Consider the following 227,344-nt stretch of genomic DNA (forward strand, 5'->3'; position numbering starts at 1 on the left):
TACGCGGACGACCCTCCGCCTTGCGATGCACCGCACCAGACGCCGCGGACCCCGCCCTTCGGGCGGACGACGCTACTTTCGAAACACGCCCTAGCGGTACCGGTCCCACCGCGCGCTCAGGGCGATCTTCCGCAGCTGTGCCTGGGTGAGGACCGGTGCCGGGCGGCTGGGGGCGTCGTGCTGACTCGGCGCGTTGAGGGCGCTGACGGCGACCCGGAAGCCGTCGGTGCGCAGGGAGTCCACGGTCCACATCACGGCACCGGGCACGCCCTTGTCACCGCCGTTCTCGCGGAAGTTCACCAGCGTCCCGTCCGGCAGCGTCTGGGACCCCTCCCCGAAGAGGTCCCCGGCCACGTCGCCCATGTTCTGCTGGACGTCGACCTGCACATAGCCGCGGCCCCCGCCGTCGTCCAGGACGAGGAACGAGTAGTCCTCGCCCCGCTCCACGACCTTCGCCCCGCGGGGCAGCAGGGCCGCAAGCGTGTCCAGCACCGAGTCGACGGACGGCTCGGCGGGCGGCTCCGACTCCTCCAGCGGGTCCTCGGGGAGCGAGTCGACGTAGCCGCGCCACACCGGCGCCGTCACCAGCTTCTCCAACCGGGCGGTGGACAGCGGGGGCTCGGGCCGGGTCACCGGCGAGTCCTTCTCGGCCGCGGCGTTGAGCTCCTTGACGAAGACGTGCTGGCCGGCCGGGGTGACCAGGTCGGCCGACCACAGCTTGGTCTTCGCGCGCCCGTCGCCGTACACGTACCCCTGGAACAGCCTCAGCAGCGAGCCGTCGGACAGCGTGGTGGAGACGCACGCGTCGTGCCGCACCAGCGCCCGGTCGGGGCAGTCGACCGTCTGGCGGGCGTGCTGACCGCCGAACCCGATGCGGTCCAGGCCGACGACGACCGCCGCGGCCCCCTTGCCGTCGTCGAACACGAGACGCGCGTACGGCGCCGGTGAGCGGTCCGCGCCGCCCTGGGCCTCCTGCCCGCTCACCTTTCCCTCGGGCAGCATTTCCTTCAGCGACCCGATCAGCTCGTGTCCGGTGACGGGCGCCACCAGCGCCTGCGCGGAGGGCCGTCCGGACGTGCCGGGCCGGGGGGCGGAGCCGTCGTCCCAGGGGGTGGTGAGCAGCGTCCCGCCGACCCCGGCCAGCGCGACCCCGGCGACCCCGCCGAGGACCGCCGTGCGCCGGCGCAGCCGCTGCCGGCGACCTCGGGCGAGTCCCCCGTCGACGAGTGCCGTGCGGTCGGCCGTGAAGTGGTCACCGGCGTCGCGCAGGGCGTGCCCGAGCCGTGTCTCGAAGGGTTCCTGGTCGTGTTCCACGGGCATGGCGGATCCACCGTTCTCAGAAGGAGGGGTCGGGCATCGGGGTCAGGACGTGGCGTACTCGCCGAGTTCCTCGCCGAGCAGCTCGCGCAGCCGGCCCAGCGCCCGGGTGCACCGGGTGCGCACGGCGGCCGAGCTGGCGTTCATGACGTCGGCGGTCTCCTCGACGGAGCGGTCCTCCCAGTAGCGCAGCACGACGACCGCACGGTCCTTGGCGGGCAGCCGGGCCAGCGCCTGGAGCAGGGTCAGCCGCAGCGGCAGGTCGCCGTGGCCGCCGTCGGCGGCGGCCCGGTCGGGGATCGTGTCCGTGGCCCGCTCGGTGCTGCTGCGCCGCCGCTGGTGGGCGAGGAAGACGCGGGTGAGGACGGTCTGCGCGTAGCCGGCCGGGTTGTCCACCCGGGAGATCCGGCCCCAGCGGACGTAGATGCGGCCGAGCGCCTCCTGGACGAGGTCCTCGGCGAGATGGGTGTCCCCGGCCGTCAGCAGACAGGCGGAGCGGTACAGATGCCCGGCCCTGGCCGCCGCGAACTGCGCGTACTCGTCCGCGCGCGGCTGTCTCATACGTCCCCCTGCGGCTGTGCGGTCAGGCCCTCACCTCACTGATGCGGTGGGGCGGGGAGAATGTTTCACCGCAGCACCCGGAAGTCTGCCGGGTTTCCCGTGAGGACGAGGAGCAGGACCCCCCGATGAGCGAGCAGCCACCCGCACCCGGCCCGGGCTTCGGCCCGCCCCCGCCGCAGTACGCGCCGCACCAGGCGCCCGCGCCGCCCTCCTACGCCCCCGCGCAGCCGGGATACGGCCCGGTGCCGCCACAGCCGGCGGCGCCGGCCGGTCCGGAGTTCCTGGCCGTCGACAAGCGCAACGCGGTCGTGGTCGACGCCTCCGGTGTGGTCTTCGAGATGTACGGCCTGACGGTCGAGTTCCGCTGGCCGGAGATCCGCAGCGTCCACTACCAGGCGAGCCCGAACGGCAAGGCGCTGATGGTCGCCGTGATCCACCAGGACGGCCTGTTCTACGAGTGTGTGGTGGACGCCAAGCCCCGGGCCAGGCTGCAGGAGTGGTTCCCGCAGCTGGCCTGGGTGCTCGGCCACTACCGTCCGGCGGGGTGAGACGTCCCTACGGCAGGGCGTGGACGTGCGGTCCCACCGCGTTGGACCAGGCATTGCCCGCGGTCGCGTCCCAGTTGGTCGACCAGGTCATCGCGCCCCGCAGGTCCGGGTAGGTCCGCGACGGCTTGAACGCGCCGCAGCCGGTGCCCTTGGCGAGGCAGTCCAGCGCGTTGTTGATGACCGTCGGCGACACGTACCCGCTGCCCGCGCCCCGGGTGGAGGCCGGCAGGCCGAGGCCCACCTGGGAGGGGGCGAGGCCGCCCTCCAGCTGGATGCAGGCGAGGGCGGTCAGGAAGTCCACCGAGCCCTGGCTGTAGACCTTGCCGTCGCAGCCCAGCATCGAACCGCTGTTGTAGTACTGCATGTTGACGACGGTGAGGATGTCCTTGATGTTCAGCGCCGTCTGGAAGTAGGCGCTGGACGTCGACTGCATGTCGATGGTCTGCGGCGCCATCGTGATGATCAGCGACGAGCCCGCCTTCGCCGACAGGGACCGCAGGGCCTGCGTCATGTAGGTGGCGTTGAGGCCGTTCTCCAGGTCGATGTCGACGCCGTCGAAGCCGTACTCCTGCATCAGCGCGTACACCGAGTTCGCGAAGTTCGCCGCCGAGGCGGAGTCGTTCACGGCCACCGTGCCGCGCTCGCCGCCGACCGAGACGATGACCTTCTTCCCGGCGGCCTGCTTGGCCCGGATGTCGGCCTTGAACTGGTCGACGGTGTAGCCGCCCAGCCCGGCCGAGTCCAGGTTGAAGGCGACCGCGCCCGGCGTCCCCGTCGCGTCGGCGAAGGCGACGGCGATGATGTCGTACTGGGACTGCACGTCGGCCAGCTTCTGCACGGCCGCGCCGTTGTTGAAGTTCTGCCAGTAGCCGGTCACCGCGTGCCTGGGCAGGGCGGGGCCCGTCGGGGTCGCCGTGGTCGTCCCCGTCACGGTCGCCGACTTCGCCGACTCACCGGCCGAGTTGGTGGCGGTGACCTGGAAGGAGTACGACGTGGAGGCCGCGAGGCCGGTGACCGTCGCCGAGGTGCCGCCGACCGCCGTCACCTTGGTGCCGTTGCGGTAGACGTTGTAGCCGGTGGCGCCGGAGACCGTGTTCCAGGCCAGCGAGATGGAGGAGGAGCCGCGGCCCGAGACGCTGAGCCCGCCCGGGACGCCGGGGACCGTCGGAGCGGGGTCGGTGCCCCCGCCGCCGTCCGGCCCGTACACGGAGACGTCGTCGGCGAAGTACGCCGCCTGGCCGTACCAGCCGTGGGTGTACACCGTCACCGAGCTGGTGGAGCCGCCGGTGGTGAACGTCGTCGACAGCTGCTTCCAGGACGCCGAGTCCGGGGTCCAGGTCGACACGTCGGTGGTGCCGGTGCCCGTGACGCCCAGGTAGGTGTAGCCGCCTTGGACCCACGCGCTCAGCGTGTAGGTGGAGTTGGGCTTCACGGTCACGGTCTGCGAGCACCGGGCGTTGTCCTGCCCGGCCGGTGTCGCCTTCAGCGCGGTCGCGCCGCCGTGCACCGGAGAGGAGACCGTCGTGCCGCTGTTCGCGGTACAGGTCCAGTTGCTCAGGCCGGACTCGAAGCCGGCGTTCTTCGCGTTGTTGACGTCCGCCGCGGACGCCTGACCGGCGCCCAGGAAGGTCAGGGAGAGGGCGGAGGCGGCGGCCGCGGCCCAGAGGCGCGCCGGCCGTCCGGGGAGGCGCCGGGATCTGTTTATGAACATGCCAAAACACGTTGGTCCAGACCAATCCAACTGTCAAGAGGTTCCGGTCGTGGAGAGTTTGTGTGCGCGACCTGCCCCGTTTTGACGGGAGTTGGGGGTGGACAGTTATCTCCCGGCTGCGGAAACGCTGTTCTCCGGTCATCGAGCCGCGGATACAGTGCAGGGACAGTCACGCAACGAAGTCGTCCCGGTGCACCGGAGTGACACGGGAGCGCCGGGGCCAGGCGGGGAGACGGGGAGCGACGCGTGCCAACTGCCATTGCCGTGACCAGTGCCGACATGGCACTGCCGGTGCAGGACGAGCGGACCGTGCCCGCCGTGGTGCTCCCGGACCTCGAACGGGAGCCGCTGGAGCGGTCGCTGGCGCACCTGCAGACCCTGACCGACCAGCACGGCCATGTGATCGTGGTCTGCTCCCAGGCCGCCTCCCGGCGCGCCCGGCAGCGGCTGCACACCGTACGGTCCCTGCTGGAGAGCGACCGCATCGCCGTCTTCGAACCCGCGCTGCCCCCGCTCGCGCTCGCCGTCCTCGCCCGCCAGCTGCGGCAGCTCGCCTCCTGCGACCTCAGCCCCGGCATCCTCGCCTCGGCCGGCCGGCTGCTCACCCACTACCTGCACGCGGGCGCGCTCCTCGGCTCCGTCGCCAAGCTCGACCGCGTCCCCGTCGACCTCGGCTCGCACGCCCGGTCCTGGATGCCCGGCAGCCAGTTCGGCGTCCTCGCCCACCCGTCGCCCCGGCTGGTCCGCGCCGCCCCCGGAGTCACCCTGCCCGGACCGGAGTTCGGCACCTCGATGCTGGTCGCCCAGGGCCAGCTCCAGTCCGACTGGGTCGCCGGCACCCTGGCCCCGTCGTGGCGCGCCCAGGGCCTGCGCGAGGTGGTGCTGCCCGCCGAGTCGGCCCCGTGGTGGGGGACGGCCAAACTGATCGAGTTCTGCGCCTTCCTGCCCGACCTGCCGGTGCTCTACCAACTCGTCAGCTCCGTGCGGCAGAGCTCCTGCCACTGGTGCGGCATCGACGTCATCGGCGACCGCTGCGTCTTCTGCTCCGCCACCCCGCCCGCCCACGAGCAGCCCGCCCGCGCAGGCTGACCGGACCAGGACCCGGCCCCCGGCCGGACCCACCGACCGCCCCCGACCGATTCCCCCAATGAGGTTGCACGGTTCATGAACTCCCGTCAGCGCCGCGGCGTGATACTCCTGCTCCTGTCGGTCCTGTGCGCCCTCGGCGCCTTCGCCGGCGTGCTCTCCGTCATCAGCGACGTGAAGTCCGAGGTCGGCCCGGAGGTCACCGCCTACCGGCTCACCCGGGACGTCCCCCCCTACACCCCGCTCGGCGCGGCCCAGTTCGAGAAGATCGAGATGCCCGAGCGGTGGCTGAGCCCGAACGCCGTCACCGACCTGCGCGACATCCGCGGCAAGATCGCCGTCACCACGCTCAAGGAGGGCTCCCTCCTCCAGAGCGACATGATCGTCGACCAGCCCGCCCTGAAGTCGGACGAGCAGGAACTCGCCATCATGATCGACGCGGCGACCGGCGTCGCCGGGAAGATCACCCCCGGCTCCACGGTCAACGTCTACGCCACCTTCAAGGGCGAGCGCGACGGCGCCGCCGACCAGTCCAAGCTCATCGTGGCCAACGCCCGTGTCATCGACGTCGGCGACCTGACCTCGCTGGAGCCCGACCGCGACGCGCGGGACCGCCGCACCGTCGAGGCCGTCCCCATCACCTTCGCGCTCAGGACCGTCGACGCCCAGCGCATCACCTACGCCGAGTCGTTCGCCGACGAGGTGCGGCTCGCGCTGGTGGCGCCCGGTGCCGTCCCCGACGTCGCCCCGTCGGACCGCACCTACGAACTCGCCAAGGACAAGTGAGAGGCCCCCATGCCCACGAGGATCCTCCCGGCCGTCGGCGACGCGGACGCGGTCCGTTCCCTCACCACCCTGCTGAGCCAGCTCCCCGACGCCGAGCCGGTCGCCCCCGTCACCGACTCCACCCAGCTCGTCGACACCCTCGCCCGTCTCGCGGCCGAGTCCGTCGACGAACTGCCCGAGGTCGTCGTCGTCCACGAACGCGTCGGCCCCGTACCGGCCCTGGAGCTGATCCGCGAGGTCGCCCTGCGCTTCCCGGCCGTCGGCGTCATCCTCGTCACCTCCGACGCGAGCCCCGGCCTCTTCCAGGCCGCCATGGACCACGGCGCCCGCGGCCTGGTCGCGCTGCCCCTGCACTACGAGGAACTCGCCAGCCGCGTCAACGCCGTGGCCCAGTGGTCGGTGGGCGTACGACGGCACCTGGGCGCCGGACCCGACGTGTTCGGCGGAGCCGGCGGCACCGTCGTCACGGTCAGCGGCGCCAAGGGCGGCGTCGGCACGACCCTGACCGCCATCCAGCTCGCCCTCGCCGCGCAGGCGTCCGGCCGGAGCACCGCCCTGCTCGACATGGACCTCCAGACCGGCGACATCGCCTCCTACCTGGACATCCAGTTCCGCCGCTCGGTCGCCGACCTCGCCGCCATCACCGACATCTCGCCGCGCGTCCTCGCCGACGCGGTGTTCCGGCACGACACCGGGGTCGCCCTGCTCCTCGCCCCCGGCGACGGGGAGCGCGGCGAGGAGGTCACCGACGCGGCCGCCCGGCACATCGTCGGCGCGCTGCGCTCCCGCTACGAGGTGGTCGTCGTCGACTGCGGCGCCCAGCTCAGCGGCGCGGGCGCGGCCGCCGTGGAGATGGCCGACGCCGCGCTCCTCGTCACCACCCCCGACGTGGTCGCGGTGCGCGGCGCCAAGCGCACCGTCCGGATGTGGGACCGCCTGCAGATCCGCAAGGCGGAGGAGACCACGATCGTCGTCAACCGCCACACCCGGTCCGCTGAGATCCAGCCCGCCCTGATCCAGCGCATCACCGGTACCGCGGTCGCGGCCACCGCCGTCCCGGCCAACTACAAGGAGCTGCAGGGCGCCGTCGACGCCGGCCGGGTGCACGAACTGGACGCCAAGTCGACCGTGAAGCAGGCCCTGTGGGCCCTCGCGGGCGAACTGGGCCTGGTCGCGGGCACCGAGAGCGCCGCTCCGCGGCGCGGCGGACGGGCCCGGGGCGGTGAGCGGGCCCGGGGCGGGGAGCGGCCCGCGGTGACCTTCCGGCGGCGCAAGGAGATAGGGCGGTGAGGCGGCGGCGGGGGGACCGGGGGCAGGTCGCGATCGAGTTCCTCGGGATGACACCGCTGATCCTGCTGACACTGGTGCTGCTGTGGCAGTGCGTCCTGGTGGGATACACGTACACGCTCGCGGGGCACGCCGCCGACGAGGCGGTGCGGGCGGCGACGGCCGCGGACCGGGGGGCCCGGGACGCCGCGTGCCAGGAGGCCGGCTTCGCGGACCTGCCGGGCGCGTGGACCGGCGAGGTGCGGTGCGGCACCGGCGGAGGGATGGTGACGGCCGACGTGAAGCTCGAGGTGCCGGTCCTCTTCCCCGGGTCCATCGGGTTCCCGTTCACGGTCGACGGCCACGCCGGGGCCGTCGAGGAGGAGGGGAGGGACTGAGATGGCGTACGGCGGGAAGCACCGCGACCGCGGGCAGGTCGCCCTGGAGTACCTCGGGTTCCTCCCCCTGCTGATCCTCGTCGCCCTGGCCGGCATCCAGCTCGGCCTCATCGCCTACGCCGCCCAGCAGGCCGGCACCGCGGCACGGGCCGGGGCACGCGCCGCCTCCCTGGACGAGAGCGCGCAGGCGGCCTGCTCCGCCGCGGTCAGCGAATGGGTGCAGGTCAGCTGCCCGCCCCTCGTGGGCGGTGACGAGGTCTCCGTCACCGCGACGGTCGAGATCCCGTCGATCGTCCCCGGCTGGGAGTTCGACCCCGCCGAGAAGACCGCGATCATGCCGCTCGACCACTGAACGAGGAAGCCCATGAGCCTGAGGTCACGCATCACCACCCCCGAGGAGAAGGGCGGCCGGGGCGAGGACGCCCACCTCGTCGCCACCTACCGCGCCAAGCTCCTCCAGGAGATCGACCTCGCGGAGATGAGCTCCCTGGCCGCGGCCGAGCGCCGGGCCCGCCTGGAGCGGGTGCTCGGCCACATCATCAGCCGCGAGGGCCCGGTGCTGTCCACGTCCGAGCGCGCCCAGCTGATCCGCCGGGTCGTCGACGAGGCGCTCGGCCTCGGCATCCTCGAACCGCTCCTGGAGGACGCGTCGATCACCGAGATCATGGTGAACGGCCCCGACGCGATCTTCGTCGAACGCGCGGGCCGCGTCGAGCAGCTGCCGCTGCGCTTCGCCTCCCACGACCAGCTCATGCAGACCATCGAGCGGATCGTCTCCACCGTGAACCGCCGGGTCGACGAGTCCAATCCGATGGTGGACGCCCGGCTGCCGTCCGGCGAGCGCGTCAACGTCATCATCCCGCCGCTGTCCCTCAGCGGGGCCACCCTCACCATCCGCCGCTTCCCGCGCTCCTTCACCCTGCACGAGATGACCGGCCTCGGCTCCCTCGACGAACCCATGGTGTTCCTGCTGGCCGGCCTCGTGCAGGCCAAGTTCAACGTCATCGTCTCCGGCGCCACCGGCACCGGCAAGACGACCCTGCTGAACGCCCTGTCCGGCCTCATCCCCTCCTCCGAGCGCATCATCACCATCGAGGACTCCGCCGAACTCCAGCTCCAGCAGGCGCATGTGATCCGCCTGGAGTCCCGCCCGCCGAACGTCGAGGGCAAGGGACAGGTCACCATCCGCGACCTGGTCCGCAACTCCCTGCGGATGCGCCCCGACCGGATCGTCGTCGGCGAGGTGCGCGGCGGCGAGTCCCTCGACATGCTCCAGGCCATGTCGACCGGCCACGACGGCTCGCTGGCCACCGTGCACGCCAACAGCGCCGAGGACGCCCTGATGCGGCTGAAGACCCTCGCGTCCATGTCCGAGGTCGCCGTCCCCTTCGAGGCGCTGCACGACCAGATCAACAGCGCCGTCGACGTGATCATCCAGCTGACCCGGTTCCCGGACGGCGCCCGCCGCATCACCGAGATCGCGGTCCTGGACAGCCACGGGGCGGAGCCGTACCGGCTGGTGACGGTGGCCCGGTTCAACGCCCAGCCCATGACACCGGACGGCCGCGTCCACGGTGCCTTCGCCTGCTACCCGCTCCCGCGCCGCACCGCCGACCGCCTCTACATGGCGAACCAGCCGATCCCGCAGGCGTTCGGCGTCGCCGCGTCCCCGCTCGAGCTCGCCACCCGAGAGGCCAGGTAGGACCCCGCCCATGGACCTGCAGACCCGCATCACGCTCACCACCGGCATCGCGCTGCTGACCTGCGTCCTGGCCGTCCTGGGCGTCCAGGCGTACGCCGCCGGCCGGGCCCGCCGCCAGGCCCTGGTCGAGCGCCTGTCCGCGACCGGCCAGCTCACCGGCGCGGGAGGACGCCGCCGCCGCTTTTCCGGCCTGGACCGCCGGCTGCGCCGCACCCGCCCGGGCAGGCGCCTGGAGCTGCGGCTGGCCGCCACCGGCCTGGAGATCACCCCCGGCGAGTTCTTCGTGACCCTGCTGGCCGTGGTGGCCGGCCTCTGGCTCGTCGGGCAGGCGGCCCTCGCCCCCTTCTTCGGGCCGATCGCCGGGCTGCTCGGCGTGTGGGCCGCCGTGCAGTTCCTGAACTGGCAGCGGCAGAAACGCATCGAGCGCTTCATCAACCAGCTTCCCGAGCTCGCCCGCATCCTGGCCAACGCCGCCCACGCCGGTCTCGCCCTGCGCACCGCCATCGGCCTCGCCGCGGAGGAGCTGGAGGCCCCCGCCGGGGAGGAGCTCGCCAAGGTCTCGCACCAGCTGGCGCTCGGCGCCTCCATGGACGACGCGCTCGGCGAACTCGCCGACCGCCTCCCCTCCCGCGAACTCGTCGTCCTGGTCACCACGCTGGTCCTGTCCAACCGGGCGGGCGGCCAGGTGGTCAGCGCCCTGCGGAACCTCACCGAGACGCTGGAGGAGCGCAAGGAGACCCGGCGCGAGGTCCGCACCCAGCTCTCCCAGGTCAGCATGACGTCGTACGCGGTCCCCGTGCTGGGCGTCGGATCGCTGTTCCTGATGAACGGCGTGAAGGACGGCGCCCTGGACCGCATGACCGGCAGCCCGCTCGGACAGGCTGCCGTCCTCGTCGCGTTCGGGCTGTACGCGCTGGGCTTCCTGCTGATCCGCCGCCTCTCGCGGATCGACGTCTGAGGGGGCCGCGCCATGGGAATCGGACTTCTCCTCGCCACCGTCATGGCCCTCGCCGTCGCCGGTGCCTTCGCCGGCGTCCGCATGTACCGCGCGGAGACGAAACTGCCCGCCGACCTGGCGCTCGCGCTGGAGGTCGGCTCCACCCGCACCGGCGCCGTGGACTCCCTGATCGACCGCATGGGCATGCGCTACGCCCCGGCCGTACTGCGCCTCATGGGGCCCAAGCTGGTCGCCCGGTACCGGCGCAGGATCGACCTCGCGGGCAACCCCGGCGGTCTGACCATCGACCGCTACGCGGCCCGGCGCGCCGTGTACGGCTTCCTGGGCGCGGTCGGCTTCCTCGTCTTCCTGCTGCGCGGACAGGTGCTGGTCGCGCTGCTCCTGCTCGCGTTCGGCGCCTTCTGGACGGAGGTCGGCATCTGGTCGGCCATCCGGATCAGGAAGGACGAGATCGAACGGACCCTGCCGGACTTCCTGGACGTCCTCGCCGTCGTGGTCAGCGCCGGCCTCGGCTTCCGCCAGGCCCTCGACCGCGTCTCGGGCCGGTACCAGGGCCCCTGGGCCGACGAACTGCGCATCACCCTGCGCCAGATGGACCTCGGCATGAGCCGCCGCCAGGCGTTCGCGGAACTGCGCCGCAGGAACGACTCCGAGCAGGTGGCGATGTTCGTGACGGCGCTCCAGCAGGGCGAGGAGCTGGGCGCGCCGATCGTCGACACCCTGGTCGCCCTCGCCAAGGACATGCGCCGCACCGACGCGCAGAACGCCCGCCGCAAGGCGGCCCGCGCGGTGCCCAGGGCCACGCTGATGATCACCACCTTCATGGTGCCGGCGACGTTGCTCCTGCTGGGCGCGGGCCTGCTGCTCGGGTCGGGCACGGACTTCGGGACGCTGACGGGGGAGTAGGGGGGAGCACATGAGCGGCATTCCGGCGCACCAGGCGCTGCGGATCGTGGTGGCGGACGACGACCCCGTGGTGCGGGCGGGCCTGACCGCCCTGCTGTCCGGCCACGCCGACGTGCGGATCGTGGCGGAGGCGGCCGACGGCCACGAGGCCCAGCAGGCGGCCCGCCGGCACCGCCCCGACGTGATCCTGCTGGGCGTGCGGACGCCGGGTACGGACGGCCTCACGGCCCTCCCCCAACTGGCCCGGCTCGCACCGGTGCTGATGCTGGCCTACCGCCAGGAACCGGAGGCCGTACGGGAGCCGCTGCGCCGGGGCGCCTGCGGCTACCTGGTCCACGGCGAGTTCACGGCGGACGAACTGGTCGCGGCGGTACGGGAGGTGAAGCGGGGCAGGACCCCGCTGACGCCCTCCGTCGCGACTCTGCTCGCGCAAGCAAACGCCGAACGGGCCGCTCGTGCCGGTACTTTGCCGGAACCGCTTTCGCAGGTGCAACCATCTGTGGCACAGTCGTCGTACCGGTCACGGTTCCGATTGAGCAGGAGGGAGGCGGAGATCATGGACCTCATCGCGTCGGGCCTGAGCAACCAGCAGATCGCCGCCACCTGTTTCATCACCGAAAAGACGGTCAAGAACCACATCAACCGCATCTTCGCCAAACTTCACAGCACGAGCCGGGCGGAGGCCTCAGCCAAATGGCGTGGTACGGCGCCGGGTTCACCGTCAGGACGGAGCTGAGGGGCGATGACGCGACGACTGTTTTCGGCCATGGCGCGGAATCGGGCCCAGGGACCCTCTGGCGTTCCGGCCGTTCCCGCCTACGTTTCTCCCCAGAGCGCTCAACGATCGCCGGACACCGGAGGGGACCCCCATGAGCAATTGGATCAACGCGACCGTCGCGTACCTGCGCTCCCGCACCGCACGGGACGACAGGGGACAGACGGCGGTGGAGTACCTGGGCATCATCGCGGTGGTGGTGGCGATCGTGCTGGCGATCACGGGGACGGACATCGGCAACACCATTTACACGGCGATCACCGACAAAATCGCCGAGGTCGTCGGAGGCTGATGCGGCGGTCCCCCCGGCTCGGCGACGCTGGGCAGGCTTTCCCCATCTATCTCACGGTGGTGGCCGGCCTGCTCTTTCTTGCGTTCGCCTACCTGGCGGTCGGTCAGGCGGCAGCGAACCGGAACGGTGCGCAGACCGCGGCCGACGCGGCGGCCCTCGCTGCGGCTCTGGACACCCGGGACAAGCTCACGGACGACTGGCTGGAGAACGTCCTCGACCCCGAGCAGTGGCAGGACATCTTCGACGGTGAGGGTTTCCCCCTCGACGGGTGCGGACGAGCGCGGGAGCTGGCGGCGCAGAACAACGCCACCGCGTTCTGCACCTCGGAACCCGGACTGCCTCCGGGCTATCAGGTCGAGGTCGCGACCACCGAGCCCGTCGGCGACTCCATCGTGCCCGGGACAGAGGACATCCACTCCACGGCGACCGCTACTTCCGTGATCGAGCCGCGGTGCGAGTTCGACCTCCCGGCAGAGGACGCCGGGGACGAGGCCCTGCCGGAGCTCAGGTGCGACGACACCGACTGGCAACTCGACCCGGAGAACCTGGACGACCTCCCCGGCCCCGAGGACCTCTTCGACGTCCATCTGACCGACGGGCAAGGCAATGACGAGTGACGAAGGAAGCGGAGTGATGGGCATTCGGTTCTCGGCGAAGGGCCGCAGGGCGCTGGTCGCGCTGGCGCTCACGACCGGCCTGGCCCTTGGCGCGTCGGGCTGTGGAGGCGGAGGAGGAGACAGCGGCGACAAGAAGCCGCGGAAGTCCGCTTCGGCGTCGAAGGACGGAGTTCCCGGCCCCAGCACGCAGGAAGGTCAGTCCGACACCCCCTTGGCCGAGCTGAAGGGGTCGAACGGGCTCATCCTCCAGATCACCTCCGCGCAACGTGATTCCGGTGGCTTCGTCACCGTCAACGGCACGCTCAAGAACGATGGCGCGCAGCGTGTCACCGTTCCCCCGGCCGTGCGCGGAGACGAGACGGAGATACTGCGACACGGCATGTCGCTCGGTGGGGCGACCCTGGTGGACAGCAAGGACAAGAAGCGGTACTACGTGCTGCGCGACACCGACGGCCGGCCCCTCACCACCACGGGCTTCACCTCACTCAAGGCAGGGGAGTCCCTGGCGGTCTTCATCCAGTTCCCCGCGCCGCCGGCGGGCTCCTCGGAAGTGACGCTGCAGCTGCCGACGTTCGCCGGCGCCCCGATCACGATCTCCGGATGAGCCGCCCATGACCCGCCACCCCCTCACCCTGACCGCGGTCGGCGTCATGATCGCCGCCCAACTCCTGACCGCCACCACGGCCGACGCCGATGACGACCCCGTGGTGCCGCCCGGCACCGAGGCGTCCGCCGCCGCGCCCGTCGAGGTCGACGCCAACGACCCGGATCTCAAGCTGCCCGAGGGCGCCACCCTCGCCGCCGCCAAGGTGCTGGACATCAAGCAGGTCGTCGAGGACCAGGCCGGTGAGGAGCGCCGCGAGGACACCAACGCCGACGTGAAGTTCGCGCTCCAGGCGGAGGTGCTGTTCCCCAAGGACAGCGCGAAGCTCACCGGCGAGGCCAAGGCCCGTATCGCGTCGATCGCCGAGGAGATCGGCAAGCAGAACGCCACCCGCATCCGTGTCTTCGGTTTCACCGACAACCTGGGCTCCTCGGCCCACGGCGACGTCCTCTCCCGCAAGCGGGCCAACGCCGTGCAGGGGGTCCTGGAGTCGGAGTTGGACGACTCCACGATCACCTACGAGGTCCGCGGCTACGGCGAGCAGTACCCCATCTCCTCCAACGCCACCGAGGCCGGCCGCAAGAAGAACCGCAGGGTCGAGGTCTCCTTCCCGCGCTCGTGAGGCCGGCGACGGGAGACCTCAGCCCGCCTCGACGGCGACTCGGACCCCCGTCCGCAAACCCCACCCCGCCATCGCCCCGGCCTCCGCCTCCAGCACGTGCCGGGACCGCGGGCGGGGCAGGCCCAGCCGGCCCGGGGGCATGGTGCGGACGGCGATGACGCGCAGGCGCCGGTCGAGGTAGGCGACGTCGATCGGCATGCGCATGCGCACGGTGTGCACGCTGCCGGCCGGCGTGAGCAGCATCGCCCCGTCGACGGAGTCCCGCCCCAGCAGCCCCTTCGTACGGGCCCGGTAGGACGCGGCGATCTCCAGCGGCACCGTCACCTCGCCGTGCTCCCCGTGGACCGTCAGCGTGCCCCGTCCGTCCTGCCACCGCCGAGCCATCGCGGTCCCTCCCGCCTCTCGCGGATACTGCGTTGTCCTGCCCCCGGGTAGGAAAGATGCCATGACCGGACTCGGCGCGGTGTTCCGCCCCCAACTCGCCCCCGAACGACTGCGATCCGTCGCCCGGATCGCCGATGAGACGGGCCTCGAGGAACTCTGGCTCTGGGAGGACTGCTTCCGCGAGGGAGGTGTCTCCACCGCCGCGGCCGCCCTCGCGTGGACCGAGCGGGTGAAGGTCGGCATCGGCCTGCTGCCCGTGCCGCTGCGCAACGTCGCGCTCACCGCGATGGAGGCCGCCTCCCTGGACCGGATGTTCCCGGGGCGGCCCATCCTCGCCCTCGGACACGGTGTGCAGGACTGGATGGGGCAGGTCGGCGCCCGGGCCGAGTCGCCGGTGACCCTGCTGCGGGAGTACCTCGACGCGCTGCGCGCCCTGTTGCGCGGGGAACGCGTCACCACCGCGGGACGGTACGTCCGGCTCGACGGCGTGGCCCTGGACTGGCCGCCGAACGGGCCGGTGCCGGTCGTCGCCGGGGTGACCGGGCCGCGCTCGCTCCGGCTGTCCGGCGAGGCCGCCGACGGGACGCTGCTGACCGCCTGGACCCCGCCCGAGGGTGTGCGCCGGGCCCGCGGGCTCATCGACGAGGGGCGGCGCTCGGCGGGACGCTCCGAGGCCGAGCCGCACCGGATCGTCGTCTACCTGCTCGCCGCCACCGGCCCGGACGGCCCCGAGCGTGTCCGGGCCGAACTGGCCGCGGAGGGGGTCGCGTCCGTGCCCGGCCTCGGGGTCGCGGGAGACGCGGCCGCCGTCGCCGCGGCCGTGCGGCGGTTCGCGGAGGCCGGGGCGGACACCGTGGTCCTGCAGCCGACGGGCGACGAACCGGACCCGGAGGGGTTCGTGCGGTTCGTGGCCGAGGAGGTCCGGCCGCTGGTCCCGTGACCCGGCGGCCGTCCCCGCTCTCTCCCGGCCCCGCCCGTCACGCGGGCCGGCGGCTGCCCGTCGCCCCGTCGATCAGCTCGCGCACGATGTCCATGTGACCCGCGTGCCGTGCCGTCTCCTCGATCATGTGGACGAGCACCCAGCGCAGGGACACCTCGGTGTCCCGCCAGTCCGGTCTGCCCAGCGCGTCCAGCGGCCGGCCCGCGATCACGCGGTCGGCGGCGGCTCGCGCCCGGCCGTAGAAGTCGATGATCTGCTGGGTCGTCTCGCCCTGGTCGGCCCGCATGTCCTCGTCGTTGTAGGGGTCGAACCACAGCGGTTCGGCCTCACCGCCGAAGCTCTCGACGAACCAGCCGTACTCGACGGAGCCGAGGTGCTTGACCAGCCCCAGCAGGGACGTCCCCGTCGGTGTCATCGGGCGGCGCAGCGCCTCGTCGTCCAGGCCCTCCAGCTTCCACAGGACCGCGTCCCGGTGCCGGTCCAGGCTCTCGCGGAGCACCGCCTTCTCGTCCGCTGTGTACGTCGGGTGCGTCGGGTTCGTCATGCGGCGGAAATTATCAGCGGCCACTGACACCGTCCTGCGACCATGACCGCATGGAGCAGCGCAGCAGGTCGTTCGAGGAACTCGTCGCGGAGGGCGCCGCGGTGCCCACCGAGGGCTGGGACTTCTCCTGGTTCGAGGGGCGGGCCACCGAGGAGCGGCCCAGCTGGGGGTACGCCGTGTCGCTGGCCGGCCGTCTGGCCGCCGTCACCGCCGCGCTGGATCTGCAGACCGGGGGAGGGGAGGTCCTCGCCTTCGCCCTCGGACGGGCGCCCGAGACCCCGGTGCTCACCGTCGCCACGGAGGGCTGGCCGCCCAACGTCGCCCAGGCCACCGCGCTGCTCGCCCCGCGCGGGGTCGCGGTCGTCGCCGTACCGGAGGACGCGCCGCTGCCGTTCGCCGACGCGGCGTTCGACCTGGTGTCGAGCCGGCACCCGGTCCGGGCGCCGTGGGCGGAGATCTCCCGGGTGCTGCGGCCCGGCGGCACCTACTTCGCCCAGCACGTCGGCCCGCGCAGCGTCTTCGAACTGGTCGAGTACTTCCTGGGACCCCTGCCCGACGAGGTGCGCGACGCCCGGCACCCGGACCGGGAACGCGCCGAGGCGGAGGCCGCGGGTCTGGAGGTCGCCGAACTGCGCGCCGAGACCCTGCGGGTGGAGTTCCACGACATCGCCGCCGTCGTCCACTTCCTGCGCAAGGTGGTGTGGATGGTGCCGGGCTTCACCGTCGAGGCGTACCGCCCCCGGCTGCGCGCCCTGCACGAGCGGATCGAGGCCGAGGGCCCCTTCGTGGCGCACAGCACCCGCCATCTGGTCGTGGCCCGCAGGCCGGGGTCCTGAGCCGCCGTCTTGCCGTCAAACGGTGCAAATCGCACATTGAGGGGTCGAGGGCCGCTTCCGCCCTCCACATCCAAGGAACCCTCACCTTTCCCACATTGTTATGAGGGCCGGCTCGCTTTCCGTTCAGCCCTCGCGTAAGTTCAGACCAAGGCAATTCGCGTAAGCAAAGCTGCGCGGTGGCACCGCGCGGTGGAGGGGGCTGCGCGGTGCCCTGCCCTGCTGTGACCCGCCGATGGCCCGATCCCGGCGCGTCAAGCGGACGTTCGCGGCCGGGTTCACCCTTGGGAGGGATGACCCCCGGACGGCCGAGCGGTGCGCACAATCGGCCAAACCCACCACTACCGGCCATGGGGTCCGCGTTTCCCCTGGTCACCGGCCTGCTTCTCGCTGGAGCGCCATCCTGAGGGATCGTTTTCCCTCTCATCCGGCCGTCGCCGGACGACTCCGGAGCGTAGTTGTCTCGCGCCGATGCACCCAGCATCACTTACGAAGGGTTATGGTGGAAACCCCCCCTCGGGCCGGTCCGTCTCCCCCCCACGGACCGGCCCGTTTTCTGTTCCGGGACCGCACCCCCAGGACGCGCCCGCCCCGAACCCCGGTACGCTCCATGCGCGGGGACCGCATCCGTACGGAGGGGCTGACAATCACGTGAACCTGCGCGACAGGCTGCGCGGCCTGCTGGTCAGGCTGTACGCACGCCGGGTGGAAGGCCACCTGGACCACGCTCAGGTGCCCAAGCACATCGGCGTGATCATGGACGGCAACCGGCGCTGGGCCAAGGCGGCGGGCTCCTCCACCGTGCACGGGCACCGGGTCGGCGCGGAGAAGATCGAGGAGTTCCTCGGCTGGTGCACCGAGACGGACGTCGAGGTCGTCACCCTCTGGCTGCTGTCGACGGACAACTTCGACCGCCCCCGGGAAGAGCTCGTCCCCCTGCTCGGCATCATCGAGGACGTCGTCCGCACCCTCGCCGCCGACGGACGCTGGCGCGTGCATCACGTCGGCACGCCGGACCTGCTGCCCGGCCCGATGCAGACCACGCTGAAGGAGGCCGAGGAGGCCACCGCCCACGTCGACGGGATACTGGTCAACGTGGCCATCGGATACGGCGGTCGCCAGGAGATCGCCGACGCCGTGCGCTCGATGATCGCCGAGGCGCACGACAAGGGCACCTCCATGGAGGAGCTCGCCGAGTCCGTCAGCGTCGACCTCATCGGCCGCCACCTCTACACCGGCGACCAGCCCGACCCCGACCTCGTGATCCGCACCAGCGGTGAACAGAGGCTGTCCGGTTTCATGCTGTGGCAGACGGCCCATTCGGAGTACTACTTCTGTGAGGTCTTCTGGCCGGCCTTCCGCAAGGTCGACTTTCTGCGTGCCCTGCGTGACTACGCCGCACGGCACCGCCGTTACGGCGGCTGACACCGCACTCCCGTGCGAGCGGGCGGGAGCGGACGTCATGAGGAGTTCACCGGCGCGCCGTCATACCCGTGGGCATGGCGGCGGGTGTTCGAGGGCATAGTCCAAGCAGGTCGACGCCCGAACCACGGGTGTCGGATCTCAGTGGACGGCGCCGGAGCCGTCCGCCCGGGAGGCCCTTTGCACCAGCTCGACCGTGCGGTGGCGGCACGGAAGAAGCAGTGGAGGGCCGGTCCCCGGCCCGTGCGGTGCGTGCACCGAGGCCGACGACCGGTCCAGCTCCACTCCGTCGCTCCCCGACCTCATCCGAGGGGGTACGTCCTTCCGTGGTGACCAGCACAAAGCGCCGCAAGCCCGACCGGCGCACCTATGTTCTCGACACCAGCGTCCTGCTGGCCGACCCGAACGCCCTGAGCCGCTTCGACGAGCACGAGGTCGTGCTTCCCATCGTCGTGGTGACGGAACTGGAGGCCAAGCGGCACCATCCCGAACTCGGCTACTTCGCCCGGCAGGCCCTGCGCCTGCTCGACGACCTCCGGGTCCGGTACGGCCGTCTCGACGCCCCCCTCCCCACGGGGGACCTCGGCGGGACCGTCCGTGTCGAGCTCAACCACTCGGACCCCAGTGTGCTGCCCAGCGGCTACCGCCTGGGGGACAACGACTCCCGTATCCTCGCGGTCGCCCGCAATCTGCAGGCCGAGGGGTTCGACGTCACCGTCGTGTCCAAGGACCTGCCGCTGAGGATCAAGGCCTCGTCCGTCGGACTCCTCGCCGAGGAGTACCGCGCCGAACTGGCCATCACGGACTCCTCGGGCTGGACCGGTATGTCCGAACTGACCCTCCCGGGTGAGCAGGTGGACATCCTCTTCGAGGAGGGGCGCGTCCATGTGCCCGAAGCAGCCGCCCTCCCCGTGCACACGGGCCTGACCATCCACTCCGAGCGCGGCAAGGCGCTCGGCAGGGTCACCCCCGACGGCAACGTCCGTCTGGTGCGCGGCGATCGCGAGGCGTTCGGGATCAAGGGGCGCAGCGCCGAGCAGCGGATCGCGCTGGACCTGCTCCTCGACCCGGACGTCGGCATCGTCTCCATGGGCGGCCGGGCCGGCACCGGGAAGTCGGCGCTGGCGCTGTGCGCGGGGCTGGAGGCTGTGCTGGAGCGCCGGCAGCACCAGAAGGTGATGGTCTTCCGGCCGCTGTACGCGGTGGGCGGGCAGGAGCTCGGCTATCTGCCCGGCACCGAGGCCGAGAAGATGAGCCCCTGGGCACAGGCGGTCTTCGACACGCTGTCCGCGGTCACCAGCCGCGAGGTCATCGAGGAGGTCACCGCACGAGGGATGCTGGAGGTGCTTCCCCTCACCCATATCCGCGGACGCTCGCTGCACGACGCGTTCGTCATCGTGGACGAGGCGCAGTCCCTGGAGCGGAACGTTCTGCTGACCGTCCTGTCCCGGATCGGCGCCGACTCGCGGGTCGTTCTCACCCATGACGTGGCGCAGCGGGACAACCTGCGTGTCGGCCGGTACGACGGGGTGGTCGCCGTCGTGGAGAAGCTGAAGGGACACCCTCTGTTCGCCCACGTCACGCTGAACCGGTCCGAGAGGTCCCAGATCGCCGCCCTTGTGACCGAAATGCTCGAGGACGGACAGATCTGACGGGTCTGCGCGGACCTGTGGAGGGCTGCCCAACTTCATAGCGGTTACGCGTCAGTTGGCGCCGTCCGGAAAGGCGAAGAGCCTAGCCGGGCGGCGCCTTGGCGTGTGCCGCTTTCCGGAAAAGCCCAGGGGCAAACGGCGTGTGAGCTTTCACACGCAAGACAGAATTGCCTTGCGGCGTCCGGGTGCGGCAGAGTCTCACTCCTGTCAGGCCCCGCATACGACACAGCCGTGCCCCCAGCGGTACGGCGCCACAGCAGCACCACACCAACTGCATAGCGACGTCGTATGCCGCCCGAGCCAACACGCGCTGCTCCCCGCAAGGGAGTTGCCCGGCGGGTCCGCGCCTCCCGTGACCCCGCAGTTGGGAGGCCAGCGTCAGGGGCACGATTGCGTCCGCCAGGGTCACCGAAGCGGGCGATGCTGGAAGGAAACCGTGTGAGTCCGATTTCGGTCAGGGGATTCGCAGTGGCCTCGGCCACCGCGGTCACCGCTGTCGGAAGCGTCGTCGGCGTTGCCTCGGGCAGCACCGCGCAGACCAACGACGCCGAGGCGACGGCAGCCGAGACGACGCTCCTCGCGGACATACCCGCGGGCCAGCAGGCCCAGGTGCAGACGGAGTCCCTGTCGGCGCAGGCGGATGTCCAGGCCATCGCCGCGGACGCGAGCGCCAAGAAGGACGCCGAGGAGGCGGCCCGCAAGGCTGCCGCCCAGAGCGCGATCGAGAAGAAGGTAGCCGCCGAGAAGGCAGAGAAGGCGGCTAAGGAAGCCAAGGAGCGCGAGGCCGCCGAGGCCAAGGCGTCCCGGTCGTCCGCCGACTTCCCGGTCCAGGGCTCCTACACGGTCGCGCAGATCCAGGCGATGGCGCGTCAGATGGTGCCGGCCGACCAGTTCCAGTGCTTCAGCAACATCGTGGACCACGAGTCCAGCTGGAACTACCAGGCCGTGAACCCGTCCTCGGGTGCCTACGGTCTCTTCCAGGCGCTGCCCGGTTCGAAGATGTCGTCCGTCGGCGCGGACTGGCAGACGAACCCGGCCACCCAGATCAAGTGGGGCCTGAACTACATGAACTCGCGCTACGACAGCCCCTGTGGCGCGTGGAGCTTCTGGCAGGCCAACCACTGGTACTAGGCGCTGCCCCGCTCAACCCCGCAACGCCCCTCACCGTCTTCAGGTGAGGGGCTTTCGCGTTGCCGCGCGCCGCCCCTGTAGCGTCGAACCGACGGCTCCGGGGAGGAGTGGTGCACACGGACGGGGGAAGAGGACGGATCATGTCACAAGTGCCAGGGTGGCTCGGCCGGCTCGGTGCCGGACTGACCGAAATGAGCGAGCGGTTGAACGAACGCCGTGCCGCGGCGGAGCGGGAGAGCGACGACCTCCCGTCCGGACGGCCGTCCGCCCGGCCCGCGGTCGGTGACGCCCCGGCGTCCCCGGGCACGGCACCGCGGCGCTCCGAGCAGCCGCCCGGGGCCCTCCCCCCGCGGCCCGACCCCGCCCACGCCGTGCCGTGGGGCATGCGGGTCGCCGCGGAGGCGGGCTGGCGGCTGCTGGTCCTCGCCGGGACCGTCTGGGTGCTGATGCGTGTCATCAGCGCCGTCCAGCTCGTCGTGCTGGCCTTCGTCATCGCCCTGCTCCTGACGGCGCTGATGCAGCCCTCGGTGGCCTGGCTGACCCGGCGCGGGGTCCCGCGCGGACTGGCCACCGCCCTCACCGCGATCCTCGGGTTCGTCGTCATCGGGCTGATGGGCTGGTTCGTGACCTGGCAGGTCATGGAGAACATCGACGACCTGTCCGACCAGATCCAGGACGGCATCGACGAACTGCGCAACTGGCTGCTGAACAGCCCGTTCCACGTCACCGACAAGCAGATCAACGAGATCGCGGAGAACCTGCGGGACGCCGTCGGCGCCAACACCGACGAGATCACCTCGGCCGGCCTCGAAGGCGTGACGGTCATCGTCGAGGCCCTCACCGGCATCCTGCTGTCGGTCTTCTCGACGCTGTTCCTGCTCTACGACGGCAAGCGGATCTGGCAGTGGACCCTCAAGCTGGTCCCGGCCGCCGCCCGGCCCGGTGTCGCGGGCGCCGGACCGCGGGCCTGGGCGACGCTCACGGCGTATGTGCGCGGCACGGTCGTGGTCGCCCTCATCGACGCCGTGTTCATCGGCATCGGCATCTACTTCCTGGACGTGCCGATGGCCGTCCCGCTCGCCGTGTTCATCTTCCTGTTCTCCTTCATCCCGCTGGTCGGCGCGGTGGCGTCGGGCGCGCTCGCGGTGGTCGTGGCCCTGGTCACCCAGGGCGTGTTCACCGCCGTGATGACCCTCGTCGTGGTGCTCGCGGTCCAGCAGATCGAGGGCCACATCCTCCAGCCGTTCATCCTCGGCCGCGCGGTCCGCGTGCATCCGCTGGCGGTCGTGCTGGCGGTGGCGGCCGGCGGCATGGTGGCCGGGATCGGCGGCGCCGTGGTGGCCGTACCGCTGGTGGCGGTGACGAACACGATCGTGGGCTATCTGCGGCGGTACTCGGAGGAGATGGACCTGGCGGGCGGTCACGCCCCGCCGGCACCGGCCGTCCCCGGGCCCGCGGGCGAGCCCGTCGAGGCCGTGGACGATCCCGCCGGGGGTCCGGCAGCCGAAGGGGAGCCGGCGCCTCAGGGGTGAGCGGACGGCCGGCGTCTACTCGATGCCGGCCAGCACGTCCTCGGCGTCCAGCGTGACGCCGACGGCCTGGACCACCGACGCGATCCTGAAGGCGTCCTGGACCGTCTCCCGGTCCACGCCCGCCTTGCGCAGCACCCGCTCGTGCGCGTCGAGGCACAGACCGCAGGCGTTGATCGCGGACACGGCGAGCGACCACAGCTCGAAGTCGACCTTGGCCACCCCCGGGTCACCGAGGACGTTCATCCGCAGGCCCGTGCGCAGGGTGCCGTACCCGGGGTCGGACAGCAGGTGCCGGGTGCGGTGGAAGACGTTGTTCACCGCCATCACGGCGGCCGCGGACTTCGCCGCCGTATACGCCTCGGGCGACAGCTTCGCCTTCGCCTCCGGCGCCAGCTCGCGCAGTACGACGGGGGAGCGGGAGGCGATCGCGGTGGCCAGCACCGTGCCCCACAGCTGCTGCGTGGTGAGGCCGGAACGGCCGAGGACGGCGTCGAGGTTGCGCCTCAGGTCGTCGGCGTAGCCCGGCAGACGGGACTTCAGGGAGTCCAGGGACATGGCTCTCACTCCTGAGGGGACGGCGTACCCCACCGATCCTGGCACGGGTTGGCGACCGTACGGGTCACCGCGCGCGTACGGCCGCACCGCGCGAGGCGGTGCGGCCGCGGGCCGGGACGGGTGGGGCGTCATTCCGTGCGCAGGCCGTCCGGGCGCATCAACCGCATCAGCGGCGGCAGGCTGAGCAGGGTCACCACGATGATCACGGCCGCGCCGACGCCCGTCATCGACAGCATGCTCGCCCAGTCCACCGTGACCGGCGTGTCCGTCATCTTCAGCAGGACCGCGCCCAGCGTCACGCCCACCACCGCGGACAGCAGCAGCCCGAGGGCGATCGGGATGGCCGTCTGCCACAGCACCGACAGGCTCAGCGTCCGCCGCCGGGTGCCGAAGGCGACCAGCGACGACAGCAGCTTCCTGCGGTCCCGCAGCTGCTCCAGCTGGGAGACCAGCAGGCTGGCCCCGATCAGCGTCAGGACACAGACGGCGCCGACGAACAGACCGGTGCGGATGGTGGCGTAGCGCTTGGACGTCTCGGTGGCGTACCAGTTCATCGGGTACGACAGCGGGTCGGCGGCCACCGCCGCGTTCCGCACGAGGTCGTGCACGTTCGCCACGGTGTCGTCGAGCTGGAGGTACACCTGGCCGCGCAGTGCCGGCGCGGCCGACGGGTCCAGCGCCTTGGGCGTGAGGAGGAAGCCGCCGCGCTCGCCGCCCGTCAGGTCCTCGCGCGAGTGGGCCGGCCGCATCCCCTCCGGGATCTTCCAGGCGATCTCCTGGTGCCGCGGACTGCCCTCGTACGACGGGTCGAGGTACATCGTCCGGCCCGGCTGCCTCGCCAGCTTCGGGGTGGTCTGGTCCCACTCGGAGTCGGCGACGTAGAAGGCGTCACCGTCCCGGCAGGAGGGCAGGACGGCCACCTGGCGCAGCGAGGCGCAGTCGCCGACGCTGAGCTCGACACCGATGTCCGGTTCGCTGCGCTTGTCGCCCATGTAGCCCTGGGCGTAGGCGAAGACCCCCTTGACGCCCCGGGTGTCACGGAACCGCTCCACGGCCGGACCGAGTTCGCCCTGCCGGGACAGCGACACCTGCATCTGCGCCCGGGTGACGTCTTTGTCGCTGGCCTTCGTGTAGTCGCTCTCGACGCCGGCGAACAGCATCTGCAGCGCGATGGCACCGGCCACCGCCACCGCGACGCCGTTGACCATGCGGGCCGCCGTGCCGCTGCTCAGCTGGAGCCTGCGGACGGCGAGCTGCCAGGCCACCCCGCCCGAGCCGAGCCGGGAGACGACCGCCTCGACGACCCAGGGCAGCAGGGTGGTGACGCCGATGAGCAGCAGCAGCACACCGCCGATCACCAGGTACGCGTTGAAGGTGCCGTTCCTGCGGCCCTGGCCGATCATCGGCCACAGCATCGCCAGACCGCCGAGCGGCATCAGCAGCCGCCACCACAGCCGGCGCCGCGAGGGCTTCGCCGTGCGCACCACACCGAGCGGCTCGATCACCACGCCGCGCATCGCGAACAGGGTGACGACCACGGCCGCCGCGGGCACCGCGATGCCGACGAGCAGGGCCAGCGCGGGGGAGGGGTCCAGATAGCTCGGGAAGACGCTGATGCCGAACACCTCGACGGAGCCCGCGACCTGGCGGCCGACGAGGAAGAACACGGTGCCGAAGACCAGGCCCAGCACGGCGCCCGCGAGTGCCTCGCCGGCCGCGACCCGGCGGACCATGCGCCCGTCGGAGCCGACCAGACGCAGCGCGGCCAGCCGCCGGTCGCGCCGCTCGCCGCCGAAGCGGACGGCCGCGGCGATGAACACGGCCACCGGCATCAGCAGCACCACGAAGACGACGATGACCAGCAGCAGCAGGACGGGGTCGGTCTCCACCTTGGCGGGGCTGGTGTCCCCGAACCGGTCGATCCGGGCGACCCGGGCACCGTCGATCGCCTTCACGAGACCGTCGGCGCCCCGGAAGAAGGCGAGTTCCTGCGAGCCGATCAGCCCGCTCTCCCCGATGGTGCCGACGATCTTCTCGGGCAGCCGCTCACGCAGCTGCGCGGCGTCGTCCGATTTCAGGAGCCGTTCGAGGGCAGGGGAGACCACCATCTCACCCACCGCGGGGAAGCTGTCCACGCCCGGCGGCAGGGGGGCCTTCGCGTCCTCGCGCTCCAGGGCGCGGCCGCGGATGTCCTTGTCCCGCCAGTTCGTGTCCACGTCCGCGATCAGCAGACTGTGGTCGTTCGCCTTCGTGTCCTGTCGGCTGTAGTCGACGTCGGCGCGGGCGGTCTCCCGCTCGTGCCGGACCGACTGCATGCTGGGGACCGCGGTGGTGAGCAGCAGCAGCGCCACACCGAGGCCGACGCCGACGGCCGTCAGCAGGGCACGGACCCAGCCCTCGCGGCCGCCGACGAAGGCGAACCGGACCCCCATGCCGAGATCCCTGGCCCACTGACGCAGGTTCATACGACGCGCTCCATGTCCCGGGACTTGCCGTCGCGCACGACGATCTCGCGGTCGGAGTAGGCGGCGACCCGCGCCTCGTGCGTGACCAGCACGACGGCGGCGTTGGTGGACCGCGCGGCGTCCGTCAGCAGCTCCATCACACGCTCGCCGTTGAGGGAGTCGAGCGCTCCGGTCGGCTCGTCGGCGAAGAGCACCCGCGGGCTGGTGACCAGCGCGCGGGCGACGGCGACGCGCTGCCCCTGACCGCCGGAGACCTCGCCGGGCCGCTTCTTGCGCAGGTCGTCGACCTCCAGGCGCTCCATCCAGGTGAGCGCGGTCCGCTCGGCCTCCTTGCGGGGAGCGCCGTTGAGCCGCAGCGGCAGGGCGACGTTCTCGACGCAGGTCAGCTCGGGGACGAGCTGGCCGAACTGGAACACGAACCCGAACTCCGAGCGCCGCAGGGCGCTGCGCTGGGCGTCGTTCATGGTGGCCAGCTCGCGCCCGTTGTAGACGATGGACCCCGAGTCGGGCGGGACGATGCCGGCCAGGCAGTGCAGCAGCGTGGACTTGCCGGAGCCGGAGGGGCCCATGACGGCGACGACCTCGCCGGGGTGGATGGAGAAGTCCGCGCCGTCGAGGGCGAGGGTCGGGCCGTAGGCCTTGCGCAGCTCGGAGGCCGCGAGCAGGGAGCCGGGGGGCGGAGTCACTTGACCACCACCTCCGCCAGCTTGTCGAGACGGGCGGCGGTCAGCTCCAGCCAGCGCAGGTCGGCCTCCAGGTGGAAGAGCGCGTGGTCGCAGATCAGCTGGTCGGCCAGGTCGCCGTTGCGCTTGCGGTCGGTGAGGATGCGCATCATCCGCAGGTGCTCGGCGCGCTGGGTGTCGAGGATGTCGGCCGCGTCGCGCCGGGTCAGCAGGGCGAGGACGATCTTGGTGTAGAGGGTCGACTGGAGGTACGGCTCCGGCTTCTCCGGGGTCGCGAGCCACCGCTGGACGTCGGTGACCCCGGCGTCGGTGATCGCGTACCGCTTGCGCTCGGGCCCGCCTCCGGGCTCGATGCCGTCGACCTCGACGAGGCCGTTCTTCAGCAGACGGGACATCGTCGAATAGACCTGGCCGTAGTGCAGCGGCCGGTCGTGACCGAACTTCTCGTCGAAGGCCCGCTTCAGGTCGTAGCCGTGACGGGGGCCTGACTCCAGGAGCCCTAGAAGGGTGTGACCGATGGACATGCCGAGGACACTACACGGGGTGTATACCCGGCATGTATACGCACGGTGTGCAGTTGTTGGCGGGGGGTGTGAAAGCCCAGGTGAGGGCCCATTGTCACGGTTCTGCTACGGCGCCTCGGGCGGCCGAGCGGGGGGCCGGCCCCGGCGCGGGATCGGCCGGGTCTCACCGGGCAGCCGGCCCGCCTCGGCCAGCGCGCGCCGCAGCAGGAACTCGATCTGCGCGTTGGCGGAACGCAGTTCGTCGCCCGCCCAGCGGGCGAGCGCCTCGTACACGGCCGGGTCGAGCCGCAGCAGCACCTGCTTGCGCTGCGGCCGACCCTGCGGGGCGGAGCCCCCGGCGGAAGCCGTCACTGGTAGAGCGTCCCGGTGTTGAGGACCGGCTGCGGAGCCCGGTCGCCGCACAGCACCACCATCAGGTTCGACACCATCGCCGCCTTGCGCTCCTCGTCCAGCTCCACGATGTCCCGCTCGGAGATCCGCGCGAGTGCCGCCTCGACCATGCCCACCGCGCCGTCGACGATCTGCCGGCGGGCCGCGACGACCGCGCCGGCCTGCTGGCGCTGCAGCATCGCGGAGGCGATCTCGGGAGCGTACGCGAGATGCGTGAAGCGCGACTCGATGATCTGCACACCGGCGGCCTCCACGCGCGCGTGCAGCTCCGCGGCCAGCTTCTCGGTGATCTCCTCGGCGTTGCCGCGCAGCGAGAGGCCGGTCTCGTCGTGGGCGTCGTACGGGTACTCGATGGCGATGTGCCGCACGGCCGCCTCGGTCTGCGTCGAGACGAACTCCAGGAAGTCGTCCACCTCGAACGTGGCCTGCGCGGTGTCCTCGACCCGCCACACCACGACCGCGGCCAGCTCGATCGGGTTGCCGTAGGCGTCGTTGACCTTCAGGACGGCCGTCTCGTGGTTGCGCACCCGCGTCGAGATCTTCGTGCGCGAGGTGAACGGGTTCACCCAGCGCAGGCCGTCCTGCCGGATCGTCCCCCGGTAGCGGCCGAAGAGCTGGACCACCCGGGCCTCGCCCGGCGCGACCATGTTCAGCCCGGACATCGCGAGCAGTGCGGCGACCGCGACCAGGACGCCGGCGACGATCAGGGCCGCCCTGCCCCCGTCCCCGGTGACCGCCGTGGCGCCGGCGATCAGCCCCGCGCCCACCAGCAGCCCGACCAGGCCCAGCAGCAGGGCGAGCCCGCCGCCGATGCTGTGGGCGGCGACCTCGCGCACCCGCGGCGCGGGCATCTCCGGCACGTCGGCCGTGGCGGCCGTCGCCGTGTCGTTCCTGTCGTTCGGCATGGTGGTGCCCCCGTTCGTGTAAATGATGTCATACGACTAGCTAACTGATAGCAGATTACCCTCCGCGGGCAACCTTGAAGCCCCCTGAGCCGTCGGTTCCGTTGGGTGGGTGCTGATTGTCACGTCCGCAAAAGCCCGGATCAGCCGCCCTTTGTCACAACTTCCGGTGTTAGCTTTCGGAGCTGACCGGAAGCGGCGAACCCGGGTGTCAGGAGCACGCGCGCCCAAGCGACGCGGAGCGGAACGGAGCGGAACGGAGCCATGGGACGAGCGGAAGAGAGACGAGCGCGGCAGCGTGGTGGCCGTCGCGCGGCGCCCCGGCGCTCCCCCGGAGTGCCCCCGCACGCCGGGGACGACCCCTCGGTGACCGTCGTCGGCGCCCCGTCCGACGCCGGCGGGGGCCGCGCCGCCGCCCGCCGCGCCGCCAAGGGCGCGGGCGGCAGGAACACGGGTGGCAAGGGCCGCATACGCCGGCTGTTCACCTGGAAGAAGGTCCTCGGCACCTTCCTGGGCACCTGCCTGCTGGTCATCGGCGCCTTCTTCGCCCTCTACCTGTACGTCGACGTCCCCGGCGACAACGCCGCCGCCCAGGCCGCGCAGCGCCAGAGCAACGTCTACAAGTACAGCGACGGCAGCGTCCTCGCCCGCGCCGGCGACGTCAACCGCGAGATCGTGGACCTGTCCAAGGTCCCGAAGAGGGTCCAGTACACCTTCGTCGCCGCCGAGAACAAGAGCTTCTACAGCGACCACGGCATCGACCTGAAGGGCACCGCCCGCGGTCTGCTCAACACCGTGATGGGCAGGGGAGCGCAGGGCGGCTCGACCATCACCCAGCAGTACGTCAAGAACTACTACCTCAGCCAGGAGCAGACGGTCAGCCGCAAGCTCAGGGAGATGGTCATCTCCCTGAAGGTCGACCGCCAGATGTCCAAGGACGACATCCTCGCCGGGTACATCAACACCAGCTACTACGGCCGCGGCGCGTACGGCATCCAGGCCGCCGCCCAGGCGTACTACCGCGTCGACGCCGACAAGCTGACCGTCCAGCAGGGCGCCTATCTCGCCGCCCTGCTCCAGGCGCCGAGCCAGTACGACTGGGCGACCGCGTCCGGGACCGGCAAGAGGCTCGTCACCGACCGCTGGAACTACGTGCTGGACAACATGGTCGAGGAAGGCTGGCTGGACCGCTCCGAGCGCCAGAGCATGACCAAGCTGCCGGAGCCCAGGGAGCCCAAGCCCGCCGCCGGGCGCGAGGGCCAGAAGGGCTACCTGATCGAGCTCGCCAACCGCCAGCTGGAGGACCAGCTGATGCGGCAGCAGGGCCTCACCCGCTCCCAGGCCGAGGCAGCCGTCGTCGACCAGGGCTGGACCATCACCCTCAACGTCGACAAGAAGCGGCAGGCCGCCCTGGAGAGGGCCGTCAAGGCCGAACTCACCCGCAAGCTCGACCCGAAGAAGCGCAAGGTCGACGCCAACGTCCAGGCAGGCGCCGTCTCCGTCGACCCGAAGACGGGGAAGATCGTCGCCCTCTACGGCGGCGTGGACTACTTCAAGCACTACACGAGCAACGCCACCCGCACCGACTACCAGCCCGCCTCCACGTTCAAGCCGGTGATCCTGGCGGCCGCCCTGGAGAAGGCGGCCCAGACCCAGGACGGCGACCCCATCACCGCCGACACCGTCTACGACGGCACCAGCAAGCGCCCCGTCGTGGACGGCGGGACCAAGGTCGGGTTCGCCCCGCAGAACGAGGACGACCGGGACTACGGCGACATCACCGTGCAGACGGCGATGAACAAGTCCGTCAACTCCGTCTTCGCGCAGCTGGGTGTCGACGTCGGCATGAAGGACGTCATGGACGTGGCCGACGCGCTCGGCATGGACACCGCCGACGCCCAGGCCGTGCCCGCCCAGACCCTGGGCACCATGGGCGCCAGCCCGCTCCAGATGGCCGGCGTGTACGCCACCCTCGACAACCACGGCAAGAAGGTCACCCCCGGCATCCTCAAGAAGGCCGAGCACAACACCCGCCAGGTCGACATCGCCGACCCCATCGGCGAACGCGTCCTCTCCCGCCGCGCCGCGGACACCGTCACCTCCGTCCTGACCGGGGTGGTCGACGACGGCACGGCCCGCGACGCCGTGGCGAACAACCCCAAGCGCAGCGGGCAGAAGGTCGCCGGCAAGACCGGCACCTCCGACGACAACAAGTCCGCCTGGTTCACCGGCTACACGCCCGACCTGGTCACCTCGGTCGGCCTGTTCGGCGAGGACGCCAAGACCCACAGCCAGACCAAGATGTACGGCGCCGGCGGCCTCCCGCGTGTCAACGGCGGCGGCTTCCCCGCGCGGATCTGGGCCTCGTACATGTTCGGCGTGACGCAGCCTGACGCCCGGTTCAGCCTCGATACCGACCAGGGCGCCGGCGTCCGGCCGACCTGGACGCCGACCCCGTCGCAGACGCCGACCACCGAGGAGCCCTCCGACGAGCCCACCACGGAGGAACCGTCGGACGAGCCCACCACCCAGGAGCCGACCGACGAGCCCACCACCCAGGAGCCGACGGACGAGCCGACCACCCAGAAGCCCACGACCGACCCCACGGGCCGGCCCACGGGCGACGTCACCCTGGACCCCGTCAAGCCCGACGCCGCGGAGTAGATCCCGGCGGTGCCGCGTCCTTGCGGGGACGCGGCGCTCAGCCGCGGTTCAGCTCGAACCAGACCACCTTGCCGGTGCTCAGCCGGGTCGCGCCCCAGCGTCGCGCCAGCCGGTTCACCAGGTACAGCCCGCGCCCGTCCTCGTCCGTGGCCCGCGCCTGCCGCAGCCTCGGCAGTTGCGGCACGTCGTCGCCGACCTCGCAGCGCAGCACATCCGTGCGCAGCAGCCGCAGCGTCACCGGACGGGAGGCGTAACGGACCGCGTTGGTCACGATCTCGCTGACCAGCAGCTCCACGGAGTCGCTCAGCTCCTCCAGCCCCCAGCCCGCCAGCGCCCCCCGGACCAGCCGGCGGGCCTGTCCCGGCGCCGCGTCCTCCGGGTCCAGATGCCAGTACGCCACATCGCTCGGCGCGATCCCGTCGAACCGGGCGGCGAGCAGCGCGATGTCGTCGTCACGGTCACCGGGACCGAGCATGTCCAGCACGTCGTCGCACAGCGCCTCCAGCGGCGGCGGATGGTCCGCGCCGGTGAGCTGCGCCGTCGCGGCGAGCTTCTCCCGCAGCTGCTCTATCCCGGTCCACACGTCGCGCAGCCGCGACTCCACCAGACCGTCGGTGTACAGCAGCAGCGTCGCCCCCGCGGGCGCGTCCAGCTCCACCGCCTCGAAGTCGACACCGCCGACGCCGATCGGCGCGCCCGCCGGCACCCGCAGCACTTCCGCGTGTCCGCCCAGATGCAGCAGGACCGGCGGCGGATGGCCCGCGTTGGCGATCGTGATGCGGTGCGACACCGGGTCGTACACCGCGTACAGGCAGGTCGCCATACGGTCGGTGCCCAGCCGCTGCGCCTGCTCGTCCAGATGGTGCAGCACCTCCTGCGGCGGCAGATCGAGACCCGCGAGGGTCTGCGCCGTCGTCCGCAGCTGGCCCATGATCGCGGCCGACGTCATGGAGTGCCCCATGACGTCACCCACGACCAGCGCCACCCGGCTGCCCGGCAGCGGGATGGCGTCGTACCAGTCACCGCCCACCCGCGCGGTCTCCGCGGCCGGGAGATAGCGCGAGGCGAGCCGCACCCCCGTCGGCCGCGGCAGCGTCTCCGGCAGCATCGTGCGCTGCAACTCGTCCGCGATGTACGCCTCACGGCCGTACAGCACCGCCTTGTCGATGCCCAGCGCGCTGTGCGTGGCCAGCTGGGCCGCGACCAGCAGGTCGTCCGGTTCGAACGCGAGCCGCTCCGGCCGGCGCAGGAACACCGCCGCGCCGATCACCCGGCGCCGGCCCCGCAGCGGGGCCAGGATCGCGCGCTGCCCGTCGGGGATGATCGACTCGCTCTCCTCGCCGAGGAGTTCCGGCAGCGCGGCCCGCGCGGCGGGCGCGTCCGCGAACACCGGGCGCACCCCGCGCAGCACCTCGGCGAGCGCGCCCCCCGGGCGCACCTCGCACAGCTCCGCCGTCACCGACGACAGCCCGGCCAGCTCGGCCGGCTCCACCGGCGGCGCCGGCGGCAGGAAGCCCTCGGTGTCCCGCTCCTCCGGGATGCGGTCCGTGCGGCGCAGCCGCAGCACCACCGGCCCCGTCGGCCGCTCGTCACCGACCGGCAGCGGGTCCCGCAGATACACGAGGATCGCGTCGGAGAACGTCGGCACGGTCGCCCGGCACAGCCCCATCACGATCTCGTCCAGGTCCAGGCCGCGGGCGATCCGCCGCGTGGCGGCGCCCACGAAACGCAGCCGGTCCCCGTCCCGCCGCATCGGCGTGGGACGGCCCGGCTGCACCGGTTGGCCCGTGCGCCGCTCGGCGGACGCCGGGGGCTGCTCGGCGCCCGGCTGCGGAGGAATCGCTTCCGGTGCGGGCCGTGGCCGGTGCGCGTCGGGCTCGGCGACGGAGGGCTGCGCATGCTCGGGACCGTTGCCGACGATGACTGGGGGCTCCTTGCTCGGGCCGGACGGTGCGGTGGTGCCCGGCGTGGAAGGGGTCTCTCCGGTGCGCGCCTGCGCGGGTAACGCGGCACCGCCACCGGAGGGGCGCGCCGACGCGGCGCGGGGCCCCGAGGCACGCGTGAGCGCCCCGCGGGGCTCCGCGGGGTCGACGCCCGCCTCGGGGCGCTCGTAGGAGGTCGGCTGCTCCGTCACGCCTTTCGAATCCATCCGTCCGGGGCCGCGCGCCACGCGTGCAGTTCGTCCCGCCGAGACTCCGATACCCGGAATACATGTCCCAGGAACGGAAATCCCACGTGACCACAGGCAGTTCCTGTGCCACCGGTGCGGTGCCGGCGCCGGTCCGTGCCGGCGTCGCCCTGGTAACCCTCGCTCACATCCTGCCGCCCCTCGGTGACGATCGGTCAAGCCCGGCGCTTCGTCCGTCAGTTGTCTCCGCGCGCCCTTGCGGAGGACGATCCTACGTTTCTTGCAGGGGGGCGCATCAAGAGTCTCATGTAGACAGCCGCGCGGGCGTACGGTCCCAGTCCTCAGGCAAAGAAGGTACAGCCCAGGACGGATCGGGGCGCCAGTTCTGCCAGCCGTCGCAGAACGGCGGCCCCCACGCGCGGATCACCTCCACCGCCGCCTCCCCGGCCCGGCGCACCCGCCCGGCCAGCCGCTCGCCCACCAGTCCGTCCCGCCGGGCCTGCGCGAACTCGTCCTCGTCCCGCCAGTGCCAACTGCGGTCCGGGTGGACCGAGATGTCGAGGAAATGGTCCTCGGAGTCCACCCCGCCGGCCCAACGGGTCAGCGGCTCCTCCAGGTTCACGTACCAGTTCTTGAACCGCCAGCCCGGCTCCCAGAACAGCCACACCGACCACGGCTCACCGGGCCGGGCCAGCTTCAGCACCCCGGTCCCGAGCCAGCGGCCGTGCTGGACGGCGCGCGGCTTGGTGTACCGGGTCCGCAGCGGCTCCAGATGCACGGCCGTCCCGTCGGCCAGCACCGGCTTGACGCACTCCGTGCCCGGCGCGAGCCACACCGCCAGCAACCGCTCGTCGTCGCGTACGACGGTGACGGGACGCGCGATGTGGAAGCGCCGGCCCGCGTTCTCCCGGTACCGCCACAGGATGTGCGATCCGGGGGCCCAGGAGCCCGTCGACCCGCCCGCTTCCACTTCCGTCGTCACCGACCCGCCGTCTGCCATGCACAGATATTAGGTGCCCCAGGCATACGACGCTGCGAGACGGGTCACGGTTCACGCCTTCGTGACCGGCGTTACGGCCGTGTCATCCGCAACACGTCCAGGGCCTCGTCCAGCTGTTCCAGGGTCAGGTCGCCGCGCTCCACGTACCCGCCGTCCAGGACGACCTGGCGGATGGTGCGGCGCGTGGCGAGGGCCTTCTTGGCCACCTTGGCCGCCTCCTCGTACCCGATGTACTTGTTGAGCGGCGTGACGACCGACGGCGACGACTCCGCGTACTCCCGGGCCCGCTCGCGGTGCGCGACGATCCCGTCGACCGTGCGGTCGGCCAGCAGCCGGGAGACGTTCGCGAGGAGCCGCACCGACTCCAGGACGTTCTTCGCGATGACCGGCAGCATCACGTTCAGCTCGAAGTTGCCGGCCGCGCCCGCCGTCGCCACCGTCGCGTCGTTGCCGACGACCTGCGCGGCGACCATGAGCACGGCCTCCGGGATGACCGGGTTCACCTTGCCCGGCATGATCGACGACCCCGGCTGCAGATCGGGCAGGGAGATCTCGGCGAGCCCGGTGCGCGGCCCGGACGCCATCCAGCGCAGATCGTTGGCGATCTTCGTCAGCCCGACCGCGATGGTCCGCAGCTGCCCGCTGGTCTCCACGACGCCGTCCCGGGCGCCCTGCGCCTCGAAGTGGTCGCGCGCCTCGGTCAGCGGCAGCGAGGTCGCCCGGGCCACCTCCTCGATGACGGCGGCGGAGAAACCGGGCGGGGTGTTGATGCCGGTACCGACGGCCGTGCCGCCCAGCGGCAGCTCGGCGAGCCGGGGCAGCGAGGCCCGCAGCCGCTCGACGCCGTACCGCACCTGGGCCGCGTACCCGCCGAACTCCTGACCGAGCGTCACCGGCGTGGCGTCCATCAGATGGGTCCGCCCCGACTTCACGACGTCGCTGAACTCCCCGGCCTTGCGCTCCAGGGCCGCGGCGAGGTGCTCCAGCGCCGGGATCAGGTCCCGGGTGACGGCGGCGGTGGCCGCGATGTGGATGGAGGAGGGGAAGACGTCGTTGGACGACTGGGAGGCGTTGACGTGGTCGTTCGGGTGCACGTCCCGGCCGAGCCGCTCGGTCGCCAGGGTGGCGATGACCTCGTTGGTGTTCATGTTGGACGAGGTGCCTGACCCGGTCTGGAACACGTCGACGGGGAAGTGCTCGTCCCAACGGCCCTCGGCGACCTCCGCGGCCGCCTCCTGGATCGCCTCGGCGACGTCCTTGTCGAGCACCCCGAGCCGGGCGTTCACCTTCGCGGCGGCGCCCTTGATCCGGGCGAGCGCCTCGATGTGGGCGCGCTCGATGCGCTGCCCGGAGACGGGGAAGTTCTCCACGGCCCGCTGGGTCTGGGCCCGCCACTTGGCGTGCGCGGGCACCCGCACCTCGCCCATCGAGTCGTGCTCGGTGCGGTACTCGGTCCTGTCCTGCTCGTCGGTCATCGACGATCACCTCCACGTGTCACAGCGCCGGCACCCCGACCACTGTTCCCCGTGGAGGCGATTCGTCACGGACGGCTCAGGCGAGTCCGGGGCCGCGTACCGGAATGGAGGTGAAGGTGGGCGCGGGCGCGGGATCCTGGAAGAAGTCGTTGCCCTTGTCGTCGACGACGACGAACGCCGGGAAGTCCTCGACCTCGATCTTCCAGACCGCCTCCATGCCGAGCTCCTCGTACTCGACGACCTCGACCTTCTTGATGCAGTCCTGGGCGAGACGGGCGGCGGGGCCGCCGATGGAGCCGAGGTAGAAGCCGCCGTGGGAGGCGCACGCGTCGGTGACCTGCTTGCTGCGGTTGCCCTTGGCGAGCATCACCTTGGAGCCGCCCGCGGCCTGGAACTGCTCGACGTAGGAGTCCATGCGGCCGGCCGTCGTCGGGCCGAAGGAGCCGGACGCGTAGCCCTCGGGGGTCTTCGCGGGACCGGCGTAGTACACCGGGTGGTCCTTGAGGTACTGCGGCATCTCCTCGCCCGCGTCCAGCCGCTCCTTGATCTTGGCGTGCGCGATGTCGCGGGCCACGACCAGCGGGCCGGAGAGGGACAGGCGGGTCTTGACCGGGTACTTCGTCAGCTCGGCCAGGATGGTGTCCATCGGCTGGTTCAGGTCGATCCTGACGACGTCCCCGGACTCGTCCAGGTGGTCGTCGGTGGTGTCCGGCAGGAAGCGCGCCGGGTCGGTCTCCAGCTGCTCGAGGAAGACGCCCTCGGCGGTGATCTTCGCGACGGCCTGGCGGTCGGCGGAGCAGGACACGGCGATGGCGACCGGGCAGGAGGCGCCGTGCCGGGGGAGGCGCACCACGCGCACGTCGTGGCAGAAGTACTTGCCGCCGAACTGCGCGCCGATGCCGATCTTCTGCGTCAGCTCGAAGACCTTCTCCTCCAGCTCCTTGTCGCGGAAGCCGTGACCCAGCTCGGAGCCCTCGGCGGGGATCTCGTCCAGGTAGTGCGCGGAGGCGTACTTGGCGGTCTTCAGCGCGTACTCGGCGGAGGTGCCGCCGACGACGATGGCCAGGTGGTACGGCGGGCAGGCGGCCGTACCGAGGGAGCGGATCTTCTCCTCCAGGAACTTCATCATGGAGGCCTCGTTCAGGACGGCCTTGGTCTCCTGGTAGAGGAACGACTTGTTGGCCGAGCCGCCGCCCTTGGCCATGAAGAGGAACTTGTAGGCGCCGCCGTCGGTCGCGTACAGCTCGATCTGCGCCGGGAGGTTGGAGCCGGTGTTCTTCTCCTCCCACATGGTGAGCGGAGCCATCTGCGAGTAGCGCAGGTTGAGGTTCTTGTACGCGTCGTAGATGCCGTGCGAGAGGGCCGCCTCGTCGCCGCCCTCGGTCAGCACGTTCTGGCCGCGCTTGCCCATGACGATCGCGGTGCCGGTGTCCTGGCACATCGGGAGCACGCCCGCGGCCGCGATGTTCGCGTTCTTCAGCAGGTCCAGGGCGACGAACTTGTCGTTGCCCGACGCCTCGGGGTCGTCGACGATGCGGCGGAGCTGGGCGAGGTGGGCGGGGCGCAGGTAGTGCTGGATGTCGTGGATGGCCTCCTCGGCGAGCTTGCGCAGCGCCTCGGGCTCCACCTTGAGGAAGGTCCGCCCGTCGGCCTCGAAGGTGGAGACACCTTCGGAGGTCACCAGCCGGTACGGGGTGGTGTCCTCTCCCATGGGGAGCAGATCGGTGTACGCGAACCCGGGGCTGGGTGGGGGGGTACTACTCGGCATCTCGCCCATTCCTCACTCGACAGACGGCGGCTGGCCTCCGTTGGCAGCGTCCACCAGCCTAGAACCTGCCTCTGACGGCGAGCCTGTGAGGTAAGGCTCAGTTCGGTGACCGCCGGACGACCCGACCGAGGGGTATCGCGATCTATCGTGTTTCGGTACGCTGCTGCCGTGGACCTTCAGAAGCGCACCGCGCCCGCTCCCGCCGCCGAGCTCCGCGCCTCCGACGCCGACCGTGACCGCATCGCCGACATCCTGCGCGACGCCCTGGCCGAGGGGCGCCTGACCGCCGACGAGCACGCCGAGCGGGTCGAGGGCGTCCTCGCGGCCAGGACCGTCGGCGAGCTCGAGGTGTTCGTCCGGGACCTTCCGGCCGGGCATCCGCGCCGCGCCGACCCGGCCGCCGCGCGCCCGGTACCGGCCCCGGTCCCGGCCGAGGCCGACGACCACATGGTCGCCGTGTTCAGCAGCGCCGTGCGCAAGGGGCGCTGGCGCGCCGGCCGCCGTATCCACGCGTACGCCGTGTTCGGCAGCGTGGAGATCGACCTCAGCGAGGCCCTCTTCCCGTACCAGCACATCGTGATCCGGGCGTTCTCGGTCTTCGGCAGCGTCGAGGTCCGCGTCCCGGAGAACGTGTCGCTGCGCGGCACCGGCGGCGGGGTCCTCGGCTCCTTCGAGGTGGACCACCTCGACGCGGAGGACCCGGACGCGCCGGTCGTCCACGTCGACGGCTGGGCCGTGCTCGGCAGCATCGAGGGCCGGCCGCGGCGCGGGAAGCTGGTCGCGGACATCCTGGACCGTGTGCACCGCAAGGTCGACCGGAGTGTGCGCCGGCACCTGGAGCATGGACGGCCGTGAAGCGGACGGGCCGGTTCCCGCGGCCCGTCCGGCACGCCGGGGCGTCCGGGGCGGCCCGGGCTCCAGCGGTTCGGAACTCCTCGCATAGGCGCGCGTACAGCGGGTAGACCTTGTCGCATCGTCGCTCGCTCCCGAAGCCGTCGTCAGGAGTAGACCGTGCTGCAACCGCCGCATTCGTCCCTGCAGGTAGCTGCCGTTCCGGCCCAGCGGGTGCCAGCGCGAGACAGGGATCAGGACGCCCCGTGGCACACCGAAGCGGTGTGCCGGCGCGACGAGGCGGGCCTGTTCTTCGCCCCCTCCAAGGAGCCCACCGCGGCCCGCCTGTCCCGCGAGGAGGCGGCCAAGCGCGTCTGCGCCCGCTGTCCGGTCATGGTCGAGTGCCGCGAGCACGCGCTGCTCCAGCCCGAGCCGTACGGCGTGTGGGGCGGACTCACCGCGGCCGAGCGCCGTGTGGTCCTCGCCCGGCGCCGCCGCCGCGAGATGGAGCTGAAGAAGACGGTGGGCGCCGCGAACCGCATAGCCCAGGCCGGCTGAGACACGACGCGAAAGGGCGCCCCCTCCGCACCGGGGGCGCCCCTCGCCGCTCAGCGGGACCGCTGTGCCGTCACTTCGCCCTGTCGAAGTCGATGGCGCTGTAGGCCCGCAGCTTGCTGAGCCGGTGCTCGGACTCGATCCGGCGCACCGTCCCCGACTTCGACCGCATCACGATCGAGTCGGTCGTCGCCGTCTCCGACCGGTAGCGCACCCCGCGCAGGAGCTCTCCGTCGGTGATGCCGGTCGCGACGAAGAAGACGTTGTCCCCGGCGACCAGGTCGTCCGTCATCAGGACGCGGTCCAGGTCGTGCCCGGCGTCGATGGCCCGCTGCCGCTCCTCGTCGTCCTTGGGCCACAGCTTGCCCTGGATGGTGCCGCCGAGGCACTTCACGGCACAGGCCGAGATGATGCCCTCGGGGGTGCCGCCGATGCCGAGCAGCATGTCGACGCCGGTGCCCTCGCGCAGCGCGTAGATGGAGCCGGCGACGTCGCCGTCGGAGATCAGCTTGATGCGCGCGCCGGCGTCCCGGATCTCCTTGATGATCCCTTCGTGGCGGGGCCGGTCGAGGATGACGACGGTGACGTCCTCCGGGGTGGACCGCTTGGCCTTGGCGACCCGGCGGATGTTGACCTCGACGGGGGCGTTGATGTCGACGAAGTCGGCGGCCTCGGGGCCGGTGACGAGCTTGTCCATGTAGAAGACGGCCGACGGGTCGAACATCGAGCCCCGGTCGGCCGCGGCCAGCACCGAGATCGCGTTGGGCATGCCCTTGGCGGTGAGCGTGGTGCCGTCGATCGGGTCGACGGCGATGTCGCACTCCGGCCCGGTCCCGTCGCCGACCCGCTCCCCGTTGAAGAGCATGGGCGCCTCGTCCTTCTCGCCCTCACCGATGACGACGACGCCGTTCATCGAGACGGTGTGGACGAGGGTCCGCATGGCGCGCACCGCGGCGCCGTCGGCGCCGTTCTTCTCGCCGCGGCCGACCCAGCGACCCGCCGCCATCGCGGCCGCCTCGGTCACACGGACCAGTTCCAGGGCCAGGTTGCGGTCGGGGGCCTCGCTCGGTACTTCGAGTTCGGACGGCAGATGATGATGATTCTCGGTCATCGGAGCGCACCTTTCTGATACGACGACGGCCGGATGAGGGTGACGGACCTGACTCTATCCCCGGGCGGACAGAATGAGCAGGGGGCCCCACGGATGAGCAGAGCGGGCACCTGCGACGATAGGGGCGTGGCTGGTTCGAAGGTTAAGCAGAAGTCGGTCCGCAACATGGTCCTCTCCCTCGGGGTGACGGTGCTCGCGGCGGGAGTCGTCTATCTCTTCGTGCCGCATGACGACGGCACGCCCGACCTTCCGCGGGTCGACTACCGCGTCGAGCTGCTCACGGCCCGCCGGGCCGCGTCCTACCCGGTGGCGGCGCCGCAGGGGCTGCCCGACAGCTGGAAGCCGACCTCCGTGCGGTTCCAGGCCGACGAGTTCGACGCCTGGCACCTCGGCTATCACACCCCGAACGGCGGCTATGTGCAGCTCCAGCAGTCGACGGAGAAGCCGGCCGACTTCATCGAGCAGGCCAGTCAGGGCGCCCGCAGGACGGACGTCACCGAGCGGATCGGCGACCGCACCTGGACCCGCTACACCGGCGGCCGCTACGACGCCCTGGTGTCCCGGGAGGACGGCGCGACGACCGTGGTCGCGGGGACCGGCTCGTTCGGCCAGCTGACGGAGATGGCGAAGGCCCTGCGCGCCGAGTGACCCCCTGAGCGCGGCGAAGGCCCCCGGCGAGGTGATGCCGGGGGCCTTCGTCATGGGCGGGCGGCCCGCGGTGGCCGCGCGCGGGGTCAGATCGTGGTGACGACCTCGTCGTACGCCAGGCGCGGGGAGCGCGGGTGCCAGGCGTCCGGGCCGGGGCGGCCGATGTTGACGATCATCAGCGGGGTGTGGTCGTCGTCCAGGAACTCCTTGCGGACGCCCTCGAAGTCGATGCCGGTCATCGGGCCGGCGGCCAGACCGGCGGCGCGGACGCCGACGATGAAGTAGGCGGCCTGGAGGGTGGCGTTCAGCGCGGCGCTGTTCTCGCGGACCACGCGGTCGCCGAAGACGGCGTCCTTGGCCTGCGGGAAGTGGGGGAAGAGGGCCGGCAGCTCCTCGTGGAACTCGTTGTCGGCGGAGAGGATCGCGACCAGCGGGGCGGTGGCGGTCTTCTGCCGGTTGCCCTCGGCCATGTGCTCGACCAGGCGCTCGCGGGCCTTGGCGGAGCGGACCAGCGTGACGCGCAGCGGGGACTGGTTCATGGAGGTCGGGCCGTACTTGACCAGGTCGTAGATCGCCTGGACCTGTGCGTCGGTCACCGGCTCGTCGGTGAAGGAGTTCGCGGTGCGGGCCTCGCGGAACAGCAGGTCCTGAGCGGTGGGGTCGAGGACGAGAGACATGCGGAACCTTCTCGGTGGTGCGTCGTGGGGGTACCGCACGGGGGCCGCGCGGCACGCGTAAGCGGACCGGGGACCGTTTACGCGAGCGACAGTACGCGAGACAAGTTCAACGTTCAACAAAGGGGCGGGCCCCGGTGATCCGCTTCACAGGGCCCGCCCCTTCGTACCGGACGTCAGGGTGGCGTCACCCGCCGCCGCTCTTCTCCTGCCCGTCCTCGGCCTCCTCCTCGGCGAGCGCCGCGTCCAGGCGCGCCCGCGCCCCGTCCAGCCAGCGCCGGCACACCTTCGCCAGCTCCTCGCCCCGCTCCCAGAGCGCGAGCGACTCCTCCAGCGTCGTGCCGCCCGCCTCCAGCCGCCCTACGACCTCGATCAGCTCGTCCCGGGCCTGCTCGTACCCGAGGGCCTCTTCCACCTTGCCGGTCATGCGCCCACCCTATGCATCGCTTCCTGCGTCGACTCGTACGGAGAACTCGCCCTCGGCGACCCGGGCCCGCAGCACCTCGTCCGCGGCCACCTCGCCGGGGTCGCGCACCACATGCCCGTCGTCCCGCTGCAGCACGGCGTACCCGCGCTTCAGCGTCGCCGCCGGGGACAGGGCCACCACGCGCGCGTGCGTGTGCGTCAGCTCGGACGCCGCCCGGTCCAGCAGATGGCCCAGACACCGCCGGCCGCGGTCCAGGAGCGAGGCCACCTGGTCGGCCCGCTCGTCGATCATCCGGTGTGGATCCTCTATCGACGGACGCGCGAGGGCGTGCGCGAGCCCCCGCTCCTCCCGCTCGACGTACGCCTCCACGCACCGTCGCGCCCGGTCGCGCAGCATCCGCACCCGCTCGTACTCCTCGCCGACGTCCGGGACGACCTTCTTGGCGGCGTCGGTCGGCGTGGAGGCGCGCAGATCCGCGACCAGGTCCAGCAGCGGGTTGTCCGGCTCGTGCCCGATCGCGGACACGACGGGCGTCCGGCAGGCCGCCACGGCCCGCACCAGCTGCTCGTCGGAGAACGGCAGCAGGTCCTCCACGCTGCCGCCGCCCCGGGCCACGATGATCACGTCCACGGCGTCGAGCGTGTCGAGCTCCTTGACCGCCTGCACGACCTGCGGCACCGCGTGCACGCCCTGCACCGCGACATTGCGCACCTCGAAGCGGACGGCGGGCCAGCGGTGCCGCGCGTTCTCCAGGACGTCCCGCTCGGCGGCGGAGGCCCGCCCGCACACCAGGCCGACGAGCTGCGGCAGGAACGGCAGCGCCCGCTTGCGCTCCGGCGCGAACAGCCCCTCCGCGGCCAGGGACTTCTTCAGCATCTCCAGCCGGGCCAGCAGCTCCCCGACGCCGACCGGCTTGATCTCGGCGGCCCGCAGGGACAACTGCCCGCGCGGCGCGTACCACTCGGGCTTGGCGAGCACCACGACCCGCGCGCCCTCGCTCACCACGTCGGCCACCGCGTCGAACACCTGCCGGTAGCAGGTCACGCTCACCGAGATGTCGTACGAGGGGTCGCGCAGCGTCAGGAACACCACCCCCGCGCCGGGCCGCCGCGACAGCTGGGTGATCTGCCCCTCCACCCACACCGCGCCGAGCCGGTCGATCCACCCCCCGATGAGCCGGGACACCTCACCGACGGGCAGCGGGGACTCGGGCGACGTGTTCACAGCCATGCGGCGAGCGTAACGGCCGCCACCGACAACACCCCCCGTTCCGCTGAACGGCGCGGACACCGGCCCCGCGCGCCGCCTCCCGCCCCGCACACCCCACCAGGAGGCGGGCGATCTTCGGGGCGGCGCACGCACCCTTACGATGGGACGCATGACTGCTTCGCCTGGCCGCCGTGTCCTGCTCGCCGCCCCCCGTGGCTACTGCGCGGGTGTGGACCGCGCCGTGATCGCCGTCGAGAAAGCCCTGGAGCAGTACGGCGCTCCGGTCTACGTCCGGCACGAGATCGTCCACAACAAGTACGTCGTGCAGACCCTGGAGAAGAAGGGCGCGATCTTCGTCGAGCGCACGGAGGAGGTGCCGCCGGGCAACATCGTGATGTTCTCCGCCCACGGCGTCGCCCCCGTGGTCCACGAGGAGGCCGCCCGCGGCAGGCTCGCCACCATCGACGCGACCTGCCCGCTGGTCACCAAGGTCCACAAGGAAGCGGTCCGGTTCGCCGACGAGGACTACGACATCCTCCTCATCGGTCACGAGGGCCACGAGGAGGTCATCGGCACCTCCGGCGAGGCCCCCGAGCACATCCAGCTCGTGGACGGCCCCGGCGACGTCGCCAAGGTCGAGGTCCGCGACGAGTCCAAGGTCGTCTGGCTCTCCCAGACCACGCTCTCCGTCGACGAGACCATGGAGACCGTCGACGCCCTCAAGGAGAAGTTCCCGCAGCTGATCTCGCCGCCCAGCGACGACATCTGCTACGCCACGCAGAACCGTCAGCTCGCCGTGAAGCAGATGGGCGCCGAGGCCGACCTCGTCATCGTCGTCGGCTCCCGCAACTCCTCCAACTCCAAGCGGCTGGTGGAGGTCGCCAAGCTGGCGGGCGCCCGCGCGGCGTACCTGGTGGACTTCGCCGACGAGATCGACGAGGCCTGGCTGGAGGGCGTCGGCACGGTCGGCGTCACCTCGGGCGCCTCGGTGCCGGAGGTGCTGGTCGAGCAGGTCCTGGAGTGGCTGTCGCAGCGCGGCTTCGAGGACGTCGAGATCGTCAAGGCGGCCGAGGAGTCCATCACGTTCTCCCTGCCGAAGGAGCTGCGCCGCGACCTGCGCGAGGAGGCGGCCGCGCTCATCGCCGAGCGCACCGGTTCCCCGACCGGTGAGTGACCGTCAGACGTCCGTCGTAACGTAGGGCTATGCAGATCTTCGGTTTGGACATCGGCGGATCCGGGATCAAGGGCGCCCCGGTGGACCTCGACAAGGGCGACCTGGCCCAGGAGCGCCACAAGGTGCTCACCCCGCACCCCGCGACCCCCGACGGGGTCGCCGACGCTGCGCGCCAGGTCGTCGAGCACTTCGGCTGGACCGGCCCGGTCGGGCTCACCTTCCCCGGTGTGGTGACCGACGGGTCCACGATCCGCACCGCGGCGAACGTCGACAAGAGCTGGATCGACACCGACGCGCGCGCGTTGTTCAGCGAGCGCCTCGGCGGCCTGCCGGTGACGGTGGTCAACGACGCGGACGCCGCCGGAGTCGCCGAGATGCACTTCGGCGCGGGCCGCGGCCGCAAGGGCACGGTGTTGCTGCTCACCTTCGGCACGGGCATCGGCAGCGCCCTGTTCCTCGACGGCCGCCTGGTCCCCAACACCGAACTCGGTCACCTCGAACTGCACGGCCACGACGCGGAGAAGCGCGCCTCCAGCAAGGCCAAGGAGGACGAGGACCTGACCTGGGAGCACTGGGCCCACCGCGTGCAGAAGTACCTCGCGCACGTGGAGATGCTCTTCTCGCCCGAGCTGTTCATCATCGGCGGGGGCGTGAGCCGCAAGGCCCACAAGTTCCTGCCCCACATCGAGGGCATCCGCGCGGAGATCGTCCCGGCGCAGCTGCAGAACAACGCGGGGATCGTGGGGGCGGCGATGCACGCGGCGGAGACGGCGGTCGCCGAGTAGCGGCCGTCAGTCCGCCGGGCCCCGGGCCGCGGCGCGCCGCGCCACGAGGCGGACCCGGCGCACCAGGACGACCACTCCGGCGAGCAGCGTCCCGCCGTACAGCCACCCGGCCTCGGTCGCGAGGGCGGTCACCAGGCCCATCAGATGACCGCCGAAGCCGCCGCCGTGGTCGGCCGCCGGCAGCAGCCCCAGGGCGAACGCGTTCGGCACGACCACGGGGGCGGTCAGCAGGTCGCCCTCGCGCACCCACAGCGCGGTCAGCACGCACACCGGCAGGAACAGCACGCTGTACAGGCCGAGCGAGCCGGACAGCGCGGAGTCGAGGAAACCGAGCAGCAGCATCGCCGCCCCGCAGAACAGCCCGCTGCCCAGCCCGGTCAGTCGCGGACCGGGCAGCCGCCCGGCGGACGACGGCACCGGGGCAGGTCCCGGCCGCCGTACCGCCCCGGCGGGGCGTGAGGGGACGGGCCGGCGCTGGGCGACAGGCCGCGTGGCCGGGGCCGGCCGGGTGGCGCCCCGCCGCGGCGGCCGCGGATCCCGTGCCGCCGAGGCCGCCCGCGCCGACCGGGGCAGGCCCTGCGGCGACCGTGCGGACGGGGAGACCGCGCTTCCGGCCCCTCCGGAACGGGACCGCGCGGGCCAGGCGGACCGCCGTCCGGCCCCGCCGCTGCCACCCCCCGCGTCACGCTCGCCCACGCCGGGCACGATCCCGCCCTCGCCGCGCCTCGTCCGGCCCTCGCCCCGCTCCACCGTGTCCCCGTCCACCTCGACATCCGCATCCCGCTCGCGTGGCGCCTACCCGCCCTCACCCCCCGTGGAACCGCGTACCTCGTGGCGGTCCGTGCCCGGCGGGTCGCGCGCTGTGCCGCTCCACCGCACCAACCTAGGCCGCGGCACGGGGTGCGGCGGGCGACGGACACGCCCGGGGGCGCACCTTGGCCAGGTGTTCGACGGCACGCCCGGGGCGGGCCCGGCACGCCGTAGACTGGTGGATCGGCCACAAACCCCAGTCCTCTCCTCTCACGTACGGGAAGTCGCAACGTGTCGCTCACGATCGGAATCGTCGGTCTGCCGAATGTCGGCAAGTCGACCCTGTTCAACGCCCTGACCAAGAACGACGTGCTGGCGGCCAACTACCCGTTCGCCACCATCGAGCCCAACGTCGGTGTCGTGGGCGTCCCGGACGCGCGCCTGACGAAGTTGGCCGAGATCTTCGCTTCCCAGCGCGTCCTCCCGGCGACCGTCGACTTCGTCGACATCGCCGGCATCGTGCGCGGCGCCTCCGAGGGCGAGGGCCTGGGCAACAAGTTCCTGGCGAACATCCGTGAGTCCGACGCGATCTGCCAGGTCATCCGGGCCTTCAAGGACGAGAACGTCGTCCACGTCGACGGCAAGGTCTCGCCCAAGGACGACATCGAGACGATCAACACCGAGCTGATCCTCGCCGACCTCCAGACGATCGAGAAGGTCCTGCCGCGCCTCCAGAAGGAGTCGCGGATCAAGAAGGACGTCGCGCCCAAGGTGAAGGCCGTCGAGGAGGCCAAGGAGATCCTGGAGAAGGGCGACACCCTGTTCTCCGCGGGCATCGTCCAGGGCTCCGGCAACGAGGAGCTCCTGCACGACCTGCACCTGCTGACCACCAAGCCCTTCCTCTACGTCTTCAACGTCGACGAGGACGAACTGGTCGACGACGACTTCAAGGCCGAGCAGCGCGCCCTGGTCGCCCCCGCCGAGGCGATCTTCCTCAACGCCAAGCTGGAGGCCGACCTGGCCGAGCTCGACGAGGAGGACGCCATGGAGCTCCTGGAGTCGGTCGGCGCCGAGGAGCCCGGCCTCGCCACCCTGGCCCGCGTGGGCTTCAACACCCTCGGCCTGCAGACCTATCTGACGGCCGGCCCCAAGGAGTCCCGCGCCTGGACGATCAAGAAGGGCGCCACCGCCCCCGAGGCCGCCGGCGTCATCCACACCGACTTCCAGAAGGGCTTCATCAAGGCGGAGGTCATCTCCTTCGAGGACCTGGTGGAGACCGGCTCGGTCGCGGAGGCCCGCGCGAAGGGCAAGGCCCGCATGGAGGGCAAGGACTACGTCATGCAGGACGGGGACGTGGTGGAGTTCAGGTTCAACGTGTAGCGGGTGCTCCCGAACCCCGGCTCCGGGGCCAGGCGTTCGCGCCTGGCCCCTTTCTCCGTCCCGGCTGGGCTTCGCGGTACGGGTGATGTCACGAGGTGCGCGGGGTCACCAGGCCGGAGGCGTACCTCCGCGGCGACGTCGAGAGGGCAAGCCGTGACGCGGCGGGGCCGCGCCACGAGAGCGCGGTGGCCGCACCGGGTGGGAAGGCGCTCCGCTCCCAGTGGCAGGATGCGGGGACGCGTCGGGAGGGGCCAGGAGGGCGGGGCGGGATGGGGCGCAGTGAGCGGGAGTCGGTCGCCGGGGGCAGACGGCTGTACGAGGCCGCGCGGGCGGTGGCCGACGACCACGCGCGGGCCGTGGCCGCGGTGCACGCGGCGCTGAAGCCGATCCACGACGACCTCGTACGGCGTGAGCTGGACGGCATCCCGGTCGCCCGGCTGAAGGATCTCACCGAGGGCCGGCTGCGGCTGGGCGAGGTGGAGAAGGGCGGCTTCCGTACGGTCGGGCAGGTCCTCGACGCGGGCTCCTACCGGCTGCAGCAGTTGCCCGGTGTCGGCCGGCAGACCGCCGACCAGACGGTGGCCGCCGCACGCCGGATCGCCGACGCCGTACGGGACACCGTGGCCGTGCACATCGACGTGGACCGGCCGGAGCCACGGACCACCGCCCTGGTCGCGGCCCTGAACGTGCTGGTGGAGGCGGGTCCCGAGGCGCGACGGGCCGTGGAGACGGCGGCCGGGCTGGTGAAGCGGCTCGGCCCGCTGCTGACCGAGGCGGCCCCCGCGGCCGGGCGGGTGCGCATGCTGCTCGCCGGGCGGGCCGGCCGGGAGCGGGCGGTCGCGGCCGTGGCGGAGATCCGCGCGGCGACGGAGCGGGCGCGCGAGGACGGCGTGCCCGGGCTGCTGGCCCAGGCGTCGGTGGATCTGCTGCGCGGCCCGGAGTCCGACGTGGCCGCGCTCGTCGACTTCGAGCTGCGCTCCGCCGAGTACTACAGCCTGCTCGCCGAGGTCTCGGGCCGCGCGCCCGACCCGGCCGCCGCCGAGGGCTTCCTGCCGGACGAGGTGGCCGACCGGGTGCGGGCGCAGTCGCTGGACGACACCCACCGCCGGGTGTCCCTGCGCGGCTACCAGGCGTTCGGCACACGGTTCGCGCTCGCGCAGCGCCGGGTGATCCTCGGTGACGAGATGGGGCTCGGCAAGACGATCCAGGCCATCGCGGCGCTGGCACACCTGGCGGCGAGCGGTGAGACCCACTTCCTGGTGGTCTGCCCGGCCAGTGTGCTCATCAACTGGACCCGGGAGATCGAGAGGCGCAGCACGCTGCGGGTGACTCCGGTGCACGGCCCGGACCGCCAGGACGCGTTCGTCGACTGGAGGGAGCGGGGCGGCGTCGCCGTCACCACCTTCGACGCCCTGCGCGGCTTCCCGGCGCCCGGCACCGGCGAGCTCGGCATGCTCGTCGTCGACGAGGCGCACTACGTCAAGAACCCGAGCACGCGCCGCGCCGGCGCCGTCTCCACCTGGGCCGGGACCTGTGACCGCGTGCTGTTCCTGACCGGCACGCCCATGGAGAACCGGGTCGAGGAGTTCCGCAGCCTGGTGCGCATCCTGCAGCCGGACCTCGCCGAGCGCGTCGACGAGCACGACGGCGTCGCGGGCTCGAAGGCGTTCCGCAAGGCGGTCGCGCCCGTCTATCTGCGCCGCAACCAGCAGGACGTGCTCACCGAACTCCCCGCGCTCCAGCACACCGACGAGTGGGAGGAGCCCAGCGCGCAGGACGAGGAGGCGTACCGGGAAGCCGTGCGGGCGGGCAACTTCATGGCCATGCGCAGGGCGGCGTACGCGCGGCCCGAGGGGTCGGCGAAGCTGGGGCGGTTGCGGGAGATCGTCGGGGAGGCCGCCGAGAACGGGCACAAGGCCGTGGTGTTCTCGGCGTTCCGCGACGTCCTGGGCACGGTCCACGAGGCGCTCGGCAAGAGCGGCGAGGCTCACGTCTTCGGCCCTCTCACCGGCAGTGTGCCGCCCGCCCGCCGGCAGCGGCTCGTGGACGACTTCGCCGCCGCGCCCGGTCACGCGGTGCTGCTCGCGCAGATCGAGGCCGGGGGAGTGGGTCTGAACATGCAGGCCGCGTCCGTGGTGATCCTGTGCGAGCCGCAGCTGAAGCCGACCGTCGAGCATCAGGCGGTCGCCCGCGCCCACCGCATGGGCCAGGTCCGCTCGGTCACGGTGCACCGCCTGCTGTGCACGCAGGGCGTGGACGAGCGCCTGGTCCGGCTCCTGGAGAACAAGTCCCGCCTCTTCGACGCCTACGCCCGCCGCAGCGCGGTCGCCGAGTCGACCCCGGACGCGGTGGACGTCTCCGACCTCGGCCTGGCCCGGCGCATCGTCGAGGAGGAACAGGCCCGCCTGGGCACGACGACCCGGGAACCGGCCACCGAGGACGCGTGACGGCTGCGCGGGGCTCCCCCGGTCAGGTCCGCCGCGTCGGCCCACGCCGACGACGAGCGCGCGTCGTTGCGCCCATCCTCATCCCGCGCTCACCTCCGCCCCGTCGCCTCCCCGCAGGCCCGCGCATACGCCCGTGCCAGTGGGCGGGCCTCGTCCGGGCGGCGCCAGGCCAGTGCGTAGCGGGCCGGGGACAGGCCCCGTACCGGGCGGGTCACCACGCCGCCGAGGGTGATCAGAGGGGCGTTGCCCGAGGCCAGGAGGCAGACGCCGGGGCCGGCGACCAGCGCCTCGTAGGTCTCCTCGGTGCTCGCGATCTCGGCTCCGATGCGCGGGGGCCGTCCGCCGCGCTCGTCCAGCGCCAGCCAGTGGTCGCAGCGGAACGAAGTTCGCCCCGGAGGGCATGTCCGAGGTGGCGGACGAGGTCGCGGACTTCGGCATCCGGGTGCTGATCGTCGAGCCGGGCGCCTTCCGCACCTCGCTGTTCGAGACGGGCCGGGCCGGGGCCGGCGCGGACTGCGGGCTGTATCCGAAGGTGAGCGAGACGCGCGGCTTCGTCGAGGGCGGCGACGGCTCGCAGCCCGGTGACCCGGCGAAGGCGGCGGCCCTCATCGTGGCCGCCCTGGAGGCGGAGCGCACCCCGCTGCGGCTGCCGCTCGGGGACGACGGTGTGAGCGCCGTCCTCAACCACCTCGACCAGGTCCGCGAGGACATCGCGCCCTGGGAGAAGAGCGCGCGGGCGACGGCGTTCGACGCCTGACCGCGTCCTGCGAAAGCTCGTCCCTCCGCCCTGCGTGGGCGGGTCGCCCAACGACTCGCTCGCGCAGGGCTCTTGTGCAATTCCTGTGGAGGCCTCAATCTTTCGGCTGGCGCACGGACGTCGTTGAACTTGACATGATCATGCCTTTCTTCGTCGTTCCCGTGCCACCCCACGCCGGCGCACCACCGATTGAGGAGGAACCCTCAGATGGCAGTGATGCGTACCCCCCAGCGCACGACCCGCCGAAGACTGGCCCTGCTCAGCACGGCGGCCACCGCGGTCCTCGCCGCGGGCCTCGTCACCGCGCTCCCCGCCGCGGCCGCCCCCGAGGGCCGCGTCCAGTACGCGGGCGCGGCGAACGCCGTGGCCGACAGCTACATCGTCACCCTCAAGGCCGGCCAGGCCCGTTCGGGCTCGAAGACGGCCCGCGCCCTCGTCGAGCGCTACGGCGCCGGCATCGAGCGCACCTACCGTACGGCTCTCAACGGCTACGCGATCGAGGCGTCCGAGACCGAGGCCGAGCGGCTCGCCGCCGACCCGGCCGTCGCCTCCGTCGTCCAGAACCGCACGTTCCACGTCGAGGGGACCCAGCCCAACCCGCCCTCCTGGGGCCTGGACCGCATCGACCAGAAGAACCTGCCGCTCAACAGTTCCTACACCTACCCGGACTCGGCCGGGCAGGGCGTGACGGCGTACATCATCGACACCGGCGTCCGCATCACCCACCAGGACTTCGGCGGCCGCGCCTCCTACGGCTACGACGCCATCGACAACGACAACACCGCCCAGGACGGCAACGGCCACGGCACGCACGTCGCGGGCACGGTCGCCGGGTCCTCGTACGGCGTCGCCAAGAAGGCGAAGATCGTCGGCGTCCGCGTGCTGAACAACTCCGGCTCGGGCACGACCGCCCAGGTCGTCGCCGGCATCGACTGGGTCGCCCGGAACGCGGTCAAGCCGGCCGTCGCCAACATGTCCCTCGGCGGCGGCGCCGACACCGCCCTCGACACGGCCGTACGCAACGCCATCGCCTCCGGCGTCACCTTCGCCGTGGCCGCCGGCAACGAGTCGGCCAACGCCTCCACCCGGTCGCCCGCCCGCGTCGCCGAGGCGATCACGGTCGGCGCGACGACCTCCACCGACGCCAGGGCGAGCTACTCCAACTACGGCACCGCGTTGGACCTGTTCGCGCCCGGCTCGTCCATCACCTCGTCCTGGAACAGCGGCGACTCGGCGACCAACACCATCTCGGGCACGTCGATGGCCACCCCGCACGTCGCGGGCGCCGTCGCCCTCTACCTCGCCGACAATCCCGCGGCCACCCCGGCGCAGGTCGCCTCGGCCCTGACGGCGGCCGCCACGACCGGCGTCGTCACCAGCCCCGGCACGGGCTCGCCCGACCGGCTGCTGTACGTCGGCGGCGGCACGACCACCCCGCCCGGACCGCGCTTTGAGAACACCGCCGACCACGCCATCGCCGACAACGCCACCGTCGAGTCCCCGGTGACGGTCTCCGGCGTCTCCGGCAACGCGCCCTCGGCCCTCGCCGTCGAGGTGCACATCGTCCACACGTACATCGGTGACCTCCAGGTCCAGCTGGTCGCCCCCGACGGTACGGCCTACACGCTGAAGTCGTACGGCACCGGCGGCAGCGCCGACAACATCGACACCACGTACACCGTGGACGCCTCGTCCGAGACGGCCAACGGCACGTGGAAGCTGAGAGTCAGCGACAACGCCCGCCAGGACACCGGCCGCATCGACGCCTGGGCGCTGCAGTTCTAGCCCGGTCAGTCGTCCCACCCCGCACGTCCTCGTCCTCGCGGCGGAGCCAGGGTCCCGTGACCCGGCCGGCCGCGAGGACGAGGCGCTTCAAAGACCCCGATGACAGATTCACAAACGGATGTACGCCGGGCGGACCGCGTCGGACGACTGTCTCGTGGGGGTGGTGTTCGCTCACGACGGCATGCCGTTCGCCGCCGACTTGGGCATCGGCGACGGCTGGTGAACCCGGCCGCCCCCCATGCCGTCCCGGTTCGCGGCGCGCTTACGATGCGCGCAGTCGTACGCCCCGCCCCACCGCCCGAACCAGGAGCACGGTAGCCGTGTCGATACCCCCGCCGTCCGGACCACAGCAGCCGTACGGGCCACCGGCACCGCCCCACGGGCCGTACGCCGCCGGCCCCAGCTCGCCCTACGGGGCGTCGTACGGGGGCGCCTACGGCCCGTACGGCCCCTACGGCGGGCAGGCGCCGGTCAACGGTCTCGCGATCGGCTCCCTCGTGCTCGGCATCCTGTGTTTCGTGCCGGCCGTCGGCCTGGTGCTCGGACTGATCGCGCTGGCGCAGATCCGGAGGAAGGGCGAGCGCGGCAAGGGCATGGCGATCGCCGGATCGGTGCTGTCGACCGTGGGTCTGGCGCTGTGGGCGCTGACGCTGTCCACCGGTGCCGCCGCCGACTTCTGGGACGGCTTCAAGAGCGCCGCGAACGGTGACGGCAGCGCCTTCGCGCTCGACAAGGGCGACTGCTTCGACACCCCGTCGGGCACCCTGGAGGGGGAGACCTTCGATGCGGAGAAGGTGCCCTGCTCCGGTACGCACGACGGCGAGGTCTTCGCGGTGGTGACGCTGCCGGGCGGCGGTTACCCCGGCGAGGACGAGCTGTCCCGCACCGCCGACGACAAGTGCTACGCGCTGAGCGACGGTTACGCCATGGACACCTGGGGCGTGCCGGAGGACGTGGACGTCTTCTACTTCATCCCCACCCCGCAGAGCTGGCGGTTCGGCGACCGCGAGCTGACCTGCCTGTTCGGCAGCACCGAGAAGGACGGCCGGCTGACCGGCTCGCTGCGCGGCGACGCCACGACGCTCGACGCCGACCAGGTCGCCTTCCTGAACGCGGTCAACGCCGTCGACGCGGTGCTCTACGAGGAGCCGGAGGACCACCCCGACGACGACCTGGCCGCGAGCCGGGCCTGGGCCGGCGACGTGCAGCGGGTGCTTGGCGAGCAGATCACGGCGCTGCGCGGCCACCGCTGGCCGGACGGGGCGGGGAAGCCGGTCGCCGACCTGGTCGAGGAGATGGCGGACGCCCGCAAGGAGTGGGCGCGGGCCGCCGCGGCGAAGGACTCGGACACGTACTTCACGCACTACGAGAGGGGCTACGCGTACGTGGACGGCCCCACGACGGTCACCGCGCGCGAAGCTCTGGGTCTGGACACCACCGTCCCGTTCTACGAGGACGACTCCGGCAGCGGGGGCGGGAGCGAGGACGCGGGCGATCTTCAGGTGTGAGCGCGGCTATAACGGGGAGAAACTGCCTGCGTAAAGCCCTCCGACGCCACAAGTCATCACATCGAGTGATTCTCTGGCCTTTGCTTGCACAGGGCAACGCTTGGTTGCCAGGCTGTTGCTGTCTGTACAACCTGATGGGAGCGGCCAGTGACTTTCGGTGAGCAGCCGGCGTATCTGCGTGTCGCGGGTGATCTCCGTAAGAAGATCGTCGACGGTTCACTCCCTCCGCACACCCGCCTCCCGTCGCAGGCCAGAATCCGCGAGGAGTACGGCGTCTCGGACACCGTCGCCCTGGAGGCGCGCAAGGTCCTGATGGCCGAAGGGCTGGTCGAGGGCCGCTCCGGCTCCGGGACCTACGTGCGCGAGCGGCCCGTGCCCCGCCGGATCGCCCGCTCCGGCTTCCGCCCGCCGAGCGGGGCCACCCCGTTCCGGCAGGAGCAGGCCGACGGCGATGTGCGCGGCACCTGGGAGTCCAGCAGCGAGCAGTCGATGGCCGGCCGTGCTGTCGCCGAGCGGCTGGCCATCCGGCCGGGCGAGCGCGTGATGTGCACGCGGTACCTGTTCCGGGAGGCGGGCGAGCCCATGATGCTCTCCACGTCCTGGGAGCCCCTCGCCGTCACCGGCCGGACGCCCGTGATGCTCCCCGAGGAGGGTCCCCTCGGCGGCATGGGCGTCGTCGAGCGGATGGCGGCCATCGACGTCGTCGTGGACAACGTCACCGAGGAGGTCGGGGCCCGCCCCGGCCTCGCGGAGGAACTGCACGCGCTGGGCGGCGTCCCCGGCCATGTGGTCCTCGTCCTCCAGCGCACGTACTACGCCTCGGGCCGCCCGGTGGAGACGGCGGACGTGGTGATCCCTGCCGACCGCTACCGCGTCGCGTACCACCTGCCGGTCAAGTAGCGCGCGGGCGCGAGTGAAGTAGCGCACATACCCCGTCTGTTGCCCTGTACGGGCTGACAACACCCGCCCCGGTGCGCCCTGTTGCCTGCGTATCTTTTCCGCAGGTCGCGCCGGGTGTCTCCGGTATGCCTGCGCACGGACGCACGGCCTTGGGCGCACGGCGCGTTCCGCGTCGTGCGCCCCTCCCGGCTTGGCTGGTTGCGTACCTCTTTGTGAAAAGCCGTATTCGCTCCGTGAAGGTTAGGCGTAGGCTCGGGCATATGCGGATTGCGGTTTCCTCAGCGGGTGGGGCACGGCACAGGCCGCGAGCGTTACGCGGGCGGCCGTGGGCGGGAAGGAGCAGTGGGGCGCGATGACCGACAGCACGATCACTCTTCCCTGGCTCGTCGTCCGGCAGGACGACAACGGCAATCGCTATCGCGTCGGCCGGTACGCGACACGGGCCGAGGCCCAGAAGATCGCGGACAGCCTCGACGGCCGGGGACACAAGCAGCTGTACTGGGTCGAGCGCATCACGCAGAACGGCGGCGGCGCCGACCGCTGACCGTGCACGCTCCCGTAGGCTCCGGCGCATGACGGAACGGATCGTGGTCGGCGCCGCGCTGCTGGACGCGGGCCGCCTGCTCGCCGCACGCCGGAGCGCGCCGGCGGACCTGGCCGGGCGCTGGGAGCTGCCCGGCGGCAAGGTCGAACCGGGCGAGAAGCCCGATGCGGCGCTCGCCCGCGAACTGCGCGAGGAACTCGGCGTGGACGCCGAGGTGATGGAGCGCGTCCCGGGCGCCTGGCCCCTGCGGGCCCCCTTCGTCCTCCATGTGTGGACGGCCCGCCTGCGGCCCGGCAGCCCGGCGCCGCGGCCCCTGGAGGACCACGACGCGCTGCGCTGGCTCGACGCCGGCGAGCTGTGGGACGTCGACTGGCTGGAGCAGGACGTGCCCGCCGTCCGCGAGGTGGCCCGGCGGCTGACGCCCTGACGGCCCTCCGCCCTTGCCCCGCCCGGCGCGATACTGTCGCCCGAATATCGGGTATGTGCCCATTAACACCATGAAACCGGACATGGAGTGGCCCCCGCTGGCTGGGAAGTGATCGGCGTGCTCGACACCGACGGCGACTGCGCCGAATGGACCTTCCCCGCGGAGGCCGACGCCGTCCGGGCGGCCCGCGCCGCCGTGCGCGGCCGGCTGCTCGCCTGGGGGCTGGGCAGTCTCGCCGATGTCGCGGCCCTGCTGGTCAGCGAACTGGTGACCAACTCCCTTCGGCACGCCACCGGTCCCATCGGGGTGCGCCTGGTGCGTCCTTCCGGGGACGGCGGGGTCCTGCTCGTCGAGGTCTCCGACCCGCTGCCCGATCCGCCGCGCGCCCGCAGCGCCGACGCCGAGGACGAGAGCGGCCGCGGACTCCAGCTCGTGGCGCGCGCCTCCCGCCGCTGGGGGACCCGGCCGGGACGCGGCAGCGGCAAGACGGTCTGGTTCGAACTCGCGGTCCCCCGCTGACGCCCGCGTCCCACGGTCCGTCAGCGGCGTACCGGACGCCCTCCGTCCGCCCCCGGAACGCCGGCGGCCGGTTCCGGCCGGTGACGGGTGACGCCGGTCGTGATTCGACGGCGTGTCCGCTGGTTAGAAGACTGGAAGTGTTTCCGCGGCGGGGACCGAAAAGCATCGGGACCGTGCTGTGATCGTGAACACCGTGTTGTGCGGGGCCGTAGTGCTGGATACTGCGGGCAGCCGCCGCCGGTGACCGGTGCCGGACGCGGTGAGCTGGAGGGGACGGTTCGCGTGAGCGAGATACCAGCGAAGGCGACGGAGTCCGAGGACCCGTCGAAGAGTGGTGGGACGAGGGCCGCGGGAGATCTCCCCGACGCTCGCGCCTCCCACGGCACACCCGCCTCCCACGGCACATCCGTCTCAGCCGCGGCCGGCGCACCGGACGCCCGCGCACCCCACGGCCCCCAGGCCCCGGACACGACCGGCTTCGGCTCCGAGGAGCCGCGTCCGGGCGAGCCGCTGTGGCAGAGCAAGCCGCCCGGTTCGATCTACGACTACATCAAGGTCGCGTCCTTCTCCATCGGCCCCGACGGCCTGGTCGACCAGTGGAGCCTGCGCGCCGAGCAGGTCTTCGGCATCCCCGCCGAGCGCGCGGTCGGCATGGACCCCATCGAGGCGTTCATCGACCCCGACCTGCGCGCGCAGGGCCAGCGGAAGATGACCGAGATCCTGGACGGGCGGGAGTGGACCGGCGTGGTCCCCTTCCGGGTGCCGGACGACGCCGACGGCGGCGGCCGGGGCAAGGACGGCCTCGCCGAGGTGTACGTCATGCCGACGCGGACCGAGGAGGGGGAGAAGGCCGCCGTCTGTATCGTCGTCGACGTCCGGACCCTGCGCCGGATGGAGACCGACCTGGCCGCCTCGCAGGCCATTTTCGGTCAATCTCCCTTCGGGTTCCTGCTGATCGACACCGATCTTCGGGTGCGCCGCGCCAATCAGCGGTTCGCCTCCCTGTTCGGCGGCACCCCCGACGACCACCGCGGCCGGGGCGTCCACGACTACCTCGCCCGGCCCGAGTCCGAGCGGGTCGCGGCCACCCTGCGCCGTGTCCTGGAGAGCGGCGACTCCATCACCGACATGCACGTCACCGGCTTCCTGCCGGGCTCCGACGAGCGCCGCCACTGGTCCGTCAACCTCTACCGGGTGCACAGCGGCAGCGGCCGTCCCATCGGCATCGCCTGGCTGGGCATCGACATCACCGCCCGGCGCGCCGCCGCCCGCGAGGCGGCCGCCGCCCGGCGCAACCTCGCCCTGCTGAACGACGCCGGCGCCCGCATCGGCAACTCCCTCGACCTGGAGACCACGGCCCGCGAACTCCTCGACGTGGTGGTGCCCGGCTTCTGCGACCTCGCCACCGTCGACCTGTACCAGGGGCTGCTGGCCGGTGACGAGACGCCGCCCGGCCTCGCCGACGGCAGCGCGGAGCTGCGCCGGGTCGCCTTCTCCAGCGCCGTCTCCGACGCGCCGTTCGTCGGCGGCGGCGCCGAGGTCGCCGTCGGCGGCGTGCACCACTACCCGTTCAACTCGCCCTGCGCGGACGCCCTGCGCACCGCCCGGGTGCAGCACGTGCCCGGCGAGGAGGGCGGCCTCGTGCAGTCCACGCTCGCCGTGCCGATGGTCGCCCACGACACCGTCGTCGGGCTCGCCCAGTTCGCCCGGACGAAGGGCAGCGAGCCGTTCGGGGACCGCGACCGCGAACTCGCCGTGGAACTCGCGGCCCGCGCGGCGGTCTGCATCGACAACGCCCGCCTCTACCGGCGCGAGCACGAACGCGCCCTGATACTGCAGCGGTCGCTGCTGCCCCCGGGGGACCCGGTCGCCGCCGGACTCGACATCGCCTGCCGCTATCTGCCCGGCAACGCCTCCGCGGACCGGCACAGCGAGGTGGGCGGTGACTGGTTCGACGTCATCGAACTGCCCGGCCACCGCACCGCGTTGGTCGTCGGCGACGTGATGGGACGCGGACTGCGCGCCGCGGTCGCGATGGGCGAACTGCGGTCCGCCGTACGGACGCTGGCCTTGCTGGACCTCGAACCGGCCGAGGTGCTGTCCGCGCTCGACGAGATCGCGCGCGGGCTCGGTGCCCCCGGCGGCGTCCAGCAGGCCACCCGCGCGGCCCGCCGGCCCCGGGAGGCGGACCTGTCCGAGGTGTACCTCGCCACCTGCGTGTACGCCGTGTACGACTCCGTGACCCGGCGCTGCACCTTCGCGAACGCCGGCCATCTCCCGCCGGTCCTCGTCGAGCCCGGCGAGGACGCGATGATGCTGGACGTGCCGCCGGGGATGCCGCTCGGCGTGGGCGGCGAGCCGTTCGAGGAGGTGGAGGTCGAACTCCCCGAGGGCGCCCTGCTGGCGCTCTACACGGATGGACTGGTCGAATCGCGCGACCATCCCCTGGACGAGGGGCTCCAGGCGTTCGTGGGCGCGCTCACCGACCCGTCGAGGCCGCTGGAGGACGTGTGCGACCACGTCCTCAACACCCTCGACACCCATCACGGCGAGGACGACATCGCGCTGCTGATGGCCCGCGTGCAGGGGCTGCCCGCCGACTCGGTCGGCGACTGGACGCTGCCGCGCGAGCCGCGCAGCGTGGGCCGCGCCCGTGAGTACGCCCGCGCCCGGCTGCTGTCCTGGGACCTGGAGGCGCTGGTCGACACCACCGAACTCCTCGTCAGCGAACTGGTCACCAACGCCTTGCGCTACGGCGAGGGCGAGATCCGGCTCCGCCTGCTGCTGGACCGCACGCTGGTGTGCGAGGTCTGGGACGCCGGACTCGTCCAGCCACGCCGCCGCCGCGCCCGCGACACGGACGAGGGCGGCCGCGGCCTCCAGCTGGTCGGCCTGCTCAGCGCGGCCTGGGGCTCCCGCCGCACCCCCCGCGGCAAGACGGTGTGGTTCGAACTCCCGCTCCCCGACGGCGAAACCACCCTGACGGACCCGGCGGAGGCACTCCTGAGCCTCTTCTGAACCCGGCCGCGGTCACCTGGGCCCACCTCTCTCGCCGGTGTCCGGGTGGTCGCCCGGGTGGTCACGAGCGGGGTCCTCCCTGACGGCCGTGCGGTCACCTCGATCCGGCCGGTCGGTCGGTCGCACGGCGGAGGCGGGGCCGCCCGGGGCGCTCCGGCCGAGGTCACCGTGGCTCGTTCGGCTTGCCACGTCGGGCGCCGGTGCGTGGGCCGCCATAGCTTCCCGGTACGGGGTGGAGGGCGCCGGTGGCCGCGGCGGTCAGGTCGGAGGTGGGCTCGGGCGTGTGGCCGTGGAGGCGGATGTCCTGGTCGGCCAGGGCGCGGGCCTCTTCCGCCAGCGTGTCGGCCGTCACGAGGTCGGCCAGGTCCTCCGCGCTCTCGCAGCGAAACGCCTCCGCCAGGCGGGTGCGGGCCGCGCATCCCACCACCGCCCCGTGCGTCGTGACGACGTCGTCCGCCCCGGCGACGGCCGCCCGCGCGCAGACCGCGGCGGCGGCCGGGAGCACCCCGGCGTGCCCGGCGGCCAAGGGCGCCACGGCCCGTACGATCCGCCGCAGCAGGCCGAGCGGGTCGTACGGCCGCCCCGAGGCCAGCTCCTGCCGTACGCCGGCCAGGACGACGTCGGCGTGGCCCGTGCGGGCGCGCAGTTCGCCCGGCGTGACGTCCGGGTGGGCGGCGGTCTCCCCGGCGAGGGCCCGGCGGGCGCCGGCGATCTCCGCCTCCGCGCCGGTCAGCGCGGTCGGTACCAGTTCCGCGGCCGTCGCCAGCTCCCTGCGGAGCCGTTCGACGCCGTCGATGAGCGCCCCGGCCTGGGCGATGGCGCCCTCGGCGGCCCGCAGCCGGCTCGCCGCCCGCCCGACGTCCCCGTCGTCGGCGGCCTGCCGGGCCAGGTTCAGCCGGGTGGTCGCGAACACCAGCCGGTCCTTGGCCTGTTCGACGTTCCCCACCACCGCGGCGGACGCCGGGGCGGCGTAGCGCTCGCCGAGGTCGCGGAGGATCGCCTCGGCCTCCCCGGTCCGTGCGGTCAGGCCCCTGAACCGGCCCTCCGCGACGGCCAGCGCGGCCCCCAGCCCGCCGTCCGGCCCCTCCTCCAGCCCCCGCAGCGTGTCGAAGGCGGCGGCCCGCACGTCCAGCAGCCGCCCCGCCTCCTCGCAGCGCCCCACGACGCCCGCCAGCGCGTGCCGGCGGGCCGCACCCTCCCCGGGCACCCCGTGCTCGTACCGCCAGCGGATGCGGAAGGCCGCCGCCAGCTCGGTCCCGGCCTCCCGCAGCGCCCGCCGGACGTCCTCGATCTCCTCCGGCGCCCCGTTCTCGAACCGGGCCTCGGCGAACCCCAGTTCCTCACGGCTGACCCGCACCCACCCGTCCGCGCGGACCAGCGCGTCCCGGGCCCGCTCGTCCAGCTCCTCGTCGGGCGGCTCCCCAGCCGGAACCGGCGCACCGCCGGGTGCCGTACGCCTGGTGGTCCGCCGTCTGCGCCGCCAGAACCCGAAGCTCGCCAGCGCCCCCGCCGCGACCACGGCGATCACGGGGAGCACGAGGTCGGCTGTGTGCGTCCCCCGGTCGTCCCGCTGTCCGAGCGCGCCCGACACGGGCCGCTGCGGCCCGCTGTCCACCGCTATGCCGGGCAGCACCAGCCACGTCACCCCGACCAGCGCGCCGAGCAGGGTGTGCACCACGAGCGCGGATATGTGCGCGCGGGCGCGCCGCGGCCGGCCCCGGATCAAGGATGACGTCACATTCCGGAGCGTATGAGCAGGTATGCGCCCGCGCGACCGGGGTGCGTCAGGGGAGGTGCGAGCGCGCCCCCGCTACGAGGACCGTCTCCTGATCTTCGACCCCAGCCACACCAGCGGGTCGTACTTGCGGTCCACGGCCCGTTCCTTCAGCGGGATGAGCGCGTTGTCCGTGATCTTGATGCCCTCGGGGCACACCTCGGTGCAGCATTTGGTGATGTTGCAGTAGCCGAGGCCGTGCTCCTCCTGCGCGGACTTCTTGCGGTCGAGCCCGCGCTCGGCGGCGGCGTCCAGCGGGTGCATGTCCAGCTCGGCGATGCGCATCAGGAAGCGGGGCCCGGCGAAGGCCGTCTTGTTCTCCTCGTGGTCGCGCACCACGTGGCAGGTGTCCTGGCACAGGAAGCACTCGATGCACTTGCGGAACTCCTGCGAGCGGTCCACGTCCTCCTGCATCATCCGGTACTCGCCCGGCCCCAGGCCCTCCGGCGGCACGAACGAGGGCACCTGCCGGGCCTTCTCGTAGTTGAAGCCGACGTCCGTCACCAGGTCCCGTACGACGGGGAAGGCCCGCAGCGGGGTGACGGTGATCGTCTCCTCGCGGGTGAACACCGACATCCGCGTCATGCACATCAGCCGCGGCCGCCCGTTGATCTCGGCCGAGCACGAGCCGCACTTGCCCGCCTTGCAGTTCCAGCGGACGGCCAGGTCGGGCGCCTGGGTGGCCTGGAGGCGGTGGATGATGTCGAGGACGACCTCGCCGTCGTTCACCTCGACCGCGAAGTCCTCCAGGCCGCCGCCCCCCACGTCCCCCCGCCATACCTTGAAGCGGGCCTCGTAGCTGCTCACTCGTAGAGCTCCTCTTCGGCGAGGTACTTGACCAGCTCCTCCTTCTCGAAGAGGGCGAGCAGGTCCTGGCGGACGGGTTCGGTGGTCTCCCGGACGAGGTCGATCTGGCCGCGCTCGGGGTCGGTGGCCGCGAGGCCGCCCGTCGGGTCGGCCGGCCGGCACAGCAGGTTGATGTTGCGCCACCGGCGGTCCATCTCCGGATGGTCCTCACGGGTGTGGCCGCCGCGCGACTCGGTGCGCTCCAGCGCCGCCCGCGCCACGCACTCGCTGACCAGCAGCATGTTCCGCAGGTCCAGTGCGAGGTGCCAGCCCGGGTTGAACTGCCGGTGCCCCTCGACCCCGGCCCGCCGCGCCCGCACCCGCAGCTCGGCCAGCTTCTCCAGAGCCTGCTCCATCTCGGCCTCGCGGCGGATGATGCCGACCAGGTCGTTCATGGCCTGCTGGAGTTCCTGGTGCAGGGTGTACGGGTTCTCCGGCGGCCGCCCGGCGTCCGCGGACCCGGCCGGACCCTCCGCCGAGAAGGGCCGCAGCGCCTCCGCCGCCGCGCTGTCGATCTGGAGCTCGCTGACCTCGGGGCGCTCGAACGCGTGGGCGGCCGCGTGCTCGGCGGCGTGCCAGCCCGCCCGGCGCCCGAAGACCAGCAGGTCGGACAGCGAGTTGCCGCCGAGCCGGTTGGATCCGTGCATCCCGCCGGCCACCTCACCGGCCGCGAACAGCCCCGGCACCCCGCGGGCCGCCGCCGTGTCCGAGTCGACCGCGATGCCGCCCATGACGTAGTGGCAGGTCGGGCCCACCTCCATCGGCTCGGCGGTGATGTCGACGTCCGCCAGCTCCTTGAACTGGTGGTACATGGACGGCAGCCGGCGCCGGATCACCTCGGCCGGCATCCGGGTGGACACGTCCAGGAAGACCCCGCCGTGCGGGGAGCCCCGGCCCGCCTTCACCTCGGCGTTGATCGCGCGGGCGACCTCGTCGCGGGGGAGCAGTTCGGGAGGCCGCCGGTTGTTCTCCGGGTCCTCGTACCAGCGGTCCGCCTCCTCCTCCGACTCGGCGTACTTGTCCTTGAAGACGTCGGGGATGTAGTCGAACATGAAGCGCTTGCCCTCGGAGTTGCGCAGCACCCCGCCGTCGCCGCGCACCGACTCGGTGACCAGGATGCCCTTCACCGACGGCGGCCAGACCATGCCGGTCGGGTGGAACTGCACGAACTCCATGTTCAGCAGCGGCGCCCCGGCGAGCAGCGCGAGCGCGTGCCCGTCGCCCGTGTACTCCCACGAGTTCGACGTCACCTTGAAGGACTTGCCGATGCCGCCGGTCGCGATGACCACGGACGGCGCCTCGAGGACGAAGAAGCGCCCGGTCTCCCGCTCGTAGGCGAAGACACCGGAGACCCGGCTGCCCGCGGCGGAGCCGCTGTCGGACTCGGTCTTCAGGATCCGGGTGACCGTGCACTCCTGGTAGACCTTCAGCCGCGACTCGTAGTCCCCGGTCTCCTCCTTGTCCTCCTGCTGGAGCGAGACGATCTTCTGCTGGAGGGTGCGGATCAGCTCCAGGCCGGTGCGGTCGCCGACGTGCGCCAGGCGCGGGTACTCGTGCCCGCCGAAGTTGCGCTGCGAGATCCGGCCGTCCTTCGTACGGTCGAAGAGCGCGCCCCAGGTCTCCAGCTCCCACACCCGCTGCGGGGCCTCCTGGGCGTGCAGCTCGGCCATCCGCCACTGGTTGAGGAACTTGCCGCCGCGCATGGTGTCGCGGAAGTGCACCTGCCAGGTGTCGTGCTCGTTGGCGTTGGCCATGGCCGCCGCGATACCGCCCTCGGCCATCACGGTGTGCGCCTTGCCGAACAGCGACTTGCAGATCACGGCCGTGCGGGCGCCCCGCTCCCGCGCCTCGATCGCCGCGCGGAGGCCGGCGCCCCCGGCACCGACCACGACGACGTCCCACTCCTGCCGGTCGACCACGGACATGTGTTCAGTCCCCACCAAATCTAGAAGAAGCGCGGATCGTCGAAGACCCCGGACGTGACGAGATAGACGTAGAAGTCGGCGAGCGCGACGCTCACCAGCGACGCCCAGGCGAGCTGCATGTGGCGGGCGTTGAGCTTCCCGATCCACTGCCACATGCGGTAGCGCACGGGGTGCTTGGAGAAGTGCTTGAGCTTGCCGCCGACGATGTGCCGGCAGGAGTGGCAGGAGAGGGTGTACGCCCAGATCAGCACGATGTTGACGAGGAAGACGAGGGTGCCGAGGCCCATGTGGCCCCAGGCGTACGTCTCGTCGCGGAAGGCGAGCACCGTGTCGTACGTCAGGATGCCGGCGACCAGCAGCGCCGCGTAGAAGAAGTACCGGTGGACGTTCTGCAGGATCAGCGGGAAGCGGGTCTCACCGGAGTACTTCCGGTGCGGTTCGGCGACCGCGCAGGCGGGGGGCGACATCCAGAAGCCGCGGTAGTACGCCTTGCGGTAGTAGTAGCAGGTCAGGCGGAAGCCGAGCGGGAAGATCAGGATGATGATCGCCGGCGAGATCCCCCACCAGCTCCCGAAGAGGTCCCAGTTGGGCCCGCCGCGCATGGGCGCGCAGTTCTCCGCGAGGCAGGGGGAGTAGAACGGGGACACGTACGGCGCCGCGTAGTAGTCCGCGTTCGCGAAGGCCCGCCAGGTCGAGTACACGATGAACGCCAGCAGACCGGCCGCGGTGGCGGCGGGGGCCAGCCACCAGCGGTCGGTCCGCAGGTGCGGGGCGTCGATCGCGGCGCGGGTACCGGTGCGTACGCCTCCGCTGTTCGGATGGGGTTCCGTACCAGTGGCCAATGCATGACTCCGGTCGGGTCAGGGGGGTGGATCGGGGGGCGCGGCGGTCCCGGGGGCGGATCAGGGGGCGCGGCGGTCCCGGGCGCCGAGACCCTCGTCGTCCGTGTCGACCCACAGGGAGTCGTCGTACGGCGTGTCGGGGATGGTGACGAGCTCCGGCTTGCGCGGGGCCGCCGGGCTCGCCGCGGCCTCCCGCAGCAGCGCGACGCTCTCGCGCAGATGGTTGGCGTCGGTGCGCACGCGGCGCACCTCCAGCCCGGCCGTGCCGAGCTGCTTCTCCAGGCGGCCCACGGACCGCGCCAGATCGTCCAGGCAGCGCTGGACGGCGATCAAGTCGTCGTGCACGGACATGACGTGACCTCACTTCCGTAGGCCCTGTGGCCCTGGGTGGCAACGTTCATGCGCCTGCGAGTGTTGCGCGTCACACCTGCCTCTGTGAAGGCATGTGCAGCGATTGGCGGATAGCGCGCCATGGGCGCGCGCTCGCACGCGCTCTGTGCGCGCCGGGGGAGCGAAGGAGTATGCGGGGCGCTGTGCTCCGCATGGGTGGCCTTGTGCGCCCCCGGCGCCGTGTCGTCTGCGCCTGGCGAACCCTTTCCTCTTCAGTGGGGGCCGTAGATCTGATCAGCACCAAAATACCGCCAAACGTGATCAGAACGCACTAATTGTCACCGGCGGGAGCCGCTCCCCGGAGGTAGCAGATGTCCCACGACGGCGTCGGAACCAGGCCCGGCCGCGGCTCGGCCATGCGCGCGGCCGCCTTCCTCACCGCGGGGGTGCTGGCGATGCCGGTGCTCGCCGGCTGCAGCGATCCGGACCCGGCCGGCAAGCCGCTGGCCGGCCAGGACATCGCCCCGGCCGCCCGCGCCCGGATCGCCGACGGCGGCACCCTGCGCTGGGCCGTCGACACCGTGCCGGAGACGCTGAACACCTTCCAGTCGGACGCCGACGCCACCACCTCCCGGATCGCCCAGGCCACGCTGCCCTCGATGTACCGGCTCGACGAGAGCGGGCGCCCCGAGCGCAACGAGGCGTACCTGGAGTCCGCCGAGGTCGTGGAGACCGAGCCCAAGCAGGTCGTGCTGTACAAGCTGAACCAGCAGGCCGTCTGGAGCGACGGCCGGGAGATCGGCGCCGCCGACTTCGCCGCCCAGTGGCGGGCCCTGTCCGGCAAGGACAGCGCCTACTGGACCGCCCGCAACGCCGGTTACGACCGCATCCAGAAGATCGAGCGCGGCGACAACGACCTGCAGGTGCGGGTCACCTTCGCCCGCACCTACGCGGACTGGCGGTCGCTGTTCTCGCCGCTGTACCCGAAGGAGGTCATGGGCACGCCGGACTCCTTCAACGACGGGGCGCGGCAAAAGCTCAAGGTCAGCGCCGGCCCGTTCACCGTGCGGAAGATCGACCGCAAGGGCGACGAGGTCCGCCTCGCCCGCAACCCCCGCTGGTGGGGGAAGCCGGCCAAGCTCTCCGAGATCGTGCTGCGCGCCGTCCCCCGCGACGGGCGGGCCGCCGAACTCGCCGCCGGACGTCTCGACCTGGCCGACGTCGACCCCGCCGCCGCACGCCGCATCGCGATCGCCGCGCCCCGCCCGCAGGGCCCGTCGGCCAGTGCCTCCGGCACCCCGCTGATGGGCCCGGACCTGAGGAAGCTGACCCCCGGGCAGCGCAAGGACAAGGAGCGGTTCCACGGCTTCGAGGTCCGCAAGTCGTTCGAGCCCTCCTACACCCAGCTCGCCCTCAACGGCGGCGGCGACGGCCCGCTCGCCGACGAGCGGGTGCGCCGGGCCGTGGCCCGCGCCCTGGACCGGGAGAAGCTGGCCGAGACGGTCCTGCGGCCGCTCGGACTGCCCGCAGAGCCGGTCGGCAGCCACCTGGCGCTGGCCGGGCAGGCCGCCTACGCCGACAACAGCGGGGCGATCGGCGGTCAGGACACCGCGGAGGCGCAGGCGCTCCTCACGGACGCCGGCTGGGTGCCGGGCGGACCCGTGAAGGAGAAGAAGAAGGGCGAGAAGGCCGCCGGCGGCGAGGCCGACAAGAGCGGCAGGAAGGAGAAGGACTCGGAGGACAGGAAGGAGAAGGACTCGGGGGAGAAGAAGGACGGCGAGTCCAAGGCGGGCAAGAAGTCCGACGGCGATGACGACGGCACCTACATCGTCGGCGAGGACGACAAGGGCGCCGACGGCCAGGACGCCCGCCACCTCGCCCGGGACGGCATGCAGTACGGCGGCAAGCAGCTGTCCGGCGGCGCGCCCGGGGCCTACGCCCCGCAGGGCACGGCCGCTCCCGCGGGCGCCGCGAGCCGCCGGCTCGCCAAGGACGGCAAGGCGCTGACGCTGCGCTTCGTCGTGCCGGACGGCGAGGGGTCGCAGACCCTGCGCACCGTGGCGGACCGGATCGGCCTCATGCTGAAGCGGGTCGGCATCCGCACCGAGGTGACCAAGGTCTCGGACGAGAGCTACTTCAAGGACCACATCGCGTCCGGCCAGTACGACCTCGCCCTCTACTCCTGGCCCGGCTCCGCCTTCCCCGCGACCGACGCCCGGCCGATCTACGCCAAGCCGGTCCCGGCCGCCGACGGCTCGCTGAACGTCGAGCAGAACTACACGCGCGTCGGCACCGACCAGGTCGACCAGCTCTTCGAGCAGGCCGTCAGCACGCTCGACGAGTCCGAGTCACGGTCCCTGATCCGCAAGGCCGACTCCCGCATCTGGGCCGCGGCCGGCTCGATCCCCCTCTACCAGCGCCCCCAGCTGACGGCCGCGCGCACGGACCTCGCCAACGCGGGCGCCTTCGGGTTCGGCGCCCCGGTCTTCGAGGACATGGGCTTCCTGGAGAAGGGCGCGAAGGGCCAGCCGGCCCCCTCGGCGTCGTAGCCGGAGGCCGCTCACGGGCGCCGCGGAGGCCGATCAGGCCCGTGCGGCGCCCGCCGCGTGCTCGAAAAGGGGGCTGACCTGCGGCGTCACATCCCGCCAAGCCCCCGCCCCGCAAGCCCCGTACCATGGGGTGAGGCCGTGGCATGTTCCGCCCGGCAGGGCCCGCGTAACACAGACGTACGCAGCAGGGCCGTCCTCACACTCCGGGAGTACGCCGCAATATGGCCACGCGCCACGACATCCGCAACGTCGCCATCGTCGCCCACGTCGACCACGGTAAGACCACCATCGTCGACGGCATGCTGAAGCAGGCCGGTGCCTTCGCCGCCCACCAGCTCGACTCGGTCGACGACCGCATGATGGACTCGAACGACCTGGAGCGTGAGAAGGGCATCACGATCCTCGCCAAGAACACGGCGGTGAAGTACCACCCCAAGGACGGCGGGGACCCGATCACGATCAACATCATCGACACCCCCGGCCACGCCGACTTCGGTGGCGAGGTCGAGCGCGGTCTGTCGATGGTCGACGGCGTGGTGCTGCTCGTCGACGCCTCCGAGGGCCCGCTCCCGCAGACCCGCTTCGTGCTGCGCAAGGCCCTCCAGGCCCGCCTGCCGATCATCCTCTGCATCAACAAGACGGACCGTCCGGACGCCCGGATCGACGAGGTCGTCAACGAGACCTACGACCTCTTCCTCGACCTGGACGCGGACGAGGAGCAGATCGAGTTCCCGATCGTCTACGCCTGCGGCCGCGACGGCATCGCCTCGCTGACCAAGCCGGCCGACGGCACCGTCCCGGAGGACTCCACCAGCCTGGAGCCGTTCTTCTCGACGATCCTCCAGCACATCCCGGCGCCGACCTACGACGAGGACGCCACGCTCCAGGCGCACGTCACCAACCTGGACGCCGACAACTTCCTCGGCCGTATCGCGCTGCTGCGCGTCCACCAGGGCGAGCTGAAGAAGGGGCAGACCGTCGCGTGGATGAAGCGCGACGGCTCCGTCGCCAACGTGCGCATCTCCGAGCTGATGATGACCGAGGCGCTCACCCGCAAGCCGGCCGAGAAGGCGGGCCCCGGTGACATCTGCGCGGTCGCCGGCATCCCGGAGATCATGATCGGCGAGACGCTGGCCGACCCGGAGAACCCGGTGCCGCTGCCGCTCATCACGGTCGACGAGCCCGCGATCTCCATGGTCATCGGCACCAACACCTCGCCGCTGGTCGGCCGTGGCGGCACCGGCAAGGGCGCCGACGCGAAGGCGGCCGTCAAGGACCGCAAGGTCACCGCCCGCCAGGTCAAGGACCGCCTCGACCGCGAGCTGATCGGCAACGTCAGCCTCCGCGTCCTGGACACCGAGCGCCCCGACGCCTGGGAGGTGCAGGGCCGCGGCGAGCTGGCGCTGGCCATCCTGGTCGAGCAGATGCGCCGTGAGGGCTTCGAGCTGACCATCGGCAAGCCGCAGGTGGTCACCAAGGAGGTCGAGGGCAAGACCTACGAGCCGGTCGAGCGCATGACCATCGACGTGCCCGAGGAGCACATGGGTGCCGTCACCCAGCTCATGGGCGTCCGCAAGGGCCGTATGGACAACATGTCCAACCACGGCTCCGGCTGGGTGCGCCTGGAGTTCGTCGTGCCCTCCCGCGGTCTGATCGGCTTCCGCACCGAGTTCCTGACCCAGACCCGCGGCACCGGCATCGCCCACTCGATCCACGAGGGCCACGAGCCCTGGTTCGGGACGCTGACCACCCGCAACAACGGCTCCCTGGTCGCCGACCGCTCCGGTGCCGTCACCGCGTTCGCGATGACGAACCTCCAGGAGCGCGGCGTGCTGTTCATCGAGCCCGGCACCGAGGTGTACGAGGGCATGATCGTCGGCGAGAACTCCCGCGCCGACGACATGGACGTCAACATCACCAAGGAGAAGAAGCTCACCAACATGCGGTCGTCCACGGCCGACGTGGCCGAGTCGATCGTCCCGCCGCGCAAGCTGTCGCTGGAGCAGTCCCTGGAGTTCTGCCGCGACGACGAGTGCGTCGAGGTGACCCCTGAGGCCGTCCGCATCCGCAAGGTGAACCTGGACGCCCGCGAACGCGCCCGCGCCGCGAGCCGCGCCAAGCACGGCTGACAAACGCGCTGACGGCACCGGACAGTCCCACCCCGGGGGTGTCCGGTGCCGTCGTGCGTCCGGGCCCGGTGAGGGGCCGCATAGGGAAAACCCTTGAATCCGTGGTGAGAAGTCGGAGAACGGGACAGGTCGCACTATCCTCCCCGCAAGCAGAGGCGGTGCGACTGCCGGTAACCGCGGGTCCGGTGGCACGCGGTGCGGGCCGTCCCGGCCGGCGTGTGGCGGGTGACACAGCGCCCCGCGAGCACCCTCCCTTTTCGGCGGGTGAGCGGCAACCCATTTTCGAGACGGCCGTCCGCTATACGGACGGCTGACCCCGATAGATGTGTAACAAGTCCGTTTCGTAGTGATCTCTCGCCAAACCCTTTGTCCGGATTTTGGAAGGCCTGGCCCCTATCTGTGATCGAACCGAGACCTCGAGACTGTGGTTCGTCGCGTGGCCGATGGCAGATAGTTAGGCGCGTAGAGCTCGTCTGAACGGGTCACGCGCTGACTGCGCCGACTCGCGAGCGCGGGGGGCACCTGACGACTTTCGGCACCGGAATGGGACCGGAAGGTGTCATGTGCCTCTCTTTGCGGTGAACCAGCGGATTCATGAGGAGGAACCCATGCGAGGTGCCACAAGCGCCATATGGGTCGTGTCGTCCCCGATGGCAGGTGTAGGCCCCGCGGGTGCGCTCAGTGCCGTCACGGTGGTTGCGTTCGCGACGCGGCGTCGCGAGCTTCCTTGACGACTCGTTCCGTCGGCCGGCCCCCAGCCGGTCGCGAGCCAGGGTTCCCCCAGGGGCGGCCGACGCCCCTCCGTCGTTGTTCTCCCTCGCGCGCTGCGGATACGTACGCCGTGCGAAGGCCGCCGGGTCAGTGTTCCTCCCCGGTGACCTCCAACCTGTGAAATGGACGAATCATGACGAGTCCAATCGAGCTTGAGGGTGTCGAAGCCTCCTCCGCCTTGGACAAAGAGAGCGCGTCACCGGGCACGGCCGAGGAGCCGAAGAAGCTCGTGGGGCGCAGCCCCAGCCAGTTGATGTGGGCGCGGTTCAAGCGCGACCGGACCGGCGTGGTGTCCGCTTTCGTCGTCCTGTTCTTCTTCTTGATCGCCGCCGCAGCGCCGCTGATCGCGAAGGTCTACGGCAAGAACCCGTACACCCTGTACGGCCAGGAGAACCCCGACCTCCTGGACATGTTCACCATGCCCGCGAAGCCCGTCGGCGGCATCGACGGCGAGTTCTGGTTCGGCGTCGAGCCGGGCCTGGGCCGTGACGTCTTCACGCAGCTGATCTACGGCATCCGCACCTCACTGGCCACGGCCGTGGCCGCGACGCTCATCATGACGGTCCTGGGTGTGCTGATCGGACTCGCCGGCGGATACTTCGGCGGCCGTATCGACTACTGGCTCGGCCGGATGACCGACTTCTTCATGGCGCTGCCCAGCCAGCTGTTCTTCGTCGCGGCGATGCCGGTCATCACCACGGTGTTCGTCGCCCCCGACGAGGAGACGCCCACCTATGTGCGGTCGGCCGCGATCATCATCGTCCTGTCCTTCCTGGGCTGGATGAGCCTGGCGCGTATCGTCCGCGGTGCCACGCTGTCGCTGCGCGACCGGGAGTTCATCGAGGCCGCCCGGATCTCCGGTGCCTCGCCCTGGCGGATCATCCGCAAGGAGCTTCTGCCCAACATCGTGACCCCCACACTGGTGCAGGCGACCCTGACGCTGCCCAGCACCATCCTCAGCATCGCGTTCCTGTCCTTCGTGGGCGTCGGATACGTCGAACCCACCCCTGACTGGGGCCGGATGTTCGCCATCGGCGCCAACATCATCGAGCAGGACCCGTACTACATGCTCTTCCCCGGCATCGCCATGGTCATCTTCGTCGTGGCGTTCAACCTCCTGGGCGACTCGGTACGGGACGCCTTCGACCCCAAGACGGGACGCTGACCCTCCCCGGGCCATCTCCCACCCTCCCCCCACACTCCCGCTCGGCCGGCCCCGGTGCCGCACGGCACCGTCCGGCCCAGTACCAGCAGTGATCACTACTCACAGGCAGGTGGATCGTCTCCATGAGCATCTTCCGTAACCGCGCCGCTTCGGCCGCTATAGTCGCGGTCGCCGCGGGCGCCCTGACCCTCACCGCCTGCGGCGGGGGCAGCGGTAGCTCCAGCAAGGACAACAGCAAGACCAAGGACGATGCCAAGGCGCAGTCCAAGCCGGTGCAGATCGGTGACGCGAAGGCGTCGACCGGTCCGGCTCCCGCGGTCCCCGGTGCCAAGCCCGGCGGCGTCGCGACCGTGTACCAGGAGGCCGACTTCTCCCACCTGGACCCGGGCCAGATCTACGTCTCCGACGGCAAGCTGCTCAGCCGCCTGATCTTCCGCGGCCTGACCCAGTACGACGAGGACGACCAGGGCAACCTGACCGTCGTGGGCGACCTCGCCACCGACGCGGGCAAGGTCTCGGACGGCGGCAAGACCTGGACCTACACCCTCAAGGACAACCTGAAGGACGAGAACGGCAACCCGATCAACTCGGCGGACATCCGCCACACGGTCGAGCGCCTGTACGCGTCCTACATCACGGACGGTCCGACCTACCTGCAGCAGGCGCTCTCGGGTGCCGGCACCACCTACCGCAAGGCGTACGCGGGTCCGGACAAGGGCAAGCACCTGCCCAAGGCCGTCCTGGACACCCCGGACGACAAGACGATCGTCTTCCACTTCAAGGACGCTCAGGTCGACCTCCCGCAGATGCTGACCATGCCCGGTTACAGCGTCGTGCCCGAGGAGACGGACACCAAGGAGAAGTACGACAACGACCCGGTCGCCCTGGGTCCGTACAAGATCGCCGACTTCAAGCCCGGCAAGTCCATGAAGCTGGTCAAGAACGACAAGTGGGACGCCAAGTCCGACTCGGTGCGTCACCAGTACGTCGACGGCTTCGACATCGAGATGAACCACGATGACGAGGACCAGACCAAGACGCTCCTCGCCGACCAGGGCTCGGCCAAGAACGCCATGATGTTCACCGGCCAGGTCGCCACCACGCAGCTGCAGCAGGTCGTGGGCAACAAGGCCGCGATGAAGCGCACCATCCAGGGCTACGCGCCGTACGTGTGGCAGCTCAACTTCAACCTTGACCGCGTCAAGGACAAGAAGCTGCGCGACGCCATCACCCTCGCGATGCCCTCCGCCTCGGTCTTCAAGGCCGACGGTGGCGCCTACGGCGGTGAGGTCGCCAACTCGCTGATGTCGCCCACCACCCCGGGCTACAACGACGCGTTCGACCCGTTCAACCGCAAGGGCAAGCCGAACGGTGACATCGAGGCCGCGAAGAAGCTCATCAAGGAGGGCGGCTTCGAGGGCAAGAAGCTCGTCTACGCCTACGGCAACACCCCGGTCCGCCAGCAGCAGGCCGTGCTGATCGCCGACGCCCTGGGCAAGATCGGTCTCGACATCCAGAAGAAGGAGATCGACTCCGCCACCTGGTACGAGCAGGTCGGCAAGGTCAAGAACGGCTACGACCTGTACATGACCGGTTGGGGCCAGGACTGGCCGTCCGCGTCCACGGTCTTCCCGCCGCTGTACGACGGCAACCAGATCCAGGACGGTGCGTCGAACTACTCGCACATCAACGACCCGAAGGTCAACTCGGAGATCCAGCGCATCGCGAAGATCACCGACACGGCCGAGGCCACCAAGGCGTGGGCCGAGCTGAACGAGTACATCTCCAAGGAAGTCAACCCCGCGGCGCCGATCTACTACACCAAGGTCTTCCAGATCTTCGGTTCGAACATCGGCGGCATCCGCTACAGCTCGGACTCGAGCTACGTGGACGTCACCCGCGTCTTCCTGAAGAAGTAACCCGCACGGTCGGGGCGATGGTGGTGGGCGCGCGGCGGAGCGCCCACCACCCGTCCCCCACCCCCCCTGCCAGACCCCCCTCCGATTGCCGCCGTCCTGAGAGCAGCTGCCTGCCATGCTTCAATTCCTCATCCGCCGGACATTCGGCGCGGCGCTGATTCTGCTGTTGATCAGTGCGTTCACGTTCTTCATGTTCTTCGCCATCCCGCAGGACCCGGCCACTCTGGCCTGTGGAAAGAACTGCACTCCGGACGCGCTGGCGATCATTCACACGAACCTCGGCCTCGACAGGCCGGTCACCGTCCAGTACTGGACGTTCCTCGTCGGCATCTTCGCCGGCCGTGACTTCGCCGTCGGCCACTGTGCCGCCCCCTGCTTCGGCGTCTCCTTCGCCAACAACCAGAACGTCTGGGACACGATCGTCGACCGCTTCCCGCTGACGCTCTCGCTGACCGTCGGAAGCCTCCTGGTCTTCCTGGTCCTCGGCCTCGGCGCCGGTCTGCTGGCCGCGAAGAACCGCGGCACCTGGATCGACAAGCTGTTCAGCTCCGGCTCGCTGGTGGTCAGCTCGCTGCAGATCTACTTCCTCGGCCCGCTGGTCCTGCTCGCGCTCGTCTACACCACCGGCTGGCTCGACAAGCCGAAGTACGTGCCCTTCTCCGAGGATCTCGGCGGATGGTTCATGGGCCTGCTGATCCCCTGGGTCGTCATGGCGACCATCTTCACCGCCAACTACACGCGTATGAGCCGCTCCTCGATGATCGAGCAACTCCAGGAAGAACATGTGAGAGCCGCGCGTGCCAAGGGCATGTCGGGCAACTACACGTTCTTCCGCTACGCCTGGCGCGGCTCCCTCATCCCGATCGTCACCATCCTCGGCATCGACCTGTCCTCGCTGCTCTCGGGCGGCATGGTGACCGAGCTGACCTTCGGCCTCGCGGGACTCGGCCGGCTCGCGCTCGAGTCCGTGACCAACAAGGACCTGCCCATGCTGATGGGCGTCATGCTGGTCAGCGCCGCGCTCATCATCGTCTTCAACCTGATCGTGGACGCCCTGTACGCCGTCATCGACCCGCGCGTGCGCCTGTCCTAGGAGAACCACCGTGACCACTCAGACCAAGCCCGAAGAGGCCGCTGCTCCCGCCTCGGGGGACGCCTTCCTCTCGGTGCGCGACCTCAAGGTCCACTTCTCCACCGAGGACGGCATCGTCAAGGCGGTGGATGGGCTCTCCTTCGACCTGGAGCGCGGCAAGACCCTCGGGATCGTGGGCGAGTCCGGTTCCGGCAAGTCCGTGACCAACCTGGCCGTCCTCGGCCTGCACAACCGCAAGACGACGACCATCGACGGCTCCATCACGCTCGACGGCCAGGAACTGACCGACGCCAGCGAGAAGAAGCTGGAGTCGCTGCGCGGCAAGAAGATGGCGATGATCTTCCAGGACGCGCTGACCGCCCTGTCGCCCTACTACACGGTGGGCCGGCAGATCGGTGAGCCGTTCATGAAGCACACCGGCGCCTCCAAGCGGGACGCCCGGGTGCGCGCCATCGACCTGCTCGAGAAGGTCGGCATCCCGCACCCGCAGCAGCGCGTGGACGACTACCCGCACCAGTTCTCCGGCGGTATGCGGCAGCGCGCCATGATCGCCATGGCGCTGGCCTGCGACCCGGACCTGCTGATCGCCGACGAGCCGACCACCGCGCTCGACGTGACCGTGCAGGCGCAGATCCTCGACCTGCTCAAGGACCTGCAGCAGGAGTTCGGCTCCGCGATCATCATGATCACCCACGACCTCGGCGTGGTCGCCAACATGGCGGACGACATCCTCGTGATGTACGCCGGCCGGGCCGTGGAGCGCGGCACGGTGCGCGAGGTGCTGAAGACGCCTCAGCACCCGTACACCTGGGGCCTGCTCGGCTCGATGCCGCGGCTGTCCTCCAGCGTCGACGAGCCGCTGATGCCGATCCCCGGCTCGCCGCCGTCCCTGCTGAACCCGCCGCCGGGCTGCCCGTTCCACCCGCGGTGCGCGCACACCGACAAGGTGCAGGGCGGGCTGTGCTCCGGGGAGCGTCCGACGCTCGCCCCGGGGCGTGCCGCCGCCTGCCACCTGACGGGGGAGCAGCGGCAGCAGGTCTTCATCGACATGATTCAGCCCCGGCTGGGCTGAGCAGAAACCGGCGACTGGGGCATCACCATGAGCGACAACGAAAACACGACCACGGCGGTCGTCGACGCCGTCCCGCAGCAGCGGGGCCGCGACGAGGGACCGCTGATGAAGGTCAGCGGACTGACCAAGCACTTCCCGATCAAGGGCGGCTTCCCGATCCGGCGAACCGTCGGCCACGTCAAGGCCGTCGACGGCGTGGACTTCGAGGTCTACCCGGGCGAGAGCCTCGGCCTCGTCGGCGAGTCCGGCTGCGGCAAGTCGACCACCGGCCGGCTGCTGACCCGGCTCTACGAGCCGACCGCGGGCACCATCGAGTACAAGGGCCAGGACATCAGCCGGGCCGACCGCCGCAAGCTGGCGCCGGTCCGGTCCGAGATCCAGATGATCTTCCAGGACCCGTACGCGTCGCTGAACCCGCGGCAGACGGTGGGCACGATCATCTCCGGCCCGATGGAGATCAACGGGATCAACCCTCCCGGCGGCCGTGAGAAGCGCGTCCGTGAGCTCCTGGAGATCGTCGGTCTCAACCCGGAGCACTACAACCGCTTCCCGCACGAGTTCTCCGGCGGTCAGCGCCAGCGCATCGGCGTCGCGCGCGCCATCGCCCTGGAGCCGAAGCTGATCGTCGCCGACGAGCCGGTCTCGGCCCTCGACGTGTCGATCCAGGCCCAGGTGGTGAACCTGCTGCAGGAAGTGCAGCGGGAGATGGGCATCGCGTTCGTCTTCATCGCCCACGACCTGGCGATCGTCCGGCACTTCTCGGAGCGCGTCGCGGTCATGTACCTCGGCAAGATCGTCGAGATCGCCGACCGCGACTCGATCTACAACCGCCCGCGGCACCCGTACACGCACGCGCTGCTGTCGGCGGTCCCGGACGCGGACATCGACGCGGCGAAGCGGGAGCGCATCCGCCTCGCCGGTGACGTGCCCTCGCCGATCATGCCGCCGTCCGGCTGCCGGTTCCGCACCCGGTGCTGGAAGGCGACGGAGAAGTGCGCCACGGAGGAGCCGCCGCTGCTGCGCATCGAGGGCAGCAAGGCCGGTCACCTGACCGCGTGCCACTACCCGGAGGAGCCCACCATCGCGGACCGCGGCGAGGACGTCGTCCTGGACGCCGGCCTGCAGGCCCTGGAAGGCGTCTCCGACACGGACGGGCCGGTCTCCAAGAGCTGACACCGCCCCACGTCGTCCGCACGAGGACCGGGGTGCGAGAGCCGCAGCAGGCGCTCGCACCCCGGTCCTCGTGCGTGTCAGGCCCTCGTGGCCGCCCGTGCCCAGTGGCAGGCCACCTGGGCGTGCGCGCCGCCGTCGAGGATCTCCGGGTCCTCGGTGCGGCAGGCGTCCGCCACCCCGGCCCGGTCGGCCTCCCCGCTCGCCAGCACCGGGCAGCGCGCGTGGAAGCGGCAGCCGTCCGGTACCCGTGAGGGGTCCGGCGGTTCACCGCTGAGGATCACCGGGGTGCCCGGCGCCTCCGGCAGGACCGACAGCAGCGCCCGCGTGTACGGGTGCCGTGGTGCCGTCAGGACCTGCTCGACGTCCCCGGTCTCCACGATCCGGCCCAGGTACATCACCGCGACCCGGTCCGCGATGTTCCACGCCAGTCCCAGGTCGTGCGTCACGACCAGCGCGGACAGCCCGAGTTCGGTGCGCAGCCGCAGCAGCAGCGCCAGGATCTCCCCGCGTACGGAGGCGTCCAGGGAGGCCACCGGCTCGTCGGCGACGAGGAGTTCGGGGGCGAGGACCAGGGCGCCGGCGATGACCACGCGCTGGCGCTGCCCGCCGGACAGCTCGTGCGGGTAGCGCAGGAAGAACCGCTCGGGCGGCCGCAGCCCGGCCCGGGACAGCGCCTCGGCCACCGCCGTGCGCTCGTCGCCGGTGTGCCCGTGGACGCGCAGGCCCTCCGCCACCGCCTCGTACACGGTGTGCCGGGGGTTCAGGGAGCCCGTCGGGTCCTGCAGGACCAGCTGGACGCGGCGCCGGTACGCCTTCAGGGCGCGCGCGTCGGGCCGTACCTCCTTCCCGTCGAAGACGACCCGCCCCCGCGTCGGGCGGACGAGCCCGAGCAGGGCGCGGGCCAGAGTCGTCTTGCCGCAGCCGGACTCGCCGACCAGGGCGACGATCTCCCCGGCCCCGATGTCCAGTTCGACGCCGTCCACCGCGCGGGCGGGCGGGCCGCCGTGCCGGCCGGGGAAGGTGACGTGCAGGTCCCGCGCGCTCAGCAGGGTCATGATCCGCTCCTCGCGTCCTGGGCCGCGCCCACGTGCACACAGGCCGCCCGCCGCCCGGTGCCCGACACGCGCAGCGCCGGGTCGTCCACCGCGCAGGAGTCCAGCGCGACCGGGCACCGGGGGTGGAAGGCGCACCCGGCGGGCAGCGCCGACGGGTCCGGCGGGTCGCCCGGCAGGCCGCGCGGGGCGAACCGGGAGGCGGGGTCGCCGATCCTCGGGAACGCCTCCGACAGCGCCCGGGCGTAGGGGTGCCCGGCGTCCTCGTACACCGTGCGCGCCGGTCCCTCCTCGACCACCCGGCCCGCGTACATCACCGCCATCCGGTCGCAGGTCTCGGCGAGGACGGCCAGGTCGTGGCTGATCGCGACGAGCCCGAGCTCCTGCTCGGCGACGAGCCGCTCGATGAGCCGCAGGATCTGCGCCTGGATCATCACGTCCAGCGCGGTCGTCGGTTCGTCGGCGACGACCAGGCGGGGGTCGCAGGCCAGCGCCATGGCGATCATGACGCGCTGGCGCTGCCCGCCGGACAGTTCGTGCGGGTACGCCGACGCCCGCGCCGCGGGGAGCCCGACCTGCTCCAGCAGCTCTCCGGTGCGCCGCCGGGCGGCGGCCGGGGTCGCCCTGCGGTGCAGCAGGATCGGCTCGGCGATCTGGTCGCCGACCCGGTGCACGGCGTTCAGCGAGTGCATGGCGCCCTGGAAGACGATGGACGCCCCGGCCCAGCGCACCGCCCGCACCCGGCCCCACCGCATGGTGAGGACGTCCTCGCCGTCCAGCAGGACCTCGCCGCCGACCCGGGTGCCGGCGGGCAGCAGCCGCAGCAGGGCCAGCGCGAGCGTGGACTTGCCGCACCCCGACTCCCCGGCGATGCCGAGCTTCTGCCCGGCCTCCAGGCTCAGGTCGACCCCCCGTACGGCGGCCGCGCCACCCGGGTAGGTCACCTCCAGGTTCCGGACCTCCAGGAGCGTCAACGGGCCACCCCCAGCCTGGGGTTGAGGACGGACTCCACCGCGCGTCCGCACAGCGTGAACGCCAGCGCGACACCCGCGATGGCGAGGCCGGGCGGCACCAGGTACGACCAGTTACCGGAGCTGACCGAGCCCGCCTCCCGGGCGTCCTGGAGCAGCCCGCCCCAGGACACGACGGTCGGGTCGCCCAGCCCGAGGAAGGCGAGCGTCGCCTCGGCGAGGATGGAGGAGGAGATCATCAGGGTCGTCTGGGCGAGCACCAGCGGCATCACGTTGGGCAGGACGTGCCGCACCATGATGTGCCGGTGCCCGCCGCCCAGCGCCCGGGCCCGCTCGATGTACGGCCGGGCCTCCACGGCGAGCGTCTGCGCCCGCACCAGCCGGGCCGTGGTCGGCCAGGAGGTCACGCCGATCGCCAGCACGACCGTGCCCAGCGAACGGGACATCACGGTGGCCAGCGCGATGGCGAGGACCAGGGTCGGCATCACCAGGAACCAGTCGGTGATCCGCATGACCACGGTGGCGTAGGCGCCCTTGAAGTGGCCCGCGGTGATCCCGGCCAGGGTGCCGATCGCCACCGACAGCGCGGCCGCCAGCAGCCCCACCAGCAGCGACACCCGTGACCCCCACACCACCAGGCCGAGCAGGTCCCGCCCGAACCGGTCGGTGCCCAGCCAGAACTCCCCGCTGGGGGTCTCCAGCGGCTGTCCGGTCGCCCCGGTCACGCTGGACACGTCGGAGCCGACGGTGAGCGGGGCGGTCAGGGCGACCAGCGCGAACAGGGCGAGCGCGGCCAGCCCCACCACTCCGGCCCGGTGGGTGCGGTACTCCCGCCAGAAGCGTGCGACGGACGCGCGGCGCCGGCGGCGGGCGAGCGTCCGGGGACCGGGCGCCTTCAGGCCGCCGCCGTCCTTCACGGGCTCCCCGGTCCCGGCCGTCATCGGCCCACCCGGGGGTCGAGCAGCGGGTAGACGAGGTCGGCCAGGGTGTTCATGACGATCACCGTCCCGGCGAAGAAGAGGAACAGGCCCTGCACCAGCGGCAGGTCGGGGACGCTCAGCCCCTGGTAGAACAGCCCGCCGAGCCCCGGCCAGGAGAACACCGTCTCGACCAGGATGACGCCGGCGACCGTCCGGCCCAGGTTGACGAAGACGAGGGTCACGGTCGGCAGCAGCGCGTTGGGCACGGCGTGCCGGCGGCGCACCTGGTCGTCCCGGAGCCCCTTGGCGCGGGCCGTCGTCAGATAGTCGCCGCCCATCTCGTCCAGCAGCGCGGAACGCGCCACCAGCAGGGTCTGGCCGTACTCCACCGCGACGAGCGTGACCACGGGCAGGACCAGGTGGTGGGCGACGTCGAGGACGTGGGCGAAGCCCTCCTCGCCGCCGGACTCCATGCCGCCGGTGGGGAACAGGCCGGGGATCGGGCCGATCCCGACGGCGAACACGATGATCAGCAACAGGCCCAGCCAGAACGACGGCACGGAGTACAGGGTCAGCGCCAGCCCGGTGTTCAGCCGGTCGCCGAGCCCGCCGTGCCGCCAGGCCGAGCGGGTGCCCAGCACGATGCCGAGCAGGGTGTAGAGGACGAACGCGGTGCCGGTGAGGAGCAGCGTGTTGGGCAGCGCCTCGGCGATCTTGTCGACGACGGGCGTGTGGAACTGGTACGACGTCCCGAGGTCGCCGGTGAGCGCCTTGCCGCAGTACTCGGTGAACTGCTGCCACAGCGGCAGGTCGAGCCCGAACTCACGCCGGTAGGCCTCCAGTTGCTCGGCCGACACCGGCCGCCCGCCGGTCATGGTCTTGACCGGGTCGCCGGGGATCAGCCGGAACAGGAAGAACCCGGTGACGAGCACCGCGAACAGGGAGACGGCGGCGCCGGCCACCTTACCCGCGCCGTAGCGCAGATAGCGCGTGGTGGTGCGCGCCCGCGGTCCGGGGACCGCGGGCGCGGCGGCCTCGACGGCCGCGGTGAGAGGTGCTTCGGCGGTCATGGGCTACTCGCGGTCCTCTGCGGTGGACCGGCGGCGCAGCGCGAGGAAGGCGCCCACTCCGACGAGGACGACGACACCGGCGACGATGCCGACGACGACACCCGTCGAGCCCGAGCCGCCGGAGTCGCCCGAGTCCGCCGGGGTGGCCGACCACCAGCTCCAGTAGCCGTCCTGCCCGTAGATGTTGCCCGCCTTCTTCGGCATCGTGGTGATCGAGGCGATCTGGTCGGTGCGGTAGGCCTCGACGGCGTTCGGGTAGGCCATGACGTTCATGTAGCCGAGGTCGTACAGCCGGGACTGCATCTGCTTGACCAGGTCGGCCCGCTTGGCCGGGTCGTACTCGGCGAGCTGCTTGGCGTACAGCTCGTCGTACCGCTTGTCGCAGATGAAGTTGTCGGTGGCGCCCGTGTCCTTCGGGGTGGCCGGCAGCGCCCCGCAGGTGTGGATCGACAGCACGAAGTCGGGGTCGGGGTTGACGGACCAGCCGTCGAAGGCGAGGTCGTAGGTGCCGGCCAGCCAGGGGTCGGTGACGTTGTCCACGCAGTTCAGGGTGACGCCGATGCCGAGCTCGCCCCACCACTCCTGGAGGTACTGGCCGATCGCCTTGTCGTTGGGGTCGGTGGCGTGGCACAGCACCCGGTAGTCGAGCGGCTTGCCGTCCTTGCCGACGCGCTTGCCGTCACCGTTCTTCCTGTACCCGGCCTCGTCGAGGAGCCGGGCCGCCTTCGCGGGGTCGTAGGCGAGTTCCTGGCCGTCCGACGGCTTCCAGAAGTAGGAGCCGAAGCGCGGCGGTATGTACCCCTCGCCGTGCACGGCGTAGCCCTGGAAGACCTTGTCGATGACGGTCTCGCGGTCGACGGCCGTGAACAGGGCGTGCCGCACCCGCTCGTCCTTCAGGGACGGGTCGCCGTCGCCGAACGTCTCGCCGTTCTTCGCCCGGGCGCCGGGGTTGACGGCCAGCGCGTAGAAGCGCCGTCCGGGGGCGTCGTTCACCTTGATGTTCTTCTCGCCCTTGAGCGAGGACGCCTGGGCGGGCGTCAGGGACGGCGACCCGGAGACGAAGGAGACCTCGCCCTTGCGCAGGGCGGCGACCGCCGCGTCCTGGTCCTTGTAGTAGCGGAAGACCAGCTCGTCGAACTTGGGCGCCCCGCGCCAGAAGTCCTTGTTGGCCTTCAGCCGCACATAGCTGTCGGGCTTGTAGTCGGTGAGGATGAATGGCCCGTTTCCGACGATGGGGAAGTTCTTGTCGTTGTTGAACTCGGAGTAGTCGTCGACCTTCTCCCAGACGTGCTTCGGCACGATCGGCACGTCCAGCGCCGTCATCGTGGCCTGCGGTCTCTTCAGCTCGATGACGAGCTTGGTGGGGCTGGGGGCGGTCACCTCGCGGAAGTTGGCGACGAAGCTGCCGTTGGCGGTCGCCGCGTCCGGGTCGGTCATCATCGTGTTGAACGTCCACGCCGCGTCCTCGGCCGTGGCCCGCTTCCCGTCCGACCACGTGGAGTCGGAGCGGATCGTGTAGGTCCAGGTCAGCTTGTCGGGCGACGACGTCCACTTGGTGGCCAGGGCGGGGACGGCCCGTGCGTCCTCGGGGTCGTAGTTGGTGAGGTACTCGTACGTCAGCCGGTGGATGCTGGTGCTCAGGAGCCGCTGGGCGAGGAACGGGCTCAGTGAGTCGACGCTCTGTGCGACTGCGACGGTGAGGACCTTGTCGCCGTCCGCGGCGGCCGCCTGCTGCGGTACCAGTCCGGCCGCCAGGGTCAGGGCGGCGGCTCCGGTGGCGGCGGCCAGGCGCCGCCGTGCTCTGCCGTGCTGCTCGGAACTACTCATGTGGTGACCTCGCGTCATCGCTTGCAGAGGGACGGCCTGTTGGACTGTCAGCGCGTTCATGCGCACGTCAACGGCGCATGAAACCCCATGTGGCCTGCGGAAACAATGAAGTGATGAGATTGAGACAGCCAGTGGTCCATACCGCTGAAGAGCCCCTGGTGGCGGCCTGACGCCCTGGCGGGGAGCGTGCGGCCGAACGGGCCAACCCCGCCCCCGGATGGCCTCCGTGCGCATGCGCGCCCCCCGCGCGGCTGCCGATAGTGGCTGCCAGGGCATGGCGTCGACCCGGGCGCCGCGGTCACGAGGAGGCATCCGATGCGCGCAGCCAGCTACGCCAGATGGGCCGCGGGCGCGATGGCCGTTGCGCTCGCGACGACCGCCTGCGGGGGCGGCGCCGGGGCCGGGGAGGGCGGCGCGGTGCTCAGCTCGTCCTGGACGGACCCGCAGAACCCGCTGGAGCCGGCCAACACCAACGAGGTGCAGGGCGGCAAGGTGCTGTCCATGATCTTCCGGGGTCTGAAGCAGTACGACCCGAAGACCGGCGAGGCGAAGAACATGGTCGCCAAGCGCATCGCGACGTCCGACTCACAGCGCTTCACCGTCACCCTGAAGGACGGCTGGACGTTCAGCGACGGCGAGAAGGTCACCGCGAAGTCGTTCGTGGACGCCTGGAACTACGGGGCGAGCCTGGAGAACAACCAGAAGAACGCCTACTTCTTCAGCTACATCCAGGGCTACGACCAGGTCCACCCCGAGCAGGGCGAGCAGCGCGCGCGGACCATGTCCGGCCTGAAGGTCGTCGACGCGCGGACCTTCACCGTCACGCTCAGCCAGAAGTTCTCCGGCTTCCCGGACACCCTCGGCTACAACGCGTTCGTCCCGCTGCCGCGCGCGTTCTACAAGGACCACGCCGGCTGGCTCGCCAAGCCCGTCGGCAACGGGCCGTACACCGTGCAGTCGTACACCAGGGGCTCGGAGATGCGGCTGGTGCGGTGGGACGCCTACACCGGGCCCGACGCGGCCCGCAACGACGGCGTCACCCTGAAGGTCTACACCGACAACAACACCGCCTACACCGACCTGATGGCCGGCAACCTCGACCTCGTCGACGACGTCCCCGCCCAGCAGCTGAAGAACGTCCGCGCCGACCTCGACGGCCGCTACCTCAACACCCCGGCCGGCATCATCCAGACGCTGTCCTTCCCGCACTACGACAAGCGCTGGACCGGGTCGGGCGCGGACAAGGTCCGCAAGGGCCTGTCCCGGGCCATCGACCGCGAGCAGATCACCCGGACCATCTTCCAGGGCACCCGGACCCCGGCCACCGACTGGACGTCACCCGTGCTCGGCGCCGAGGGCGGCTACAAGGCGGGGCTGTGCGGGCAGTGGTGCGAGTACGACGCCGCCGCGGCCCGGAAGCTGATCGAGGAGGGCGGCGGGCTGCCCGGCGGCCAGGTCAAGATCACGTACAACGCGGACACCGGTTCCCACAAGCTGTGGGTGGACGCCGTCTGCAACTCCATCAACAACGCGCTGGGCAAGGACCGGGCCTGCGTCGGCAACCCGATGGGCACCTTCGCCGACTTCCGCAGCAAGTCCACCACCCAGAAGCTGGCCGGGCCGTTCCGGGCGGGCTGGCAGATGGACTACCCGCTCACCCAGAACTTCCTCCAGCCGCTCTACTACACCAACGCCTCCTCCAACGACGGCAAGTGGTCCAGCCCCGAGTTCGACCGGCTCGTCGACCGGGCGAACGCCGAGACGGACCCCACGAAGGCCGTGAAGCTGTTCCAGCAGGCGGAGGAGGTCGTCCGCGACGAGATGGCGGCCATCCCGCTCTGGTACCAGAACGGCAGCGCCGGCTGGTCCGCGCGCCTGTCGGACGTGACCCTCAACCCGTTCAGCGTCCCCGTGTACGAACAGATCAAGGTCGGCTGAGCCCGCCATGGGACGGTACGTCGTCCGGCGCCTGGTGCAGATGGTCCCGGTGTTCGTCGGCTCCACCCTGCTGATCTTCCTCATGGTGAACGTGATGGGCGACCCCGTCGCGGGGCTGTGCGGCGACCGCCAGTGCGACCCGGCGACGGCCGCGCGGCTCCGGCAGGAGTTCGGCCTCGACCAGCCCGTGTGGCGGCAGTACCTGACCTACATGGGGAACGTGTTCACCGGGGACTTCGGGACCGCGTTCAACGGCCAGGAGGTCACCGAGCTGATGTCCACGGCCTTCCCGGTCACCCTGCGGCTGACGATCGTGGCGATCTGCTTCGAGATCCTCATCGGGGTCACCCTCGGCGTCCTCACCGGTCTGCGCCGCGGGCGTCCCGTCGACACCGGGGTGCTGCTGCTCACCCTCGTGGTCATCTCCGTCCCCACGTTCGTCACCGGTCTGCTGCTCCAACTGCTGCTCGGCGTCGAGTGGGGCTGGATCAGGCCGTCGGTGTCCCCGGCGGCCCCCTTCGGGGAACTGCTCCTGCCCGGCCTCGTCCTCGCGTCGGTGTCCCTGGCCTACGTCACCCGGCTGACCCGCACGTCCATCGCGGAGAACCGGCGCTCCGACTACGTCCGCACGGCCGTCGCCAAGGGCCTGCCCCGGCGCCGGGTCGTCACCCGGCACCTGCTGCGCAACTCCCTCATCCCCGTCGTCACGTTCGTCGGCGCCGACATCGGCTTCCTGATGGGCGGCGCCATCGTCACCGAGCGGATCTTCAACATCCACGGCGTCGGCTACCAGCTCTACCAGGGCATCCTGCGCCAGAACACCCAGACGGTCGTCGGCTTCGTGACGGTCCTCGTCCTCGTCTTCCTGCTCTGCAACCTGGTCGTCGACCTGCTGTACGCCGTACTCGACCCGAGGATCCGCTATGCCTGAACAGCCGTTCCCGCCCAAGGGGGTGATCGCCGGGGGCGGCGCGATGGACCTGAGCGCGACCGAGACGGGGACGGCACGGCGCCCGCCGGCCGCCCCCGGCGGAGCGGGCGAGCCCGTCCCGCCCGCGGCCGACCCGGCCCAGGTCACCGACCGGCCCCGCAGCCTGTGGTCCGACGCCTGGCGCGACCTGCGCCGCAACCCCGTCTTCCTGGTCTCGGCCCTGGTCATCCTCTTCCTGGCCGTCATCTCCGTGTGGCCCTCCCTGATCACCTCCGGCAGCCCCCTGAAGTGCGACCTCGCCCGGGCCCAGCAGGGCTCCGCGCCCGGCCACCCCTTCGGCTTCGACGGCCAGGGCTGCGACGTCTACACCCGCACCGTGTACGGCGCCCGTACGTCCGTCGTCGTCGGCTTCTGCGCCACGCTCGGGGTGGCCGTCCTCGGCTCGGTGCTGGGCGCGCTCGCCGGGTTCTTCGGCGGCTGGTGGGACGCCGTGCTGTCGCGGATCACCGACGTCTTCTTCGCCATCCCGGTCGTCCTCGGCGGCCTGGTCCTGCTGTCGGTGGTGACCGCCGACTCGGTCTGGCCGGTGGTCGGGTTCATCGTGCTGCTCGGCTGGCCGCAGATCTCCCGGATCGCCCGGGGCGCGGTCATCACCGTCCAGCAGAACGACTACGTGCAGGCCGCCCGTGCCCTCGGCGCCTCCCCGGCCCGTCTGCTGCTGCGGCACATCGCGCCCAACGCGGTCGCCCCGGTGATCGTGGTGGCCACGATCGCGCTCGGGACGTACATCGCCCTGGAGGCCACCCTGTCCTACCTCGGCGTGGGTCTGAAGCCGCCGAGCGTGTCCTGGGGCATCGACATCTCGGCCGCCTCCCCGTACATCCGCACCGCCCCGCACGCGCTGCTGTGGCCCTCGGGGGCGCTGGCGGTCACCGTCCTGGCCTTCATCATGCTGGGCGACGCGGTGCGCGACGCCCTCGACCCGAAGCTGAGGTGAGGGACGCGATGCTGCTCGACGTACGTGACCTGAAGGTGGAGTTCCGGACCCGGGACGGGATCGCCCGTGCCGTCAACGGCGTCAGCTTCGGTGTGGACGCGGGGGAGACGCTCGCGGTGCTCGGCGAGTCCGGCTCCGGCAAGTCGGTGACCGCGCAGGCGGTCATGGGCATCCTGGACTCGCCGCCGGGGCGGATCACCGGCGGCGAGGTGCTGTTCCGGGGCCGGGACCTGCTGAAGCTCGGCGAGGAGGAGCGGCGGCGGGTCCGTGGCGCCGAGATGGCGATGATCTTCCAGGACGCCCTGTCGTCCCTGAACCCGGTGCTGACCGTCGGCGACCAGCTCGGCGAGATGTTCGTCGTGCACCGGGGCATGTCCCGCAAGGACGCCCGCGCCAAGGCCGTCGAGCTGATGGACCGCGTGCGCATCCCGGGCGCCCGCGAGCGCGTGAAGCAGTACCCGCACCAGTTCTCCGGCGGGATGCGCCAGCGCATCATGATCGCCATGGCGATCGCGCTCGAACCGGCGCTCGTCATCGCCGACGAGCCGACGACCGCTCTCGACGTCACCGTGCAGGCACAGGTGATGGACCTGCTCGCCGAGCTGCGGCGCGAGTACCGGATGGGGCTCGTCCTGATCACCCACGACCTCGGGGTGGTCGCCGACGTCGCCGACCGGATCGCCGTGATGTACGCGGGCCGGCTCGTGGAGTCGGCGCCGGTCCACGACCTCTACAAGGCGCCCGCCCACCCGTACACCCGGGGCCTGCTCGACTCCGTCCCCCGGCTCGACCTCAAGGGCCGGGAGCTGACCGCGATCAGAGGGCTGCCTCCCAACCTCACGCGCATCCCGCCCGGGTGCGCCTTCCACCCCCGCTGCCCGATGGCCCGGGACGTCTGCCGCTCCGACGAGCCCCCGCTGTACGCGGTCTCCGAGGTGCGCGGCAGCGCCTGCCACTTCCGGACGGAGTGCCTGCATGCCTGAGGCGATCCTCGAGGTCGAGGGACTGGTGAAGCACTACCCGCTCACCCGGGGCGTCCTGCTGCGCAAGCAGATCGGTTCCGTGCGGGCGGTCGACGGCGTCGACCTCAGCCTCCACCGCGGCGAGACCCTCGGCGTCGTGGGGGAGTCCGGCTGCGGCAAGTCGACGGTCGCCCGGATGCTGGTCCACCTGGAACGCCCGACGGCCGGGACCATCCGGTACAAGGGCGAGGACATCACGAGGCTGTCGGGCCGGGCCCTGAAGGCCGTGCGCCGCAACATCCAGATGGTCTTCCAGGACCCGTACACCTCGCTCAACCCCCGGATGACGGTGGGCGACATCGTCGGGGAGCCGTACGACATCCATCCCGAGGTGGCCCCGAAGGGCGACCGGCGCCGCCGGGTGCGCGAACTGCTCGACGTGGTCGGGCTCAACCCCGAGCACATCAACCGCTACCCGCACCAGTTCTCCGGCGGGCAGCGCCAGCGCATCGGCATCGCGCGCGGCCTGGCGCTGCGCCCGGAGATCATCGTCGCCGACGAGCCGGTCTCCGCGCTCGACGTCTCCGTACAGGCCCAGGTGATCAACCTGATGGCGCGCCTGCAGCGGGAGTTCGGACTCTCGTACGTGTTCATCGCCCACGACCTGTCGATCGTCCGGCACATCTCGGACCGGGTCGGCGTGATGTACCTCGGGCGGATCGTGGAGACCGGCGGGGACGCCGAGATCTACGACCATCCGACGCACCCCTACACCCAGGCGCTGCTCTCCGCCGTCCCGGTCCCCGATCCGCGGGCCCGCTCCCGCCGTGAGCGGATCATCCTCACCGGCGACGTCCCGTCCCCGACCCAGGTGCCGTCCGGCTGCCGTTTCCGCACCCGCTGCTTCAAGGCGCGCGAGCGCTGTGCCGAGGAGGTGCCGGTGCTCGCGGTGCCCGAGCCGCTGCGCGCGGCGGGGGGCCCGGCGGCCCACCCGTCGGCGTGCCACTTCGCGGAGGAGAAGCAGGTGGTGCCCGCGGAGGCCCGACCGTAACGCCGCAAAGGCCCACGAACCGCGTTAACACGCGGGCAACTCGACCGACCCGGTTCCGATATACGGACGCGTCAGGCTGAACAGCGTACGGCCGTGCGGGTGCCGTAGACGGACCGGGGAGCCCATGGGCTCCCCGGTCCGTCGCCGTCTACACGAGCCCCAGCGACCGCTTCAGGAAGTCGAGCTGGAGCAGCAGCAGGTTCTCGGCGACCTCCTCCTGCGGGGTCATGTGCGTCACCCCGGACAGCGGCAGCACCTCGTGCGGCCGGCCGGCGGCGAGCAGGGCCGAGGACAGCCGCAGCGAGTGGGCGACGACCACGTTGTCGTCCACCAGGCCGTGCACGATCATCATCGGGCGGTGCGGCTCGGCCGCGTCCACCAGACCGGCGTCGTCGATCAGGGAGTTGCGCCGGTAGACCTCCGGCTGTTCGCCGGGGTGCCCGAGGTAGCGCTCCTGGTAGTGGGTGTCGTACAGGCGCAGGTCGGTGACGGGGGCGCCGACGACGGCCGCGTGGACGACGTCGGGGCGGCGCAGCGCCGCGAGGCCCGCGAGATAGCCGCCGAAGGACCAGCCGCGGATGGCCACCCGGCCGAGGTCGAGCGGGAACCGCCCGGCGAGGTCGTGCAGCGCGTCGACCTGGTCCTCGACCACGACCGCCGCGATGTCGTCCTTGACGGCCTTCTCCCAGGCAGGTGAGCGGCCCGGGGTGCCCCGGCCGTCGGCGACGATCACGGCGAAGCCCTGGTCGGCGAACCACTGGGAGGTCAGATGCGCGTTGTGGGCGGCCACCACGCGCTGGCCGTGCGGCCCTCCGTAGGGGTCGAGCAGGACCGGGAGGGGGGTGTCACCGGCGTAGTCCCGAGGCATAAGCACGGCGCACGGGATGCGCCGTGCGCCCCCCTCGGTGAGAGTGAGCCGAAGGGTCACTCCAGGATCTTCGGCATGCGACCGGACCAAGCCAATCCGCTTTCCGTCGCGCAGCACCTGGACCCGGGCCCCGGGCCGTTCCGGTGTGTGGGAGACGAGCACCGTGACGCCTCCCGCGCGCACCGCCGAGTGCACGCCGGGCTCCTGCGAGACGCGCTCCACGCCGAGCTCGTTCACCCGGTACACGTGGACCTCGCCGATCTCGGGATCGGTCGCCGAGGCCCCGGCCGACGCCGAGACCAGCACGTCGTCGCCGGACACGTCGAGCACCGAGCGCACATGCAACTGCGGCCCCGTCAGCGGGCGTTCACCCACCGCCAGGACCCGCGCGCCGCCCTCGTCGGCGATGCGCACCAGGTGACCGGACGGGCTCCAGCACGGCACACCAGGGAAAAGTTCCAGCCATTGTGGATCTTCGTCGGCGTGCACCATCCGGGTCCTCCCCGTGGCCGGGTCCACGGCCAGGAAAAGCTGGCTGCGCTGGTCGCGCGCCTGTACGAGCAGCAGCGGCGCACCCGCCGCTGACCAGTGCACTCGCGCCAGATACGGATAGCGCGCCCGGTCCCAGGAGACCTCGGTGCGGGCCCCGTCCAGGCCGACCACGAAGAGCCGGACCTCCGCGTTGGGCGTCCCCGCCGCCGGGTACGGCACCTGCCGCGGCGCCCGGTCGGGATGGGCCGGGTCGGAGATCCACCACCGCTGCACCGGCGTGTCGTCCACCCGCGCCACCAGCAGCCGGTCCGACTCGGGGCTCCACCAGTAACCCCGTTGACGGCCCATCTCCTCGGCCGCGATGAACTCGGCGAGCCCGTAGGTGACCCCGTCCGACTCCGGCTCGGCGAGCGCCCGGTCGTCCTCGCCCTCCGCGCCGACCACCCGCAGGGCGCCCCGCGCCACGTACGCGACGTGCCGTCCGTCGGGGGAGGGGCGCGGGTCGATCACCGGTCCCCGAACGGGCAGTTCACGGGCCGTGCCGGCCCGCAACTCCGCCGTGAACAGCCGCCCCGACAGGGTGAACGAGGCCAGCTCGACGGTCGCGTCGGTGCCGTAGGAGACGATGCCCGCGCCCCCCTCGCGGCTGCGTTCGCGTCGCGCGCGCTCCTCGGGCGGGAGGTCCTCCGACGCCCCGCCCAGCAGGGCACGCGGGTCCGCCGTCACGCGCTCCTGGCCGTCCGCCGTGTCGAGCACCCACAGCGAATGCGCCGGGTCGGTACCGGAGGGGGAGCGCAGGAACACGGCACGGGAACCGTCCGGCGCCACCGTGAACGCGCGGGGCGCTCCCAAGGTGAACCTCTGGGTGCGGGCGTGCCGCCTGGGGAAGGAGACTGGCTCGGTCGTCATGCCCCGACCATATTGGCCAGTGCGCCCCCTTGTGCGGCTGTGCGCCGACCAGTGCGCACGTACGGATAGTTATGATCACTGTCGCATAGTGGGTATGAACCTGCTGGCTTGCTGCATGGATTTATCTGCCCCCATAGACCGACCCCCGCTTGGGATTCTTGGAGGTGAGCCGCCGTGGCACTCTCGATTTCGGCGGTGGTGCTGCTGGCGATCATCGTCTTCCTGTTGATCAAGAAGTCAGGGCTGAAGGCGGGCCATGCGATCGTCTGCATGCTGCTCGGCTTCTACCTGGCGTCCTCGACCGTCGCGCCCACGATCAGTGAGCTGACGACGAACATCGCGGGCATGATCGGCAGCATCAAGTTCTGAGCCGCGCGCCATCCTCGGGCTCCGCACCCCACGGTCCGGAGCCCGCCCCCCTCACCGCCCGGCGGCGTACGCCACGAACCCGGCCCAGACCGCGGGCGTGACCGCGAACCGCGGCCCGGCGGTGTCCTTGGAGTCGCGGACGTGGACGGCACGCGGGGTGCGGGCGACCTCTACACAGGAGTCGCCGTCGGGGCCGTCGCTATAACTGCTCTTGAACCAGGCCAGGTCGCCGGCGTGCCCGGCGGCGGACTTGCGGATCATGTCTCTCCCAGCAGGTGCTCGATGAGGGCCAGTGACTCCCCGGGCGGCAGGGCCTGAGCCCGGATGGTGCCGAACCGCAGCTCAAGGATGCGCAGCTCCCTGGGGTCCGAAACCGGCCGCCCGTTGAACGCTCCGTCGGAGCGCCCCACAGCCGTACCGTCCTCGAACTTGAGCAGCTCGATCCTGCCGCTCATGCCCGGGTGCGGTGCACTCGTCAACGGCATCACCTGAAGCGTGACGTTGTTGAACCGTCCTACTTCCAGCAGGCGTTCGAACTGCTGTCGCCGCACCATTGTGCCTCCGACCCTCCGGTGCAGCGTCGCCTCCTCCAGGACGAATCCGAGAGCCGGGGCCGGTGACCGCTCGAAGACCGAGCGCCGGGCCATGCGGGCGGCCACGCGCCGCTCCAGATCCTCGGTCGAGTAGACGGGCAGCCAGGACGCCAGCAACGCCCGCGCGTGGTCCGGGGTCTGGAGCAGACCGGGGACGCTGCTGCACACGTAGACCCCGATCTCGACGGCCCGCGCCTCCAACTGCGCCAGATCCCGCACCTTCTTGGGATACCGGACCTTCTTCACGTCCTCCTTCATCGCGGAGAGCAGCCCGCCGGCGCCCAGTACCTCGTCCGCCAGGTCCAGGTACTCGGGCCGGGGGATCCGCTTGCCCGCCTCGATCTTGTAGACCATGTCCTCGCCGTACCCCACGGCCTCCCCGAAGGCGGCGGCGCGCATCCCCACCGCCTCCCGGCGGAGCTTCAGCTGCCGCCCCACGGTCGCGACGACCGCGACGCCCCAGTCGTCGTCCGGGTCCACCTCCCAACCCGGTTCGTCGGCCTCGCTCTTGAGCCGCCGGATCTCCCCGTCCACAGACATGTCGCGCCCCTCCGTCGTACGGCCGTGCCGACCCGTTCCGTACCCGTCCGACCGGTACCGACAAGCCCGGACACCACCGGACAAGCACCGGACAAGTCACCGAGCGCGACGGCTCCATCACGAAAACGACAGGCGCCCGCCGTGGACATGCCCCGCCGCCGCAGGGGACAGGTCGCCGAGTGGGGGCAGCAGGCGCCTCGTAGGGTGGCCCCATGACGGAACTGCCTGCCCGGCGTCTCCTCCTGGTGCACGCGCACCCGGACGACGAGTCGATCAACAACGGCGTCACCATGGCCAAGTACGCGGCCGAGGGGGCGCGGGTCACGCTGGTCACCTGCACTCTCGGTGAGCACGGCGAGGTCATCCCCGCCGGGCTGCGCCATCTGACCGGTGCCGCGCTGGGCGAGTACCGCCTCGGCGAGCTCACCGCCGCCATGCGCGAGCTCGGCGTCGAGGACGTCCGTCAGCTCGGCGGCCCGGGCCGCTACGAGGACTCCGGGATGATGGACACCGCCGACAACGACGACCCCGCGTGCCTGTGGCAGGCGGACCTCGACGAGGCGGCCCGCGCGCTCGTGGACGTCATCCTCGAGGTGCGCCCCCAGGTCCTCGTCACCTATGACCCGAACGGCGGGTACGGGCACCCCGACCACATCCAGGCCCACCGCGTCGCCATGCGGGGCGCCGAGCTGGCCGCCGAGGCCGGCTGGCGCATCCCCAAGATCTACTGGAACCGCGTCCCGCGCACCGCCGTGGACGAGGCGTTCGCCCGGCTCCAGGCGGATCTGCCCGGCCTGCCGTTCGCCAAGTCCGCCACGGCGGCCGACGTGCCCGGCGTCGTCGAGGACGAGCGGATCACCACCGTCGTCGACGGCACCGCGCACGCCGGCGCCAAGGCCGCCGCGATGCGGGCGCACGCCACGCAGATCGAGGTGTCCGGCCGGTACTTCGCGCTGTCCAACGAGCTCGCCCAGCCCCTGCTGACCACCGAGTACTACGAGCTGGTGCAGGGGGAGCCCGCCGGCGCCCCCGAGACCGACCTGTTCGCCGGGATCGAGGAGACGTCATGAGTTCGATGCTCGCCCGGCCGCTGAAGGGCCCCTCCGCCCCCCGGGCCCTCGCCTACCTGGGGCTCCTCGTGCTCGGCGCCCTGGTCGGGATCGCCGGGGCGCTGGTGCAGCCCGCCTGGTTCCCGGGCGGCCTGCTGCTGGCGCTCGTCGGGGAGGCCGGGCTGATGCTCGGCGCCGCCCGCGCCACGGGCAGCCGGGGCGGAGCCGTCGCCGCCGCCGCGGGCTGGGCGATCACCGTCATCCTGCTCACCGCCAGCCGTCCCGAGGGCGACTTCGTCTTCGGCACGGGAGCCTCCGCCTACCTCTTCCTGCTCGGCGGCATGGCTGTGGCTGTGATCTGCGCCACCCTTGCCCCGCTACGGCAACCGGGTGGTGACGGGGTCCGACTTCGCAAGTGACGTACCACTTCTTCATACCGTGCACGTGCGAGTCCCGTGTGGGTTTCCCAGGCGGTCATGGGATACGCGTCAGAAGTGGCCAGTATGGTGGTGCGCGCCGCCGAGCCGCCCGACGCAGTGAGGTACGGGCGGCGGAGCCAACCGGGAGAACCTGCCTTGAGTCGTGAAACTGACACTCCGTCCTCCGGGCCCGACGGGCGCGGCGGAGCCGCATACCCTTCGGGGACGCCGCCGTACGGGACCCCCGTGGCTTCCGAGAGCGGTGCGGACGCGGCCCGTTCGGGCGCGCCGGAGGAACGCAAGACCGAGACCACGCTGACGACCCGCATCCGGATCAACATCCCCGGATCACGGCCGATCCCGCCGGTCGTCGTGCGCAAGCCCGTCTCCGACAGCGGGAAGCCCGGCGCCGCCGCGGACACCCAGGGGACCCAGGCGCCCGCCGTCCCCTCCGCGGGCCCGGCACCCGCCGAACCGGCGGCCGAACCCGGGGCACCGGCGGAGGAGAAGGCCAGCGACTGGTTCGCGCCGCGCAAGTCCCCGTCCACCAAGGGACCTCAGAGCGGCCCTTCGGGCAACGGATCGGGTGCGCCCGCTGGTTCGGGACCGGCCGCCACCGGCCCCAAGGGCCCCGGCGCCGGTTCCGGACGGCCCGGCGGCGTCGTCGGCTCGGTGAGCGTGCCCGGCGCCCGCACGTCCGGCGGCACCGGCACCGGGCTGCCCGGCGCGACCGGCGGCCCGGTGGCCCCCGGACACGGCGGCGGCACCGGCTCCTTCGACGTGACCGAGGCCCTCGCGGCCGGACCGCGCGGCGGCACCGGCACGTCCGGCGGCACCGGCGCGCGTCCGCCCGCCGGTGAGGCGCGCCGCGACGACCTGCCGTACTTCGCGGGGAACGGCTCCGGCGGCCCGAACGGCCACGGCCCCCAGGGCGGCTACAGCGGTCCCGGCAACATCGACCCGGCCGCCGACTTCAACGCCCCGGACGGCCCCGGTGACCCCGGCGGCATCGACGACTTCAACGGCCCGAACGACTTCGGCCGCGGCGGCCCCGGCGGCGGCCCGCAGGGTCCCGCGGGCCCGACGACCGGCCCCGTCACCGGCGACGGCCCGCCCCTCGCGGGCGGCGGCTCCGGCAGGCCCCGCGGGCCCATGGGCCCCGGCCCGGCCGGTCCCGGCGCGCCCGGCGTCCACGCGGGCCCGGGCCGTCCCGGCGCCGCCCCGCACGCCCCGGGCCACGTCCCCGGCGGCGGCCTGAGCGACGACACCGCGATCCTCACCCCGCAGAAGCACGCCCCCGAGCCCGGTCACCCGCACTACGGCGTCGCGGACAACGTCTCCGGGCACACCGTCACCAGCGGCATCCCGGTCGTGTCCGGCGGCCCGCAGGGCGGTTCCCGGGGGCCGGGCGCCGCCGCGCCCGAACCGGCCGCGTCGAGCACCCCGGCGGCCCGCGCGCCCAAGAAGAAGGGCCGCAGCAAGCTGGCGCTGCTCGGCGGCGGCCTGGTCGTCCTCGCGGGCGGCCTGTACGGCGCCGGTCTGCTGATGAACCACACCGACGTGCCCAAGGGCACCACCGTGCTCGGCGTCGACATCGGCGGCGGCACCCGCGACGACGCCGTGAAGAAACTCGACGACGCCTTCGAGGACCGGGTCGGCCAGCCGCTGAAGCTGTCGGTGGGCGGGCGCACCGTCCCGCTGGACCCGGACAAGGCCGGGCTCCAGTTCGACATGCAGCAGACGGTGAGCGACGCCGCCAGCAGCGACTACAACCCGGTCTCCGTCATCGGCTCCCTGTTCGGCAACCAGCGGGTCGTCGAGCCGGTCATGCCCACCGACGAGGAGAAGCTGCACGCCGCCCTCCAGGCCGCCTCCGGCGGCAACGGGTCGGTGACCGAGGGCACGGTCTCGTTCAAGACCGGCAAGGCGGTCGCCGTGTACGGCAAGCCCGGCGCCGGCATCGACGTCGCCCGCTCGACGTCCGCCGTCGAGGCGGCGTACCGCACCCAGGTGGAGACGGGCCGGTCCCCGGCGGTCCAGGTGGCGACGACCACGCAGCAGCCGACCGTCGCCAAGGCGGAGGTCGACCGGTTCATGAAGGAGTTCGCCGAACCGGCGATGGCCCAGCAGGTCACCATCCAGACGGACGCCGCCCACAGCATCCGTTTCGGCTCGCTGTCCCTGCCGAAGATCCTCGGAGCGAAGGCCGTCGACGGCAAGCTCGTCGACACCTACGACCTGACGGCCCTCAAGACGGCCTACGGCACCACCTTCGCGGGGGTGCAGATCAACGGCGCCAGCGGCAAGCGGGACGTCCTCCCCGAGGACGTCGCCTCCGCCCTGCGCAAGGCACTGCGCGGCAAGACCCCGGCGGAGCGCACGGTCACCATCGACACCAACCCCAGCTAGCGGCGATTCGGCAGGCCAGGGGGCACGCGGCGCACGCCGGGTGCCCCCTGCCGTCGTATGACATCTGTCATCCGGCACACAGGACCGGCGGCACTGCCGGGGCCCCCGTCCGGCGGCCAGGCTGGACCCGTGACGACGACAGCCGTGCCGACCACCACCTTCCCGGGCCGCCTCCAGGACATCGCCGAGCGGGTTCCCACCCGCGCGTACGCTGCACCGGGTCAGGCCATCGAACAGAGTCAGGCCCCGGACGCCGGGGACACCGCCCTCCTCGCCGTGCTCCTCGTGCTGGTCGGCGGCGCCGCGGCCTGGCTGTACCGAAAGGACACGCTGAAGGCGTGAGCAGCGTCGGCATGGGGCAACGCCCGCAGAACCGCAGACGGCACGTCGTCAAGTTCCTCTGGATCGGCGTCTGGCTCGCCTACCTGGGCGCGCCGGTCGACGACCTGCTGCACGGAGGCCACGGCGACGGCGTCGTGGTCCTCGGCTGGATCGGCCTGGCCGCCTTCGTCGCCTGGTACTTCGCCCTGGTCTTCCGCGCCGGACGCGGCGAGCACCACGCCGTCGTCCTCGGCTCCTTGGCGGTGCTGGCCGCCCAGTCGACCGTGCTCAGCCTGACCCTGGGCCGGCAATGGCTCGTGCTGTACGTGTACGTGGCCATCGCGTCGGGTGCCGCCCTGCCGTTCCGCCTGGCCCGCTGGACGATCCCGGCCGTGTCCGCCCTGCTGACCGGCGCCGCCCTCGTGGTGCCGGGCGGCACGTCCTTCCTGACCGGACTGATCTTCCCGGCCCTGCTCGGCGGCTTCTCCATGACCGGCGTGCGGGAGCTCATCCGCACGACGACAGAGCTGCGGGAGGCCCGCGCCACGGTCGCCCGGCTCGCCGCCAACGAGGAACGGCTGCGGCTCGCCCGCGACCTGCACGACCTGCTCGGTCACTCGCTGTCCCTGATCACGCTGAAGAGCGAGCTGGCGGGCCGGATGCTCCCGGGCCACCCGGACAAGGCGGCCCAGCAGGTCGCCGACATCGAACAGGTCAGCCGGCAGGCGCTCGTCGACGTCCGGGCCGCCGTCGCGGGCTACCGCAGACCCCGGCTCCTGGAGGAACTGGCGGGCGCCCGGGTCGCGTTGACGGCGGCCGGCATCACCGCCGAGCTCCCCGCCGAACCGGACCTCACGGGCGTCCCGGAGGACAGCGAGACGGCCCTGGCCTGGGCGCTGCGCGAGGCCGTCACCAACGTCGTGCGCCACAGCGGCGCCCGGCGCTGCACGGTGGAGCTCCTGCGCCGCCGGACGCTGGACGGCCTCCTCGTGGAACTCGCCGTGGAGGACGACGGCCCCGGCGGCCCCGGCGGTGGCCCGGGGAACGGCCTGACCGGCCTGACGGAACGCCTGACCCAGGCCGGCGGCACCCTGGAGGCGGGCGGGACCCGGCACGGTTTCCGCCTGATCGCCCGCGCCCCGGCCACGGTTGTCCCGGCGGACGTAGGATCCGGCGCATGAGCCCGACGATCAAGGTCCTCCTCGCCGAGGACCAGTCCATGGTCCGCGAGGCCCTGGCCGCCCTGCTCGGCCTGGAGGACGACATCGAGGTGGTCGCCCAGGCGGCCCGCGGCGACGAGGTGCTGGCGGCGGCCCGCGCGCACGACGTGGACGTGGCCCTGCTCGACATCGAGATGCCGGGCGCGACCGGCATCGAGGCGGCCGCCCTCCTGAACGCCGAGCTGCCCGCCGTGAAGCTGGTCGTCCTCACCACGTTCGGCCGCCCCGGCTACCTCCGCAGCGCGATGGAGTCCGGCGCCGACGCGTTCCTCGTCAAGGACGCCCCGGCGGCCCAACTGGCCGAGGCGATCAGGAAGGTGCTGGCGGGGGAGCGGGTCATCGACCCGACCCTCGCCGCGGCGGCCCTCGCCGAGGGCGCCAACCCGCTCACCGACCGCGAGCGGGAGGTGCTGCGCGCGGCGGAGGACGGGTCCACCAACGCCGAACTCGCGGCGGCCCTGCACCTGTCCCAGGGCACGGTCCGCAACTACCTGTCGACGGCGATCCAGAAACTGGCGGCCCGCAACCGCGCGGAGGCGGTGCGCATAGCGAGGGAGAAGGGCTGGCTGTAGGTCAGTTCAGCAGGGCCCGGGCGGCGCGGGCCTCCGCGCGCACCCGCTCCGCGGCCCCCTCGTCCACCACGTCGATCAGCTCCGCGTACTCCTCCAGCTCCACGGCCCCCCGCACGAAGTCACCGCGCCGGACCAGCAACCTGCCCCGCTCGAACCGCAGCCGGGCCGGGTGCGCCGGAAGCAGCAGCGACAGCTCCACCGCCCACAGCGCCACGTCCGTCCGCTCGGGCCGGGCCGCGGCCCACGCGCGCACGTTGTTGAGGATCCGCATCACCACCTCCAGCGGATCGGCCGGCGTCAGCATCGACGGCTCCAGCGGCGCCCCCGTGGCCCCGGCCACCAGCAACTCCGCGTCGGATCCGGTCAGCACCCGCCCTCCGTCGAACGGGTCGGCGAGCACCTGCTCCTCGGCCGGGCCGAACCCCACCACGAAGTGCCCGGGCAGCGCGACCCCGTACACCGGGGCCCCGGCCCGCCGGGCCACCTCCAGCCACACGACCGACAGCAGGATCGGCAACCCCCTGCGTCGCAGCAGCACCTGGTGCAACAGCGACGACTCCAGCCGCTCGTAGTCCGCCGCGCATCCGCGGAACCCGTACCGCTCGCCGAGCAGCTCCCGCAGCGCCACCGCCCACGCGCGCGGCCCGCCCGGCCGGTACGGCAGCCGGCCCGCCAGGTCGTCCAGCTCCATCTGCGCGGCGTCCATGCCCGGCTCGTCCAGCTCCCCGTCCGCCTCGGCCCCGATGAGCAGGCAGAGCGCGGACAGGTCGGGCCGCTCGGACCGCGCCTCCTCGGCGAACCGCCGCCGCAGCTCGCCGGAGCGCTCGGGGGTCGGGGGATACAGGGGACGCATAGCCGGCTCGTGCCCTTCCACGGTGATCGCTACCGCCGCTCAGGCGGATCGGTAGTGGTGGTACGCGTGGTGCGCGGCGAAGCCCATCCCGGCGTACAGGCCGCGCGCGCCCGAGTTGTCCGTCTCGACCTGGAGCCAGGCCGCCGACGCCCCCTCGTCCAGGGCCCGCGCCGACAGCGCGGCCATCACCCGGCGGGCCAGCCCCCGCCGCCGCAGCGCCGGATCGACCTCGACCGCGGAGAACCCGGCCCACCGGCCGTCCACCACGTAGCGCCCGATCGCGGCGGGCGCCTCGCCGTCCCCGGCGGGGACGGACGCGAACCACACCGAGGGACCGCTGCCCAGCACCTTCAGGGCCACGTCGCTCACTCCCTTGCGCTGATACCGCGCAAGCCAAGCCTCGTCCGCTTCCCGGCTCAGCACCACTCCGGAGCCCTCGTGCCGGTCGGCGACCGGCGCCAGGGCCCCGATCCACAGCTCGGCGGTCACCTCGCGCTCCCAGCCGCGCCGCTCCAGCTCCGCGCACAGCCGCTCCTGGGTGCCCTCGGCACCCGTCGCGGTCTGCACGTACGCGGGCAGGCCCCGGTCGGCGTACCAGCGGCGCACGGCGTCGAGCGCGGCGTCCAGCGGCAGCCCGGGGTCGCCCAGCGGCAGGACGGAGTTGGCGCGGCGGGTGAAACCGGCGGCGGCGCGCAGCTCCCAGGCGCCGAGCCGCTCGCTCTCCACGGGCCGCCACGCGCGCGCGGCGACACGCGCGAGCTCCTCGTAGGTCGCGGCGGGACCGCGGCGGCGGGCCGGAGCGGCCGGCACCACCTTCCCGGCGACCAGCGAGGATTCCGGGATGTGGACGGTTTCACCACTCTTCCGTGTGATCAGCAGCACACCGTCGTCCCACGATGCGAGCACGCCCACCGTGTCGGTGTACTTCTCACCCGAACCAGCGGCATCGGCCAGGCAGCGTACGGAGACCCGTTTGCCCACGTCAGCAGCGGTGATACGGACCTCAAGGCGCCCCGTCGCAGAGATTTCCACAGGTCTGTTCACCCCTCCTGTTCGGATCGTGCCCAAGAACGGAGATACTAGGGGCGGGCATCGACGACGCCGCGCTCCCGCGCGCCAGGCGGCGGAGCCTGAGGAGGCCCGCCAGCGCCCAATCGAGGAGGAACGACAGCGTGACCTACGTCATCGCGCAGCCTTGTGTCGACGTCAAGGACAAGGCGTGCATCGAGGAGTGCCCGGTCGACTGCATCTACGAGGGCCAGCGGTCCTTGTACATCCACCCGGACGAATGCGTCGACTGCGGTGCCTGTGAGCCGGTCTGCCCGGTCGAGGCGATCTTCTACGAGGACGACACTCCGGAGGAGTGGAAGGACTACTACAAGGCGAACGTCGAGTTCTTCGACGAGCTCGGCTCCCCCGGCGGCGCCAGCAAGCTCGGTCTGATCGAGCGGGACCACCCCTTCATCGCCGCGCTGCCGCCGCAGAACGGGTAACCCCCATCGGCGACCCGCACAGCGTGCCGCCTCGGTCCCGTACGGCCTCGACCGCCGTACGGGACCGGGGCGTTGGCGTGTCCGGCCGTACCAGAAAGTGAGCGACATCCCGTGTCCGCAGTCTCCGACCGCCTCCCGACCTTCCCCTGGGACAGGCTGGAGCCGTACAAGAAGACGGCCGCAGCGCACCCGGACGGCATCGTCGACCTCTCGGTCGGCACACCGGTCGACCCGGTCCCCGAGCTGATCCAGAAGGCGCTGATCGACGCGGCGGACTCCCCGGGCTATCCCACCGTGTGGGGCACCCCGGCGCTGCGGGACGCGATCACCGGCTGGGTGGAGCGCCGGCTCGGCGCCCGCGAGGTCACCCACCGGCACGTCCTGCCGATCGTCGGCTCGAAGGAACTGGTCGCCTGGCTCCCCACGCAGCTGGGCCTCGGCCCCGGCGACCGGGTGGCGTACCCGCGGCTGGCCTACCCGACGTACGAGGTGGGCGCGCGGCTGGCCCGGGCCGGGTACGAGGTGTACGACGACCCGACCGAGCTGGACCCGCGCGGGCTGAAGCTGCTCTGGCTGAACTCGCCGTCCAACCCCACCGGCAAGGTCCTCCCGAAGCAGGAGCTGACCCGGATCGTCGCCTGGGCCCGCGAGCACGGCGTCCTGGTGTTCTCCGACGAGTGCTACCTGGAGCTGGGCTGGGAGGCCGAGCCGGTCTCCGTCCTGCACCCGGACGTCAACGGCGGTTCGTACGACGGCCTGGTCGCCGTGCACTCGCTGTCCAAGCGCTCGAACCTCGCCGGGTACCGCGCCGCCTTCCTGGCGGGCGACCCGGGCGTGCTGGCCCCGCTGCTGGAGATCCGCAAGCACGGCGGCATGATGACGTCCGCGCCGACCCAGGCGGCCGTGGTGGCGGCCCTGGGCGACGACGAGCACGTCCGCGTCCAGCGTGAGCGCTACGCGGCCCGCCGCGTCGCCCTGCGCACGGCCCTGGAGGGCCACGGCTTCCGGATCGAGCACAGCGAGGCGAGCCTGTACCTGTGGGCCACGCGGGACGAGTCCTGCTGGTCGACGGTGGCGCACCTCGCCGAGCGCGGCGTCCTGGTGGCGCCCGGCGACTTCTACGGCGAGGCCGGCGCCCGGCACGTGAGGGTGGCGTTCACGGCCACCGACGAGCGGGTGCGGGCCGCGGTCGAGCGGCTGGCCTGAGACACACGGAGCGGCGGGGTCCGGGACGCTTCCCGGACCCCGCCGCTGTCGTCCGCCGGCGGCTGTGTCAGCCGATCGGAAGGCCCTGCACCGGCAGCGAGCCGGTGGTGGGCAGCCCGCCCTGGGTGGCGGCCCCCGCGGTGTCGCCGAGGACGGTGCCGACCGAGCCGGCCACGCCGCCCGCGGTCCGCTGGGCGGCCGGGGCGGCCTTCTTCGCGACCTTGCCGCCGGTCTTCGTCACCTTGCCGCCGGCCTTCTTGGCGGCCTTCGTGCCCTTCTTGGTGACCTTGTCGCCGGTCTTCGTGGCCGTCGGCAGTGCCTGGTCGACCGCGCTGTCGACGGCACCGCTCGCGATCCCGGTGGCGTTCTGGGCGGCGCCGTCGACGACGCTCGCGCCGTCCAGGGCGGAGAGCCCGCCGACCTTGGACGCGTCGGGCAGTTCGGGGGCCGCGCTGGCGGAGCCGGCCGCACCGACCCCGGCAGCCGCTCCCGCAGCGACGATCAGCGCGGCACGGGCGATCCGGCGGGTCAGGGGGAGGGTCATGATGCTCCTTCGACGGGTAAGTCGGGTGAGAACGATGAAGAGTCCGACCAGGCCCGGCAGTTGACCGACAGGCTGTTGATCTCCGGGCTCGGCGCAGTGACTACCGCTCGAAGGCCGGGAAGGTTGCGGCGCGACAACGTAAAGAGTTGGCAATGCGTCGCATAATCGCCTGTGGACAATTGCGGACATCATGCCCAGCGTCGAAAAGTATGCGGAACCCTTACATCCCTTTGTTCGCAAGGGTTTTGGCCGCGTGCGGCCGACCGGAGGGAAGCCTGCCCGCCCCAGCGCCCGGCGACACCCGCGGTAACCCCGACGAGTGAGTCCCTGAACGCGTGCGCGTACTACCGGGTCGTCGTGATCCGGACCGCGTCCGCGGCGCTCCCGCCCTCCGGGGTGCCCCGCGCCCCGCTCGTCCGCCACCGGCTGTCGGTGTGCCCGGCGGTCCACTCCCGCCCCGCGTAGGTCACCCGCTCGATGTGCAGCCGGGACGCGTTGGCCACGGCCCAGTGCGCCAGCTGCCAGCCGCGCTCACCGGCCGCGCGCTTTCCGGCTCTCCCGTCCGCGGTCACCGGCAGCACCACGGTCCGCCCGTCCCCGCTCGCGCCCCGCGCGCCGGACGGCGTGGGCGACGCCGTGCCGGCACCCACCTCGGCGGCGGCCGCCTGCAGCGCGTCGCGCCCGAAGTCGCGCACCAGCGCCGCCCGCACCCGGTCCGTCCCCGCGGTGGGCGCGGCGTCCGGACGGCCGTCGCAGGTCAGGGTGGCGGCCGCGCGGCCGGTGAGGGCGGCGGCCAGCAGCTCCGCGTCTTGCTCGTGCTTGGCGTACGCCTCCGGGAAGCCGCTGCGCTGCACGCGCTGCGCGGCCTCCGTCAGCGGCAGCCGGGTGTAGTCCGGGACCTTGGCCAGGTGCGCGTAGAAGGCGCCGGCCGCGTAGGTCGGGTCCATGATCTGCTTCTGGGTGCCCCAGCCCTGCGACGGCCGCTGCTGGAACAGGCCCAGCGAGTCACGGTCGCCGTGCCCGATGTTGCGCAGCGCCGACTCCTGCAGCGCGGTCGCGAGCGCGATCGTCACCGCCCGCTCCGGCAGCCCCCGCCCGGTGCCGACCGCGGCGATCGTCGCCGCGTTCACCGCCTGCTCCGGCGTGAACTCGTACCGTGCGCCGTCCCCCGTGGCGGAGACGACCGCGCAGCCCGGCGCGTGCGCGCCGCCGGTGACGTACTGCACGGCGAGGTACCCCGCGACGGCGAGGAGGATCAGCAGGGCCGCCCCCCGGCGGAGGAGGCGGCCACGGCGTGAGGAAGGCGACGTCTTCGGCACGCCTACAAGGTAGCCGAGGCTACTGAGTGGTAGGCGAGCGGTGGGAAAAGAGGGACGGGGCCGCAGACCGGGACCGGGGGTTAGGGTCGGCCCCATGGCCGACACCTCCCTTGACCTCAGCCTCGACGCCGCCCGGCTCACCGCCCGGCTGGTCGACTTCCCCTCCGTCAGCGGCTCGGAGAAGCCCCTCGCGGACGCGATCGAGGGTGCCCTGCGCACCCTGCCGCATCTGACGGTCGAGCGGTACGGCAACAACGTTTTGGCGCGCACCGACCTCGGCCGGCCGGAGCGGGTCATCCTCGCCGGGCACATCGACACCGTGCCGATCGCGGACAACGTGCCCTCGCGGCTGGACGACGACGGCGTCCTGTGGGGCTGCGGCACCTGCGACATGAAGTCCGGCGTCGCCGTCCAGCTGCGCATCGCGGCCACCGTCCCGGCCCCCAACCGCGACCTCACGTTCGTCTTCTACGACAACGAGGAGGTCACCGCCGACCTCAACGGCCTCAAGCACATCGCGGAGAACCGCCCGCAGTGGCTCGAGGGCGACTTCGCGGTGCTCCTGGAGCCCTCGGACGGCGAGGTCGAGGGCGGCTGCCAGGGCACCCTGCGCGTGCTGCTGAAGACCACGGGCGAGCGGTCCCACTCCGCCCGCTCCTGGATGGGCTCGAACGCCATCCACGCGGCCTCCCCGATCCTGGCCCGCCTCGCCTCGTACGAGCCGCGGTACCCGGTGATCGACGGGCTGGAGTACCGGGAGGGCCTGAACGCGGTCGGCATCTCCGGCGGCGTCGCGGGCAACGTCATCCCCGACGAGTGCGTCGTCACCGTGAACTTCCGCTACGCCCCGGACCGCACCGAGGAGGAGGCCGTCGCGCACGTCCGCGAGGTGTTCGCCGACTGCGGCGTCGAGGAGTTCGTGGTGGACGACCACAGCGGCGGCGCCCTGCCCGGCCTGTCCCACCCGGCCGCCGCGGCCTTCATGGAGGCCGTCGGAGGCACCCCGCGGCCCAAGTACGGCTGGACGGACGTCTCCCGCTTCTCCGCCCTCGGCGTCCCCGCCGTCAACTACGGCCCCGGCAACCCGCACCTGGCGCACAAGCGGGACGAACGCGTCGAGACCGCGAAGGTCCTCGCGGGGGAGGAGCGGCTGCGGGCGTGGCTCACGGCGTGAGCCGGTCGGCGCGCCGGGGGTTTGGGACGTCGCAGCGCGGACATGCTGACGTCCCCCGCAGGTAACCCGCGTAGATCTACGCTGAGGTGGAACGTCCTGGCACACGGAGGGAGCGCACATGGCTACCGGTAACCCCGAGGGGAAGAAGCAGCCACCCGACGAGCAGCGACTGGGGCCGGTGCTGCGCCGGCGCCACCAGGTGCAGGCCGGCACCACGGACCAGCGCCTGCTGGACGAGCGCGCCCCCACGGACTGGGTCCACACCGACCCCTGGCGGGTCCTGCGCATCCAGTCCGAGTTCATCGAGGGCTTCGGCACGCTCGCGGAACTGCCGCCCGCGATCAGCGTCTTCGGCTCCGCGCGCACCCCGGTGGACTCCCCGGAGTACGAGGCCGGGGTGCGGCTGGGCCGGGGCCTGGTCGAGGCCGGCTTCGCCGTGATCACCGGGGGCGGCCCCGGCGCCATGGAGGCGGCCAACAAGGGCGCCCTCGAAGCGAACGGGACCTCCGTCGGCCTGGGCATCGAACTGCCCTTCGAACAGGGCCTCAACCCCTACGTCGACATCGGCCTGAACTTCCGGTACTTCTTCGTCCGCAAGATGATGTTCGTCAAGTACGCCCAGGGGTTCGTGGTGCTCCCGGGCGGCCTCGGCACCCTCGACGAACTCTTCGAGGCCCTCACCCTCGTCCAGACCCAGAAGGTCACCCGCTTCCCGATCGTGCTGTTCGGCACCGAGTACTGGGGCGGCCTGGTGAACTGGCTGACCGACACCCTGGTGGCCCAGGGCAAGGCGTCCGAGAAGGACCTGCTGCTGTTCCACGTCACCGACGACGTGGACGAGGCGGTGGCCCTGGTCTCCAAGGAGGCGGGCCGCTGACCCCGGGTGTGTGACGGGCGCGGCCGGGGCTCAGGCCAGTCCCCGCCGCGCCACGGCCGGCGGCCGGTGCCCGGCGATCGACGCCACCATGTCCAGCACCTGCCGGGTCTCCGCCACCTCGTGCACCCGGTACACCTGGGCGCCCAGCCAGGCGGACACCGCGGTGGTCGCGAGCGTCCCGACCACCCGCTCCTTGACCGGCCGGTCCAGGGTCTCCCCGACGAAGTCCTTGTTGGAGAGGGAGACCAGCACCGGCCAGCCCGTCTCCACCATCTCCCCGAGCCGCCGGGTCGCCTCCAGGCTGTGCCGGGTGTTCTTCCCGAAGTCGTGCCCCGGGTCGATCAGGATCGACTCGCGGGGCACTCCCAGCGCGAGCGCCCGCTCCGCCAGGCCCACGGTCACCCGCAGGATGTCCGCCACGACGTCGTCGTACGTCACCCGGTGCGGCCGGGTGCGGGGCCGGGCACCCCCGGCGTGCGTGCAGACCAGGCCCACCCCGTAGCGGGCCGCGACCTCCGCCAGACCGGGGTCCACACCGCCCCAGGCGTCGTTCAGCAGATCGGCACCCGCCTCGCACACCGCGGCACCCACCTCGGCGCGCCAGGTGTCCACGCTGATCACGACGTCCGGGAAGCGCCGGCGCACCTCCGCCACGAACCCGACCGTCCGCCGCGCCTCCTCCCGCGCGGTCACCTCCTCGCCGGGCCCCGCCTTGACCCCGCCGATGTCGATGATGGCCGCGCCCTCCGCCACGGCCTGCTCCACGCGCGCGAGAGCCGGCTCGTCGTGGAACGTCGCCCCCTGGTCGTAGAAGGAGTCCGGGGTCCGGTTCACGATCGCCATGATCACCGGTTCGTGCGCGCCGAACTCACGACTGCCCAGCCTGAGCATCCCCTGTGACCTTCCCCTCGCCGTTCCCGCTGCGTACGGCCTTGTGGCCGCCTGCGACCCTAACCGTCAGCGTCGCATGGCACGATCGGACCCTGACACACCCGACCGCTCGCATCACGGACCGTGGGGGCCACAGCGATGCTCATGTTCTTGTTCCTGGTCGTCGCGCTGGCCGTCGTGGTCGGCGCGGTGACGCTCGCCGTGGTGGGCGGCGGCGAGGGCGACGGACCGCTCCCGGAGGCCGCGCCCGAGCGGCTGAACGCCCCGCTGCCGCCGGACCGCCCGGTCGGCCGCGCCGACGTCGAGGGCCTGCGCTTCCCGCTCGCCGCCCGCGGCTACCGCATGGCCGACGTCGACGACGCCCTCAGCCGCCTCGGCGCCGAGCTCGCCGAGCGCGACGCCCGCATCGCCGACCTGGAGTCCGCGCTCGCCGGCGCGCGGGCGCCGCGGGGCCAGGTCTCCATGGAGAAGCCCGACCAGGAGGACCAGCGGTGAGCGACGGCACGGCCCTCGCGGGGCCGGACGGCATCCTGCGCTGCCCCTGGGCCCTGTCCAGCCCGGACTACGTGGCCTACCACGACGAGGAGTGGGGCCGCCCCGTCCACGGTGACGACGCCCTGTACGAACGGCTCTGCCTGGAGGCCTTCCAGTCCGGCCTGTCCTGGATCACGATCCTGCGCCGCCGCGAGGGCTTCCGGGCGGCCTTCGCCGGGTTCGAGATCGCCCGGGTCGCCACCTTCACGGAAGCCGACAAGGAGCGCCTCCTCGCCGACACCGGGATCATCCGCAACCGGCTGAAGATCGAGGCGACCGTGGCCAACGCGAAGGTGCTGGCCGACTGGGCCCCGGGCGAGCTCGACGCCCTGATCTGGTCCCACGCCCCGGACCCGGCCGCCCGCCCGGTCCCGAAGAGCCTGGCGGACGTCCCCGCGATCACCCCGGAGTCGACGGCCCTGTCGAAGGCGCTGAAGAAGCGGGGCCTCAGGTTCGTCGGCCCGACGACGGCGTACGCCCTGATGCAGGCGGGCGGTCTGGTCGACGACCACCTGGCGGGATGCGTGGCGCGGGGCGCCGCCTGACGCGGGCGGCGCCCTCCGCTCAGCGGCCCAGGTACGTGGGCTTCTCCTTCTTCACGAACGCCTGCACCGCGATCGCGTGGTCCTCGGAGGTGCCCGCGCGCGTCTGCAGCTCGTCCTCCTTCTCGAGGGTCTCCTCCAGGGAGTGCGACAGCCCGAACGCCACCGCCTCCTTGATCGCCGCGTACGCCACCGTCGGGCCCGCGGCGAGTCCCCGGGCCACCCGCTCGGCCTCGGCGCGCAGCTCCGCCGCCGGCACGAGCCGGTTCGCGATCCCCAGGTCGTACGCCTCCTGCGCGCTGATGTTGCGCGGGAAGAGCAGCAGGTCGGTGGCGCGGCTCGGGCCCACGACCCGCGGCAGCGTCCAGGAGATCCCGGAGTCCGCGGTCAGCGCGACGCCGGCGAACGACGTGTTGAAGGCGGCCGTCTCCGCCACCACCCGGTAGTCCGCGGCCAGCGCGAAGCCGAGGCCCGCCCCGGCGGCGACGCCGTTCACCCCGGCCACGACGGGCTTCCGCATCCCGGCCAGCGCCCGGGCGATCGGGTTGTAGTGCTCCTTGACCGTGGTCATGGTCAGCTTCGTCCCGGTCTCCCGGTCGGAGGCCAGCAGCCCGATGTGCTCCTTCAGGTCCTGACCCACGCAGAACGCCCGCTCCCCGGCCGCCGTGAGCAGCACGGCCCGGACGGCGTCGTCGCCGGCGGCGGCCTCGACCGCGTCCCGCAGGGCGACCTTCGCGGCGATGTTCAGCGCGTTCATCGCGTCTGGGCGGTTCAGCGTGATCGTCGCCAGCCCGTCGCTCACCTCGTAGAGCACGGTGTCGGCCATGGCGTATCCCCTCCGGTGCGGCGGCTCCGGGCGTACTCGTACTCGTCGGTACGCCCATGTCTGAGGGACAGCATGGCGGAGATCACGGGCCGCCACGGGCACGGGACGTGTGACCTGCGTCAAAGAATGCACGCCCGGGCGTGTGCGGCCGAAGCGCGCGCGGTGGCGCAGTATCGCAGCCACATCGCCGAATTGGGTGGTTTTGCTCGCGCGCGTTGCTCAAGCGATGCCAACCGATGTTGGTCATCGGGTCCTGAGATGCGGGATAATGGCTGGGAAGCAATGTGTTCGATGCCGGTGTCGCGTGTCTCACTCCCGAGGCGCGTGCCCTCCATGGGGCCGTCGGCTTTGACGATGAGCTGGTTTCAGGAAGGGGAACGAGCATGGCGGCCATGAAGCCGCGGACGGGCGATGGCCCGCTCGAGGTGACCAAGGAGGGGCGGGGCATCGTCATGCGCGTTCCGCTCGAAGGCGGCGGTCGGCTCGTCGTCGAGCTGACCCCTGACGAGGCCGACGCGCTCGGCGACGCCCTCAAGAAGGTCGTCGGCTGACGCGGAAGCGACCCTACCCTTTCGGTGGCCCCGGCATTCCACGGATGCCGGGGCCGCTGGTTTCCGGGCCCACGGCGCCCGCGGCGTCGCTCAGCGCCTGACCGCGCACAGCAGCCCGTCGCCCACCGGGAGCAGCGACGGGACCAGCTCCTGGCTCTCCCGCACCGCCCGCAGCAGCTCCCGGACGCGTATCACCTCGGTGGGCTGCGGTCCGGAGTCGACGGTACGGCCGTTGGCGAAGACGCCCTCGAAGGCGACCAGGCCCCCGGGGCGCAGCAGACGCAACGACTCGGCGAGATAGTCGAGGAACTCCAGCCGGTCGCCGTCGCAGAAGACGAGGTCGTAACCGGCGTCCGCGAGCCGGGGCAGGACGTCCAGGGCGCGGCCCGGGATGAAACGGGCGCGGTTGCCGGCGAACCCCGCGGCGCGGAAGGCCTGGCGGGCGAACTGCTGGTGCTCCGGCTCCGAGTCCACGGTGGTCAGGACGCCGTCCGGGCGCATGCCGTGCAGGAGGTGGATGCCGGACACGCCGGTGCCGGTGCCGATCTCCGCGACCGCCTTGGCGTCCACGGTGGCGGCGAGCAACCCCAGCGCGGCGCCCGTGCCGGGCGACACCGAGCGCAGCCCCGCCTCCCGGGCCCGGTCGCGGGCCCAGCGCAGGACGTCGTCCTCGGCGACGTAGGCGTCGGCGAACGCCCAGCTCGTCTGCCGGTTGCCGGTAATGACCCTCTCCTGTCCCCGTGGTTGCCTCGGCGTGACTGTATCCGTTGCGCCCGGGAACCCGCAGATGGGACCGCGCGTTTGGAAGGGTGGGAAGACGAGCGGGGGGACACGGTTGGATCACGATGACGAGCAGGGTCGCGAGCAAGTGCTGACGCAGGCGCACCAGCCGTGTCAGCCCAGTTCAAACACTCGTAAAACCGCTTATCCGGAGCTAACGGGCGAGGTGGCTATGGTAGGGGCTCCACTGGACACCGCCAGAGCCGATAGGGGAGGTGCGGCCGCGCCTGCGGATCGGGGAGGGGTGCTGCGGCGCTTCCTCGGATCGGCGGGGAGGCCGAAATCCGTGAACGACACCGCTGACCACAGCCACGCCGGCGACTTCGCCCAGACCGCGACCTTCTCCACCGACGCGGACGGGCAGGCGTGGACTCCGCCCACCTGGGAGGAGATCGTCAGCACGCACAGCGGCCGCGTCTACCGGCTCGCCTACCGGCTCACGGGCAACCAGCACGACGCCGAGGACCTCACCCAGGAGGTCTTCGTCCGTGTCTTCCGCTCCCTGTCGACCTACACGCCGGGCACCTTCGAGGGCTGGCTGCACCGCATCACCACCAACCTGTTCCTGGACATGGTGCGCCGCAAGCAGCGCATCCGCTTCGACGCGCTGGGCGAGGACGCCGCCGAGCGGCTGCCCAGCAAGGAGCCCACGCCCCAACAGGTCTTCAACGACGCCCACTTCGACGCGGACGTCCAGCAGGCCCTCGACACCCTCGCGCCGGAGTTCCGCGCCGCAGTGGTCCTGTGCGACATCGAGGGCCTGTCGTACGAGGAGATCGCCGCGACCCTCGGCGTCAAGCTCGGCACCGTCCGCTCGCGGATCCACCGCGGCCGCTCGCAGCTGCGCAAGGCCCTCGCCCACCGCTCGCCGGAGGCGCGCGCCGAGCGCCGCTCCTTCGTGCCGCGCGTGGCCGCTCTGGGGGGAGGGGGCGCGAGCGCGTGAGCGGCCTTCGACCCGACCCCACCGAACGGCTCCTCGCCGAGCAGCACCTTGGCGACCGACTCTCCGCCCTCGTGGACGGAGAGCTCGGTCATGAGACGCGTGAGCGCGTCCTGGCCCACCTGGCGACCTGCGCCCGGTGCAAGGCCGAGGTCGACGCACAGCGCCGGCTGAAGAACGTCTTCGCGGAGGCGGCACCCCCGCCGCCCTCCGAGAGCTTCCTGGCCCGCCTCCAGGGCCTCCCCGGGGGAGGTGACCTGGACGGCGGCGGCTCGCCGCTCGGCGGGGGCGGATTCGGACTGGCCGGACGGCCGGGCACCGCGGGCGTCTTCGGAGTGAAGCGGGACGACGCGTTCGAGTTCGGGTACGTCCCCTCCGGCGGGCACGTCGCGCTCACCGGAGCCGACCGGGGCTTCCGCACCCACCCGGTGAACGGACGTCAGGACACCGACCGCTCCGCGTCCTCCCGGATGCGGTTCGCCTTCGTCGCGGCCGGAGCCGTGTCGCTGGCCGCCCTCGCACTCGGCGGGGTCACCGGCAGCGTGCCCACCGACACCGAGGCGCGCGGCGGCTCCGGCGGCAGCAATGTGACCCCGGCCCGCTCCCAGGGCACCGGTGCCACCACGGTCCCGGATACCCAGCGCCGCAGGGGCACCGGCCCGCTGCTCGTGCAGGGGCAGGCGTCGGGAGGGGCGCGGACCCCGGTCGCCCCGACCAGGACGCCCGCTCCCCTGCTCCCCGGGACGCCGGCCTCGTCGGCGGCCCACGACATGCGGACCCTGACGGCCCCCGTGGTGGCCGGCGCCGCCGCCATGTCCCCGCTGATACGTCCGCTGAGCGCCACTCCGCCGCTCAGCCTCACCTCCTGGTCCAAGGACTCCGGGACCACCGCCACCCCGGGCCTGCTCGCCGCACCCGTCCCCGGTACGACCTCCTCACCCTCCGCCTCCCCGGCCACCGGACCCTGACCCGGCCCTCTGCGCGGCGGCCCACGAACCTGGTTGAATCCGGGGTGGGCCGCGCGTCCGCGTGCCCGCCGGACGGGTGGCCGAAGTGAGTAGGAAGCAGAGCATGAACGAGGGGAAGCCCACGCGGGCGAAGTGGTGGAACCGCCCCCGGCCGCAGGAGGGTTCCCCGGGGGCGGAGGACACCGCCCCGGCCCCTTCCGGCGGTTCCGCCGACGGCGACTTCGAACTGGCCCGCCCCGCGAGGCCCGAGGAGGCTCCGGGCACGGACGGCGACTACACCCTTCCGCCCGCCTCCGAGGCCCGGGCCACCGCGGACGGCGACTTCGAACTCGCCGGCCCGCGACGGCCGTCGGTACCCCAGCCGCGCGACGGTCAGGGGGACGCCGGAACGGGCACGGCGGCAGAGGCACCGGCCGCGCCCGCCTCGGACCCCGACACCCCGGCGCAAACGGCCGCGACGGGCACGAAGGCGGCGCCGGCTCCCGGCACCGCGACCGAGGCTCCCGTCACCCCCGCCCCGCCCCAGGACACGAGCCCGCGGCCCCTGCACGACCCCGACCCCTACAGCACGCCGCCCTACGGCGAGCCCGGCCCCTGGGCTCCCGCCCCGCCGGTCCAGCACCCGGCGGCCACCCCTGCCCACGGCACCCCGGCGGCAGCCGCCGTGCCCGGCCCGCCCGCACCCCACCACCCGACGGCCCCCGGCACCCCCGCCCACGCCGTACCCGACCCCGCCTTCGCGGACACGCCGCCGCCCGCCGTTCCCCCGGCGGCCGGCGCCCCCGTCGACCCCTGGCGGAACTACGACCCCTGGGCGCGCGCGGCGGAACGGGCGGCGGCGCCCCTGCAGGAGAGCGGTGCCGGCGCCGGGGTGCGGCGGCGCGGGCGGGTGAAGGGGGCGCTCCTCGCCGGCGCCCTGGTGATCGCCCTCGTCTCCGGCGGTGTCGGCGGCGCCCTCGGGGCCTATCTCGAACGCAACGGCGGCCTGGACCCCGTGAAGCTGCCACAGGCCGGCGTCGAGGCGCCCGGCCGGGCCGCGGACAGTGTCGCCGGGATCGCCGCCCGGGCCCTGCCCGGCGTCGTGACCCTCCATGTGAGCGGCCGTTCGGAGCAGGGGACCGGCACCGGGTTCGTGCTCGACGACCGCGGTCACATCCTCACCAACAACCACGTCGTCGAACCCGCCGGGGACGACGGCGAGATATCGGTGACCTTCCACAGCGGCGACACCGCCAAGGCCACCGTGGTCGGCCGGGACAGCGGCTACGACCTCGCGGTCGTGAAGGTCACCGGCGTCAGCGGACTGCGGCCCCTGCCGCTCGGCAACTCCGAGAACGTCCAGGTCGGCGACCCCGTCGTCGCCATCGGCGCCCCCTTCGACCTCGAAGGCACCGTCACCTCCGGCATCATCAGCGCCAAGCAGCGCCCCATCACCGCCGGCGGCGGGAGCGGGGACGGCAGCGACGTGTCGTACGTCGACGCCCTGCAGACCGACGCGCCCATCAACCCCGGCAACTCCGGCGGCCCGCTGCTCGACGGTGCCGGACGGGTCGTCGGCATCAACTCCGCCATCCGTTCCGCGGGCAGCGGCGCCGAGCCCGACGGCGGCCAGGCCGGCTCCATCGGCCTCGGCTTCGCCATCCCGGTCAACCAGGCCACGCGCGTCGCCGAGGAACTGATCAACACCGGCAGGGCCACCCACCCGGTGATCGGCGTCACTTTGGACATGGAGTACTCCGGCGACGGCGCCCGGGTCGGCACGAAGGACAGCGACGGGGGTCCCGCCGTCACCAAGGGCGGACCGGGCGCCAAGGCCGGCATCAAGCCCGGCGACGTCATCACCGAGATCGACGGGGCACGCGTGCACTCCGGCGAGGAACTGATCATCAAGACCCGCGCCCATCGCCCCGGCGACCGCCTGGAGCTGACCCTGAAGCGGGACGGCAAGGAGATCACGCTGAGGCTGACGCTGGGCTCGTCGAGCGGGCGGTGACACTCACACCGGTCTCACACCGCCCGGCACAGTACCGGTCGTGGTGGATGGTTGGGTAACGTGGGGGCGGCCCGGACCACGGAAAGACCCGCAAGCGACCACCGAGGGCCGAGGACCGAGGACATCGCAAGGAGCTTCAGGTGTTCAATGACATAGGACCGCTCGAGCTGGTGACGCTGATCGTCCTCGCCGTGCTCGTCTTCGGTCCGGACAAGCTCCCCAAGGTCATCCAGGACGTCACGCGGACGATCCGCAAGATCCGCGAGTTCTCGGAGAGCGCCAAGCAGGACATCCGCAAGGAACTCGGCCCGGAGTTCAAGGACTTCGAGTTCGAGGACCTCAACCCCAAGACCTTCATCCGCAAGCAGCTGGACACCGAGGACCTGGGGCTGAAGGAGATCCGCAACGGCTTCGACCTGAAGAAGGAGATGGCCGAGGTCACCGACGCCGTCCACAGCCGGGAGACCGAGCCGCCGGCCATGCCGTCCGCCGGGTCGGCCGGTGGCCGTGTCGACATGACGAAGAAGCCGGAGACCCCGCGCGTCGAGCACCCGCCGTACGACGCCGACGCCACCTGAGAAGCCCGGTACCCCGCCCGGACGTGACGCTTCTCATACTCCGGCCGGGCCCCCGCGCGGCCTGAACGCGCCGTCCACGCGCCCCGCGCGCCGGGCGGCTTCCCGGCTGTCAGCAGCGGTGTGGCTATGCTGCCGAGTTGTTGTGCGGACCGGACGAGTACGCCCGAAGGGGGGCGGGCCGGGCTGGTCCGGCGAGATCGAGGAGGCGTCCGGGCACATGGAGACGACGAGTCAGACGACGAGTCGAGCGGCCGCGCAGGCATCGACCGAGGAGAGCGGCCAACAGGTCGCGTCCGCCCGGCGCACGGTCGACGGCTATCTGCTGGCGCCCTTCCCCTGGTACGGCCTCGACGAGGCGTTCACCGGGCCGCGCTGGCTGATGCAGGTCGGCACGGCGGCCGACGGGGCCGTGGAACACGGTTCGATCGGGCACGGTGACGAGCCGTCCGTGCTCAACGAGGCGGCGGAGGGCCGCGAGAAGTTCGCGGTGGTGGTGACCGTCGCCGCCAACCCGTCCCGCCGCAGCGCCGACGGCACGGGGCTGCTGGAGGCCACCACGGTCTCCTCGGCGGCCTGGCTGGCCGGCGTGGGACTGCTGTCCTTCACCTGGCCGCCCCAGATGGACCACTCGCTGCGGGACGACTGGCTCGACCAGCAGACCGAGACGGCGTGGGCGCTGGCCGACGACCTCGACGGACCGGACTGGTCGACGCTGTCCCTGCCGGTGGACGGGGTGCCCACCCCGTTCCACTACCGGGAGTCCGAGTTCGGCTGGGTCCTCGCGGGCTCCACCCAGGAGGGCGTCCACGTGGGCGCGTACGGCCGCGGCATGAGCGCGTACGGCCTGGGCTTCGCCATGATCAAGGACATCGCGTCCTACGCGTGACACCACGTTCCCCGCGTGACGAAGGGGCGCCGCGAACCACGCGGCGCCCCTTCGCCCTACGTACGCCCCTGAGGGCGGGTCAGAACTTGTTCTTGGGTCAAAGCCGCAGGTCACGCCATGGTTCGTCCCGTGGGGGCCGCCGGTGGGCCGTCAGAGTGGGAAGGCGCGCCGAAGAGGGCATCCACGGCGGACCGGGTCCGGCTGTCGCTGCTGGGCATGAGATGCGTGTAGGTGCGAAGCGTGAACGCCGGGTCCGCGTGCCCGAGGTATTCACTGAGAGCCTTGATGCTCTCGCCCGCATCGAGCAGGACCGAGGCATAGAAGTGCCGCAGAGCGTGCATGCCGTTGCCGGGCCCTGGCTCGACGCCGGCGGCCAGCAGCGCAGGGCGCCAGTACCCGGCATTGAACGTGTTGCGCCCGATCGCTTGGTCGGCCGAGGTCCGGCAGATCAACGGGACCGAGAGAGGCGGGCCGTCCAACGTTCGCCAGGGCAGCTGCGCCTCAGACACCGGGTACCTGGTCAGGTGAGCCGACACGGATGCGGCTACGGAGCCGGGCAGGGGCACGTACCGGGGCTTGCCGCCCTTGGGCGGGGCGAAGACCGGGCGTCCCTGTAGAAGCTTCACCTGTCGCACGACGTGCAGCGTGCCGCTCTCGAAGTCGATGTCTTCCATACCCAGGCCGAACGCTTCACCCTGGCGCAGTCCACAACCGGCCGCGAGGTCGACGAGGACGCGATAGCGATCATCGAGTGCGTGCCGCACAGCGCGGACCTGGCCATATGACCATGGGGCGACCTTCCTCGGATCAAGGCGAGGCGCCTTCACCGAGCGGGAGCGGCAAGGGTTCTCGTGGATGATCCGGTCTTCCACGGCGGCGGTGAACACGGTCGAGACGTGCGCGAAGATGACCCGGCGATACGCGGCAGCAAGCCCGATCTCCTCCAGGGCCCGGAGCCAGGACCGCAGGTGTGACGGGGTGAACGACGCCATAGGACGTTGGCCGATGTGCGGGAAGGCATGCAGGCGCAAGCGCGACTCGACCGACTCGCGAGTCGCGGGGTCCGCATCCTGGCTCTTCATCCACTCTTCTGCGTACTGCTGGAAGGTGACGCGCCCGGCACGCGGAGAGATGTAGGCCCCGCGAGCCATGTCCGCCTCGAGGTAGCCGAGCCACTGTTCGGCCTCGCGCTTCCTGCGGTCGGGGAAGCTCTTCGACTTCTCACTGCCGTCCGGCCCGATGTAACGGGCGCGGTAGCGCAGGCCCACGCCGTAGCGATCCGTCTTGACCTTGCGTGGCTTGCCATCAGAGCCGGTCTCGGTCTTGTACCAGCGGTCCTGGATGTGCCCGGCCATCAGGCAGCCCCCTTCATCATCAGGGACTCAACCCAGGCGCTCACATCATCCGGGTGGAAACGCAGATGCCGGCCGACGCGGAAACCGCGGGGCCCGACCCCCTTGCGCCGCCACTGATACACGGTCTCGACGCTCGGCAGACGCAGCATGACCACGAGGTCTTCCGGGGTCAGGTACTGAACGGGAAGCGATCGCTTCATGCCCACACCTCCCGGCCGTCGAGGTCGGTCATCGCTTCGCGTGCTGTCTCCCGGTTCAGTCGGATCTCCTTCGCGATGGATGCGGCGAGCCAGGATTCGCCGGGGGAGTGGCCCTGCCCGGCGTAGGTCCAGTGGGCGAGGACGAGCGTTGAGCCGTCGGCGTCGTCCAGGTCCTCGGGGAGTCCGCGTTCGCGGCGTTCCTGCCGGGCGCGGTAGTCGGCGCGGGTCTGGCGCAGGGCGCCGAGGGTGGTGGAGTAGCGGCGGGACTTGGTGGAGAAGTGCCCGCGGAAGCCGAGCATGTGAGCCCACCGGGCCAAGAGGCCGTCCGGGTAGGCGTCGTTGAGCTGGTAGCACGCTTCGATCAGCCGCCGGGTGTGCGCGGGCAGGCCGAGCTTGTCGAGTTCGGCCAGTTCACCGATGCGGCGGTCGACGGTGCCGGTGGTCTCGGCGGCTTTGGTCGCGTACTTGGCGACATAGGAGGCGACGGCCTGTTCGGTCAGCTCCTCGTGGCCCAGGGCGCCGATGGGCTGCACGTCAACCTGCTTCCCCCAGCGCAGGGTTCGTGCGGGGAAGTCCCCGGCGGCCGGGACGGGTACGGCGACGCGGGCGGCGGCGGCCCGGATCGCCACGTCCAGGAGAGCGACGGTGGCCCAGGCCGGGGGCGGAGTGTCGGGGCCTTCCGGGCCGTCGAGGCGCACCACGGCGTGGAAGTGCACGGAGCCGCGTTTCTGGAACTCGGCGACCTTGCCGAAGGAGACCCGACAGGTGTCTCGCAGAGCGGTTTGGGTGATGCCGGCGCGGGCCGCAATCTCACGGCGCAGGTAGATGGTGAAGCGGCGCCACAGATCCCCGGCGTGGTTGTTCCACAGCACCGCTCCCGCGTAGTCGTAGCGCTCCGGGTCCAGAGCCGTTCCGAGGGCGGGATCGCTCTCGGCGTGCTGGACTCCGCAACGGCAGCGCCCGGAAGCGGGCCGGTTGTGGACCGGGCCGAAGGAGGGCGCGGTCAGGGTGGCGAAGACACGCGGGTGATCCCGCACGGTCGCGGGCACGTCCTTGCCCTCATCACCGGTGATCCCGGCGCGGATCAGGTGATAGGTGTCTCCCGCGTAGGTCCAGGCGCAGGCCGGGCACCGCGAAGCACGCCGGTTACCGCAAGCCACCCGAAGCCGCCCGCCCGGCTCCTGGTCGGTGCTGTAGAAGTAGAGGACGTCGCCGCTCTTGGCATCGCGGGTGACCGTCGAACCTTGCAGGTGGATCGGGTTGGAGCAGCCGCCCGTGCGGCGGATCTGCTCCTGCCAGCGGTCGAAGCCCGGTGCGTTGGCGACCCGGAGCAGGTCGGCGAGGGTGAGCGGATCGGTGCCCACAGCTGCCGCCACGTCAGCGACGGCAGCCGTGGAAACGGGCAGGTGGGTCATGCGGCCACCGCCCGCAGGTGCGCCATCGGCCGGGCGGGAGTGGCCGTGGCGAAGAGGTGATCGAGAGTGGCCAGGTAGCCGCCGGTCATCGGAGCCGGGCCTAACCGGCGCAGGTGCAGGACCGGAGCCAGAGCCGGGGTGAGGCCGTCGATCGGTGTGGTGACCAGCAGGTCATCGTCCGCGCGCAGGACGTCGGCCCGCAGTCCGGGGTGCGTGGACAGCCGCAGACCGGGGACCGTCAGCAGTGAAGGGAAGACGTCGCCCAGCCCGGTGACCGGTCCGGCCGGATCTTCCGGGGTGACGATGCGGACGCGGACGCCGGCCGATGCCTTGTCGGCCAGCAGGGTCGGCAGGTCCCAGACCGCGTCGGCCAGGAACAGCAGGTTGGCTATCGCCAGGTCGATCACCGTCGCGGCACCAGCCAGGGTGGAGCGCCACAGGCCGTAGGGGACGGTGGAGCGCATCGGGTAGCAGGCGACGACCTCATCCTGAGCGGTCGGCATGGAGCGGTGACGCTCGCCGAGCCTGGGCCACAGGTGATAGGCGTCCGCGCGCAGGTACTTGGCGGCGGCCTCGGCGTTGCGGGCGTGCGGGGTCCGATCCGTGTTCAGCCAGCGATCCACCGACTTCGGGTCGATGCCCAGGTGGTCGGCCAGGCCCTCGATGGTGACGTTCGCTGCGACCATGGCGGCACGCAGCCGCTCATTCCCGGTGAGCGTGGTGGTCATGCGGCCACCGCCTCAGTCAGCGAGGTCAGCGACTGGCCCGTCTCCCAGACGAAGGGCACGGCCACCGGGCAGCGTTCCTGACCGTGGACCAGGACGCCGATGCCGTCCACGTTGATCCAGTCGAGTCCTCCGAGTGCGCCGCAGGCCCAGCACGGTGAAGGCAGGACGACGGCGTCATCGCGGCGGGACAGCGGGGCAGATAACGGCGCCGGGTGCGCGTCAGCAAGCGTCACGGGCATGATGGAACTTCCCTTCGAGGGAACCCAGGGGCGACGCATCTGCTTGGCGGTAGGGCGTCGCCCCGCCTTTTCAGTCCCATTGCAGGGGACTGATTCTTCCTCCATCCTGAGGACGGATGAGTCCAGTTGTCAAGGACTAAGACGTCCCCCGAGAATGGAGGTATGAACATGGCCGAAGTGATCCGTAAGCGGCGCAACGAGCTAGGCATGTCGCAGGCCGAACTAGCCACAGCTGCAGGGGTCGACCGCCGACAGATCAGGCGGTACGAGGCAGGCGAGCAGCAACCCGTGCTGTCCGTGGCCGTCGCAATCGCGCAAGCCCTCGGGATCACTGTCAACGAACTTGCAGGTCTGCCGTCCCACAGGGTCGATCTGTCTGGCCTCTGGTGGATGTCATGGCAGACATCCAAGGACGGAGAGGAAGTGATCACCGTCCAAGAGGTTCGTTTTACTCAGCAAGACGAGTTGATCCACCTCGACACGGCCACGCGCGGGATCAGCGTTGAGGACGGCGGCTACCACTGGCGCGGGGAGCTGCGTCTGTGGGACAACGAGATCTTGATGGGGTGGTACGTCGCCAACGACGGCCCCGTGCGCTCCAAGGGGACGTTGTACTTCGTGCTGCACCCGCACGGCATCAACATGTCGGGGCGGTGGGTCGGCCTTAGCTACGACGGCAAGATCATGACGGGGTGGGGAAGCGCGGCCCGAACTGAGGAAGAGGCCCTGGAGCTGAACGCCAAACTTCGAGAGGACCAAGGAGTCCCCTTGTGACCGACGTCTGCACGGTAGTGATCACAGCACCAGACCCTGAATGGTTGGCAGCGTTCGTGACAAGCCTCGTGTCCGAGCGGCTCTGTGCGAGCGGGCACATCATGCCCATCAGGTCGATCTACCGATGGCACGGCGAAGTGCACGACACCACCGAAGCCCACGTCACACTGCATACACGTGCGGACCTTGTCCCGCAGATCATCGCCCGAACGAAACGGGACCACCCCTACGAAGTCCCCTGCGTGATCTCTCTGCCGATCCAGCAAGCTTCGGCCGACTACCAGACGTGGATCATCGAGCAGACGACCCGTCAGTGATCGCTGTTACAGGTTTCTCTACCTCATCAAGTGCTCGCTCCGCTCGCGCCAGGTGGACGGAGCCCAGAGAAAAGAGCACATCGACGGCGGCAAGGTCACCTGACGATTCCCGGCACCTCAAAGACTGATCAGCATTCTCACGTCGTTCGAGAGAGGGCCGCGCGCCGCGCGGCGGCGCCGGTCGTCGACGGCGGGCCTGCCCCTCCTCGTCTTCGCCGCCGGGGCTGGCCCGCCGTCGACGCCCGCGCCCGCAAGGGGCGAAATACATGGCGGGGCTACAGGAGGACAGCTACACGGCTTGCCCGCCAGGCACAGGCAAGGACACATGCCTCCGGCGGGGGCGCTCAGGCTCCGGGATGGCGGGGGCACCGTTCGCGAGTGCCGGCCCGTAGATGGCGAGCGCGGGGAGGCTCCCATCCCGCCTGCCATCGACCCAGGCAGAGCCGAGCGGGCGCGGCCCAGGGCGTCAAGGTCGTTCGTACAGTTGCGCGCTCCACCTTGACGCCCTGAACCACGCCCGCTCCACGGGGTGTGGGTCGACGGCAGACGGGATGGGAGTTGGGGGAAGTGGTGGGTTGCGGGTCCTTGGCGCTCGCGTACCGTAAAGGCTCTTACTCCGGGTCATCCTCTATGGCTCGGCGCCGCGTTCGCCCGGACAGCTCGACGAAGGCGGCGACTTTTGCTCGCAAGACCCAGGGGTCGACGGGTTTGGAGATGTAATCGGCAGCCCCAGCGGCATACCCTCGAAATGTGTAGTGCGGGCCGTGTTTCACCGAAGTGAGGAAAATAATGGGAATGTGCCGAGAGCGCAGTCGGTGCTTGAGGTGCGAGGCGATCTCGAACCCGTCCATGCTTCCATCTATTTCTGCGGACAGGAGCACAATGGATATGTCGCTCGACGCTGTGATGCTTAGCGCCTGCTCGCCCGAATGCGCCTCCAGGAGATCCTGATCCATTGTTGAGAGAATTGCCCGAAGGGCCATAATGTTTTCCGGCTTACTGTCGACTAGGAGGATTTTTGCCTTCTTGTCAGAGTGCCAATCGCCGCTTGCAGACTTCTCATCGATCATTGCCAGTTGTCGTTCCAGCAGCTCGCAGCGCCGCTCTGCTTCAAGGTGACGTCTCGTGGCTTCCTTCAACTGTCTTTCGAGTTGCAGGATGGCGGACCTGAGGTGATTGCGTTCTGACGTGAGCGTAGTAAATTGCGCCTCGTATGCTTCTACCTCGGCCGTCAGCTCTCGGACTTGTCGCCCCCTGTCTGCCTCTGCAGCGTTTACCTGCACCTGCAATTCTGCAATGCGCCGCTGGCGCTCCTGCAGTGCCTCGGCGAGTACCTGTCGTTCGACGGTTGCCGCGCGCGCTTCTCTATCTGCTTCGGCCAGCTGATCCTGTAGGAGTAGCATCGCATGTGCTGGAGCATTGCTAGCCCTCAGGGCGTTACGGTGCAACGCTTTGATAGTTGCGATTGCTTCAGGTGTTGGCGCATTTCCTCGAGCCTCTGAAACGTCATTTAGTAGGTCGAGCATGAATTCCCATGGTGGAATTCTCGCGCCACTCATGTAACGAGAAACTGCTCCAGGATCGCGACTGCGCCGGGCGGCGTATCGGCGCACCGAGACGCCTAGGCTCGCAAATAGATCCCGTAGTGCCCCGCACAGTGCTCGCACTTCGCTAGGTAGCTCGTCTGCAAGTGGTAGCAGCTCCCCCATCCGACCCCCCGATCCACGTTGCCGAATCACCGGCAACACCGTTGCGCCTGGTGCAACGCCGAGGGTGCCAAGCAGTGTTGACACCCACCGCAACTCAGCGGACGTACAGAAAGGTACTGGGCGATGCGCTCGCGTCTACGGCGAATCGACTTGTTCGTCTCCATTTCGGTGCTCACAGCTGGTCTGGGGCTCGTCATGCTCGATGTGCACCCTGAGGCCGTTGCCACCCTTGCTGTGGGAGCTGTCGGGCTTCGCGCAGCACGGTCGGGCTTCAGCCACCAGTCCGACGAACAGTCGGGGCAGGAAACAGAGGGCCAGGGAAGCTCTTCAGCTAGTGCTGATGCTGGTTGCGGTACAGCACGGCAGTACAGCAACCAGGGTGACCGCTAGCGGCGATCCTGAACCGCTCGGAGACCCGTGAGCAGGCGGGAAGGCCTCAGCAACCGTCCTGCCCATAGTTCGCATCGAGTGGCTGCGTCGACCACCAGGACGACGCGGTCACGCGAACGGCGACAAGCCCTTGCCCTCGAGGTGAGTGAGCAACGAGTCAAGGCACGCGTCGGCCGTACCCAGGTCTGCACGGAAGAACGAGTCCTCGCCTAGCGGCCCGCCACTGACGATGACCGTCCAGGCCTTCCTGTGCTCGGTCATGCGATCACCGTCGACCTTGAACACGGTCGTGACCCCCCGCTCGGCCAGCCATCCCATCAGCTCAAGCATGTTCACTAGCACCCCTCCAAGGGGATCATCCCCCAGGGGGAGTCTCGGGCCGTCTCCGGGCCGTGCGGGGGCGCTCAACGCCAACCAACACTGACAAACGTCGACGGCTCCGCCGCTGGTCAGAAGGTTGACCAAGGACGGAGCCGCAGACCGCAGACGTGCGAGATCAGAACTTGTTCTTCGGGGTGATCCCCAGCGACAGGCCCGACAGGCCGCGCTGACGGCCGCCCAGCTTGCCCGCGATCGAGCGCAGGGCGGCGCCCGCCGGGGAGTCCGGGTCGGTCAGGACGACCGGCTTGCCCTCGTCGCCGCCCTCGCGGAGGCGGACGTCGATCGGGATGCTGCCGAGGACCGGGACGCTGGTGCCGGTGGTGCGGGTCAGGCCGTCGGCGACCGTCTGGCCGCCGCCCGTGCCGAACACGTCGACCATCTCGCCGCAGTGCGGGCAGGGCAGGCCCGACATGTTCTCGACCACGCCGACGATCTTCTGGTGCGTCTGGACGGCGATGGAGCCGGCCCGCTCGGCCACCTCGGCCGCGGCCTGCTGCGGGGTCGTCACGACCAGGATCTCGGCGTTCGGGACGAGCTGCGCGACCGAGATGGCGATGTCGCCGGTGCCGGGCGGCAGGTCCAGGAGCAGGACGTCGAGGTCGCCCCAGTAGACGTCCGCGAGGAACTGCTGGAGCGCGCGGTGCAGCATCGGGCCGCGCCACACCACGGGCGCGTTGCCCGGGGTGAACATGCCGATGGAGATGACCTTCACGCCGTTCGCCGACGGCGGCATGATCATGTTCTCGACCTGGGTCGGGCGTCCGTCGGCGCCCAGCATGCGCGGCACGCTGTGACCGTAGATGTCGGCGTCGACGACGCCCACCTTCAGACCGTCGGCCGCCATGGCCGCCGCCAGGTTCACCGTGACCGAGGACTTGCCGACGCCGCCCTTGCCGGAGGCGACCGCGTACACACGGGTCAGGCTGCCCGGCTTGGCGAAGGGGACCTCACGCTCGGTCTGACCGCCGCGCAGGGCGTTCGCCAGCTCCTTGCGCTGCTCGTCGCTCATCACGTCGAGGGTGACGTCGACCCGGGTCACGCCGTCGACGCGGGAGACCGCGTCCGTCACGCGCTGCGTGATGGTGTCGCGCATCGGGCAGCCGGAGACCGTCAGGTACACGGTGACCGCGACCGCACCGTCCACACCGATCTCCACCGACTTGACCATCCCCAGCTCGGTGATGGGGCGGTTGATCTCGGGGTCGTTCACCGTCGCCAGTGCCTCGCGCACCGCGTCTTCCGTAGCCATAAGGACGATGGTACGGCCCGGTAGCCATGCGCAGGTAAGGCCGTCAGCGGTCGTCTACGTCACGTCCCGGGGACCGTCCTGCCGGGAATACCCCGCGGTCGCGATGCCCGTTCTGCCGCTCCTCCAGTTCCTTCACCAGGTCCTGCAGCTCCGAGCGCATCCAGTCGCGGGTGGCGACCTCGCCCAGACCGACCCGCAGCGCCGCGATCTCGCGGGTCAGGTACTCGGTGTCGGCGATCGACCGCTCGTTCTGCTTGCGGTCCTGTTCGAGGTTGACCCGGTCCCGGTCGTCCTGCCGGTTCTGCGCGAGCAGGATCAGCGGGGCGGCGTACGACGCCTGCAGGGACAGCGCCAGGGTCAGGAAGATGAACGGATACTCGTCGAAGCGCAGCTCCCTGGGCGCCGCGATGTTCCACAGCACCCACAGGATGATCACGATGGTCATCCAGACCAGGAACCGCCCGGTGCCGATGAACCGGGCGACCCGCTCCGACAGCCGTCCGAAGGCGTCCGGGTCCCACTCGGGCAGGATGCGGCGGCGCGGTAGGCGCGGCTGGTCCAGCCGGGCACGCGGTCCCCGTCCGGCGGCCGTCGCGCCCGCCGTGGCGCGGTCGCGTCCGCCGCCCTCGCGGTCAGGAGCCATCCGCGCCCACCCCCTCGCCGGAGTCCTCGTCCAGGTGGAACTCGGTCTCCCGCCAGTCGTCGGGCAGCATGTGGTCCAGGACGTCGTCCACGGTGACCGCCCCCAGCAGCGACCCCGAGTCGTCGACGACGGGCGCCGCGACCATGTCGTACGTCGCGAAGAACCCGGCGACGACCGGCAGCGCCGCGTCCGGCGTCAGGGCCTCCAGCGCCTCGTCCACCATGGAGCTGACCAGGGTGTACGGCGGGTCGCGCAGCAGGCGCTGGAAGTGGACGGTGCCGAGGTACTTGCCGGTGGGGGTCTCGTCGGGCGGCCGGCAGACGTAGACCTGGGCGGCCAGGGCCGGGGACAGGTCGGGGTGCCGGATGCGGGCCAGGGCGTCGGCGACGGTGGCGTCGGGACGCAGGATGATCGGCTCGGTCGTCATCAGACCGCCGGCCGTGTGCTCCTCGTACGACATCAGGCGGCGCATGTCGGCCGCGTCCGAGGGCTGCATCAGGTTCAGCAGCCGCTCCTGCTCGTCCGGGGGCAGCTCGCCGAGCAGGTCGGCCGCGTCGTCGGGGTCCATGGCCTCCAGGACGTCGGCGGCGCGCTCCTGCTTCAGCTTGCCGAGGATCTCGATCTGGTCGTCCTCCGGCAGCTCCTCCAGCACGTCGGCGAGGCGGTCGTCGTCGAGGGCGGCGGCGACCTCGGCACGACGCTTGGGGGAGAGGTGGTGCAGCACGTTGGCGAGGTCGGCGGGACGCAGCTGTTCGAACGTGGCCAGCAGGCTCTCCGCGCCTTGGCCCTGCTCCTCCAGCGAGAACCCGGTGACGGCGGACCACTCGACCGTCAGCGACTCGCCCTTGGCCCGCCGGAAGGCGCCGCTGCGGCCGCCCTTGCGGACGAACACCTTGTCGATCTCCCAGTCCCGGCGGGCGGGCAGCTGCCGCACCGACAGGTCCAGGACGGTGACCTCCTCGCCGGTCTCGACGAGGGTGACGCGCCGGTCGAGCAGCTCACCGAAGACCAGCCGCTCGGTGGGCCGCTGCTCGAACCGGCGGACGTTCAGCACCCCGGTGGTGATGACCTGGCCGGACTCGATGCTGGTCACCCGCGTCATCGGCAGGAAGATGAGGCGCCGGGTGGACAGTTCCACCACCAGACCGAGCAGCCGCGGCGGGCGCCGGCCGACGCGCAGCATGACGACCAGGTCCCGCACCCGCCCCACCTGGTCGCCGTTCGGGTCGAACGCGGCGACACCGGCGAGGTGCGAGACGAAGATCCGGGGCGCGCCGGCTGCCATGGCTGAGGCTCCTCTGAGTTGCGGGGTCGACCGAAATCGTGGTGCTGCTGGGGCGGGGTGCCGCGCCGGGGGCGCCCTTTCCGAATTGCCCGCTCGGGTGGGCTTCAGGCTAGCCCGTCCGCATCCGGTCCGCCCTGGTGGGCGGTCCGGACGGACTGGCTCCGCCCAGGGCGCGACGCCCCGGTACGCTGCCGTACGCCGCTCGGGTACCACGACAGAAAGGCAGCCCCACCTGTGACTGCGATTCCGCACGGCCGCCCCCGCAAGGCCGCGCTGGTGTCCGCCGTGTGCGCCCTGGTCGTGTCGGCGACGGGGCTGACGGGATGCAGCAGCGAGGACCCCGACGCGGGGACCAACGGGGTCGGCAAACTGTCCCCGGCCGAGATCCAGCGCAAGACCCGGGCCGCCGCCGACTCCGCCCAGGCGGTGCACCTCTCGGGGAACGTGGTCACCAGCGGACGCACCTACCGACTCGACATGCGGCTGAACGCCGACGGCGCGACCGGATCGGTCACCGCGCGCGGGTCCACGTTCCATCTGCTGCGCATCGGCGAGCAGCTGTTCCTGAAGGCCGACGCCGGCTTCTGGAGCGACGCGGGCACCGACGGCAAGGCGGACGCGGCGGCAGTCGACAAGCTGGACGGCAAGTACGTGAAGGTGCCGCAGGGCGACCCCTCCTACAAGAAGTTCAGCGGGTTCACCGAGAAGGACGTGCTGCTCGACGGGCTGCTGGTGCTGCACGGCAAGGTGGCCACGGACGGGCACCACGAGCAGGCGGGCCTGCGCACCATCCGGCTCTCCGGTGACGGCGGCGACGGCGGCACCCTCGACGTCTCCCTGGAGGGCAAGCCCTACCCGCTGCTCCTGACCCGCGCGGGCGGCGCCGGCACCCTCACCTTCTCGGCGTGGGGCAAGGACTTCCCGCTGGAGAAGCCGAACAAGGACGACACGGTGGACTACGGCCGGCAGCTGCCGTCGTCCTGACCCCCGCCTACCCGCGCTTGCGGCGCTTCGCCAGCAGCCGCGGCAGCCCCGCGGGGATCGGGCGGCGGGTCGTCGCCGGTGTCGGCACGGGGACCTCGGCGAGGGAGCCGTCGGGCAGCGGGGCCACCGCTCCCGCCGGCTCCAGGCGCAGCACCCGGCACTCGCGCGCCCAGCGCCCGGGCATCGCCTCGCCGTCCGGGGCGTTCAGGCGCTTGCCCTTGAGGTCGGCGACCGCGGCCTCCCACGCCTCGGTCGGCGCCGCCAGCTCGACGACCCGCGCCGGCCATGACACCAGCCGGCCGCCCTTGTCCTTGCTGCGCACGGTGACCTCGACGACGGCCCCGTCGGCCAGGCCGGTCAGCGGCTGCTCACCCGGGCCGTCGCCCACGACACACGCGGCACCCTCGTGCCACACGTGCCACAGCGCGCGGGCCGGGACACCCGGCGCCGTGACCCAGACGAGGCCGGACTTCTTCGTGGCCTCCTCGACGAGGGCCTGGTCGAGCAGCTCGCTTGTCATGGCCCAAGCCTATCCAGCGGGGCCCGGCCGGATCAGAGCCAGCCGTTGCGCTTGAGCGTGCGGTGGATGCCCAGACAGATGGCCACCGTCACGCTCATGATCACCGGGTAGCCGTACTTCCAGTGCGTCTCCGGCATGTAGTCGAAGTTCATGCCGTACACCCCGCAGACCATCGTCGGGACGGCGATGATCGCCGCCCAGGAGGTGATCTTGCGCATGTCCTCGTTCTGCGCGACGGACGCCTGCGCGAGGTTGGCCTGGAGGATCGAGTTCAGCAGTTCGTCGAAGCCGATGACCTGCTCGTGCACGCGCGCGACGTGGTCGGCGACGTCCCGGAAGTACTTCTGGATGTCGGGGTCGATCAGTCGCATCGGCCGCTCGCTCAGCAGCTGCATCGGGCGCAGCAGCGGCGACACCGCCCGCTTGAACTCCAGCACCTCGCGCTTGAGTTGGTAGATCCGGCCGGCGTCCGTGCCGCGCGGCGCGCCCTTGCGGCCCGGCGAGAAGACCTCGGTCTCCACCTCGTCGATGTCGTCCTGCACGGCGTCGGCGACGGCGATGTAGCCGTCCACCACGTGGTCGGCGATGGCGTGCAGCACCGCGGACGGGCCCTTCGCGAGCAGCTCGGGGTCGTCCTGGAGGCGGTGCCGCAGCGCTCGCAGCGAGCCCTGGCCGCCGTGCCGGACGGTGATGAAGAAGTCCCGGCCGGTGAAGCACATCACCTCGCCGGTCTCGACGACCTCGCTGTTGGCGGTGAGGCGGTCGTGCTCGACGTAGTGGACCGTCTTGAAGACGGTGAACAGGGTGTCGTCGTAGCGCTCCAGCTTGGGCCGCTGGTGCGCCTGCACGGCGTCCTCGACGGCCAGCGGGTGCAGCCCGAACTCGCTGGCGATTCCGGCGAATTCGGCCTCGGTGGGCTCGTGCAGCCCGATCCAGACGAAGCCACCGTCGCGGCGCACCTGGCGCATCGCCTCGTGCGGCGTCAGCGGCGTCGCGGTCGCCAGGCGGGTGCCGTCGCGGTAGACGGCGCAGTCGACGACGGCGGAGGGCGTCGCGGGGTCACGGGTGGTCTCGTAGGGGCCGCCGTCCTTGCGCAGCGAGATGCGGGACGGACGGACCACGGCACGCAGGTCGCGGATCATCGACATGAGCAGGCTCCTTCGCGACGGGCAACGAAGCGCGTGCGTACCGCCACACGGGTGGAACTGCCCGGAATGAGGACGTCCTGACCTCAGGATGTTTGGTACGTCCACAAAGCGGGGAGCACCGCACCGTTGCGGTGATGGGCTTCGTTGCTGAAACAGATCAGACCGATCAGGCAAAGCGAAACGAAGTGCTCTTCCGCGTCAGGATCACCAGTGTGAAAGGCGGCGGTCAGCCGGAGCCGGAACAGCCGAACCAGCTACATCAACGGCGGGAAGAGCGAGTGGTACTGCACGGTCGACTTCGATCCATGACAGCCCCACCTCCTCCGGCCGGTCCCTCGTGAGGGACGTTCCATACCCCTAAGGGGTTCCCCGTACGGGAGTATTCAGGCGTCGGGACTCGTTCGCGATGCCTTGGCACGCTGCCCGAACACCGGGCAAGAGTATCAGCCGACTGAAGTGTCAAGGCGCTGCTTTGCCGCGCCCTGACGAGTTCTATGCTCGCGACATGGCTGATGTTCTTCCCCTGGTCGAGGCCCGGCTCCGCACCGCCCTCGGCGAACCGGGCGCACGCGCCGCGGTCACCTTCCTCGGCACCGACCGCGTCGAGGTGCTCCGCTTCCAGGAGGGCGACATCGTCCGCTACGCCACCCTCGGCATGTCCGCGCACCCCATGACGGACCCGACGGCCGTGGTCGCCGACCCTGTCCGGGGCCCGCGCGCCGAGCTGGTCCTGTCCGTCCGCGCCGGTCTCGCCGACACCGACAAGGTGCTCCGCCCGCTCGCGGTGCTCGCCGCGTCCCCGCAGGTGGAGGGTGTCGTCGTGGCGCCCGGCGCCTCCCTCGACGTCGGCGAACCGCTGTGGCCCGGCGCCCCGTTCACCTCGGTCCTGGTCGCCGAGCCGGGCGGCCTGGTCGAGGACCTGGACCTCGACGCCCCCCTCGACCCGGTGAGCTTCCTGCCGCTGCTGCCGATGACGCCGAACGAGGCCGCCTGGAAGCGCGTGCACGGCGCCCAGGCCCTCCAGGAGCGCTGGCTGACGCACGGGACGGACCTGCGGGATCCCACCCGCACGTCCGTCCCGCTGACGTGAGCGCCTACGTGAGCGATCTCACCAACCGGCCAGCGGAAAAGCATCAGTTGGCGAACACGGTGACGCTGTCCTGGGTCGCGTGCCGGGTGGCGTGCTCCTCGGCCTCCAGGGTGAGCGCCTTGCGGCGGACGAGGACGACGAGCGCCCCCAGCACCGCGGTGACGGCCGCCACCACGAACGGCACCCGGAGACTGCCGGTCCACTCCTCGATCCGGGGGGCGGAGAACGGCGCCGCAGCCGCCGCGAACCAGCGGACGAAGTTGTAGCCGGCGCTGGCCACGGGGCGCGGCGCGTCCGACACGCCGAGCGCCAGTTCGGTGTAGACGGTGTTGTTCACCCCGATGGACGCACCCGAAAGGATCGTGCAGACCACGGCGGTCGTGTGGTCGCCGTACCCGAGGACGAGCACGTCCACCGCGAGCAGGACGAGCGAGCCGCCGAGCACCCGCAGCGAGCCGAACCGCTCCTGCAGGCGCGGGGCCACGATCACCGAGAACACGGCGAGCAGCACACCCCAGGCGAAGAACACCGCGCCCGACCGGTACGGGCTCATGTTCAGCACGAACGGGGTGAAGGCCAGCACGGTGAAGAACGTGTAGTTGTAGAAGAACGCCGAGGCCGCCGCCGACGCCAGGCCGCCGTGGCCGAGCGCGCGGATCGGGTCGAGCACCGAGGTCTTGCGGGCCGGCTTGGGCTGCTCCTTGAGGAACACCCAGATGCACAGGAAGCCGACGGCCATGAGGAACGCGGTGCCGAAGAACGGGTAGCGCCAGCTGGCGTCGCCGAGCAGCGCCCCCAGCAACGGTCCGCACGCCATGCCGAGCCCGAGGGCGGACTCGTACAGCAGGATCGCCGCGGCGCTGCCGCCGGCCGCCGCTCCGACGATCACCGCGAGGGCGGTGGAGACGAAGAGGGCGTTGCCCAGGCCCCAGCCGGCGCGGAACCCGACCAGTTCGCCGACCGAGCCGGACGTGCCGGCGAGCGCGGCGAAGACGACGACCAGCGCCAGGCCGAGCAGCAGCGTCCTGCGGCCGCCTATACGGCTGGAGACGAATCCGGTGAGCAGCATCGCCACGGCGGTGATCAGGAAGTACGAGGTGAAGAGGAGGGAGACCTGACCGGCCGTGGCGTCCAGGCCGCTCGCGATGGACGGCAGGATCGGGTCGACGAGCCCGATGCCCATGAAGGCGACGACGGACGCGCCGGCGGTCGCCCAGACGGCCTTGGGCTGGCGGAGGATGCCGCCGGATCCAGCATCGAGGGGGTCCATGCCGTTCTCCAATCAGGACTGGGACGACTGAGACAGTCGGCGACGGTGGTGGGTACCTGAACAGATTAGATTAGCCAGTCTAATTAATGCAAGCTACATCTATATCCCCTGGTCCACGCGTCCCGTCCGGACGGGTGATCGTCCTTGACGTGACGCGGAAGGGGTAGGACCGTGGGGCCCTATGAGGGGCGAACCCAGTTGCCCGAAGTGTGGTGGCCGGGTCAGGGCTCCCGGACTCTTCGCCGACACCTGGCAATGCGACGTGCACGGCACCGTGTATCCGGTGCAGCCCGTGATCCCGCCGAGCGTCGAGGCGCTCGGCGTGGTCGTGCACCGCACGCGGGTGCCCGTGTGGATGCCGTGGCCGCTGCCCATCGGGTGGCTGTTCACCGGCGTCGCCGGCGCGGGCGACGACCGCAGCGGCGGACGCGCGAGCGCCGTGGCCTGTTCCGGACCCGGACCGCTCGGCGGCCCCGGCGAGCTGATCCTGGTCGCCGAGGAGCTCGGCGTCGGACTCGGCGCCCGTTACGCCGGGATCGACGGACCCGACCCGGGGTCGTACATCGACGTCGAGAAGCCGCCGCAGGCCAAGGTCCTCGCCACCGGCCGCCCGACCCCGCTGTGGCATGTCTCCGGCACCCCCGACGACCGTGCCGTCTTCGCCGGCGAGGCCCTCGGGGTGTGGCTGTGGGCGATCATGTGGCCCGAGCAGTCCGGGCTGCTGATGTACGACGAACTGGTGCTGACCGATCTGCGGGACGCCGGGGCCGAGGTGGAGCTGGTGCCCTGCGGGGCACTGTCCCCGCGCCTGCTCGAGCCGTAGCGGCCGCGCCCCGTGTAGGGGGCGCCGGGCTTGTACGGGTGTGACAGAAGGGTCCGGAAATACGGCTATCCTTGTGCGGTCCCTTCCGTGCCGTCCTGACTGGAGTCCGCGTCGTGCGTATCGACCTGCACACCCACTCCACCGCGTCCGACGGCACGGACACGCCCGCCGAGCTGGTGCGTCACGCCGCCGAGGCCGGGCTGGACGTCGTGGCGCTCACCGACCACGACACGACCCGTGGGTACGCCGAGGCGATCACCGCGCTGCCGGAAGGGCTCACGCTCGTCACCGGCGCCGAACTGTCCTGCCGTGTCGACGGCATCAGCATGCATCTGCTGGCCTACCTCTTCGACCCCGAGGAGCCCGCCCTGCTCGCCGAGCGCGAGCTGGTGCGCGACGACCGGGTGCCGCGCGCCAAGAGCATGGTCGCCAAGCTGAACGCGCTGGGCGTGCCCGTCACCTGGGAGCAGGTGAGCCGGATCGCCGGCGGCGGCTCGGTCGGCCGCCCGCACGTCGCCTCCGCGCTCGTCGAGCTCGGCGTCGTGGCGAGCGTGGACGACGCCTTCACCCAGGACTGGCTGGCCGACGGCGGCCGGGCCCACGTGCAGAAGCACGAGACGGACCCCTTCGAGGCCGTCCGGCTGGTCAAGGCCGCCGGGGGCGTCACCGTCTTCGCCCACCCCGCCGCGAGCAAGCGCGGCCGTACGGTCCCGGAGTCCACGATCGCCGAGCTGGCCGCGGCCGGCCTCGACGGGATCGAGGTCGACCACATGGACCACGACCCCGGCACCCGCGTGCGGCTGCGCGGGCTCGCCCAGGAGCTCGGCCTGCTGACGACCGGTTCGAGCGACTACCACGGGAGCCGCAAGACCTGCGTCCTCGGCGAGTTCACCACCGATCCCGAGGTGTACGGCGAGATCACGCGGCGGGCGACCGGCGCGTTCCCCGTCCCCGGTACCGGCGGAGTCTGAGAACCCTCACCCGTCCGTCCGATCCACCCGGCGCCGTCCACCGTGCCCACCCGTCCGCCCCGCGGGCGACCGGTCGCGGCGGCACGCCCCTGCGCAAGGCACTGCTCATCCCATGTTCGACGTCGCCGTCTTCGGCTCGCTCTTCCTCACCCTCTTCGTGATCATGGATCCCCCCGGGATCACCCCGATCTTCCTCGCGCTCACCGCGGGCCGGCCCGCCAAGGTGCAACGGCAGATGGCCTTCCAGGCCGTCTGCGTGGCGGGCGGTGTGATCGCGGTCTTCGGGCTCCTCGGTCACCAGATCCTCGACTACCTGCACGTCTCCGTGCCGGCGCTGATGATCGCGGGCGGTCTGCTGCTCCTGCTCATCGCGCTCGACCTGCTCACCGGCAAGACGGACGAGCCGCAGCAGACCAAGGACGTGAACGTCGCCCTCGTCCCGCTCGGCATGCCGCTGCTGGCCGGGCCGGGCGCGATCGTCTCCGTGATCCTCGCCGTGCAGAAGGCCGACACCGTCGGCACCCAGGTGTCGGTGTGGACGGCGATCCTCGCCATCCACGTGGTGCTGTGGCTCGTGATGCGGTATTCGCTGCTGATCATCCGGGTCATCAAGGACGGGGGAGTGGTCCTCGTGACGCGGCTCGCGGGCATGATGCTGTCCGCGATCGCCGTCCAGCAGATCATCAACGGCGTCACACAGGTGATCCGGGGGAGCTGAGCCCCCTCGGCAGACCAAAGGGCCCCGTACGGCGTCGTGCCGTACGGGGCCCAGAAGCTTCGTCGATGATCCGCGCGTTATGAGGCCGAGTTCTCGGCCGGGCGGATCCAGAGTCGCTGCCCTATGGCGGCAGCTTGCTGAACGATCCGGTTGACGGAGGCGGCGTCTACGACAGTGCTGTCCACGGGCGTGCCGTCGAACTCGTCGAGTCGCATGATCTCGAAGCGCATGGCTTCTCCCTTCGTCTGGTCATCCTCCTGAGGAGAACATCTGGTGAGGGCCCCGCGAGCCATGGCGCTCCCGGTTCCATAGGTATGCAACAGGCCGCGTGTTACAAACATTCCCTACGCTAAAGAAATTTTTCGAACGACTAACTACTGACCGGTAAGGGATCGACGAACGATCAAGCAGAGACCGACCGGTATCGGTTGTGTTCGCAGCGTGACCGCCGGGACAATGGAGTCGATGAACGACGACCTGGCGGCGCTGGCCGCCCGCATCGACCACACGAACGAGCTGCTGCTGCGCATGCTCGCCGAGGTGGCGAAGACGCCCTCCACTCATGCGATCTTCGTCGACGCGGGCTACCTCTACGCCGCCGCCGGCCGCCTGGTCGCCGGCACGGAGGACCGCAGGGCCTTCGACCTGGACGCCGAGGGGTTGATCGAGGCGCTCATCGACCGCGCCCGCACGATCTTCGCCGACAGCAGGCTGCTGCGCGTCTACTGGTACGACGGCGCCCGGCGCCGCATCCACACCGCGGAACAGCAGTCGATCGCCGAACTCCCCGACGTCAAGGTGCGCCTGGGCAACCTCAACGCCAACAACCAGCAGAAGGGCGTCGACTCCCTGATCAGGAGCGACCTGGAGTCCCTGGCCCGGCACCGTGCCATCAGCGACGCGGCCCTTCTCGGCGGCGACGAGGACCTCGTGTCGGCGGTCGAGGCGGCCCAGGGGTACGGGGCACGCGTCCACCTGTGGGGCATCGAGGCGCCGGAGGGCCGCAACCAGGCCGAGCCGCTGCTCTGGGAGGTCGACAGCCAGCGCACCCTCGACCTCGACTTCTTCAAGCCGTACGTCTCCCGGCGCACCGCCGCCGCCCACGAGGCCGCGGCCGCCCGGCCCACCCGGGAGGACGTACGGTTCGTCGGCGCGCAGATCGCGGCCAAGTGGCTCGCGGCACGCGGACGCGCGTCACTGGTCGAGCTGCTGCCCGGCCACCCGTACCTCCCGGGCTCCGTCGACCAGGACCTGCTCGTCGAGGCGGAGGGGCTGCTCCAGTACTCCCTGCGCGGTCAGGCCGACCTGCGCCGCGCGCTGCGGGACGGCTTCTGGGAGCACCTCCAGACGCAGTACTAGGGGGGTGTCGATCAGGCCGGATCAGCGCGCGATGCCATGCGCCGGGAGCCCGGCATGATCGACGAGACACCCCCTAGCCTCCGGTGACGCGGTCCCAGAAGTCGGCCGTGGCCTCAGCCGTCGGCAGGGGCCGGTCCGCGTTGGGGGAGTGCTCGGCGCCCGGGATCACCGTCCGGTGCGCGTGCAGCCGGGCGGCCATGTCGTCCAGGACGGAGACCGGCCAGGTGTCGTCGCTGGCCCCCGACAGGACGTGGAACGGCAGCGGCAGCGCGTCGAGTTCGTCCACGCGGTCCGGCTCCGTGCACAACTGGCGTCCCGTCGCCAGGAGTTGGGCGGGCTTGGTGCCCAGCCAGCGGCGGCGCAGCAGATCCGGGCCGCCGATGCCGCGGGCCGGACCGCCGACCTCCTCGGGTGGTCCCATGGCGAGGATCGCCTCCCAGGTCTCGGCCATGGTCATCACCGCGAGCGCGTCCCGCAGCAGCTTCACGCGCTGCTGCTGGGAGTCCGAGATCTGGGCGGGCCCCGAGGCCATCAGGGTCAGCGACCGGAAGGGCGTGTGGTCGAGGAGGACGGCCGCGCGGGCGATCTGGCCGCCCAGCGAGTGGCCGAACAGGTGCAGCGGGGTGTCCAGGGGGCCGAGGGCCGCCGCCTGGGCGAGCACGTCACGCGCCAACTCACCCCGTTCGTAGGCGGATTCGTCGTGCTCGGGCCCGTCCGACTCGTGCTGGCCCCGCCCGTCGACGGCCACCGTGCGATAGCCGCGCTCCGCGAGCGGCCCCTGCATGAGGGTGAAGTCCTCCTTGCTGCCGGTGAACCCGGGCAGCATCAGCGCGACCCCGCGGGGCCGCACCCCGGGCGCGACGGGGCAGTCGACGACGGCGAAGGCGCCGCGGCCGGTGCGCAGTGGGTAGGCGCGGGAGCCTGGAGGCGGGGTGTAGACGGGTTCGGTGCTCACGAGGGGGAGGGTAGCCGGTGCGCCTCCGGGCGTCCGCCGCACGGACGCCCGGAAACGCCGACGGCCCGGCCCCCCTTTCGGTGGGGCCGGGCCGTCGGCGTGACGCGGGTCAGCTCTCCGCGGGCTCCTCGGCGGCTGCCGCGGTCTTGCGGGCGCGACGCACCTTCGGCTTCGCCTCGGCGGCTGTCTCCACGGTCTCCTCGGCTGCCGCGGCCTTGCGCGTACGGCGGCGGGGCGCCGCCGGCTCCTGCGTGGCCTGGGCCGGGATCTCGGCGGCCTCGGTGACTGCCGCGGTCTTGCGGGTGCGGCGTGCCTTGGGCTTGGCCTCGGTGGCCTCGGCGGTGTCGAGGGCCGCCTCGGCGGTCGCGGCGGTCTTCCGCGTCCGGCGCGGCTTGGCCTCGGCCGTCTCGGCCGCGTCGGCGGGGGCCTCGGCGGTCGCCGCGGCCTTGCGGGTGCGGCGGCGCGGGGCGGCCGCGGGGGCCTCCTCGGCCACCGGTGCCGGCGCGGCGGCGACCGGCTCGGACGCCTGCACGGCCTCCTCGGCGGCCTCGGCCACCGGCGCCGTCTGCGCCTCCGCCGACTTGCGGGTGCGGCGGCGGCGCGGCTTCGCCGCGGTCTCCTCGGTGGTCGTCAGAGCCGGGCCCTCGGCCGTGTCGACGGCGGCATCCGCGTCCTGCGGAGCCGACTCGGCGACGGCCGTCAGGGAGGCCTCCGCCAGTGCTCCGCCGCGGGTGCGGCGACGGCGGCGGGGCGTGCGCGGCTCGGTCGCGGACTCCGCGGGGGCCGCCTCGTCCGGCGTACCGGTGGCGGCGGGCGCCTCCGGGGCGTCCAGCGCGTTCCCGCCGCGGGTACGGCGACGGCGGCGGGGCGTGCGCGCCGGGCGCTCGCGCTCCGCGGTACGGGAGTCGTCCCGGCCGCCCCGGTCACCGCGGCCACGGGCACCGCGGCCACCGGTCTCGCCGAGGTCCTCCACCTCCTCCGCCGCCAGCCCGGCGCGCGTGCGCTCCGAGCGGGGCAGGACACCCTTGGTGCCGGCGGGGATGTTCAGGTCCTCGAAGAGGTGCGGAGAGGTGGAGTACGTCTCCGGCGGGTTGTTGAAGTTGAGCTCCAGCGCCTTGTTGATCAGCTGCCAGCGCGGGATGTCGTCCCAGTCGACGAGGGTGATCGCGATGCCCTTGGCGCCCGCGCGGCCGGTGCGGCCGATGCGGTGCAGGTACGTCTTCTCCTCTTCGGGGGACTGGTAGTTGATGACGTGCGTGACGCCCTCGACGTCGATGCCGCGCGCGGCGACGTCGGTGCAGACGAGGACGTCCACCTTGCCGTTGCGGAACGCGCGCAGCGCCTGCTCACGGGCTCCCTGGCCGAGGTCGCCGTGGACCGCGCCGGCCGCGAAGCCGCGCTGCTGGAGCTGGTCGGCGAGATCGGCCGCGGTGCGCTTGGTGCGGCAGAAGACCATGGCCAGTCCCCGGCCGTCGGCCTGAAGGATGCGCGCGACCATCTCGGGCTTGTCCATGTTGTGCGCGCGGTAGATGAACTGCGCCGTGTTCGCGACCGTCTTGCCCTCGTCGTCCGGCGCGGTCGCGCGGATGTGGGTCGGCTGCGACATGTACCGGCGCGCGAGCCCGATGACCGCACCCGGCATGGTCGCCGAGAACAGCATGGTCTGGCGCCGGGCCGGAAGGAGGTTGATGATCTTCTCGACGTCGGGCAGGAAGCCCAGGTCCAGCATCTCGTCGGCCTCGTCGAGGACGAGCGCCTTGACGTGCTTGAGGTCGAGCTTCTTCTGGCCCGCGAGGTCCAGGAGCCGGCCCGGGGTGCCGACAATGACGTCGACGCCCTTCTTCAGCGCCTCGACCTGGGGCTCGTAGGCGCGGCCGCCGTAGATGGCGAGGACGCGGACGTTGCGGACCTTGCCCGCGGTCAGCAGGTCGTTGGTGACCTGCGTGCACAGCTCGCGCGTGGGGACGACGACGAGCGCCTGCGGGGCGTCGGTGAGGGCTTCGGGACGGGCACGGCCCGCCTCGACGTCGGCGGGGACGGTGACCCGCTCCAGGAGGGGGAGGCCGAAGCCCAGCGTCTTGCCGGTGCCGGTCTTCGCCTGGCCGATGACGTCCGTGCCGGAGAGGGCGACGGGAAGGGTCATCTCCTGGATGGGGAAGGGGTTGACGATGCCGACGGCCTCAAGGGCCTCGGCGGTCTCGGGAAGGATTCCGAGCTCTCGGAAAGTCGTAGTCAGGGTGCTGCCTCTTCTGTGTACGCGGTGCGAGGCGAGCGCGGGGGGTCTTGACGGACCGTGCCGGGGACGTCGGCTGCCGTACGGCGGGACCGTAAGGCACGGGACCACTGCCGACGCTCTAGCGCTCGTACCGCTGAGGGTGTCCCTCCGGTCGTCGTACGCATGGTGCCGTACGGCCGGGGAGGGCTGTCGGGTCGGAGCCGATCGGGCCACCGACCGGGCATCCTCATAACGCGCGGCCCGTCGGGTACCTCTAGGTACTCAGCGGGCGCATTACCACCATACCCCGGAATCACGCACATGCGATGGCCGAATTGGTCACGTAGTCGTCGTCACACTGATTGACCAGGGACTTCCGTCACGCATCAAGCGGGCTATTGTGCGCTTCATGACGACGCCTGACAACACCTCTGACGCCGCGGCCACCGCCGACACCCCCGTCGCACGCACCGGGGTCGCCGCCCAGGACTGGGCGAAGGCCTCCGCCGATCCCCAGTACCGGGCCGCCGTCGTCGACCTGCTCGGCGCGCTGGCCTACGGCGAGCTGGCGGCGTTCGAGCGGCTGGCGGAGGACGCGAAGCTGGCGCCGACGCTCGCGGACAAGGCGGAGCTGGCGAAGATGGCGTCGGCCGAGTTCCACCACTACGAGAAGCTGCGGGACCGGCTCGCCGAGATCGGCGTCGAGCCCACCGAGGCCATGGAGCCGTTCGTGGCCGCACTGGACGGCTTCCACCGGCAGACGGCCCCCTCGGACTGGCTGGAGGGCCTCGTCAAGGCGTACGTCGGCGACTCGATCGCCAGCGACTTCTACCGGGAGGTCGCCGCCCGGCTCGACTCGGACACGCGCGACCTGGTGCTGGCCGTGCTGGACGACACCGGCCACGCCGAGTTCGCGGTGGAGAAGGTGCGCGCGGCGATCGACGCCGACCCGCGCGTGGGCGGCCGCCTCGCGCTCTGGGCACGGCGGCTGATGGGCGAGGCGCTGTCGCAGTCGCAGCGGGTGGTCGCCGACCGGGACGCGCTGTCGACGATGCTCGTGGGCGGGGTCGCGGACGGGTTCGACCTCGCGGAGGTCGGCAGGATGTTCTCGCGGATCACCGAGGCGCACACCAAGCGGATGGCCGCGCTGGGCCTCGCGGCCTAGCCGGGGCCCGCGTACGCGTCACGCGCCCGGCGATCGCTCCCGCTCTAAGCGGTCGCCGAGTGGCGGCGCAGTCTGCCCGCGGGGCGCACCAGCAGGGAGAGCGAGGCGGTGGCGACGATCGCGGCGCCGGCCAGGATCACGGCGAGGTTGCCGAAGTCGAGCGCGGTGTGCGTGACGAAGGCGCCGAAGAGGGCGCCGCCGGCACCGGTCGGCAGGACCAGCGAGCGGGCGGGCATGCGGTGCGGCAGGCGGCTGTACGCGGCCCACGCCAGGGCCAGGCCGAGGATCGCGGAGCTGAGCGCTTCCAAGAGCATGCTGGGGTCCCTCCCACATGGCCGACCTGCTCGAAACGGTCGTACCCCGTCATACCCCTGACCTGCGGAATACAATCCTCCTCTGTGAGCGGCCTGTGCTCCGTCCGTGGAGAGGACCTGGAGGCGCCGCGGGGCGGCGGAGGAACGGGAGAGGGGCCCGGCGACGGTGGTCGCCGGGCCCCTCTCCGCACGCCTTGGTGGCGGCTGCCTCAGAGTGCGCCGAAGCCCACCTTGCGCGGAGCCGGCTCGCCGAGCTCCACGTACGCGAGACGGTCGGCCGGGACGAGGACCTTGCGGCCGTGCTCGTCGACGAGGCTCAGCAGCTGAGACTTGCCGGCCAGCGCCTCGGACACCGCCCGCTCGACGTCTTCGGCACTCTGACCGCTCTCCAGAACGATCTCGCGGGGCGCGTGCTGCACGCCGATCTTGACCTCCACGGCTATGTCCCTCCGACGGTCAGTGAAGTGCGCGACCTTGCGCGCCGTACCAAGCACACATTAGCCCGGTGAGGGGATGTCCACGCTCCGCCGGGCCACGCCAGGAGCGAACAGCGGACGGGAACAAACGCGCACCACGCGCGCGTGCGGGCCGAAGGTGCCCCTACGCGCGCGTGGTGCGTGACGCCTGCTGCTCAGTGCGCGTCGGAGCCGTGCAGCGGGAAGCCGGCGATGCCGCGCCAGGCCAGCGACGTCAGCAGCTGGACGGCCTGGTCGCGCGGGACGCTGCGGTCGCTGTGCAGCCAGGAGCGGGCCACCACCTGCGCGAGACCGCCGAGACCGGAGGCCAGCAGCATCGACTCCGCGCGCGAGAGCCCGGTGTCCTCGGCGATGACGTCGCAGATCGCCTCGGCGCATTCGTTCGTGACCTTGTCGACGCGCTCGCGCACGGCGGGCTCGTTGGTCAGGTCGGACTCGAAGACCAGCCGGAAGGCGCCGCCGTCGTCCTCGACGTACGCGAAGTAGGCGTCCATCGTGGCGCGCACGCGCTGCTTGTTGTCGGTGGTCGACGCGAGCGCGCTGCGCACCGACTGGATCAGGGACTCGCAGTGCTGGTCCAGGAGTGCGAGGTAGAGGTCGAGCTTGCCCGGGAAGTGCTGGTAGAGCACCGGCTTGCTGACGCCGGCGCGCTCGGCGATGTCGTCCATGGCGGCGGCGTGGTAGCCCTGCGCCACGAAGACTTCCTGGGCGGCGCCCAGCAGCTGGTTCCGTCGGGCACGGCGCGGCAGGCGCGTGCCCCGCGGGCGTGCCGCCTCTGTCTGCTCGATGGCTGTCACGCCGCCTCCCAAGATCGTCCACATGCGGTGTGCGCCGCGTGGCCATCGTACTTTTCGGTAACCCGGGTGTGCGCGGTGCGAGCGCAGAATTTCACGGACCGGACGGCGGCGAAAGCCGCGTAGAGGGTTTGAAACCGGGTCGCAATGGGCATACGGCTGGCCTCTCTCCTGCTCAGCGGCCCTCCTCCCGCGCCCGGACGGACCCTCGCCGGTCCCGGCGCCCCCGGGGTCGCCCCGTCAGCGATAGTCGTCCTCGTCGAGGGAGACGACGCGCGCCTGCTCGATCAGATCCGCCTCGTTGACCCAGTCCGGGTCCACCTCCGGCAGCGGGTCGTCGGGGTCCGGCGCGACCTCCGCCTTCTGCTCGGCCGCGTCGGCCGGCGGCGCCTCGACGTCGAACTCGTCGGCTTCCTCGGCGTCGTCGTGCACGAAGATCTCGGGGTCGATGGGATCGACGGCCATGGTGGGCTCCCTTTCCTAGAACGCCCCCGTGGGGGGTGCGGTGTCCCCGGGCGAGACTGGGGTCCGTGTCCGGGTGCCCTGCGTACGAGCCTAGGAGACACCCGATCCGGACGCTATGCGATCCGCGGGTCATCTGCGGGCGATCCGGGCGGTTTCCGGCCTCCTGTGCACAGGCCGGTGCACGTGGCCGGTTCCCGCCGCCCGCACTGCCATGTACGCGTCGGCTTGTGACGGCGAACACAATGGCGAACGCATGAATCACCGCGTGATCGTCTCGTAACATTGCCGCATGTCTTCGACCGAGCCGCCGTCCGTGTCGGCCGCCCATGTGCTCCCCCAGGTGGCGACCGTCCGGGTCGCGGAGGGGGAGCGGCTGCGGTCGGTCGGGCTGCCCGGGGTCACGCTGACCGTGCGGTCGCGCCCGCCCGCGCGGGAAGGGCTGCCGCCCGCGCTGTACGTCCACGGGCTCGGCGGCTCCTCGCTCAACTGGTCGGCGCTCATGGAACAGCTCGACAGCGTCGTCGACTCCGAGGCCGTCGACCTGCCCGGCTTCGGCGACTCGCCGCCACCGGACGACGGCGACTACTCCCTCACCGCGCACGCACGCGCGGTGATCGGCTATCTGGACGCGTCCGGCCGCGGCCCCGTACACCTCTTCGGGAACTCGCTCGGCGGCGCGGTCTCCACGCGCGTCGCCGCCGTCCGTCCGGACCTCGTCCGTACGCTCACCCTCGTGTCGCCCGCGCTACCGGAGCTCCGCGTCCAGCGCACCGCCGTGCCCACCGGGCTGCTGGCGGTGCCGGGGGTGACGGCGCTCTTCACGCGGTTCACCAGGAAGTGGACGGCGGAGCAGCGGGTCCGCGGCGTGCTGCAGCTCTGCTACGGCGAACCGGGACGAGTGACGCCGGAAGGCTTCCGCCATGCCGTCGAGGAGATGGAGCGGCGGCTCCAACTGCCGTACTTCTGGGACGCGATGACGCGGTCCGCGCGCGGGCTCGTCAACGCCTACACCCTGGGCGGGCAGCACGCGCTGTGGCGGCAGGCCGAGCGGGTGCTGGCCCCGACCCTGCTCGTCTACGGCGGCAAGGACCAGCTCGTCGGCCACCGCATGTCCAGCAGGGCGGTCCGCGCCTTCCGCGACTCCCGGCTGCTGACCCTCCCGGAGGCCGGGCACGTGGCGATGATGGAGTACCCGGACGTCGTCGCCCGCGCCTTCTGTGACCTCCTCGCGCAGGCCGAGGGCCGCGAGCCCGACGCGGGGCCGCGCACGTCCGGCACCGACGCGGGTGCCCCGACCGAGAACCCGGGGAGCTGAGGCGCGGGTGGGACGCCACAGCCGGCGCGGCCTCGCCAAGCGGGACGCCACGGAGACGACGGCACGACAGGACGACGGACAGGCGCCCCCCGAGCCGGGCGCGCCACAGCGCCGGCCCTCCGTACCGGGTCCCGGCCGCGCCCCGGGAACGCCGCCGCCCCCGCCCGGCCGGCAGGAGAGACCCCCGGCGTACGGCGGACACCCCCATCCCGCCGGCGCCACGCCGCCGCAGGGACCCCCGCGGCTGCCCGACGGCACGCCCGCGCGCGGTGTGCCGATGTTTCCCGACGGGACGCCCGCGCGGGGGGTGCCGCGTTTCGCCGACGGGACCCCGGCCAAGGGGACCCCGAGGCTGTCCGACGGGACTCCCGCAGGGGGTGTCCCGCGCCACCCCGACGGCACGCCCGCGCACGGCGTCCCCCGGTTCGCGGAGGGCACGCCCGCCCAGGGGGCGCCCAGGGCTCGCAGCGGCCACCCCGAGCAGCGGGAACCCGGCGGCGGCTGGGGCGAGCTGAGAGGACGTACCTCGGTCGCCTACGGCACCGCGGCGGCCGGTGCCGCCGTGCCAAGGCCCCGGCAGGAGTTCGTCGACGCCTTCGACACGGACGCCGATGTCTTCGCGCCCCGCACCACCGAGCGGCCGTACCCACCGGGCCCCGGCCCCGGCACACCGGGCGTGGCCGGCGCCGGTCCCGATCACGCGCCGCCGACCGGCGTGCCCGCCAAGGGCGGCAAGGGCCGGGCCTTCACCGGGGTCGCGGCGGCCGCCGTCGTCACCGTGCTGGCCGTCGTGGTCGCCGGGCAGGTCGCCCAGGGCCGGGGCGACACCCGCGCCCGGGCGGAGTCCGCCGGGGACGGGTCGCGGGACTCACGTGACGCGGCCTCCCGCACCGACGACCGCCCGACGCCCTCCGCGGCGCCGGGCGCGGTCGCGCTGACCTACGACCAGAAGATGGGCCGGCGGTACGCGCTGAGCGCGAACGCGACCGGCTCCGGGAAGTTCGACGCGGTACCGGGGACCGACAAGGCCCCTGGCGGCGGACGGAAGTTCACCTACCGGGTGGACGTCGAGCGGGGCCTCGGGCTGGACGGCGCGCTGTTCGCCGAGGCCGTGCAGGAGACGCTGAACGACAAGCGGAGCTGGGCCCATGGCGGCGCCCGTACCTTCGAGCGCGTCGACGGCGGCGAGCCCGACTTCGTGATCACGCTCGCCAGCCCCGGCACCACCGCCGACTGGTGCGCCAAGTCGGGCCTCGACACCACCGAGGACAACGTCTCGTGCGACTCGGCCGCCACCGAACGCGTGATGATCAACGCCTACCGGTGGGCGCAGGGGTCCGAGACCTACGGCGACCGCATCCACGCCTACCGGCAGATGCTGATCAACCACGAGGTCGGCCACCGGCTCGGCTTCGGCCATGTCACCTGCGACAAGGACGGCGAGCTCGCCCCGGTCATGCAGCAGCAGACCAAGTTCCTCGACCACGACGGGATCACCTGCAAGGCCAACCCCTGGGCGTTCCCCGAGAGTTGACAGGTGACTCGCAGATCAAATTGACATGCGCGGCCGGATCGTTCATATTTCTCCGCATGTCGTCCCGTCCCGCCACCTGCCGCGCCGCCATCGAGCTGGCGCTCATCGGCGTGGCCGCTCTGTGCGTGGCCGACATCCACTGTCGCTGACGCCCGCCCTTCGGCGTACGCGTCGCGATTCCTCCTTTTCTCCGTGCTCCGGTCCCTGACCGGGCGCGGCCTCTCGACGACCGGCGCCGGGGCAGACGTCCGTTCCAGCACGTCTCACTCCGTGTCGTTTCATCTCATGTTTCGAGATCCGAAGTGGGACCGGCACGCGCTCACCCAACCGAGAGGTCGTCTCCGATGCGTCAACCGTCCGTCATAGCGCGCCGCGTGGCAGCGGCATCCGTCAGCCTGGTCGTGGCAGCGGGCGTCGCCGCCTGCGGGCCTGAGGACAACGATGCCAAGGCAGCCGGCAACGACTCCACGCCCCACAAGGGCGGCACGCTGACCGTTCTGAACTCCAACCCGCAGCAGGACTTCGACCCCGCCCGGCTCTACACCTCCGGCGGCGGCAACGTGCCCTCGCTCGTCTTCCGCACCCTCACCACCCGCAACCGCGAGAACGGCGAGGCCGGTGCCCAGGTCGTCCCCGACCTCGCCACCGACACCGGGCGCCCCAACAAGGACGCCACCGTCTGGACCTTCACCCTCAAGGAGGGCCTGAAGTACGAGGACGGCACCAGCATCACCTCCGCCGACGTCAAGTACGGCATCGAGCGCTCCTTCGCCCCCGAGCTCTCCGGCGGCGCCCCCTACCTGCGGGACTGGCTGGTCGGTGCCGCCGGCTACCAGGGCCCGTACAAGGACAAGAAGGGCCTGTCGGCGATCGAGACGCCGGACGAGCGGACCATCGTCTTCCACCTGAACAAGCCCGAGGGCGAGTTCCCGTACCTGGCCACGCAGACCCAGTTCACGCCCGTCCCCGAGGCCAAGGACACCGGCACCAAGTACGAGCAGCACCCGGTCTCCTCCGGGCCGTACAAGGTCGTCACGAACGAGAACGACGGCGAGCGGCTCGTCCTGGAGCGCAACCCGCACTGGTCCACCGCGACGGACGCCGAGCGCAAGGCGTACCCCGACAAGATCGACGTACGGTCCGGGCTCGACTCCTCCGTGATCAACCAGCGGCTGTCCGCGTCCCAGGGAGCGGACGCCGCCGCCGTCACCACCGACACCAACCTCGGCCCGGCCGAGCTCGCCAAGGTGTCCGGCGACAAGGAGCTGGCCGCCCGCGTCGGCACCGGCCACTTCGGCTACACGAACTACATCGCGTTCAACCCGAAGATCAAGCCGTTCGACGACCCCAAGGTGCGCCAGGCGATCGCGTACGCGCTCGACCGCTCCTCCGTCGTCAACGCCGCCGGCGGCTCCGCGCTGGCCGAGCCCGCCACCACCTTCCTGCCCGACCAGAAGTCCTTCGGCCACACGCCGTACGACCACTTCCCGGCCGGTGACAGCGGTGACCCGGCCAAGGCCCGGGAACTGCTGAAGGAGGCCGGGCACGGCGACGGGCTGACCGTCACGCTCACCCACTCCAACGCCAAGGACTTCGAGACCAGCCCGGAGATCGCCACCGCCATCCAGGACGCCCTGAAGAAGGCAGGAGTCACCGTCCGGCTCCAGGGCCTGGAGGACAACGACTACTCCGACAAGATCCACGACGTGAAGACCGAGCCCGGGTTCTTCCTCGCCCACTGGGGTGCCGACTGGCCCTCCGGCGGTCCCTTCCTCGCCCCGATCTTCGACGGCCGGCAGATCGTCGAGGACGGCGCCAACTTCAACAACGGGCAGCTCGACGACGCATCGGTCAACGCCGAGATCGACGCGATCAACAAGCTCACCGACCTCGACGCCGCCGCCAAGCGCTGGGGCGCCCTCGACAGCAAGATCGGCGAGAAGGCCCTCACCGTGCCGCTGTTCCACCCCGTCTACAAGCGGCTGTACGGCAAGGACATCCAGAACGTCGTGATCAGCGACTGGACCGGCGTCCTCGACATCTCCCAGGTCGCGGTGAAGTAGCGCCGTGAGTGAGGCAGTTCTCGCCGTCGAGACCCCCGGGGCGGACGCCCCGGGGGTCTCGGGGGCCCGTCAGTTCTGGCGGCGGCTGCGCATGCGGCGCGCAGCCCTCGTCGCGGCGTCCGTCGTCGCCCTGCTCGTCCTGGTCGCGCTCACCGCACCCCTCCTCACCGCGCTCGAAGGTCAGGACCCCACCACCTACCACCCGTCCCTCGTGGACTCCGCGCGCGGCGGCGTCCCCGTCGGATCCTTCGGCGGCATGAGTGCCGACCACTGGCTCGGCGTCGAACCGCAGACCGGACGCGACCTGTTCGCACGGCTCGTGCACGGCGCCCGCGTGTCCCTCGGCGTCGCCCTCGCCGCGACCGTCGTCCAACTCGTCCTCGGGGTCGCCGTCGGCGTCGCCGCCGGACTCGGGAACCGCTGGGTCGACCAGCTCCTGACCCGCGTCGCCGACATCTTCGTCGCGATGCCCCTCATGATCGTCGCGCTCGCCCTGCTCGCCGTCGTGCCCACCGGTTTCCCGCGCCCCGTCCTGGTGGCGCTGGTCGTCGGGCTGGTCTCCGGCTGGGCCACCCTCGCCAAGATGGTCCGCGCGCAGACGCTCACCCTCAAGGAGGCCGACTACGTGGCCGCCGCCCGCCTGAGCGGGTGGGGCACGGTCCGGATCGCCCGGCGCGAACTGCTGCCGGGCCTCGCCGCGCCCGTCATCACGTTCGCGGCCATCCTCGTCCCGACGAACATCTCCGTCGAGGCGGCCCTGTCGTTCCTCGGCGTGGGCGTGCGGCCGCCGACGCCGTCCTGGGGGCAGATGCTCACCTCCGCGAACGTCTGGTACCAGGCCGCCCCGCATTACCTGCTGCTGCCCGCCGGCGCCCTGTTCGTCACCGTCCTCGCCCTCACCGTGCTCGGTGACGGCGTCCGCACCGCCCTCGACCCGCGCGCCGCCTCCCGGCTGCGCGTCGGCACGGGCCGCAAGGGCCGCGACGGCCGGAAGGAGGGGGCGTCATGAACGGCTTCGGCGGATTCGCCGCACGCCGGGCGGCCGGTGCCGTCGTCACCCTGCTCGCCCTCTCGGTGATCATCTACGTGGTCTTCTACGTCACCCCCGGCGACGTCGCCCAGATCACCTGCGGCCCGCGCTGCTCACCGGCCCAGGTGCAGCAGGTCGCCGCACAACTGCACCTGGACGACCCGCTGTACGCGCGGTACTGGCACTTCCTGCAAGGGCTCGTCGCCGGTCAGGACTACTCCACCGGCACCTCGGTCCAGCACTGCTCCGCGCCCTGCCTCGGCCTGTCCTACCAGACCGACCAGCAGGTCCTGACGCTGATCCTGGCGAAACTCCCGGTCACCGCCTCGCTCGCGCTCGGCTCGATGGTGCTGTGGCTGATCATCGGCGTCGGCACCGGCGTGCTGTCGGTGTGGCGGCGCGGCCGGCCCACCGAGCGGCTGCTGACCACCGTCACCCTCGCGGGCATGTCCACCCCCGTCTTCGTCATCGGGCTCGTCCTGATGATCGTCGTCTGCGGGCAGCTCGAACTGCTGCCCTTCCCGCAGTACGTGCCCTTCACCGACGACCCCGAGCAGTGGGCCTGGAACCTGCTGCTGCCCTGGCTGTCGCTGGCGCTCGTGGAGTCCGCCACCTACGCCAGGATCACCCGCGCCGCGATGCTGGAGACGCTCGCCGAGGACCATGTGCGCACGTTCCGCGCCTACGGCCTCGGGGAGCGGGCCGTCATCGGGCGGCACGCCCTGCGCGGCGCGCTGGCCCCGCTCATCGCCGTGAACGCCAACAACATCGGCGTCCTGTTCGGCGGTGCCGTGCTCACCGAGACCCTGTTCGGGCTGCCCGGCATCGGCCGGGAGATGGTCGAGGCGGTCAAGGTCGTCGACCTGCCGGTGGTCGTCGGGATGGTCCTGGTGACCGGCTTCTTCGTGGTCCTCGCCAACGCCGTCGCGGACGTCCTGTACGCGGTGGCCGACCGACGGGTGGTGCTGACATGAGCGAGGCCGTGAAGCCCCCGGCCGGGAGCCTCGTCGAGGTGAGCGGCCTGACGGTCGACTTCGGCGGTCTGCGGGCCGTCGACGGGCTCGGGTTCCGGCTGGAGCGGGGCGCCGCCCTCGCCCTCGTCGGCGAGTCCGGCTCCGGCAAGTCCACGGTCGCCTCCGCCCTGCTCGGGCTGCACCGCGGCACGGGCGCGGAGGTCGGCGGGGCGATCCAGGTCGCGGGCGTCGACGTGGGGCGGGCGCCGGAGGACGCGCTGCGCCGGCTGCGGGGCGGGACGGCCGCCATGGTCTTCCAGGACCCGCTGTCCTCGCTCGACCCGTACTACGCCGTCGGCGACCAGATCGCCGAGGTGTACCGGGTGCACACGCGTGCCTCGTGGCGGGCCGCACGCGCGCGTGCCGTCGAGGTGCTCGACCGGGTGGGCATCCCGGACGCCGTACGGCGGTCCCGGTCGCGTCCGCACGAGTTCAGCGGCGGCATGCGCCAGCGCGCGCTCATCGCCATGGCGCTGGCCTGCGAGCCCGAGCTGCTGATCGCCGACGAGCCCACGACGGCCCTCGACGTCACCGTCCAGGCGCAGATCCTCGACCTGCTGCACACCCTCCGCGAGGAGACCGGGATGGGACTGCTGCTGGTCACCCACGACGTGGGCGTGGCCGCCGAGAGCGTCGACGAGGTGCTGGTGATGCGGCACGGGCGGGCGGTGGAACACGGGCCCGTGACGGAGGTCCTGGGCGCGCCCCGCCAGCCGTACACCCGGGAACTGCTGGGCGCCGTCCCGCGCGTGGACGCGCCCCGGGCGGTCCGTGCGGAGTCCGCCGCCGGGAGCGACGCACCCGGCGCGCCGGTGCTGGAAGCCGTCGGGCTGCACCGGGTGTTCGGGCGCGGGAAGAAGGCGTTCACGGCCGTGGACGGGGTGTCGCTCGCCGTCCGCCGGGGCGAGACCCTCGGCGTGGTGGGGGAGAGCGGCAGCGGCAAGACGACCCTCGGCCGCATGCTCGTCGGACTCCTGGAGCCGACGGCAGGAGAGGTCCGCCACGACGGCCACGCGCGCGCGGGCGTCGATCCGGCCGTGCAGATGGTCTTCCAGGACCCCGTCTCCTCCCTCAACCCCCGCCGCAGCGTGGGCGAGTCGATCGCCGACCCGCTGCGTGCGCGGGGCGAGCGGGACGACGCGCGGATCCGGGCCCGGGTGCGGGAACTGCTGGAGCGCGTCGGCCTCGAAGCGGCGCACCACGACCGCTATCCGCACGAGTTCAGCGGGGGCCAGCGCCAGCGCGTCGGCATCGCGCGGGCGCTCGCGGCGGACCCGCGCGTGATCGTCTGCGACGAGCCCGTCTCCGCGCTCGACGTCACCACCCAGGCCCAGGTGGTGGCGCTGCTGGCCGAACTGCAGCGCGAACTCGGCCTCGCGCTGGTCTTCATCGCGCACGACCTCGCCGTCGTCCGCCAGGTGAGCGACCGCGTCGCCGTGATGCGGCGCGGGCGGATCGTCGAACAGGGCCCCGTCGACCAGGTGTACGACCACCCGCAGGACCCGTACACCGAGCAGTTGCTGGCCGCCGTACCGGCGCTCGACCCGGCGGTCGCGGCGCGACGGCGGTCGGCGCGACGGGAGCTGGCCACGATCTGACCGGACCCGGCGCCCGAGCGTGACGATCCGTGTGCGTTTGAACTCCTAGCGCGACGGAACGCGACCCGCACGAGAAAGTTACGACCGTTCACCCCTTTTGGTGGCGCGATGGACAACCGTCCATCGCGCCACCGCCTTGTGCGCATACGTTCTTCCCGCTGTGAGCCGCCGCAGGACGGCGGCTCCCCTCAAGGGAGATCGGGGGTGTACTCGTGCGCATCGGACTGATTGCGGAGGGTGGCTATCCGTATGTGAGCGGTGACGCCAGGCTCTGGTGCGACCGGCTCGTGCGCGGGCTCGGGCAGCACGAGTTCGACATCTACGCGCTCAGCCGCAGCGAGCGCCAGGAGGACGAGGGCTGGGTCCCGCTGCCCCCGCAGGTCAGCCGGGTGCGCACGGCGTCGCTGTGGACCGCCGAGGACGACGGGGTCGTCCACGGCCGCCGCGCCCGCCGGCGTTTCGCCGAGCACTACGGCGCGTTGGCGGCCGTGCTCTGCGCGGGCGGCGACCGAGGTGCCGACGGCGCCTCCGAGACCCCGTCGGCCCTCCAGGCGGACCGTTTCGGCAACGCGCTGTACGGGCTCGCCGAACTCGCCCGCGACGAAGGCGGACTGGTCGGGGCGTTACGTTCCGAGATCGCCGTCCGCACCCTCGAGCGTGCCTGCCGCGCGCGGGACGCGATGCGCGCGGTGCGCGAGGCGCGCGTCCCCGACCTCCTCGCCGTCGCCGCCCACCTCGAACGCGCCCTGCGCCCCCTCTCGTTCGTCTGGTACGAGGACGACGGGCTCGGCGCGGCCGACCTGATCCACGCCACCTCCGGCGGCACCGCGGCCCTGACCGGCCTGCTCGCCCGGCACTTCTGCGACGCACCGCTGCTGCTGACCGAGTACGGCGTCCGGCTGCGCACGCACTACCTCGCCGGCACCGGCGCCCCGCCCGCCGTGCGCGCCCTCCTCGCCGGCTTCCACGGCGCCCTCGCCGCCGAGGCGTACCACCGGGCGGCCGTCATCACCCCGGGCAACGCCCACGCCCGCCGCTGGCAGGAGCGCTGCGGCGCCGACCGGTCCAAGCTCCGCACCGTCTACCCCGGCATGGACGCCTCCCGTTTCGCGGAGGTCGGCGAGGCGTCGTCGTGCGCGGACCCCGACACGCTGGTCTGGGTCGGCCGTGTCGAACCCGCCAAGGACCTCGTCTCCCTGCTGCACGCCTTCGCCGAGGTCCGCAAGGAGGAGCCGAAGACCCGCCTGAGGATCGTCGGCGCCCCGGCGGGACCCGAGGGGGAGGCCTACCTCGGCCACTGCAGGGCGCTGGCCGCGCAGCTCTTCCCCGACGAGGCCGACGGCCCGCACACCGTCGGGGACAACCCGGTCTCCTTCGAGGAGATCGGCGGGCCGCTGCTCCCGTCCCTCGCCGACGCGTACGCCTCCGGCGCGGTGACCGTCCTGTCCAGCGTCGTCGAGGGCTTCCCCGTCGGCCTGGTCGAGGCCATGCTCTGCGGGCGCGCCACGGTGTCCACCGACGTCGGCGCGGTGGTCGAGGTCATCGGCGGCACCGGTCTCGTCGTACCGCCGCGCAACCCGCGGGCGCTCGCGGAGGCATGCGTGGCGCTGCTGCGCGACCCCGAGCGCCGTGAACGCCTCGGCGCGGCGGCGCGCGCGCGAGCACTCGAACTCTTCACGGTCGAGCAGAACGTGGCGGCATTTCACGGCATTTACCTCGACGTCGTCGCCGGTACGCCGGTCCGGCGCGTGGTCCTCGACGACGCGGGCGCCCCGCTGCCGTTCGGCGTGCCCGCCGAGGCCCACGTCCCCGGGCACTGGACCAACCGCCTGCACACCGGGCCGGGCACGACGCCGTCCGCCCGGACTCCGGGGGTTCCCACGCCGGAGGGGGCGCGATGAGGGGCGTGCGGATCGGCGGGACGCCGGCTCGCCCGGCCCTGGTCAGGGAGGAGGCGCGATGACCGCCGCAGGAGGGACCGACCACCCCATGGCCGCGCCCGGCAGCCCGGAGGTCTGGGACGAACGTGCCGAGGAGTGGCTCACGGCCGACGCCGACGGTCGGGAGGACCAGGCCCTCGCCGACCCACTCGACCGGCCCCGCCCGCCCCGCGCGGGCGTGGACCCGGTGAAGGCCCTGATGCACCATCACCACGACCTGTGCGCCCGCGCGGTGGACCCCCTGGAGATCGCCGCCGGCCTCGAGGTCCACGGCATCACCGACCGCACCGCCGCCCGCTTCCGGCACCGGGACGTGTTCTCGCTGGCCGAGGAGATGTACGCGCGCGTGCCCCGCGACGGCGACGCGCCCGGCGACCCCGCGCCCGTCACACCGCCGCGCGTACGGGCCGACTGGGTGCTCCTCACCCTTCTCCCCGGCGCGCTCGGCACGGCCACCCTGGCCGCGGTGCGCCTCACCCACGGCCAGACCCGCCTCGTCGCGGCCGCCGTGGGAGCGCTCACCGTGCTCCTCGCGCTGCGCGCCGCCCTGGCCAGAGGTCCGTTGTCGACCACGCACCCCACCCGCCCGACGGCGACCTGGGCGGGCTGGCTCCTCGGCTACGCCCTCCTCGGCGACGGCCTTCTGCGCGCGGCCCTGAGCGGGGGACCCGACGCCCTGCCCAGCGGCGGCACCGACGGCCCCTGGCCCCTGACCACCGCACCCCTCCTGGCCCTCGCGCTCTCCTGCGCCCCCGCCGCCTGGTGCGCGCACCTCCTCGCCGTACGGGCCCGCCGCACGCTGTCCTCCAGCCGGGCCCTGACCGATTTCGCCACCTCCGTACGCCCCCTGCTGCTCGCCGCGTTCGCCGCCTACGTCGGTGCCCTCGCGGCCCTCACCGCCGCGACCGCCGCGGCCCTGGACGAGCCGGCCGCCCACCCGCAGACCCTCACGCTGGGCGCCCTCCTCTTCCTGGCCCGCCTCCTCACCGTCCACGGCTTCACCCACGCTCCGGCACTCGTCCTGACCGCCACCGCCGCGGTCGAGGCGACGGCCCTCGCCTGTGTCTTCGCGGCCCGCCTCCCGGGGTGCGCGTGGCTGGCGACCCCCACCCGGGCGCTCGCCGACACCTGGGGCCCCGCCGCCGTCCCGGCCCTCGCCTGCGGCGCCGCCGCCCTGGCCCTGCTGTGCCACGCGAGCCGCACCCTCACCCGGGCGTCGGCCCACACGGCGGGGGAGGAGCGGTGGTGAGGTGGCGACCAGGTGCAGGTGTGGCCCGGGGCGCACAGCCGCACCCCCGCCCCCTCGCCCCGGCCGCGCGGACGCGCCTCCACGCCCTCGCCCCGGCCACCACCCCCCGCTTCTCCCCCCACCCGTAGCCCCCGGCCCGAACCGCCGGAGCCACCCCGACGAAGGAGAGACCTCCCATGACCACCTCCCGACCCGACCTCCCCTCGGCCCCGGGAGCCGCGCGATGAGAGTCCTGCTGATCGGAGCCAACGGCTATCTCGGCCGCTTCGTCGCCGACCGTCTCCTCGCCGACCCCGCCGTCCAGCTCACCGCGCTGGGCCGCGGCGACGACGCGGACGTCCGGTTCGACCTCGCGTCCGGCAGCCCCGGAGCCCTCACCCGCTTCCTCGACGCGGTCCACCCCGGCGTCGTCATCAACTGCGCCGGCGCCACCCGCGGCGGCGCCCGTGAACTCACCCGGCACAACACCGTCGCCGTCGCCACCGTCTGCGAGGCCCTGCGGCGCAGCGGCTGCGGCGCCCGTCTCGTACAGATCGGCTGCGGTGCCGAGTACGGCCCGAGCCAGCCCGGCTCCTCCACGGCCGAGGACGCCGTGCCCCGTCCCGGCGGCCCGTACGGCGTCAGCAAGCTCGCCGCCACCGAACTCGTCCTCGGGTCCGGTCTGGACGCCGTCGTGCTGCGGGTCTTCTCGCCCGCGGGCCCCGGTACCCCGGCCGGCTCCCCGCTCGGCCGCCTCGCCGAGGCCATGCGGCGGGCCATGCAGTCGGGCGACGGCGAGCTGAAGCTCACCGGCCTCGGGGCCCAGCGCGACTTCGTCGACGTCCGCGACGTCGCCCGTGCCGTCCACGCCGCCTCCCTCTCGGCGGCGCAGGGCGTCATCAACATCGGCTCCGGACGCGCCGTCCGCCTGCGCGACGCGGCCGCCGTCCTCGCCCGGGTGGCCGGGTACGGCGGCGCCCTGCACGAACTCGACGGCCCGCCCGGCCCGCTGCGCGCCACGGTCGGCCACCCCCGGGGCGACTCCGACCACACGGCGCACGGCGCCCACACCGGCCACACCGGCCACAACGCCGCGCCCGTGGCCTACCCGGACGGCTGCGGCAGCTGGCAGCAGGCCGATGTGCGCACCGCCCGCGACCGGCTCGGATGGCGCCCCCGCATCAGCCTCGAGGAGTCCCTGGGCGACATCTGGATGGAGGCGGCATGCCGTATCTGACCGGCACCCCCGCGACGACCGCGAGCACGGACCTGCGCCCGGGGTTAGGCATCCCGGGCCTGGCCCACCCCCTGCTCGCACCCGCCGAGTGGGCGGAACTGACCCGCCCCGGCGCCCCCGTGCACTGGGCCGTCCTCAACGTCGCCGACGGCCCCGGCACGCAGCCCGACCCCCACTGCCTGGAGGCGGCCGGCCGCCTCCGCAACGCGGGCGTCCGCATCCTCGGCCACCTGGACGCCGCCCGTCTGGACACGACCCGCTTCAGCACCACGCGCTTCGACACGAACCGCTTCGACACCGCCCGCCCCGGCGCACCGCGCTCAGGCGCACCGGGCCGGGGCCCGTCCCGAGGCGGCGGCGGCCGGAGCCTGGACGACCTGATGTCCGAGGCCCAGCGGTACGTCGACTGGTACCGGGTCGACGGTTTCTACCTGGACCGCTGCCCCGTCGAACGGGCCGACCTGCCCGAGACCCGCCGCGCGGTCGGCACGCTGCGCGCGCTGCGTGACAAGGCCCACATCGTCCTCGGTCACGGCACCCACCCCCACCCGGGGTACGCCGAGTGCGGTGACCAGCTCGTCACGTTCTCCGGGCCCTGGTCCGAGTACCGCTGGTCGCAGGTGGCGGAGTGGACGGCGGACTATCCGCCCGGCCGCTTCTGCCACTTGGTCCACGGCGTGCCGCGCGGCCACCTGGAGGAGGCGCTGCGCATCGCGCGCTGGCAGGGCGCCGCGACCGTCTGGTTCACCGACCGCACCGACCGCGGCGGGCGCATCGACCCCTGGGAGACCATGCCCGGCTACTGGGACGACATCGTCTCGCGGATCGGAACAGGTGTCTCGGAATGAAAAAGGCCGTGGCACTGTTACGGGGAATACAAATGTAGTGATCGACCGACCAACGGAGTCCCCGTGTCGCTGCCACCCCTGGTCGAGCCCGCCCCCGAGCTCACCGTAGACGAGGTCCGCAGGTACTCCCGCCACCTGATCATCCCCGATGTCGGGATGGACGGGCAGAAGCGGCTGAAGAACGCCAAGGTGCTCTGTGTGGGCGCCGGCGGCCTGGGCTCGCCTGCGCTGATGTACCTGGCCGCGGCGGGCGTCGGCACGCTCGGCATCGTGGAGTTCGACGAGGTCGACGAGTCGAACCTCCAGCGCCAGATCATCCACAGCCAGGCTGACATCGGCCGCTCCAAGGCCGAGTCCGCACGCGACAGCGTCCAGGGCATCAACCCGTACGTGAACGTGGTCCTTCACGAGGAGCGGCTCGAGGCCGACAACGTGATGGACATCTTCAGCCAGTACGACCTGATCGTCGACGGCACGGACAACTTCGCGACGCGCTACCTGGTCAACGACGCCTGCGTGCTGCTGAACAAGCCGTACGTGTGGGGCTCGATCTACCGCTTCGACGGCCAGGCCTCCGTGTTCTGGTCCGAGCACGGCCCGTGCTACCGCTGCCTCTACCCGGAGCCCCCGCCGCCGGGCATGGTCCCCTCCTGCGCCGAGGGCGGCGTGCTGGGCGTGCTCTGCGCGTCCATCGGCTCCATCCAGGTCAACGAGGCCATCAAGCTCCTCGCGGGCATCGGCGAGCCGCTGGTCGGCCGCCTCATGATCTACGACGCCCTGGAGATGCAGTACCGCCAGGTCAAGGTCCGCAAGGACCCCAACTGCGCGGTCTGCGGCGAGAACCCGACCGTCACCGAGCTCATCGACTACGAGGCCTTCTGCGGCGTCGTCTCCGAGGAGGCCCAGGAGGCGGCGGCCGGCTCGACGATCACTCCCAAGCAGCTCAAGGAGTGGATCGACGACGGCGAGAACATCGACATCATCGATGTCCGCGAGGTCAACGAGTACGAGATCGTCTCGATCCCCGGTGCCCGTCTGATCCCGAAGAACGAGTTCCTCATGGGCACCGCCCTGGAGACCCTCCCGCAGGACAAGAAGATCGTCCTGCACTGCAAGACGGGCGTCCGCAGCGCGGAGGTCCTCGCCGTCCTGAAGGCCGCGGGCTTCTCCGACGCGGTCCACGTCGGCGGCGGCGTCATCGGCTGGGTCAACCAGATCGAACCCGACAAGCCGGTCTACTGATCACCGGCCTCGCCCACCAGCGAGGCTGACGAAGCCCACGGCTCTGACCAGTTCAGGTGCTGTGGGCTTCTGTCGTTGTCGGTCGGTGTCGGGTGGCCTCGCCCAGCCCGGAGACGGCCCGGCCCGGACCATGCGGAGCGTTGGCCCAGGTGAGTGCCGCTGCATCAGTTCGTTCGCCGGCCCACCCCACGTCGAAGCTCCGCACCAAGTGGCCGAGTGCCGTCCACGTCCGCGCCGCTTCTGCCCGGCTTTCATGACCGCAGCGGGTTGTCGTCCCGTGAAGGTCTTGCACGAGCCGTCAGGAGCAGACCTTGCCGTCCTTCGGGACGGTGCCCTTCAGCAGGTACGCGTTGACCGTCGAGTCCACGCAGCCGCTGCCCTTGCCGTACGCGGAGTGGCCCTCGCCCCTCCAGGTGAGCACCACCCCCACGCCCGTGCCGAGTTCGTCGGCCATCCGCCGCGTGCCCTCGTAGGGAGTCGCCGGGTCGCCGGTGTTGCCGACGAGCAGGATCGGGGCGGAGCCCGGCGCGCTCACCTCCGGGGTGTCGTACTGGCCGGACACCGGCCAGTCGTGGCACCAGCCGGCCGTGTCCCAGCCCAGCATCGGACCGAACACGGGCGAGACCTTCTCGAAGCGCGGCAGCAGCTTCTTCGCGTCCTCGGCCGTCGGCCGCTGCTTGTCGTCCAGGCACGATATGACCCGCTGCGAGTGGCTTCCCGTGCCGTACTTCCCTGACGCCTCACGGTCGTTGTACTCGTCGGCGAGGGCCAAGAGCTCGGTGCCGTCGCCCTGTCGGGCCGCTTGGAGTGCGCTGGTCAGGGTCGGCCAGCTCGCCTTGTTGTACAGCGGCCTGACGATCCCCGTGAGCGCGAGCGACTCGGTGAGCTCGCGGCTCGACGACGTCGGCAGCGGCTTCGCGTCGATCCGCTTCAGCAGGTCGACCACCTCGCGGGTGCCCGCCTCCGCGCCCCGGCCCGTGGATTCCAGGTAGTTGTTCAGCGCGCGCTGGAAGCCCAGGGCCTGGTTCTCGGCGTGGCCCGCCGCGTCGGCGCTCGGGTCGACCACCGCGTCCAGGACGATCCGGCCGACGTTCTTCGGGAACAGGTGGGCGTAGACGCCGCCCAGTTCGGTGCCGTACGAGATGCCGAAGTAGTGGGTCTTCCGGTCCCCGAGCACCTGGCGCATCAGGTCCATGTCGCGCGCGGTGTCGGTGGTCGACACGTGCGTTATCAGGGCGCCTCCGGCCCTTTGGCAGCCCTTGCCGAAGTCGGCGGCGTCACGGAAGTACGCGGTCTCCTCCGCCGGCGTGTCCGGCGTCAGGTCGACGGCCTCGGACGCCTGGATCTCCCGGTCGCGGCGGCAGCGCACGCCCTCGCTGGCCCCCACCCCGCGCGGATCCCAGCTCACCAGGTCGTAGCGCTCGCGCAGCTCGGACGCGCCCGCCGAGTACCAGGGCAGGGTGGCCAGGCCCGAGCCGCCGGGGCCGCCGAAGTTGAACAGCAGGGAGCCGATGCGGTCGTCCCCGGTGGCCTTGGCGCGGATCAGCGCGAGGTCGATCGTCCTGCCCTCGGGCTTCTTCCAGTCCAGCGGCGCTTTGACCGTCGCGCACTGCCACTCGCCGCCCGGCGCGGGTGAGCCCGCGGTGGCCCGGCAGCGCCCCCAGTCCGGATTCTGCGAGGTCAGGGAGGAGGGCAGCGCGGTCCCGGAACTCGCGGCCGGCGCCGAGGCACTGGTGCCACCCGTGTCCCCGTCGGACTTCGGGTCGTCCGACGAGCCTCCGCTGCACCCGGTCGCGAGCAGCGCGGCGGCAGCCGTCAGAGCCGTCCACCGTACGAACCGTGCCATGCCGTGTCCCCCCTCGCGGGCCCTCCGCACCGTGCAGCGGAGGGCGGTCCGGCCATACTAGGCGGATCACGGAAAGCCCGTCGGACCCTGTGGATAACTCTCTGACCTGCGGGTATTCGGTGGTTGTGGGGTCTCAGGAGCAGACCGTCCCGGCCGGAGGCACCTTCCCGTCCAGCAGATAGCCGTTCACCGCGTCCCGTACGCACTTGTTCTCGCTCTCGTACGCCCCGTGCCCCTGCCCCCTGTAGGTCATCTCGACCCCCACGCCGCCGCCCAGCGCCCGCGCCATCTTCCGGGCCCCCTCGTAGGGGGTGGCCGGGTCGCCGGTGTTGCCCACGACGAGGATCGGCGCCGAGCCGGGCGCGCTGACGTCGGGGTGGTTCGCGGCGCCGGGCACGGCCCAGTCGGTGCAGCTGAGCATCGACCAGGCGAGGGAGTCGCCGAAGAGCTCGGACGCCGTCCGGAACTCCGGCAGCCGGTCCTTCACGAACGCGGGGGTGTAACGGGGCTTGTCGTCGGCGCAGTTGATCGCGACGTTGGCGGCGGTGCTGTTGTTGTACTCGCCGTTCTCGCTGCGTCCGATCAGCGAGTCGGAGAGCATCATCAGGGTGCTGCCGTCCCCGTCGTACGCCTGCTCCAGGCCCTCCGTGAGGTAGGGCCAGAAGTCCTTCGAGTACAGCGCCTGCAGGATGCCGTTGGTGGCGGCGCTCTGGGTGAGTTCGCGCGGGAAGATGCCCTTGATCGGCTTGCGGTCGAGGTCCTTCAGCAGTGCGGCGACGCGGTTCTTGACGTCCTCGGGGTTGTCGCCGACCGGGCAGTCCTCGGCCTGGGAGGTGCAGTCCTCGGCGAAGTTGTCGAGGGCCAGCTGGAAGCCCTTGGCCTGGGCGAGCGATTGCTGCTCGGGGGTCTGGGTCGGATCGACCACCGCGTCGAACACCGCCCGTCCGACGTTCTTCGGGAACAGGTGGGCGTAGACGCCGCCCAGTTCCGTGCCGTACGAGATGCCGAAGTAGTGGAGCTTGTCGTCGCCCAGGACCTGGCGCATCAGGTCCATGTCGCGGGCCGCCTCGATGGTGCGCACATGCGGGAGCATCCTGCCGGAGTTCTTCTCGCAGGCGTTGTTGAAGTCCTTGGTGCTGTCCACGAGCTCCCTGCGCTCGGCCGCGTCGTCCGGTGTCACGTCCTGCTGGAAGTAGGCGTCGAGCTGCTGGTCGTCCTCGCACCACACGGGCGCGCTGCGGCCGACCCCGCGAGGGTCGAAGCTCACCAGGTCGTAGCGGGTGCGCAGGGTCTCGTACGACGCGCCGAAGGCCGGGAGCGTGGTGACTCCCGAGCCGCCCGGCCCGCCGAAGTTGAAGATCAGGGAGCCGATGCGGCGGTTCGCGGCACCGGTGGTCCTCACCCGGATCAGCTCGATGTCGATGGTGTCGCCCTTGGGGTCGTCCCAGTCGCGGGGCGCCTTCATCTTGGCGCACTGCCAGGTGCCGCCGTCCGGGAGCGGCGAGGGGCTGCCCTCGCCCCCTTCGGCCTTCGACGGCGCCGGGCAGTCCCGCCACGTCAGCTTCTGCGCCGTCAGGTCACGGTCCCCGGAGTCGTCGTCCCCGCAGGCCGCCAGCGCGGAGGCCAGCAGCAGGGCGGCGGCGGTCAGGGTTGCGGCGCGCAGCCGGGGCGGGTTCGGCATGCTCCCATCCTGCGGTCGTGCGGGGCGCGGCGCCCGGGCCACGGGCCGTACGAGGTACGGCGGCGCCACGCTCGGCCGGTGCCTCTCCGCCGTACGGCGCCCGGTGCGCCGTGCCGGGCTCGGCCCTACAGGGCGCCCTTGCGGGTCAGATGGTTGAAGGCGAGCCAGCCGGGCAGCACCGGCAGCCACAGGGTCAGCAGACGGAACAGCAGCACCGCGGGCGCGGCGACCTCGCTGGGCAGGCCGACGGCGATCAGACCGACCGTGAGGGTGGCCTCCACGGCGCCCACGCCGCCCGGGGTCGGAGCGGCCGAGCCGAGCGCGTTGCCCGCGAGGAAGACGACGGCCACGCTGGCGATGCTCAGCGAGGTGCCCTCGCTGCCGAACGCCCTGATCGAGGCGTCCAGGCACATCACGAAGCAGGCGGTCAGCAGCAGCATGCCGCCGATGCCGGTGACCAGCTTCTGCGGCCGCTGGAGCACGTCGAGCATGCGGGGCACGACGCCCGCGAACAGCGACCTCACGCGCGTGACGACGAACTTCCGCAGGAACGGCACCGACGTCACGACGAGCACCAGCACCGCCACCGTCAGCAGACCCGCGATGACCGTGCGGGACGGCGACAGCGAGGGCGTCTTCTCGGTTCCGGTGAGATAGCCGAAGGACAGCAGCATCAGGATGTGGCAGCCGAGCCCGAACAACTGGGACGCGCCCACGCTCGCCACCGCGAGCCCCGGCCGCACTCCCGCGCGCTGCAGGAAGCGGGTGTTCAGCGCGACACCGCCGACTGCGGCCGGTGCGACGATCTTCACGAACGACCCGGCGACCTGCGCCTCCACCGTCCGCCGGAACGGCACCCGCTCGGGCACGAAGCCCAACAGGGCCATCGCTGCCGCGAAGTAGCTGGCGGCGGAGAACAGCACGGCCGCGGCCACCCAGCCCCACTGGGCGTTCGCGATGAGCGGGCCGAACTCGATGTGCGTGAGCTGGGTGAGCAGGAAGTACGCGCCGATGGCGCCCGCGATGAAGCTGATCAGGGTGCGCGGGCGCACCCGCTCCAGCCGGGCCGGCTCGACCGGTGCCTGCGGCCTGATGCGCAGCACCTCGTGCCGGATCAGCGTGAGCAGGTCCTCCTCGCGGGCGTCGTCCAGGGCCTCGTCCAGCGCCCGCTTCTCGGCCCGCGCCTCGGCCCGCACGGTCTTCTTGTCCAGCTTGTCCGGCTTGTCGGACCGGGCCCCGGTCTCGGCGGCGGCCTCCTCGCTGCGAGCCTGCTTGGACAGCCGGGACGCCTCCAGGACCGCGTCGCGCTCGCGCTGCGCGCGTTCCCGGGCGAGCCGGCGCAGCGTCGCGCGCGTGGAGCGGCTCAGCGCGATGGGCTGGAGCATCGGCAGGCAGTCGGCCACGGCGTCCGGGCCGAGCACGCCGACCGCCGAGGCCACGGCACGCTCGGCGCCGATGCGCAGCCCGAGGGTGACCAGCAGCTGGGAGATGTCCATGCGCAGCAGCAGGCTGTTCGCCGCGATCTCGCCGATCCGGAGGTCGGTGATGATCACCTTGCCGGAACCATCCACCACGATGGCGTCACCGACCAGCCTGCGGTGCGCGATACGGCGGGACTGCAATGCCTTGACCTGCAGCCAGGTGTCGCGCAGCAGTCCGTCGGTGATCTCGTCCTCCGCGAGCGAGTCCAGGGTGCGGCCGCCGGTGTGCTCGTAGACCAGCATCACGGCGTCCGGGCCGAGCTCGGACGTGGCGATCAGCTTGGGCGCGTTGGCCCCGGCCGCGATGGCCGCGTAGGCGAGCAGGGCCTCCTGTTCCAGGGCCTGCCGCAGCGACTGCAGGCTGCTGCGGGTGGCGAAGCCGCGCAGCGTGAGGTTGCGCCACGCGCGGTAGAAGAAGCCCTGCGCCTGCTGCTCCCGGTCGACCACCGTGACGTCCAGCGGCGGCCCGTCCTCCAGGGTGACGAAGTAGCGCCGGCCGCGGTCGGTGGCGGTCTCCTGGGTGTCGGCGACCTCCTCGCGGGCCGCGCTCACCGGACGGAATCCGACATGCCGCAGGCCCGCCATCAGCGTCCGGCCGGTCGGGCGGACGTTGGGCGATCCGACCGCGTAGAGCGTGCCGTAGGCCACGGCCCAGCCGATCAGCAGCGTCAGCAGGATCGAGAACGGTGTGGTGTAGCCGGTGACCAGCATCGAGAAGGCGTACAGGACCAGGACCGCCCACAGGACCGCGCGCCAGCGGGGTCTGCGGGACATGCCCACGGCCGTCATGTACGCGATGACCGGCGCGAGGTAGCCGTGCACCGGGTCGGTGAGCGAGCCGACGTCACCGGGGGAGGGCTGGGTGAGCGCGTCCCGGATGGAGTCCGGGGCGGCCCGCGCGACCCACAGGTCTGTGGCGAGTGTCACCCCGTGCGCGAGGACGGCCGCCAGGACGCCGTCGGCGATGCGCAGCCCGTCCCGTTTGATCAGCCGTTCGATCGCGAAGGCCACCGGGACCAGCAGGATGGCGATGCTGGAGACCAGCCCCGCGAGCTTGCTGAACACGTCGGGCGCCTGCCCGGTGCCCTTGTTGATGTCCTGTTCGAGACCCGAGGTGGTGCCGTGCGCAAACGCGGCGATCGCGAGCAGCAGCACGATCCCCAGGAGGCCCGCCAGGACCCGGACGAGGTCGGAGGGGCGGTGCACGCGCGCGGGGAGCAGCGGTTCGTCGCCCTCCACCTCGTCGGTATGCGCCTCCTCGGCGTCCTGGGCCGTCCCCTCGCCGGCCGCGCGGCCCGCATCGGAGCCCTCGCTGACCTGCTGCTCCTCGTCGGTGGCGGTCCCCTCGGGGTCCTTGTCGCCCGGGCGCTCGGTGTCAGGGCGCGACGAAGCGCCGGACGTGCTCTCCGCGTCCTCCGGGTGCACGCCCTGCTGCTTCATCGTCTCTTCTTGATCTCGTATCACCGGTCACCGCCCGCACGATGGTGGCATGCCGCACCGACACACAGGGGCATCAGGGTGCAAACGCGGGGGCGCACAGTCTGCCCGAAGCGTCGCCCCGGGGCGAGGGCTACGCATGGTGGCGGGCGCGTCGCGTTGTCGGTGGCGTGGTGCAGGATGGGGCGGATGAGCGAGGAGAGCCTTCCGGACGCTGCCCGTCCGCAGCACGCGGACGCGCTGCCGGAGTACGCCGAGCGGGTCCTGGAGGTCGCCGAGCTGATCCCGCCGGGGCGTGTCATGACGTACGGGGACGTGGCGGAGTGGCTGGAGGAGGGCGGGCCCCGCCAGGTGGGCCGTGTGATGGCCCTCTACGGGGGCGCCGTCCCGTGGTGGCGGGTGGTCCGCTCGGACGGCGTCCTGCTGCCCGGTCACGAGCTGCGGGCGCTGGAGCACTACCGCGCCGAGGGCACGCCGCTGAAGGAGGCGAGCAGGGCCGCCGAGGGCCACCTGCCGCGCCTCGACATGAGACGGGCGCGCTGGGACGGCGGTGGACGCGCACAGGGTCACACCTGACAGCTTCCGCCATCGGCGGGCCCGCCGTGTGACGCGTGACGCGTCCCGGGGCAGGAGGGCACGTCCGAGGCATGACGTACGTTCGTGAGGCGAGGGGCGCAGGTGCCAGGAGTGACCCGAGGGATGAAGCGGAAGCCCTGCTTCCGTGCTGTTCCCCGGCGTAGCGTCGGCTGCGCGTGTCCCCCTCACCCCGCGGTCACCGCCCTCCCCGCGCGGAAGGCGGCCGCCCGCGGCCCCGACCACCGTCTTCCGGCCACGGCGCAGCGCGCCGGCCACGACCCCTTGCACACCCACCAGGACCGGCGAACCACGTGAGCTCCTCTTCCTCCACCAGGCGCCTGTCGCACACCCCGGTGCGACAGGGGGCCCGTGGCGCTTACCGGTTGGTGCGTACCCCTCCGGCGCAGGCGGCTCCCCCTCGTCTTGACGCCGCTCAGCGCTCGGTGGTTGACCACACCACCGGCCCGATGCTCGTCCTCGCGGGCCCGGGCACCGGCAAGACCACCACGCTCGTCGAGTCGGTGGCGGCCCGCATCGCGCGCGGCGGCGACCCCGAGCGCATCCTCGTGCTGACGTTCAGCCGCAAGGCCGCCGTGGAACTGCGCGACCGCATGGCCCTGCGCATCGGCGCCGCCCGCGCGCCCCAGGCGACCACCTTCCACTCGTTCTGCTACGCCCTGGTCCGCGCCCACCAGGACCACGACCTGTTCGTCGAGCCCCTGCGGCTGCTCTCCGGCCCGGAGCAGGACGTGACCGTCCGCGAGCTGCTCGCCGGCCAGCCCGAGCTGGAGCGGCTCGGGCTCGCCCATGTGCGCTGGCCGGACGAGCTGCGCGCCTGCCTGACCACCCGCGGCTTCGCCGACGAGGTCCGCGCGGTCCTCGCCCGCAGCCGCGAACTGGGCCTCGGCCCCGGCGCCCTCGACGACTTCGCCCGCCGCATCGGCCGCCCCGACTGGCGGGCCGCCGCCTCCTTCCTCGCCGAGTACCTGGACGTCCTCGACCTCCAGGGCGTCCTCGACTACGCCGAGCTGGTCCACCGCGCGGTCCTGCTCGCCCGGCGGCCCGGCGCGGCCGAGGCGCTCGCCGCGCGGTACGACGCCGTGTACGTCGACGAGTACCAGGACACCGACCCGGCCCAGGTGCGGCTGCTGCGCGCCCTCGCCGGCGGCGGCCGCACCCTCGTGGCATTCGGCGACCCCGACCAGTCGATCTACACGTTCCGGGGCGCCGACGTGAACGGCATCCTGGAGTTCCCGCACACCTTCGCGCGCGCGGACGGCCGTCCCGCCCCCGTCGAGGTCCTGCGCACCTCCCGCCGCTCGGGCACCGCGCTCCTCGCCGCGACCCGGCTGCTGACCCGGCGCATGCCGCTCACCCGGCTCCCGGCCGACAAGGTCCGCGCCCACCGCGAGCTCACCGCGGTCCACGAGGGCGGCCGGGTCGAGGTCCACACGTACCCGACGGCCGGCACCGAGCTGGACAACGTCGCGGACATCCTGCGCCGGGCCCATCTGGAGGACGGCGTCCCCTGGAGCGACATGGCCGTCCTGGTGCGCGCCGGCTCCCGCACCATCCCGACCGTCCGCCGTGCCCTCACGGCCGCCGGGGTGCCCCTGGACATCGACGGCGACGACCTGCCCCTGCGCCACGAGCCCTCCGTCGCACCCCTGCTGACGGCACTGCGCGCGGTGGCCACGGCGGTGGCGGGGCAGGGACGCACGGACGAAGGGCCGGCGGTGACCGGGCCGGCCGGGTCCGGTTCTTCCGAGGGGGACGACCCCGGCGGAACCGAGTCCGCCCTCTGCTGGCTCGACACCGAGACCGCCCTGACCCTGCTCGCCTCCCCGCTGGCCGGCATGGACGCCGCCGACCTGCGCCGCCTCGGGCGGGCCCTGCGGGACGAGGAGCGGGCCGCGGGCAACCCGCTGCCGCCGCCCTCCGACGATCTGCTCGCCCGCGCGCTGGCCGAGCCCGAGCGGCTGGCCGTGCACGACCCCACGTACGCGCGGGGCGCCCAGCGCCTCGGCGCACTGCTCCGCAAGGCACGCGAGCGCCTCGCGGGCGGCGGTACGGCCGAGGAGGCGCTGTGGGACCTGTGGGAGGGCACCCCCTGGCCCACCCGCCTGGAACGCGCCGCCCGCCGAGGCGGCGCCGCCGGCCGCAACGCCGACCGCGACCTGGACGCCGTATGCGCCCTGTTCGCGACGGCGGCGCGCGCTGAGGAGCGCACCGGCGGCCGGGGCGCCCTGAACTTCCTGGAGGAGCTCGACGCCGAGGACATCGCCGCCGACACCCTCACCCGCCGGGCCGTACGCCCGGACGCGGTGCGCCTGATGACCGCGCACCGCTCCAAGGGACTGGAGTGGCGCCTGGTCGTCGTCGCCGGGGTCCAGGAGGGCCTGTGGCCCGACCTGCGCCGCCGCGGCTCCCTCCTGGAGGCCGACCGCATCGGCCGCGACGGGCTCGCCGAACCGCTCACCCCCGGCGCGCTGCTCGCCGAGGAGCGCAGGCTGTTCTACGTGGCCGCCACACGCGCGCGTGAACGGCTCGTCGTCACAGCCGTGAAGGCCCCCGCAGACGACGGCGACCAGCCGTCCCGGTTCCTGACCGAACTCGGCGTGGAACCCGTCGACGTGACCGGCCGCCCCCGCCGCCCGCTGTCCGTGGCCGCCCTCGTCGCCGAACTCCGGGCCACGACGGTCGACCCGCGCGCGTCGGACACCCTGCGCCGGGCCGCGGCGCTCCGGCTGGCCCGGCTGGCCGCGCTCGCCGACGACGACGGCCGTCCGCTGGTGCCCGCCGCCCACCCCTACCGCTGGTGGGGCATGTTCGAACCCACCGAGTCGAAGGTGCCGCTGCGCGACCGCGACCAGCCCGTGGTGCTGTCCGGCAGCGCGCTGGACCAGCTGGCCAACACCTGCTCCCTGCAGTGGTTCCTCGGGCGCGAGGTGAAGGCCGACGCGCCCGCGACCGTCGCCCAGGGCTTCGGCAACGTGGTCCACGTCCTCGCCGACGAGGTCGCCTCCGGGCACACACCGGCCGATCTCGCGGTCCTCATGGAACGGCTCGACTCCGTCTGGAACGCCCTCGCCTTCGACGCCCCGTGGAAGTCCGAGCAGGAGAAGGCCAACGCGCGCGTGGCGCTCGAACGCTTCCTCCGCTGGCATGTGATGGACCGGGCGGGCCGCGCCCCGGTCGCCAGCGAACACGACTTCGACGTGACGCTGGGGGCGGGCGACTTCGAGGTGCGCATCCGCGGCCAGATGGACCGCGTCGAGGCCGACGCCGACGGACGCGCCTACGTCGTGGACTTCAAGACCGGCAAGCAGGCCCCCAGCGCCGCCGAGATGGCCCGCCACCCCCAGCTCGCCGTCTACCAGCTCGCCGTGCGCGAGGGCGCCGTCGACGAGGCCTTCGACGGCGTACGGCCCGAGCCGGGCGGCGCCGAACTCGTCCAGCTGCGTCAGGGCGCCCCCCAGCGGGACGGCGGCGACACGCTGCCCAAGGTGCAGGCGCAGCAGCCGCTGGACGGCCCGGAGGGGGAGTGGGTCGGCGACCTGCTGGCTACGGCGGCCGGCAAGGTCCTCGACGAGCGGTTCACGCCCACAGCGGGCCAGCACTGCACTCACTGCGCGTTCCGGGCGTCGTGCAGCGCGCGCCCGGAGGGCCGGCACGTGGTCGAGTGACCGCGCCCCCGGGAGGGGCGGCACGCGGGGTCCGGTGACCGCCCCGAGGGACGGCACGCGGTCCGGTGACCGGCGTGACGGATCGCACCACCCGGCTCCGACCTGCGCTTCTTCCGTCCCGGCGGGTCGATCCGGCACGCGCTGTCAGTGGCCGCCGCTAGCCTTCCTCAGGTGCCCGCCCGTATCACCGACCCCGAGCAGCTCAAAGAGCTCCTCGGCATCCCGTTCACCCCGGAGCAGACGGCCTGCATCACCGCACCGCCCGCCCCGCAGGTGATCGTGGCCGGCGCCGGATCGGGCAAGACGACGGTCATGGCGGCCCGCGTGGTGTGGCTGGTCGGCACCGGCCAGGTCGCGCCGGAGCAGGTCCTCGGCCTGACCTTCACCAACAAGGCCGCGGGCGAGCTCGCCGAACGCGTCCGCAAGGCCCTCGCCCGGGCCGGGGTCACCGACCCCGACGCCATCGACCCGGACCGGCCCCCGGGCGAACCGGTGATCTCCACGTACCACGCGTTCGCGGGCCGCCTGCTGACCGACCACGGGCTGCGCATCGGTCTCGAACCGACCTCCCGGCTGCTCGCGGACGCCACCCGCTACCAGCTCGCCGCGCGGGTGCTGCGCGAGGCTCCCGGCCCCTACCCGGCCCTCACCCGCTCCTTCGCCGACCTCGTCAGCGACCTGCTCGCCCTCGACGCCGAACTCTCCGAGCACCTCGTGCGCCCCGAGGCGCTGCGCGCCCACGACGCCCAGTTGCTGCTCACCCTCCAGGGCACCAAGCTCAGCAACGCCGACCTGCGCAAGGTCCCCGAGGCCGCCGCCGCGCGCCGCGAGCTCGCCGACCTCGTCGTCCGCTACCGCGCCGCCAAACGCGAACGGGACCTGCTCGACTTCGGCGACCAGATCGCCCTGTCGGCGCGTCTGGCGCGGATCCCCGAGGTGGGCCGGCTCCTGCGCGACGAATTCCGGGTGGTCCTCCTCGACGAGTACCAGGACACCTCCGTCGCCCAGCGCGTCCTCCTCGCCGGCCTGTTCGGCGACGGCACCGGCCACCCGGTGACCGCCGTGGGCGACCCCTGCCAGGCGATCTACGGCTGGCGCGGCGCCTCCGTCGCCAACCTGGACGACTTCCCCGAGCACTTCGCCCATGCCGAGGGCCGCCCCGCCGCCCGCCAGGCTCTCAGCGAGAACCGCCGCAGCGGCGGCCGCCTCCTCGACCTCGCCAACGGCCTCGCGGAGCCCCTGCGCGCCCTGCACGCGGGTGTGGAGGCCCTGAGCCCCGCCCCCGGAGCCGAGCGTGACGGCATCGTGCGCTGCGCCCTCCTGGCCACCCACGCCGAGGAGATCGACTGGATCGCCGACTCCGTCGCCCACCTGGTGAACACCGGCAAGGCGCCCGGCGAGATCGCCGTCCTGTGCCGTACGGCGACCGACTTCGCGGAGATCCAGGCGGCGCTCGTCGCCCGGGACGTCCCCGTCGAGGTGGTCGGCCTGTCCGGCCTGCTCCACCTGCCCGAGATCGCCGACCTGGTAGCCGTCTGCGAGGTCCTCCAGGACCCCGGCGCCAACGCCTCCCTGGTCCGCCTGCTCACCGGCCCGCGCTGGCGCATCGGCCCGCGCGACCTCGCCCTGCTGGGCCGGCGCGCCCGCCTGCTGGTCTCCCACGCGCGCGTGGAGGGCGACGACGACCCCGACCGCCGTCTCGCCGAGGCCGTCGAGGGCATCGACCCGGCCGAGGTGATCTCCCTCGCGGACGCCCTCGACACGTTCCTGGAGACGCCGCTGGACGGCGCCGGGGACGACGACGGGCTGCCCTTCTCGCCCGACGCGCGCGTGCGCTTCGCCCGTCTCGCCGCCGAGCTGCGCGACCTGCGCCGCTCCCTGTCCGACCCGCTCATGGACGTCCTGCACCGCGTCCTCGCCGTCACCGGCCTGGAGGTCGAGCTGTCGGCCTCCCCGCACGCGCTCGCCGCCCGCCGCCGCGAGACCCTGTCCAACTTCCTCGACATCGCCGCGTCCTTCGCCGCCGGCGACCGCGAGGCCTCCCTGCTCGCCTTCCTGGCCTTCCTGCGCACCGCAGCCCAGTACGAGAAGGGCCTCGACAACGCCCTGCCTGGCGGCGACAACACCGTCAAGGTGCTCACCGCGCACAAGTCCAAGGGCCTGGAGTGGGACGTCGTGGCCGTCCCCGGCCTGGTCACCGGCACCTTCCCCAGCTCCCAGGGCCGCGAGAAGTGGACCGCGCAGGGCAAGGTGCTTCCGCACGAACTGCGCGGCGACGCCGACACGCTCCCCGACGTCACCTCCTGGGACTCCCGGGGCCTGAAGGCCTTCCACGAGGCCATGAAGGAGCACCAGCACACCGAGGAGCTGCGCCTCGGCTACGTCACCTTCACGCGCCCCCGCTCGCTGCTTCTCGGCTCCGGCCACTGGTGGGGTCCCAGCCAGAAGAAGCCCCGCGGACCCTCCGACTTCCTGCTGGCCCTCCACGACCACTGCGCGGCCGGGCACGGGGAGATCGAGGTGTGGGCCGACGAGCCGGCCGAGGGCGCGGAGAACCCGGCCCTGCTCCGGGAGGGCGCCGAGCACGCCTGGCCCCTGCCCCTGGACGAGACCGCCCTGGCCCGGCGCCGCGCGGCCGCCGAGACGGTCCTGGCCCACCTGGAGCAGCTGGCGTCCCAGGACGACCCCGTCGCGACGCACGATCCCGACACCTACGACGACCCCGACTGGCCGCCCCCGCCGGACGAGGACGACGACCCCGCGTTCGCCGACGCGTACGCCCACCCGGACGACGACCCCGGCGCAGCCGACCTGTGGGACGACGCTCCCCTCGACGATGTTCCCCTCGACGACGCCCCGCTCGACGACGCTCCTTTCGAGGACATCGCCTACGACGACACCCCGTACGAGAGCGCCATCCAGCATGAGAGCGCCCCCGACGCGACCGCCGGACACGGGCGCCCTAGCGACCCGGAGCAGCCCCGGACCACCGGGCGCCCGGCCATCCCGCACCAGGCGGCGCGGCCGCGCCCCCGCACGGCGGACGGCGAACACCTCACACCGGAAGAGGCCCGCGCCCTCGCCTCCTGGGACCGTGACCTCGACGCCCTGACCGGCGAGCTGCTGCGCGCCCGCGCGAGCGTCACGGACGTACCGTTGCCCGCGTCCCTGACCGCGTCCCAGCTGATGCGGCTGGCCGCCGATCCGGACGGGTTCGCGCAGGAACTCGCGCGCCCCATGCCGCGCCCCCCGCAACCCGCCGCACGCCGAGGCACCCGGTTCCACGCATGGGTGGAAGCCCGCTTCGAAGAGTTGACGCTGCCGATGCTGGAACCCGACGAGCTGCCCGGCAGCGAGGCGGAGATCGCCGACGAACGCGACCTGGAGGCCCTCAAGGACGCCTTCGAGCGCACGGAGTACGCGCACCGCACGCCGTACCGGGTGGAGGCCCCGTTCCAGCTCGCGATCGCCGGCCGGGTCGTCCGCGGCCGCATCGACGCCGTGTACCGCGACGGAGACGGCGACGGGGCGACGTACGAGATCGTCGACTGGAAGACCAACCGCGCCCGCACCGCCGACCCCCTCCAGCTCGCCCTGTACCGGCTCGCCTGGGCCGAGCAGCAGGGCGTCCCCCTGGAGTCGGTGGACGCCGTCTTCCTGTACGTCCGCAGCGGCGAGGTCGTACGCCCGGACCACCTGCCGGACCGCTCGGCGCTGGAACGCCTGCTCACCGGCGAGCCCGCCGGGGAGACGGAGTGTGAGGAACCGCCCAATCAGGATGCCCCCGCGGGCCGATAGGCTCGGGAGTATGAGCCAGACCCCGGACGACGCTGTCCGTACGTACATCGAACAGCACAGCACCGCCTTCCTCGACGATCTCGCGGAGTGGCTGCGCATCCCGTCCGTCTCGGCTCAGCCCGCCCACGCGCCCGACGTGCGCCGCAGCGCCGACTGGCTCGCGGCCAAGCTCGTGGAGACCGGCTTCCCCACGGTCGAGGTCTGGCCCACGCCCGGCGCACCCGCCGTCTTCGCGCACTGGCCCTGCGGCGACCCCGAGGCGCCCACGGTCCTCGTCTACGGCCACCACGACGTGCAGCCCGCCGCCCGCGAGGACGGCTGGGACAGCGACCCCTTCGAGCCCGTCGTCCGCGACGGACGGCTGTACGCGCGCGGGGCGGCCGACGACAAGGGCCAGGTGTTCTTCCACACACTCGGCGTCCGGGCCCACCTCGCGACGACCGGCCGCACCGCCCCGGCCGTCAACCTCAAGCTGCTGATCGAGGGCGAGGAGGAGTCCGGCTCCCCGCACTTCCGCGCCCTGGTCGAGGAGCGCGCCGACCGGCTCGCCGCCGACGCGGTGATCGTCTCCGACACGGGCATGTGGGCCGAGGACACCCCCACCGTGTGCACGGGCATGCGGGGCCTCGCCGAGTGCGAGATCCGGCTGCACGGCCCCGACCAGGACATCCACTCCGGCTCGTTCGGCGGCGCCGTCCCGAACCCGGCGACCGCCGTCGCCCGCCTGGTCGCCGCCCTCCACGACGACCAGGCGCGCGTGGCGGTCCCCGGTTTCTACGACGGGGTCGTGGAGCTGACCGACCGCGAGCGCGAGCTCTTCGCCGAGCTGCCCTTCGACGAGGCGCGGTGGCTGCGCACCGCCAGGTCGCACGCCGTCCACGGCGAGAGCGGCCACACCACGCTGGAGCGCGTCTGGGCCCGCCCCACCGCCGAGGTCAACGGGATCGGCGGGGGCTACCAGGGCCCCGGAAGCAAGACGATCATCCCGTCGTCCGCCATGGTGAAGTTGTCCTTCCGGCTGGTCGCCGGGCAGGACCCGGACCACATCGAGAAGGCCGTCCGCGCGTGGGTCGCCGAGCAGGTGCCCGCGGGGATCCGCTGCGAGATCACCTTCAGCGGGGCCACCCGTCCGTGCCTGACGCCGCTCGACCACCCGGCCCTGCAGTCCGTCGTCCGGGCCATGGGCCGCGCCTTCGAGAGCCCCGTCCGCTTCACGCGCGAGGGCGGCTCCGGGCCCGCCGCCGACCTCCAGGACGTGCTCGGCGCACCCGTGCTCTTCCTCGGCATCTCCGTCCCCTCCGACGGCTGGCACGCCCCGAACGAGAAGGTCGAGCTCGACCTGCTCCTCAAGGGCGTCGAGACCATCGCCTATCTGTGGGGCGACCTCGCCGCGCACTGGCGTCATGTGCCCTGACACACCGCCCCCGCCCGGAGCGGCCTCGCGCGCGCGGCACACCGCAGACGCCGCCGCACAACGCCGGGCGCTGCCGCCCCCGGTCGTCTCCCGTCCCACGTCCCGCCGATCCACCCGCCGAAGCACACCGTTCCACTGGGGGAGTTGGAAGCACCCGTGACCACCTCGACCGACCACACCGCCGACCGACCCGTCTCGCTCACCGCCCCGAGCGGCATCGACCGCGCCGCCCACCACCGGCTCGACGAGGCCTGGCTGGCGGCGGCGTGGAGTCACCCCACGACCCGCTGCTTCGTGGTCTCCGGCGGTCAGGTCCTGATCGACGAGACGCCGGACGGGCGTACCGAACTCGTCATGACCCCCTCGTTCGAGGCACCCGTCACCGAGGCCCACCGGTACTTCCTCGGCATCGACGAGGACGGCGTCAGCTACTTCGCCCTGCAGAAGGACGCCCTGCCCGGCCGTATCGACCAGTCCGCGCGACCGGCGGGCCTGCGCGAGGCCGGACTGCTGCTGTCACCGCGTGACGCGGGCCTGATGGTGCACGCCGTCGGCCTGGAGAACTGGCAGCGCACCCACCGCTTCTGCTCCCGCTGCGGCGAGCGCACCGTCATCGCCGCGGCCGGGCACATCCGCCGCTGCCCCGCCTGCGGCGCCGAGCACTACCCGCGCACCGACCCGGCCGTGATCATGGCCGTCACCGACGAGGAGGACCGCATCCTCCTCGGGCGCCAGGTGCACTGGCCCGAGGGCCGCTTCTCCACGCTCGCGGGCTTCGTCGAGCCGGGGGAGTCCATCGAGCAGGCCGTGCGGCGCGAGGTCTTCGAGGAGGCCGGCATCACCGTCGGCGAGGTCGAGTACGTGGCCAGCCAGCCCTGGCCCTTCCCGTCCAGCCTCATGCTCGGCTTCATGGCCCGCGCCACCTCCTACGACATCCAGGTGGACGGCGACGAGATCCACGAGGCCCGCTGGTTCTCCCGCGAGGACCTGCGCGCGGCCTTCGAGTCGGGCGAGGTCCTGCCGCCCTACGGCATCTCGATCGCGGCCCGTCTGATCGAGATCTGGTACGGCAAGCAGCTGCCGACGCGCGGCTTCTGACCTGCGGGGAAGCGCACGGACGCAGACGAAGAGGGTGGCGGCCCGATCACGGGCAGCCACCCTCTTCTCAACTGTGGAGCGGACGTCCGCTCAGACGCTGATCTTCTGCTTCACCTGGGCCAGCGACGGGTTCGTCAGCGTCGAACCGTCCGCGAAGAGCACGGTCGGCACGGTCTGGTTTCCGCCATTGGCCTTCTCGACGAACGCGGCGGACTCGGGGTCCTGCTCGATGTTGATCTCGGTGTACGCGATGCCCTCGCGGTCCAGCTGCTTCTTCAGTCGCTGGCAGTAGCCGCACCAGGTGGTGCTGTACATCGTCACAGTGCCCTGCATGTCTCGTGCGCTCCTCGGATGGCTCGGGGATCAGGTCGTCGGTGGGGGGAACGTACGGCAGCGGCGCTCCATTCCCACCCGGGGTATACCGGGCACGTGACGCCTGCCGCATAAGTACGACTATCCCTGCCCGCCTGTGGACAACCGGCGCGGCCGTCTCCGGCGACCTGGCAGCATGAACGTGTGACAGCAGCAACGCACTCCACCCTCTTCCCGCAGGTACCGGACTCTCCCGACGCGGTGCTCGAAGGGCTCGACCCCGAGCAGCGCGAGGTGGCGACCGCCCTGCACGGTCCGGTGTGCGTGCTCGCGGGAGCCGGTACCGGCAAGACCCGGGCCATCACCCACCGCATCGCCTACGGGGTGCGCGCCGGCATCCTCCAGCCATCCAGCGTCCTCGCCGTCACCTTCACCGCCCGCGCCGCGGGGGAGATGCGCGGGCGGCTGCGCCAGCTCGGCGCCGCCGGGGTCCAGGCCCGTACGTTCCACTCGGCCGCGCTGCGGCAGCTGCAGTACTTCTGGCCGAAAGCCGTCGGTGGCTCCATGCCGCGCCTCGTCGACCGCAAGGTCCAGCTCGTCGCCGACGCGGCCGCCGCCTGCCGCATCCGCCTCGATCGCAACGAGCTGCGGGACGTCACCGCCGAGATCGAGTGGTCCAAGGTCACCCAGACCGTCCCCGCCGACTACGCGCTCGCCGCCGCGAAGGCCGGTCGTGAGGCCCCCCGCGACCCCGCCGAGATCGCCCAGCTCTACACCGTCTACGAGGACCTCAAGCGGGACCGCGCCGTCATCGACTTCGAGGACGTCCTGCTGCTCACGGTCGCCGTCCTCCAGGACCGCCGGGACATCGCTGAGCAGGTGCGTTCCCAGTACCAGCACTTCGTGGTCGACGAGTACCAGGACGTCAGCCCCCTCCAGCAGCGCCTGCTGGAGCTGTGGCTCGGCGACCGCGACAGCCTCTGCGTGGTGGGGGACGCCAGCCAGACGATCTACTCGTTCACCGGCGCCACCCCGGACCATCTGCTCGACTTCCGCGCCCGCCACCCCGGAGCCACCGTCGTCAAGCTGGTCCGCGACTACCGCTCCACCCCCCAGGTCGTCCGCCTCGCCAACGGTCTGCTCTCCCAGGCCCGCGGCCGCGCCGCCGACCACCGGCTGGAACTCGTCTCCCAGCGCGACCCCGGCCCCGAGCCCGTCTACACCGAGTACACCGACGAACCGGCCGAGGCGGAGGGCGCCGCCCGGCACATCCGCGACCTGCTGGACGCCGGTGTCCCGGCCGCCGGGATCGCCGTCCTGTTCCGGACGAACTCCCAGTCCGAGACCTATGAGCAGGCCCTCGCCGACGCGGGCATCCCCTACCAGCTGCGCGGCGCCGAGAGGTTCTTCGACCGCCCCGAGGTGCGCAAGGCGGGTGTCGCCCTGCGCGGCGCGGCCCGCTTCGGCGGCAACGACTCCCTCCTGGACGACGTCGTGGACCTGCCCTCGCAGGTGCGTGCCGTGCTGTCGGGGGAGGGCTGGACGTCCCAGCCGCCCGCCGGTTCCGGTGCCGTCCGAGAGCGCTGGGAGTCGCTGGCCGCCCTCGTCCACCTCGCGCAGGACTTCGCGGCGGCCAAACCCGGCGCCACCCTCGCCGACCTGGTCGCCGAGCTCGACGAGCGGGCGAACGCCCAGCACGCCCCCACTGTCCAGGGCGTCACCCTCGCCTCCCTGCACTCGGCGAAGGGCCTGGAGTGGGACGCCGTCTTCCTGGTCGGCGTCGCCGAGGGCATGATGCCGATCTCCTACGCCAAGACCGACGAGCAGGTCGAGGAGGAGCGCCGCCTCCTGTACGTGGGTGTCACCCGGGCCCGGCGCCACCTCCATGTCTCCTGGGCGCTGACCCGTGCGCCCGGCGGCCGCCCCAATCGCCGTCCCAGCCGTTTCCTGGACGGACTGCGCCCCGGTTCCGGGGGCGCCGCGGGCCGGGCGGCGGCCGGGGGCGGTGCCGGCGGCGTCGAGCGGGGGCACACGCGGGGGTACACCAGCCGGCGCGAGGACGCCCCGAGACGGAAGCAGCGCAGTCCGGCCCGCTGCCGGGTCTGCGGGCGCACTCTCATCGACGCGGGTGAGATGAAGCTGATGCGCTGCGAGAACTGCCCCTCCGACATGAACGAAGGCCTGTACGCGCGTCTGCGCGACTGGCGAGCGGATCAGGCGCGGCGCAGCGGCCAGCCCGACTTCTGCGTCTTCACGGACCGGACCCTGATGGCGATCGCCGAAGCGGAGCCGAGCAGTCCAGATGAGTTGGCCCGCATTCCAGGTCTCCTCAAGCGGAAGCTCGACCGCTACGGAGCCGATGTGTTGGCCATATGTGCAGGTCAGGAGGTTGGGGAGAGCGAGACGGGGGACTGAGGGGAACTCGTCCCAAAAATAGTTTGCGCATGCCCCAGCGATCCCCATAGGTTCTTAACCACGCGAACGGAGGCCTTCTCGCAGGCCCCTGATCCGTGATGTACTTGCATACCCGCAGGACTGGTTCACACCAGTTCCCCCGAGACGCCGAGAGGAGGCGAGTCCAGTGATCAGCATCAACGCCAGCTCCATCAGCACCGCCAAAATGACCGATCGCTCGGTCGTCGCCTCCCTGTGCATGCTCGACGCCTCGGACCTGGGCACCGGTCTGTCCGGCATTCGTGCCGGTCGTCCGGCGTCCGCCGTGTCCCTCGCGGGCCTTCCCGTCCGTGAGCGCAATGAGCGACCGACCAAGGCACTGGAAGCGGCAGTAGTGGCACAGGCGCAGGCCTATGCCTTTACGGCGACCGGTGCCGGATTCCGGAAGCAGACGACGCAGCACCACCAGATGTGGGCCTTCCGTGGGCCAGAACCCTGGAGTGATCCAGCCTGATCGTCGATCAGGCCGGCGCCTTCAGGGCCGCGGAACCCCATCCGGGATCCGCGGCCCTTCTGTTTGTCCTCCCACAGGGACGACAGAGCGAAGGGGCCTCGGGACAGGCAAGACCCGGTACCAGCCGCCAACCGGCCCAACAGGGCCGGAACGAACAGACGAGGAAGACGAACCGTGCAACTCGAAGCGCACGCCCCGTCCGTACCGCCTTCAGACGTGATTCCCAAGCCTGGCTCCACGGAGGACCCGACCTTGACCCCCCTCACCGCGCTCACCGCGCTCGACGACGCCATCGAGAACCTCGGCGTGCCCGTCCCCTGCCGTTCGTACGACCCGGAGGTCTTCTTCGCCGAGTCGCCGGCGGACGTCGAGTACGCCAAGTCCCTCTGCCGCACCTGCCCGCTGGTCGAGGCCTGCCTCGCCGGCGCCAAGGAACGGCGTGAGCCCTGGGGCGTCTGGGGTGGCGAGCTGTTCGTCCAGGGTGTTGTCGTCGCCCGGAAGCGGCCGCGTGGCCGCCCGCGCAAGAACCCGGTCACGGCATGAACATCACCGGAACGATCGACCGCCCCCTCACGCACGACCCCCAGAAGCAGGCCCCGATGAAGCCGTCCACCAACGAGACCGCAGGCTCCGCGCCTGAAGACTTCACCAGCAGTGGCGCCACCACCTCGCGCCAGAACAGGAACCGAGAGATGCAACTCATCCAAGAAGCCCTGGCACGTGCGCATATGCACGACCTCCAGCACGAGGCGCAGCGGGAGCGACAGGCCGTGCGCCTGGCGACCGCTCGCCGGATGCAGCGCCGGGCCGAGCGCGCCTCGCGGCGCGCCCGCCGCGCGCTCGCCATGGCGGTCATGCAGTAATCGCCGCACCGCCGGCCGGTGGGTCCTTCCACCGGCAGGGCACTGACTCCCGCGGGGGCCGATCCGTCACGAACGGAGCGGCCCCCGCCGTGCGTTGACCGGGAGGTCGGCAGACGCCGGCGATATCGTCGGTGGGTGACGAGTCCTCCCGGCAGCGACGGCAACCGTGGCTCCGACGCCGAACCCCGGCCGATGGTGTGCGTTCGCTGCGGCGCCCGCAGCGCGCAGCCGCGGCCCACCTGGACCTGCTCCGTGGAGAACGGCGTCCGGATCCACTTCTGCGACACCTGCTCGCGTGAGAACCTGCGCGCGATCGAGGGCCGGCTGGACTCCGCCTGGTGGTAGTCCCGGCCGCTCAGGCCTCCGCCGCCGAGTCCTCCTCGTCCGTCAGGCCCTCCGGCGCGAACCCCGGCAGCCACTCCTCCAGTTCCTCCCGCAGCCGCACCGTCGCCCCCAGCTGGCACAGCACGCCGATGGTGCTGAGCGTCACCCGGTGGATGAGGAGGTAGGCAGGGGGCAGATTGAGCCGCTTGCCCAACTGGTAGGCGGGGGAGCGGGGGTCGGCCACCCGGGCCGCCTGACTGCGCATCCAGCCGCGGGTGAACGTGAACTCCTCGACCTGGGCCGGTTCGATGATCGGCAGCAGGTAGTCCAAGACGGCGTCGGGCTCCAGGTCGATCGACTCCTTGACGAAGCCCTCGGCGCACAGCATCTCGTAGACCGCGTCCGCGTCGCCGTCCAGCGTCATCCGCAAGGACTCCCCGATGGGCGTCGGCAGGCCTCCCGGGAGCCGGTCGACCGTGCCGAAGTCCAGCACGCCCAGCCGCCAGTCGTCCTCGCCCTCCGGGCCGCCCGGCAGCAGACGGAAGTTCCCCGGGTGGGGGTCGGCGTGCAGCAGGCCGGTGCGGGCCGGGCCGGAGAAGAGGAACCGGGCCAGGAGCTGACCGGCGCGGTCGCGCTGCTCCTCGGTGCCGTCGGAGATCACCTCCGAGAGCGGCACCCCGTCGATCCACTCCGTGATCAGGACCTCGTCGCTCTGGTGGACGACCGCCGGTACGACGACGTCCGGGTCGTCCGCGAACTCCTCCGCGTGGGCCTGCTGCGCCTGCGCCTCCAGGCCGTAGTCCAGCTCCTCGGAGACGCGGTCCCTCAGCTCCGCGATCAGCGGCTTGATGTCCATGCCCGGGATCAGGGGGCCGAGCAGCCGGGCGAAGCGGCTCAGCTGGTTCAGGTCGGACAGCAGGGCCTCCCCCGCTCCGGGGTACTGCACCTTGACCGCGACCTCACGGCCGTCGTGCCACACGCCCCGGTGCACCTGGCCGATCGAGGCAGCGGCGGCCGGTTTCTCCTCGAACTCCAGGAACAGGTCGTGCCAGTCCTCGCCGAGCCGTTCCGCCAGCACCGTGTGCACGGTGCGCGTCGGCATCGGCGGCGCGGCCTCCTGGAGCTTGGTGAGTGCCGCCCGGTACGGCCCGGCGACTTCCTCGGGCAGGGCCGACTCGAAGACGGACAGGGCCTGCCCGAACTTCATCGCGCCGCCCTTGAGCTCGCCCAGGACCTTGAACAGCTGCTCGGCGGTCCGCTGCTGCAGTTCGCGGCCGACGATCTCCGCGGACTCGCCGACGATCCGCTTGCCGAGTCCCCAGGTCGCCCGCCCGGCGAAGCCGAGCGGCAGCGCCGCGAGCTTGGCGGTGCGGGTGACCGCCTTGCGCGGAAGATCAGACATGCGCCCTCCAGATCCGAGCCGGCCGTGCGGTGCCCGCCTCGCGGCGTGGCTTCTTCGACGGCCGTTCCTCCGCCATTGTCTCGTGTGAGTCCTCCTTGGCGGAGGGGTGTTCCTCCTCACCTTTGTCGGCCGCGCCGCACGGACAGGCGCGATGCGCCCACACCGGGCGAGCGTGCCAGGTCAGACCCGGTACGGACACCTCCCAGCGGGCACCCGCCGTCGACGGGGTCCGGCCGTCGAGGAAGGCCAGCGCGTGCGCGGCGGCCAGTCCGGCGACCGCGGTGGCCAGCGCGAGATCGCAGGGCGGCACCGGCCGGGCCCGTCCCCGACCCGACCGCCACTGGGTCACCAGGCGGGGCCAGGCCGGGTCCCGGTCGGCGCGGTCCGCGTCGAGGCACCCGGCGCACGCCGTCTCGCCGGGCAGGACGAGAGGGCCGACCACACCGGTGCCCTCCACCACGCCGACGTACAGATGGGGCGTACCGGAGCCGATCAGCGGTTCCGCGGCGGACGGTGACGGGGCGTGCACGCCGACGTCGTCGCGCGGCGCGATGATCACCAGGGAGTGGCCGTGGGCGTCCTGTCCGCGAGGGGAACGGGTGTCACGGCGCGGTGGGCGGTCCGGCGCGTGGCGGCGCGCGACGCGCCGGGCTGCCTCGTCCCTGCGGTCGCCGACCGTCTCCGCGGGCAGCCCGCCCGGCGTCACGTCCCACGGCTCGACCCGCCCGATGTCGCGCACGTCCACCTCGCCGACCCCGGCCGCCGCCAGCAGCGAGGCGAGCACCGCGCCGACCCGGCCCGCGCCGCGCACCTGCACCCGCGCGGAGCGGCGGGCGGCGAGCCGGCCGATCGCCTCGCCGGGCTCGGACGTGGTCAGGGACAGCGAGGCCAGATCGGGACGCAGCCGGTCCAGGACCGCCTTTCTGCGCCGCAGCATGTCGCCCCCCGGCCCGCCGCCCCGGGCGTCGTCGAGCAGGCCGGCCCGCGTGAGCCGTCGCAGCAGCCCGTCGACATGACCGTCGGGCAGGTCCATCCGCCGGCCCTCCTCGCGCAGCAGTTCCGGTCCCCGCGTGCCGTTCAGCAGGTCGAGGAAACTCCCCGTCGCGGTGTCCAGCGGGCCGAGCGTCAGCGCGTGCGCCGGAGTCATCCCGAACTGCACCGTGTTGAGGTCCCGCCAGCCGCGCCTCAACGCGGGCTTCAGCAAGGGCGCCCGCGGGAGTCCCGCCCCGGCCTCCCTGTCCGCCTCCGCCGAAATGGTGGACGAATCAGCTGAAATCGATACATCGGTGTCGGTCGAAGCTGCAGCGTGCATGAACAGGCCCCCGTAGCTGTCGTCGTGGTGCGTCCCCGTCTGCCGGGGGAGCCCGGTCGTGGCCTCCCCGACGGCAGCCAGGATGCCCCGGCGCGGCGATCGGTGCGGAAAGTTGTCCACAGGCAGTGGATATTCTTCGTACAAACCAGACGCCGGGTGAGGGATCAGAATCGAACCGTCCCGGAGTGGGGACTTCCCCCCGGGGCAACGGGTAACGTCGGGGCGTGTCCGCCGACCCACTGCACCGCGCCGGAGCGCCACAGCGCAGTACGACGAGCCCGCCCATGAGCGGCTCGGGGGCGAACGCGATCGAGGTCCGCAGGAGCGCCCGGCGCCGCCGGACGGTGTCGGCGTACCGCGAGGGCGATCGCACCATCGTGCTCATCCCCGCCCGGATGTCCGAGGCGGAGGAGCAGCGCTGGGTGAGCGTCATGCTCGACAAGCTGGCCGCCCAGGAGAGCAAGAAGGTCCTCGGCGACGCCGAACTGTCCACGCGTGCAGCCCGGTTGTCGGAGCAGTATCTGGGCGGCCGGGCCCGGCCGGACTCGGTGCGCTGGGTCACCAACCAGAACACCCGCTGGGGTTCGTGCACCCCGGCCGAGGGCAGCATCCGGCTCTCCCACCGCCTGCAGGGCATGCCCGAATACGTCGTGGACTACGTCCTCCTGCACGAGCTCGCGCATCTCCTCGTCCCCGGTCACGGTCCGCGCTTCTGGCGCCTGCTGGAGGCGTATCCCCGCACCGAGCGGGCCAAGGGCTATCTCGAAGGCGTCGTGGCCGCCGAGCGTCTGCCCCATCTCCCCGCTGCCCGGGGCGAGTGACAGCCCCCTCCAGGGTGTCCGGACACGGTGCTTCCGCCTCCTTCGCGGCGGTTGTGTACCGGGTCTGTACCGGCTTCGTCCGATGTCCGAGTTTGCCGTTAGCCTGTCGCGACGCACTTACTTCGGGATGGGGGACGGTCGTTACGCATGGCCAGGGAATTCCAACGCGGCCACAAGGCCAGGATCAGTGACCTCACGGCGGGCACGGATCTGTACGTAGGCGTACAGATCGGCGGCCCAGGGCTGAGCTTCGACATCAGCTGCTTCGGTCTCGACGCCGACGAACGGCTCTCCGACGACCGTTACTTCATCTTCTTCAATCAGCCGAAGTCCCCCGAGGAGGCCGTCCAACTCCTCGGCGCGCAGGCCGGTGACACCGAGTCGTTCCGGGTCACGCTCGACAAGATCCCCCCGCAGATCCAGAAGCTGTCCTTCACGGCGACGATCGACGGCGCCGGCCAGATGTCGCAGATCGGCCCCGGATACCTCCGCATCGTAGCGGGCGGCGAGGAGGTGGCCCGGTACGCCTTCACCGGCTCGGAGTTCACCACCGAGCGCGCCGTGATGCTGGGCGACTTCTACCTGAAGGACGTCTGGCGGTTCGCCGCCGTCGGGCAGGGCTTCGACGGCGGTCTGGAGGCGCTGCTCAGGAACTTCGGTGGCGAGGTGATGGAGGAGGAGACGCCCGCCGCCGCCCCGCCGCAGCCCCCGGCCGGTGCCGGCGCGCCCAGCTTCGCGCCGCCCGCCTTCGGCGCCCCGGTAGGGGCCCCGGCGCCCGCCCCTCAGCCCGCGGCCCCGCCCGCTCCCGCGCCGGCCGCCCAGGGCTTCGCGCCCCCGCCGGGTGCCACGCCGCCGCCGCCCAGCCCGGCGCCGTCGGTGCACGCCCAGCCGACCATCGTCGCGCCCTTGACGCCGCCCGGCGGCACCCCGCCGCCGCCCGCCCCGGCGCCCGCGCCCTACGGCCGGCCCGCCGCGCCGCCGCCTCCCGGCTACGGCTACCCCCAGGCGCCCGCGCCGCAGGCACCCCAGGCCCCGCCCCCGCCACCCGGCTACGGCCAGCCGGCCCCGCCCCCGGGATACGGCCAGCAACCCCCCTACGGACAGCCGCCCGGACAGATCCCCGGGCAGGTGCCCGGCCAGGTCCCGCACGGTGTCCCGCAGGGCGCACCCCAGGCGCCCGGAGTCGCCGCCGCGCTCCAGCAGTTCAAGGAGACGCCGACCGGACAGCGCTGGACGCAGCAGAACAAGAAGATGGTCCGCGTCGACCTAGGCATCGGCGGCCAGCCCGTGCTGGCCCGGCAGGGCAGCATGGTGCTGTACCAGGGCAAGGTCGACTTCAGCTACAAGGGCGCCGGATTCGCCGGCCGGCTCGTGGGCAACGCGACCGGCCAGGAGATGCAGCTGATGCGCTGTACCGGCCAGGGCCAGGTGTTCCTCGCCGAGGACTCCACGATGCTGCACCCCATCGAACTCCAGGGCGACGGCATCTGTGTCTCCGCGGAGAACGTCCTCGCCTTCGACGAGTCCCTCCAGTACGAGGTCCGCCGGATCGAGGGGCACGGCATCCCCGGTGGCGCGCTGTTCACGATGCAGTTCACCGGCACCGGCACGATCGTCGTCAAGACGCACGGCACCCCCGTGGTGCTGCCCGTCACACCCACGACGTTCGCCGACTGCAACGCCGTGGTCGCCTGGTCGGCCGCCGCCCAGGTGGTCGTCTCCAGCCAGGTGCGCATGCGCCGCAACGCCTACCCGGGCGACACCGGCGAGAGCGTGAACCTCCAGTTCCGGGCCGCGCCCGGCAGCTTCGTCGTCGTCCAGCCGTACGAGATCTGAGGGAGAGCCCGTCATGAACCAGCCGCTCGCGGGCTACGCTCCCGCACCCGTCACCGCCCGCATGGAGAACCACGGCAACCACATGGTCAAGGTGGCCATGCAGACCGGGCACGACCTCATGGCGCGCGTGGGCTCGATGGTCGCCTACGAGGGCTTCGTCCAGTACGAGCCCAACCCGCCCGCCGTCCGCCAGATCGCCAAGGACTGGCTCACCGGTGAGGGCGCGCCGCTGATGAAGTGCTCCGGCGACGGCCTGCTCTACCTCGCCGACTACGGCGCCAACATCGTCGTGATCAACCTCAACGGCGACGGCATCTCCGTCAACGCCACCAACCTGCTGGCCTTCGACGCGCATCTGACGTGGGGGGTCGAGCGGGTGAAGGGCCTGGCGAAGTTCGCCGGGCAGGGCCTGTGGAACACCAAGATCTCCGGGCAGGGCTGGGTCGCGCTGACCTCCCGGGGCAAGCCGATCGTCGTCGACTGCGGCGGCGGCGAGGACGAGACGTACGTCGACCCCGACGCGCTCGTCGCCTGGTCGCCCAACCTCAAGGTGAAGGGCAAGCGCAGCTTCAAGGCGCAGTCCCTGATCGGCCGGGGCAGCGGCGAGGCCTACCAGATGGCCTTCTCCGGCCAGGGCATCGTCGTCGTCCAGCCGAGCGAGGACAGTACCGACCGCCTCCGGGTCCGGGGCTGAGGGGGAGCAGAGAACGCCATGCAGAGCCCGATTTTCGCCTACAACGACCAGCAGACCCAGGACCGCTGGGGCCTGCAGAACAAGCAGATGCTCCGCGTCGCCCTGGAGGGGCACGACGACGTCCTGGCCCGCAAGGGCACGATGGTCGCCTACCAGGGACTCGTCGAGTTCGACGCCGAGTTCCAGAGCAACCAGCAGTCCCGCGCGCGGGCGCGCACCGGTGAGGGCCTGGACCTCATGCGCTGTCACGGTCAGGGCGTCGTCTACTTCGCCAACCTCAAGCAGCACGTCCACCTCGTGGACGTCGACCAGGACGGGCTGACCGTCGACAGCAGCTACGTGCTGGCGATGGACTCCTCGCTGCACCACGAGGTCATCGCCGTGGACAGCCTCTACGGCATCTCCGGCTCCGGGAAGTACCAGCTCAACATCACCGGCCGCGGCAAGGTCGCCCTGATGACCTCCGGCATGCCGCTGATGATGCAGGTGACGCCCGACAAGTACGTCAACTGCGACGCGGACGCGATCGTGGCCTGGTCCACCGGTCTGCGAGTGCAGATGCAGGCGCAGACGCACTCCTCCGGGGTGTGGCGGCGCCGCGGCAACACCGGGGAGGGCTGGGAGCTCAGCTTCATGGGCACCGGCTTCGCGCTGATCCAGCCCAGCGAGCTGCTGCCGCCGCAGAACGCCCAGATCGGTTCGGGCCTCGCCGCCCAGTACGGCATGGGCCAGCAGGGCGCCCGCGGCCAGAACCAGGGCAACGTCTGGAGCTGACGCAGGAGCGCGGGTGAGGGGCGGCCACCATGGGCGGTCGCCCCTCACCCGTTCCCGCTCACGCGCTCACAGCCGTTCGCGGCTCGCCCGCAGCAGCCGTACGACGGACTCGTCCGCCACGTCCGCCACCTCGTCGTAGCCGAACCAGCGCACGTCCAGTGACTCGTCGCTGATCGCGTGCTCGGCGTCCGGGGGCGCGAGGACGGCGTACTGCACGTCCAGGTGCCAGTTGCAGGGCGCCGGGATGGGATGCCGGTCGAGGCGCACCGGGCCACCCGGCAGCAAGGTCAGGCCGGGGACGCCGGACTCCTCGGTGGCCTCGCGCAGGGCCGCCGCCGCCAGTGTCGCGTCGCCCGGCTCGCAGTGGCCGCCCATCTGCAGCCACATCCGCAGCTTCCGGTGCAGCGTCAGCAGCACCCGCCCGCGGGCGGGGTCGACCACCAGGGCGCTCGCCGTGATGTGCCCGTCCGAGCAGGATTTCCACAGGCCGTCAGGGTGTGCCGCGAGATGGTCGAGGTAGACCTGGCGCAGCTCGGGCTGGTCCTCGTACCCCTTGAGCACCAGGACCGCGTCGTCGTACAGGCTCACTCGCTGTCGTCGTCCTTCTCGCGGTCCTTGCCGTCATCCGAGCCCTTGCCCAGGTCGGGCTTACCGGTGGAACCGCCGCTCGCCGCCTCGCCGAGCATCTTGTCGAGCTCGCTGAAGTCGATCTGCTCGCGGTGCACGAAGCCGTCCGGGTCGTCCAGGTCACTGGCCGTCGGCAGCATGTCGGGGTGGTGCCACAGGGCGTCCCTGCCGTCGACACCGCGCGCGTCCGTGAGCGAGGCCCACAGCCGGGAGGCGTCGCGCAGCCGGCGAGGCCGCAGTTCGAGCCCGATCAGCGTGGCGAACGTCTGCTCGGCCGGACCGCCCGAGGCCCGACGGCGGCGCAGCGTCTCGCGCAGCGCGTCGGCGGACGACAGACGGGGCTTCGCGGCCGCGTGCACCACGGCGTCCACCCAGCCCTCGACCAACGCCAGAGCCGTCTCCAGGCGGGCCAGGGCGGCCTTCTGCTCCGGGGTGTCCTCCGGCTGGAACATGCCCTGCTGGAGGGCGTCCTGCAACTGCTCGGGGTTCTGCGGGTCGAACTGGCCGACGACGTCCTCCAGCTTGGCGGTGTCGACCTTGATCCCGCGCGCGTACCCGTCGACGGCGCCGAACAGGTGGGAGCGCAGCCACGGCACATGGGCGAAGAGCCGCTGATGGGCTGCCTCGCGCAGCGCCAGGTAGAGCCGCACCTCCTCCTTCGGCACACCGAGGTCCTTGCCGAACGTCTCGATGTTGACCGGAAGCAGCGCGGCCTTACCGGCCGGGCCGAGCGGCAGGCCGATGTCGGTGGAGCCGACGACCTCGCCCGCGAGCACGCCCACGGCCTGCCCGATCTGCGTGCCGAACATGGCGCCGCCCATCGAGCGCATCATGCCGATCAGCGGGCCGGCCATGGCCTGCATCTCCTCCGGCAGGACGTCGCCCATGGCGGTGCCGACCCGCTCGGCCACCGGGTCGACGAGCTCCTGCCACGCGGGCAGGGTCGCCTCGACCCACTCCGCGCGGCTCCAGGCGACGGCGGTGCCCGCGCCCGACGGCAGCGACGTCGCGTCGTCGAGCCACAGGTCGGCGAGGCGCACCGCCTCCTGGACGGCGCTGCGGTCGGTCGGGCCGACGCTCGCGTCCTTGGTGCCGTCCGCCGTGCCCTGGGAGACCGTCTGCCGGGCGATCTGCTTGGCCATGTCCCAGTTCACCGGGCCGCCCTCGTAGGAGAGCATCTGGCCGAGCTGCTGGAAGGCCGCGCCCAGGTCGTTGGGGCTCAGTGAACCGAACATGGCTGCGAACGGATTGTCGGCGCCCGGGCTGCCAAAGCCTCCGGCACCGGGCAGCCCGAAGCCGAACGGGTTGGACGGTCCCTGACCACCACCGCTCTCCTGGTCCTTCTTCTTGCCCTCGTCGCCGTCGTCCGGCTCCTCCGGCGGAAGGCCGAATCCGAATGGGGTGTCACTCACGGGGTTCCTCGGCTGTTAAGGCCACCGGCTGGCGCCGACGGCACGACTGCCCGATAACACCACCCAGCGTAGACACCTGGGACCGATCGGGCCTCGGTGCTTCGCCGACACTCGGCCTGCGGCAGGATGGATGCCACCTGGTACGTACGCGTCACTCACGCTCGTACTGAAGACAACCGCTGGAGACGCCCGGTGAGTTCCCCCGATCCGCAGGTTCGCGCAGCGCGAAACCCGTCAACCCCTCCCGCGCGCGGTGTGCGCGGTCCCGTCGTCGCGGTCACCGGTGCCGCGTCCGGCGTCGGCGCCCTGCTCACGGAGCGGCTCGCCGCCTCGGAGGAGGTCAAGCAGGTCATCGCCATCGACGAGCGGCGCGGCGCGTGCGCGGCGGCGCAGTGGCACATCCTGGACGTGCGCGACCCGGCGATCGCGGACAAGCTGCGCGGCGCCGACGTCGTCGTGCACCTGGCGCTCGACCTGGATCTGGAGACGGATCCCGCCGCGCGGACCGCCTACAACGTTCGGGGGACCCAGACCGTCCTGACGGCCGCCGCGGCCGCCGGAGTGCACCGGGTGGTGCTGTGCACCTCCGCCATGGTCTACGGCGCCCTGCCGGACAACGAGCTGCCGCTGTCCGAGGACGCCGAGCTGCGGGCGACCGCCGAGGCCACCGGCGTCGGCGACCTGCTGGAGATCGAGCGCCTGGCGCGCCGCGCCCCCCGCGCCCACCCCGGCCTCAACGTCACCGTCGTCCGCCCCGCCGTCCTGGTCGGCGGCACCGACACCGCCCTGACCAGGTACTTCGAGTCGCCCCGGCTGCTCGTGGTCGCCGGGTCCCGGCCCGCCTGGCAGTTCTGCCACGTCGAGGACCTGTGCGGCGCGCTGGAGTACGCCGTCCTGGAGAAGGTCGACGGGGAACTGGCCGTCGGCTGCGACGGATGGCTGGAGCAGGAGGAGGTCGAGGAGCTCAGCGGGATCCGGCGCATGGAACTGCCGTCCGCGGTCGCCCTCGGCGCCGCGGCCCGGCTGCACCGCATCGGCCTGACGCCCTCCCCGGCCGGCGACCTCGCGTACACGATGTACCCGTGGGTGGTCAGCGGGAGCCGGCTCCACGACGCGGGCTGGCGGCCGCAATGGACCAACGAGGAGGTGCTCGCGGAGCTGCTGGAGGAGGTCTCCGGCCGGCACACGGTCGCCGGACGGCGCCTGGGCCGCAAGGACGCGACGGCCGCCGGTGCCGCGGGTGCGACGGTGGCGCTGCTGGGCGCGGCGGCGGTGGTCCGCAGGGCCCGCAAGGCCCGCCGCCGGATCTGACCGCGCCCGACGCCCCGCGCCGTCTGTAGGAGGCTCCGAAGCCCCACACGCGGGTGCCGGGCGATGACGCTATTCCCCGCCCTCGCGCGCGTGGGGCACGATGGGGACATGGCACCTACCAGTGATCACCCCGGTGAGCAGGGCGCTCAGGACCCGGTCAAGCTCATCGGCATCCGTGAGACGGCCCTCTCCGTGGACGAGGTCTTCCGGGCCGTCGGGGACGACGCCGCCGGGGGGACCGCGCTGTTCGTGGGCACCGTGCGCGACCACGACGGGGGCGCCGACGTGGACGCGCTCACGTACTCCTGCCACCCCAGCGCCGAGGCCGAGATGCGGCGGATCGCGGAGAAGGTCGTCGCCGAGTTCCCGGTGCGGGCGCTCGCCGCCGTGCACCGCGTCGGTGATCTCACCGTCGGTGATCTCGCCGTCGTCGTCGCCGTCTCCTGCCCGCACCGCGGCGAGGCGTTCGAGGCGTGCCGGAAGCTGATCGACGACCTCAAGCACGAGGTGCCGATCTGGAAGCACCAGAAATTCTCCGACGGCACCGAGGAGTGGGTCGGCGCCTGCTGACCTGCCTCGAAGGCGCCGGGAACCCGTCCACCCCACCCGGCTTGCGTAACCGCACCCCTGGCGTGAGCGTTGTCAGTGCCAGCGGTTAATCTGCTGATCAGTCAGTTGCGGTTCGCTCTGTGGGGACGGGAGGCGCGCATGACGGCGCTCGCCTGGTTGCTGATTCCGCTCGGGGCCGCGATCGGCGCAGGGCTGTGGGGGAGCTGGGCCAACAGGACCCGCAGGACCCGCGGCGACGGGCCCGAGCTCGACGGGTACGCGCGGTTCCGCGCGGCCATGGAGAAGCCCCCGTCCCGGACCTGATCCGCCGGCGCCCCGGAGGCGCCCGCGTGGTCCGGTTCCCGGCCCTGACGGGGCTCTGACAGGACTGTCACGTACTGTCGTGCCATGCCACGCCGCACCGCGACGATGCTCGCCTCCACCCTGATGCTGATCGCGCTCCTGTGCGCGGGAGTCTTCATCCGCGTGCCGTACGCCGAGATGTCCCCGGGCCCCACGGTCAACACCCTCGGGGAACACGACGGCGAGCCGGTGCTGCAGGTCTCCGGGCGCAAGACGTATCCGACGAGCGGCCACCTCAACATGACCACCGTCCGGGTCACGAGCGCCGACTACCGGATGAACCTCGTCGAGGCCGTCTACGGCTGGCTCGCGCACGACAACAAGGTCGTGCCCCACGACACCCTCTACCCGGACGGCAAGACGGAGGAGCAGTCCACCCAGGAGAACGCCGAGGAGTTCAGCCAGTCCCAGGAGAGCGCGAAGGTCGCGGCCCTGGAGGCGCTGGACATCCCGGTGCGGAGCTGGGTGATCGTCGCGACCGTCGTCAAGGGCAGCCCGGCCGAGGGCAGGCTGCACGCCGGTGACGTCATCAAGGCCGTCGACGGCACCGTCGTCAAGAAGCCCGGGGACGTCGCCGAGCTGGTGACCAAGCACAAGCCCGGCCAGCAGGTCGTCTTCACGATCGTGCCCGCCAAGGAGCAGGCCGCCGCGGAGAAGGAGCGCCGGATGCCGCAGCGCACCGAGAAGGTGACGATCACCACCGCCGAGTCCGACGACAGCGGCGCGAAGCGCGCCATCGTCGGGATCTCCGCCGGGACCGACCACACCTTCCCGTTCGACATCGACATCAAGCTCGCCGACGTCGGCGGCCCCAGCGCCGGGCTGATGTTCGCCCTCGGGCTCTACGACAAGCTCACGCCGGGCAGCCTCACCGGCGGGAAGTTCGTCGCCGGCACCGGCACCATCGACGACGACGGCAAGGTCGGGCCCATCGGGGGCATCGAGATGAAGACCGTGGGCGCGCACGACAAGGGCGCGCAGTACTTCCTCACCCCCGCCGACAACTGCGCGACCGCCGCCAGGGACGTCCCCGACGGGCTCACCCTGGTCAAGGTCGACACCATCGACGACGCGCTCGGCGCCCTGAAGGACATCCGCTCCGGCGACACCGCCGCCCTGCCGAAGTGCACCACCGGGAGCTGACCCCCGGCCGGCACACATGACACGGGGGCGCCCCTCACCCGAGGGGCGCCCCCGCCGTCGTAGCCGGGTCCTCAGTCCTCGAACGTCGCCGCCAGCGCCTGCGCCAGGCCGGGCACCAGCTCGGGGCCGGTCAGGACCTCCGTCGGGGTGTCCTTCTCACGCAGCCGCAGCGCCGACTCACGGCTGCCGTCGCGCAGCACCGCCACCGTCATACGGACCTCCTGGCGCTCGGGGTGCTCCGCCACCCACCGGGTCAGCTCGGCGTCGCTCAGGCCCTGCGGCACCTGCGCCTCGGCGGACGGGGGCAGCATCAGGCGCTCCACGGTGAGCGCGCAGCCGGACACGGCGTCGGGCCAGGCGATCGTGCCCAGGAACTCGTCGAGCTGCTTGCCCGTTGGAAGTTCGTCCTGCTCGATCGGGGTCAGGCCGGTGGACTCCTGCTCGTCCCCCAGGCCGAGCTGGGCGGCGAGGCCGGGTTCCTGGACTCGCAGCCGTGCGGTGTCGACGAGGGCGAAAAGGCGGGCGGGCTGGTCCCAGCCGAGTCCGGAAACGTACTCGTCGATCTCGAGAACGGCCCGGGTCAGCGGGTTGGCTGCCATGGGAGTGTTGGACATGGTCACAATCCTGCCTCGTTCCCGGCCGGAATCGGGAACCGAGTAAAGGGTGAGTAAGTTGCATAGGTGTGGGCCCGCGATCACGGGGGGCCACAGAGGGTCCACGAAGACGCGGGCCTGACCCAGACCAACAGCGAACTTCGGGGTGCGAAACCTTGGCTTTCCAGATGCCGGACCGCGGCGGAGGCCCGACCGGGCCACGGATGAGAGTGGGCCGCCCGTCCCGGCGGGTCCGGACCCTGCTCATGACACTGGGCGTCCTCGCCGTCCTCGGCATGGCCTTCACCATGTTCGCGGGTTTCTGGACGGACTGGCTCTGGTACCGGTCGGTGAACTACTCGTCGGTGTTCACCACGACGCTGTGGACGAAGATCGGGCTGTTCTTCGTCTTCGGCCTGCTGATGGCCCTCGCGGTCGGCTTCAACATCTGGCTGGCCCACCGGCTGCGCCCGCCGCTGAGCGCGATGTCGATGGAGCAGCAGAACCTCGACCGCTACCGCATGGGCATCGCGCCCTACAAGAAGTGGCTGCTGATCGCCATCACGGCCCTGGTCGGCCTGATCGCCGGAGCCTCCGCCTCCAGTCAGTGGCGGACCTGGCTGATGTGGGTCAACGGCGTGCCCTTCGGCGAGAAGGACCCGCAGTTCCACCTCGACGTCGGCTTCTACGCCTTCGACCTGCCCTGGTACCGGTTCCTGCTCGGCTTCGGCTTCGCCGCCGTGATCCTCTCCGTGATCGCCGCCGCGCTCACCCACTACCTCTACGGCGGGCTGCGGATCACGAGCCCCGGCGCGCGCGCCACGGCCGCGGCCACCGGGCACCTGTCGGTCCTCCTCGGCATCTTCGTCACGCTGAAGGCCGTCGCCTACTGGCTCGACCGGTACGGGCTGGCCGTCAAGTCCAGTGACTTCAAGGCCACCGACAACTGGACCGGCCTGCGGTACGTCGACGCCAACGCCTATCTGCCGGCGAAGACGATCCTGTTCTGCATCGCCGTCATCTGCGCCCTGCTGTTCTTCGCCACCCTGTGGCGGCGCACCTGGCAGCTGCCCGTGATCGGCTTCGGCCTGATGGTGCTGTCCGCGATCCTCATCGGCGGCCTGTACCCGGCGATCGTGCAGAAGTTCCAGGTCCAGCCGAACGAGCAGGCCAAGGAGGCGCCGTACGTCGAGAAGAACCTGAAGGCGACGCGCGACGCCTACGGCATCGACGGCACGCAGGTGACCGAGTACCCGGGCACCAGCAAGACCGAGGACAAGACCGAGCTGCGCGACGACGTGGGCCCCACGGCGAGCATCCGGATCATGGACCCGAACATCGTCTCGCCGACGTTCCAGCAGCTCCAGCAGATCAGGAACTACTACGCGTTCCCGACCAACCTGGACGTCGACCGGTACAGCAAGGACGGCAAGGACCAGGACACGGTCATCGGTCTGCGCGAGATCAACCTCAACGGCATCCCGAAGCGCAACTGGATCAACGACCACTTCCGGTACACCCACGGCTACGGCGCCGTCGCCGCCGAGGGCACCAACGCCGACTCCCAGGGCCGTCCGGACTTCACCGAGTCCGACCTGCCGTCCAAGGGCGACCTCGGCACGTACGAGCAGCGGGTCTACTACGGCGAGAAGACCACGATGTACTCGATCGTCGGCGGTCCCCAGAAGGAGATCGACTACTCCGACGACAGCGGTGAGAAGACCTACAGCTACAAGGGCGGCAGCGGGGTCAGCCTCTCCAGCCCGGTCAACCGGGCCGCGTACGCCGTGGCGTTCGGCGAGCCGCAGATCCTGTACTCCGGCGCCATCGGCGACGGCTCGCGCATCCTGTACAACCGCACGCCCAAGGAGCGCGTCGAGGCGGTCGCCCCGTGGCTGACCATCGACGGCGACGCCTACCCGGCGGTCGTGGACGGGCGGATCCAGTGGATCGTCGACGCCTACACGACGACGAACGGCTACCCGTACTCCTCGCGCACGACCCTGGGCGACACCACGGCCGACTCGCTGACCGCCACCAACGACAACCGCGCGGTGGTGGCCCAGCAGAACCAGGTCAACTACATCCGCAACTCGGTGAAGGCGACGGTCGACGCCTACACCGGCGAGGTCAAGCTGTTCCAGTGGGACACCAAGGACCCCGTCCTGAAGACCTGGATGAAGGCGTTCCCCGGCACGGTGAAGGCCAAGAGCGAGATCTCCAGCGGTCTGATGGCCCATCTGCGCTACCCGCAGGACCTGTTCAAGGTCCAGCGCGAGCTGCTCACCCGCTACCACGTGAAGGACGCGACGACGTTCCTCAGCGGCAGCGAGGTCTGGCAGGTGCCGGACGACCCGACCAACAAGTCGGGCAGCGCGGTGCCGCCGTACTACCTGAGCATGAAGATGCCTGACCAGAAGGCGCAGGCGTTCTCCCTGACGACGACGTTGACGCCCAACGGCAGGGACAACCTCAGCGCGTTCATGGCCGTCGACGCCGAAGCGGGGACCAGTGACTACGGCAAGATCAGAATTCTGAAACTGCCGACCAACACCACGGTCAACGGGCCCAGTCAGGTGCAGAGCCAGTTCAACTCCGAGCAGAACATCGCCGAGACGATCAGGCTGCTGAGAGGCGGCGACTCGGAGGTCGAGTACGGCAACCTGCTGGCGGTCCCGCTGGACGGCGGACTGCTCTACGTGGAGCCGGTCTACGTCCGAGGCGGCGGGCTGAAGTACCCGCTGCTGCGCAAGGTGTTGGTCTCCTACGGCGGCGCCACCGCGTTCGAGGACACCCTCGACGAGGCGCTGAACAAGGTCTTCGGAGCCGAGGGCTCGACCGCCGAGCCGCCGGACAGGGGAGACGACGGCGGTACGAAGCCGCCGCCGAAGTCCACCGATCCGACGGTCCAGGACGCGCTGAACGACGCCCAGAAGGCGTTCGACGCCGGCCAGGAGGCCCTGAAGAAGGGTGACTGGGAGGCGTACGGCCAGGCGCAGAAGGACCTGCAGGACGCGCTGCGGCGGGCCGAGGACGCCCAGGACACCGCGGACAAGGGTGCGAGCGGTGTCGGTGACGGCGGCGCGAGCGCCAAGCCGAGCAAGAGTCCCGAGCCCACCGGCAGTCCCACCGGCACCTAGGGACGCTCGGCTGGTGAAGGGGCCCATCCCGCGCCGTGGTACGGTTGCAACACAACGGCGCGGGGTGGAGCAGCTCGGTAGCTCGCTGGGCTCATAACCCAGAGGTCGCAGGTTCAAATCCTGTCCCCGCTACTGAAGTCGGCGATTCGTTCGCACGACACCGAAGGCCCGGATCCTGATGGATCCGGGCCTTTGTGGTGTGCGAACGCATGTGCCGGGCAGCGGGATGGACGCGCCGCCGTGGTGAGTCGCGCCTCTTGTGTTTGACTTGTCTCTCTGTGGGCATGTCGACAAAACGCTGTAGTGACCTCACTGGCTGCGGTATACCAGGTGTACCCAGGTTGCAGGTGGTGCGACGATGGACGTTATGGGGGACAAGGCAACTCTGTTGGAGACAGGGCGGTTTGTGCAGCCTGCCGGCTTTGTACGGTCGGTGGGCGATTTCGTGCAGCCGACAGGGGACGCCTCGCAGTCGATGAGTGACCTGGTGCAGCCCGACGCCACCGCGGTTCCCGGCCGCCCGGTGGACGCCGACGAGGCGGGGGAGGCCGCCGAGGAGGCGGGGGAGGCCGCCGAGGAGGCGCGCCACCGGCTCGCCGCTCAGAGCGGCGAGGTCGAGGCCATGAGCGTCCTCGGGGCCATGCTGCTGCGCCGCGGCGACCTCGACGGCGCCGAGCCGCATCTGCGCGCGGCCACCGCCGCGGGCGACCGGGCCGCGGCCAACAACCTGGGTGTGCTGCTGCATCAGCGCGGCTACGCCGACGAGGCCGCCGGCTGGTGGCGGATCGCCGCCGTCGCCGGGTCGGCCGCCGCCGCGCACGCGCTCGGCCGGCACCACCGCGAGCGCGGTGACGAGCCCGCCGCCGAGTACTGGCTGCGGCAGTCCGCCGAGCAGGGGCACGCGCTCGGCGCGTACGCGCTCGCCGATCTGCTGGAGCACCGCGGCGACCCCGGCGCCGAGCGCTGGATGCGGGCGGCCGCCGAGCGCGGCCACCGCGAGGCGGCGTACCGGCTGGCCCGCGCGCTCGACCGGCAGGCCGGCCGTACGGACCTGGACGGCCCGGACAACGGTGTCGCCGCGGACGGGGCCTCGCCGGAGGAGGCCGAGCAGTGGTACCGGCAGGCCGCCGCGCGCGGACACCGCAGGGCCGCCCTGCACCTCGGGGCCATCCTCGAACGGCGGGGAGAGCTCAAGGAGGCCGGGCGCTGGTACCTGACGTCCGCCAAGGACGGCGAGCCGCGGGCCGCCTGCGCGCTGGGCTTCCTGCTGCGCGACGCCGGGGACAGCGAGAGCGCCGCCGTGTGGTGGCTGCGGGCCGCCCAGGACGGCGACGGCAACGCGGCCAACGCGCTGGGCGCGCTGCACGCCGAGCGGGGCGAGACGCAGACCGCCGAGCGCTGGTACCGGGCCGCCATGGACGCCGGTGACGTGAACGGCGCCTACAACCTGGGGCTGCTCTGCGCCGAGCAGAAGCGCACCGCGCAGGCCGAGCAGTGGTACCGGAGGGCCGCCTACGCCGGGCACCGCGAGGCGGCGAACGCGCTGGCCATCCTGCTGCTGCAGGGCGGGGACGCCGCGGGCGCCGAGCCCTGGTTCTCCAAGGCCGCCGAGGCCGGGAGCGTGGACGCCGCGTTCAATCTGGGCATCCTGCACGCCGGGCGCGGTGAGGAGGAGGCCGCGCTGCGCTGGTACGGGCGCGCGGCCGCCGCCGGGCACTCGGAGGCGGCCCTCCAGGTCGGCATCGCGTGCCTGCGGGACGGGGACGAGTTCGCGGCCGAGCGGCATCTGCGGTGCGCGGCCGGGGCCGGCAGCGCCGAGGCGGCGTACCGGCTGGCGACCCTGCTCGACGCGCGGCGCCCGCCGGAGCCCGCGCACGAGCTCGGGGAGACCGTGCACGAGAAGACCGAGTGCGAGGAGTGGTACGAGCGGGCGGCGACCCAGGGCCACCGGCGCGCCCAGGTCCGGGTCGGGATGCTGGCCGCGGCGCGGGGCGACGTGGTGGAGGCGGCCGAGTGGTACCGCAGGGCCGCCGAGGCCGGCTCCCGCAACGGCGCGTTCAACCTCGGCCTGCTGCTGGCCAGGGAGGGCAGCGAGCCCGAGGCCGCCGTGTGGTGGACCCGTGCGGCCGACGCCGGGCACGGGCGGTCGGCCTTGCGCCTCGCCCTGGTCTACGCGCGTCGCGGCGAGCTGGCGGAGGGCCAGCGGTGGGCCGACCGCGCGGTGGCCCTCGGTCCGAAGGAGGTCGCCCAGCGCGCGGCGCGCCTGCGGGACGCCCTGCGCGAGGAGCTCTCGGCCTGAAGTGATTTGCCTCTGTCCGCGTCCTTGACGTAGTGTTCATTTCATCGACGCGGGGTGGAGCAGCTCGGTAGCTCGCTGGGCTCATAACCCAGAGGTCGCAGGTTCAAATCCTGTCCCCGCTACTGAAGGCCAAGGGCCGGAATCCCAGGATTCCGGCCCTTGGCGTTTGTGCCGTCATGCATCCCACGGTCGCCGGGCAGCGCGAAGCCCCGGCACCGCAGGGGCGCCGGGGCTTCGGAAGCGCGTGCTCAGGCCTTCGAGCAGTTCGGGCAGACGCCCCGGTAGGTCACCTCGACCTCGGAGACCGAGAAGCCGAAGCGCTCGGAGTCGGGAAGGTCGGCCATCGGGTTCCCCGTGGGGTGGACGTCCCGGATCGTGCCGCACCGGGCGCACACCAGGTGGTGGTGCGGCTGGTGGGCGTTCGGGTCGTACCGCTTGGCGCGCTTGTCGGTGGAGACCTCGATCACCTCGCCGAGCGAGACCAGCTCACCCAGCGTGTTGTAGACGGTGGCGCGGGAGATCTCGGGCAGCTTGGCGACAGCTCGGGCGTGCACCTCGTCGGCCGTCAGATGGACGTGCTCGCCGGCGAGGACCTCGGCCACGACACGCCGCTGTGCGGTCATGCGCCATCCGCGTCCACGCAGCCGTTCCAGAAGGTCACTCATGCACGACACCTTAACAGCACCAGGACCAGATTCTGAACCGATGTGACTTTGGAGCGCAGCTTGACTTAGACAGTGTCCATTGTAGGATCGGTAACGACTTTGACCAAGGGACAGGAACGGTCGGATTCACACAGAACCACGCAGGAGGCGTACGTGACCCAGGGACCGCTCACGACGAAGGCCGGAGCTCCGGTGGCCGACAACCAGAACAGCGAGACCGCGGGGATCGGCGGCCCGGTCCTCGTCCAGGACCAGCTCCTGCTGGAGAAGCTGGCCCACTTCAACCGCGAGCGCATCCCGGAGCGCGTGGTGCACGCCCGTGGTGCCGGCGCCTACGGCACCTTCACGGTGACCGCCGACGTCACCGGATACACCCGGGCGAGGTTCCTGTCCGAGGTCGGCAAGGAGACCGAGGTCTTCCTGCGCTTCTCCACGGTCGCGGGCAACCTCGGCGCCCCCGACGCGGTGCGCGACCCGCGCGGTTTCGCGGTGAAGTTCTACACCGAGGAGGGAAACTACGACCTCGTCGGCAACAACACCCCGGTGTTCTTCATCCGCGACGCCATCAAGTTCCCCGACTTCATCCACACCCAGAAGCGCGACCCGTACACCGGCTCGCAGGAGGCGGACAACGTATTCGACTTCTGGGGTCTGTCGCCCGAGTCCACGCACCAGGTGACCTGGCTGTTCGGTGACCGCGGCATCCCGGCGTCCTACCGCCACATGGACGGCTTCGGCTCCCACACCTATCAGTGGAACAACGAGGCCGGCGAGGCCTTCTGGGTCAAGTACCACTTCAAGACGGACCAGGGCATCAAGAACCTGACCGCCGAGGAGGCCGAGATCCTCGCGGGCAAGGACCCCGACTCCCACCAGCGGGACCTGCGCGAGGCCATCGAGCGCGGCGAGTACCCGTCCTGGACCGTCTCCGTCCAGCTCATGCCGGTGGCCGAGGCGGCGACCTACCGCTTCAACCCGTTCGACCTGACCAAGGTCTGGCCGCACGCGGACTACCCGCTGATCGAGTTCGGCAAGCTGGAGCTCAACCGCAACCCGGAGAACATGTTCGCCGAGGTCGAGCAGTCGATCTTCAGCCCCGCCCACTTCGTGCCGGGCATCGGTCCCTCCCCGGACAAGATGCTCCAGGGCCGTCTCTTCTCCTACGGCGACGCCCACCGCTACCGCGTCGGCATCAACGCCGACCACCTGCCGGTGAACCGCCCGCACGCCACCGAGGCACGCACCCACTCCCGTGACGGTCATCTGTACGACGGCCGCCACAAGGGGGCGAAGAACTACGAGCCGAACAGCTTCGGCGGCCCCTTCCAGACGGACCGCCCGCTGTGGCAGCCCGTCCAGGTCTCCGGGGTCACCGGGGAGACGGTCACGCCCCTGCACGCCGAGGACAACGACTTCGTCCAGGCGGGCAACCTCTACCGGCTGATGACGGAGGAGGAGAAGGAGCGCCTGGTGGGCAACCTGGCGAACGCCATCTCCGGGGTCACGCGCGACGACATCGCCGAGCGCGCGATCGACAACTTCCGGCAGGCCGACGACGACTTCGGCAAGCGGCTGGAGGCCGCCGTGCGGACGCTGCGCGGCTGATCACCAGCACTGGACCGCCTGCCGGGCGGACGGGCCGGGTTCCCTCGGGAGCCCGGCCCGTCCTGTGCTCAGGCCGGCACCTGCTGACGGGACGGAGCCCAGCAGCGGATGACGTCCCGGACCGAGACGACGCCCACGGGCTCGTCGCCCTCCAGCACGATCAGATGCCGGAAGCCGCCGTGCGCCATGGCGCGGGCGGCCTCCTCCAGGGTCCAGGACGGCGTGGCGAAGACGACGTCGTCGGTGGTGTGGTCCTGGACCCGTTCGGAGTCCGGGCTCTGCCCGAGACCGACGGAGTTCAGGATGTCGCGTTCGGTCAGGATGCCGATGCCGCCCGCGTCGGGATCAAGGACGATGGCCGCGCCGACCCGGCGGGTGGACATCAGCGCGGCTGCCTGGCGAAGGGTGTGGGTGGGGCCGATGGTGAGGACCACGGTGCTCATGGCGTCTCGTACGAGCATGGATGGAGCCACCTCCTGAAGTGCCCCCGCACCGCCGCTCCTGCCCGGCGCCGGACGCGCCAGTCGACGATGCACAAGTTCACAAGTGGGGGGATTCCCAGAGTGACAGGTAAAGAGGGGGTCAACAAGAGGGCGGTCAGTAGCGGCCGTTCACGTAGTTCAGGAGTTCGTCGTGCAGCAGTCCGTTCGAGGCCGCGGCGTTGCCGCTGTGCGGGCCGGGGCGGCCGTCGAGGCCGGTGAAGGTGCCGCCCGCCTCTGTCACGACGATGGCGGTGGCGGCCATGTCCCAGAGGGAGAGCTCGGGCTCGGCGCACAGGTCGACCGCGCCCTCGGCGACCATCATGTACGGCCAGAAGTCGCCGTACGCGCGCGTGCGCCACACCGCGCGGGTCAGGTCGAGGAAGCCGTTCAGGCGCCCCTGTTCCTCCCAGCCGCTGAGCGAGGAGTACGCGAACGACGCGTCCGCCAGCTTCGAGACGCGCGAGACGTGCAGCCGGGTCGCGGCGGAGAGACTGCGCCCGCTGAACGCCCCGTACCCCTTGGCGGCCCACCAGCGCCGGCCGAGGGCGGGCGCGGACACGACACCGACGACGGGCTGGTAACCGCCCTCACCCGCCTCCATCAGCGAGATGAGCGTGGCCCACACCGGGACGCCGCGGACGTAGTTCTTGGTGCCGTCGATCGGGTCGATCACCCAGCGGCGGGGGCCGGTCCCCTCGACGCCGTACTCCTCGCCGAGGATCGCGTCCCTCGGGCGGGCCCGCTGCAGCTGCCCCCGGATCAGCTCCTCGGCCGCCCGGTCGGCCTCGCTCACCGGCGTCATGTCCGGCTTGGTCTCGACCTTGAGGTCGAGCGCCTTGAAGCGGTCCATGGTGACGGCGTCGGCGGCGTCCGCGAGGACGTGGGCGAGGCGGAGATCGTCGAGGTAGTCCGGCATGGAACGAACCGTATCTGTCGTGATCGGGGTGGGGCCACCACGCCCCCGCGCGGGTCCGGTCCCGCGCGCCACCGGGGCCCGGTCCCGGCTCCGAACACCCGGCCGAAGGGTGCCCGTACGCCCTCGCGGGCCCTTGACAGTGCCCCCGCCCCCGTCAAATCTGGGCGCTAAGCCGCTCGCCCCAGGAGGCGATGATGCCTGCAGCGCGGGAATCCCTGCTCGACGCCGCCCACACGGCGCTGGCGCGCCGGCCGTGGTCAGCCGTGCGGATGGTCGACGTGGCCGTGGCGGCCGGGGTCTCCAGGCAGACGCTCTACAACGAGTTCGGGAGCAAGGAGGGGCTCGCCCGCGCTCTCGTGCGCAGGGAGGCCGACACCTATCTGGCGGGCGTCGAACGCGCCCTCGCCATACCCACCGACGTCCGGGGCCGTCTGACCGCCACCGCCGAGTGGACCGCGCGTCTCGCACGGGACAACGCCCTCGTCCGTGCCCTGCTCACCGGTTGCTGGTGCGAGCGCCTGCCCGCCCTGACGCTGGCCGCCGTGCCGTCCTCCTCGGCCGTGCCTGCCCAGCGCAGGGCCGACGGGCCGCTGCCCGCGCCGGGCGACTTCGTGGCCATGGTGCGCGACCGGGCCGTCTCGGTGCTCGCCGCGTCCGGTGCCGCCCCGCCGGACCAGGCCGGCCTCGCGCGCTGCTGCGAACTCGCCCTCCGGCTCGCCCTGTCCTGCGTCGCCGCCCCGCCACCCGGCGAGGACGGCGTCGCCGCACTCGTACGGGAGGCGCTGGACCGTCAGTTGACGGACTGAACGCGGTCCGCCGGGATCGCCCTCAGTGCGCCGATCCGGACAGCTGGAGGCCGACCACTCCCGCGATGACCAGGGAGATCGACACGATCTTCAGCGTCGAGACGACGTCGCCGAGGAAGATCATCCCGTAGATCGCGGTGCCCGCCGCCCCGATGCCCGTCCACACCGCGTACGCCGGACCCACGTCCAGCTTGCGCAGGGACAGCGTCAGCAGGCCGAAACTGCCCAGCGCGAAGACGCAGAAGGCGACGGTCGGCCACAGCCGGGAGAAGCCGTGCGACAGCTTGAGACAGACGGCGAAGCCGGTTTCGAGCAGCCCCGCCACGATGACCAGCAGCCACGCCATGTGCTGTCCTCCCGTACGCCGTGTTTCGGTGACCGCATCGTCAGAATCGTCAGCCTTTGGCCAGGCTTGGAGCTCGCTCGGTGCGATTATGCCCTTACCGGACTCGAGGGGGGACAAACAACGCGGAGGTCAGTCGCCCTCCGTGCGCTCCCGTGTCGCCAGCAGCCGCCGCAGCGAGTAGAGCCGCGCGGGATCGGCGTGCCCCTCCGCCACCCACGCGTCCAGCGCGCAGTCGGGCTCGTCGTGACTGCAGGCGCGCGGGCAGCCCTCGGTGCCCCGCTCCAGGTCGGGAAACGCGTGGATCACCCGCGACGGGTCGACGTGGGCGAGGCCGAACGACCGCACGCCCGGGGTGTCCACCACCCAGCCGTCCGCGCCGCCCAGCGGCAGCGCGAGCGCCGACGTCGTGGTGTGCCGGCCGCGCCCGGTCACCGCGTTGACGTGCCCGGTCGAGCGCCGGCGGTCCTCCGGCACCAGCGCGTTCACCAGCGTCGTCTTGCCGACGCCGGAGTGGCCCACGAACGCCGTGACCTTGCCGCCCAGATGCTCGCGCACCCGGTCCGCCGCGCTCCCGTCGGCCAGCTCCTCACGGTTGGTGACGACGTACGGGATGTCCAACGCGCCGTACAGCTCCAGCAGTTCGTCCGGCGACGCGAGATCGGACTTCGTCAGCACCAGCAGCGGCTCCAGGCCGCCGTCGAACGCCGCCACGAGACAGCGGTCGATCAGCCGGGGCCGCGGCTCGGGGTCGGCGAGGGCGGTGACGATCGCGAGCTGGTCGGCGTTGGCCACCACGACCCGCTCGAACGGATCGTCGTCGTCGGCGGTACGGCGCAGCACCGAGGTGCGCTCCCCGATGCGCACGATCCGCGCGAGCGTGTCCTTCTTGCCGGAGAGATCACCGACGAGGGCCACCTGGTCACCGACCACCGCGGCCTTGCGGCCCAGCTCCCGTGCCTTCATCGCCAGGACGACCCGGTCCCCCACGAGGCAGGTCAGCCGGCCCCGGTCGACGGTGAGGACCATGCCCTCGGCGGCGTCCTCGTGCTTGGGCCGGATGTTGGTGCGGGGCCTGGTGTTCCGACGGCCGGGGCGCGTGCGGATGTCGTCCTCGTCGGTGTGCTTGCCGTAGCGGCGCATGGCTGTGTCCCCGGCCCTATGCCCCGAGCATCCCGGTCCACAGATCGGGGAAGTCCGGCAGGGTCTTCGCCGTCGTCGCCACGTTCTCGATGCGCACGCCCTCGACCGCGAGGCCGATGATCGCGCCGGCCGTCGCCATGCGGTGGTCCTCGTAGGTGTGGAAGACGCCGCCGTGCAGCGGGCGCGGGCGGATGTGCAGGCCGTCGGCGGTCTCGGTGACGTCGCCGCCGAGCTCGTTGATCTCCTTGGTGAGCGCCGCCAGCCGGTCCGTCTCGTGCAGCCGCAGATGGGCCACGCCGCGCAGGGTGGAGGGGGAGTCCGCGAGGGCCGCGACCGCCGCGACGCCCGGGGTCAGCTCGCCGACCTCGCCGAGGTCCACGTCGATGCCGTGGACCGCACCCGAGCCGGTGAACACCAGCCCGTACTCGGTGAGTTCGCAGGAGCCGCCCATCTCGGTGAAGACCTCCCGCAGCCGGTCGCCCGGCTGCGTGGTGCGGGCCGGCCAGTCCGGGATGAGGATCTTCCCGCCGGTCACCAGCGCCGCCGCCAGGAACGGCTGGGCGTTGGACAGGTCCGGCTCGACGGTCAGATCGCGGCCGAGCAGCGCGCCCGGCGTGACCCGCCAGACGTTCGGCTCGCCGCCCGACTCCGGGGTGTCCACCTGGGCGCCGACCGCGCGCAGCATGTCGACCGTCATCCGGATGTGCGGCATCGACGGCAGCGTGGAGCCGATGTGCCGGACCTCGACGCCCTGGTTGAACCGCGGGCCGGACAGCAGCAGCGCCGACACGAACTGGGACGACGACGAGGCGTCGATCTCCACCACGCCGCCTTCCAGCGCACCCCCGCCGTGCACCGTCAGCGGCAGCGCGCCCCGGCCGTCGTCGTCGATCCGGGCGCCGAGGACGCGCAGCGCGTCGATCACCCCGTTCAGCGGACGCTCGTACGACCTGGGGTCGCCGTCGAAGCGGACCGGGCCGTCGGCCAGCGCGGCCACCGGAGGCAGGAAGCGCATCACCGTGCCCGCGTTGCCCACGTCGACCGTGGCCGGGCCGCGCAGCCCCGCGGGCAGCACCCGCCACGCCTCACCGGTGCCCTCGGGACCCACGCCCTCCTCGATGCCGACGCCCATCGTGCGCAGCGCGCCGGCCATCAGCAGCGTGTCGCGGGAGCGCAGCGGGCGGCGCAGCCAGCCGGGCTCGCTGGCCAGGGCGGCGAGGACGAGGGCGCGGTTGGTGACCGACTTGGACCCCGGCACGTGGACCGTCGCGTCGACGGCTCCGCTCGCGTGCGGGGCGGGCCAGAGGGCGGTGGATGCGTCGTGCGGGGCGTTCGGGGCCATGGCCCCACTTTATAAGCAGGAGGTCCCGCCGGTGCCGCGCCGTGGGCCCGGTCACGCCGCGGGGCCGCGCCCCGGTGACCTGGGGCCCCTCAGGCCCTCACAGGTCCAGCAGCCACCGGCCGCCGCCGAGGAGCGAGCACAGCGACACCGCGTGGAACAGGAACAGCCACAGCCCCGCCGGTACATGGGTGAGCCGCGACAGCTGGTCCGCGTCCGAGTCGCCGGCCCCGCCGTGCGACCGCTTGGCCTGCAGTTCGAAGGCCGGCCGCACACCACCCACCAGCAGGAACCACACCACCGCGTACGCGAACGCCGCCTGCACCTGCGGTCCCGTGAGCCACGAGACGACCACGAAGGTGCCGCCCGTGAGGAACACCGTGAGCGCCCCGTAGGCGTTGCGGATCATCACCAGCATGGCCAGCAGCAGCACCGTCGCCAGCCACAGCAGCAGCGTGATGCGCCCGGCGGACAGCAGGGCGGCCCCGCCGAGCCCCAGCAGCGGCGGCGCCGTGTAGCCCGCGGCCGCCGTGAGGATCATCCCGAGGCCGTACGGCTTGCCCCGGCTGACGGTCAGGCCGCTGGTGTCGGAGTGCAGGCGTATCCCGGTCAGGGTGCGGCCGGTCAGCAGGGCGACCAAGCCGTGCCCGCCCTCGTGGGCGATGGTGATGGTGTTGCGCGACAGCCGCCACAGGCCGGGCGGGACGACGACGGCCAGGGCCGCCACCAGGGTGGCGATCACCACCCACAGGTCCGGATCGGTCTGGGTACCGGAGACCTCGCCCCACAGGGAGGCGAGCGAGGTGGATGCGGTGCTGTCCATGTGGGGCATTGGCTCCCTCGGGGTGGATGGAGTCTGGCAGTGTGGCACGTATGTGCGGACGGTATGCAGCCAGTCGTGGGCCCGAGGACCTCGCGGCGATCTTCGAGATCGAGACGTGGGAGCCCGAGGAGAGTCTGGAGCCGGACTACAACGTGGCTCCGACGAAGGAGGTCCACGTCGTCCTCGACCGTCCCCTGAAGGACGCGGCGGACCCGCGTCCGGTTCGGCAGCTGCGCACGCTGAAGTGGGGACTGGTCCCCAGCTGGTCCAAGACGCCCGAGACCGCCTTCAAGATGATCAACGCGCGCGCGGAGACGGTCCACGAGAAGCCGTCCTACCGGCGGGCCTTCACCTCCCGGCGCTGCATCATCCCCGCCGACGGCTACTACGAGTGGGTCACCGGCCGTCAGGAGCTGGACCTGGAGCAGGAGGGCAAGCGCAAGCGGCCGCGCAAGCAGCCCTACTTCGTGCTCCCCGCCGACGGCTCGGTCTTCGCGATGGCCGGGCTGTACGAGTTCTGGCGGGACCGGACCCTGCCGGACGACCACCCGCGGGCCTGGTGGGTGACCTGCTCGGTGATCACGACCGAGGCGGAGACCGCCCCGCTGGCGGTCGCGCCCGAGGAGGGCCCGCGCTCCCTGGCCGACATCCACCCGCGGATGCCGCTGATGCTCACCCCCGACCGCTGGGACGCCTGGCTGGACCCCGCCCGCCAGGACCCGGAGGAGCTGCGGCCGCTGCTCGCGCCGCCGCCGGCCGGGCTGATGCGCGCCTACCCCGTCTCCACCCTGGTCAGCAACGTCCGCAACAACGGCCCGGAGCTGCTGAAGGAGCTCGACGGCCCCGAAGAGGGCACACTCTTCTGACGTGACGAACGAGATTATCGCCACGGACGCCGGGGACGCCCGCGTCACCTGGCACCCGGCGCCCCGGCCCCGGCTCGTGCTGGCCGTGAGCCACGGCGCCGGCGGCGGCATCGGGGCCCGGGACCTCGTGGCGCTCGCCCGGACCCTCCCGGCGCACGGGGTGAGCGTCGCCCTCGTCGAGCAGCCCTGGCGGGTGGCCGGCAAGAAGGTGGCGCCCGCGCCGAAGACCCTGGACACCGGCTGGCGGGGGCTGTGGCCCGCGCTCGCCGCGCCGGGACTGCCCGTGATCGCCGGCGGGCGCAGCGCGGGCGCCCGCGTCGCCTGCCGTACGGCCGGTGACCTCGGGGCGCACGCCGTGCTGGCGCTCGGCTTCCCCCTGCACCCGCCGGGCAGGCCCGAGAGGTCCCGGGCGGACGAACTGCTCGGTGCCGGGGTGCCCACCCTCGTCGTCCAGGGCGGCAACGACCCCTTCGGCAAGCCCGAGGAGTTCCCCGACGGCCCGTACGAACTTGTCGAGGTGCCCCACGCCGATCACGGGTTCGCCGTGCCCAAACGGGCGCCCCTCGGGCAGGACGAGGCCGTGGCCCTCGTCACGGACGCCGTGGTGAGGTGGGCCGGGTCACTGGGGTGAAGGTCCGGGAATGTTGCGGCCCCGGCCTCTGTTGTGGCGGACATGCGGGTGCTGAGCACCGGCACCGACGTCGTAGGAGAGGAAGTCCACCGCATGGGTTCGACCTTCTGCCCGAGTCGCAGCAGCCGCGCCGACCTGGACTGGACGGTGCTGCACGCGGCCAAGACCGCCCCGATTCGAGGGGCGGCAGGTACGGCAGGTCGTCTATCCTCCGATTCAGGCACGGCCGGATTCGGCCCTGCCCGGAATCTTGAGGAGGTGGGTCCGGTTCCCGGTACCGACGCAGGGACCGACAACGGCCAGGCGGAGCAGCCCGAGGGCCTGGGCACGGGCGTGGGCACGTCCCCGGAGTCGACCGCCGAGCGCACCGCGCGCTTCGAGCGGGACGCGCTGGAATTCCTCGACCAGATGTACTCGGCCGCCCTGCGCATGACGCGCAACCCGGCCGACGCGGAGGACCTGGTGCAGGAGACCTACGCCAAGGCGTACGCGTCCTTCCACCAGTTCCGCGAGGGAACCAACCTGAAGGCCTGGCTGTACCGGATCCTCACCAACACCTTCATCAACTCGTACCGCAAGAAGCAGCGTGAACCGCAGCGCTCCGCGGCCGAGGAGATCGAGGACTGGCAGCTGGCGCGCGCCGAGTCGCACATGTCGACGGGTCTGCGCTCCGCCGAGTCGCAGGCGCTCGACCACCTGCCGGACTCGGACGTGAAGGAAGCACTGCAGGCGATCCCCGAGGAATTCCGCATCGCCGTGTATCTGGCCGACGTAGAGGGCTTTGCGTACAAGGAGATCGCGGACATCATGGGGACACCCATCGGTACGGTGATGTCCCGGCTGCACCGGGGCCGCCGTCAACTGCGCGGCATGCTCGAGGACTACGCCCGTGAGCGCGGGCTCGTCCCGGCCGGCGCCGGAGAGTCGGACGAAGCGAAAGGCTCGGGCTCATGAGCTGCGGAGAGCCGCACGAGACGGACTGCTCCGAGGTACTCGACCACCTCTACGAGTTCCTCGACAGCGAGATTCCGGACGTCGACCGCGACAAGTTCAAGCAGCACTTCCAGGAGTGCTCGCCGTGCCTGGAGAAGTACGGGCTCGAAGAAGCGGTCAAGAGGCTCGTCAAGCGCTGCTGCGGCCATGACGACGTCCCCACGGACCTGCGCGCCAAGGTGCTGAGCCGGCTGGACCTGATCCGCTCGGGCGAGTCCGTGCCCGAGCGCGACGTCGCCGCTGCGCCGCAGGAGACCTGACCCCCGCGTCACCCGAACGTGCGAAAGGCGGGCGACACGCCCGCACCGGCCCCCGCGCCCACCTAGGCTCCGCTTGAGCTGAGCAGGTGACGGTGGGGGAGGGGCCGGGCATGGAGACCTTGCCGGTGCGGGCGCGTGTGTACGTCGCCTGTGCCGCCGTCGCGGCGGCGCTCTGTCTGCTGCCCCTGCCCTCCGCACACCCGCCCTGGTGGGCGGTGGCCCTCCTCGCCGCGCTGTACGCCGGCGGGGGACGCGTCGCCGCCCGCGGACGGCTGTCCGGCACCTTCTACCCCGTGCTGCTGGCCGGGGCGTTTCTGCTGCCGCCGCCCGCAGCCGCGCTCGTGGCGGTGCCGGGGGCGCTGCTCGGGCCCGTCGGACGCCGGCCGCGCGGACCGCGGCGCCTGTGGCGGGCCGCCCAGCTCGTGCTCGCCGTGCGGGCCGCCGCCGAGGTCTACGGGGCACTGGGCGAGCCGGACGCCGTGACCGCCGCGGAGTTCCCCGGCGCGCTCGCCGCCGCCGGGGCCGCCGTCGTCGCGTTCTGCCTGGTCCTCACCCTGCTCGACGGCGGCATCCTGGCGCTCGCCGAGCGCGTTCCCGCGCGCCGCGCCTGGCGGGGCCTGTTCCCACGCTCCCTCGCGCCCATCGCCGTGCACGGACTCGCCGGGCTCATGATGGCCGTCCTGTGGCACAGCCCGTACGGCCCGGTCGCGGCCCTGCTCGTGCTGCTGCCCATGTGGGTGTCGTGGTGGGTGTTCGCCCAGTACCACCGGGAACACGCGGCCCACCAGGCCACCATCCGCGCCCTCGTCCAGGCCGTCGACATCAAGGACGGCTACACCCGGGGCCACAGCGAGCGCGTCGGGCACGCCTCCATGATGATCGCGCGGGAGCTGGGCCTGGAGGACGAGCGGGTGGAGGTGCTCCGGTTCGCCGGGATCCTGCACGACGTCGGCAAGCTCGGCGTGCCCACCCGGCTGCTCCGCAAGGACGGCCCGCTCACGCCCGAGGAGCGCCGGATCATCGAGCTGCACCCGGAGTACGGGCACGAGATGGTCCGCGGCATCTCCTTCCTCGGTGAGGCCCGGGCCGCCGTCCTGCACCACCACGAACGCCTCGACGGCAGCGGCTACCCGTACGGGCTGAGGGGAAGCCAGATCCCGGAGCCCGCCCGGGTGGTGGCCGTGGCGGACGCCTTCGACGCGATGACGTCCACCCGGTCCTACTCCCGGGCCCGGCCCGTCCCCGTCGCCCTGCGGGAGCTGGAGCGGTGCGCCGGCTCGCAGTTCGACCCCCGGATGGTCACCGCGCTGGTCCGGGCCGTCCGCCGCCTCGGCTGGCACCCCGCCGTGACCGCCGACGAGACCGGCGCGCCCCCTCATCGGCCGTCCGTCTCCAGTGCCGGGGCCCACCGATGACCGCCCCGCGGCCCCCGCTCCTGCTCGCGTGCGTCCACACCGGCGCCGCCCTCCTCGCCGGTCTCTCCCTGCTCGACTGCCTGCGCGGCGGCCTCGACGAACGCGGCACCGCACTCGCCTTCGGCGCCCTCGTCGTCCTGGGCGAACTGACCCGCCGGCCCGGCGCCGAGGGCCGGGAGACCGCACCCCTCGGCGCCGCGGCCGCCCTGTCGTACGCGCTGCTCGGGGAGGCGGGCGGGCAGGCCACCCACCACGGGGTGACCCAGGTGGTCGGCGTCGTCCTCACCGCCTCGCTGCTCGGCAGCGTGCCGCACATCGCGCGGGGCCGGCCCGTGCGGGACCACCTCGCGCGGCGCGTGCTCACGACCGGCTTCGCGGCCGTCTGTCTGCACCCCCTCTACAACCAGGGCGCCTTCCACGGCTGGGGCACCTCCTACGCCCTGCTGCTGGCGGCGGTCCTCACCCTCACCTTCCTGTGCGACGCGCTGCTCGCGGCGGCCCTCGCCCACTCCCGCACCGGCTGGCCGTTCGGGCCGCTGCTGCGGGACGAGCTGCGGGCCACCCTCGGCATCGGCTCGGCGGTCTGCGCCACGGGCGCGGTGATGGCGCTCGCGGTCGCCGTGGTCGGGCTGTGGGCGCTGCCGGTCTTCTCGGTGCCGCTGCTGCTCACCCAGATGTCGTTCCGCCGGTACGCCGCCGTGCGGACCACCTACCGGCAGACCATCGCCTCCCTCGCCCGGGCCACCGAGATCGCCGGGTACACCCCGGCCGGGCACGCCCGCCGGGTGGCCGCCCTCAGCCGTGAGGTCGGCCGGGACCTCGGGCTGTCCGAGGCGGAGCTCACGATCCTGGAGTACGCGGCGCTCATGCACGACATCGGGCAGCTCAGCCTGGTCGACCCGGTGCCGGCCGGGGCCACGGCCCGGCTGCCCGCCGAGGAGCAGCGCCGGATCGCGCTGCTCGGCGGGGCCGTCGTCCGGCAGACCGGGGTGAGCCCGCAGGTGGCCCTGGTCGTGGAGCGCCTGGCGGACCCCTGCGCCGAGCAGCCGGTCGCCGCCCGGATCGTGCGCGCGGTGAACGCCTACGAGGAGAAGGCCCGCGACGCAGGGCCCGGCGGGGCGCTGAAAGCCCTGGAGGAACTGCGCCTGGGGACGGCCGGGGAGTACGCCCCGGAGGTCGTCGGATCGCTGGCGCGGGTCCTGTCCAGAGACGGTCTGAGCATGCCTGTGGCGGGGTAACCCATGGGTAATGAGCGCCCTTCCAGCCGTACGTGGTTGGATGCGAAGGAAAGGGTGTCCGGGGGCAGCACTAGCCAGCCCACTCCACGGAACTGGCAGGCGGGAATCGTGAGGATCTTCGGCAAGGGACGGCACCGGCCCTCCGCCTCCTGGCGGCAGGCCACCGACCGGGCGTTCACTCTCATCGGCGACGGCCGGTACGAGGACGCCGGCGCGCTGCTGACGCGGGCCGCCGATCTGGAGCCCTGGCTTTCCGAGTCCTGGTTCAACCTCGCCCTGCTGCACAAGTTCCGGCACGACTGGGAGCAGGCCCGCGCCGCCGGGCTGCGGGCCGTGGCCCTGCTGGACCGGGAGACCGGCGCCCCCGACTGGTGGAACGTCGGCATCGCGGCCACCGCGCTCCAGGACTGGCCGCTGGCCCGGCGCGCCTGGCAGGCGTACGGCCTGCGGGTGCCCGGAGGGGCCACCGAGTCCGGTGAGCCGGCCGGGATGGACCTGGGCAGCGCGGCCGTACGGCTCTCCCCGGAGGGTGAGGCCGAGGTCGTGTGGGGGCGGCGGCTGGACCCCGCCCGGATCGAGGTGCTGTCGATCCCGCTGCCGTCGTCCGGGCGCCGCTGGGGCGAGGTCGTCCTGCACGACGGCGTGCCCCACGGGGAGCGCACCACGTCGGCCGGTCACTCCTTCCCGGTCTTCGACGAGATCGAGCTGTGGGCGCCCTCACCGGTCCCGACCTGGGTGGTGCTGCTGGAGGCGGCCACCGAGGCCGACCGGGACGCCCTGGAGCAGCTCGCCGCCGACGCCGGGTTCGCCGCGGAGGACTGGTCGTCGTCCGTCCGTCTGCTGTGCCGGATGTGCTCCGAGTCGCGGATGCCGTCCGACGAGGGCGACGGGGAGCATCTGGACCCGCACGACCACAGTGAGCCAGGCCATCCCGGTCCGCTCGGGCACCGCACCGACGGGCAGCTGTGGGTGCCGGAGCGCGAGTGCGGGGTCGCCGCGCCGGCCGCGCTGGTCCGGGGGCTGCTCGACGGCTGGGTCGCCGACAGCCCGGACTCCCGTGACTGGCGTGATCTCGAAGAGGTCTGCTGAGCATTCGCCGTACCCTGTATCCACATCACCGTCCGTACGATCCCCGGTTTGTGCAGGAAAGGCTTACGTCTGTCATGGCCCAGCAGGACACCGAACAGCAGCACGCGGGCGTGCTCCCCGTCGACGACGAGGGATTCGTCATCGACTCGGAGGACTGCGAGGAGCGCGAGCAGGCGTACCGCGAGCGCGGCACCTCGCGGCCCATCACGGTCGTCGGCAACCCGGTCCTGCACAGGGAGTGCAAGGACGTCACCGAGTTCGACGACGAGCTGCAGAAGCTGGTCGACGACATGTTCGCCTCGCAGCGCACCGCCGAGGGGGTCGGCCTGGCCGCCAACCAGATCGGCGTCGACCGGAAGGTCTTCGTCTACGACTGCCCGGACGACGAGGGCGTGCGGCACGTCGGCGTCGTCTGCAACCCCAAGCTCGTGGAGCTGCCCGCGGACCGGCGCCGCCTGGACGACAGCAACGAGGGCTGCCTGTCCGTACCGACCGCGTACGCCCCGCTCGCCCGTCCCGACTACGCCGAGGTGACCGGCCAGGACGAGAAGGGCAACCCGATCCGGGTGCGCGGCACGGGCTACTTCGCCCGCTGCCTCCAGCACGAGACGGACCACCTGTACGGCTACCTCTACATCGACCGCCTCTCCAAGCGGGAACGCAAGGAAGCGCTGCGCCAGATGGCCGAGAGCGAGCCGCGCTACCCGGTCGTCGCCAACGACTGACCCGCCTCTCGCCCCACAGGCACCCTCCGTACGGCGCCCCCCGTGACCTCCGTCCCGAGCGGGCGCCGTTCGCATGTCCGTCATCTGTTCGACCGTGTTCTACCGGTGACAGCGGGACGGCGGTCCTGTAGGGGTAGTGAATGATGCAAATCCGTTCCCAGAACGGTCAGTTGTGGTGCTGAATGTAAGTGCGGGGATACACGACGGTGCACGCCCGGCGCAGGGAAGGGCGTGACCGGCTGGCGGCCTGAGAGGGGTTTGTTCGTGCATGCTTTCTCACGCGGCACCACATCGACACCGACGGCGGTACCGGTTCCACCATCGCTCTCTCTCCCGGTGATCGAGGAAGCGTTTCCCAGGCAACTCCATCCGTATTGGCCCCGGCTCCAGGAGAAGACCCGCACCTGGCTCCTCGAAAAGCGGCTCATGCCGGCCGACAAGGTCGAAGAGTATGCCGACGGCCTGTGCTACACCGACCTCATGGCGGGGTACTACACCGAGGCCCCCGAGGACGTCCTGCAGGCGATAGCCGACTACAGCGCGTGGTTCTTCGTCTGGGACGACCGGCACGACCGCGACATCATCCACCGCCGCCCGGCCGCCTGGCGGCGTCTGCGGGTGCGGCTGCACGCCGTCCTCGACGCGCCCGAGAGCCACCTCCGGCACGCCGATCCGCTGGTCGCGGGCCTCGCCGACAGCCTGGTGCGGCTCTACTCGTTCCTGTCCCCCACCTGGAACACCCGCTTCGCCCGCCACTTCCACGCGGTGATCGAGGCGTACGACCGGGAATTCGTGAACCGCACCGAGGGCCGTATCCCCACCGTCGAGGAATACCTCGCACTGCGCCGTCTCACCTTCGCCCACCGGATCTGGACCGATCTGCTGGAGCCGAGCGCACAACTCGAACTCCCGGACCCGGTGCGAAAACACCCCGCCTATCGACGGGCGGCCTTACTGAGCCAGGATTTCGCCGCCTGGTACAACGACCTCTGCTCGCTCCCGAAGGAAATAGCGGGCAACGAGGTCCACAATCTCGGCATCAGTCTCGTGACCCATGAGCGGCTGACTCTGGAGGAGGCGGTCGCGGAAATGCGGCGACGCATCGACACCTGCGTCTCCGAATTCCTCGTCGCCGAACGCGAAGCTCTGGAATTAGCCGACTCCCTCTCCGACGGCACGCGACGCGGAAAGGAACTCGGTGCCGCCGTGCGCACCTGCATCGGCGATATGCGCAACTGGTTCAGCTCCGTCTACTGGTTCCACCACGAGTCCGGCCGGTACAAGGTCGACAGCTGGGACGACCGGTCCACGCCCCCGTACGTCAGCAACGAAGCGGCAGGTGAGAAATGACCGTCGAGTCCACGCACCCCACGACCGGCTCCCGTCCGTCCTCCGAACTGCGGGAGCCGCCCCTCGCCGGCGGCGGGGTCCCCGTGCTGCGCCACGCCTGGCGGATGGTCCGCGACCCCCTGGCCTTCATGTCCGGGCTGCGGGACCACGGCGACGTCGTCCGGCTGAAGCTCGGACCGAAGACGCTGTACGCCGTCACCACCCCCGAGCTGACCGGCGCGCTGGCGCTGAGCACCGACTTCGAGATCGCCGGGCCGCTGTGGGAGTCGCTGGAGGACCTGCTCGGCAAGGAGGGCGTGGCCACCGCGAACGGCCCCCGCCACCGCCGTCAGCGCCGCACCATGCAGCCCGCCTTCCGGCTCGACGCCATACCCGGCTACGCGCCGGTCATGGAGGAGGAGGCCCACGCGCTCACCGAGCGGTGGCAGGCCGGCCAGATCATCGACTGCACCACCGAGGCCTTCCGGATCGCCGTGCGGGTCGCCGCCCGCTGCCTGCTGCGCGGGGCGTACATGGACGAGCGCGCCGAGCGCCTGTCCGCGGCGCTCGACACGCTCTTCCGGGGCATGTACCGGAGGATGGTGATCCCGCTCGGGCCGCTATACAAGCTGCCGCTCCCGGCCAACCGCCGATTCAACGGCGCCCTGGCCGACTTCCATCTCATCGTCGACGAGATCGTCGCCGAGCGCCGGGCATCCGGTCAAAAGCCGAACGATTTGCTGACGGCATTGCTGGAGGCCACGGACGGGAATGGTGACCCCATTGGGGAGCGGGAGATCCACGATCAGGTCGTGGCCATTCTCACCGCGGGCGCCGAAACCGTGGGATCCACGATCATGTGGCTGCTCCATGTGCTCGCCGAGCACCCGGAACACGCCGACAGGGTGCGTGCGGAAGTTGAATCCGTGACCGATGGGCGGCCGGTGGCATTCGAGGACGTCCGCAGCCTGCGGCACACCAACAATGTCGTCGTGGAGGCAATGCGACTGCGGCCCGCCATCTGGATTCTCACCCGGCGCGCGGTCACGGACACCGAACTCGGTGGCTATCGCATTCCGGCCGGGTCCGACATCGTCTACAGCCCGTACGCGGTCCAGCGCGATCCGCGGTCGTACGCCGACCACCTCCGGTTCGACCCGGACCGCTGGCTCCCGGAGCGGGCGAAGGAGGTGCCCAAGCACGCCATGGCCCCGTTCGGCGTCGGCAACCGCAAGTGCCCGAGCGACCACTTCTCGATGGCACTGCTGACCCTCGTCACGGCGGCGCTGGCGACGTCGTACCGCTTCGAGCAGGCACCCGGCTCGAAGGACGGCACCAGGGTCGGCATCACCCTCCACCCGCACGACCTCAGGCTGCGGACGGTGCCCCGCGGATAGCCTCGGCTAGGGCGTGTTTCGAAAGTAGCGTCGTCCGCCCGAAGGGCGGTGTCCGCGGCGTCTGGTGCGGTGCATCGCAAGGCGGAGGGTCGTCCGCGTACTTGGGCGTACGCGGACGATCCCGACAACGCGGCGAGGCGCCGTGCCAGGCGTCGCGGACCAGACGGGACTTTCGAAATACGCCCTAGGCGGCGTCGGGCCCCTGGAACGTCCGCCGGTAGGCCTGCGGCGTCGTTCCGAGGGCCCGTACGAACTGGTGGCGCAGCGCGGCCGCCGTGCCGAACCCCGTCCGGCCGGCGATCGCGTCCACCGTCTCGTCCGTCGCCTCCAGCAACTCCTGGGCCAGCAGGACCCGTTGCCGCAGGATCCAGCGGTAGGGGGTGGTGCCGGTCTCCTGCTGGAAGCGGCGGGCGAAGGTCCGCGGGGACATCAGCGCGCGCTCGGCGAGCTGCTCGACGGTGACGTCCTCGTCGAGGTGCCGCTCCATCCAGGCCAGTACCTCGCCGACCGTGTCGCACGAGGAGACGGGCAGCGGCCGCTCGATGTACTGGGCCTGGCCGCCGTCGCGGTGCGGCGGCACGACCATGCGCCGGGCGATCTTGTTGGCGATCTCCGTCCCCTGTTCCCGCCGCACCAGGTGCAGACAGGCGTCGATGCCGGCGGCGGTGCCGGCGCTGGTGATCACCGGCCCCTCGTCGACGTACAGCACATCGGGCTCGACCGTCGTGCGGGGGTGCCGCCGCGACAGCTCCTCGGCGTGCCGCCAGTGCACACTGCACCGCCGCCCGTCGAGCAGGCCCGCCGCCCCCAGCAGGAAGACGCCGGAGCAGACGCTGAGCACCCGGGCGCCCCGGTCGACCGCTCTGACCAGGGCGTCCAGCAGCTCGGGCGGGAAGTCACGGGTGACGTAGTCGTCGCCGGCGGGCACCGCGATCAGGTCCGCCTCCTCCAGCCGCTCCAGACCGTACGGCGTGGAGAGGGTCAGCCCGCCGGTGTGGGTGCCCAGCGTCGGCCCCTCGGCCGAGGCGACCGCGAAGTCGTACGTGGGCAGTCCCTCGTCGCTGCGGTCGATGCCGAACACCTCGCAGACCACACCGAGTTCGAAGGGGTGTACGCCGTCCAGCAGGACGGCCACCACGTTCTTCAGCATGCCGCCATTGTGCCGTGCGGATGGCAGTAAATCGAGGGTGTGCGGCAGTCCTGCCACTGTTCGACAGGAGTGTCCGGCGCGACAGTGGTGTCATGACTGCAGAACAGACACAGACACTGCTCGCCATGGTCGTCGTGCTCGGGATGTTCGTCCTCCTGGCCCTCCCCTCGGTGATCGGGATCGTGCACGACCGCCGCATCGACCGTCAGATCAGGGAGGCCCAGGAGCGCGACGCGGTCCGGACTCAGAAGTCCTCGTCCAGGTCGACGGTGCCCTCCACCGCCACCTGGTACGCCGAGGGACGCCGCTCGAAGAAGTTGGTCAACTCCTGAACCCCCTGCAGCTCCATGAAGGAGAAGGGGTTCTCGGAGCCGTACACCGGAGCGAAGCCGAGGCGGGTCAGCCGCTGGTCGGCGACACACTCCAGGTACTGCCGCATCGAGTCGGTGTTCATGCCCGGGAGGCCGTCACCGCACAGGTCGCGCGCGAACTGCAGCTCGGCCTCGACGGCCTCCTCGAGCATGTCGGTGACCTGCTGCCCGAGCTGGTCGTCGAACAGCTCCGGCTCCTCCTTGCGGACGGTGTCGACCACGTCGAACGCGAACGACATGTGCATGGTCTCGTCCCGGAACACCCAGTTGGTGCCGGTCGCGAGGCCGTGCAGCAGGCCCCGGCTGCGGAACCAGTAGACGTACGCGAAGGCGCCGTAGAAGAACAGGCCCTCGATGCAGGCCGCGAAGCAGATCAGGTTGAGCAGGAACCGCCGGCGGTCCGCGTGGGACTCCAGGCGGTCCAGCTTCTCCACCTCGTTGATCCACTTGAAGCAGAAGCCGGCCTTCTCGCGGATCGACGGGATGTTCTCCACCGCCGCGAACGCCGCCGCCCGGTCCTCGGGGTCGGGGAGGTAGGTGTCGAGCAGCGTCAGATAGAACTGGACGTGCACGGCCTCCTCGAACAGCTGACGCGACAGGTACAGCCGCGCCTCGGGGGAGTTGATGTGCTTGTACAGCGTCAGCACCAGGTTGTTCGCGACGATCGAGTCACCGGTCGCGAAGAACGCCACCAGGCGCCCGATCAGGTGCTGTTCGGCCGGGGTCAGCTTCGCGAGGTCGGCCACGTCCGAGTGGAGGTCGACCTCCTCGACGGTCCAGGTGTTCTTGATGGCGTCCCGGTAGCGCTCGTAGAAGTCCGGGTAGCGCATGGGGCGCAGGGTCAGCTCGAAGCCGGGGTCGAGCAGGTTCTGGGTAGGGGTCATCGCTGTCGGCGCGGAGCGCCGTCCTCCAGGGGTGGTGGTCGGGTGACGGGCGGGCATTACTGGCAGGCGTCGCAGGACTCGGGGTTCTCGAGGGAGCAGGCGACCGCGTCGGGGTCGGTGACCTGCGGTACGGGGACGGTCGCCCGTGCGGCGCGGGCGATCCTCGTCGCCGGGCGCGAGCGCAGGTAGTACGTCGTCTTCAGCCCCTGCTTCCAGGCGTACGCGTACATCGAGGAGAGCTTGCCGATGGTCGGCGTCTCCAGGAACAGGTTCAGGGACTGCGACTGGTCGAGGAACGGGGTGCGTGCCGCCGCCATGTCGATCAGGCCGCGCTGCGGGATCTCCCAGGCCGTGCGGTACAGCGCCCGTACGTCCGCCGGGATCCAGGCGAAGTCCTGCACCGAGCCGTTGGCCTCGCGCAGCGCCTCGCGGGTACGGGCGTCCCACACGCCGAGCCGCTTCAGCTCCGCGACGAGGTAGGAGTTGACCTGGAGGAACTCGCCGGACAGGGTCTCGCGCTTGAACAGGTTGGAGACCTGCGGCTCGATGCACTCGTAGACACCGGCGATGGAGGCGATCGTGGCGGTGGGCGCGATCGCCAGCAGCAGCGAGTTGCGCAGCCCGGTCGCGGCGATCCGCTCGCGCAGCGCGGCCCAGCGCGCGGGCCAGGTGAGCTCGACGTCGTAGTGGTCGGGGTGCAGCACGCCCCGCGCGGTCCGCGTCTTCTCCCAGGCGGGCAGCGGGCCGTCGCGCTCGGCGAGGTCGGCGGACGCCTCGTACGCGGCGAGCATGACGCGCTCGGCGATCCGGGTGGACAGCGCCTTGGCCTCGGGGGAGTCGAAGGGCAGCCGCAGCTGGAAGAGGACGTCCTGCAGGCCCATCGCGCCCAGGCCCACCGGACGCCAGCGGGCGTTGGAGCGGCCGGCCTGCTCGGTCGGGTAGAAGTTGATGTCCACGACCCGGTCGAGGAAGGTGACGGCCGTGCGGACCGTCTCGTCCAGGCGCTCCCAGTCGATGTCACCGTCGCGCACGAAGGCGCCGAGGTTGACCGAGCCGAGGTTGCAGACCGCCGTCTCCCCGTCGTCCGTGATCTCCAGGATCTCGGTGCACAGGTTGGAGGAGTGCACGACGTGCCCGGGCAGGGCGGTCTGGTTGGCGGTCCGGTTGGCGGCGTCCTTGAAGGTCATCCAGCCGTTGCCGGTCTGCGCGAGGGTGCGCATCATACGGCCGTACAGCTCACGGGCCGGGAGGGCCTTGCGCGCCAGCCCCGCGCGCTCCGCCTCGCGGTACGCCGCGTCGAACTCCTCGCCCCACAGGTCGACCAGTTCGGGCACGTCGGCGGGGGAGAACAGGCTCCATGGCCCGTCGGCCTCGACCCGGCGCATGAACTCGTCCGGGACCCAGTGCGCGAGGTTCAGGTTGTGTGTACGGCGGGCGTCCTCACCGGTGTTGTCCCGCAGCTCCAGGAACTCCTCGATGTCGGAGTGCCAGGTCTCCAGGTAGACCGCGGCGGCGCCCTTGCGCCGGCCGCCCTGGTTCACGGCGGCGACCGAGGCGTCCAGCGTCTTCAGGAACGGCACGATGCCGTTGGAGTGCCCGTTCGTCCCCCGGATCAGCGAACCCCGGGCACGGACGCGGGAGTACGACAGACCGATGCCGCCCGCGTGCTTGGAGAGGCGCGCGACCTGGTGGTAGCGGTCGTAGATCGAGTCCAGCTCGTCCTTGGGGGAGTCCAGGAGGTAGCACGACGACATCTGGGGGTGCCGGGTGCCGGAGTTGAAGAGGGTGGGGGAGGACGGCAGGTACTCCAGGCGGCTCATCAGCCGGTAGAGCGCGGCGACCTCGTCCACCGCCCCGGCGGTGTCGTCGGCGGCGAGACCGGCGGCGACGCGCAGCAGGAAGTGCTGGGGCGTCTCGATCACCTTGCGGGTGTGCGGGTGCCGCAGCAGGTAGCGGCTGTGGAGGGTGCGCAGACCGAAGTAGCCGAACCGGTCGTCGGCGGCGGGGTCGACGAGCGCGTCGAGCCGGGCGGCGTGCGTCCGGGCGAACGCGGCCGTCCGGTCGGCGACGAGGCCCTCGCGGTGCCCGGTCGCGACCGACTCGGTGAAGGTCGTCACGCCCTGCGAGGCCGCCTCGGCGGCGATGGAGCGGGTGAGCAGCCGCGCGGCCAGCCTGCTGTACGCGGGGTCCTCGGAGATGAGCCCGGCCGCCGCCTCGGTGGCGAGCTCGCGCAGCTCCGTCTCGTCGGCCCGGGCGGACCGGCCGCGCAGCGCGGCGGCGGCGACCCGGCCGGGGTCGGCGTCGGGGAGGTCGGCGGTCAGCTCGGTCAGGGTCCGCAACAGCGCGGCACCGGGACCCTCGTTCTCCGGTTCGGCCGCCGCTGAGGCCGGTTCGGCTGGCGCGATGGTCACGTGAGGCTCTCCCTCGCTCGGCACGGGGCCTTGCGGAGGCAGGGGGCAGCTCACGAGCGCACGGGGCGTCGCGTCCACCGGCCCATTCCACGAGGCCCGGACGTCGGAGCGCACCGGCCAGGGTGGCCGGGACGCACTGCCGGCAGGTCCTCGGACTGACGATGTGCACGCGACATGCACAAGTACACCGTTGCGGGACAGTTCCGGATTCGCACCGGATTCCCCTGCGGCGACAGCGAGCATGAGCATACATCTTGTGCTCGCCTGCCGCGCCACCCCTAGATGTTGTGGCGGACTGGTGTCAGAGCGTCAACTCATAGGTGAGGAGCATGAGGTCGGTCAGCTCCGGCAGGGGGTTCCAGTCCCGGTCCGGAGTGCGGACGAAGCCCATGCGCTCGTAGAGGCGGTGGGCGGAGCGCATGGTGGGCTGGGAGGAGAGGATCACCCGCACACAGCCCTCCGTGGCGCGGGCACGGTCGACGCAGGCGCGGACCAGCGCCTCGCCGGCGCCACGGCCCCGGGCCGCGTGGTCGACGGCGAGCATACGGATCTCCGCCTCGCCGCGGCGGGCCAGATCGGCCATCGGGCCGCCGTCCGGGACGAAGGTCACGCCGCCGAGGACGCGGTCGTGCTCGACGGCCACGAGCACCTGTGCGGCGGCCGCGCGCTTGGCCACGTCCTTGAGCTCGCCGAGGTAGTCGTCGCTCTCGCCGAAGTCGAGGAAGCCGTCCTGGAGATAGGCCCGTGCGGTGATCTCGCCGAGGATGCCGTACTCGCCGGGGTCCGCCTGCCGGATCACGATGTCCATACGGACGAGTCTGCCGTAGGGCGTGTCCCGCCGGTCGGGCCGGGCCCCCCGGCATCATCGACACGACAACCCCCGCGCACACGGCGGCGGGCCGCCGGATTTCTCCGACGGCCCGCCGTGTGCCGGTGGTTCAGTGGGCGGAGCCCGCCGTGGCCGGCGGCAGCTCCACCTGGACGCCGGGGTCGCCCGCGTCCGCCGTGTAGTCCTGCGGCTTCGTCTCGTCGACGCCCTCGGGGGCCTTCGCGGCCCTCAGGACGAAGGTCAGGACGACCGTGACCAGCACATTGAGCACGAACGCCGTCAGACCGATGTAGCCGATCTCACCGATGCCCGGGATCTCCTTGGCCGAGCCGCCGAAGTGCGGCTGGGTCGGGGACGCCACCCCGTACGCGGCGACCGTGCCGTAGATCATGCCGACCGCCCAGCCGGCCAGCAGCGCCCAGCGGTGGAACCAGCGGGTGAACAGGCCGCCGACCAGGGCCGGGAAGGTCTGCAGGATCCAGATGCCGCCCAGCAGCTGGAAGTTGATGGCGACCGTCTTGTCCATGGTGAGGACGAAGACCAGCGCGCCCACCTTCACCAGGAGGGACACGATCTTGGAGACCTTGGTCTCCTGGGCGGGCGTGGCGTCGGGTTTGATGAAGTCCTTGTAGATGTTGCGGGTGAACAGGTTCGCCGCCGCGATGGACATGATCGCCGCCGGCACCAGCGCGCCGATGCCGATGGCCGCGAAGGCCACGCCCGCGAACCAGTCGGGGAACATGTTCTCGAACAGCTGCGGGATCGCCAGCTGCCCGTTCTGCACCTTGATCCCGGCCGCGATCGCCATGAAGCCCAGCAGCGCCAGCAGACCCAGCATCAGGGAGTACAGCGGCAGGATCGTGGTGTTGCGCCGGATCACCTCACGGCTGCGCGAGGACAGCGTCGCGGTGATCGAGTGCGGGTACATGAACAGCGCGAGCGCGGAGCCCAGCGCCAGCGTGGCGTACGTCCACTGGCCCGCCTCGCCCGGGGCCAGCGCACCGCGCGGCGCGCCGGTGGCCGGGTTGGTCTGCGCGAAGGCGTCGCCCGCCTTGGCGAAGATCTCGTCGAAGCCGCCGAGCTTGATCGGGATGTAGATGATCGCCACCGCGATGACGAGGTAGATCAGCGTGTCCTTGACGAAGGCGATCAGCGCGGGGGCGCGCAGTCCCGACGAGTAGGTGTACGCCGCCAGCACGCCGAAGGCGATGAGCAGCGGCAGGTCCTTGACGAACCAGTGGGTGCTCTCGCCGCCGCCGACGCCCATCACGTCCAGGACGGCCTGGATGCCGACGAGCTGGAGCGCGATGTAGGGCATCGTCGCCAGGATGCCGGTGACCGCCACGGCCAGCGACAGGCTCTTGGAGCCGAACCGACCGCGCACGAAGTCCGAGGTCGTCACATAGCCGTGCTTGTGCGAGACCGACCACAGCCGCGGCAGGAACGTGAAGACCAGCGGGTAGACCAGGATGGTGTACGGCACCGCGAAGAAGCCCGCCGCGCCGGCCGCGTAGATGGCCGCCGGGACCGCCACGAAGGTGTACGCGGTGTACAGGTCGCCGCCGAGCAGGAACCAGGTGACCCAGGTGCCGAACGACCGGCCGCCCAGGCCCCATTCGTCGAGGCTGTGCTCGTTCTCGGCCTTGCGCCAGCGCGCGGCCAGGAAGCCCATGACCGTGACGGCCAGGAAGAAGAAGATGAAGACGCCGAGTGCGACGCCGTTCACGCCGTCGTTCATTCCGCCGCACCGCCCTTCCGCGAGGCGCGGGCGCGCTGGTCACGCCGCCACAGCGTGTACGCCGTCATCGTCAGCAGCGTCGAGAGCAGCACCCACAGCATCTGGTACCAGTAGAAGAAGGGGATGCCGATGAACTCCGGGTCGGTCTTGGCGTACGAACCCACCCACAGCATCGCCACGAAGGGCGCTGCCAGGCAGAGACCGATGACCACCCGGGTCGGCGTCACCACGCCTCTGTTCACTTCTGGGGCATCTGACATCTGACGGCTCCGTCCCCTTGTTGATCGCCTGTGAAATGCCCGGGCAATCTAGGTGACGGCGCGACCGCAGCGGAAGGCCTTGACCGTTGTTCGGTTGTGGAGGAATCGTGTGCGTGGCACAGGGCCGTTGAGCAGCGGCGTCAGCGCCTCAGTCCCGCGGCCGCTTCAGTCGCGCGACGAACTTGTACCGGTCGCCGCGGTAGACCGACCGCACCCACTCCACCGGCTGGCCGTCGCGGTCCAGCGAGTGCCGGGACAGCATGAGCATCGGCAGGCCCACGTCGGTGCCGAGCAGGCCCGCCTCGCGGGGGGTGGCCAGGGAGGTCTCGATGGTCTCCTCGGCCTCGGCGAGGTGGACGTCGTAGACCTCGGCGAGCGCGGTGTAGAGCGAGGTGTACTTGACCAGCGACCGGCGCAGGGCGGGGAAGCGCTTGGCCGACAGGTGCGTGGTCTCGATGGCCATCGGCTCGCCGTTCGCCATGCGCAGCCGCTCGATGCGCAGCACCCGGCCGCCGGCCGTGATGTCGAGCAGGCCGGCCAGGCGGTCGTCGGCGGTGATGTAGCCGATGTCCAGCAGCTGTGAGGTCGGCTCCAGGCCCTGGGCGCGCATGTCCTCGGTGTACGAGGTGAGTTGCAGCGCCTGCGACACCTTCGGCTTGGCGACGAACGTGCCCTTGCCCTGGATGCGCTCGAGCCGGCCCTCGACGACGAGTTCCTGAAGGGCCTGACGCACGGTCGTGCGCGAGGTGTCGAACTCGGCGGCGAGCGTGCGCTCGGGCGGCACCGGCGTGCCCGGCGCCTGGGTCTCCGTCATGTCGAGGAGGTGCTTCTTCAGGCGGTAGTACTTGGGCACGCGGGCGGTACGGACGGGGACGCCGCTCTCGTTCTCCGCACTGCTGACGTCGGTGCTCATGCTCCGCCTTCCCGGCTCCGGCTGCGGCTCACATCGTGGCACGGCCGCGTGGGGCCTGTCCCCGTACGCTCCGTGATCTGTTCTGTATACCGTCGCCGCGTCGTTTGGTCTAGTCCACAGAATGCAGTGGTACAGCGACTGATGGCGGCTGTGAGCCGCCTTTTCGAGGGTTTCTTACTTAAAGGTTCCTGCATATGTAGGTCGCATAACGGCTGGTCGGAGGCTATTCGCGCACCCTTGACACCCTTTCTGGTCTGGTCCAAGCTCCGGGTACTGGTCTACACCATTGGTCCAGGTCCCGGCCCATCGCTAGTGCGGGGAGGCAGGGGGGTTTGTGGCATCCCTGAGGAGGATGGCGTGAAGCGCAGGCTGATATCCGCGATCGGTGTCGCGGGCATGATGATCTCCCTGGCGGCGTGCGGGGGCGACGACGGCGACGGCGGCGGCAAGGCCGGGGCGGACGGCTACGCGGGCGAGACGCTCACGGTGTGGGTGATGGACGGTTCCTCGCCCGACCAGTGGCAGAAGGACGTCGCCGCGGCGTTCGAGAAGAAGACCAAGGCCAAGGTCAAGTTCGAGATCCAGCAGTGGAACGGCATCCAGCAGAAGCTGACCACCGCCCTCTCCGAGGACAACCCCCCGGACGTCTTCGAGATCGGCAACACCCAGACCCCGGCGTACGCCAAGACCGGCGGCCTCGCCGACCTGGCGGAGCTGAAGAGCGAGATCGGCGGCGAGTGGACGGCGTCCCTCAACGAGTCCTCGATCTTCGAGGGCAAGCAGTACGCGGCGCCCTGGTACTTCGCCAACCGCGTCGTGCTCTACAACAAGAAGGTCTGGGCCGACGCCGGCATCAAGGACACGCCCAAGACCCGCGACGAGTTCTACGCCGACCTCAAGCAGATCGGCGAGAAGACCGACGCCGAGCCGATCTACCTGCCCGGCCAGAACTGGTACCACTTCGTCGGCCTCACCATCGGTGAGGGCGTCCAGCTGGTGAAGGAGCAGGACGGCAAGTACGTCTCCAACCTCGACGACCCCAAGGTCGCCGCCGCGATGGAGACCTACAAGAAGTTCCAGGCCCTGTCCAAGGCCCCCAAGGACAAGGACGAGGCCACCCCGCAGCAGGGCGAGGTCTTCGGCAAGGGCGACGTCGGCGCCTTCATCGGCATGGGCTGGGAGGCCGGCATCGCCATCAAGGCGAACCCGAAGATCGAGAAGGAGATCGGCTACTTCACCATCCCCGGTGCCACGGCCGACAAGCCTGAGGGTGTCTTCCTCGGCGGCTCCAACCTCGCGGTCGCCGCGGGCAGCAAGAAGCAGGAGCTGGCCAAGGAGTTCCTGAAGATCGCCCTGTCCGACACGTACGAGGGCGAGCTCGCCAAACTCAACGGCGTTATCCCCAACAAGGAGTCGCTGCAGAGCAACCTGAAGGGCAACGCGGTCGCCGAGGCCGCCGCGCCGGCCGCCGCGGGCGGTGGCACCACGCCGCTGATCCCCGAGTGGGCCGCCGTGGAGAACGCGCCGAACCCGGTGAAGACGTACATGACCGCCGTGCTGAACGGCAAGTCGCCGGCCGCCGCCGCCAAGCAGGTCGAGGACGAGTTCAACAAGCGCCTCGCGCAGCAGCAGTAAGGGCACCGGGTGCGGGGGCCGGCCGTCGGGCCGCCCCCCGCACTCTCGTTCCGGTAGGTCGAGAAGAGAGATCGCGAGCATGACCGTGCAGACCGAACGGCCGCCCTCCGGTCCGGTGGACGTGGCGAAGACGACGCCGGGCCGACCCGGCGGGCCCAGACCCGCGACGGGGAAGCGCGCGGGCACGTTCGTCCCGTACCTCCTGCTGCTGCCGGCCTGCGCGGCCACCGTGCTGCTGCTCGGCTGGCCGCTGCTGAAGGACGTGCTGCTGTCGTTCCAGAACCTCAACATGGCGCAGCTGATCCAGCACGTCACCGAGTGGAACGGCGTCGAGAACTACAAGCAGGTCCTCACCGGCGAGGACTTCTGGCGCGTCACCCTGCGCTCGATCCTGTTCACGGCGGTCAACGTCGTCCTGATCATGGTCGCGGGAACGCTGGTCGGCCTGCTGCTCGCCCGCCTCGGCCGGCGGATGCGGGTCACGCTCATGATGGGGCTCGTGCTGGCGTGGGCGATGCCCGTGGTCGCCGCGAGCACCGTCTACCAGTGGCTGTTCGCCCAGCGCTTCGGCGTCGTCAACTGGGTGCTCGACAAGCTGGGCTGGCACTCGATGGCCGACTACAGCTGGACCAGCAGCCAGATGTCCACGTTCTTCGTGGTCACGCTGCTGATCGTGTGGATGTCGATCCCGTTCGTCGCGATCAACCTCTACGCGGCCACGACCACCATCCCCGGCGAGCTGTACGAGGCCGCGGCCCTGGACGGCGCGGGCGTGTGGAAGAGCTTCACCACGGTGACCATGCCGTTCCTGCGCCCCTTCCTGTACGCCACGACCTTCCTCGAGGTCATCTGGGTCTTCAAGGCGTTCGTACAGGTCTTCACCATCAACGGCGGCGGGCCCGACCGGCTCACCGAGATCCTGCCCGTCTACGCCTACATCGAGGGCGTCGGAAACCAGCACTACGGCATGGGCGCCGCGATCGCCGTCCTGACCATCCTGATCCTGCTCGGCCTGACCGCGTACTACCTCAGGATCGTGCTCAAGCAAGAGGAGGACGAGCTGTGAAGCGCTCACTCTTCGGCCGCCTGTGGCCCAACGTCACGGCCGTCGTCCTGTTCGTCGGCTTCGTCTTCCCCGTGTACTGGATGTTCGCCACGGCGTTCAAGCCGACCGGCGACATCATCTCCGAGGACCCGGTCTGGTTCCCGGCCGACATCACCTTCGAGCACTTCCGGCGGGCCACCGGCGTCGACCACTTCTGGACCTACGTCGGCAACTCGCTGATCGTCACCGTCTGTGCGGTCGCCTTCGCCCTGGTCATCGCGCTCGCCGGCGCGTTCGCCCTCGCCCGGATGCGCTTCCGGGGGCGACGCGGGTTCGTCGTCGGCTTCATGCTGGCCCAGATGGCGCCCTGGGAGGTCATGATCATCGCGATGTACATGATCGTCCGGGACGCGTCGATGCTCAACAGCCTTCTGCCGCTGACGGTCTTCTACATGATGATGATCCTGCCCTTCACCATCCTGACGCTGCGCGGCTTCGTCGCCGCGGTGCCCCGGGAGCTGGAGGAGGCGGCGATGGTCGACGGCTGCACCCGCTCCCAGGCCTTCCTCAAGGTCATCCTGCCGCTGCTCGCACCGGGACTGATGTCCACGTCCCTGTTCGGCTTCATCACCGCGTGGAACGAGTTCCCGCTGGTCCTGGTGCTGAACAAGGAGGCTGAGTCGCAGACGCTGCCGCTGTGGCTGTCCAGCTTCCAGACCGCGTTCGGCAACGACTGGGGCGCGACCATGGCGGCGTCCTCCCTCTTCGCCGTCCCGATCCTGATCCTCTTCGTCTTCCTGCAGCGCAGGGCTGTCAGCGGCCTGACGGCCGGCGCCGTGAAGGGATAACGCCACCCGATGACGACAATCGCCAGCGGCACCGACACACTCACGCGCGATGCCCTGACCGTCCTCCAGCCGGGCTTCACCGGCACCACGGCCCCGGACTGGCTGCTGCGCCGGCTCGGGGAGGGCCTCGCCTCCGTCGGACTGTTCGGCCGCAACATCGCCTCGCCCGAGCAACTGGCGGCCCTCACCGCCCAGCTGCGCGCCGAGCGCGACGACGTCCTCGTGGCGATCGACGAGGAGGGCGGTGACGTGACGCGGCTGGAGGTGCGCTCCGGCTCCAGCTTCCCCGGCAACCACGCCCTCGGCGCCGTGGACGACGTCGCGCTCACCCGCCAGGTCGCGGCCGAACTGGGCCGCCGCCTCGCCGCCTGCGGGGTCAACCTCAACTGGGCGCCGTCGGCCGACGTCAACTCCAACCCGGCCAACCCGGTGATCGGCGTGCGCTCCTTCGGCGCCGACACCGCCCTGGCCGCCCGGCACACCGCGGCCTATGTCACCGGCCTCCAGTCGGCGGGCGTCGCGGCGTGCACCAAGCACTTCCCCGGCCACGGCGACACCGCCGTCGACTCCCACCACGCCCTGCCCCGTATCGACGCCGGCGCCTCGGTGCTGACGGAGCGCGAACTCGCCCCGTTCCGCGCGGCGATCGCGGCCGGCACCCGGGCGGTGATGAGCGCGCACATCCTCGTCCCCGCCCTGGACCCGGAGCGCCCGGCGACCCTGTCCCGCGGCATCCTGACCGGACTGCTGCGCGGCGAACTCGGCTACACCGGCCTCATCGTCACCGACGGCATGGAGATGCAGGCCATCGCCGCCACCTACGGCATCGAACGCGGCAGCGTCCTCGCGATCGCGGCCGGCGCCGACGCGATCTGCGTGGGCGGCGGCCTCGCCGACGACGAGACGGTACGGCGGCTGCGCGACGCCCTCGTCACGGCCGTCCGCTCGGGCGAACTCCCCGAGGCGCGGCTCGCGGAGGCGGCCGAACGCGTCCGCGAGCTGGCCCGCTGGACGGCCACCGCCGCGGCGGACCCGGTGGAGGCGCGCCCCGACATCGGCCTCGTCGCGGCCCGCCGCGCCCTGCGGCTGACGGGCGCCGCGTCCTTCACCCCGCTCACCGAGGCGCCCTACGTCGCCGCCTTCACGCCGGTCGCCAACATCGCCGTGGGCGACGAGACCCCGTGGGGCGTGGCCGCGGACCTGGACCGTCTCCTCCCCGGTACCCGGACCGGCAGCCACACGGGCGAGGACGCGGGCCTGGAGGCCCTGGCGGCGGCCGGCGACCGCCGCCTGGTGGCGGTCGTGCGCGACGAGCACCGCCACCCCTGGATGGCGGCGGCCCTGGACGACCTGCTCACGGCCCGCCCCGACACGATCGTGGTCGAGATGGGCGTCCCCCAGGCCGCCCCGCGCGGCAGCCTGCACATCGCCACCCACGGCGCGGCCCGCGTCTGCGGCCGCGCGGCGGCCGAGGTCATCGCGGGCGTCCAGGCAGGATGACGGAAGGCGCCGGTCCCCCGAGGGGAACCGGCGCCCGAGTCGTGGGCAGGGGGCTCAGATCCCCTGCCAGTCGGGCTTGGCGGCGTACGTCTGCCGGAAGTAGTCCGCCAGCTTCAGCTTGGAGGCGGCCGCCTCGTCGACGACGACCGTGGCGTGCGGGTGCAGCTGCAGCGCCGACGCCGGGCACACCGCGGCGACCGGCCCCTCGACGGTCGCGGCGACCGCGTCCGCCTTGCCCTCGCCGGTGGCCAGCAGCACCAGGTGCCGCGCCTCCAGGATCGTCCCGATGCCCTGGGTGATCACGTGGTGCGGGACCTGCTCGATGTCCCCGTCGAAGAAGCGCGCGTTGTCCACCCGGGTCTGCTCGGTGAGCGTCTTGATC

At 71.8% G+C, this 227,344-nt stretch carries 207 protein-coding genes, 2 tRNA genes, 3 pseudogenes and 1 riboswitch (1 of these 213 cut by a window edge); of the genes and pseudogenes, 127 read left to right on the forward strand and 85 right to left on the reverse strand.

Annotation, left to right across the window (positions count from 1 at the left end):
- Window positions 1-90: 90 nt before the first annotated feature.
- Both ACFRAC_RS09190 and ACFRAC_RS09195 read right to left on the reverse strand, forming a co-directional pair.
- On the reverse strand, window positions 91-1,320 hold the full coding sequence (locus tag ACFRAC_RS09190) for a hypothetical protein (RefSeq protein ID WP_382922731.1): 1,230 nt from the start codon (window positions 1,318-1,320) through the stop codon (window positions 91-93).
- 42 nt (window positions 1,321-1,362) lie between these two features.
- Window positions 1,363-1,878: a SigE family RNA polymerase sigma factor gene (locus tag ACFRAC_RS09195; protein WP_361345119.1), complete on the reverse strand. Its 516-nt coding sequence runs from the start codon at window positions 1,876-1,878 to the stop codon at window positions 1,363-1,365.
- A 125-nt stretch (window positions 1,879-2,003) separates the two neighbouring features.
- On the opposite strand from ACFRAC_RS09195, the gene ACFRAC_RS09200 reads away from it, so the two are divergent.
- Window positions 2,004-2,426: a hypothetical protein gene (locus tag ACFRAC_RS09200; RefSeq protein ID WP_382922733.1), complete on the forward strand. Its 423-nt coding sequence runs from the start codon at window positions 2,004-2,006 to the stop codon at window positions 2,424-2,426.
- 7 nt (window positions 2,427-2,433) lie between these two features.
- On the opposite strand, the gene ACFRAC_RS09205 is transcribed toward ACFRAC_RS09200, so the two are convergent.
- A complete protein-coding gene (locus ACFRAC_RS09205; protein WP_382922735.1) occupies window positions 2,434-4,137 on the reverse strand; it encodes a chitinase in 1,704 nt (567 codons plus the stop codon).
- 279 nt (window positions 4,138-4,416) lie between these two features.
- Between ACFRAC_RS09205 and ACFRAC_RS09210 the strand changes: the two genes are divergently transcribed.
- The 13 genes from ACFRAC_RS09210 to ACFRAC_RS09270 all read left to right on the forward strand — a co-directional run bounded on the left by ACFRAC_RS09210 (window position 4,417) and on the right by ACFRAC_RS09270 (window position 14,149).
- Window positions 4,417-5,226, forward strand: a complete 810-nt coding sequence (locus tag ACFRAC_RS09210) for a hypothetical protein (protein ID WP_382923230.1) — start codon at window positions 4,417-4,419, stop codon at window positions 5,224-5,226.
- 75 nt (window positions 5,227-5,301) lie between these two features.
- A complete protein-coding gene (cpaB, locus tag ACFRAC_RS09215) occupies window positions 5,302-6,009 on the forward strand; it encodes a Flp pilus assembly protein CpaB (protein WP_382922737.1) in 708 nt (235 codons plus the stop codon).
- A gap of 9 nt (window positions 6,010-6,018) precedes the next feature.
- Complete coding sequence (locus ACFRAC_RS09220) at window positions 6,019-7,299, forward strand: CpaE family protein (RefSeq protein ID WP_382922739.1); 1,281 nt, start codon at window positions 6,019-6,021, stop codon at window positions 7,297-7,299.
- 47 nt (window positions 7,300-7,346) lie between these two features.
- Complete coding sequence (locus ACFRAC_RS09225) at window positions 7,347-7,673, forward strand: pilus assembly protein (RefSeq protein WP_382923232.1); 327 nt, start codon at window positions 7,347-7,349, stop codon at window positions 7,671-7,673.
- A 1-nt stretch (window position 7,674) separates the two neighbouring features.
- Window positions 7,675-8,025 carry a TadE/TadG family type IV pilus assembly protein gene (locus tag ACFRAC_RS09230; RefSeq protein WP_382922741.1) on the forward strand — a complete coding sequence of 117 codons (351 nt, stop codon included), beginning with the start codon at window positions 7,675-7,677 and terminating at the stop codon, window positions 8,023-8,025.
- A gap of 12 nt (window positions 8,026-8,037) precedes the next feature.
- Entirely contained in the window at window positions 8,038-9,375 is a 1,338-nt protein-coding gene (locus ACFRAC_RS09235) for a CpaF family protein (protein ID WP_344408277.1), read from the forward strand.
- A gap of 10 nt (window positions 9,376-9,385) precedes the next feature.
- Window positions 9,386-10,333: a type II secretion system F family protein gene (locus tag ACFRAC_RS09240; RefSeq protein WP_382922744.1), complete on the forward strand. Its 948-nt coding sequence runs from the start codon at window positions 9,386-9,388 to the stop codon at window positions 10,331-10,333.
- A 12-nt stretch (window positions 10,334-10,345) separates the two neighbouring features.
- Window positions 10,346-11,239, forward strand: a complete 894-nt coding sequence (locus ACFRAC_RS09245; protein ID WP_382922746.1) for a DUF5936 domain-containing protein — start codon at window positions 10,346-10,348, stop codon at window positions 11,237-11,239.
- A gap of 10 nt (window positions 11,240-11,249) precedes the next feature.
- Entirely contained in the window at window positions 11,250-11,975 is a 726-nt protein-coding gene (locus ACFRAC_RS09250; protein ID WP_382922748.1) for a LuxR C-terminal-related transcriptional regulator, read from the forward strand.
- 133 nt (window positions 11,976-12,108) lie between these two features.
- Window positions 12,109-12,306 (forward strand): hypothetical protein, encoded by a 198-nt coding sequence (locus ACFRAC_RS09255; protein ID WP_361345101.1) that lies wholly within the window; start codon window positions 12,109-12,111, stop codon window positions 12,304-12,306.
- Window positions 12,306-12,923, forward strand: coding sequence for a pilus assembly protein TadG-related protein (locus ACFRAC_RS09260; RefSeq protein ID WP_382922750.1), 618 nt, complete (start codon window positions 12,306-12,308; stop codon window positions 12,921-12,923). The genes ACFRAC_RS09255 and ACFRAC_RS09260 overlap by 1 nt, the downstream gene beginning before the upstream one ends.
- A 16-nt stretch (window positions 12,924-12,939) precedes the next feature.
- Window positions 12,940-13,527, forward strand: coding sequence for a hypothetical protein (locus tag ACFRAC_RS09265; protein WP_382922752.1), 588 nt, complete (start codon window positions 12,940-12,942; stop codon window positions 13,525-13,527).
- A 7-nt stretch (window positions 13,528-13,534) separates the two neighbouring features.
- A complete protein-coding gene (locus tag ACFRAC_RS09270; RefSeq protein ID WP_382922754.1) occupies window positions 13,535-14,149 on the forward strand; it encodes an OmpA family protein in 615 nt (204 codons plus the stop codon).
- Window positions 14,150-14,167: 18 nt separating this feature from the next.
- Here the strand turns inward: ACFRAC_RS09270 and ACFRAC_RS09275 are convergent, their stop codons facing one another.
- Window positions 14,168-14,533 carry a DUF192 domain-containing protein gene (locus ACFRAC_RS09275; RefSeq protein ID WP_361345095.1) on the reverse strand — a complete coding sequence of 122 codons (366 nt, stop codon included), beginning with the start codon at window positions 14,531-14,533 and terminating at the stop codon, window positions 14,168-14,170.
- A gap of 61 nt (window positions 14,534-14,594) precedes the next feature.
- On the opposite strand from ACFRAC_RS09275, the gene ACFRAC_RS09280 reads away from it, so the two are divergent.
- The gene (locus ACFRAC_RS09280) at window positions 14,595-15,473 is read left to right on the forward strand and encodes an LLM class flavin-dependent oxidoreductase (protein WP_382922756.1); all 879 of its coding nucleotides are present in this window, start codon (window positions 14,595-14,597) and stop codon (window positions 15,471-15,473) included.
- A gap of 37 nt (window positions 15,474-15,510) precedes the next feature.
- Here the strand turns inward: ACFRAC_RS09280 and ACFRAC_RS09285 are convergent, their stop codons facing one another.
- A complete protein-coding gene (locus ACFRAC_RS09285) occupies window positions 15,511-16,017 on the reverse strand; it encodes a DinB family protein (RefSeq protein WP_382922758.1) in 507 nt (168 codons plus the stop codon).
- Window positions 16,018-16,067: 50 nt separating this feature from the next.
- Here ACFRAC_RS09285 and ACFRAC_RS09290 point away from each other — a divergent pair, with 50 nt between their 5' ends.
- The 5 genes from ACFRAC_RS09290 to ACFRAC_RS09310 all read left to right on the forward strand — a co-directional run bounded on the left by ACFRAC_RS09290 (window position 16,068) and on the right by ACFRAC_RS09310 (window position 22,587).
- A complete protein-coding gene (locus tag ACFRAC_RS09290; protein ID WP_382922760.1) occupies window positions 16,068-16,853 on the forward strand; it encodes a class I SAM-dependent methyltransferase in 786 nt (261 codons plus the stop codon).
- Between the two features lie 648 nt (window positions 16,854-17,501).
- Window positions 17,502-18,275 carry an isoprenyl transferase gene (locus ACFRAC_RS09295; RefSeq protein WP_382922762.1) on the forward strand — a complete coding sequence of 258 codons (774 nt, stop codon included), beginning with the start codon at window positions 17,502-17,504 and terminating at the stop codon, window positions 18,273-18,275.
- A 323-nt stretch (window positions 18,276-18,598) separates the two neighbouring features.
- Window positions 18,599-19,924: a PhoH family protein gene (locus ACFRAC_RS09300; RefSeq protein WP_382922764.1), complete on the forward strand. Its 1,326-nt coding sequence runs from the start codon at window positions 18,599-18,601 to the stop codon at window positions 19,922-19,924.
- A 438-nt stretch (window positions 19,925-20,362) separates the two neighbouring features.
- On the forward strand, window positions 20,363-21,055 hold the full coding sequence (locus ACFRAC_RS09305) for a transglycosylase SLT domain-containing protein (RefSeq protein ID WP_382922766.1): 693 nt from the start codon (window positions 20,363-20,365) through the stop codon (window positions 21,053-21,055).
- Between the two features lie 140 nt (window positions 21,056-21,195).
- The gene (locus ACFRAC_RS09310; RefSeq protein WP_382922768.1) at window positions 21,196-22,587 is read left to right on the forward strand and encodes an AI-2E family transporter; all 1,392 of its coding nucleotides are present in this window, start codon (window positions 21,196-21,198) and stop codon (window positions 22,585-22,587) included.
- A 15-nt stretch (window positions 22,588-22,602) separates the two neighbouring features.
- Here ACFRAC_RS09310 and ACFRAC_RS09315 read toward each other — a convergent pair whose 3' ends face one another.
- The 6 genes from ACFRAC_RS09315 to ACFRAC_RS09340 form a co-directional block, all read right to left on the reverse strand.
- A complete protein-coding gene (locus ACFRAC_RS09315; protein ID WP_382922770.1) occupies window positions 22,603-23,142 on the reverse strand; it encodes a carboxymuconolactone decarboxylase family protein in 540 nt (179 codons plus the stop codon).
- A 128-nt stretch (window positions 23,143-23,270) separates the two neighbouring features.
- Window positions 23,271-25,607 (reverse strand): ABC transporter permease, encoded by a 2,337-nt coding sequence (locus ACFRAC_RS09320; RefSeq protein ID WP_382922772.1) that lies wholly within the window; start codon window positions 25,605-25,607, stop codon window positions 23,271-23,273.
- Complete coding sequence (locus tag ACFRAC_RS09325; protein WP_382922774.1) at window positions 25,604-26,293, reverse strand: ABC transporter ATP-binding protein; 690 nt, start codon at window positions 26,291-26,293, stop codon at window positions 25,604-25,606. Before ACFRAC_RS09325 ends, ACFRAC_RS09320 begins: the two co-directional genes overlap by 4 nt.
- On the reverse strand, window positions 26,290-26,814 hold the full coding sequence (locus ACFRAC_RS09330) for a PadR family transcriptional regulator (RefSeq protein ID WP_382922776.1): 525 nt from the start codon (window positions 26,812-26,814) through the stop codon (window positions 26,290-26,292). The genes ACFRAC_RS09325 and ACFRAC_RS09330 overlap by 4 nt, the downstream gene beginning before the upstream one ends.
- Before the next feature lie 105 nt (window positions 26,815-26,919).
- Window positions 26,920-27,165 (reverse strand): hypothetical protein, encoded by a 246-nt coding sequence (locus ACFRAC_RS09335; protein ID WP_361345077.1) that lies wholly within the window; start codon window positions 27,163-27,165, stop codon window positions 26,920-26,922.
- Window positions 27,162-28,109 carry an SPFH domain-containing protein gene (locus tag ACFRAC_RS09340; protein ID WP_382922778.1) on the reverse strand — a complete coding sequence of 316 codons (948 nt, stop codon included), beginning with the start codon at window positions 28,107-28,109 and terminating at the stop codon, window positions 27,162-27,164. The genes ACFRAC_RS09335 and ACFRAC_RS09340 overlap by 4 nt, the downstream gene beginning before the upstream one ends.
- A 261-nt stretch (window positions 28,110-28,370) precedes the next feature.
- Here ACFRAC_RS09340 and ACFRAC_RS09345 point away from each other — a divergent pair, with 261 nt between their 5' ends.
- On the forward strand, window positions 28,371-30,770 hold the full coding sequence (locus ACFRAC_RS09345) for a transglycosylase domain-containing protein (protein ID WP_382922780.1): 2,400 nt from the start codon (window positions 28,371-28,373) through the stop codon (window positions 30,768-30,770).
- A gap of 37 nt (window positions 30,771-30,807) precedes the next feature.
- Here the strand turns inward: ACFRAC_RS09345 and ACFRAC_RS09350 are convergent, their stop codons facing one another.
- The 4 genes from ACFRAC_RS09350 to ACFRAC_RS09365 form a co-directional block, all read right to left on the reverse strand.
- Window positions 30,808-32,919 carry a SpoIIE family protein phosphatase gene (locus tag ACFRAC_RS09350; protein ID WP_382922782.1) on the reverse strand — a complete coding sequence of 704 codons (2,112 nt, stop codon included), beginning with the start codon at window positions 32,917-32,919 and terminating at the stop codon, window positions 30,808-30,810.
- 283 nt (window positions 32,920-33,202) lie between these two features.
- Window positions 33,203-33,898, reverse strand: coding sequence for a DUF402 domain-containing protein (locus ACFRAC_RS09355; RefSeq protein WP_382922784.1), 696 nt, complete (start codon window positions 33,896-33,898; stop codon window positions 33,203-33,205).
- Window positions 33,899-33,969: 71 nt separating this feature from the next.
- A complete protein-coding gene (locus tag ACFRAC_RS09360) occupies window positions 33,970-35,373 on the reverse strand; it encodes a class II fumarate hydratase (protein ID WP_382922786.1) in 1,404 nt (467 codons plus the stop codon).
- 76 nt (window positions 35,374-35,449) lie between these two features.
- Window positions 35,450-37,141: a fumarate hydratase gene (locus tag ACFRAC_RS09365; protein WP_382922788.1), complete on the reverse strand. Its 1,692-nt coding sequence runs from the start codon at window positions 37,139-37,141 to the stop codon at window positions 35,450-35,452.
- A gap of 168 nt (window positions 37,142-37,309) precedes the next feature.
- On the opposite strand from ACFRAC_RS09365, the gene ACFRAC_RS09370 reads away from it, so the two are divergent.
- Together ACFRAC_RS09370 and ACFRAC_RS09375 are read left to right on the forward strand one after the other, a co-directional pair.
- Entirely contained in the window at window positions 37,310-37,996 is a 687-nt protein-coding gene (locus ACFRAC_RS09370; protein WP_382922790.1) for a DUF1707 domain-containing protein, read from the forward strand.
- Window positions 37,997-38,152: 156 nt separating this feature from the next.
- On the forward strand, window positions 38,153-38,530 hold the full coding sequence (locus ACFRAC_RS09375) for a WhiB family transcriptional regulator (protein WP_079033618.1): 378 nt from the start codon (window positions 38,153-38,155) through the stop codon (window positions 38,528-38,530).
- Between the two features lie 70 nt (window positions 38,531-38,600).
- Here ACFRAC_RS09375 and glpX read toward each other — a convergent pair whose 3' ends face one another.
- On the reverse strand, window positions 38,601-39,638 hold the full coding sequence (glpX, locus tag ACFRAC_RS09380) for a class II fructose-bisphosphatase (protein WP_382922792.1): 1,038 nt from the start codon (window positions 39,636-39,638) through the stop codon (window positions 38,601-38,603).
- A 126-nt stretch (window positions 39,639-39,764) separates the two neighbouring features.
- Here glpX and ACFRAC_RS09385 point away from each other — a divergent pair, with 126 nt between their 5' ends.
- Window positions 39,765-40,286: a DUF4245 domain-containing protein gene (locus tag ACFRAC_RS09385; protein ID WP_382922794.1), complete on the forward strand. Its 522-nt coding sequence runs from the start codon at window positions 39,765-39,767 to the stop codon at window positions 40,284-40,286.
- Window positions 40,287-40,372: 86 nt separating this feature from the next.
- Here the strand turns inward: ACFRAC_RS09385 and ACFRAC_RS09390 are convergent, their stop codons facing one another.
- The 3 genes from ACFRAC_RS09390 to xseA form a co-directional block, all read right to left on the reverse strand.
- Window positions 40,373-40,963: a malonic semialdehyde reductase gene (locus ACFRAC_RS09390; protein WP_382922796.1), complete on the reverse strand. Its 591-nt coding sequence runs from the start codon at window positions 40,961-40,963 to the stop codon at window positions 40,373-40,375.
- Between the two features lie 184 nt (window positions 40,964-41,147).
- Window positions 41,148-41,387: an exodeoxyribonuclease VII small subunit gene (locus ACFRAC_RS09395; protein WP_382922798.1), complete on the reverse strand. Its 240-nt coding sequence runs from the start codon at window positions 41,385-41,387 to the stop codon at window positions 41,148-41,150.
- 9 nt (window positions 41,388-41,396) lie between these two features.
- Window positions 41,397-42,617, reverse strand: coding sequence for an exodeoxyribonuclease VII large subunit (gene xseA / locus ACFRAC_RS09400; protein WP_382922800.1), 1,221 nt, complete (start codon window positions 42,615-42,617; stop codon window positions 41,397-41,399).
- A 139-nt stretch (window positions 42,618-42,756) separates the two neighbouring features.
- Between xseA and ACFRAC_RS09405 the strand changes: the two genes are divergently transcribed.
- Both ACFRAC_RS09405 and ppgK read left to right on the forward strand, forming a co-directional pair.
- Entirely contained in the window at window positions 42,757-43,770 is a 1,014-nt protein-coding gene (locus tag ACFRAC_RS09405; RefSeq protein ID WP_382922802.1) for a 4-hydroxy-3-methylbut-2-enyl diphosphate reductase, read from the forward strand.
- A gap of 29 nt (window positions 43,771-43,799) precedes the next feature.
- Entirely contained in the window at window positions 43,800-44,555 is a 756-nt protein-coding gene (gene ppgK, locus ACFRAC_RS09410) for a polyphosphate--glucose phosphotransferase (RefSeq protein WP_382922804.1), read from the forward strand.
- 6 nt (window positions 44,556-44,561) lie between these two features.
- Here ppgK and ACFRAC_RS09415 read toward each other — a convergent pair whose 3' ends face one another.
- Window positions 44,562-44,972: a DUF6542 domain-containing protein gene (locus tag ACFRAC_RS09415; RefSeq protein WP_382922806.1), complete on the reverse strand. Its 411-nt coding sequence runs from the start codon at window positions 44,970-44,972 to the stop codon at window positions 44,562-44,564.
- A 624-nt stretch (window positions 44,973-45,596) separates the two neighbouring features.
- Between ACFRAC_RS09415 and ychF the strand changes: the two genes are divergently transcribed.
- Complete coding sequence (gene ychF / locus ACFRAC_RS09420; RefSeq protein ID WP_361345046.1) at window positions 45,597-46,685, forward strand: redox-regulated ATPase YchF; 1,089 nt, start codon at window positions 45,597-45,599, stop codon at window positions 46,683-46,685.
- A gap of 269 nt (window positions 46,686-46,954) precedes the next feature.
- Window positions 46,955-49,132, forward strand: a complete 2,178-nt coding sequence (locus ACFRAC_RS09425) for a DEAD/DEAH box helicase (RefSeq protein WP_382922809.1) — start codon at window positions 46,955-46,957, stop codon at window positions 49,130-49,132.
- A gap of 89 nt (window positions 49,133-49,221) precedes the next feature.
- Here the strand turns inward: ACFRAC_RS09425 and ACFRAC_RS09430 are convergent.
- A pseudogene (locus tag ACFRAC_RS09430) lies at window positions 49,222-49,503 on the reverse strand (LysR substrate-binding domain-containing protein); the annotation flags it as partial.
- Between ACFRAC_RS09430 and ACFRAC_RS09435 the strand changes: the two are divergent.
- From ACFRAC_RS09435 to ACFRAC_RS09470, 8 genes and pseudogenes are all read left to right on the forward strand, one after another.
- Window positions 49,497-49,889 (forward strand): annotated as a pseudogene (locus ACFRAC_RS09435) (Short-chain oxidoreductase); the annotation flags it as partial. The pseudogenes ACFRAC_RS09430 and ACFRAC_RS09435 sit on opposite strands and share 7 nt — an antisense overlap.
- A gap of 207 nt (window positions 49,890-50,096) precedes the next feature.
- On the forward strand, window positions 50,097-51,674 hold the full coding sequence (locus tag ACFRAC_RS09440; protein WP_382922811.1) for a S8 family serine peptidase: 1,578 nt from the start codon (window positions 50,097-50,099) through the stop codon (window positions 51,672-51,674).
- A 320-nt stretch (window positions 51,675-51,994) separates the two neighbouring features.
- Window positions 51,995-53,182, forward strand: a complete 1,188-nt coding sequence (locus ACFRAC_RS09445; protein ID WP_382922813.1) for a DUF4190 domain-containing protein — start codon at window positions 51,995-51,997, stop codon at window positions 53,180-53,182.
- A gap of 147 nt (window positions 53,183-53,329) precedes the next feature.
- Entirely contained in the window at window positions 53,330-54,082 is a 753-nt protein-coding gene (locus ACFRAC_RS09450; RefSeq protein ID WP_382922815.1) for a GntR family transcriptional regulator, read from the forward strand.
- A gap of 352 nt (window positions 54,083-54,434) precedes the next feature.
- Window positions 54,435-54,626, forward strand: a complete 192-nt coding sequence (locus tag ACFRAC_RS09455) for an SPOR domain-containing protein (RefSeq protein WP_361345031.1) — start codon at window positions 54,435-54,437, stop codon at window positions 54,624-54,626.
- Between the two features lie 28 nt (window positions 54,627-54,654).
- Entirely contained in the window at window positions 54,655-55,053 is a 399-nt protein-coding gene (locus ACFRAC_RS09460) for a (deoxy)nucleoside triphosphate pyrophosphohydrolase (RefSeq protein ID WP_382922817.1), read from the forward strand.
- Window positions 55,054-55,161: 108 nt separating this feature from the next.
- Complete coding sequence (locus tag ACFRAC_RS09465) at window positions 55,162-55,572, forward strand: ATP-binding protein (protein ID WP_382923234.1); 411 nt, start codon at window positions 55,162-55,164, stop codon at window positions 55,570-55,572.
- 282 nt (window positions 55,573-55,854) lie between these two features.
- Window positions 55,855-58,590, forward strand: coding sequence for a SpoIIE family protein phosphatase (locus ACFRAC_RS09470; protein WP_382922819.1), 2,736 nt, complete (start codon window positions 55,855-55,857; stop codon window positions 58,588-58,590).
- 163 nt (window positions 58,591-58,753) lie between these two features.
- On the opposite strand, the gene ACFRAC_RS09475 is transcribed toward ACFRAC_RS09470, so the two are convergent.
- The 5 genes from ACFRAC_RS09475 to ACFRAC_RS09495 all read right to left on the reverse strand — a co-directional run bounded on the left by ACFRAC_RS09475 (window position 58,754) and on the right by ACFRAC_RS09495 (window position 64,328).
- Entirely contained in the window at window positions 58,754-60,328 is a 1,575-nt protein-coding gene (locus tag ACFRAC_RS09475) for a hypothetical protein (RefSeq protein ID WP_382922821.1), read from the reverse strand.
- 72 nt (window positions 60,329-60,400) lie between these two features.
- A complete protein-coding gene (locus ACFRAC_RS09480) occupies window positions 60,401-61,171 on the reverse strand; it encodes a succinate dehydrogenase/fumarate reductase iron-sulfur subunit (protein ID WP_382922823.1) in 771 nt (256 codons plus the stop codon).
- Window positions 61,168-63,135: a fumarate reductase/succinate dehydrogenase flavoprotein subunit gene (locus ACFRAC_RS09485; protein WP_382922825.1), complete on the reverse strand. Its 1,968-nt coding sequence runs from the start codon at window positions 63,133-63,135 to the stop codon at window positions 61,168-61,170. Before ACFRAC_RS09485 ends, ACFRAC_RS09480 begins: the two co-directional genes overlap by 4 nt.
- Window positions 63,136-63,155: 20 nt before the next feature.
- On the reverse strand, window positions 63,156-63,977 hold the full coding sequence (locus ACFRAC_RS09490) for a hypothetical protein (protein WP_382922827.1): 822 nt from the start codon (window positions 63,975-63,977) through the stop codon (window positions 63,156-63,158).
- A gap of 60 nt (window positions 63,978-64,037) precedes the next feature.
- Entirely contained in the window at window positions 64,038-64,328 is a 291-nt protein-coding gene (locus tag ACFRAC_RS09495) for a hypothetical protein (protein WP_382922829.1), read from the reverse strand.
- A gap of 350 nt (window positions 64,329-64,678) precedes the next feature.
- Here ACFRAC_RS09495 and ACFRAC_RS09500 point away from each other — a divergent pair, with 350 nt between their 5' ends.
- The 7 genes from ACFRAC_RS09500 to ACFRAC_RS09530 all read left to right on the forward strand — a co-directional run bounded on the left by ACFRAC_RS09500 (window position 64,679) and on the right by ACFRAC_RS09530 (window position 76,178).
- A complete protein-coding gene (locus ACFRAC_RS09500) occupies window positions 64,679-66,856 on the forward strand; it encodes an ABC transporter family substrate-binding protein (RefSeq protein WP_382922831.1) in 2,178 nt (725 codons plus the stop codon).
- 221 nt (window positions 66,857-67,077) lie between these two features.
- On the forward strand, window positions 67,078-68,985 hold the full coding sequence (gene typA / locus ACFRAC_RS09505) for a translational GTPase TypA (protein WP_382922833.1): 1,908 nt from the start codon (window positions 67,078-67,080) through the stop codon (window positions 68,983-68,985).
- A gap of 904 nt (window positions 68,986-69,889) precedes the next feature.
- Window positions 69,890-70,921, forward strand: coding sequence for an ABC transporter permease (locus tag ACFRAC_RS09510; protein ID WP_382922835.1), 1,032 nt, complete (start codon window positions 69,890-69,892; stop codon window positions 70,919-70,921).
- Between the two features lie 122 nt (window positions 70,922-71,043).
- Complete coding sequence (locus ACFRAC_RS09515) at window positions 71,044-72,840, forward strand: ABC transporter substrate-binding protein (RefSeq protein ID WP_382922837.1); 1,797 nt, start codon at window positions 71,044-71,046, stop codon at window positions 72,838-72,840.
- 115 nt (window positions 72,841-72,955) lie between these two features.
- Window positions 72,956-73,933, forward strand: coding sequence for an ABC transporter permease (locus ACFRAC_RS09520; protein ID WP_382922839.1), 978 nt, complete (start codon window positions 72,956-72,958; stop codon window positions 73,931-73,933).
- Between the two features lie 10 nt (window positions 73,934-73,943).
- Window positions 73,944-75,005: an ABC transporter ATP-binding protein gene (locus ACFRAC_RS09525; protein ID WP_382922841.1), complete on the forward strand. Its 1,062-nt coding sequence runs from the start codon at window positions 73,944-73,946 to the stop codon at window positions 75,003-75,005.
- A 27-nt stretch (window positions 75,006-75,032) separates the two neighbouring features.
- Complete coding sequence (locus ACFRAC_RS09530) at window positions 75,033-76,178, forward strand: ABC transporter ATP-binding protein (RefSeq protein ID WP_382922843.1); 1,146 nt, start codon at window positions 75,033-75,035, stop codon at window positions 76,176-76,178.
- A 77-nt stretch (window positions 76,179-76,255) separates the two neighbouring features.
- Here ACFRAC_RS09530 and ACFRAC_RS09535 read toward each other — a convergent pair whose 3' ends face one another.
- Genes ACFRAC_RS09535 through ACFRAC_RS09555 form a run of 5 tightly spaced genes read right to left on the reverse strand, consistent with a single transcriptional unit; the run spans window position 76,256 to window position 82,018 of the window.
- Complete coding sequence (locus ACFRAC_RS09535; RefSeq protein WP_382922845.1) at window positions 76,256-77,233, reverse strand: ABC transporter ATP-binding protein; 978 nt, start codon at window positions 77,231-77,233, stop codon at window positions 76,256-76,258.
- Entirely contained in the window at window positions 77,230-78,204 is a 975-nt protein-coding gene (locus tag ACFRAC_RS09540; protein WP_382922847.1) for an ABC transporter ATP-binding protein, read from the reverse strand. The genes ACFRAC_RS09535 and ACFRAC_RS09540 overlap by 4 nt, the downstream gene beginning before the upstream one ends.
- A complete protein-coding gene (locus ACFRAC_RS09545) occupies window positions 78,201-79,142 on the reverse strand; it encodes an ABC transporter permease (RefSeq protein ID WP_382922849.1) in 942 nt (313 codons plus the stop codon). Before ACFRAC_RS09545 ends, ACFRAC_RS09540 begins: the two co-directional genes overlap by 4 nt.
- Window positions 79,139-80,191 (reverse strand): ABC transporter permease, encoded by a 1,053-nt coding sequence (locus ACFRAC_RS09550; protein WP_382922851.1) that lies wholly within the window; start codon window positions 80,189-80,191, stop codon window positions 79,139-79,141. The genes ACFRAC_RS09545 and ACFRAC_RS09550 overlap by 4 nt, the downstream gene beginning before the upstream one ends.
- A gap of 3 nt (window positions 80,192-80,194) precedes the next feature.
- Window positions 80,195-82,018, reverse strand: a complete 1,824-nt coding sequence (locus ACFRAC_RS09555; RefSeq protein WP_382922853.1) for an ABC transporter substrate-binding protein — start codon at window positions 82,016-82,018, stop codon at window positions 80,195-80,197.
- 315 nt (window positions 82,019-82,333) lie between these two features.
- Between ACFRAC_RS09555 and ACFRAC_RS09560 the strand changes: the two genes are divergently transcribed.
- The 5 genes from ACFRAC_RS09560 to ACFRAC_RS09580 are packed head-to-tail and all read left to right on the forward strand — an operon-like array spanning window position 82,334 to window position 87,897.
- A complete protein-coding gene (locus ACFRAC_RS09560) occupies window positions 82,334-83,956 on the forward strand; it encodes an ABC transporter substrate-binding protein (protein ID WP_382922855.1) in 1,623 nt (540 codons plus the stop codon).
- Between the two features lie 7 nt (window positions 83,957-83,963).
- Complete coding sequence (locus tag ACFRAC_RS09565; RefSeq protein ID WP_382922857.1) at window positions 83,964-84,887, forward strand: ABC transporter permease; 924 nt, start codon at window positions 83,964-83,966, stop codon at window positions 84,885-84,887.
- On the forward strand, window positions 84,880-85,884 hold the full coding sequence (locus ACFRAC_RS09570; protein WP_382922859.1) for an ABC transporter permease: 1,005 nt from the start codon (window positions 84,880-84,882) through the stop codon (window positions 85,882-85,884). The genes ACFRAC_RS09565 and ACFRAC_RS09570 overlap by 8 nt, the downstream gene beginning before the upstream one ends.
- A gap of 8 nt (window positions 85,885-85,892) precedes the next feature.
- On the forward strand, window positions 85,893-86,867 hold the full coding sequence (locus tag ACFRAC_RS09575; RefSeq protein WP_382922861.1) for an ABC transporter ATP-binding protein: 975 nt from the start codon (window positions 85,893-85,895) through the stop codon (window positions 86,865-86,867).
- Window positions 86,860-87,897: an ABC transporter ATP-binding protein gene (locus tag ACFRAC_RS09580; RefSeq protein WP_382922863.1), complete on the forward strand. Its 1,038-nt coding sequence runs from the start codon at window positions 86,860-86,862 to the stop codon at window positions 87,895-87,897. The genes ACFRAC_RS09575 and ACFRAC_RS09580 overlap by 8 nt, the downstream gene beginning before the upstream one ends.
- Before the next feature lie 148 nt (window positions 87,898-88,045).
- Here the strand turns inward: ACFRAC_RS09580 and ACFRAC_RS09585 are convergent, their stop codons facing one another.
- On the reverse strand, window positions 88,046-90,166 hold the full coding sequence (locus ACFRAC_RS09585) for a prolyl oligopeptidase family serine peptidase (RefSeq protein ID WP_382922865.1): 2,121 nt from the start codon (window positions 90,164-90,166) through the stop codon (window positions 88,046-88,048).
- A 174-nt stretch (window positions 90,167-90,340) separates the two neighbouring features.
- Between ACFRAC_RS09585 and ACFRAC_RS09590 the strand changes: the two genes are divergently transcribed.
- A complete protein-coding gene (locus tag ACFRAC_RS09590) occupies window positions 90,341-90,535 on the forward strand; it encodes a hypothetical protein (RefSeq protein ID WP_003992731.1) in 195 nt (64 codons plus the stop codon).
- Window positions 90,536-90,586: 51 nt separating this feature from the next.
- On the opposite strand, the gene ACFRAC_RS09595 is transcribed toward ACFRAC_RS09590, so the two are convergent.
- The gene (locus tag ACFRAC_RS09595) at window positions 90,587-90,796 is read right to left on the reverse strand and encodes a DUF397 domain-containing protein (protein WP_382922868.1); all 210 of its coding nucleotides are present in this window, start codon (window positions 90,794-90,796) and stop codon (window positions 90,587-90,589) included.
- The gene (locus ACFRAC_RS09600; RefSeq protein ID WP_382922870.1) at window positions 90,793-91,668 is read right to left on the reverse strand and encodes a helix-turn-helix domain-containing protein; all 876 of its coding nucleotides are present in this window, start codon (window positions 91,666-91,668) and stop codon (window positions 90,793-90,795) included. The genes ACFRAC_RS09595 and ACFRAC_RS09600 overlap by 4 nt, the downstream gene beginning before the upstream one ends.
- A 212-nt stretch (window positions 91,669-91,880) precedes the next feature.
- Between ACFRAC_RS09600 and mshB the strand changes: the two genes are divergently transcribed.
- From mshB to ACFRAC_RS09630, 6 genes and pseudogenes are all read left to right on the forward strand, one after another.
- Window positions 91,881-92,738, forward strand: coding sequence for an N-acetyl-1-D-myo-inositol-2-amino-2-deoxy-alpha-D-glucopyranoside deacetylase (gene mshB / locus ACFRAC_RS09605; RefSeq protein WP_382922872.1), 858 nt, complete (start codon window positions 91,881-91,883; stop codon window positions 92,736-92,738).
- Window positions 92,735-93,136, forward strand: coding sequence for a DUF6113 family protein (locus ACFRAC_RS09610; protein WP_382922874.1), 402 nt, complete (start codon window positions 92,735-92,737; stop codon window positions 93,134-93,136). Before mshB ends, ACFRAC_RS09610 begins: the two co-directional genes overlap by 4 nt.
- 156 nt (window positions 93,137-93,292) lie before the next feature.
- On the forward strand, window positions 93,293-95,545 hold the full coding sequence (locus ACFRAC_RS09615) for a hypothetical protein (protein WP_382922876.1): 2,253 nt from the start codon (window positions 93,293-93,295) through the stop codon (window positions 95,543-95,545).
- Between the two features lie 144 nt (window positions 95,546-95,689).
- A pseudogene (locus tag ACFRAC_RS09620) lies at window positions 95,690-95,887 on the forward strand (ABC transporter permease); the annotation flags it as partial.
- Window positions 95,884-97,047 carry a sensor histidine kinase gene (locus ACFRAC_RS09625; protein ID WP_382922878.1) on the forward strand — a complete coding sequence of 388 codons (1,164 nt, stop codon included), beginning with the start codon at window positions 95,884-95,886 and terminating at the stop codon, window positions 97,045-97,047. The pseudogene ACFRAC_RS09620 and the gene ACFRAC_RS09625, both read left to right, overlap by 4 nt.
- Entirely contained in the window at window positions 97,044-97,658 is a 615-nt protein-coding gene (locus ACFRAC_RS09630; RefSeq protein ID WP_382922880.1) for a response regulator transcription factor, read from the forward strand. The genes ACFRAC_RS09625 and ACFRAC_RS09630 overlap by 4 nt, the downstream gene beginning before the upstream one ends.
- A 1-nt stretch (window position 97,659) precedes the next feature.
- Here ACFRAC_RS09630 and ACFRAC_RS09635 read toward each other — a convergent pair whose 3' ends face one another.
- Window positions 97,660-98,511 (reverse strand): tetratricopeptide repeat protein, encoded by an 852-nt coding sequence (locus ACFRAC_RS09635; protein ID WP_382922882.1) that lies wholly within the window; start codon window positions 98,509-98,511, stop codon window positions 97,660-97,662.
- 39 nt (window positions 98,512-98,550) lie between these two features.
- Window positions 98,551-99,543 carry a GNAT family N-acetyltransferase gene (locus tag ACFRAC_RS09640; RefSeq protein ID WP_382922884.1) on the reverse strand — a complete coding sequence of 331 codons (993 nt, stop codon included), beginning with the start codon at window positions 99,541-99,543 and terminating at the stop codon, window positions 98,551-98,553.
- A 140-nt stretch (window positions 99,544-99,683) separates the two neighbouring features.
- Here ACFRAC_RS09640 and fdxA point away from each other — a divergent pair, with 140 nt between their 5' ends.
- Both fdxA and ACFRAC_RS09650 read left to right on the forward strand, forming a co-directional pair.
- Window positions 99,684-100,004 carry a ferredoxin gene (fdxA, locus tag ACFRAC_RS09645; protein WP_010474859.1) on the forward strand — a complete coding sequence of 107 codons (321 nt, stop codon included), beginning with the start codon at window positions 99,684-99,686 and terminating at the stop codon, window positions 100,002-100,004.
- Window positions 100,005-100,115: 111 nt separating this feature from the next.
- The gene (locus ACFRAC_RS09650; protein ID WP_382922886.1) at window positions 100,116-101,210 is read left to right on the forward strand and encodes a bifunctional succinyldiaminopimelate transaminase/glutamate-prephenate aminotransferase; all 1,095 of its coding nucleotides are present in this window, start codon (window positions 100,116-100,118) and stop codon (window positions 101,208-101,210) included.
- A gap of 67 nt (window positions 101,211-101,277) precedes the next feature.
- Here ACFRAC_RS09650 and ACFRAC_RS09655 read toward each other — a convergent pair whose 3' ends face one another.
- Both ACFRAC_RS09655 and ACFRAC_RS09660 read right to left on the reverse strand, forming a co-directional pair.
- Entirely contained in the window at window positions 101,278-101,754 is a 477-nt protein-coding gene (locus ACFRAC_RS09655; protein ID WP_382922888.1) for an ATP-binding protein, read from the reverse strand.
- A 344-nt stretch (window positions 101,755-102,098) separates the two neighbouring features.
- Window positions 102,099-103,073, reverse strand: coding sequence for a heavy metal transporter (locus tag ACFRAC_RS09660; protein WP_382922890.1), 975 nt, complete (start codon window positions 103,071-103,073; stop codon window positions 102,099-102,101).
- A 94-nt stretch (window positions 103,074-103,167) separates the two neighbouring features.
- Here ACFRAC_RS09660 and dapE point away from each other — a divergent pair, with 94 nt between their 5' ends.
- Complete coding sequence (gene dapE, locus ACFRAC_RS09665) at window positions 103,168-104,247, forward strand: succinyl-diaminopimelate desuccinylase (protein ID WP_382922892.1); 1,080 nt, start codon at window positions 103,168-103,170, stop codon at window positions 104,245-104,247.
- Between the two features lie 118 nt (window positions 104,248-104,365).
- On the forward strand, window positions 104,366-105,124 hold the full coding sequence (locus ACFRAC_RS09670) for a TIGR00730 family Rossman fold protein (RefSeq protein WP_382922895.1): 759 nt from the start codon (window positions 104,366-104,368) through the stop codon (window positions 105,122-105,124).
- A 30-nt stretch (window positions 105,125-105,154) separates the two neighbouring features.
- Here ACFRAC_RS09670 and folP read toward each other — a convergent pair whose 3' ends face one another.
- On the reverse strand, window positions 105,155-106,015 hold the full coding sequence (folP, locus tag ACFRAC_RS09675; protein WP_382922897.1) for a dihydropteroate synthase: 861 nt from the start codon (window positions 106,013-106,015) through the stop codon (window positions 105,155-105,157).
- A gap of 138 nt (window positions 106,016-106,153) precedes the next feature.
- Between folP and ACFRAC_RS09680 the strand changes: the two genes are divergently transcribed.
- Together ACFRAC_RS09680 and ACFRAC_RS09685 are read left to right on the forward strand one after the other, a co-directional pair.
- The gene (locus ACFRAC_RS09680; RefSeq protein ID WP_382922899.1) at window positions 106,154-106,510 is read left to right on the forward strand and encodes a DivIVA domain-containing protein; all 357 of its coding nucleotides are present in this window, start codon (window positions 106,154-106,156) and stop codon (window positions 106,508-106,510) included.
- Window positions 106,507-107,094, forward strand: a complete 588-nt coding sequence (locus ACFRAC_RS09685; protein WP_382922901.1) for a DNA-3-methyladenine glycosylase I — start codon at window positions 106,507-106,509, stop codon at window positions 107,092-107,094. The genes ACFRAC_RS09680 and ACFRAC_RS09685 overlap by 4 nt, the downstream gene beginning before the upstream one ends.
- A 19-nt stretch (window positions 107,095-107,113) precedes the next feature.
- Here ACFRAC_RS09685 and ACFRAC_RS09690 read toward each other — a convergent pair whose 3' ends face one another.
- A complete protein-coding gene (locus ACFRAC_RS09690) occupies window positions 107,114-107,917 on the reverse strand; it encodes an enoyl-CoA hydratase/isomerase family protein (protein ID WP_382922903.1) in 804 nt (267 codons plus the stop codon).
- Window positions 107,918-108,300: 383 nt separating this feature from the next.
- Between ACFRAC_RS09690 and ACFRAC_RS09695 the strand changes: the two genes are divergently transcribed.
- The gene (locus ACFRAC_RS09695; protein WP_003966491.1) at window positions 108,301-108,468 is read left to right on the forward strand and encodes a DUF3117 domain-containing protein; all 168 of its coding nucleotides are present in this window, start codon (window positions 108,301-108,303) and stop codon (window positions 108,466-108,468) included.
- A gap of 90 nt (window positions 108,469-108,558) precedes the next feature.
- Here ACFRAC_RS09695 and ACFRAC_RS09700 read toward each other — a convergent pair whose 3' ends face one another.
- Entirely contained in the window at window positions 108,559-109,257 is a 699-nt protein-coding gene (locus ACFRAC_RS09700; RefSeq protein ID WP_382923236.1) for an O-methyltransferase, read from the reverse strand.
- Window positions 109,258-109,420: 163 nt separating this feature from the next.
- Here ACFRAC_RS09700 and sigE point away from each other — a divergent pair, with 163 nt between their 5' ends.
- From sigE to ACFRAC_RS09725, 5 genes are all read left to right on the forward strand, one after another.
- Entirely contained in the window at window positions 109,421-110,191 is a 771-nt protein-coding gene (gene sigE, locus ACFRAC_RS09705) for an RNA polymerase sigma factor SigE (protein WP_382922905.1), read from the forward strand.
- Entirely contained in the window at window positions 110,188-111,156 is a 969-nt protein-coding gene (locus ACFRAC_RS09710) for a zf-HC2 domain-containing protein (protein ID WP_382922908.1), read from the forward strand. Before sigE ends, ACFRAC_RS09710 begins: the two co-directional genes overlap by 4 nt.
- Before the next feature lie 103 nt (window positions 111,157-111,259).
- Entirely contained in the window at window positions 111,260-113,149 is a 1,890-nt protein-coding gene (locus tag ACFRAC_RS09715; RefSeq protein ID WP_382922910.1) for a trypsin-like peptidase domain-containing protein, read from the forward strand.
- Window positions 113,150-113,289: 140 nt separating this feature from the next.
- On the forward strand, window positions 113,290-113,727 hold the full coding sequence (locus tag ACFRAC_RS09720; RefSeq protein ID WP_382922912.1) for a sec-independent translocase: 438 nt from the start codon (window positions 113,290-113,292) through the stop codon (window positions 113,725-113,727).
- 217 nt (window positions 113,728-113,944) lie between these two features.
- The gene (locus ACFRAC_RS09725; protein WP_382922914.1) at window positions 113,945-114,613 is read left to right on the forward strand and encodes a hypothetical protein; all 669 of its coding nucleotides are present in this window, start codon (window positions 113,945-113,947) and stop codon (window positions 114,611-114,613) included.
- Between the two features lie 110 nt (window positions 114,614-114,723).
- Here ACFRAC_RS09725 and ACFRAC_RS09730 read toward each other — a convergent pair whose 3' ends face one another.
- The 5 genes from ACFRAC_RS09730 to ACFRAC_RS09750 are packed head-to-tail and all read right to left on the reverse strand — an operon-like array spanning window position 114,724 to window position 118,544.
- On the reverse strand, window positions 114,724-115,968 hold the full coding sequence (locus ACFRAC_RS09730; protein WP_382922916.1) for a tyrosine-type recombinase/integrase: 1,245 nt from the start codon (window positions 115,966-115,968) through the stop codon (window positions 114,724-114,726).
- Entirely contained in the window at window positions 115,968-116,168 is a 201-nt protein-coding gene (locus ACFRAC_RS09735) for a helix-turn-helix domain-containing protein (protein ID WP_382922918.1), read from the reverse strand. Before ACFRAC_RS09735 ends, ACFRAC_RS09730 begins: the two co-directional genes overlap by 1 nt.
- Entirely contained in the window at window positions 116,165-117,583 is a 1,419-nt protein-coding gene (repSA, locus tag ACFRAC_RS09740; RefSeq protein WP_382922920.1) for a replication initiator protein RepSA, read from the reverse strand. Before repSA ends, ACFRAC_RS09735 begins: the two co-directional genes overlap by 4 nt.
- Window positions 117,580-118,311 carry a helix-turn-helix domain-containing protein gene (locus tag ACFRAC_RS09745; protein WP_382922922.1) on the reverse strand — a complete coding sequence of 244 codons (732 nt, stop codon included), beginning with the start codon at window positions 118,309-118,311 and terminating at the stop codon, window positions 117,580-117,582. Before ACFRAC_RS09745 ends, repSA begins: the two co-directional genes overlap by 4 nt.
- Window positions 118,308-118,544 (reverse strand): hypothetical protein, encoded by a 237-nt coding sequence (locus ACFRAC_RS09750; RefSeq protein WP_382922924.1) that lies wholly within the window; start codon window positions 118,542-118,544, stop codon window positions 118,308-118,310. The genes ACFRAC_RS09745 and ACFRAC_RS09750 overlap by 4 nt, the downstream gene beginning before the upstream one ends.
- Before the next feature lie 174 nt (window positions 118,545-118,718).
- On the opposite strand from ACFRAC_RS09750, the gene ACFRAC_RS09755 reads away from it, so the two are divergent.
- On the forward strand, window positions 118,719-119,324 hold the full coding sequence (locus ACFRAC_RS09755) for a helix-turn-helix transcriptional regulator (RefSeq protein ID WP_382922926.1): 606 nt from the start codon (window positions 118,719-118,721) through the stop codon (window positions 119,322-119,324).
- On the forward strand, window positions 119,321-119,641 hold the full coding sequence (cutA, locus tag ACFRAC_RS09760) for a divalent-cation tolerance protein CutA (protein WP_382922928.1): 321 nt from the start codon (window positions 119,321-119,323) through the stop codon (window positions 119,639-119,641). The genes ACFRAC_RS09755 and cutA overlap by 4 nt, the downstream gene beginning before the upstream one ends.
- A gap of 611 nt (window positions 119,642-120,252) precedes the next feature.
- Here the strand turns inward: cutA and ACFRAC_RS09765 are convergent.
- From ACFRAC_RS09765 to ACFRAC_RS09785, 5 genes are all read right to left on the reverse strand, one after another.
- Window positions 120,253-121,167 carry a response regulator gene (locus ACFRAC_RS09765; RefSeq protein ID WP_382922930.1) on the reverse strand — a complete coding sequence of 305 codons (915 nt, stop codon included), beginning with the start codon at window positions 121,165-121,167 and terminating at the stop codon, window positions 120,253-120,255.
- A 681-nt stretch (window positions 121,168-121,848) separates the two neighbouring features.
- Entirely contained in the window at window positions 121,849-122,070 is a 222-nt protein-coding gene (locus ACFRAC_RS09770; protein WP_382922932.1) for a hypothetical protein, read from the reverse strand.
- A gap of 166 nt (window positions 122,071-122,236) precedes the next feature.
- Window positions 122,237-123,370 (reverse strand): Mrp/NBP35 family ATP-binding protein, encoded by a 1,134-nt coding sequence (locus tag ACFRAC_RS09775; RefSeq protein ID WP_382922936.1) that lies wholly within the window; start codon window positions 123,368-123,370, stop codon window positions 122,237-122,239.
- 43 nt (window positions 123,371-123,413) lie between these two features.
- Window positions 123,414-124,013 (reverse strand): DUF1003 domain-containing protein, encoded by a 600-nt coding sequence (locus tag ACFRAC_RS09780; protein ID WP_382922938.1) that lies wholly within the window; start codon window positions 124,011-124,013, stop codon window positions 123,414-123,416.
- On the reverse strand, window positions 124,003-125,298 hold the full coding sequence (locus ACFRAC_RS09785; protein ID WP_382922940.1) for a magnesium transporter MgtE N-terminal domain-containing protein: 1,296 nt from the start codon (window positions 125,296-125,298) through the stop codon (window positions 124,003-124,005). Before ACFRAC_RS09785 ends, ACFRAC_RS09780 begins: the two co-directional genes overlap by 11 nt.
- 234 nt (window positions 125,299-125,532) lie before the next feature.
- Here ACFRAC_RS09785 and ACFRAC_RS09790 point away from each other — a divergent pair, with 234 nt between their 5' ends.
- Window positions 125,533-126,282 carry a hypothetical protein gene (locus ACFRAC_RS09790; protein ID WP_382922942.1) on the forward strand — a complete coding sequence of 250 codons (750 nt, stop codon included), beginning with the start codon at window positions 125,533-125,535 and terminating at the stop codon, window positions 126,280-126,282.
- A 7-nt stretch (window positions 126,283-126,289) separates the two neighbouring features.
- Here ACFRAC_RS09790 and ACFRAC_RS09795 read toward each other — a convergent pair whose 3' ends face one another.
- Both ACFRAC_RS09795 and ACFRAC_RS09800 read right to left on the reverse strand, forming a co-directional pair.
- Window positions 126,290-126,802 (reverse strand): hypothetical protein, encoded by a 513-nt coding sequence (locus ACFRAC_RS09795; RefSeq protein WP_382922944.1) that lies wholly within the window; start codon window positions 126,800-126,802, stop codon window positions 126,290-126,292.
- A gap of 32 nt (window positions 126,803-126,834) precedes the next feature.
- Window positions 126,835-127,950, reverse strand: a complete 1,116-nt coding sequence (locus ACFRAC_RS09800) for a magnesium and cobalt transport protein CorA (protein WP_361344932.1) — start codon at window positions 127,948-127,950, stop codon at window positions 126,835-126,837.
- A gap of 505 nt (window positions 127,951-128,455) precedes the next feature.
- Between ACFRAC_RS09800 and ACFRAC_RS09805 the strand changes: the two genes are divergently transcribed.
- Window positions 128,456-129,040: a suppressor of fused domain protein gene (locus ACFRAC_RS09805; protein ID WP_382922946.1), complete on the forward strand. Its 585-nt coding sequence runs from the start codon at window positions 128,456-128,458 to the stop codon at window positions 129,038-129,040.
- Between the two features lie 43 nt (window positions 129,041-129,083).
- On the opposite strand, the gene ACFRAC_RS09810 is transcribed toward ACFRAC_RS09805, so the two are convergent.
- Complete coding sequence (locus tag ACFRAC_RS09810) at window positions 129,084-130,310, reverse strand: MFS transporter (protein WP_382922948.1); 1,227 nt, start codon at window positions 130,308-130,310, stop codon at window positions 129,084-129,086.
- Between the two features lie 181 nt (window positions 130,311-130,491).
- Between ACFRAC_RS09810 and ACFRAC_RS09815 the strand changes: the two genes are divergently transcribed.
- The 3 genes from ACFRAC_RS09815 (at window position 130,492) to ACFRAC_RS09825 (ending at window position 132,822) form a co-directional block, all read left to right on the forward strand.
- Window positions 130,492-131,133, forward strand: a complete 642-nt coding sequence (locus ACFRAC_RS09815; protein WP_382922950.1) for a DUF6758 family protein — start codon at window positions 130,492-130,494, stop codon at window positions 131,131-131,133.
- A gap of 113 nt (window positions 131,134-131,246) precedes the next feature.
- Window positions 131,247-132,104 carry a PHP domain-containing protein gene (locus ACFRAC_RS09820; RefSeq protein ID WP_361344925.1) on the forward strand — a complete coding sequence of 286 codons (858 nt, stop codon included), beginning with the start codon at window positions 131,247-131,249 and terminating at the stop codon, window positions 132,102-132,104.
- Between the two features lie 112 nt (window positions 132,105-132,216).
- Window positions 132,217-132,822, forward strand: a complete 606-nt coding sequence (locus ACFRAC_RS09825) for a MarC family protein (protein ID WP_382922953.1) — start codon at window positions 132,217-132,219, stop codon at window positions 132,820-132,822.
- 77 nt (window positions 132,823-132,899) lie between these two features.
- Here the strand turns inward: ACFRAC_RS09825 and ACFRAC_RS09830 are convergent, their stop codons facing one another.
- Complete coding sequence (locus ACFRAC_RS09830) at window positions 132,900-133,052, reverse strand: hypothetical protein (protein ID WP_382922955.1); 153 nt, start codon at window positions 133,050-133,052, stop codon at window positions 132,900-132,902.
- Window positions 133,053-133,287: 235 nt separating this feature from the next.
- Here ACFRAC_RS09830 and ACFRAC_RS09835 point away from each other — a divergent pair, with 235 nt between their 5' ends.
- On the forward strand, window positions 133,288-134,181 hold the full coding sequence (locus ACFRAC_RS09835) for an NYN domain-containing protein (RefSeq protein WP_361344919.1): 894 nt from the start codon (window positions 133,288-133,290) through the stop codon (window positions 134,179-134,181).
- 73 nt (window positions 134,182-134,254) lie between these two features.
- Here ACFRAC_RS09835 and ACFRAC_RS09840 read toward each other — a convergent pair whose 3' ends face one another.
- Together ACFRAC_RS09840 and ACFRAC_RS09845 are read right to left on the reverse strand one after the other, a co-directional pair.
- Window positions 134,255-135,136, reverse strand: a complete 882-nt coding sequence (locus tag ACFRAC_RS09840) for an alpha/beta fold hydrolase (RefSeq protein ID WP_382922958.1) — start codon at window positions 135,134-135,136, stop codon at window positions 134,255-134,257.
- A 109-nt stretch (window positions 135,137-135,245) separates the two neighbouring features.
- Entirely contained in the window at window positions 135,246-137,279 is a 2,034-nt protein-coding gene (locus ACFRAC_RS09845; RefSeq protein ID WP_382922959.1) for a DEAD/DEAH box helicase, read from the reverse strand.
- A gap of 472 nt (window positions 137,280-137,751) precedes the next feature.
- On the opposite strand from ACFRAC_RS09845, the gene ACFRAC_RS09850 reads away from it, so the two are divergent.
- A complete protein-coding gene (locus ACFRAC_RS09850) occupies window positions 137,752-138,516 on the forward strand; it encodes a ferritin-like fold-containing protein (RefSeq protein ID WP_382922961.1) in 765 nt (254 codons plus the stop codon).
- A 44-nt stretch (window positions 138,517-138,560) separates the two neighbouring features.
- On the opposite strand, the gene ACFRAC_RS09855 is transcribed toward ACFRAC_RS09850, so the two are convergent.
- The 4 genes from ACFRAC_RS09855 to ACFRAC_RS09870 form a co-directional block, all read right to left on the reverse strand.
- Window positions 138,561-138,830, reverse strand: a complete 270-nt coding sequence (locus ACFRAC_RS09855) for a hypothetical protein (protein ID WP_382922963.1) — start codon at window positions 138,828-138,830, stop codon at window positions 138,561-138,563.
- Window positions 138,831-139,039: 209 nt separating this feature from the next.
- Entirely contained in the window at window positions 139,040-139,267 is a 228-nt protein-coding gene (locus tag ACFRAC_RS09860; RefSeq protein ID WP_062668721.1) for a DUF3107 domain-containing protein, read from the reverse strand.
- A gap of 194 nt (window positions 139,268-139,461) precedes the next feature.
- On the reverse strand, window positions 139,462-140,103 hold the full coding sequence (locus ACFRAC_RS09865; RefSeq protein ID WP_361344911.1) for a TetR/AcrR family transcriptional regulator: 642 nt from the start codon (window positions 140,101-140,103) through the stop codon (window positions 139,462-139,464).
- A gap of 237 nt (window positions 140,104-140,340) precedes the next feature.
- Window positions 140,341-140,565 (reverse strand): hypothetical protein, encoded by a 225-nt coding sequence (locus ACFRAC_RS09870; RefSeq protein ID WP_382922966.1) that lies wholly within the window; start codon window positions 140,563-140,565, stop codon window positions 140,341-140,343.
- Between the two features lie 289 nt (window positions 140,566-140,854).
- Between ACFRAC_RS09870 and ACFRAC_RS09875 the strand changes: the two genes are divergently transcribed.
- The 12 genes from ACFRAC_RS09875 to moeZ all read left to right on the forward strand — a co-directional run bounded on the left by ACFRAC_RS09875 (window position 140,855) and on the right by moeZ (window position 155,613).
- Entirely contained in the window at window positions 140,855-141,880 is a 1,026-nt protein-coding gene (locus ACFRAC_RS09875; RefSeq protein WP_382922968.1) for an alpha/beta fold hydrolase, read from the forward strand.
- A gap of 7 nt (window positions 141,881-141,887) precedes the next feature.
- A complete protein-coding gene (locus tag ACFRAC_RS09880; protein ID WP_382922970.1) occupies window positions 141,888-143,414 on the forward strand; it encodes a DUF3152 domain-containing protein in 1,527 nt (508 codons plus the stop codon).
- 56 nt (window positions 143,415-143,470) lie between these two features.
- Complete coding sequence (locus tag ACFRAC_RS09885; protein ID WP_361344904.1) at window positions 143,471-143,563, forward strand: Ms4533A family Cys-rich leader peptide; 93 nt, start codon at window positions 143,471-143,473, stop codon at window positions 143,561-143,563.
- 195 nt (window positions 143,564-143,758) lie between these two features.
- A complete protein-coding gene (locus ACFRAC_RS09890; RefSeq protein ID WP_382922973.1) occupies window positions 143,759-145,477 on the forward strand; it encodes an ABC transporter substrate-binding protein in 1,719 nt (572 codons plus the stop codon).
- A gap of 4 nt (window positions 145,478-145,481) precedes the next feature.
- The gene (locus tag ACFRAC_RS09895; RefSeq protein ID WP_382922975.1) at window positions 145,482-146,486 is read left to right on the forward strand and encodes an ABC transporter permease; all 1,005 of its coding nucleotides are present in this window, start codon (window positions 145,482-145,484) and stop codon (window positions 146,484-146,486) included.
- Window positions 146,483-147,481: an ABC transporter permease gene (locus ACFRAC_RS09900; protein WP_382922977.1), complete on the forward strand. Its 999-nt coding sequence runs from the start codon at window positions 146,483-146,485 to the stop codon at window positions 147,479-147,481. Before ACFRAC_RS09895 ends, ACFRAC_RS09900 begins: the two co-directional genes overlap by 4 nt.
- Window positions 147,478-149,118, forward strand: a complete 1,641-nt coding sequence (locus tag ACFRAC_RS09905; RefSeq protein ID WP_382922979.1) for a dipeptide ABC transporter ATP-binding protein — start codon at window positions 147,478-147,480, stop codon at window positions 149,116-149,118. The genes ACFRAC_RS09900 and ACFRAC_RS09905 overlap by 4 nt, the downstream gene beginning before the upstream one ends.
- 212 nt (window positions 149,119-149,330) lie before the next feature.
- Complete coding sequence (locus ACFRAC_RS09910; RefSeq protein ID WP_382922981.1) at window positions 149,331-151,019, forward strand: DUF3492 domain-containing protein; 1,689 nt, start codon at window positions 149,331-149,333, stop codon at window positions 151,017-151,019.
- Between the two features lie 58 nt (window positions 151,020-151,077).
- A complete protein-coding gene (locus ACFRAC_RS09915; protein WP_382922983.1) occupies window positions 151,078-152,307 on the forward strand; it encodes a hypothetical protein in 1,230 nt (409 codons plus the stop codon).
- A gap of 223 nt (window positions 152,308-152,530) precedes the next feature.
- Window positions 152,531-153,523, forward strand: a complete 993-nt coding sequence (locus ACFRAC_RS09920) for an NAD-dependent epimerase/dehydratase family protein (RefSeq protein ID WP_382922985.1) — start codon at window positions 152,531-152,533, stop codon at window positions 153,521-153,523.
- The gene (locus ACFRAC_RS09925; protein ID WP_382922987.1) at window positions 153,511-154,371 is read left to right on the forward strand and encodes a phage tail protein; all 861 of its coding nucleotides are present in this window, start codon (window positions 153,511-153,513) and stop codon (window positions 154,369-154,371) included. Before ACFRAC_RS09920 ends, ACFRAC_RS09925 begins: the two co-directional genes overlap by 13 nt.
- A gap of 63 nt (window positions 154,372-154,434) precedes the next feature.
- On the forward strand, window positions 154,435-155,613 hold the full coding sequence (gene moeZ, locus ACFRAC_RS09930) for an adenylyltransferase/sulfurtransferase MoeZ (RefSeq protein WP_382922989.1): 1,179 nt from the start codon (window positions 154,435-154,437) through the stop codon (window positions 155,611-155,613).
- Between the two features lie 298 nt (window positions 155,614-155,911).
- Here moeZ and ACFRAC_RS09935 read toward each other — a convergent pair whose 3' ends face one another.
- The 3 genes from ACFRAC_RS09935 to ACFRAC_RS09945 all read right to left on the reverse strand — a co-directional run bounded on the left by ACFRAC_RS09935 (window position 155,912) and on the right by ACFRAC_RS09945 (window position 162,061).
- Window positions 155,912-157,459, reverse strand: a complete 1,548-nt coding sequence (locus tag ACFRAC_RS09935; RefSeq protein ID WP_382922991.1) for an alpha/beta hydrolase — start codon at window positions 157,457-157,459, stop codon at window positions 155,912-155,914.
- A 133-nt stretch (window positions 157,460-157,592) separates the two neighbouring features.
- Window positions 157,593-159,140, reverse strand: coding sequence for an alpha/beta hydrolase (locus ACFRAC_RS09940; RefSeq protein ID WP_382922993.1), 1,548 nt, complete (start codon window positions 159,138-159,140; stop codon window positions 157,593-157,595).
- 125 nt (window positions 159,141-159,265) lie between these two features.
- Complete coding sequence (locus ACFRAC_RS09945) at window positions 159,266-162,061, reverse strand: lysylphosphatidylglycerol synthase domain-containing protein (RefSeq protein ID WP_382922995.1); 2,796 nt, start codon at window positions 162,059-162,061, stop codon at window positions 159,266-159,268.
- Between the two features lie 186 nt (window positions 162,062-162,247).
- Between ACFRAC_RS09945 and ACFRAC_RS09950 the strand changes: the two genes are divergently transcribed.
- The 5 genes from ACFRAC_RS09950 (at window position 162,248) to nudC (ending at window position 172,630) form a co-directional block, all read left to right on the forward strand.
- A complete protein-coding gene (locus tag ACFRAC_RS09950) occupies window positions 162,248-162,634 on the forward strand; it encodes an MGMT family protein (protein WP_382922997.1) in 387 nt (128 codons plus the stop codon).
- A gap of 311 nt (window positions 162,635-162,945) precedes the next feature.
- Complete coding sequence (locus ACFRAC_RS09955; RefSeq protein ID WP_382922999.1) at window positions 162,946-166,320, forward strand: ATP-dependent helicase; 3,375 nt, start codon at window positions 162,946-162,948, stop codon at window positions 166,318-166,320.
- A 171-nt stretch (window positions 166,321-166,491) separates the two neighbouring features.
- Complete coding sequence (locus ACFRAC_RS09960) at window positions 166,492-170,118, forward strand: UvrD-helicase domain-containing protein (protein WP_382923001.1); 3,627 nt, start codon at window positions 166,492-166,494, stop codon at window positions 170,116-170,118.
- 10 nt (window positions 170,119-170,128) lie between these two features.
- Window positions 170,129-171,532, forward strand: coding sequence for a dipeptidase (locus ACFRAC_RS09965; RefSeq protein WP_382923003.1), 1,404 nt, complete (start codon window positions 170,129-170,131; stop codon window positions 171,530-171,532).
- Window positions 171,533-171,688: 156 nt separating this feature from the next.
- Window positions 171,689-172,630: an NAD(+) diphosphatase gene (gene nudC / locus ACFRAC_RS09970; RefSeq protein ID WP_382923005.1), complete on the forward strand. Its 942-nt coding sequence runs from the start codon at window positions 171,689-171,691 to the stop codon at window positions 172,628-172,630.
- A gap of 90 nt (window positions 172,631-172,720) precedes the next feature.
- Here nudC and ACFRAC_RS09975 read toward each other — a convergent pair whose 3' ends face one another.
- Entirely contained in the window at window positions 172,721-172,963 is a 243-nt protein-coding gene (locus ACFRAC_RS09975) for a mycoredoxin (RefSeq protein ID WP_234765507.1), read from the reverse strand.
- A gap of 183 nt (window positions 172,964-173,146) precedes the next feature.
- On the opposite strand from ACFRAC_RS09975, the gene ACFRAC_RS09980 reads away from it, so the two are divergent.
- The 5 genes from ACFRAC_RS09980 (at window position 173,147) to ACFRAC_RS10000 (ending at window position 177,058) form a co-directional block, all read left to right on the forward strand.
- Window positions 173,147-175,357, forward strand: coding sequence for an ATP-dependent DNA helicase UvrD2 (locus ACFRAC_RS09980; RefSeq protein ID WP_382923007.1), 2,211 nt, complete (start codon window positions 173,147-173,149; stop codon window positions 175,355-175,357).
- Between the two features lie 166 nt (window positions 175,358-175,523).
- Complete coding sequence (locus tag ACFRAC_RS09985) at window positions 175,524-175,850, forward strand: hypothetical protein (protein ID WP_361344871.1); 327 nt, start codon at window positions 175,524-175,526, stop codon at window positions 175,848-175,850.
- A 174-nt stretch (window positions 175,851-176,024) separates the two neighbouring features.
- Window positions 176,025-176,393 (forward strand): WhiB family transcriptional regulator, encoded by a 369-nt coding sequence (locus ACFRAC_RS09990; protein ID WP_361344869.1) that lies wholly within the window; start codon window positions 176,025-176,027, stop codon window positions 176,391-176,393.
- Entirely contained in the window at window positions 176,390-176,713 is a 324-nt protein-coding gene (locus ACFRAC_RS09995) for a hypothetical protein (RefSeq protein WP_382923010.1), read from the forward strand. The genes ACFRAC_RS09990 and ACFRAC_RS09995 overlap by 4 nt, the downstream gene beginning before the upstream one ends.
- A 135-nt stretch (window positions 176,714-176,848) precedes the next feature.
- Complete coding sequence (locus ACFRAC_RS10000; protein WP_382923012.1) at window positions 176,849-177,058, forward strand: hypothetical protein; 210 nt, start codon at window positions 176,849-176,851, stop codon at window positions 177,056-177,058.
- 10 nt (window positions 177,059-177,068) lie between these two features.
- On the opposite strand, the gene ACFRAC_RS10005 is transcribed toward ACFRAC_RS10000, so the two are convergent.
- A complete protein-coding gene (locus ACFRAC_RS10005) occupies window positions 177,069-178,439 on the reverse strand; it encodes an ABC1 kinase family protein (RefSeq protein ID WP_382923014.1) in 1,371 nt (456 codons plus the stop codon).
- Complete coding sequence (locus ACFRAC_RS10010) at window positions 178,432-179,586, reverse strand: TOMM precursor leader peptide-binding protein (protein WP_382923016.1); 1,155 nt, start codon at window positions 179,584-179,586, stop codon at window positions 178,432-178,434. Before ACFRAC_RS10010 ends, ACFRAC_RS10005 begins: the two co-directional genes overlap by 8 nt.
- Before the next feature lie 389 nt (window positions 179,587-179,975).
- Here ACFRAC_RS10010 and ACFRAC_RS10015 point away from each other — a divergent pair, with 389 nt between their 5' ends.
- From ACFRAC_RS10015 to ACFRAC_RS10030, 4 genes are all read left to right on the forward strand, one after another.
- Window positions 179,976-180,572, forward strand: a complete 597-nt coding sequence (locus tag ACFRAC_RS10015; protein WP_382923018.1) for a M48 family metallopeptidase — start codon at window positions 179,976-179,978, stop codon at window positions 180,570-180,572.
- Window positions 180,573-180,719: 147 nt separating this feature from the next.
- Entirely contained in the window at window positions 180,720-182,408 is a 1,689-nt protein-coding gene (locus ACFRAC_RS10020; protein ID WP_382923020.1) for a TerD family protein, read from the forward strand.
- 13 nt (window positions 182,409-182,421) lie between these two features.
- A complete protein-coding gene (locus ACFRAC_RS10025) occupies window positions 182,422-183,102 on the forward strand; it encodes an AIM24 family protein (protein ID WP_382923022.1) in 681 nt (226 codons plus the stop codon).
- A gap of 18 nt (window positions 183,103-183,120) precedes the next feature.
- Window positions 183,121-183,876, forward strand: a complete 756-nt coding sequence (locus ACFRAC_RS10030; RefSeq protein ID WP_382923024.1) for an AIM24 family protein — start codon at window positions 183,121-183,123, stop codon at window positions 183,874-183,876.
- 66 nt (window positions 183,877-183,942) lie between these two features.
- On the opposite strand, the gene ACFRAC_RS10035 is transcribed toward ACFRAC_RS10030, so the two are convergent.
- Window positions 183,943-184,464, reverse strand: a complete 522-nt coding sequence (locus ACFRAC_RS10035; protein ID WP_382923026.1) for an NUDIX hydrolase — start codon at window positions 184,462-184,464, stop codon at window positions 183,943-183,945.
- Window positions 184,461-185,915: a zinc-dependent metalloprotease gene (locus ACFRAC_RS10040; RefSeq protein ID WP_382923028.1), complete on the reverse strand. Its 1,455-nt coding sequence runs from the start codon at window positions 185,913-185,915 to the stop codon at window positions 184,461-184,463. The genes ACFRAC_RS10035 and ACFRAC_RS10040 overlap by 4 nt, the downstream gene beginning before the upstream one ends.
- Before the next feature lie 192 nt (window positions 185,916-186,107).
- Here ACFRAC_RS10040 and ACFRAC_RS10045 point away from each other — a divergent pair, with 192 nt between their 5' ends.
- The 4 genes from ACFRAC_RS10045 to ACFRAC_RS10060 all read left to right on the forward strand — a co-directional run bounded on the left by ACFRAC_RS10045 (window position 186,108) and on the right by ACFRAC_RS10060 (window position 189,281).
- Window positions 186,108-187,226, forward strand: a complete 1,119-nt coding sequence (locus tag ACFRAC_RS10045; protein ID WP_382923030.1) for an SDR family oxidoreductase — start codon at window positions 186,108-186,110, stop codon at window positions 187,224-187,226.
- A gap of 108 nt (window positions 187,227-187,334) precedes the next feature.
- Entirely contained in the window at window positions 187,335-187,796 is a 462-nt protein-coding gene (locus ACFRAC_RS10050) for a molybdenum cofactor biosynthesis protein MoaE (protein WP_382923032.1), read from the forward strand.
- Window positions 187,797-187,934: 138 nt separating this feature from the next.
- Complete coding sequence (locus tag ACFRAC_RS10055) at window positions 187,935-188,099, forward strand: hypothetical protein (protein WP_164492349.1); 165 nt, start codon at window positions 187,935-187,937, stop codon at window positions 188,097-188,099.
- An 84-nt stretch (window positions 188,100-188,183) separates the two neighbouring features.
- A complete protein-coding gene (locus ACFRAC_RS10060) occupies window positions 188,184-189,281 on the forward strand; it encodes a PDZ domain-containing protein (protein ID WP_382923034.1) in 1,098 nt (365 codons plus the stop codon).
- 71 nt (window positions 189,282-189,352) lie between these two features.
- Here ACFRAC_RS10060 and ACFRAC_RS10065 read toward each other — a convergent pair whose 3' ends face one another.
- A complete protein-coding gene (locus tag ACFRAC_RS10065; RefSeq protein ID WP_382923036.1) occupies window positions 189,353-189,895 on the reverse strand; it encodes a PPA1309 family protein in 543 nt (180 codons plus the stop codon).
- 167 nt (window positions 189,896-190,062) lie between these two features.
- Here ACFRAC_RS10065 and ACFRAC_RS10070 point away from each other — a divergent pair, with 167 nt between their 5' ends.
- The 4 genes from ACFRAC_RS10070 to ACFRAC_RS10085 all read left to right on the forward strand — a co-directional run bounded on the left by ACFRAC_RS10070 (window position 190,063) and on the right by ACFRAC_RS10085 (window position 195,435).
- Window positions 190,063-193,014 (forward strand): UPF0182 family protein, encoded by a 2,952-nt coding sequence (locus ACFRAC_RS10070; protein ID WP_382923238.1) that lies wholly within the window; start codon window positions 190,063-190,065, stop codon window positions 193,012-193,014.
- Between the two features lie 58 nt (window positions 193,015-193,072).
- Window positions 193,073-193,146: transfer RNA gene (locus ACFRAC_RS10075), tRNA-Met, on the forward strand.
- Between the two features lie 343 nt (window positions 193,147-193,489).
- Window positions 193,490-195,313, forward strand: coding sequence for a tetratricopeptide repeat protein (locus ACFRAC_RS10080; protein ID WP_382923038.1), 1,824 nt, complete (start codon window positions 193,490-193,492; stop codon window positions 195,311-195,313).
- A gap of 48 nt (window positions 195,314-195,361) precedes the next feature.
- Window positions 195,362-195,435 (forward strand) — tRNA-Met (locus ACFRAC_RS10085).
- A 126-nt stretch (window positions 195,436-195,561) separates the two neighbouring features.
- Here the strand turns inward: ACFRAC_RS10085 and ACFRAC_RS10090 are convergent.
- Window positions 195,562-195,978, reverse strand: a complete 417-nt coding sequence (locus ACFRAC_RS10090; protein WP_382923040.1) for a Fur family transcriptional regulator — start codon at window positions 195,976-195,978, stop codon at window positions 195,562-195,564.
- 153 nt (window positions 195,979-196,131) lie between these two features.
- Here ACFRAC_RS10090 and ACFRAC_RS10095 point away from each other — a divergent pair, with 153 nt between their 5' ends.
- Window positions 196,132-197,583: a catalase gene (locus tag ACFRAC_RS10095; RefSeq protein ID WP_382923042.1), complete on the forward strand. Its 1,452-nt coding sequence runs from the start codon at window positions 196,132-196,134 to the stop codon at window positions 197,581-197,583.
- A 68-nt stretch (window positions 197,584-197,651) separates the two neighbouring features.
- Here the strand turns inward: ACFRAC_RS10095 and ACFRAC_RS10100 are convergent, their stop codons facing one another.
- Complete coding sequence (locus ACFRAC_RS10100) at window positions 197,652-198,044, reverse strand: cyclic nucleotide-binding/CBS domain-containing protein (protein WP_382923044.1); 393 nt, start codon at window positions 198,042-198,044, stop codon at window positions 197,652-197,654.
- Window positions 198,045-198,180: 136 nt separating this feature from the next.
- Window positions 198,181-198,981, reverse strand: coding sequence for a histidinol-phosphatase (gene hisN / locus ACFRAC_RS10105; RefSeq protein WP_382923046.1), 801 nt, complete (start codon window positions 198,979-198,981; stop codon window positions 198,181-198,183).
- Between the two features lie 191 nt (window positions 198,982-199,172).
- On the opposite strand from hisN, the gene ACFRAC_RS10110 reads away from it, so the two are divergent.
- Window positions 199,173-199,787: a TetR/AcrR family transcriptional regulator gene (locus tag ACFRAC_RS10110; RefSeq protein WP_382923048.1), complete on the forward strand. Its 615-nt coding sequence runs from the start codon at window positions 199,173-199,175 to the stop codon at window positions 199,785-199,787.
- Window positions 199,788-199,809: 22 nt separating this feature from the next.
- On the opposite strand, the gene ACFRAC_RS10115 is transcribed toward ACFRAC_RS10110, so the two are convergent.
- The 4 genes from ACFRAC_RS10115 to ACFRAC_RS10130 all read right to left on the reverse strand — a co-directional run bounded on the left by ACFRAC_RS10115 (window position 199,810) and on the right by ACFRAC_RS10130 (window position 203,435).
- Entirely contained in the window at window positions 199,810-200,133 is a 324-nt protein-coding gene (locus ACFRAC_RS10115) for a multidrug efflux SMR transporter (protein WP_361344830.1), read from the reverse strand.
- Between the two features lie 129 nt (window positions 200,134-200,262).
- The gene (gene rsgA / locus ACFRAC_RS10120) at window positions 200,263-201,273 is read right to left on the reverse strand and encodes a ribosome small subunit-dependent GTPase A (RefSeq protein WP_382923051.1); all 1,011 of its coding nucleotides are present in this window, start codon (window positions 201,271-201,273) and stop codon (window positions 200,263-200,265) included.
- Window positions 201,274-201,289: 16 nt separating this feature from the next.
- Window positions 201,290-202,615, reverse strand: coding sequence for a 3-phosphoshikimate 1-carboxyvinyltransferase (gene aroA, locus ACFRAC_RS10125; protein ID WP_382923053.1), 1,326 nt, complete (start codon window positions 202,613-202,615; stop codon window positions 201,290-201,292).
- A 97-nt stretch (window positions 202,616-202,712) separates the two neighbouring features.
- Window positions 202,713-203,435, reverse strand: coding sequence for a M50 family metallopeptidase (locus tag ACFRAC_RS10130; protein ID WP_382923055.1), 723 nt, complete (start codon window positions 203,433-203,435; stop codon window positions 202,713-202,715).
- A 50-nt stretch (window positions 203,436-203,485) separates the two neighbouring features.
- Between ACFRAC_RS10130 and ACFRAC_RS10135 the strand changes: the two genes are divergently transcribed.
- From ACFRAC_RS10135 to ACFRAC_RS10180, 10 genes are all read left to right on the forward strand, one after another.
- Window positions 203,486-204,301, forward strand: a complete 816-nt coding sequence (locus tag ACFRAC_RS10135; RefSeq protein ID WP_382923057.1) for an SOS response-associated peptidase — start codon at window positions 203,486-203,488, stop codon at window positions 204,299-204,301.
- A 1-nt stretch (window position 204,302) separates the two neighbouring features.
- Complete coding sequence (locus ACFRAC_RS10140; RefSeq protein WP_382923059.1) at window positions 204,303-204,932, forward strand: alpha/beta family hydrolase; 630 nt, start codon at window positions 204,303-204,305, stop codon at window positions 204,930-204,932.
- 258 nt (window positions 204,933-205,190) lie between these two features.
- Window positions 205,191-205,886, forward strand: coding sequence for an RNA polymerase sigma factor SigR (gene sigR, locus ACFRAC_RS10145; RefSeq protein WP_382923061.1), 696 nt, complete (start codon window positions 205,191-205,193; stop codon window positions 205,884-205,886).
- On the forward strand, window positions 205,883-206,185 hold the full coding sequence (gene rsrA, locus ACFRAC_RS10150; protein WP_382923063.1) for a mycothiol system anti-sigma-R factor: 303 nt from the start codon (window positions 205,883-205,885) through the stop codon (window positions 206,183-206,185). Before sigR ends, rsrA begins: the two co-directional genes overlap by 4 nt.
- Window positions 206,186-206,295: 110 nt before the next feature.
- Window positions 206,296-207,600, forward strand: coding sequence for an HD-GYP domain-containing protein (locus tag ACFRAC_RS10155; protein ID WP_382923065.1), 1,305 nt, complete (start codon window positions 206,296-206,298; stop codon window positions 207,598-207,600).
- Entirely contained in the window at window positions 207,597-208,838 is a 1,242-nt protein-coding gene (locus ACFRAC_RS10160; protein ID WP_382923067.1) for an HD-GYP domain-containing protein, read from the forward strand. The genes ACFRAC_RS10155 and ACFRAC_RS10160 overlap by 4 nt, the downstream gene beginning before the upstream one ends.
- Before the next feature lie 108 nt (window positions 208,839-208,946).
- The gene (locus tag ACFRAC_RS10165) at window positions 208,947-209,927 is read left to right on the forward strand and encodes a tetratricopeptide repeat protein (RefSeq protein ID WP_382923069.1); all 981 of its coding nucleotides are present in this window, start codon (window positions 208,947-208,949) and stop codon (window positions 209,925-209,927) included.
- Window positions 209,928-210,001: 74 nt separating this feature from the next.
- Entirely contained in the window at window positions 210,002-210,652 is a 651-nt protein-coding gene (def, locus tag ACFRAC_RS10170) for a peptide deformylase (protein WP_382923071.1), read from the forward strand.
- 264 nt (window positions 210,653-210,916) lie between these two features.
- Complete coding sequence (gene cyc1 / locus ACFRAC_RS10175) at window positions 210,917-212,002, forward strand: epi-isozizaene synthase (RefSeq protein WP_382923240.1); 1,086 nt, start codon at window positions 210,917-210,919, stop codon at window positions 212,000-212,002.
- Window positions 211,999-213,378: a cytochrome P450 gene (locus ACFRAC_RS10180; protein ID WP_382923074.1), complete on the forward strand. Its 1,380-nt coding sequence runs from the start codon at window positions 211,999-212,001 to the stop codon at window positions 213,376-213,378. The genes cyc1 and ACFRAC_RS10180 overlap by 4 nt, the downstream gene beginning before the upstream one ends.
- 184 nt (window positions 213,379-213,562) lie before the next feature.
- Here the strand turns inward: ACFRAC_RS10180 and ACFRAC_RS10185 are convergent, their stop codons facing one another.
- On the reverse strand, window positions 213,563-214,528 hold the full coding sequence (locus ACFRAC_RS10185) for a helix-turn-helix domain-containing protein (RefSeq protein ID WP_382923076.1): 966 nt from the start codon (window positions 214,526-214,528) through the stop codon (window positions 213,563-213,565).
- 92 nt (window positions 214,529-214,620) lie between these two features.
- Here ACFRAC_RS10185 and ACFRAC_RS10190 point away from each other — a divergent pair, with 92 nt between their 5' ends.
- Entirely contained in the window at window positions 214,621-214,860 is a 240-nt protein-coding gene (locus ACFRAC_RS10190; RefSeq protein WP_382923078.1) for a hypothetical protein, read from the forward strand.
- Here the strand turns inward: ACFRAC_RS10190 and ACFRAC_RS10195 are convergent.
- The 6 genes from ACFRAC_RS10195 to ACFRAC_RS10220 form a co-directional block, all read right to left on the reverse strand.
- Window positions 214,773-215,783, reverse strand: a complete 1,011-nt coding sequence (locus tag ACFRAC_RS10195) for a ribonucleotide-diphosphate reductase subunit beta (RefSeq protein ID WP_382923080.1) — start codon at window positions 215,781-215,783, stop codon at window positions 214,773-214,775. The two genes, ACFRAC_RS10190 and ACFRAC_RS10195, sit on opposite strands and share 88 nt — an antisense overlap.
- A 56-nt stretch (window positions 215,784-215,839) precedes the next feature.
- Window positions 215,840-218,194, reverse strand: a complete 2,355-nt coding sequence (locus tag ACFRAC_RS10200; protein ID WP_382923082.1) for a ribonucleoside-diphosphate reductase subunit alpha — start codon at window positions 218,192-218,194, stop codon at window positions 215,840-215,842.
- Between the two features lie 123 nt (window positions 218,195-218,317).
- A riboswitch (cobalamin riboswitch) is annotated at window positions 218,318-218,450 on the reverse strand.
- A 45-nt stretch (window positions 218,451-218,495) separates the two neighbouring features.
- Window positions 218,496-219,002 carry a GNAT family N-acetyltransferase gene (locus tag ACFRAC_RS10205; protein ID WP_382923084.1) on the reverse strand — a complete coding sequence of 169 codons (507 nt, stop codon included), beginning with the start codon at window positions 219,000-219,002 and terminating at the stop codon, window positions 218,496-218,498.
- Between the two features lie 130 nt (window positions 219,003-219,132).
- Window positions 219,133-220,761: a monocarboxylate uptake permease MctP gene (gene mctP / locus ACFRAC_RS10210; protein ID WP_382923086.1), complete on the reverse strand. Its 1,629-nt coding sequence runs from the start codon at window positions 220,759-220,761 to the stop codon at window positions 219,133-219,135.
- A complete protein-coding gene (locus tag ACFRAC_RS10215) occupies window positions 220,758-221,021 on the reverse strand; it encodes a DUF3311 domain-containing protein (RefSeq protein ID WP_382923088.1) in 264 nt (87 codons plus the stop codon). The genes mctP and ACFRAC_RS10215 overlap by 4 nt, the downstream gene beginning before the upstream one ends.
- A 148-nt stretch (window positions 221,022-221,169) precedes the next feature.
- Complete coding sequence (locus tag ACFRAC_RS10220; RefSeq protein WP_382923090.1) at window positions 221,170-221,934, reverse strand: GntR family transcriptional regulator; 765 nt, start codon at window positions 221,932-221,934, stop codon at window positions 221,170-221,172.
- A 357-nt stretch (window positions 221,935-222,291) separates the two neighbouring features.
- Here ACFRAC_RS10220 and ACFRAC_RS10225 point away from each other — a divergent pair, with 357 nt between their 5' ends.
- From ACFRAC_RS10225 to ACFRAC_RS10240, 4 genes are all read left to right on the forward strand, one after another.
- Window positions 222,292-223,569, forward strand: coding sequence for an extracellular solute-binding protein (locus ACFRAC_RS10225; RefSeq protein ID WP_382923093.1), 1,278 nt, complete (start codon window positions 222,292-222,294; stop codon window positions 223,567-223,569).
- 79 nt (window positions 223,570-223,648) lie between these two features.
- A complete protein-coding gene (locus ACFRAC_RS10230) occupies window positions 223,649-224,635 on the forward strand; it encodes a carbohydrate ABC transporter permease (protein ID WP_382923095.1) in 987 nt (328 codons plus the stop codon).
- The gene (locus ACFRAC_RS10235; RefSeq protein ID WP_382923097.1) at window positions 224,632-225,462 is read left to right on the forward strand and encodes a carbohydrate ABC transporter permease; all 831 of its coding nucleotides are present in this window, start codon (window positions 224,632-224,634) and stop codon (window positions 225,460-225,462) included. The genes ACFRAC_RS10230 and ACFRAC_RS10235 overlap by 4 nt, the downstream gene beginning before the upstream one ends.
- A gap of 9 nt (window positions 225,463-225,471) precedes the next feature.
- A complete protein-coding gene (locus tag ACFRAC_RS10240; RefSeq protein WP_382923099.1) occupies window positions 225,472-226,962 on the forward strand; it encodes a glycoside hydrolase family 3 protein in 1,491 nt (496 codons plus the stop codon).
- 54 nt (window positions 226,963-227,016) lie between these two features.
- Here ACFRAC_RS10240 and nagB read toward each other — a convergent pair whose 3' ends face one another.
- On the reverse strand, window positions 227,017-227,344 hold the end of the coding sequence (gene nagB / locus ACFRAC_RS10245; protein ID WP_382923101.1) for a glucosamine-6-phosphate deaminase. The gene runs 458 nt beyond the window's last position; 328 of the gene's 786 nt are visible here — the last part of the coding sequence; its start codon lies beyond the right edge, outside the window; its stop codon occupies window positions 227,017-227,019.

The organism is Streptomyces sp. NPDC056628, assembly GCF_042792555.1.
In the GTDB taxonomy this organism is placed as follows: Bacteria; Actinomycetota; Actinomycetes; order Streptomycetales; family Streptomycetaceae; genus Streptomyces.

Coding starts and splice junctions, on each gene's coding strand:
- ACFRAC_RS09350 (WP_382922782.1), bottom strand. CDS start 32,919: ATGGATTCGAAAGGCGTGACGGAGCAGCCGACCTCCTACGAGCGCCCC.
- ACFRAC_RS09800 (WP_361344932.1), bottom strand. CDS start 127,950: ATGTCGATGATCCGCGACCTGCGTGCCGTGGTCCGTCCGTCCCGCATC.
- ACFRAC_RS09270 (WP_382922754.1), top strand. CDS start 13,535: ATGACCCGCCACCCCCTCACCCTGACCGCGGTCGGCGTCATGATCGCC.
- xseA (WP_382922800.1), bottom strand. CDS start 42,617: ATGGCTGTGAACACGTCGCCCGAGTCCCCGCTGCCCGTCGGTGAGGTG.
- ACFRAC_RS09855 (WP_382922963.1), bottom strand. CDS start 138,830: ATGCTCTTGGAAGCGCTCAGCTCCGCGATCCTCGGCCTGGCCCTGGCG.
- rsrA (WP_382923063.1), top strand. CDS start 205,883: ATGAGCTGCGGAGAGCCGCACGAGACGGACTGCTCCGAGGTACTCGAC.
- ACFRAC_RS09885 (WP_361344904.1), top strand. CDS start 143,471: ATGTCGTCCCGTCCCGCCACCTGCCGCGCCGCCATCGAGCTGGCGCTC.
- ACFRAC_RS09495 (WP_382922829.1), bottom strand. CDS start 64,328: ATGTCCGTGCACGACGACTTGATCGCCGTCCAGCGCTGCCTGGACGAT.
- ACFRAC_RS09915 (WP_382922983.1), top strand. CDS start 151,078: ATGACCGCCGCAGGAGGGACCGACCACCCCATGGCCGCGCCCGGCAGC.
- ACFRAC_RS09310 (WP_382922768.1), top strand. CDS start 21,196: ATGTCACAAGTGCCAGGGTGGCTCGGCCGGCTCGGTGCCGGACTGACC.
- ACFRAC_RS09550 (WP_382922851.1), bottom strand. CDS start 80,191: ATGACCGCCGAAGCACCTCTCACCGCGGCCGTCGAGGCCGCCGCGCCC.
- ACFRAC_RS09260 (WP_382922750.1), top strand. CDS start 12,306: ATGCGGCGGTCCCCCCGGCTCGGCGACGCTGGGCAGGCTTTCCCCATC.
- mctP (WP_382923086.1), bottom strand. CDS start 220,761: ATGAACGACGGCGTGAACGGCGTCGCACTCGGCGTCTTCATCTTCTTC.
- ACFRAC_RS09520 (WP_382922839.1), top strand. CDS start 72,956: ATGCTTCAATTCCTCATCCGCCGGACATTCGGCGCGGCGCTGATTCTG.
- ACFRAC_RS09965 (WP_382923003.1), top strand. CDS start 170,129: ATGAGCCAGACCCCGGACGACGCTGTCCGTACGTACATCGAACAGCAC.
- ACFRAC_RS09695 (WP_003966491.1), top strand. CDS start 108,301: ATGGCGGCCATGAAGCCGCGGACGGGCGATGGCCCGCTCGAGGTGACC.
- ACFRAC_RS09265 (WP_382922752.1), top strand. CDS start 12,940: ATGGGCATTCGGTTCTCGGCGAAGGGCCGCAGGGCGCTGGTCGCGCTG.
- ACFRAC_RS10005 (WP_382923014.1), bottom strand. CDS start 178,439: ATGTCTGATCTTCCGCGCAAGGCGGTCACCCGCACCGCCAAGCTCGCG.
- ACFRAC_RS10110 (WP_382923048.1), top strand. CDS start 199,173: ATGATGCCTGCAGCGCGGGAATCCCTGCTCGACGCCGCCCACACGGCG.
- ACFRAC_RS09455 (WP_361345031.1), top strand. CDS start 54,435: ATGACCGACAGCACGATCACTCTTCCCTGGCTCGTCGTCCGGCAGGAC.
- ACFRAC_RS09785 (WP_382922940.1), bottom strand. CDS start 125,298: ATGGCAGCCGGCGCGCCCCGGATCTTCGTCTCGCACCTCGCCGGTGTC.
- ACFRAC_RS10195 (WP_382923080.1), bottom strand. CDS start 215,783: ATGACCCCTACCCAGAACCTGCTCGACCCCGGCTTCGAGCTGACCCTG.
- ACFRAC_RS09440 (WP_382922811.1), top strand. CDS start 50,097: ATGGCAGTGATGCGTACCCCCCAGCGCACGACCCGCCGAAGACTGGCC.
- ACFRAC_RS10020 (WP_382923020.1), top strand. CDS start 180,720: ATGGCCAGGGAATTCCAACGCGGCCACAAGGCCAGGATCAGTGACCTC.
- ACFRAC_RS10025 (WP_382923022.1), top strand. CDS start 182,422: ATGAACCAGCCGCTCGCGGGCTACGCTCCCGCACCCGTCACCGCCCGC.
- ACFRAC_RS09240 (WP_382922744.1), top strand. CDS start 9,386: ATGGACCTGCAGACCCGCATCACGCTCACCACCGGCATCGCGCTGCTG.
- ACFRAC_RS09585 (WP_382922865.1), bottom strand. CDS start 90,166: ATGACGACCGAGCCAGTCTCCTTCCCCAGGCGGCACGCCCGCACCCAG.
- ACFRAC_RS09530 (WP_382922843.1), top strand. CDS start 75,033: ATGAGCGACAACGAAAACACGACCACGGCGGTCGTCGACGCCGTCCCG.
- ACFRAC_RS10030 (WP_382923024.1), top strand. CDS start 183,121: ATGCAGAGCCCGATTTTCGCCTACAACGACCAGCAGACCCAGGACCGC.
- ACFRAC_RS09485 (WP_382922825.1), bottom strand. CDS start 63,135: ATGTCCGTGGTCGACCGGCAGGAGTGGGACGTCGTCGTGGTCGGTGCC.
- ACFRAC_RS09755 (WP_382922926.1), top strand. CDS start 118,719: ATGGCCGAAGTGATCCGTAAGCGGCGCAACGAGCTAGGCATGTCGCAG.
- ACFRAC_RS09280 (WP_382922756.1), top strand. CDS start 14,595: ATGACCGGACTCGGCGCGGTGTTCCGCCCCCAACTCGCCCCCGAACGA.
- ACFRAC_RS10055 (WP_164492349.1), top strand. CDS start 187,935: ATGACGGCGCTCGCCTGGTTGCTGATTCCGCTCGGGGCCGCGATCGGC.
- def (WP_382923071.1), top strand. CDS start 210,002: ATGGCCCAGCAGGACACCGAACAGCAGCACGCGGGCGTGCTCCCCGTC.
- ACFRAC_RS09945 (WP_382922995.1), bottom strand. CDS start 162,061: ATGAAGCAGCAGGGCGTGCACCCGGAGGACGCGGAGAGCACGTCCGGC.
- ACFRAC_RS09500 (WP_382922831.1), top strand. CDS start 64,679: ATGTCCCACGACGGCGTCGGAACCAGGCCCGGCCGCGGCTCGGCCATG.
- ACFRAC_RS09345 (WP_382922780.1), top strand. CDS start 28,371: ATGGGACGAGCGGAAGAGAGACGAGCGCGGCAGCGTGGTGGCCGTCGC.
- ACFRAC_RS09600 (WP_382922870.1), bottom strand. CDS start 91,668: ATGTCTGTGGACGGGGAGATCCGGCGGCTCAAGAGCGAGGCCGACGAA.
- ACFRAC_RS09575 (WP_382922861.1), top strand. CDS start 85,893: ATGCTGCTCGACGTACGTGACCTGAAGGTGGAGTTCCGGACCCGGGAC.
- ACFRAC_RS09315 (WP_382922770.1), bottom strand. CDS start 23,142: ATGTCCCTGGACTCCCTGAAGTCCCGTCTGCCGGGCTACGCCGACGAC.
- ACFRAC_RS09250 (WP_382922748.1), top strand. CDS start 11,250: ATGAGCGGCATTCCGGCGCACCAGGCGCTGCGGATCGTGGTGGCGGAC.
- ACFRAC_RS09510 (WP_382922835.1), top strand. CDS start 69,890: ATGACGAGTCCAATCGAGCTTGAGGGTGTCGAAGCCTCCTCCGCCTTG.
- ACFRAC_RS09725 (WP_382922914.1), top strand. CDS start 113,945: ATGGAGACGACGAGTCAGACGACGAGTCGAGCGGCCGCGCAGGCATCG.
- ACFRAC_RS09830 (WP_382922955.1), bottom strand. CDS start 133,052: ATGCGCTTCGAGATCATGCGACTCGACGAGTTCGACGGCACGCCCGTG.
- ACFRAC_RS10190 (WP_382923078.1), top strand. CDS start 214,621: ATGACTGCAGAACAGACACAGACACTGCTCGCCATGGTCGTCGTGCTC.
- aroA (WP_382923053.1), bottom strand. CDS start 202,615: ATGGCCCCGAACGCCCCGCACGACGCATCCACCGCCCTCTGGCCCGCC.
- folP (WP_382922897.1), bottom strand. CDS start 106,015: ATGCTCAGGCTGGGCAGTCGTGAGTTCGGCGCGCACGAACCGGTGATC.
- ACFRAC_RS10100 (WP_382923044.1), bottom strand. CDS start 198,044: ATGCTCGTACGAGACGCCATGAGCACCGTGGTCCTCACCATCGGCCCC.
- ACFRAC_RS10115 (WP_361344830.1), bottom strand. CDS start 200,133: ATGGCGTGGCTGCTGGTCATCGTGGCGGGGCTGCTCGAAACCGGCTTC.
- ACFRAC_RS09205 (WP_382922735.1), bottom strand. CDS start 4,137: ATGTTCATAAACAGATCCCGGCGCCTCCCCGGACGGCCGGCGCGCCTC.
- ACFRAC_RS09835 (WP_361344919.1), top strand. CDS start 133,288: ATGAACGACGACCTGGCGGCGCTGGCCGCCCGCATCGACCACACGAAC.
- ACFRAC_RS09730 (WP_382922916.1), bottom strand. CDS start 115,968: ATGGCCGGGCACATCCAGGACCGCTGGTACAAGACCGAGACCGGCTCT.
- ACFRAC_RS09275 (WP_361345095.1), bottom strand. CDS start 14,533: ATGGCTCGGCGGTGGCAGGACGGACGGGGCACGCTGACGGTCCACGGG.
- sigE (WP_382922905.1), top strand. CDS start 109,421: ATGGTAGGGGCTCCACTGGACACCGCCAGAGCCGATAGGGGAGGTGCG.
- ACFRAC_RS09190 (WP_382922731.1), bottom strand. CDS start 1,320: ATGCCCGTGGAACACGACCAGGAACCCTTCGAGACACGGCTCGGGCAC.
- dapE (WP_382922892.1), top strand. CDS start 103,168: ATGGCCGACACCTCCCTTGACCTCAGCCTCGACGCCGCCCGGCTCACC.
- ACFRAC_RS09715 (WP_382922910.1), top strand. CDS start 111,260: ATGAACGAGGGGAAGCCCACGCGGGCGAAGTGGTGGAACCGCCCCCGG.
- ACFRAC_RS09555 (WP_382922853.1), bottom strand. CDS start 82,018: ATGAGTAGTTCCGAGCAGCACGGCAGAGCACGGCGGCGCCTGGCCGCC.
- ACFRAC_RS09580 (WP_382922863.1), top strand. CDS start 86,860: ATGCCTGAGGCGATCCTCGAGGTCGAGGGACTGGTGAAGCACTACCCG.
- ACFRAC_RS10185 (WP_382923076.1), bottom strand. CDS start 214,528: ATGCTGAAGAACGTGGTGGCCGTCCTGCTGGACGGCGTACACCCCTTC.
- ACFRAC_RS09535 (WP_382922845.1), bottom strand. CDS start 77,233: ATGACCCTGCTGAGCGCGCGGGACCTGCACGTCACCTTCCCCGGCCGG.
- ACFRAC_RS09875 (WP_382922968.1), top strand. CDS start 140,855: ATGTCTTCGACCGAGCCGCCGTCCGTGTCGGCCGCCCATGTGCTCCCC.
- ACFRAC_RS09355 (WP_382922784.1), bottom strand. CDS start 33,898: ATGGCAGACGGCGGGTCGGTGACGACGGAAGTGGAAGCGGGCGGGTCG.
- ACFRAC_RS10180 (WP_382923074.1), top strand. CDS start 211,999: ATGACCGTCGAGTCCACGCACCCCACGACCGGCTCCCGTCCGTCCTCC.
- ACFRAC_RS09940 (WP_382922993.1), bottom strand. CDS start 159,140: ATGCCGAACCCGCCCCGGCTGCGCGCCGCAACCCTGACCGCCGCCGCC.
- ACFRAC_RS09975 (WP_234765507.1), bottom strand. CDS start 172,963: ATGCAGGGCACTGTGACGATGTACAGCACCACCTGGTGCGGCTACTGC.
- ACFRAC_RS10155 (WP_382923065.1), top strand. CDS start 206,296: ATGGAGACCTTGCCGGTGCGGGCGCGTGTGTACGTCGCCTGTGCCGCC.
- repSA (WP_382922920.1), bottom strand. CDS start 117,583: ATGACCCACCTGCCCGTTTCCACGGCTGCCGTCGCTGACGTGGCGGCA.
- ACFRAC_RS09405 (WP_382922802.1), top strand. CDS start 42,757: ATGGGACGCATGACTGCTTCGCCTGGCCGCCGTGTCCTGCTCGCCGCC.
- ACFRAC_RS09765 (WP_382922930.1), bottom strand. CDS start 121,167: ATGCTCGACCTACTAAATGACGTTTCAGAGGCTCGAGGAAATGCGCCA.
- ACFRAC_RS09210 (WP_382923230.1), top strand. CDS start 4,417: ATGGCACTGCCGGTGCAGGACGAGCGGACCGTGCCCGCCGTGGTGCTC.
- cpaB (WP_382922737.1), top strand. CDS start 5,302: ATGAACTCCCGTCAGCGCCGCGGCGTGATACTCCTGCTCCTGTCGGTC.
- ACFRAC_RS09360 (WP_382922786.1), bottom strand. CDS start 35,373: ATGACCGACGAGCAGGACAGGACCGAGTACCGCACCGAGCACGACTCG.
- ACFRAC_RS09630 (WP_382922880.1), top strand. CDS start 97,044: ATGAGCCCGACGATCAAGGTCCTCCTCGCCGAGGACCAGTCCATGGTC.
- ACFRAC_RS09935 (WP_382922991.1), bottom strand. CDS start 157,459: ATGGCACGGTTCGTACGGTGGACGGCTCTGACGGCTGCCGCCGCGCTG.
- ACFRAC_RS09220 (WP_382922739.1), top strand. CDS start 6,019: ATGCCCACGAGGATCCTCCCGGCCGTCGGCGACGCGGACGCGGTCCGT.
- ACFRAC_RS10220 (WP_382923090.1), bottom strand. CDS start 221,934: ATGAGCACCGACGTCAGCAGTGCGGAGAACGAGAGCGGCGTCCCCGTC.
- ACFRAC_RS10060 (WP_382923034.1), top strand. CDS start 188,184: ATGCCACGCCGCACCGCGACGATGCTCGCCTCCACCCTGATGCTGATC.
- mshB (WP_382922872.1), top strand. CDS start 91,881: ATGACGGAACTGCCTGCCCGGCGTCTCCTCCTGGTGCACGCGCACCCG.
- glpX (WP_382922792.1), bottom strand. CDS start 39,638: ATGACCGAGAATCATCATCATCTGCCGTCCGAACTCGAAGTACCGAGC.
- ACFRAC_RS09565 (WP_382922857.1), top strand. CDS start 83,964: ATGGGACGGTACGTCGTCCGGCGCCTGGTGCAGATGGTCCCGGTGTTC.
- ACFRAC_RS09545 (WP_382922849.1), bottom strand. CDS start 79,142: ATGACGGCCGGGACCGGGGAGCCCGTGAAGGACGGCGGCGGCCTGAAG.
- ACFRAC_RS09635 (WP_382922882.1), bottom strand. CDS start 98,511: ATGCGTCCCCTGTATCCCCCGACCCCCGAGCGCTCCGGCGAGCTGCGG.
- ACFRAC_RS09845 (WP_382922959.1), bottom strand. CDS start 137,279: ATGACCCTTCCCGTCGCCCTCTCCGGCACGGACGTCATCGGCCAGGCG.
- ACFRAC_RS10070 (WP_382923238.1), top strand. CDS start 190,063: ATGCCGGACCGCGGCGGAGGCCCGACCGGGCCACGGATGAGAGTGGGC.
- ACFRAC_RS09200 (WP_382922733.1), top strand. CDS start 2,004: ATGAGCGAGCAGCCACCCGCACCCGGCCCGGGCTTCGGCCCGCCCCCG.
- ACFRAC_RS09285 (WP_382922758.1), bottom strand. CDS start 16,017: ATGACGAACCCGACGCACCCGACGTACACAGCGGACGAGAAGGCGGTG.
- rsgA (WP_382923051.1), bottom strand. CDS start 201,273: ATGCGCCGCTACGGCAAGCACACCGACGAGGACGACATCCGCACGCGC.
- ACFRAC_RS09815 (WP_382922950.1), top strand. CDS start 130,492: ATGAGGGGCGAACCCAGTTGCCCGAAGTGTGGTGGCCGGGTCAGGGCT.
- ACFRAC_RS09775 (WP_382922936.1), bottom strand. CDS start 123,370: ATGGCTACGGAAGACGCGGTGCGCGAGGCACTGGCGACGGTGAACGAC.
- ACFRAC_RS10010 (WP_382923016.1), bottom strand. CDS start 179,586: ATGACTCCGGCGCACGCGCTGACGCTCGGCCCGCTGGACACCGCGACG.
- ACFRAC_RS09670 (WP_382922895.1), top strand. CDS start 104,366: ATGGCTACCGGTAACCCCGAGGGGAAGAAGCAGCCACCCGACGAGCAG.
- ACFRAC_RS09890 (WP_382922973.1), top strand. CDS start 143,759: ATGCGTCAACCGTCCGTCATAGCGCGCCGCGTGGCAGCGGCATCCGTC.
- ACFRAC_RS09395 (WP_382922798.1), bottom strand. CDS start 41,387: ATGACCGGCAAGGTGGAAGAGGCCCTCGGGTACGAGCAGGCCCGGGAC.
- ACFRAC_RS10205 (WP_382923084.1), bottom strand. CDS start 219,002: ATGGACATCGTGATCCGGCAGGCGGACCCCGGCGAGTACGGCATCCTC.
- ACFRAC_RS09255 (WP_361345101.1), top strand. CDS start 12,109: ATGAGCAATTGGATCAACGCGACCGTCGCGTACCTGCGCTCCCGCACC.
- ACFRAC_RS09570 (WP_382922859.1), top strand. CDS start 84,880: ATGCCTGAACAGCCGTTCCCGCCCAAGGGGGTGATCGCCGGGGGCGGC.
- ACFRAC_RS09460 (WP_382922817.1), top strand. CDS start 54,655: ATGACGGAACGGATCGTGGTCGGCGCCGCGCTGCTGGACGCGGGCCGC.
- ACFRAC_RS09825 (WP_382922953.1), top strand. CDS start 132,217: ATGTTCGACGTCGCCGTCTTCGGCTCGCTCTTCCTCACCCTCTTCGTG.
- ACFRAC_RS09995 (WP_382923010.1), top strand. CDS start 176,390: ATGAACATCACCGGAACGATCGACCGCCCCCTCACGCACGACCCCCAG.
- ACFRAC_RS10090 (WP_382923040.1), bottom strand. CDS start 195,978: ATGAGTGACCTTCTGGAACGGCTGCGTGGACGCGGATGGCGCATGACC.
- ACFRAC_RS10135 (WP_382923057.1), top strand. CDS start 203,486: ATGTGCGGACGGTATGCAGCCAGTCGTGGGCCCGAGGACCTCGCGGCG.
- ACFRAC_RS10050 (WP_382923032.1), top strand. CDS start 187,335: ATGGCACCTACCAGTGATCACCCCGGTGAGCAGGGCGCTCAGGACCCG.
- ACFRAC_RS09330 (WP_382922776.1), bottom strand. CDS start 26,814: ATGTCCATCGGTCACACCCTTCTAGGGCTCCTGGAGTCAGGCCCCCGT.
- ACFRAC_RS09690 (WP_382922903.1), bottom strand. CDS start 107,917: ATGGCCGACACCGTGCTCTACGAGGTGAGCGACGGGCTGGCGACGATC.
- ACFRAC_RS10130 (WP_382923055.1), bottom strand. CDS start 203,435: ATGGACAGCACCGCATCCACCTCGCTCGCCTCCCTGTGGGGCGAGGTC.
- ACFRAC_RS09340 (WP_382922778.1), bottom strand. CDS start 28,109: ATGCCGAACGACAGGAACGACACGGCGACGGCCGCCACGGCCGACGTG.
- hisN (WP_382923046.1), bottom strand. CDS start 198,981: ATGCCGGACTACCTCGACGATCTCCGCCTCGCCCACGTCCTCGCGGAC.
- ACFRAC_RS09770 (WP_382922932.1), bottom strand. CDS start 122,070: ATGCTTGAGCTGATGGGATGGCTGGCCGAGCGGGGGGTCACGACCGTG.
- ppgK (WP_382922804.1), top strand. CDS start 43,800: ATGCAGATCTTCGGTTTGGACATCGGCGGATCCGGGATCAAGGGCGCC.
- ACFRAC_RS09745 (WP_382922922.1), bottom strand. CDS start 118,311: ATGACCACCACGCTCACCGGGAATGAGCGGCTGCGTGCCGCCATGGTC.
- ACFRAC_RS09810 (WP_382922948.1), bottom strand. CDS start 130,310: ATGGACCCCCTCGATGCTGGATCCGGCGGCATCCTCCGCCAGCCCAAG.
- ACFRAC_RS09245 (WP_382922746.1), top strand. CDS start 10,346: ATGGGAATCGGACTTCTCCTCGCCACCGTCATGGCCCTCGCCGTCGCC.
- ACFRAC_RS10240 (WP_382923099.1), top strand. CDS start 225,472: ATGACGACAATCGCCAGCGGCACCGACACACTCACGCGCGATGCCCTG.
- ACFRAC_RS09680 (WP_382922899.1), top strand. CDS start 106,154: ATGCTCATGTTCTTGTTCCTGGTCGTCGCGCTGGCCGTCGTGGTCGGC.
- ACFRAC_RS09950 (WP_382922997.1), top strand. CDS start 162,248: ATGAGCGAGGAGAGCCTTCCGGACGCTGCCCGTCCGCAGCACGCGGAC.
- ACFRAC_RS10215 (WP_382923088.1), bottom strand. CDS start 221,021: ATGTCAGATGCCCCAGAAGTGAACAGAGGCGTGGTGACGCCGACCCGG.
- ACFRAC_RS09390 (WP_382922796.1), bottom strand. CDS start 40,963: ATGTCTCTCGTCCTCGACCCCACCGCTCAGGACCTGCTGTTCCGCGAG.
- ACFRAC_RS09595 (WP_382922868.1), bottom strand. CDS start 90,796: ATGATCCGCAAGTCCGCCGCCGGGCACGCCGGCGACCTGGCCTGGTTC.
- ACFRAC_RS09560 (WP_382922855.1), top strand. CDS start 82,334: ATGCGCGCAGCCAGCTACGCCAGATGGGCCGCGGGCGCGATGGCCGTT.
- ACFRAC_RS09735 (WP_382922918.1), bottom strand. CDS start 116,168: ATGAAGCGATCGCTTCCCGTTCAGTACCTGACCCCGGAAGACCTCGTG.
- ACFRAC_RS09795 (WP_382922944.1), bottom strand. CDS start 126,802: ATGACAAGCGAGCTGCTCGACCAGGCCCTCGTCGAGGAGGCCACGAAG.
- ACFRAC_RS09610 (WP_382922874.1), top strand. CDS start 92,735: ATGAGTTCGATGCTCGCCCGGCCGCTGAAGGGCCCCTCCGCCCCCCGG.
- ACFRAC_RS10230 (WP_382923095.1), top strand. CDS start 223,649: ATGACCGTGCAGACCGAACGGCCGCCCTCCGGTCCGGTGGACGTGGCG.
- ACFRAC_RS09235 (WP_344408277.1), top strand. CDS start 8,038: ATGAGCCTGAGGTCACGCATCACCACCCCCGAGGAGAAGGGCGGCCGG.
- ACFRAC_RS10065 (WP_382923036.1), bottom strand. CDS start 189,895: ATGTCCAACACTCCCATGGCAGCCAACCCGCTGACCCGGGCCGTTCTC.
- ACFRAC_RS10160 (WP_382923067.1), top strand. CDS start 207,597: ATGACCGCCCCGCGGCCCCCGCTCCTGCTCGCGTGCGTCCACACCGGC.
- ACFRAC_RS09515 (WP_382922837.1), top strand. CDS start 71,044: ATGAGCATCTTCCGTAACCGCGCCGCTTCGGCCGCTATAGTCGCGGTC.
- ACFRAC_RS09365 (WP_382922788.1), bottom strand. CDS start 37,141: ATGCCGAGTAGTACCCCCCCACCCAGCCCCGGGTTCGCGTACACCGAT.
- ACFRAC_RS09290 (WP_382922760.1), top strand. CDS start 16,068: ATGGAGCAGCGCAGCAGGTCGTTCGAGGAACTCGTCGCGGAGGGCGCC.
- ACFRAC_RS09225 (WP_382923232.1), top strand. CDS start 7,347: ATGACACCGCTGATCCTGCTGACACTGGTGCTGCTGTGGCAGTGCGTC.
- ACFRAC_RS09655 (WP_382922888.1), bottom strand. CDS start 101,754: ATGACCCTCCCCCTGACCCGCCGGATCGCCCGTGCCGCGCTGATCGTC.
- ACFRAC_RS09805 (WP_382922946.1), top strand. CDS start 128,456: ATGGCTGATGTTCTTCCCCTGGTCGAGGCCCGGCTCCGCACCGCCCTC.
- ACFRAC_RS09230 (WP_382922741.1), top strand. CDS start 7,675: ATGGCGTACGGCGGGAAGCACCGCGACCGCGGGCAGGTCGCCCTGGAG.
- ACFRAC_RS10080 (WP_382923038.1), top strand. CDS start 193,490: ATGAGTGACCTGGTGCAGCCCGACGCCACCGCGGTTCCCGGCCGCCCG.
- ACFRAC_RS09925 (WP_382922987.1), top strand. CDS start 153,511: ATGCCGTATCTGACCGGCACCCCCGCGACGACCGCGAGCACGGACCTG.
- ACFRAC_RS09870 (WP_382922966.1), bottom strand. CDS start 140,565: ATGGCCGTCGATCCCATCGACCCCGAGATCTTCGTGCACGACGACGCC.
- ACFRAC_RS09920 (WP_382922985.1), top strand. CDS start 152,531: ATGAGAGTCCTGCTGATCGGAGCCAACGGCTATCTCGGCCGCTTCGTC.
- ACFRAC_RS09425 (WP_382922809.1), top strand. CDS start 46,955: ATGGGGCGCAGTGAGCGGGAGTCGGTCGCCGGGGGCAGACGGCTGTAC.
- typA (WP_382922833.1), top strand. CDS start 67,078: ATGGCCACGCGCCACGACATCCGCAACGTCGCCATCGTCGCCCACGTC.
- ACFRAC_RS09905 (WP_382922979.1), top strand. CDS start 147,478: ATGAGCGAGGCCGTGAAGCCCCCGGCCGGGAGCCTCGTCGAGGTGAGC.
- ACFRAC_RS09320 (WP_382922772.1), bottom strand. CDS start 25,607: ATGAACCTGCGTCAGTGGGCCAGGGATCTCGGCATGGGGGTCCGGTTC.
- ACFRAC_RS09900 (WP_382922977.1), top strand. CDS start 146,483: ATGAACGGCTTCGGCGGATTCGCCGCACGCCGGGCGGCCGGTGCCGTC.
- ACFRAC_RS09195 (WP_361345119.1), bottom strand. CDS start 1,878: ATGAGACAGCCGCGCGCGGACGAGTACGCGCAGTTCGCGGCGGCCAGG.
- ACFRAC_RS09780 (WP_382922938.1), bottom strand. CDS start 124,013: ATGGCTCCTGACCGCGAGGGCGGCGGACGCGACCGCGCCACGGCGGGC.